This is a genomic window from Sphingomonas sp. Leaf343, assembly GCF_001423765.1.
Classification (GTDB): domain Bacteria; phylum Pseudomonadota; class Alphaproteobacteria; order Sphingomonadales; family Sphingomonadaceae; genus Sphingomonas.
Genome location: NZ_LMPG01000012.1, coordinates 56,596 through 282,113, shown reverse-complemented (window position 1 = coordinate 282,113; position 225,518 = coordinate 56,596). Strand labels below are relative to the sequence as shown.

The following is a 225,518-nucleotide window of genomic DNA, read 5'->3' as shown; positions in this document are numbered from 1 at the left end:
GCCACGCCGGCGAAGGCCAGCGCCACGACCAGCGCCGCGCCCGCCGTCACCAACAGGCGACCGCGAAGGGATTTTGGCAGCAACCTCATGCCGATCCCGCCGTCAGCCGGTAGCCGCGGCCGCGCACCGTTTCGATCCGGTCTGCGCCGATCTTGCGCCGCAGCCGACCGATGATGACCTCCAGCGAGTTGGAATCGACATCGGCATCGCCCTCGTACACCCGCTCCAGCAGGTCGAGCCGCTCCACCACGACCTCCCGGCGCAGGATCAGCGCCGACAGCACGCGCCATTCGAACGCGGTCAGTTTCAGCGGCAGACCGTCAAGCTCGAACTGGCCGGTCTGCGCATCGAAGGCCAGCGCGCCGCAGGCGATGACGCTGGCGGCGTGGCCGGCGGCGCGGCGGACCAGCGCGCGCAGGCGCATCACCAGCTCCTCGACCCGGAACGGCTTGGTCAGATAATCGTCCGCGCCGGCCTTGAAGCCCTGGACCTTTTCCGACCACGCGTCGCGGGCGGTCAGGATCAGCACCGGCGCGGTCCGCCCCTCCCGCCGCCATTCCGTCAGCACCGACAATCCGTCGCGCCGGGGCAGGCCCAGATCCAGCACGATCGCGTCATAGGATTCGGTCGACCCTAGATGGCCGCCATCCTCGCCGTCGCGGGCGACGTCGACGGCGAAATGCTCGGCCCGGAGCGCGCGGGCGATCCCCTCCGCCAGAGCCGTGTCGTCTTCCACCAGCAACACGCGCACCATCGTCTCCCCTATCTCCAGCCCAGGCGCGCTAGGCGTGGAGGCTAAACCGAAACTGAACCGCGCGGTTCAGCGTGGCGTGGCGGCGACCGGGTAGAAGCGGGACATCAACCACGGAGATGACATCATGCCCCTTCCCACCTTCACCACCAAGACCCGCGCGGCGATCGCCGCCGTCGCCCTGCTCGCCGCCGGTGGCACCGCCGGCGTCGTCGCCGGCCATGCGCTGCAGCCGTCGATTGAGATGGCCCCGATGCGGCCCGTCCCGATCCGCAGTCTCGTCGCGTCCGACACCGGCGTCGTCACGGTCCGCGCCCGGGTCGCCGAAGTGTTCGGCAACACGTTCATCGCCGATGACGGCACCGGCCGCGCGCTGGTCGATCTGGGCCGGGCGGGCGACGACACCGCACTGGTGACCGCGGGCCAGACGGTCAGCGTGCAGGGCCGGTACGACAAGGGCATGCTGCGCGCATCGTTCCTGGTCGACGGAGCGAACAAAGTGACCTCGCTTCGTCCGATGGGACCGCCGCCGGGCCGGGGACATGGTCCCGATGGCGGTCCGGACCATCGGGGGCCGGATCACCGCGGACCGAAGGGGCCGCGCGGCGATGCGCCGCCGCCGGCCGGTGCCGCCGCTCCGGTTCCGGCGGCTGCCGCCCCGACGCAGCCGGCCGCGTAGACCGTCGCCGACCTCCGTTCTGCCGGACCAGTCCGGCAGAACGGAGGCATTCGGCGGCATTCGGTGCACTTCCGAAATGCTGCACTGCGGAACAAGCGTGTCGCCGTGCCGGTTCGGGAGCGATGCGCAGACTGACATCATGGAATTTGCCGCCCGACTGGGCATGGCTGCAAGATGCGATCCTGATCGCGGCGGCCGTGGCGATCGGCCTGATCGTGCACGGCGTCGTCATGCGGGCGGTGCAGCGGGTGGGCCGGGCGAAGACGCGGGAGGGACGCGGGCTGATCGTCGCGTCGATCCGGCGGCCGTCGCAATGGCTGTTCGCGGTGATCGCGGCGCAGTTCGCGATCCGGTTCCTGCGCCTGAACCGAGTCGACGATTCGCCCTGGGACCAGTTTCTGGGCTTCGCGGTGCCGGCGCTGTTCGGCTGGCTGGCGATCGGCTTCATCCGCGCGATGGTCGCGATCATGGAGCTTCGCGCCGACGTCAGCGTCGAGGACAATCTGGCCGCGCGCCGGGTCAGGACGCGCACGGCGATCCTCGGGCGGATCGGGATCTTTTTCGTGGCGTTCATCGCGGCCTGCCTGATGCTGCTGTCGATCCCGGCGGTGCGATCGATCGGCGTCACGCTGATGGCATCGGCGGGCATCGCCGGCCTCGTCGTCGGTGCGGCGGCCCAGCCAGCGCTGAAGAACCTGATCGCCGGTATCCAGATGGCCTTTACGGAGCCGATCCGGCTGGACGACGTGGTGATCGTCGGCGGCGAGTGGGGGCGGATCGAGGAGATCCGGCTGACGTTCGTCACGATCAAATTGTGGGACGAGCGGCGACTGGTCGTGCCGGTGTCGAAGTTCCTGGAGGACAGTTTCCAGAACTGGACGCGCGAGACGAGCCGGCTGCTCGGCTCCGTGTTCTGGCATGTCGATCCGGCCACCGACATCGCCCGGTTGCGCGCCAAGGTGGGGGAGGCGGTACAGGCGAGCGCGCTGTGGGACGGGCGGTTCTGGAACTGTCAGGTGACGGATACGAAGCCCGAAGCGATCGAAGTGCGGGGCCTTATGACGGCGAAGGACGCATCGACCGCGTTCGACCTACGGTGCGAAGTGCGCGAGGCGGTGTTGACGTTCCTGCGGACGGAGATGCCGGAGGCGCTGCCGAGGACGCGGGTGACGTGGCCGGATCGGCCCGCCGCGGTGGCGGTGCCGGGCTGATCCGGCCCGCCAATGGTCCCAAAGGTCACGGGATATCGCGTGGAGGCGGGACCATTCGCTACTTGGGTGGCGGAGGACGGGAGGAGGGCCGGACTTTGGAAAGAGCGGGTCCCGCCGCACGGGTGCGGCGACGATGGTCGGGAATACCGCAATGGTGTCGTGTAGGACAGGTCGGGCATGACTGTGGTCGTCTCGTCGCGTCGCTCCCCTGCGATGACGGTGTAGGGGAACCCCGCGCCGCCCTGTCACGCCATCTCGTGTTCCTCCACGCCCTCCAGCGCGTCCAGGAACCGTTCGCACCACCAGAAGACGTCCTGTTCGCGGACGCCGGCGATCAGGGCCTGCCAGCGCCGGATGCGTTCCTCGCGCGGCATGGTCAGGGCGGTGACGAGGGCATCGGCCATCTCCTCCGCGCTGTACGGGTTGACCAGCACCGCGTCCTTCATCTGCTCGGCGGCGCCGGCGAAGACGGACAGGACGAGGACGCCGGGGTCCTCCGGGTCCTGTGCCGCGACATACTCCTTCGCTACGAGGTTCATGCCGTCCCGCAGGGGTGTGACCAGCGCGACGCGGGCGGCGCGGAAGATGCCGGCAAGGTCCTGTCGCGGATAGCCGCGATTGACGTAGCGTATCGGCGTCCAATCGATATCGGCATATTCGCCGTTGATCCGGCCCGACAGCGCATCGAGGTCGCCACGAATCTCCTGATAGGTATCGACCTTCTCCCGACTGGGCGGGGCGATCTGGAGGAAGCTGGTCAGGCCGCGCCGCTCCGGCTGGCTGGCGAGGAAGCGTTCGTAGCCGAGGAAGCGCTGATGCAGGCCCTTCGAATAGTCGAGCCGGTCGACGCCGACGATCAGGCTGCGGCCGGTGGCGGACATATACATCCGCTCGCGCGCGAAACGGGCTTCTTCGGAGGTGGCGGCGGCCTCGAACTCGGCGGTGTCGATGCCGATCGGGGCGATGATCGCGCAGATGGTGCGGTCGCCGACGGTGACGCGGGTGCCGTCGACGGTGCCGCCCATCAGGCTGGTGACGTAGTGGTGGAAACTGTCGAGCCAGTCCTCGGTATGGAAGCCGACCACGTCGTAGGCGAAGAGCGATTCGACGAGCTTGCGGTGGCTGGGCAGCGCGGTCAGGAGCCGCGTCGGCGGCCACGGCGTGTGCAGGAAGAAGCCGAGCCGGTTGCGCAGGCCGCCTTCGCGCAGCTTCCTGCCGAGCGGGATCAGGTGATAGTCGTGGACCCAGACGAGGTCGTCGTCGCCGATCAGCGGCGCGACGGTGTCGGCGAAGCGCTGGTTGACGCGCTGATAGCCGCCCTCGAAATCGCGTTCGAACTCGGTCAGGTCGATGCGGTAGTGGAACAGCGGCCACAGGGTGCGGTTGGCGAAGCCGTTGTAATATTCCTCGATATCCTGTTCCTCGAGGTCGATCGTCGCGGTGGTGACGCCGTCGCCCTCCGCATCGTGGATGGTACCGGTGAACTGTTCGGTCGTCTCCCCCGACCAGCCGAACCAGAGGCCACCATGCTGGCGCAATGCCGATTGCAGCGCGACGGCGAGGCCGCCCTGATTGCCGCTTTCGCCCTGTTTCGGGACGGCGACGCGGTTGGAGATGACGACGAGGCGGCTCATGCCGCCGGCTCCGTGGCCGCATCGGCGGCGTTATCCGCCACGGCGGCAAGCCAGCGGTGAACGGCGGCGACGTCGTCCAGCCGGTATCGCGCCTTGGTGGTGCGGGGCGGATCGACGAGGATGCCCGCGCCGCCAAGCGCCTGCGCGGCGGCGAACCCGTCCTCGTCGGTCACATCGTCGCCCAGGAACCACGGTTCGGTGCCGGTCATCGCGGCGGAGTCGAGCAGGGTGCGGAGCGCGTTGCCCTTGTCGCCGGAGAGCCGGACCTCGACCATCATCTTGCCGTGGCCGGCGTGGAGGCCGTGGCGGGCGGCGACCTCCTCCGCCATCGCGATCGCGGCGGCCTCGCGCGACGGATCGTTGCGGTAGTGGAGGGTGACGCCGAGACTTTTGTCCTCGAACAACAGGTCGTTGGCCCCGGCATAGGCGCGCAGTTCCTCGACCGCGCATTCGAGGGGGGCGGTGCGGTCGGGCAGGACATGCCCCTCGTCCGGGGTACGGCGCTCGGTGCCGTGGCTGCCTGCGACGGCGATGCCGGTCAGGTGTTCGCCTAGCATCGCGTCGAGTTGCGCGATCGAGCGGCCGCTGACGATGGCGACACGACCGGGCATCGTCTGGCCGAGACGTTTCAGGAGCGAGCCGAGTTCGGGGCTGACGACGACGCCATCGGGGGTCGGGGCGAGGTTCACGAGGGTGCCGTCGAAATCGAGGAACAGGCTGGTTCGCGCGGGATCGGGGATCGGGGGTGGGGGAAGGTCCATGGCGGCGTAACGGGCGGCGGGGGGTGGCTGTTCCTGAACGGGACGTTCAGCCGGGCGTGGCGCTCCTGCGCTACACGATCCTGTAGGGAACGATCCGCCGTGTTTCGGGCTCCACCGCAATGCGCCGGTCGGCGGGCGGGAAGGCGCGCTGGTCGCAGTCGGGGCGGGGGCAGAGCCGGCAGGAGGTGCCGATCGGCGTCGGTGGCCCGGTGCGGTCGACGGCATCGGCATAGACGAAATCGGCGGCGTGCACCGCCTCGCACCCCAGCGCGACGGCATAGCGGCGGGGTGCGCGGGTGAAGCGGCCGGATGGTTTTACCAGCCCCTTCGCCATCGTCACATAGCGGACGCCGTCGGGCGTCTCCGCATGCTGGACGAGGATGCGATCGGGGATCGCGGCGGCTTCGTGGACGATCCATAAGGGACAGGTGCCGCCGAAGCGCGCGAACTGGAGGCGGGTGGCGGAGTGGCGCTTGGTCACGTTGCCGGCCATGTCGACGCGGCAGAAATAGAAGGGCACGCCCTCCGCGTGCGGGCGCTGGAGCGTCGACAGGCGGTGACACGCCTGTTCGAAGCTGACGCCGAAGCGGCGGGCGAGCCGGTCGATATCGTGGCGGACTTCGCGCGCCGACGTTCGGAAGCGGACATAGGGCATCAGCAGCGCGCCCGCGGCGTAGTTGGCGAGGCCGATCTGGAGCAGGCGGCGGGCCTCCTCGCTCTCCAGTTCGGATGCTTCGATGACGGTGGCGACGATGTCGGGGAACGACAATGCGGCGAGGCGATGCGCGAGCTGGAAGCGGCGGCTTTCCGCGGGCAGGGCGGCGTTGAGGACGAGCGTTCCGTCGCCGCTGCGCGCGGTCGGCGCGTCGGCGTCGCGGTCCGAACCGATCGTCACGCCGTGGCGGGCGAGGGCCGCGAGCAGCGTGGCGTCGCCCTCGATCGCGCCGAGTTCGGCGGCGAGCGCTTCGGCGGCGCGGTCGAGCGGGTCGATATAGTTGCCGGCTTCGTGAAACCAGTCGCGCACTGCCTCCCACGGCAGGCGCGCGGCGGTGCCGGTGGTCATCGTCTCCTCCGCCAGCGCGAGGCGCTCCTCGGCAGCGCGGGCGGCTTCGTGGAGCGCGATCAGGCGGTCGGCGACCTCGGGGCGTTCCTCCGCCAGCCGCGCGCCGGCATCAGAACCCAGTGCGGCGTTGATCGCGGCGAGGCGGCGGGCGGGGGCCTCCCCCTCGATCGCGGCGAGTGCCTGCGGGTAGTGGCGGGCGAGGACGGCGACGACGCTGGCGGTCAATGGGCGCTCACCGCTTTCGAGCTGCGACAGATAGCTGACCGACAGTCCGAGCCGCGTCGCCATCGCGCGCTGGTTGAGGCCGGCGGCGCGGCGCAGGTCGCGGAGTTGCTGGCCGGCGTAGAGGCGGGGCTTGGGCATGGTTACGGCGTAGTTTACAAGAACATCGTTCGCAACTTCGCAACTTCACATTTGCGCGGGGGCGGACTCGCGGGCAGGAAGCCTGCTGCCGCGACCGCGAGAGGAACTGCCATGTCGTCTACCATCGCAATGCTGGAGGCGAAACGCGCGGCGGCGAAGCTGGGCGGCGGAGAGCACAGGATCGCCGCCCAGCACGCCAAGGGAAAGCTGACCGCGCGCGAGCGGCTGGACGTGCTGCTCGACGAGGACAGTTTCGAAGAACTGGACATGTTCGTCGAGCATAACTGCGTCGATTTCGGCATGCAGGACCAGATCGTGCCGGGCGACGGCGTGGTCACTGGATCGGGCACGATCAACGGCCGGCTGGTGTTCGTGTTCAGCCAGGATTTCACCGTGTTCGGCGGATCGCTGTCGGAGCGGCACGCCGCCAAGATCTGCAAGATCATGGACATGGCGCTGAAGGTCGGCGCGCCCGTCATCGGCCTGAACGACAGCGGCGGCGCGCGCATCCAGGAGGGCGTGGCGTCGCTGGGCGGTTATGCCGAGGTGTTCCAGCGGAACGTGCTGGCATCGGGCGTGGTACCGCAGCTTTCGCTCATCATGGGGCCATGTGCAGGTGGCGCTGTCTATTCGCCGGCGATGACCGACTTCATCTTCATGGTGAAGGATTCGAGCTACATGTTCGTGACCGGCCCCGACGTGGTCAAGACGGTGACGAACGAAGTCGTGACGCAGGAGGCGCTGGGCGGCGCGATCACGCACACCACCAAGACCAGCGTCGCCGACGTCGCGTTCGAGAACGATATCGAGGCGTTGCTGGCGGCGCGCGACTTCATCGATTTCCTGCCACTGTCGAACCGCGAGCCGGTGCCGGAGCGGCCGACCGCCGATGCGTGGGACCGGATCGAGGAAAGCCTCGATACGCTGATCCCCGCGTCCGCGAACCAGCCGTACGACATGCACGAACTGATCCGCAAGACGGTCGACGAGGGCGATTTCTTCGAGATTCAGCCCGCCCACGCTGGCAACATCCTGTGCGGCTTCGGCCGGATCGAGGGGCGGACGATCGGCATCGTCGCGAACCAGCCGATGGTGCTGGCGGGGGTGCTGGACATCAATTCGTCGAAGAAGGCGGCGCGGTTCGTGCGCTTCTGCGACGCGTTCGAGATCCCGATCGTGACGTTCGTCGATGTGCCGGGCTTCCTGCCGGGAACGGCGCAGGAGCATAACGGCATCATCAAGCACGGTGCGAAACTGCTGTTCGCCTATGCCGAGGCGACCGTGCCGAAGATCACCGTCATCACGCGCAAGGCGTATGGCGGCGCGTACGACGTGATGGCGTCCAAGCATCTGCGCGGCGACCTGAACTATGCGTGGCCGACCGCGGAGATCGCGGTGATGGGCGCGAAGGGTGCGGTCGAGATTATCTTCCGCGGCAAGACGCCGGACGAGATCGCGGAACGGACGGCGGAATATGAGGCGCGCTTCGCCAACCCGTTCGTGGCGGCGGCGAAGGGCTTCATCGACGAGGTGATCCAGCCGCACTCGACGCGCCGACGGATCGCGCTGGGGCTGCGCAAGCTGCGGGGCAAGCAGCTGGAGAATCCGTGGAAGAAGCATGACAACATCCCGTTGTGAGCTACACTCCTGAACATTATAAGGTCATGTGAAGGAGTGCCGACATGCAGACCGAGCGCGTGACGTTTCTGACGACCCCGGATCATAAGGCTGCGCTGGATGCGTTTGCTGCCAGCAACGGCAAGTCGGTCGGCCATGTCGTCCGCGAGGCATCGGCACGCTACATCGCCGGGGCGGTTACGGACGATGAGGAGCAACTCGTCGTTTTGGCGCACGAAGTCCGAGAGGCTGTACCGAAGATGCGCGCCGACATTCGTGAGGCGATCGACGCGATCGAGCAGGCCAACCGCCGGGTCGATGCCGTGCTCGCTCGCGAGGTTCCGCGACCATGAGCGGTTTCGGCGATGCGCTGCAAGCTCTACGCACGGTCCTGATGATGCAGGAGGATATCCGGCAGTTGAAGGAGAGCGTGAAGAGCCAGTCCGACTCCTTTGCTCGCTTGGCCGAAGCGCACGGGGAACTCCGCGACCGCGTCAGCCGGTTGGAAGGCGTGATCGAAGGCGCAGCGATGGCGTCACGTCAGCGGCGGATCGAAGAGTGATGGCGGAGGATCTTTCGACTGCCGCTACTCCGAACTACGCGAGAACGTGGAAGCTTTGGAAGCGGCTCTGGATAGGCTTTGCGGTGCTGCTGCTAGCTGCTTGTGCTATGCTGTTCGTTGCGGCGCGCAGATTCGACAGCGAGCCTCTGCCTCCTGGCTTGGCATCGAGCGGTACGCTGCCCGTAACCATGCCCGATGGGCGGCGTGCCCAGTTGCGCGACATTGTTCGTAGTGGACGACCGACGGTCATTAATCTTTGGGCAAGTTGGTGCGGCCCCTGTCGTCAGGAGGCGCCCGATCTGAAACGGCTCAGACAAGCAGTTGGACCCGCTGCGATCAACTTCGTCGCGCTGAATGTTCGGGACGATCGCGCAATCCCCGAGGATCGCGCCGACTTTCTTCAGGCCGCCGGACTGAGTCCCGCCGACTACTCCGTGATGGCAGAAGCGCTGGTCGGCAAGCTGACCGGGCGGTCCGATAATCTGATACCGCGCACACTCGTATACGATAGGGCAGGACAACCGCTTGCGACGATCACGGGATACAAACCGCTTGCGCTGGCGCGGGTCGCCGCGTTGATCCAGGAGTGACCGCGCGTGTTTGGTAACGATCGATGACCCTCGGCCGCCTGAACCATGTCGGGGTCGCGACGCCGTCTATTGAGGCCTCGGTGGAGACGTACCGCAACCTGCTGGGCGCGACCGTCATTGGCGAGCCGTTCGATCTGCCCGACCAGGGCGTGCGGGTGTGTTTAGTCGATGCGCCGAATACGCAGGTCGAACTGATCCAGCCGCTGGACGACGCGTCGCCGATCGCCGGGTTTCTAAAGAAGAACCCGGCCGGCGGGCAGCATCATCTGTGTTTCGAGGTGCCCGACATCCACGTCGCCGTCGCGGATCTGGTCGCGAAGGGCGCGCGGGTGCTGGGGGCGCCGCGGGTTGGGGCGCACGGGACGCCGATCGTGTTCGTGCATCCGCGCGACTTTGGCGGGCTGCTGATCGAACTGATGGAAACGCCGCGGGACGGGAGCCACTGATGGCCGGGTACGAGCATATCCTGAGCGAGCGGCGCGGTGACGTGCTGGTCGTGACGCTGAACCGGCCGGAGCGGCTGAACGCCGCGCAACCGGCGATGTTCGACGAACTGCGCGCGGCGCTGGCGGACCTGGGCGGCGCGCGGGCGGTATTGATCCCGGGGGCGGGGCGGGCCTTCTGTTCGGGCGCGGATGTCGCGGGCGGGGCGCTGGGCGCTGACGATCCGGGCAATGCGACGTTCGCGGCGCTGACGGAGCATTACAATCCGGGGATGCTCGCGGTGGCGGAGCTGGGCGTGCCGGTGGTCAGCGCGGTGCGCGGGCCGGCGGCGGGGATCGGCTGTTCGCTGGCGCTGGCGGCGGATTTCTGCGTCGCGGGCGAGAGTGCGTATTTCCTGCAGGCGTTCGTCAATATCGGGCTGGTCCCGGATGGCGGCGCGTCGTGGATGCTGCCGCGGCTGATCGGGCGGGCGCGGGCGGCGGAGATGATGATGCTGGGTGAGAAGATCCCGGCGGCGAAGGCGCTCGACTGGGGCATGATCCACCGGGTTGTCGCGGACGACGCGCTGGACGCGGAGGCGTTCGCGCTGGCGGCGCGGCTGGCGGCGGGGCCGACGGTGGCGCTGGGGCTGATGCGGCGTGGTCTGTCGGCGGCGCTGGAGAGCGATTACGCGGCGGCGATGCTGGCGGAGGCGGAGAACCAGCGCGCGGCGCGCGGGTCCGCGGACTCGATGGAGGGCGGCCGCGCCTTCCTCGAAAAGCGCAAGCCGGTGTTCAAGGGCGAGTAGATGGCCGAGATCGAGACCAATATCGGTGAGGATGCCGGCGCCGCACCGCCGCCGCCGGCGCAGCCCGAACCCGTCGTGCAGCCGACGCTGACCGACTGGAATGCCGCCGCCGCGAAGGAGGTGAAGGGTCGCGACCTGACGTGGCGCACGCCGGAGGGGATCGACGTCAAGCCGCTCTACACCGCGGCGGACGCGACCACCGATCCCGGCCTGCCCGGCTTCGCACCGTTCACGCGGGGGGTGCGCGCGTCGATGTATGCGGGGCGGCCGTGGACGATCCGGCAATATGCGGGCTTCTCGACCGCGGAGGCATCGAACGCCTTCTATCGCCGCAATCTGGCGGCGGGCCAGAAGGGACTGTCGGTCGCGTTCGATCTGGCGACGCATCGTGGTTACGACAGCGATCATCCGCGCGTTACCGGGGATGTCGGCAAGGCCGGTGTGGCCATCGACAGCGTCGAGGACATGAAGATCCTGTTCGACGGCATTCCGCTCGACCAGATGTCGGTCAGCATGACGATGAACGGCGCGGTGATCCCGATCCTCGCGTTCTTCATCGTCGCGGGCGAGGAACAGGGCGTCGACCGTAAGCTGCTCGACGGGACCATCCAGAACGACATCCTGAAGGAGTTCATGGTCCGCAACACGTATATCTATCCGCCCGAACCCAGCATGCGGATCATCGCGGACATCATCGCCTATACATCCGCCGAAATGCCGAAGTTCAACAGCATCTCGATCAGCGGCTATCACATGCAGGAAGCCGGCGCGACGCAGGTGCAGGAGCTGGCGTTCACGATCGCCGACGGCCGCGAATATGCGCGTGCGGCGATGGCGGCGGGGCTGGACATCGACAAGTTCGCCGGTCGCCTGTCGTTCTTCTTCGCGATCGGCATGAACTTCTTCATGGAGGTCGCCAAGCTGCGCGCGGCGCGGACGCTGTGGCACCGGGTGATGACCGATCTCGGCGCCAAGGACGAACGGTCGAAGATGCTGCGGACCCATTGCCAGACCAGCGGCGTGTCGTTGCAGGAGCAGGACCCGTACAACAACGTCATCCGCACCACGATCGAGGCGATGGCGGCGATGCTGGGCGGGACGCAGTCGCTGCACACCAACGCGCTGGACGAGGCGATCGCGCTACCGACCGATTTTTCCGCCCGGATCGCGCGCAACACGCAGATCGTGATCCAGGAAGAGACGGGGATGACCAAGGTCGTCGATCCGCTCGGCGGAAGTTATTATGTCGAGGCGCTGACGCAGGAGCTGGTCGACAAGGCGTGGGCGATCATCGAACGCGTCGAGGCGGAGGGCGGCATGGCCGCCGCTGTCGCCAGGGGCTGGCCCAAGGCGATGATCGAGGAAGCCGCCACGGCACGGCAGGCACGCGTCGATCGCGGCGAGGACGTGATCGTCGGCGTCAACAAGTATCGGCTGAAGGACGAGGACCCGATCGACATCCTCGACGTGGACAATGTCGCGGTGCGCGAGTCGCAGGTCGCGCGGCTGGCGAGCGTGCGTGCATCGCGGGACGAGGCGGCGTGCGCGGCGGCGTTGAGTGCGTTGCGCGACGGGGCGGCGGGTAGCGCCAATCTGCTGGCACTGGCGGTCGAGGCGGCACGGGCGCGGGCGACGCTGGGCGAGATTTCGGCGGCGATGGAGGTCGCGTTCGGGCGGTACGGGACGCAGCCGACGCCGGTCAGCGGCATCTATGGCGGCGCGTATGGCGACGACGTGCGCTGGACGCGGCTGACCGACGGGGTCGATGCGACGGAGCGGCGGCTGGGGCGCAAGCCGCGGATGCTGGTGGCGAAGATGGGGCAGGACGGGCACGACCGCGGGGCGAATCTCGTGTCGTCGATGTTCGCCGATCTGGGCTTCGAGATCGTGCCCGGGCCGCTGTTCCAGACCCCGCAGGAGGCGGCAGTGCTGGCGCTGGAGAAAGATGTCGACGTGGTCGGCGCGTCGTCGCTGGCGGCGGGGCACAAGACGCTGATCCCGGAATTGATCGGGCATCTGCGGGACGCCGGTCGGGCGGACATCAAGGTGATCGCGGGCGGAGTGATCCCGGCGCAGGATTACCAGATCCTGCGCGATGCCGGGGTGCAGGCGATCTTCGGGCCGGGCACGAACCTGATCGCGGCAGCGGAAGAAGTGCTGCGCCTGCTGGGCCACAACATGCCACCCGCCGAGGCGGACGCGGCGTGACGATTTTACCGGAGCGCGCGCGGCCATTAAGGCGCGCGGCGTACATGATCGACTGGAGTTCGCCCGAGTGACTGTCCTGACTGCCGAACGCCCCGACACTGTCGCGCCGATGCTGCGCACCGACTGGACCCGCGCGGAAATCGCCGGCCTGTTCGACCTGCCGTTCGACGAACTGATGTTCCGCGCGCAGACCGTCCACCGCGCGCATCACGCGGCGGGCGAGGTGCAGCTTTGCACGTTGCTGTCGATCAAGACCGGCGGTTGCCCGGAGGATTGCGGATATTGCTCGCAATCCGCCAGCGCGGACAGCGGCCTGAAGGCGGAGAAGCTGATGGATGTCGACGCCGTGCTGGCCAGCGCGACGGAGGCGAAGGCGGCGGGGTCGCAGCGTTTCTGCATGGGTGCGGCGTGGCGCAACCCGAAGGACCGCGACATGGACGCGATCGTCCGGATGGTCGAGGGCGTCCGCGACATGGGGCTGGAGACCTGCATGACGCTGGGCATGCTGGAGCCGGCGCAGGCGCAGCGGCTGGCCGAGGCGGGGCTCGATTACTACAACCACAATATCGATACTTCGCCGGAGAATTACGGCAACGTCATTACGACGCGGACCTTTCAGGATCGGTTGGATACGCTGGCGAACGTGCGCGAGGCGGGGATTTCGGTGTGCTGCGGCGGGATCGTCGGGATGGGCGAGACGCGGCAGGACCGCGTCGGTTTCGTTCACGCGCTGGCGACGTTGCCGCGGCATCCCGAAAGCGTTCCGGTCAATGCGCTGGTGCCGGTGAAGGGCACGCCCTTGGGCGATATGCTCGCAGGCACGCCGATGGCGAAGATCGACGATATCGAGTTCGTGCGGACGGTGGCGGTGGCGCGGATCGCGATGCCGCTGTCGATGGTGCGGCTGTCGGCGGGGCGGGAGTCGATGTCGGAGGCGACGCAGGCCTTGTGCTTCATGGCCGGCGCGAACTCGATTTTCACGGGCGACAAGCTGCTGACGACGGGCAATGCTGGCGACGGCGCGGACGCCGCGCTGTTCGCGAAGCTGGGCCTGACGCCGATGGCGGGCGCGGAGCCGATGCGGGTGGCGGCGGAATAGCTCCCCTCCCGCCGGGCGGGAGGGGAGAAGAGGATGTTCAAGAAAATCCTGGTCGCCAATCGCGGCGAAATCGCGTGTCGCGTCATGCGGACCGCCAAGCGCATGGGGATCGCCACCGTCGCGGTCTATTCCGATGCGGATGCGCGCAGCCCGCATGTCCTGCTCGCGGACGAATCCGTGCGGCTGGGGCCGGCACCGGCGGCGGAGAGCTATCTGAAGGCGGAGCTGATCCTGCTGGCGGCGAAGGAGACTGGCGCCGACTGCATCCACCCCGGCTACGGCTTCCTGAGCGAGCGGGAGAGTTTCGCGCGGGCGTGCGCGGAGGCGGGGATCGCGTTCGTCGGGCCGCCGCCGAATGCGATCGCCGCGATGGGCGACAAGATCGAGTCCAAGAAACTGGCCAAGGCGGCGGGCGTCAATGTCGTGCCGGGCTTCCTTGGCGAAATCGCGGACACGGACGAGGCGGTGCGGATCGCATCCGACATCGGCTATCCGGCGATGATGAAGGCGTCTGCCGGCGGCGGCGGCAAGGGCATGCGGCTGGCGTATGGCGAGCAGGACGTGCGCGAGGGGTTCGAGCCGACCAAGCGCGAGGGGCTGGCGAGTTTCGGCGACGACCGCGTGTTCATCGAGAAGTTCATCGAATCGCCGCGGCATATCGAAATACAGGTGCTGGGCGACCAGCATGGCAACATCGTCTATCTCGGCGAGCGCGAATGCTCGATCCAGCGGCGGCACCAGAAGGTGGTCGAGGAAGCGCCGTCGCCCTTCGTCACGCCCGACATGCGCCGCGCGATGGGCGAGCAGGCGGTCGCGCTGGCGCGGGCGGTCGGTTATTATTCGGCGGGCACGGTCGAGCTGATCGTGTCGGGTGCGGATACGACGGGGCAGGGTTTCTACTTCCTCGAAATGAACACACGGCTGCAGGTCGAGCATCCGGTGACGGAGGCGATCACCGGGCTGGATCTGGTCGAACAGATGATCCGTGTCGCGGCGGGCGAGCCGCTGGGGTTCGGGCAGGACGACGTGCGGCTGGACGGCTGGGCGATCGAGAACCGCGTGTACGCCGAGGACCCGTATCGCGGGTTCCTGCCGAGCATCGGGCGGCTGGTGCGCTATGCGCCGCCGGAGTCGTCCGCCGCGCCCTATTCGTCCGGACAGGGTGATGACCGCACGCCCTACGTCCGCGTCGACGACGGCGTGGTCGAGGGTGGCGAGGTCAGCATGTTCTACGACCCGATGATCGCCAAGCTCATCACCTGGGCCCCGACGCGCGAGGAGGCGATCGATACGCAGGTCGCGGCGCTGGACGCGTTCGAGATCGAGGGGCCGGGGACGAACCTCGATTTCCTGTCGGCGCTGATGCAGCATCCGCGCTTCCGCTCGGGCGCGATCACGACGGGGTTCATCGCGGAGGAATATCCGGACGGCTTCCACGGTGCCCCCGCTTCGGCGGAATTGCTGAGGACGCTGGCGGCGGTGGCGGCGTTCGGGGCGACAGCGCAGGCGGATCGCGCGCGGCGGATCGACGGCCAACTCGGCCGCACGCTGCGCCCGCCCGCCGACTGGACGGTGCGGATCGACGGGGTCGACCATCTGGTCGCGGTATCGACCGACGGAATCGTCGTGGACGGCAAGCCGATCGATCTGGCGATGGAATATACGCCGGGCGACCGGATCGTGGAGGTCGAGGTCGACGAGGTGCCGCTGACGGTGAAGCTGGAGCCGGTGCGCAGCGGTTTCCGCCTGTCGACGCGCGGCGCGAGCCATGTCGCGCGCGTGCTGCCGGCACGGATCGCGGCCTATGCCGAACATCTGATCGAAAAGGTGCCGCCGGACCTGTCGCGCTTTCTGCTCGCGCCGATGCCCGGGTTGCTGGTGCGGCTCGACGTCGCCGAGGGCGACCGCGTCGAGGCGGGTCAGCCGCTGGCGGTGGTCGAGGCGATGAAGATGGAGAACATTCTGCGCGCCGGAAAAGCGGGCGTGGTGAAGACGGTGGAGGCGAAGGCGGGCGAGAGTCTGTCGGTGGATCAGGTGATCCTGGAGCTGGAGTAGGGGGACGGATCGGAGCGGGAGCAGGGGAGTCCCGCGACAAACTGCGACACAAAAGCGCTGGACGCTCCGCCGCCGTCCCGCCATCCATCGTGCATGGTCCGTGCCCGCGTCATCCTGTTGTCCGCCGCCGCGACGCTTGGCGCGTGCAGCGTCGGTCCCGACTATCGTCCTCGGACCGCTGCTGAACTCGGCGTGCCGGAGGCGTATTCGGTGCCGGGTGCGCCGACGCGCGAGGATCTGACGCGGTGGTGGAACCGGTTCGACGATCCGGTGCTCGGCCGGCTGGTCGAGCAGGCAGCCGCCAACAACACCGATGTCGCACAGGCGATCGCCCGGCTGCGTCAGGCGCGGGAGTCGCTGGTGCAGAGCCGGGGCAGTCTGTTGCCGACGGTGTCCGGATCCACCGGATATCAGCGCAACGAGAATCTGCGCGGCGGCGGGCGGTCGTTCACGCTGCCGGACGGGACGGTGGTGGACACCGGCGGCGGCGGCACCAACAACTTCTCGGTGGGGCTGTCGGCGAGCTGGCAGGTCGGTATCTTCGGCGAACTGCGCCGCACCGTCGAGGCGACGCGGGCGCAGTACGAGTCCGCCGGGTACGATTATGCCGGCGTGATCCAGACGGTGCAGAGCGAGACGGCGCGCAATTACGTGCTGGCGCGCGCGTTTCAGGCGCAGATTGCGAATGCCCGCGCGTCGCTGACGTTGCAGGACGACAATCTGGAGATCGCCGGGTTCCGCGTGCAGGCCGGCCTCGTCTCGTCGCTCGACAGCGAACAGGCGCGGGTACAGCGGGCGCAGACCGCCGCGACGATCCCGTCGCTGGAACAGCAGTATAACGCCGCCGTCTCGCGGCTGGGCGTTCTGACCGGGCAGGCCCCCGGCGCGCTGAAGGGCGAACTCGTCGCGGCGAAGCCGATCCCGGCCGGTCCCGCGTCGGTCGGCATCGGCATCCCTGCCGACACGCTGCGCCAGCGGCCCGACGTGCGATCGGCGGAGCGGGCGCTGGCGGCGGCGACGGCGCAGATCGGGGTGGCCAAGGCGCGGCTCTATCCGGCGCTGGCGATCACCGGCAACATCAACACCAATGCGACCTCGATCGGCAATATCGGCGACGCGATCACCGGCGGACTGTTCGCGGGGCTGACGCAGGCGATCTTCAACGGCGGCAGGCTGCGCAGTCAGGTGCGCGGGCAGGAGGCGATCGCGGAGGCGGCGCTGGCGTCGTACAAGGGCACCGTCCTGCTCGCGCTGGAGGATGTCGAAACCGCGATCGTCGCGCTGACCACGGCGCAGGCGCGCGAGCGGGAGTTCGCCATCGCGCTGGACGCGGCCAACAATTCCGCGATCCTCAGCCGCAGCCAGTACCGATCCGGCCTGACCGATTTCACCACGCTCAACCAGCAGGAGGCGGCGTTGCTGTCCGCCCGCAATGGCCTGACGCAGGCGCGGTCCGATGCCGCGACGGCGCTGGTCGCGCTCTACGTCGCGCTCGGCGGCGGCTGGGACGCGAATACGATACCGGACGTCGACACCGTCCGGGCCACTAACGTGACGGAAACCCGCTGATGGCCGACCCGAACACCGACGAATTCCTGGGCGTGAAGCCCGTGCCGGCATGGCGGCGCTATGTGAAATGGGTGTTCGTCGCGATCGGCGTGGTGCTGCTCGGGCTGTTGCTGTCGAAATGCTTCGGCGGGTCGGAAGCGGTCAATTACTCGACCGCGCCGGTATCGCGCGGCGATCTGACGGTCAGCGTATCGGCGACGGGCAAGCTGGCGCCGACCAATCAGGTGACGGTCGGGTCGCAACTGTCGGGCCTCGTCACGCGCGTCGTGGTCGACGTCAACGACCGCGTGTCGGCGGGGCAGGCGCTGGCGTTGATCGATCCCGAGCAGATCGACGACCAGATCCGCGCCGGTCAGGCCCAGCTCGCCGCCAATCAGGCCGGCGTCGCGCAGGCGCAGGCGACCGTCGCGGAGGCGAATGCGCAGCTTCGCCGGCTCGAGGAGGTGTACAAGCTGTCGAACGGGCGTGTGCCGTCCGCCGCCGAGCTCCAGACCGGTCGCGCCAACGCGCAGCGCGCGGTCGCCGCGCTCAGGACGGCGCAGGCGAACGTCGCCGCCGCCCGCGCGCAGCTGGCGCAGTCGCAGACGCAGCGGTCGCGCGCGATCATCCGCAGCCCCGTATCGGGCGTGGTGCTGGCGCGACAGGTCGATCCCGGTCAGACCGTCGCGGCGTCGTTCAACACGCCCACGCTGTTCGTGATTGCCGAGGATCTGACCAAGATGAAGCTGGAGGTCGCGATCGACGAGGCGGACGTGGGCGAGGTGGAACTGGGCCAGAAGGCGAACTTCACCGTCGATGCGTTTCCCGGCCGCACCTTTCCGGCGATCATCACCCGCGTTGATCTGGGATCGAACCTGACCGTCAGTGCGGCGACGGCGTCGACATCGACGACGGGTGCGACGGCGACGACTGGACAGGTGGTCAGCTATGCCGCCGACCTGACGGTCGCGAACCCGGACGGCATATTGCGGCCGGGCATGACGGCGACGGCGGACATCACCACGTCGGCGAAGGACAATGCGCTGCTGGTGCCCAACGCCGCGCTGCGGTTCAAGCCCGCGGCGGCGGGTGCCGGTGGCGGGCAGGGCGGCATCGCCGGATCGCTGACCTTCCGGCCCCGCCGCGACCGGCCGGAGCGGACCGCGAAGCTCGGCCGCGGCGCGCAGCAGACGGTGTACGTGAAGGGCGCGGACGGTACGCCGCAGGCGGTGCAGATCACCACCGGCGATACCAACGGCACCGTCACCGAAGTCCTGTCGGGCAATCTGAAGCCGGGGCAGGAAGTCATCACCGGCCAACTCGCGGCAGGCGACGGTTCCGCACCGGCGGCGGGTGGACAGCGCAGCGGCGGCCAGCGGCGGCAGGGCGGCGGCGGTGGCCAGTAACCCCCAGCCTGTACACGGCGCTCCCGCAGCGGTGGCGCCCCTGATCTCCCTGAAGGGCGTCACCAAGGTCTATGGCAGCGGCGCGACGATGTTCCAGGCGCTGAAGGGCGTCGACCTCGACATCGCGGGCGGCGATTTCGTCGCGGTGATGGGACCGTCGGGGTCGGGCAAGTCGACGACGATGAACATCCTCGGCTGTCTCGACGTGCCATCGGGCGGGGAGTTCATGTTCCGCGGCCACCATATCGAGACGCTGGACCGCGACCAGCGTGCGTTGCTGCGGCGGAAATATCTCGGCTTCGTGTTCCAGGGCTTCAACCTGCTCAGCCGCACGTCGGCGCTGGAGAATGTCGAGCTGCCGCTGCTGTACCGGGGCGAGGACAAGAAGGCGCGGCGCGAGCTGGGCATGGCCGCGCTCGACAAGGTCGGGCTGGCGGACTGGTGGGACCATACGCCCGCCGAGCTGTCCGGCGGTCAGCAACAGCGCGTAGCGATCGCGCGGGCGATCGTGACCAGTCCCGACGTGCTGCTGGCGGACGAGCCGACCGGCAATCTCGATTCCGAACGGTCGGTGGAGATCATGGAGTTGCTGACCGGGCTGAACCGCGATGCCGGAATCACCGTGTTGATGGTCACGCACGAACCGGACATGGCGGCGTTCGCGCGCACCGTCGTCCATTTCAAGGACGGGCTGGTGGAGCGGATCGAGTCCCGTCATCGGCAGGGTGAGAAGGTGGAGGCGGACTGATGCTCGGCACCACGCTCATCCTCGCGTTGCGGTCGATCCGGCGGCATCTGTTGCGGTCGTTCCTGACCATCCTGGGCATCGTCATCGGCGTCGGTGCGGTCGTGACGATGGTCACGCTGGGCAAGGCGACCACGTCGGCGGTGCAGGCGTCGATCTCCGCGCTCGGCACCAACGTGTTGCAGGTGCGCCCCGGTCAGGGTTTCGGACGCGGCGGCGGCGGCCCGCGTCCGCCCGACTTCAAGGAAGCGGACGTCGAGGCGATCGCCAACCAGATCGCCGGCGTCACCGCCGTCGCCCCGCAGGCGAGTTCCAGCGCGACCGCGATCTACAACGGCGCGAACTGGTCGACGACGATCAACGGCACGACCTCCGCGTTCCTGACCGTGCAGCCATGGCCGCTGACCGCCGGGCGATACTGGACACCGGCGGAAGAGGCGGCGGGCAAGGCCGTGTGCCTGATCGGCAATACCGTCCGCCAGAACCTGTTCCGCGGGCAGGACGCGGTCGGCGCACGGTTCCGGCTGGGCAACATCACCTGCGAGGTGATCGGAACGCTCAATACGCGTGGGCAAGGCGGGTTCGGCGATCAGGACGATGTCGTCGTCATGCCGATCAAGGCGGTGCAGCGGCGCTTTACGGGGACGCAGGATATCCGGCTGATGCTGGTCGGCGTCGATCAGGCGTATCAGACCAGCACGGTGCAGGCGGGGATCACCGACCTGCTGCGCGAACGCCGCAACATCACCGGCGGCAAGGAAGACGATTTCAACATCTTCGACACCAAGCAGATCAGCGACACGCTGACCGGCACGACGACGCTGCTGACGCGGATCGTCGCGGCGGTGGCGGCGATCTCGCTGGTCGTCGGCGGGATCGGCATCATGAACATCATGCTGGTGTCGGTGACGGAGCGGACGCGGGAGATCGGCATCCGCCTCGCCATCGGCGCGGTCGCGCGGGAGGTGCTGTTGCAGTTCCTGGTCGAGGCGGTGGCGCTGTCGTGTCTCGGCGGCGTGATCGGGCTGGTGCTGGCGCAGGGCGTCATCCTGGCGCTGTCGCCGCTGATGCAGGTGCCGTGGACGTTCGATCCGCAGATCAACATGATCGCGTTCGCCATCTCCGCCGTGATCGGGGTCGTGTTCGGATACTTCCCCGCCCGCCGCGCCGCTGCGCTCAATCCGATCGACGCGCTCCGTCACGAGTAGCGGCGTCGTGGATGATGGTATGCGCACGGGCGTCGTGGACCAGCGCACGTAGCCGTTCGAGATCGTCTGCGGTGTCGACGTCGATCAGCTCGGCGGGATTGGTCACGACGTGGCGACCCGCCTTGACCATGTCCGCCGCGCCCTTTTCCCCGGTCAGCGACAGCAGGTAATCGAAGCGGCCCTTGCCGAACAGCGCGGGCGGCTTCGTCTCGCTGCCGTCGCTGGAGGCGACGACGGCGTCCTCGCCGGACGCGGAGTCCATCATGCGCAGGATGTGCGCGGCGGTGACGCGCGGCATGTCGGCGAGCGCGATCAGCACCGCGTCCGCGCCCAGTTCCCGCGCGCGCTGCACGCCGATCCGGACGGAGCGGGACATGCCCTCCCCCGGGTCGTCGTTGTGGATCGTCTCGAACCCGTAGGGGCCGTAGTCCAGCTTCGCGCCATCGATGATCGCGAGGCGGGCCATGAACGGCACGCTTTCCAGCGCCACCGCGACATGCAGGCCGAGCGGCTTGCCGAGAAAGTCCGCGTCCAGTTTCGATCCGATATCGCCGTACCGCTGCGACCGGCCGGCGGCGAGGAGGATCAGGACGGTATGTTCAACCGTCAACCTATTGGGACTTATCACGAAATGCTCCCACCATAGCCGCGGCGATCGACAGCGCGATCTCCGACGGGCCGATCGCCCCGATATCGATCCCCACCGGCGCGTCGATGCGGTCGATGGCGGAGGGCTCAACGCCCGCCTCGGCCAGACGCTCCCGCCGGGCGGCATGACTGCGCCGGCTGCCGAGCGCGCCGACATAGCTGGCATCGGTGGCGAGCGCGGCGATCAGCGCCGGATCGTCGATCTTGGTATCGTGCGACAGCGTGACGACGGCGGTGGCGGGACCGGGCCGCCACGCCGCGATCGCCTCGTCCGGCCAGCGATCGTCGAGCGTCACGCCAGGAAAGCGTTCTTCCGTCAGGAAGCGGCCACGCGGATCGATGACGATCGTCTCGATCCCCAGCGTGGTGGCGAGCGCCGCGAGCGCCTGCGCGATCTGCACCGCGCCGACGATCAGCAGGCGGCGGGGCGGGTCGTAGCGGTTGACGAACATCTCCCCCGTCTCGACCGGACGCAGATCGGAATGGCCCGTCGACAGGTCGGTGGTGACGGTCAGCGCATCGCCCTGATCGCGGGCCTCGGCGATGCGGTCGAACAGTTCGGGGTCGAAGCCGGTGGCGGATACCGGCTGCACCATCACCGCGATCTCGCCGCCGCAGGGCAGGCCGACCTCCCACGCCGCGGCATCGGCGACGCCGTAGCGTTTGACCTGAAACGGTGCGCCGGCAATCACTTCGGCGGCGGTCTGGAGGATGTCGCTTTCGACGCAGCCGCCAGACACGGAGCCCTCGAACCGGCCATCGGCGTGGACGATCATGTGGCTGCCCCGTGGGCGCGGTGCCGAGCCCCAGGTACTGACCACCGTGGCGAGTGCGAGCGGTTCCCCGGCCCAGGCCTTGGCAGCGGCGATGACGGTGTCGTTCTCGGCCATTCTTCTTTCTTCTTCCTAAGTCCTCCCTTCGCGCAGCGAGGGGAGGGGGACCAGCGAAGCTGGTGGAGGGGCATTGGAGCGGGATGAACGGACCGCCCGGACGCCGCCCCTCCACCGGCTGCGCCGGTCCCCCTCCCCTGCAAAGGCAGGGGAGGAATGGGTCTAGATCGGCGGTAATCCGGCGAGCAACTTGTCCACCGTGACCGGCATGTCGCGGACGCGCACCCCGGTGGCGTTGTAGATCGCGTTGACGATCGCCGCGCCCGCCCCGGCGATACCGAGTTCGCCGACGCCCTTCGCGCCGACCGGATTGGCGCTGTCGTCGATCTCCTCGATCAGATGCGCCTCGATCGCGGGAACGTCCGCATTCACCGCGACGTGGTATTCCCCGAAATCGGGGTTCACGAAGCGGCCGGTGCGTGGGTCGACCACGCCGTCCTCGGTCAGGGCGTAGGCGAGTGCCCACGCCATGCCGCCGATCAACTGGCTGCGCGCGGTCTTGGCGTTGAGGACGCGGCCGATGTCGAACACGCCGAGCAGGCGACGGACGCGGACCTCGCCGGTCACGGCGTTGACCGCGACCTCCGCAAATTGCGCGCCGTGACTCGCCTGACTGGTGCGCTGGCTTTCCTTGCCCGGTCCGGCCTTGCCGTGTGCGACGATCGGCTCGCCGTTACGCAGGAGATCGGCGAGCGATACGGTGCGCGCGCCGGCGTGGACGCAGCCGTCGCGCAGGCGCAATTCCTCCGGCGCGGCATTCATGCGGCGGCCGAGTTCGGCGAGGATGTCCTCGCACGCCGATGCCACTGCCGAGCCCGCGCTGCCCGCGCCGAACGATCCGCCTGAGCCGGCGCTCGCGGGCAGGTCGCTGTCGCCGAGCCGCACCTCGACGCGGTCGATCGGCAGGCCGAGCATCTCGCCCGCCACTTGCGCGAGGATCGTGTAGGTGCCGGTGCCGATGTCGGTCATGTCGGTTTCGACCACCGCACGACCGTCGGGCAGGACGCTGACCCGCGCCTCCGAATTGACGGTGAAGTTGCCACGCAATGCGGCCGCCATGCCGATGCCGATCAGCCATTCGCCGTCGCGCACCGATGCCGGATCGGGCACGCGGTCGGGCCAGCCGAACCGGCGCGCGCCCTCGTCATAGCAGTCTAGCAGGCGGCGGGTGGAGAAGGGCTTGCCGCTGGTCGGATCGACCTTCGGCTCGTTGCGGCGGCGCAGGTCGATGGGGTCTAGCCCTAGCGTCTCGGCGAGTTCGTCCATCCCGCATTCCACCGCAAAGGTGCCGATCGCCTCACCCGGCGCGCGCACCGCGCCGGTTTCGGGCAGGTCGACGCGGATCACGTCGGTCCGGAATCGCCGTGCGGCACCGGCATAAAGGGGCAGCGTGCCGAACGGGACGGGTTCGAGGAAGCTGCCGCCGTCGTTCTGCGAGGCGACGCTTTCGTGCGCGATGGTGGTGATATGCCCGTCGGCGTCGGTGCCGAAGCGGATGCGCTGCACGGTGGGGCTGCGGTGGTGGACCATATAGGCGGTCTGGCGGCGGGGCAGGGCGATCTTGACCGGGCGGCCGGTCTTTTCCGCGGCGATCGCCGCGAGGATGACTTCGGGGCCGACGGCGGTCTTGCCGCCGAAGCCGCCGCCGACGAACGGCGCGAGGACCCGCACGCGCTCCGGCGGGATCTTCATGACCTGCGCGATCGTGTTGCGCGCCGCGCCCGCGATCTGGTTGCTGGTGCGGACGATCAGCCGGTCGCCCTCCCACCAGGCGGTGGTCGCGTGAGGCTCCAGCGCGGCGGGGAAGTGGACGGGCGTGGTGTAGGTGGCGTCGAGCGTCACCGCCGCGTCGGCCAGCGCCGCATCGACATCGCCGATGTCGATCGGTGGCAGGAAGCCGATCTTCGCGTCGCGGTCGACCGGCTGTTCGCGCGGGTCCCAGCGGCCTTTGGCGGCCTCTGCTTCCACATGCACGAGGCGCGCCGCTTCGGTCGCAACCTGTTGCGATTCCGCGACGACGACCGCGACGGGCTGGCCGAAGTGGAGGAAGTGGAGGCTGTTGAGGGCAGGCATGCCGCGCGAGTTCGCTTCGCCCGCCGGCATGCGCGGATCGCCGTGGATCACGTCCAGCACGCCGGGCAACGCCCGGGCGGCCGTGTCATCGATCGCGATCAGGGTGCCCGCGCCGACCGGGGCACCGACGATCGCGGCATAGGCGATGTTCTCAGGCGCACCTTCGAACGCATAGCGGGCGGTCCCGGTGACCTTGGCGGGTCCGTCGATGCGATCGAGGGGACGGCCGAGGATATCCTGCCCGCCGCCGTTCAGCCCGGCCGGACGAGACGCGTGGTCCTGCATTCGTTCCATGCGCGTGCTGATCCTCGTTAGCCCGCAGGATAGATAGGGTGGCGGTGGGGTGGCGGGAAGGTGTCCTTCACTTCGTCGGTTCGAACGTAGCGAAGCGATCCAGTCCTTTACTTGAGGCTCTGAATCGCTTCGCCACGCTCGCAACGGCGGGAAGCTGGAAGGAGAATGGAGCCGTCAGACCGGGGGCAATCCCGCGAGCAGCTTGTCGCAGGTGATCGGCATCTCGCGCACGCGGACGCCGCAGGCGTTGTAGACGGCGTTCACGATCGCGGGGGCCGCCCCGCAGATGCCGAGTTCGCCGATGCCCTTGGCGTGGATCGGGTTGGCGTGGATGTCGCGCTCGTCGAGGAAATGCACGTCGAGCTGCGGCACGTCGGCGTTCACGGGCACGTGATACTCGGCCAGATCGCGGTTCACGAGCTTGCCGGTGCGCTGGTCGTGGATCAGATCCTCGGTCAGCGCGCAGCCGATCCCGAACGTCATGCCGCCGAGACATTGCGACCGCGCGGTCTTCGCGTTGAGGATGCGCCCCGCGGCGAACACGCCGAGCATGCGGCGGACGCGGACCTCGCCGGTGACGGCGTTGACGCCGACCTCCGCGAAGTGCGCGCCGTAGCTCGCCTGACGATGCAGCTTCTCGTTCTTGCCGGGCTTGATCTCGCCGAGCGCCTGCATGCCTTCGCCGACCAGCTCGCCGATCGCCTTCTGACGATTGTCGCCGATCGCCATGCCGTCCTTCAGCGTCAGCACGTCGACATCGACATCCATCGCTGCTGCCAGCTTTTCGCGCAGGCGTTCGCAGGCGAGGTAGACCGCGGAACCGGCCGATGCCGCACCCCAGGATCCGCCGGAGCCGGCGGCAGGGGGATCGTTGGTGTCGCCCAGCGACATCGTGATCCGTTCGACCGGGATCCCGAGAATCTCGGACGCGATCTGCGCCATGATCGTGTAGCTGCCGGTGCCGATGTCGGTCATCGCCGACGATACCGTCGCCGATCCGTCGGGGTGGATCTCGACCTTGGCGGAGGATTGCTGGAGCATGTTGGAGCGCGCGGCGGAGGACACGCCGATGCCGATCAGCCACTCACCCTCGCGCCGGCTGCCGGGCGTCCGGTTGCGCTGGTCCCAGCCGAACATCTTCGCCCCCTCGTCCAGCGAGCGCGACAACTGGCGCGACGAGAAGGGCACGTCCTGTTCGGGATCGCGGTCGGGATCGTTGACCTTGCGCAGCTCGATCGGGTCCATGCCTAGCGTTTCCGCCAGCTCGTCCATCGCGCATTCCAGCCCGACCATGCCGACCGCCTCGCCCGGTGCGCGCATCGATCCGGACAGCAGGATGTTGAGCGTCACCTGATCGTGCGTGATCGAGCGGTTCTCCCCCGAATACAGGAAGTGGGTGCAGATGCCGACCGGCTCGAAATAGGTCTCCTCGGGCAGGTTCGAGGTCAGCGAGTTGTGCGCGACCGCGGTGAGCTTGCCGTCCGTGCGCGCCGCGAAGCGGACGCGCTGTTCGGTGTTGGAACGACGTACGGTGGCGTCGAACACCTGCTGGCGCGCCATGACCGCCTTGACCGGACGCCCGAGCCGACGCGACGCGATCGCCGCGGCGACGCTTTCCGGCGCGATGCCCAGCTTCGACCCGAAGCCACCGCCGATATAGCGGGAGATGATCCGCACCTTGTCCTTCGCCACGCCGAGCGACTTCGCCAGCTGCTCCGCGTCCGAGGTCGGCATCTGGTACGAGCCGTAGAGCGTCAGCGCGTCGTCATTCCACACCGCGATCGACGCGTGCGGCTCCATCGCGGCGGAGTTCTGGCTGGGCGTGACATAGGTCACGTCGAGCGTGACGGGAGCCTCCGCCATCGCCGCGTCGACATCGCCCTGCTTGTAATGGCCCTGGACCTGATCGTCCTGACACGGCTCCGCTTCGTCCCGATGCTCCTCGAAGGCGTATTGGCCCTCTTTCTTCGTGTAGCGGATCGGCAGCGCCTGCGCGGCGGCGCGGGCGTTTTCGAAGCTGTCGGCGAGGACGATCGCGACGATCTGGCCGAAATAGTCGACTTGCCTGACGCCCTGCGTCGGGGCGTTCGTCTCGCCACCCTGTTGCGAGTTGCGGATGAAGGTGTCGAAATCGATCACGACATCGATGACGCCGGGCATCAGCCTCACCGCGTCGCAATCGATCGACTCGACGGTGCCGTGGCCGATCTTCGCGCCGACGAGGACGCCGTGGACCATGTCGTCGATCCGGTATTCCGCCGCATAGGTGGCGGTGCCCGAGACTTTCAGCGGTCCCTCGACGCGATCGATCGGGCGGGAGATGACGCCCTGCACGCCGCTGTCGAGCAGGCTGGCCGGATGCGGCGCATCCATCGTCAGGCTGTTGGTGTCGCCAGCCGCGAAGAGTTTCTCGAACATCGGATCAGCGTCCCGTCAGGTCGCGCAGCGACGCGATCAGCGTCCGCCGGGCGAGAGGTATCTTGAAGTCGTTCGACCCGTAGCCGCGCGCGTCCGCGAGCAGCGCATCCGCCGCCGCCTCGAACGTCGCGGTCGTCGCCGGCTGGCCGACCAAGGCCACCTCCACGCCCGCGTCACGCCACGGCATCGTGCCGAGGCCGCCGAACGCCAGCGCGGCGGAGGCGATCGTGTCGCCGTCCATCTTGACGACACCCGCCACCGAGACGAGCGCGAAGGCGTAGGAGGCGCGGTCGCGGACCTTGCGGTAAAGGTGCTTCGCGCCCTCGACCGGGGCGGGCAATTCGATCGCGGTGATGAGTTCGCCCGGCTCCAGCGCGGTTTCGATGTGCGGCGTATTCCCCGGCAGGCGGTAGAAGTCGCCGATCGCGATCCGGCGGCGGTCGCCATCGCTCTTCAGCGTGACGATCGTGGCGTCGAGCGCGCGCATCGCCACCGCCATGTCGCTGGGGTGGCTGGCGATGCAGCTTTCCGACGTGCCCAGCACCGCGAGGATGCGGTTGAAGCCGCCGATTGCGCCGCAGCCGCTGCCCGGCTCCCGCTTGTTGCAGGGGCTGGCGGTGTCGTAGAAATAATAGCAGCGGGTGCGCTGGAGCAGATTGCCCGCCGTCGTCGCCTTGTTGCGCAACTGGCCCGATGCACCCGCCAGCAGCGCGCGGCTGAGCACTTCATAGCCGTCGATGACGCGCCGGTCGGCGGCGAGGTCGCTGTTGGGAACCAGCGCACCGATCGTCAGGCCGCCATCCTCGCGCTGTTCGATCTCGCCCAGCGGCAAGCGGGTGATGTCGACGAGCTTTTCGGGCGTCTCGACCTGAAGCTTCATCAGGTCGAGCAGGTTGGTGCCGCCGGCGATAAACTTCGCCCCCTGCGCGATCGCCTCCTGAACGGCGGTCTCGGCGCTGTCGGCGCGGGCGTATTGAAAGGTCTTCATGCGCCGATCTCCGCTGCGGTCTTCAGGACCGGGTCGCGGTCGCCCATGCCGGCCACGTCGCGGATCGCGTCGACGATGTTCGGATAGGCGGCGCAGCGGCAGATGTTGCCGCTCATCCGTTCCGAAATCTCCGCATCGGACAGTTCGGCGTCATGCAGGTCGCCGCTGACGTGGCTGGCCCAGCCCTTCTTTACCTCGTCCAGCATCCCGACCGCGGAGCAGATCTGGCCGGGCGTGCAGTATCCGCACTGATAGCCGTCATGCCGCACGAACGCGTCCTGTAGCGGATGCAGGTTGCCGACCTGCCCCAGCCCCTCGATCGTGACGATCTCGTCGTCCTGATGCATCACCGCCAGCGTCAGGCAGCTGTTCACGCGGCGGCCGTTGACCAGCATCGTGCACGCCCCGCACTGGCCGTGGTCGCAGCCCTTTTTCGATCCGGTCAGTTCCAGATGCTCGCGGCACAGGTCGAGCAGCGAGGTGCGGATGTCGACATCCGCCTCGTAGGATCGTCCGTTGATGGTAAAGTGCATGGAAGCGCCCCCGAATGGTGCAGGTCTGATGAGTCGGGGCTTGGAACGCGGCGTAAGCTTAACGGCTCCCGTTGCGAGACGTTCGCAAAGCTGCTGGCCGGGATGAATATTCGATGGGATACAACGGGTTGAAGCTGCCACTGGTGATCGCCCACCGTGGTGCCAGCGGCGAGCGGCCGGAACATACGCTGGCGGCGTACGAACTGGCGATCGAACAGGGCGCGGATGTGATCGAGCCCGACCTTGTGCCGACATCGGATGGCGTGCTGGTCGCGCGGCACGAGAATGCGATTTCGGAGACGACGGACGTGGCGGCGCGGGCGGAGTTCGCTGGCCGGCGCACGACGAAGACGATCGACGGGCGCAGCGTGACCGACTGGTTCGTGGAGGATTTCACGCTGGCCGAACTCAAGACGCTGCGCGCGCGGGAACGGCTGCCGCTGCTGCGGCCGGGAAACGCGGCGCATGACGGGCGGTACGAGGTGCCGACGCTGGCGGAGATCGTCGCGCTGGCGAAGCGGCATGGTGTCGCGATCTATCCCGAGACGAAGCACCCGACTTATTTCGCGCAGATCGGCCTCGGCACCGACGAACCGCTGGTGGCGGAACTGCATGCGGCGGGCTGGACGACGGCGGATGCGCCGGTCTTCATCCAGTCGTTCGAGGTCGCGAACCTGAGGCGGATCGCGGGCATGACGAAGCTGCGGCTGATCCAGTTGCTGGCGGCGGGCGGTGCGCCGGCGGACGGTGCGGTCGACAGCTATGGCGCGATGACGACGCCGGCCGGGCTGGCGGACGTGGCGGCCTATGCGTTCGGGATCGGGCCGGACAAGGCGATGCTCGGCGACGGCACGCTGGTCCGGGACGCGCATGCGGCGGGGTTGCACGTGCATCCGTGGACGTTCCGGGCGGAAAATGCTTTCCTCGGGCCGGCGTTCAGGCGCAGTGAAGATGCGGGCGGGCACGGCGACCTGCGCGGGGAGATCGCGGCGGCGCTGCGGTCGGGCGTGGACGGTTTCTTCACCGACTTTCCGCAAACCGGGGTAGAGACGCGCGACGCGGTGGCGGGAGAATGACGATGAATCTGAAGCTATTGGTGCCGATCCTGCTGCTGCCGCTGGGCGGCTGCATCAGCACCGCAACCAGCATCGTGAAGGCGCCGTTCCAGGTCGCGGGCAAGGCGGTCGACTGGACGACGACCAGCCAGGAGGAATCCGACCGCAACTACGGCCGCAAGATGCGCAAGGCGGAAGCCCGCGAGGGCAAGGAACGCCGCGAGTTCGAGAAGCGCTGCCGCAAAAACCCCGACGACGGCGACTGTCGGCGAGGTTACGACGGGTTCGTGGCGCGCGACTGAAATCTTCCCCTCGAAGGCGAGGATTTAGGGCCATCCGCCAGCACCCTGGCGATCGCCGTCAGCACTTCGGGGCGGAGTTGCACGCCCAGATGGCCGCTGCGGACCTCGATCGCGAGGCAGTCTCCGCCGTGGCAGATGCGACCCGACACCAGCCCGTCGCTGCGGCTCCAGATCGCGGTGGCGGGGAGGGGTAGCGGACGGGCGATCGCGTCGCTACGCGCCACCACCGCCGGGTCGTCGAGGCGTTCGCCCGTCACCAGTTCGAACGCGCGCCAGACGTTCGTCGCCTTGCCGGAGCCGGCATAGGGCGACGCCACGGTGATGACTTCGCGCACCAGATCGGGCCGGGCGTGCGCGACCATCCGCGCCATGATCCCGCCGAGGCTGACGCCGATCAGCGTGACCGGACCTTCCGCCGCGGCCAGCGCCTCGACCTGCGCGATCAGGCGGTGCGCATCCGGTCCGACCGTGCGGATGCCGAGATTGCGGGCGAGGCCCCAGCCATGTGCGCTATAGCCGATCCGGGTCAGGAAGCGGCGCATCACGACGTTGGACCGGTCCGAATTGAACAGGCCCGGCAGCAGCATGACCGGCCTGCCATCGCCCCGTGGTGCGGCGGCGAGCATGGCCCGGTGCCGCCACCACCCCGCCACCATCCACGCGGCGCGCGGAAATTCCGCGGCCCACAGGGCTTTCGACGGCGGCGAGTGGTTCAGGCGGTTCGCTGCGAGGCAATGACGACCCGAATTCAGAACCACCACATCACCGTGACCGGAAACGGCGTCCACGCCCCGACCCGCACACCCGCCGCCGCCAGCGCCGCGCCGGTCCAGGCGTTGCAAGTGCGGATCGCGCTGTAGCGCCCGGTGCCTTCGTAGAAGGCGTCGTAGCCGAAATAGCCCGGCTCCGTGCCGCCGCCGGGCTTCACGCTGGCGACGATGTACGCGGCGAGGCGGCGATACTGGTCCGGGGTCAGGACGATGCGGCGGACGCTGTCCGACCCGGCCGGTGCGGGGACGTGGTCGACATGCACCAGCGTCCGCGCGCTGCCGGTCGCCGCGGCCAGCACGGTGGCGGGCCGCACATCCCACCATGTCGGCGTCTCTAGATAGAAGGCGCGTTCGCCCCAGCCGAACGACAGGTGATCGTAGCCGGCATAGCGTGGATCGCGCAGGTCGCCGGGCTTCGCCAGCGCGCGCCAGTCGGCCCCGGCGGCCAGCTTGGGCACGACGATGCCGGTGTGGATGCCGTTCGACTCGATCCAGATCGTCACGCCGCCTTCGGGTTCGCGCCACTCGCGATTTAGCGGAATCGCGCCGCCGATCAGTCCCGCGGCGAGATACGACAGGACGATCGCGCCCAGACCGGCGGCGACCCGCTTCGCCCAGGCAACCGCCCTCGTTACGCGTGCGTTTCCGATGCTCACATTCCCCATGTCGAGGGGGCATGCTAGGGCAAGCGCATGGAACAGGAAACGCATGTGATGGATCGTCCGCCCGAGGGGGCGGGGGCGGACTGGACGATCGACCAGCATTGGGATCGTTACACGCCGGAGGAGCATGCGACGTGGGACACGCTGTTCGCGCGTCAGGCGACGTTGCTGCCCGGCCGCGCGTCGAACGCGTGGCTGAAGGGTCTGGACGTGCTGAAGCTCGACAAGCCCGGCATCCCGGACTTCCGCGCGCTGAACGACCGGTTGATGGCGGCGACCGGGTGGCAGGTGGTGGCGGTGCCGGGACTGGTCCCGGACGATGTGTTCTTCGACCACATGGCCAATCGCCGCTTCGTCGCGGGCAATTTCATCCGGCGGCCGGACCAGCTCGATTACCTGCAGGAACCGGACATCTTCCACGACGTGTTCGGTCATGTGCCGATGCTCGCCGATCCGGTGTTCGCCGATTACCTCGCCGCCTATGGCCGGGGCGGGCAGCGCGCGCTGGGGATGGATGCGCTGAAGTATCTGGGGCGGCTCTACTGGTACACGGTCGAGTTCGGCCTGATCGCGGAGCCGGAGGGCTTGCGCATCTACGGCTCGGGCATCGTGTCCAGCTTCTCCGAAAGCCGGTTCGCGCTGGACGATCCGTCGCCGAACCGGATCGTGCTCGATCTGGCGCGGGTGATGCGGACGGAATACCGGATCGACGATTTCCAGCAGAATTACTTCGTGATCCCCAGCTTCGACGAGTTGCTGCGGCTTACGGTCGAAACCGACTTTGCGCCGCTGTACGAGGCACTGAAGCTATTGCCGGACATCCCGGTCGCGGAGATCGTCGAGGGCGACGAGGTCGTGACGCGCGGGACGCAGGCCTATGCGCGGGGGAAGGCGTAGGGGTTCGCGCGAAGATCAGATGTCCAGCGCCCACCCGTCCCGCCCCTTGGGCTCGAACGGCGCGGACGGCACGAACCGCTCCGCTCCGGCGGTCAGGCGCAGCACGCTCCAGTCGCCACGCCGGTCGACCACAACGAGCGTGCAGCCGCAATCGGCATAGGCCGCGACCACCGTCTCGCGCTGCGTTTCCAGCAACCCGGCCAGCAGGATCGTCGCGTTCGGTGCGGCGATCGCGGCCAGTTCCGGGGCCATCGACACGAGCGGGCCGGCGAGAATGTTGGCGATCACCAGATCATAGGGTGCGCGGGCGACGATGCCGTCGTCCAGCGTGCCGTCCGCCACGATCAGCGCGACCGTTCCCGCGCCGTCGCCGATGGCGATCCCGTTCGCCGCGGCGTTGTCGCGCGTGACCTCGATCGCGACGGGGTCGATGTCGGTCGCGGTGACGGCCGCGTCCGGCCATAATGCGATCGCGGCGAAGGCGAGCAGGCCGGTGCCGGTGCCGATATCCGCCACATTCGCGAACGACCGCCCCTCGTTCGCCAGCGTATCCAGCATCGCCAGACAGCCGCTGGTCGTTTCGTGATGGCCGGTCCCGAACGCGCGCCCCGCCGCGATGTGGAAGGCGCGGGTACCCGCCGGCGGCTCGGCATCGCCGGTGTGGACGAAGAACCGGCCGACGTGCAGCGGCTCGAGTCCCGCCTGGCTCATCGTCAGCCAGTCCTCGTCGCCCAGTCGCTCGACCGCTGGTTCCGTGCCCGCCGCACTCGGCACCAGATCGGCCAGCACCGCCAGCAACGCCGCATCGGGCCGATGCTCGACATAGGCGTCCAGCCGCCACGCCTCGGCATCGTCCAGCACGACCTCCGTCGTCATCAGCACCGCGTCGAACGGCAGCTCGCCGATCATGTCGATCGCCTCCGCCTCCGCGCGGGTGCAGGGCAGGGTGACCTTCCAGCTTTCCTGTCGGGTCGCGCCGCCGGACGAAAAACCGCTTCGCACGTTTTCTGGCGGACTCTCAGCGGACATAACTAGCCCCGTTCACGTCCAGCACCGCGCCGGTCATCGACGGCGGCGCATCGAGCGCGAGGAACCTGACCGCCGCCGCGACCTCGTCGGGCATCGCGACGCGGCCCAGCGGGATGTCGGCGAGCAATGTGTCGCCGCCCCGGCTGGTCAGATAATCGTCGGCCATGCCGGTCATCGTGAAGCCGGGGCACACCGCGAAGGCCAATATGCCCTGTGCCGCATAGCCGCGGGCGATCGTCTTCGTCATCGCGACCATCCCCGCCTTCGACGCGGCATAATGCCAGTGCGCGGGCGAGTCGCCGCGGTAGGCGGCGCGGCTGGCGACGTTGACGATCCTGCCCCCCTTGAACCCGGTCGTCACGCCACGCTCCTGCCAGTGCAGCACCGCCAGCCGGCACAATTCCGCTGCGGCGGTCAGGTTGATCCGCATCGTCCGTTCCCAGCCGGCCAGCCAGTCCGGATCGTCGAGTGGTGTCGCCTCGAACACGCCGGCATTGTTGACTAGGACGTCGATCGCGCCGTCCGCGCGGTTCAGCGCCTCGCGCCACAAGGCGGGCGCCGCGCCCGGTTCGTCGAAATCGGCGGGGATGCCGCTGGCGGTGCCGTGCCCGATCACGGAATGGCCCGCCGCGGTCAGTGCGTCGTGGATCGCCGCGCCGATACCGCGGCTCGATCCGGTGAGAAGGATGGTCATGGCCGCCGCTTACCGCGCGGGCGGCGCTTAGGCCACCTTGGCGGAAAACTCGTCGGCGGCCGCCTGCAACCGGGCGAGTTCGTCGTCGACCGTGCCGAAACCCCGCCCGAGCGCGTCGATCTCGCCACCGACCGCCTGCGTGTCGTGGCGGATGTTGGCGATGTTTCCCGACATCGAGTCCGCCGCCAGCGCGGTTTCATCGATCGATGCGGTGATCGCGCTGACCGTCTGCGCCTGCAAGCCCATGGTTTCGCGGATACGTTCGGCACTGGCCTGTACCTCGACCACGGTTTCGCGGATCGAGGCGTTGGTGGCGACGTTGGACCGCGTCGCCGACTGGATCGCGGCGATCTTGGCGGCGATGTCGTCGGTGGCGCGTGCGGTCTGCGACGCGAGCGATTTCACCTCCTGCGCGACGACGGCGAAGCCCCGACCGGCATCGCCCGCGCGGGCCGCCTCGATCGTGGCGTTCAGCGCCAGCAGGTTGGTCTGGCCGGCGATATCCCGGATCAGGCCCAGGATCGATTCGATCGACTGCGCATGACCCGACAGCGTCTCGGACATGCCCACCGCATCGGTCGCCTGCAGGCTGGCGCGATTGGCGATCTCGGCCGCGGCGTCGACCTCGCCGCGCGCCTGCTCGATCGCGCGGATCAGGCCGGCGGCCGTCTGGGCAGCTTCCCGCATCGCGACCGCGGACTGTTCGGCGGCGCTCGCCACCTCGTTGGTGCGGTCGAGCACGCGGCGCGTGGACGTCGCCGCATCCCCCGCCTGCACGCGCAACCGCGCGCCCATCGTCGCGGTGTCGTGGATCGTGCCCGCGATCTTCTCGCGGAACGCGGTGCCGCGGGCCTGCCGCTCGCTGTGCGCCCGCTGCGAGTCGAGGCTGCGGATATGGGTGGTCATCACGTCCGCCTCGACCAGCGCCATGCGCTGAACGACGTCGGCCAGCAGCATCGCCTCCGCCCGGTCGGCGAGATTCCGGTCGACGATCTTGACGATTTCCGAATGCGTGAACGCCAGTCCGCTCAACAGGACGCGCAGCGGGACGCCCGTCCTGACGCACCCCTCGGCGTTGGCGATGGCGATCTCTTCCCAGCGCGAGTCATAGGGCGCGCCGTAGATCGCGGCGGCATAGCCGACCGACGTCTCGCTGAGCCTCGCGATACGGTCCGGCGTGAACACCGCACGCATGTGCGCGGCATCGGGATGCCGCGCATAGAAGTTCCAGAACGCCACGTCGATGGCGCGGAGCGCCGGGGTCCCCACCAGCAGGCCGGCGATCCGGCGGCACGCCGGCTCGATCGCGCCGTCCCAGTCATAGTCCCGCACCCGCTCTTGGATGGAGCGTTGCGTACCGTGACGTCGGGAGGAGGCGGACTCCACCGGGTGATCTCAGGCCGCGACCTTGGCGACGAAATCGCCGGCGCTGGTCTTCAGGCTGCCAAGACGGCTGTCGAGCACGTCGAAGCCGCGACCGACCCAGTCGATCTCGGTCGCGACGGCTTCGGTATCCTCGCGGATCGCGGTGATCGTGCCCGACATCGAATCGGCGGCCAGCGCGGTCTCGTCGACGGCGGCGGTGATCGCGGTGACGGTCTGCGCCTGCGCCTCCATCGCGTAGCGGATGCGGTCGGCGCTTTCCTGCACCTCCGCGACGGTCGACTTGATCGACGCGTTGGTTTCCACGGTCGAGCGCGTCGCCGACTGGATCGCGGCGATCTTGGCGGCGATGTCGTCGGTGGCGCGCGCGGTCTGCGACGCGAGCGATTTCACCTCCTGCGCGACCACGGCGAAGCCGCGACCGGCATCGCCCGCACGGGCGGCCTCGATCGTGGCGTTCAGCGCCAGCAAGTTGGTCTGGCCGGCGATGTCGCGGATCAGGCCCAGGATCGATTCGATCGACTTGGCGTGGTCCGACAGGGTTTCGGACATGCCGACCGCCTGGCTGGCCTGCGCGCTGGCGCGGGTCGCGATCTCGGCGGCGGCCTCCACCTCGTTGCGGGCATCCTCGATCGCGCGGATCAGGCCGGCGGCGGTCTGCGCCGCCTCCCGCATCGCGACGGCGGACTGTTCGGCGGCGGCGGCGACTTCGGACGCCTTGCCCAGCATGCCGCGGGTGGCGTTGGAACTGCGGACGGTCCGCTCGCGCAGGGCGCGGCCCTCCTCGGTGGCGCTTTCCACGGTCAGCGCGATGCCTTCGCGAAAATCGGTCGCCAGCCGGTCGCGTGCGCCGCGCCGGACATGCTCGTTATATTCTTCGTAGATCGCCAGCGTGACATCGCATTCCAGCATCGACAGCCGCGTCAGCACGCCGATCATCAGCAGCAATTGCGGGTCGATCGGCTCGACACGGGCCAGCATCACGTCCAGCGCGGCCCGGTCGCTGGCGGCGATCATCGACAACAGCGCCATCGGCGATACCTTGGCGGCGAATGCGGCGGCGACGGAACGCTCGACCGATTCGACCCATCCGCGCTGATTGGTGTACAGGAAGCGGTCGCGCAGGAAGACGCAGCCCAGATCGACCATCTTCTCGACCTCGTGCGGGGCCCAGTCGATCGTGTCGCCGAACGATCGCTGCCATTGCCGCCAATACGCCACCGCGATCGGCCGCGCGTCCGGCTCCAGCAAGGTCCAGCAGGCGCGGGCGGTCGCGATCATCGTGTCATCGAAATCGAACGCGCGCAGGCGCGATCCAATATCCATGCCGGCAGCGACGGACCCGGGTGCTGGAAGGTCTTTGATCACGTGGTGGTGTCCCCGAAATGCGATGGACGGGGCGTATCGCAAAGAGGTTAACCTGGAGTAAGGATCGCGACCGCCCTGTCCCGCCTGCGGTCGGCATGTCCTTGCATCCGCGCGCGCCGCATCATAGGCGGGACGAAACAGCCGTTCACCCGCGACGAGGACCATCCGCCTTGGCATCCCGCAATCCCGCCCGTCCGTTATCCCCGCATCTGGGCATCTGGAAATGGGGCCCGCACATGCTGGTCTCGATCCTGCACCGCGTCACCGGCAGCGGCATGGCCACCGTCGGTGCGCTGCTGCTGGTCTGGTGGCTGGCGGCGATCGCCGGCGGTGCCGAAAGCTATGCGACGTTCCGCGACGTCTTCACGGTCGACGCGGGCGGCCTCAACATCCCGGGCTTCGTGGTCGCGATCGGGCTGACGCTGTCGCTGTTCCAGCACATGATGACGGGCATCCGCCACCTCGTGCTCGACACGGGCGCGGGGTACGAGCTGAAGACGAACAAGACCTATGCCATGCTGACGATGGTCGCGTCGGTGACGCTGACCGCGCTGTTCTGGCTCTATCTGGGGATGAAGTGATGCGCTCCTCGCTCGGCCGCGTGCGCGGTCTCGGTTCGGCCAAGGAAGGCGCGCACCATTGGTGGCAGCAGCGGCTGACCGCGGGATCGAACTTCCTGCTGATGTCATGGCTGCTGATCTCGATCGCGCGCCAGCCCGCCTATGACTATATGACGATGCGGCTGTGGCTGGAAAGCGCGTGGGTCGCGATCCCGATGGCGCTGCTGGTCCTGTCAGTGTTCTGGCATTTCCGCATGGGGTTGCAGGTGGTGATCGAGGATTACCAGCACGACGCCAGCCGCGTGGTGTTCATGGTCGCGCTCAACTTCTTCGTGGTGGCGCTGGGTGGCACCGCCATCTTCGCCATCCTCAAGATCGCCTTCGGAGCCGCAGCATAATGGTCGCCTCGTACAAGATCATCGACCACACCTACGACGCGGTCGTGGTGGGCGCGGGCGGCTCCGGCCTGCGCGCGACGATGGGCATCGCCGAGGCGGGCCTGAAGACCGCCTGCATCACCAAGGTGTTCCCGACCCGCTCGCACACCGTCGCGGCGCAGGGCGGCATCGCCGCCTCGCTCGGCAACAACTCGCCCGATCACTGGTCGTGGCACATGTACGACACCGTCAAGGGTTCCGACTGGCTCGGCGATCAGGACGCGATCGAGTATCTCTGTCGCGAGGCTCCGCAGGCGGTCTACGAGCTGGAACATGCCGGCGTGCCGTTCAGCCGCAACGAGGACGGGACGATCTATCAGCGTCCGTTCGGCGGCCACATGCAGAATATGGGCGAAGGCCCGCCGGTGCAGCGCACCTGCGCCGCCGCCGACCGCACCGGCCACGCGATGCTGCACGCCCTGTACCAGCAGTCGCTGAAGTACGACGCGGACTTCTACGTCGAATATTTTGCGCTCGACCTCATCATGGAAAACGGCGTCTGCCGCGGCGTGATCGCGCTGTGCATGGAAGACGGCTCGATCCACCGCTTCCGCGCGCATCAGGTGGTGCTGGCGACGGGCGGGTACGGCCGCTGCTATTTCTCGGCAACGTCGGCGCACACCTGCACCGGCGACGGCAACGCGATGGTGCTGCGTGCCGGCCTGCCGTTGCAGGACATGGAATTCGTCCAGTTCCACCCGACCGGCATCTACGGCGCGGGCGTTCTCATCACCGAGGGCGCACGCGGCGAGGGTGGCTATCTGACCAACTCGGAGGGCGAGCGCTTCATGGAGCGCTATGCCCCGTCGGCGAAGGACCTGGCGTCGCGCGACGTCGTCTCGCGCTCGATGGCGATGGAGATGCGCGAAGGCCGCGGCGTCGGCGAGCACAAGGACCACATCTTCCTCCACCTCGATCACATCGATCCGAAGGTGCTGGCGGAGCGGCTGCCGGGCATCACCGAGACGGGCAAGATCTTCGCCGGCGTCGACCTGACGCGTCAGGCGCTGCCGGTCACGCCGACCGTCCACTACAATATGGGCGGCATCCCGACCAACTATCACGGCGAGGTCGTGCGTCTGAAGGATGGTGACCCCGACAGCATCGTTCCCGGCCTGTTCGCGGTCGGGGAGGCGGCGTGCGTCTCCGTCCACGGCGCCAACCGGCTCGGCTCCAACTCGCTGATCGATCTCGTGGTGTTCGGCCGCGCGACCGGCCTGCGCATCAAGGACCAGCTGAAGCCCGGCACGCCGCACAATCCGCTGCCCAAGGGTTCGGAGGAGATGGCGCTGGGCCGGCTCGACACGTTCCGCCACGCCGCCGGTAGCTCCCCGACCGCGAAGCTGCGCGTCGAGATGCAGCGCACCATGCAGAAGCACTGCGCAGTGTTCCGCGACAGCGCGCTCCTGACCGAGGGCGTCGCCCAGATGGAGAAGATCTATGCCGGCCTGCAGGACGTGTCGGTCAAGGATCGCTCGCTGATCTGGAATACCGATCTGGTCGAGACGCTGGAACTCGATAACCTGATGGCGCAGGCATCGGTGACGATCAAGGCGGCGGAAAACCGCAAGGAATCCCGCGGCGCCCACATGCACGAGGACTTCCCCGAGCGCGACGATGCCGGCTGGATGAAGCACACGCTGACGACGTTCGACGGCTGGGGCGGCAAGGGCGGCGGCGTCGCGATCGATTATCGCCCGGTCCACGACTATACGATGACCGACGACATCGACTACATCAAGCCGAAGAAGCGGGTGTATTGATCGGGACGGGCGGTGGCTGCGGCCGCCGCCCGTGCGGTCGCCGGCAGGATGACCCCTGCGGGCGATGCTCGTCCGTCGCGGCGAACATCGGCTCCGATCGAGTTACTCCGTAGGCATCGCCGGCGTCACCTGACCTCGACCAGTCGCTCACCGGTCGTCAGCATTCCGACGATCGTTGGCCAACGCGCTTGCAGCCAAACGGTCAAGGCACGATTTGTGGCGTTGCCGACACGCAGCCACAAGAGAACAAAGCGATCCGGCAACCGGAGCAGCAGGAAGTCCTCATCCTTGCTGACAAGGATCAGATTCCCCTGTTCGGCGTAGTTTGCGATTTCCCGGTCGGCGGCACCGATCATACCAACATCGATGACATGGATCGCCTCATGTCCCTTGTACATCAACCAGCCGCACAATGCCGGTGGAAGCTGTGCATCGACGAGGAACTTCACTCAGCAGCCATAACGATCGGATGATTGGCGGCGTGGGCCGCGAATGACAGGCATGCCCGGATATCCGCCTCAGAGATGTAAGAAAAATCCGCGACGATCTCTGTCTCTGTTGCACCTCCGGCCAGCATCTCCAGAATATCGCTTACCCGCATGCGCGTACCTGCGATAACGGGACGCCCGCCGCAGACGCCCGGATCAATGGCGATGCTGTCGAAGTCCGGAAGCTGCATAAGCGGATGATCGATTAATCCGGGCCCATCGTCAACCGCGCCGCCGTCCCGCCAGCACCGCCGCGGTCACCGCCACGATCCCGATCGCCGCCGTCGTCTTCGGATGTAGCGCCGCCGCTGTGTACACGCTGGTCTTTCGGGCCGCGGGGTGTTCGCCGGATCGCACCTCCCCCGCCCGGACGCCCCATTTCAGGTTGCTTGGGCCCGGCTGTTCCTTGTGGCGATCGACGAAGCTGCGCGCTGCGATCGGGGCCAGCTTCTCGTACAGGGCCGGAAAATGCGCCGCGAACAGTGCCTGCATCCGGCCCGCGCCGCCCACCGTCACCTCGCGCCGGGCGTGCACAGCGCAATCGAGGATCGCGTCCGCGACCAGTTGCGGATCATAGGCCGGGGGCGGGATCTGCGCCTCGCCGCCCTCGTGATTGGCGGCATGCTGTCCGATCGGCGTGTCGATGCCGGACGGCTTCACCAGCGTCACCACGATCGGTTCGCCCGCCGCCGCCAGTTCCATCCGCAGCCCCTCGACATAGGCCTTCACGGCATGCTTCGATGCGGCATAGGCCCCCATCACCGGGCTCGCCATATCGGACACGATCGACGCGACGGTGATGAGCGCACCGCCCTGTCGGCGCAGATGCGGCACCGCGGCCTGGCACCCGTGCACCGTCCCGAAATAGTTGGTCCGGAACAGCCGTTCATGCTCGTCGTCGGACGTTTCCAGCAGTTTGGCATAGATCGCGACGCCGGCGTCGTTGATCCAGGTGTCGATCCGGCCGAACCGCTCGACGGCATGCGCCGCCGCCGCTTCCAGCCCGGCACGGTCGCCGACATCGGCGGCCTTGCCGGCGACCGAACATCCCTCCGCCTCCATCTCCGCGACGATATCGCGCAGCACGTCCTCCGATCGCGCCACCAGCACGACCTTTGCGCCCGCCCGTGCGGCGGTCCGTGCGGTGGCAAGGCCGATGCCGGAGCTTGCGCCGGTGATGACGATGACCTGTTCGGCGAGCGGCTTGAGCGTCACGGACATGCGATTTCCTTTGGCGGATGATGCTCGTGGCAACCGGGCCGGAATGCGCTGGTTCCCGGCAACCACCTGAAAAGGATACATAAGTGATGAGGCGCCAAAGATATCTATGTCCGCGGCGGAACCAGTACCGGCGCAGGCGGTTCGCCGCGCCATGACCGACACCTCTCCCGCCAGCAACGCGCGCAACTATCCGTTGCTCGCCAGTCCCCACATCCAGCTCTACGGTCCGGTCAACGAGGCGATGTACGCCACGTTCAAGGACCAGTTGGCCGCCGCGCCCGGGGACGGCCCTCTCGTCCTGTCGCTCACGACGCTGGGCGGCGATCCGGAAATGGCGAGGGCGATGGGCGACTCGATCCGGCTACTGCGGGACTACACCGGACGCGAGACGCTGTTCCTGGGCAAGGTCGCGGTCTATTCCGCCGGCGCGACGCTGATGGCGGCGTTCCCCGCCGACAGCCGCTTTCTGACCAAGAACAGCCGCGTGATGATCCACGAGCGGCAGATGCAGTCGACCATTCAGCTCAACGGGCCGCTCAACAGCCTGTCATGGACGCTGAAGGCGAAGCTCCACGAGATCGAGGATTCGATCAACATCCAGAACGAGGGGTTCGAGGACCTGATACGCGGCACGCGCGTGACGATGGAGCAGTTGCTGGAGAAGGCTCCGGCCAACTGGTACATCGAGGCGGAGGAGGCGCGATCGCTCGGTCTGGTGCTCGACGTTATCTGAATGCGAAAACGGGGTTGGCCCGGCGGCCTTGCGTGATGTAACGCGGGTCGACATCCTCGATCGGAAAGTTTCATGGCCGAATTCCGCCTGCCCAAGAACAGCGTCGTCAAGAAGGGCGCGACGCACCCGGCGACCTCGCAGGGCCGGCTGAAGAAGTTCAAGGTCTATCGCTACGATCCCGACAGCGGCGAAAATCCGCGCTACGACAATTTCGAGGTCAATCTGGACGAGTGCGGGCCGATGGTGCTCGACGCGCTCATCAAGATGAAGAGCGAGCAGGACTCGTCGCTGACCTTCCGCCGCTCCTGCCGCGAGGGGATCTGCGGTTCGTGTTCGATGAACATCGACGGCAAGAACGGGCTCGCCTGCACGACCGCGATCGAGGACGTGAAGGGCGAGATCCGCATCACGCCGCTGCCGCATATGGACGTCGTCAAGGACCTCGTTCCGGACTTCACGCACTTCTACGCGCAGTACAGCTCGATCAAGCCGTGGTTGCAGACGGTCACCCCGCCGCCCTCCGGCAAGGAGCGGTTGCAGTCGCCGGATGACCGCAACAAGCTCGATGGCCTGTACGAGTGCATCCTGTGCGCGTGCTGCTCGACGTCCTGCCCCAGCTATTGGTGGAACAGCGACAAGTTCCTCGGGCCGGCGATCCTGTTGCAGGCGTATCGCTGGCTGGCCGACAGTCGCGACGAGATGACCGGCGAGCGGCTGGACGAGCTGGAGGATCCCTTCCGCCTCTACCGGTGCCACACGATCATGAACTGTGCGAATGTCTGCCCCAAGGGTCTGAACCCCGCCAAGGCGATCGCCGAGATCAAGAAGATGGAAGCCGAGCGCGTCGTCTGACGCCTGCCGTGCAGGATCATTTCGTCGACGCCGAACTGCCCGGCGAACCCGGTTGGCGAAGCTGGGATGCGGTCGACCAAACGCGCTTCAATGCGCTGCTCGGATCGATCGCGTACCGGCTTGAAGGGAATACCGCCCGCGTGCGGATGCACCCGCAGCGCCGGCACTCGAACATTCGCGACACCGTCCATGGCGGGGCGATCCTCGCCTTCGTCGACGTGGCGCTGTTCGCCGGTGCGCGCGCCTTCGGCTTGCTCGAGGCGGGCACCGCGGTGACGCTCGGCCTGGATACGCAGTTCATCGGCGGCGGGATCATCGGCCAGCCACTCGACGCCGAGGTCGAACTTCTCCGCGAAACCGGCCGCCTGCTGTTCCTGCGCGGGCTGGTGACCCAGGGCGATACCAGGGTCGCCGCATTCTCCGGCACGGTGCGGAAGCCGACGCTGCGGTAGCGTATTGGCGTCATGCGCGGGTCGCGGGAGGCGGGTAACGTCGTCAAGGCCGCCACGCGCGGAGGCTTAACGATCTCGACTTTTGCCGCCACCGCCGTCACTGCGCAGGTGCATCCGTCGACCGTCGCGTGCGGAGAAATCCACCTCAATCGCTCCTGTCAGGCGAGCGGAGCCGAAGAAGCGAACCAGCATGCCCAACGTCCTCGCCGCCTATGACGCGCTCGTCGCCGCGGGCGAACTCCGCCCCGACGGCGCTCAGGCGGACGCCGCGCGCCGGTTGGACGCGCTGGCCACTGCGCTGGAGAACCCGCCGGCCACCGGCCTGTTCGCCCGCCTGACCGGCCGCCGCCCCGAAAGCCCTCGCGGCAACTATCTGTGGGGCGACGTCGGTCGCGGCAAGTCGATGCTGATGGACCTGTTCTTCGAGCATGTGGACATCCCGGCGAAGCGCCGCGTCCACTTCTCCGAATTCATGATCGAGGTGCACGGCCGCATCGCCGTCGAGCGCCGCAAGGAGGTCGGCGACCCGATCCTGCCCGTCGCCGCCGCGCTCGGCGAGGAGGCGCGGCTGCTGGCGTTCGACGAGATGATGGTCACGAACAGCCCCGACGCGATGATCCTGTCGCGGCTGTTCACCGCGATGATCGGCGCGGGCGTGACGATCGTCGCCACGTCGAACCGCGCGCCGACGGACCTCTACCGGAACGGCCTCAACCGCGAGCATTTCCTGCCGTTCATCGCGTTGATCGAACAGCGGCTGGACGTGCTGTCGCTGCGCGGCCCGGTCGATTACCGCCGCGACCGGCTGGGATCGCAGGACACATGGCTGGTGCCGAACGGTCCGGAGGCGACCGCCGACCTGTCGGCCGCCTTCTTTCGCCTGACCGATCACGAGGTGACCGAGCCGATTCCCTCGGAGGACCTGCCGGTGCAGGGCCGCACGCTGCACGTCCCCAAGACGCTGAAGGGCGTCGCCGTCTTCTCGTTCAGGAAATTGTGCGGCGAAGCCAAGGGCGCGGCCGACTATCTCGCGATCGCCCGCCGCTATCACACGGTCATCCTCGTCGGCATTCCGAAGCTCGGCCCGGACAACCGCAACGAGGCCGCGCGTTTCGTCCAGCTCATCGACGCGCTGTACGAACACAAGGTCAAATTGCTCGCCGCCGCGGACGCCCAGCCCGACCAGCTCTACCCCACGGGCGACGGCCGGTTCGAATTCGAACGCACCGTCAGCCGGCTGGAGGAGATGCGGTCGGATGAGTATCTTTGTGCCGGACACGGGCTCGACTGAGCCTGTTGCTATTGCAAGACGCTTGCAATAGGTGCAATTTAGAGGTTGCCCTGAGGGCCGAACAGGCGTAACCGCCCCGTCCAATCACTCGGCACGGAGACGGATTGGATGGCCCGCAAGAAGATCGCGCTGATCGGCGCCGGTAATATCGGCGGCACGCTCGCCCATCTCGCGGCCCTGAAGGGGCTCGGCGATATCGTCCTGTTCGACGTGGTCGAGGGTGTGCCGCAAGGTAAGGCGCTCGACCTGTCGCAGTGCGCGCCCGTCGAAGGCTTCGACGCGGAGATCAAGGGCTCGAACGATTACGCCGACATCGCCGGCGCGGACGTCATCATCGTCACCGCCGGTGTCGCGCGCAAGCCCGGCATGAGCCGCGACGACCTGCTCGGCATCAACCTGAAGGTGATGAAGGCGGTCGGCGAGGGCATCAAGGCCAACGCCCCCGACGCGTTCGTGATCTGCATCACCAACCCGCTCGACGCGATGGTCTGGGCGCTGCGCGAGTTTTCCGGCCTGCCGACGCACAAGGTCGTGGGCATGGCGGGCGTGCTCGACTCGGCGCGCTTCAGCCACTTCATCGCCGACGAGTTCAAGGTGTCCGTGAAGGACGTCTCGACCTTCGTGCTGGGCGGCCACGGCGACACGATGGTCCCGGTCGTCCAGTATTCGACCGTCGCCGGCATCCCCGTCCCCGACCTCATCAAGATGGGCAAGTCGACGCAGGAGAAGATCGACGCGATCGTCAAGCGCACGCGCGGCGGCGGCGGCGAGATCGTCGGCCTGCTCAAGACCGGCTCGGCCTATTACGCGCCCGCTACCAGCGGCATCGCGATGGCGGAGGCGTATCTGTTCGATCAGAAGCGCCTGCTGCCCTGCGCCGCCTATGTCGACGGCCAGTACGGGCTGGACGGCCTGTATGTCGGTGTCCCCGTCGTGATCGGTGCCGGTGGCGTCGAAGAGATCGTCGAGATCGCGCTGGATGATGAAGCCAAGGGCAATTTCCAGGTGTCCGTCGACGCGGTCAAGGAACTGCTGGTGGCGTGCAAGGGGATCGATGGTTCGTTGAACTAACCCGAACCCGGAGGGGCCTACCACCCCGGCGAAGGCCGGGGTCCATTCTGGGTGAAGGACGTGATGGAAAGGCAAGCCTTCGTCTACATCATGGCCAGCGGCCGGTACGGTACGCTCTACCTGGGTTCGACGGTGAATCTTGTGAAGCGGATTTGGGAACATCGCAACGGCGTCGTTCCCGATTTCACCAAGCGCTATGATTGCAAGCTGCTCGTCTGGTACGAGGCGTGTGGCGAGTGGGAAACGGCAAGGCAGCGCGAGCTGCAGATGAAAGGGTGGAAGCGAGACTGGAAAGTGCGAGAGATCGAAGGGCTGAACCCCGATTGGGCCGACCTGTACGACCGTATCGCTCTACCATGATCGTCTTCCCGACTGGACCCCGGCCTTCGCCGGGGTGGACAGGATTGGAGATCAAATGAGCATCCTCGTCGACCGCAATACCAAGGTCATCACCCAAGGCATGACCGGCGAGACCGGCAGCTTCCATACCAAGGCGGCGCTGGAATACGGCACGCAGATGGTCGGCGGCGTCACGCCGGGGAAGGGCGGCACCGAGCATCTCGGCCTGCCCGTCTACAACACCGTCGCCGAGGCGAAGGCGAAGACCGGCGCGACCGCGTCCGTGATCTACGTGCCGCCGCCCTTCGCGGCGGATTCGATCCTCGAGGCGATCGACGCCGAGATCCCGCTGATCGTCACGATCACCGAAGGTATCCCGGTGCTCGACATGGTCCGCGTCAAGCGGGCGCTGTCGGGATCGAAGTCGCGCCTTATCGGCCCGAACTGCCCCGGCGTGCTGACCCCCGGCCAGTGCAAGATCGGCATCATGCCCGGCTCGATCTTCAAGCAGGGCTCGGTCGGCGTCGTCTCGCGCTCCGGCACGCTGACCTATGAGGCGGTGTTCCAGACCTCGAACGCCGGCCTTGGCCAGACCACCGCGGTCGGCATCGGCGGCGATCCGGTCAACGGCACCAACTTCATCGATGTGCTGGAACTCTTCCTCGCGGACGAAGCCACCCAGTCGATCATCATGATCGGCGAGATCGGTGGCGACGCCGAGGAGCAGGCGGCGCAGTTCCTGATCGACGAGGCGAAGCGTGGCCGCAAGAAGCCGATGGCCGGCTTCATCGCGGGCCGCACCGCGCCTCCGGGCCGCCGCATGGGCCACGCCGGCGCGATCGTGTCGGGCGGCAAGGGCGACGCTGAGAGCAAGATCGCGGCGATGGAAGCTGCCGGGATCAAGGTCGCGGCGTCTCCGTCGGAGCTGGGCTCGACCCTGCTGGAAGTGTTGAACGGCTGAACCGGACCGTGGTCCCCGCGCAGGTGGGGACCCGGTGCCGGGCTCCCGCCCTCGCGGGAGCACAAGAGGACAGTGACATGGGCTACGAAGGCCAGGATTTCAGCGACATCGCCTCGGGCGTCAGCCCGGCGTTCATCGAGGGCTTGTACGCGAAGTACCAGTCCTCGCCCGGCGACGTCGAACCCGGCTGGCGTGCCTTCTTCGAAGGGTTGGAGAACGGCGCGCAGGGGCCGAGCTGGCAGAGCGACCGCTGGCCGCTGACCAGCACCGACGACCTGACCGCCGCGCTCGATCCGACCCAGATGGAGCCCGCGCCGAAACCCGCGAAGGGCGGCAAGCCCGCCGCCGCCGCTCCGGCCGCCGCCGCCCCGTCGAAGGACGACATCGTCAAGGCGGCGGGCGATGCGATCCGCGCGCAGCTGCTGATCCGCACCTACCGCGTCCGCGGCCATCTCGCCGCCAATCTCGATCCGCTCGGCCTGTCCAAGCGCGAGATGCCGGACGATCTGAAGACCGAATATTACGGTTTCTCCGATGCCGACATCGACCGCCCGATCTATCTCGGCGGCACGATGGGGTATGACTGGGCGACGATCCGCCAGCTCGTCGACACGCTGCGCAAGAATTACTGCGGCAACGTCGGCCTCGAATACATGCACATCGTCGATGTCGAGGAACGCCGCTTCCTGCAGGAGCGGATGGAGGGGCAGGACAAGGCCATCGACTTCACGCCCGAAGGCAAGAAGGCGATCCTGACCAAGGTCGTCGAGGCGGAGCAGTGGGAGAAGTTCCTCGGCCGCAAGTATGTCGGCACGAAGCGCTTCGGGCTCGACGGCGGCGAGAGCATGATCCCAGCGCTCGAAAGCATCATCAAATATGGCGGCCAGATGGGCGTCAACGAGATCGTGTTCGGCATGGCGCATCGTGGCCGGCTGAACGTCCTCGCCAACGTCATGGCGAAGCCGTTGCGCGTGATCTTCCACGAATTCGCGGGCGGCAGCGCCAACCCCGACGACATCGGCGGCTCCGGCGACGTGAAGTACCATCTCGGCACCTCCACCGATCGTCAGTTCGACGGCCAAAAGGTGCATATGTCGCTGGTCGCCAACCCGTCGCATCTGGAGGCGGCGGACCCCGTCGTCCTCGGCAAGACGCGCGCGATCCAGACGATCGCCGGCGACCTGAAGGATCATACCGGCGCGCTGCCCGTGCTGATCCACGGCGACGCGGCGTTCGCGGGGCAGGGGATCGTCTGGGAATGCCTCGGCTTCTCGGGCATCCGCGGCTACAACACCGGCGGCTGCGTCCACTTCATCATCAACAACCAGATCGGCTTCACGACCAGCCCGCAATTCGCGCGCTCGTCGCCCTATCCGTCGGACGTCGCGAAGGGCGTTCAGGCGCCGATCTTCCACGTCAACGGTGACGATCCGGAGGCGGTGACCTTCGCGACGAAGATGGCTATGGAATTCCGCCAGACCTTCCACCGCGACATCGTCATAGACATGTGGTGCTATCGTCGCTTCGGTCACAACGAGGGCGACGAGCCGTCCTTCACGCAGCCGCTGATGTACAAGGCGATCAAGGATCACGCGCCCGTCAGCGAGATCTACGCCAAACGCCTCGTCGGCGAAGGTGTCGTCGATCAGGCGTGGGTGGACGAGCAGGTTAACCGCCACGTCACGCTGCTGGAAGGCGAGTTCGAGGCGGGCGCGTCGTACAAGCCCAACAAGGCGGACTGGTTCGCGGGCCGCTGGTCCGGCCTGTCGGCACCTGCCGAGGGCGAGTCCAGCCGTCGTAATATCGAAACCGGCCTGTCGACCAAGCTGTTCGACTCGCTCGGCCGCACGCTGACGACGATCCCCGACAGCATCCAGGTCCACAAGACGCTGAGCCGCGTGCTCGACGCCAAGCGGCAGATGTTCGCGACCGGCAGCAACTTCGACTGGGCGACCGGCGAGGCGCTGGCGTTCGGGTCGCTGCTGTCGGAGGGATACGGAGTTCGCCTGTCGGGCCAGGATTCGGGCCGCGGGACCTTCTCGCAGCGTCATGCGGTGTGGATCGACCAGACCGACGAACACAAGTTCGTGCCGCTTCAGGGTATCGAGCATGGCCGGTTCGAGGTGCTGGACAGCCCGCTGTCCGAATATGGCGTGCTCGGCTTCGAATATGGCTATGCGCTGGCCGATCCGAAAACGCTGGTCCTGTGGGAGGCGCAGTTCGGCGACTTCGTCAACGGCGCGCAGATCATGATCGATCAGTTCATCGCGTCGGGCGAAGCCAAGTGGCTGCGCGCCAACGGCCTCGTCATGCTGCTGCCGCACGGATACGAAGGTCAGGGTCCGGAGCATTCGTCGGCGCGGCCGGAACGCTTCCTGCAACTGTGCGCGGGCGACAATATGCAGGTCGCGAACTGCACGACGCCGGCCAATTACTTCCACCTGCTGCGCCGGCAGATGCACCGCAATTTCCGCAAGCCGCTGATCGTGATGACGCCCAAGTCGCTGCTCCGCCACAAGCTGGCGGTGTCGAGCGCGGCGGAGTTTCAGGGCGACACCCACTTCAAGCGCATCCTGTCCGACACCAACGGCGCGCCGGATGCGACGACGAAGCGGCTCGTGCTGTGCACCGGCAAGGTCGCCTACGACCTGATCGAGGCTCGCGATGCGGCCGGCGACACGGAGACGCAGATCGTCCGGATCGAACAGCTCTATCCGTTCCCCGGTGACGCTTTGGCGACGCGGGTGGCGCGGATGCCGAACCTCGAAGAGGTGATCTGGGCGCAGGAAGAACCGAAGAATCAGGGTTACTGGTTCTTCGTCGAACCCCTGATCGAGGAGTCGCTGGGCAAGGCGAACGCGACGGTCCGCCGCGCGCGCTACGCCGGCCGCACCGCCGCCGCATCGCCGGCGACCGGCCTGATGAAGCGGCACCAGACCGAGCAGGGTGCGCTCGTCGCTGACGCGCTCGGCCATTCGGTCCGCGACGAGATCCGCCGCAGCCGCGACGCCGAGACGACGAAGAAGGCCGGCAAGGCCGCAAGCTAACCCACCCAGTACTGGGCTCCCGTCCTGTCGGGGGCACAACGAAGGCAGAAGATCATGGCAACCGAAGTTCTGGTCCCCGTTCTGGGCGAATCGATCACCGAAGCGACGCTCGGCGAGTGGCTGAAGCAGCCGGGCGACAAGGTCGCTGCGGACGAGCCGATCGCGTCGCTGGAAACCGACAAGGTCTCCGTGGAGGTTCCGTCGCCGGTCGCCGGCGTGATGGGCCAGCATGCCGTGTCGGTCGGCGACACGGTGCAGGTCGGCGCGATGATCGCGACGATCGACTCGGGTAACGGTGCCGCCGCCGCCCCGACCCCTGCACCCGCAGCCGCCCCGGCCCCTGCTGCCGAGCCCGAGGCGACCGGCGACACCCCGGCCGCGCTGTCGCCGTCGGTGCGCCGTGCGGTGCTGGAACACGGTGTCGATCCCGCGACGATCAAGGGCACCGGCAAGGACGGCCGCCTGACCAAGGAGGACGTTGCCGCCGCGGCCTCGTCCAAGCCGGCGACGACGTCGGCTCCGGCCGCACCCGCCGCCGCGGCTCCCGCGACGGGCGGCCGCAAGGAAGAGCGCGTCAAGATGACGCGTCTCCGCCAGACGATCGCCAAGCGCCTGAAGGAGGCGCAGAACACCGCCGCGATGCTGACGACGTTCAACGACGTCGACATGACCGCGGTGATCGAGGCGCGCGCCAAGTACAAGGATCTGTTCGAGAAGAAGCACGGCGTCCGCCTCGGCTTCATGGGCTTCTTCGTGAAGGCCGCGACGATGGCGCTGAAGGACATCCCCTCGGTCAACGCCTCGATCGAGGGCGACGAGATCGTCTATCACGACTATGCCGACATCTCGGTCGCGGTGTCGTCACCCGGCGGCCTTGTCGTCCCCGTCATCCGCGATGCGCAGGACCTGTCGGTCGCCGGCATCGAAAAGACGATCGGCGACTTCGGCAAGCGCGCCAGGGACGGCGCGCTCAAGATGGACGAGATGAAGGGCGGTACCTTCACCATCTCGAACGGCGGCGTGTTCGGCTCGCTGATGTCGACCCCGATCATCAACCCGCCGCAGTCCGCCGTGCTCGGCCTCCACCGGATCGAGGACCGCCCGGTCGTCGTGAACGGGCAGGTCGTCGTGCGCCCGATGATGTACCTCGCGCTCAGCTACGACCACCGCCTGATCGACGGCCGCGAGGCGGTGACGTTCCTCGTCGCGCTGAAGAATGCTATCGAGGATCCGACCCGCATTCTGATCGACCTGTGAGGTAGCGAGGGAGTAAAGCCCGTGGGAATGGTGATGTACCTTCGCCGGGCGACTCCCGAGCAGCTCGGCCGGGCAGCGTTGGAACCTGATGTCGTGGAAAGCATCGTCTTCCCCGAAGAGTATTCGGATTCCGACTCCGGTCTGATTGATTTCGACAAGGCGTGGAATGCCTTGCACTTCATACTGACGGGCGAGGTGTACGGGACCGGTCACCCGCTGGGCATCATCGCCGATGAAACACCGTTCGTGCGGACCGGCGAAATCGGCTCGTTCGAATACTCGATCGTCACGCCTTCGCGGATGGCAGCCTTTGCGGCCGCGCTCTCTGCGGTCGCCGACGAAGTGCTGGCCGCTCGCTACGATCCGCAAGCGATGATGGCCGCCGACGTGTATTTGGCCGATGTCTTCCTAGATGGGGGTTCGGACGCGCTTGGTTATGTTATGCAGGGCGTTCCTGCGCTGCGCGAATTTGCCGCTGATTGTGCGGCGGCTGGCGACGGAGCCATCAGGGTCCTCGCTTGATGATACGGGAACAGAGAATGGCTGACGAACAGCAGTACGACTATGACGTCCTCGTGATCGGCTCTGGCCCCGGCGGCTATGTCGCCGCGATCCGTGCCGCGCAGCTCGGCCTGCGCACGGCGTGTGCGGAGAGCCGCGAGACGCTGGGCGGCACCTGCCTCAACGTCGGCTGCATCCCGTCCAAGGCGCTGCTGCACGCGTCGGAACTGTACGCGGAGGCAACCGGCGGTCACCTCGCCAAGTTCGGCGTCGACATCCAGGGCGCGACCCTCAACCTCGACCAGATGCACGCCGAAAAGGCGAAGGCCGTCAAGGAACTGACCGGCGGTATTGAATTCCTGTTCAAGAAGAACAAGGTGACGTGGCTGAAGGGCCGCGCGGCGTTCCAGGACGGCCATACCGTCAAGGTCGGCGACCAGACCGTCACGGCGAAGGATATCGTCATCGCCACCGGCTCGTCGGTCACGCCGCTGCCCGGCGTCGAGGTCGACCAGAAAATCGTCGTCGACTCCACCGGCGCGCTCGCACTGCCCAAGGTGCCGGAGCATCTGGTCGTGATCGGCGGCGGCGTCATCGGCCTCGAACTCGGTTCGGTCTGGAAGCGTCTCGGCGCGAAGGTCACCGTCGTCGAGTACGTCGATCAGATCCTGCCCGGCTTCGACGGAGAGGTCCGCAAGGAGTCGGCCAAGCTGTTCAAAAAGCAGGGCTTCGAACTGATGACCTCGACCAAGGTCACCGGCGTCGCCGTCAACGGCGACCGCGCCACCGTGTCGATCGAGCCGGCCGCGGGGGGGGAGGGCACCACGCTCGACGCCGATGCGGTGCTGGTCGCGATCGGCCGCAAGCCCAATATCGACGGCCTGAATCTGGAAGCGGCGGGCGTGCAACTTACCCAGCGCGGGCAGGTCGGCATCGACCATGATTTCCGTACCAACGTCGACGGCATCTGGGCGATCGGCGACGTCGCCCCCGGCCTGATGCTCGCGCACAAGGCGGAGGACGAGGGCGTCGCGGTGGCGGAGAACATCGCCGGCCAGACCGGGATCGTGAACCACGACGTGATTCCCAGCGTCGTCTATACGATGCCGGAAATCGCCGGCGTCGGCCTGTCCGAGGAAGCCGCGAAGGAAAAGGCCGGCGAGATCAAGGTCGGCAAATTCCCCTTCGCCGCCAACAGCCGCGCCAAGACCAACCGCGACACGGACGGCTTCGTAAAGGTCATCGCCGATGCCAAGTCGGACCGCGTGCTGGGCGTCTGGATCATCTCCTCGCTCGCCGGCACGATGATCGCGCAGGCGGCGCAGGCGATGGAGTTCGGCGCGACGTCGGAGGATATCGCCTACACCTGCCACGCTCACCCGACCCACGCGGAGGCGCTGAAGGAAGCCGCCATGGCTGTGCAGGGCAAGCCGATCCACATCTAGCCGCAACGGGAGTGCGCCTGAGTGCACTCCCGCGAAGGCCGGCCGGCGGCGCCGAGAGCGCCGACCGACGGCACGGCTTCGCCGTGACGCCCCTTCTACCTCCCCCTCTTTTTTGTACGAAGCAAGTTCGAAGCGCCGGGCTTCCACCAGGTTCCACCGCGGACCGCGCTGCGATCGCCACCACGTCGGCGATCGCCCTGTTCCGGCAAAGCCGGGCCCCTATATCGTTGACACACCGCCGGATCGATCATCGCATGCCGCCCCGCGCCACCCTCGAAGCCGACTGGCTCCATCTGACCCGCACCATGCTCCCGGCGCTGGCGAAGGACCGTCACTGGCCGGTCAGCGCGGACCATTGTTTCCAGCGCATCCTGCTCGACACGGTCTGCGGCGGCCCGTGGTACGATCACGTCGCCGGCCGTCCCGCCTATCGCTATATCGCCGCCGACCGCCTCGACGCCGCGATCCGGCTCGGCCGGGCGGTCGCGGAAGGCTCCGCCGACCTGCACGCCCTCAACCGCGCGTCGCTCGGCTGGCGCGGCAAGCGTCGGCGGCCCGACGCATGAACGCCCTCCATCCGTCGCACGGTCGGTCGGCGTTTACCTTTTGTTAACCAGCCCCGTTTACGTTTCATCAACACCTCACCCGCCATCGACGAACCCCCAAGGAGCCTCGCGCCATGAACCGCGTAGCCGTGACCATCGCGCTTGCCCTTCCGTTGTCCGCCGTTTCGCTGTCCGGCTGCGCGCATCGCCCCCGTCCGACGGTCGCGGTGGAGGCCGCCGCGCCCCGGCCCACCGGCTGGCGCGCGCTCGCATCGGCGGAGGATCAGGCGCGGATCGATGCTCTTCCGCGCCGCTGGGCGGAGGCGAAGACCCGCATCACCCGTCGCTACGCCGGCAAGGTCACGGCGGAAGGCGCGCTGCTCGACCCCGCCGGTGCGCTGCCCCTGCCTTCGCTTCCGCCGGGGCCCTATCGCTGCCGCCTGGTCCGGCTCGGCGGCACCGCGCCGATCGCCAGCTTCAAACCCGATTTCTGTTACATCGAGGGTGACGCGAAGGGTGTCGCCTTCACCAAGGTCGACGGTGCCAACCTGCCCGGTGGCTGGCTGTTCGAGGACGGTGCGACCCGTCAGGTCCTGCTCGGCGGCACCCGCCGTCACGCGAATCAGCAATCGCCGGGCTACGGCACCGATCCCGCCGGCGACGTCGCCGGCATCGTCGAGCGTGTCGGCCCGTTCCGCTGGCGGCTGGTGCTGCCGAAGGCGGGCCGGGGGGCGCTCCTCGACATCTACGAACTCGTCCCCGTCCCCCCCGCCGTTCCCGGCGCGACCCCGGCGGTCGCGGGGAAATAGGCACCGTCACCTCGCCACGGTCGCGGGGGAGCGGCAAGCAGCACGATGGTTCCGTTACCGTCCTGCACCATCAAGGATGAGCGCCTTTCGGCGCTACGGCGTCTCTCGCTCTCCAAATCGACCGTTCATCCCGGGACACCGCCGGGACCACGCCTCGGAGACATTGCCGCCGTGATGTCCGTCGGCCTTGAGTACCCCTCGACTGTCCGATCGACGCTCCCGCATGGAACGAAGCGAATGTCCGATCACGCCCTCTTGTGGACATTCATCGAGCGTAGCATGTTGCCCAAATGAGCAAGCGATCTGGCGTACCGCACACCGATACCGACCTGGACAAGCTGACCGGCGAAGAGCTACAATCCGAGCTTGATCGCACTCGTATACGCCTTAGCATCGCGTCTTCCGCTAAGGTTGCAAAACAATGGCACCAACGCACTCATTGGCTTGAAGCGGCTATCGCGAGGCGGGCCCAATCGAAAACGCCCAAAGCCGGTCATCCATGATCTTTGTCGAATTTCCCAATTGCTGCCATTCGTTAAAGCGGTAGGTTCCCTTAATGGACTTCGTAACCTTCATCGCTGAAGATGTTGTCCGTTGGATCGATGATAAATTCGGTCGAGCGGCTTCATGGATCGTAAGCATCCTTGCCGTTCTGGCGCTGACTGTCGGCGCAATCACCATTGCCGTTTACTTGATGGGCTGATGTCAAGATCGTCCCAATTGCAGACATTCGTCCTGCTGTGCAGAGTGACGGCATGACGCGTTTGGCGCTGATCGGGCTGGCCATCTTCTTCTGCGCATTGTTTGCACGCGGATTGATGCTCGGCGTGATGCCAAGCCGCTTTGGCACAGCTTCCCGGCGTGATTCTCCAATCCGCTTTGCTGTGAACAGAATGTTGATCGCCGCGCTCGGCTGCGCCTGCCTCTTTGGCGCAATGGCCCTCTAAGAAAAGGATGCGGGTGAACGGCCGGTTTCCCCCAAACTATCGCCGTCGGGGTGGGCGGAGCAGAACATCTGCCCCACCGATTTGCCAGGCGTTCCCGCTCATCGTGACCTGACAATGGTAGCACGCTGATCCGTCACCACTGTTGTACCACTCATGACGGCCGCCTGCGGCTACGCAGTCGCTCCCCTTGGCGGCGAAGCCAGGATCAATCAGCCAGAAGGGCGAGCGCTGCCGCAACCATGTGCGTCGCCGATATGGATCGCGGGACAGGATCGAGATGTCTTCCACGGGATCATTGTGCCCATCGTTGGCAACGTCCGCAATCCGTGGTTCGTGCCGTAAACAGACCGGTCGCTATCCACCAAACGCAGACATCCCCACAACATCACCTTTTCGGGCGCAGCGCGTCGGCGTCTAGACGGCGCAGGGCCACCTACCGTTGCAACGGTAGGTAAGATGGACTGGAACCGACATCAGGCCGAACCTCTGATCTGTGTTCGGCCTGAGCGATCTCGAACGCCAACGAGCGGACGCCATTGCCCGACGATGCGCAGCACGAAAACGGACAAGAGGGTCTTTTCGGAGATCCGCCCGGCGACGCGCCGTTACGCCTTCTTCCCGCCGAACAATCGACCGAGCACCTGCTCCGCCGCCTGCGTCAGCGCATCGGCGATCACCTGCGGGTCGGGGGTGCGCTGAGTGCCCTGGGGCGTGCCCTGCGGGGGCGGTGAGGGCGGGGTAGGGGGCGCCGCCGGCTCCGGCGCGGCAGCGGCCTCCGCCGCCTTGGTCCGCTCGCGCCCGGCATTGACGATCGCCGCGCTCGCCGCCGCCGCCGCCATCGTCAGCCCCGCCGCCAGCACCTCGCGCCCGGCCGGCGTGTTCGCCTGCGCCAGCAGCGCCTCGCCCCGGTCGAGCATCGCCTCGCCTTTCTGCCGCAATTCCTTTGGCAGCTTTACGCCGCCGATCCGCTTGGGGATGCGTTTGGCCCTGTTGCTGCCGCCCTTGCCCGTCGTCCTGTCCGCGTCCTTGGCCATAAAGTGCTCCGCTCTGGTGTATTGGAAAGATAGGCCACCTCTTTGCCGGCGCAAGGCTGACCCGGCGTGGCCGCGTGAGCTCTGTTTCGAATCCGTCATGAAAATGAGGACGGGCCAGATCGGCCATGATACGCTGTCAGCATGGCTGGGGGGTGGTAGCATGTCGTTGAGCGACGGTACGGCCGATCTCGTTCGGTCCATCTACGATACGATCGACGATCCGGATCGCTGGCCTGCTGTGCTCGACAGGATGATCTCCCACACCAACAGTCACTTGATGTTGGTTTCCGTGGTTGATCTGCGCCGCGGTCACTATCACGACACTCGGTGGAGCGGCCCCAATGCCGACCGATTCCGTGACGGCCTGCACGAATACGACGCCGAAATGTTCGCGCGCGACCCCTTGCTGGCGTTCGGCGCCGCTCATCCGCATGCCGGCGGAGTGCGGCTGCGCACGGCCCTTGTCCACCAGGGGCGCGATCCCGACGAGGATCCCTATGCCCGCTGGATCGGGGATCGACTGGGGATCGCGGACTCGCTCGTCCGCTACACGCCGCCAATCGCTGGACTAACGCTCGGCATATCGATTCACGCGGCCGCCGCGGCTGGCAGCCATGCGCGGGAGGCCATCGATCTTTTCACGATGCTGTTCGATCACGTCGAGCGAGCGATGCGCACCGCCAACCGTCCGCCCGATTTCGCCAGCGATGCCGCTCTCGCGATCATGGTCGGTCGGGACGGTCGTATCTTGCGGACGAGTCCGGTGGCACTCGCGTTGCTTGATCGCAAGGATGGGCTGCACAGGTGCGGCGATCGACTGGTCGCAGCCTCGCTGACCCATACCCGCCGTCTCGACACGGCGATCGCGTCGGCACTGGGCGCGGTGAGGGATGGTACCGCCGGAGCAGCCCTGGCGTTGCCCCGGCCCTCGGGGCGGCCCGACTTGCTGGTGCGGGTCGATCCGGTACCCAACCCGCCATCGCCCTTTCGCATGTTCGGTCCCGCCGCGTTGATTCTCGTGACCGAGCCCGATGCGGGCGGGGTCACGCTGACGGCCGCACGCAGATGGGCGCAGTGCTTCGAGCTCACCCCGGCCGAAACTCGGTTGACCGTGGCGTTGATCGAGGATGAGGGCGGGCTGCGTCAGGTCGCAGACCGGCTCGGGATCGCCTACGGCACCGTGCGCGTGCAATTGGCCAGTGTGTTCCGCAAGGTCGGCGTCAGCAGCCAGGCGCAACTTGCCCGGCTGCTGACCCGCATCGGCATCTGGCTATTGACGTTGTCCCTCGCGGTTCAGGCAGTCGGCGACATCGCTTGATCGCGCCGCCGCGTGCGCAGGCCCGCGCCCATCATGCCGATTCCGAGCGTCAGCATCGCCCAGGTCGCCGGCTCTGGCACCGCTCCCGGCGTCTTGATGATCGGGTTCGACAGCAGGACGCCGGATGAGGACCGGATCGATGCGCCGGCCGGAAGCTCGATATTGAAGAACGCGGTGTTGCCGTAATCCAGCTGCGCCGCACCGCTTGATCCCAGGCCGATATGCTGGTCGAAGCTGTAGAGGTGGCCTTCGTAGATATCCAGCAGACCGGAATAGCTGAATTCATGATACCCGTTGGACGTAAATCGCTGATAGTCGGTGCTGCGCGAGTTGAAATCCAGCTGGTCGAATGTAACGGCATAATTGCCGTCGCCGGATGATCCGACATCCTGAATGCTGAACCGCGCTCCCATCCCATTGGGCGTGCCCTGAGGGCCGAAGGTCGTCGTGCCGTCGACCGTCCACGATACGCGTGCGGTGACCATGTCGACGCCGCTAGGCAGATCGAAGGCGAACCGTTCCCACATCGATGCGTAGACGGTGCCCCCGACGTTCGTCGTGAACGAAGCGCGGGCCGCGCCCGTCGAGAGATCGGCGCTGGCGGTCCACGTCGTCAGCCATCCTAATTCCGGCAGGTCGACCGTGTAGCTGGTGCTGGCGCGGGTTGGCCCGTCGGTGCCCCCGTCGAAGCTCCGGCCGGGATTGCTGTTGCCGTCCACGATCACCTGATAACAATCCGCGGCGAGCGTGTCGCACGGCGCGGTCTGTGCATGAGCGGCCGAGGCAGCAAGGGTGATCGCTCCGAGAGCGGCAATGAAAGTCGTGCGCGTCATGCTATGATGTTCCCCGTTAGCGTCTTCGCCCATCATTGTCGGCGGGGCGCGGGGGGCCATGCCGCAATTGATCTACATCCGGGCGGCATCCGGGCGGCCCTTGCTCCGCGGGGTCGCTCGCCCCATTCTGGTACAGCGGCGCGCGCCCTTGCCTCGCGAACAAATATGGAACAATAACCGCCTCATGCTGACCAAAATTTCCGTCCGCGGCGCGCGCGAGCACAATCTGAAGGATGTCAGCGTCGACATCCCCCGCGACACGCTGACCGTCATCACCGGCCTGTCGGGGTCGGGCAAGTCCTCGCTCGCGTTCGATACGATCTACGCGGAGGGGCAGCGCCGCTACGTCGAATCGCTGTCCGCCTATGCGCGCCAGTTCCTGGAGCTGATGCAGAAGCCCGACGTCGACCATATCGAGGGGCTGAGCCCGGCGATCTCGATCGAGCAGAAGACGACCTCGCGCAATCCGCGCTCGACGGTCGCGACGGTTACCGAGATCTACGACTATATGCGCCTGCTGTGGGCGCGCGTCGGTGTGCCCTACAGCCCCGCCACGGGGGAGCCGATCGCCGCGCAGACGGTGTCGCAGATGGTCGACCGCGTCATGACCCTGCCGGAGGGGACGCGCCTGCTGCTGCTCGCCCCCGTCGTGCGCGGTCGCAAGGGCGAGTATCGGAAGGAGCTGGCGGAGTGGCAGAAGGCCGGCTTCACCCGCGTCCGCATCGACGGTCAGGTCCATGAGATTGAGGACGCCCCCGCGCTCGACAAGAAGTACAAGCACGACATCGAGGTCGTGGTCGACCGCCTCGTCGTGCGCGAGGACATCGCGACGCGTCTGGCGGACAGTTTCGAGACCGCGCTGAAGCTCGCCGACGGGCTCGCCTATGTCGATCCCGCCGACCCCGTCGAACCGCGCACCCCCGAAAGCGTCGTGCTGGGCGACCACGCGCCCCCCGGCCGCATCGTGTTCTCGGAAAAGTTCGCCTGCCCGGTCAGCGGCTTCACGATTGCGGAGATCGAGCCGCGCCTGTTCTCGTTCAACGCCCCTCAGGGAGCGTGCCCGGCCTGCGACGGCCTCGGCGAAAAGATGATCTTCGACGAGGATCTCGTCGTCCCCAACCACGCGCTGTCGATCAAGAAGGGCGCGGTCGTGCCCTGGGCCAAATCCAACCCGCCCTCGCCCTATTACATGCAGGTGCTGGGCAGCCTGGCGAAGGCGTTCGACTTCGCAATGGACACGCCGTGGGCCGACCTTTCGGAGGATGTCCGCGCCCAAATCCTGCACGGCACCCGCGGCAAGCCCGTCACGCTGACCTTCGTGGACGGCAAGAAGAAGTACGACGTCAACAAGCCGTTCGAGGGCGTGATCGGCAACCTCAACCGCCGCCTGCTCCAGACCGAGAGCGCGTGGATGCGCGAGGAACTGACCAAATACCAGTCGTCGCGCCCGTGCGAGACCTGCCACGGCGCCCGCCTCAAGCCCGAAGCGCTGGCGGTCAAGGTCGCGATGCGGGACATCAGCTACGCCACGCACCTGTCCGTGGTCGACGCGCTGGCTTTCTTCACCGACCTGCCGACCCATCTCGGCGACCAGCAGCGCGCGATCGCCGAGCGCATCCTGAAGGAGATCGTCGAGCGGCTCGGCTTCCTCAACAATGTCGGCCTCGACTATCTCAACCTCGACCGGACCAGCGGCACGCTGTCCGGCGGCGAGAGCCAGCGCATCCGCCTCGCGTCGCAGATCGGCAGCGGCCTGTCCGGCGTCCTCTACGTCCTCGACGAGCCGTCGATCGGCCTGCACCAGCGCGACAACGATATGCTGCTCGCCACGCTGCGCCGCCTGCGCGATCTCGGCAACACCGTGCTGGTCGTGGAGCATGACGAGGACGCGATCCGCACCGCCGACTACGTCATCGACATGGGGCCGGGCGCGGGCGTCCACGGCGGCGAGATCGTCGCGCAGGGCACGCTGAAGCAACTGCTGAAGTCGAAGACCAGCATCACCGCCGACTATCTCAACGGCACGCGCATGGTCCCGCTCCCGGCCAAGCGCCGCAAGGGCACCGGCAAGAAGCTGACCGTCCACAACGCCACCGGCAACAACCTGACCGGCGTCACCGCGTCGATCCCGCTCGGCACCTTCACCTGCATCACCGGCGTCAGCGGGTCGGGCAAGTCCAGCTTCACGATCGACACGCTGTTCGCCGCCGCCGCGCGCCAGCTTAACGGCGCGCGCATCCTCGCAGGAAAGCACGACAGGATCACCGGGCTGGAGCATCTCGACAAGGTCATCGACATCGACCAGTCGCCGATCGGCCGCACCCCGCGCTCCAACCCCGCCACCTATACGGGCAGCTTCACGCAGATCCGCGACTGGTTCGCCGGCCTGCCCGAAAGCCTGGCGCGCGGGTACAAGCCCGGCCGCTTCAGCTTCAACGTCAAGGGCGGCCGGTGCGAGGCGTGCCAGGGCGACGGCGTGCTCAAGATCGAGATGCACTTCCTCCCCGACGTCTACGTCACCTGCGACGTCTGCCACGGCGCGCGCTACAACCGCGAGACGCTGGAGGTGAAGTTCAAGGGGCACAGCATCGCCGACGTGCTCGACATGACGGTCGAGGACGCCGCCGAGTTCTTCAAGGCGGTGCCGCCGATCCGCGAGAAGATGGCGATGCTGGTCGAGGTCGGCCTCGGCTACGTCAAGGTCGGGCAACAGGCGACCACCCTGTCCGGCGGCGAGGCGCAGCGCGTCAAGCTGGCCAAGGAACTCGCCCGCCGCGCGACCGGCAACACGCTGTATATCCTCGACGAACCCACCACCGGCCTGCATTTCGAGGATGTCCGCAAATTGCTGGAAGTCCTCCACGCGCTGGTCGAGCAGGGCAACACCGTCGTCGTGATCGAACACAATCTGGATGTCATCAAGACCGCCGACTGGATCGTCGACCTGGGGCCGGAGGGCGGCGTCAAGGGCGGCGAGATCGTCGCCGTCGGCACCCCCGCACAGGTGGTGAAGGAACCCCGCAGCTATACGGGTAAGTACCTGAGGCCGCTGTTGAAGGGTGGGGCGGGCAGCGAGGCGGTGGCCGCGGAATGAACTGGACGTCCGGGCCTATGTCGGCCCGGAGGTTCGCCGGTTGCCCGGCTTATCCCGAGGTCACGGAGTTGAGGATGGCGTCACCGGCACGGACCAATGTCGGGTAATCGTTCGCGTCCGATGTCAGCTCGATCGTCAGGGCACGGCCGGGCCGCACCCACCGATAGACGACCTCCTTCGCGCCGGTCTTGCCCAGACGGAAACTTCGGGCCAGCGCACCGCCGTTGACCACCGCCGCCATGTCGGCCGGATCAAATCCCGAAACCGTCAGGACGTCCAGCGGTCGACCGAAATCTTCGTCGACGACGATGGCTACGAACGTGCCGCAGTCGAAGGTGCTCGACCGCCCGTTCAGAACGCTGCTGCCCCGCAAGGTGTAGCCACGGGCGAATTCCACGACCTTCCGGCATCCATCAACGGCCAGGGGTTTCAACGGGGGGACGATCGTCGTCCTTTTCGCCCTGACAATCGACTCGTTCAGCGAACGCTGTCCACTCAGGATCGCCGAGGATGACGGCAAGGACGTGATGCGAATCGGGCGATCGGGCGTGCTGGGAACCCGTGTTTGTGTCGCTCGCTGCAGAAACTGCGCCCGAATGTCATCGGGGGTCTTCGCACCGGCGATGTCATAGCCCGGCGAGGCGACGACCGTCGTCTGAAGCAGTAACAGCGCAAACGTCGATGGCGATACCATGCTGAATTCCAGTATAAGAGATCCGAAAGCGACGATATTCGGCTGCTAATCTTGCTGGCGGCATGACGGATCGAGCAACGAAGCAGTCGCGCACGCGCCAATACACGGCGTCACCCCCTGAACTACGGGGTTGCCCCTCGAATCCCGGGGATTACGGACCGTAAATCTGACGGCGATGGAGTACGTCCGACTTCCGGAGCATTCGATTTTCGCATTCATCCCCCCGTAGATGCTGACGAACGCAAAAGAAGAGAGGCCGGAATAATCCTGATACTCCATCTCGATTGCGTGGTCATATCGACAGGGTTTCGAACAGGATGTCTGGGCCGTTGCACCACTTGAAGTAAATTCAAGCGCATACAGCGCCATAACCGGCCGCAAAAAGTAACCTCCGACATAATTGCAGGTACAAACTTTCACCTATGAATAAAACTGTCAAGCGCTGATGCTCGAGCGTAAACTTCACTGCTATATGAAGCTGTTACGAGCAGGAGAAAATCCGGATAGCGATTGTCGCAGTCCACGGATTCGGTAGCCTGTCTTGATCGTCTGGTTTTGAAGACCGACCCGGCCGGATGTTACCGCTGTATCGGTGTAACCGATGGTTCGGCGAACTGGATGGGGATTTGCGGGCATAGCTTCGCCGGTGCCCGGTATTGACGATGGCTGTCCTACAACCCCGCCCATAGGATACATGGTCCGTCCTCTCTCGGAAGGACAAACCATGAACGCGGACACGCCCTGCGACATTCGCCAAGACGGCTGGACCGGAGAGCGGCAGTGCGCGTTTCTCGAATCCGTCGCGGTGGGGGCGACGGTGGAGGAGGCGTGCCGGCATGTCGGCATGTCCGTCTCCTCCGCCTATGCGCTGCGGCGGCGCGCGGCGGGGTCGGCCTTCGCCTTGGGGTGGCAGGCGGCCAGCCTGCTCGCGCGGGACAGGATCGCTGACGCGCTGACCGCGCGCGCGATCGACGGTCAGGTCGATACCTACAGCCGCCCGGACGGATCGACCTGGACGCGGCACCGCTTCGACAACCGGCTCGCCTCGACCATGCTCGCGCGGCTCGACCGGCAGGCGGACGACGCCGCCGGCACCCCGTCGCAGGGCGCGGCGCGGCTGATCGCCAGCGGCTGGGACGCGTGGCTGGCGGGCATGGCCGCCGACGACAGCCCCGCCGCCGCCGGGCTGTTCCTGCAACGCCGCGGGCTGGCGGGGGAGGGGCCAGCCTCCGGCAACGCCGCACAGGACGAACGCGACCTCGCGCCGCTGCTCGCGCTCGCCGCCGCCGATCGCTGGCTGCGCGTCGGCGCGGATATCGCGCGGGAGGTCGACATGACCGATCTCGATCCCGCCGCCCGCGCCGGCTGGACAGCGGAGCAATGGACGCGGGCGGAGGCTGCCGGCCTGCTCCACTTCGCCGCCCCGGCCCGCGAAGTGGAGGACGACGCGCCGACGCCTCCACTTCCTCCACTTCGCACCGCGGCGCAGGCCATGAACGACGATGCGCTGCACGTCTGGCAGCACACCCGCACCGGCCTGTTCCTCACCGACTTCCCGCCGCCGCCCGGTGCGGAGGATGTGCTGGAGTTCGGCCGATGGGGCGATGCCACGTATGAGCGCCAACTCACTGACGAGGAAGGCGCCCTGATGGATCAGGTCTATCGCCTGTATCGCATGGCCGATGGCGAACTGGTCGACCCCGAACAGGCGGAGGCGGCGCGCCTCGCCTATTTCGAGGCGGTACGCGGGGAGATCGCCGCGCTGCGCGAAGGAACGACCCCGCCGCCCGGGGGGTTGAACGCCGCATCCTCCCACAGCGAAAGGCAAGACGATGGCCCCCCGCACTCCGGCCCCGCGTACCAAGGCGAACTCCGCCGAGACGAAGACGCCCACCCGCAAGGCTCCTGCTCGCAAGGCGAATGCGACGGGCTCGACGGGCAAGCCCCGCGCCGCTCGCCGTTCGCCCTCGCGTAACGCGAAGCCTGCCGACCGCCGCTTCGGCATGAAGACGCTGGCCGCCGGTGCCGCCGCGCTCGGCCTTGCCGGTTCGTTCGCCGCCGCCTTCTTCGTGCGCCGTCGCGCCAGCGAGGCCGCCGCGTCGAGCCCCGCCGAACATGCGGTGCCCGATCTCGCTGCCGATGCGCCGCGCCCCGGTACCAACCGCGCGCCAGAGGCTTTCCGGCCCGATCCGACGGCGGTTCCGACGGCGGAAGAGCGTGAGAGCCTGCGCCCAGCGACCGGACCGGCGCCCAGCCTCGCCGCCGATCGCGGCACGACGATTCAATAAGCGAAGGAACAGAAGCGCATGACGACACGCACCGCCACCGCCCGCTACGAAGGTCTCGGCAAGGATGGCAAGGGCCATGTCAGCACCCAATCGACGGTGCTGGACAACAACCCCTACGGCTTCGGCACCCGCTTCGGCGACGAGCCCGGCACGAACCCGGAGGAGCTGATCGCCGCCGCCCACGCCAGCTGTTTCACGATGGCGCTCAGCTTCGCACTGGCGGGGGCGGGCTTCACCGAAGGCACGCTCGACACAAAGGCCGCGGTGCAGCTCGACAAGGACGGCGACGGCTTCACCGTCACTCGTTCCGACCTGACGCTGACCGCGACCGTGCCCGGCATCGAAGCCGCGCAGTTCGAGGAGATCGCGGCGGGTGCCAAGGCCGGCTGCCCGATCTCCAAGGTCCTGAACTGCGAGATCACGTTGCAGCACACACTGAACTGAGCCGAACCTTCTCCTTCCCCTTCGGGGGAGGGGGGCCTTTCCGCGGGCAGTAAGCCGGTGGAAAGGCCCGCTCCCACGCAACGATCCGCCACCCGACGCATTTGATCGATATCAACCGGTTACAAAGGATGCGCGCCATGCGCCTGACCCCCAAGACGACCGCCATACTCGCTGCGACGCTCGCCTCCGCCACGCTGGCGGGCTGCGCGACGGGGGGCGGATATGGCGACGGCCGCTACCGCAGCTATTCGTCCTACGACTATAACCGCCCGGATCCGTCCTACGGTGGCTATGAAGCGGATCGCTACTATGTCGACGACCGCCGCTACCGCGAGCGTCGCCTGTCCTCGAACGACCGCGTCTATCGTGGCCGCAACGGGCAATATTATTGTCGCCGCAACGACGGTACGACCGGCCTGATCGTCGGAGCCGCAGCCGGTGGCCTGCTCGGCAACCTCATCGCCAGTGGCGGCTCCGATACGCTGGGAACGCTGCTCGGAGCTGCCGGCGGTGCGGTCGCGGGCCGGGCGATCGACCGTAACAACGTACGCTGCCGCTGATGCGGTCAGATCCCGCGGTGGTCGCGCTCAGGTGAGCGACGACTTCCGCGGGATCGTCTCCTCCGGCGGGGCCTGATCCTTGTCCAGCCGGTCGCCCGGCAGCCGGGCGTCGCCATGCTCCTGATGCTCGGTCGAAAGGTTCGGATCGTCGGTCTTCTCGGTGCGGATGTCGGTGGCGTGCGGATCGCGATCGGTCATGATGGGATATCCTTCCGCCGATCCAACGGCTTGTCACCACGCCCGTTCCGTCGTCAGGGTGTCAGCGGCTTCCCCGAATCCTTCCATCGCTCCAGCACCTGACCCGATTGCGGCAAGACCTCCGGCATCGGAACCACGGCCGGCCTCGCCGCCGGAACCGCAACCGGCGACGCCACCGCTGGCAATGTTGGAACGACCGGCGCATGACTGCCGACCTCGGGCTCACTACCCCGATAGCTCTGTGAAAACGCGCGCGCCGTTCCCCAATAGCCTTTCCAGCGATGGAAGAAATGCGCGCCGACCATGTCCGTCATCACCAGCGCCCGGTTCCACGTCGGCGTGACCGCATAGGTATGGTAATGCGTTGCCAGCCCGACCGGCGCATAGACATATCCCGCCAGTGCCGCTGCCGCGACCCGCGTGGCGCGTAGCATCGCTTTCGCCTCCGGCACCCTCGCGGCCGCTCCGTCGCACGCGAAGGAGAACTGGCACCCCGCCTTTTCCGACCCCTGATATACCACGCCGCAGACCGTCGCCGGAAACGCCGGATGCCGCACGCGATTGAGCACCACCTGCGCCACCGCGCGCTGCCCCGCATCCGGCTCCGACGCGGCCTCGTAATAGATGGCATTGGCCAGACACTGCACCGCCCGCCCGCGATCCACCGCCGACGCCCTGCCGAGCGAGAACGGTCTGGCAGCCACCACCCCGACCTCCCCCGGATCGCCGGGCCGGACACCAGCCGGCAGCATCGGCAATGCCGTCGTCCCCGTCACCCCGGACGCGGGCGCGGCGCTCTCCGCGTGACGATCCGCATCGACCACGATCCGCAACGCCGACGGCGCAATCGCTGTGGGAAGGGAGCCGGCCTGATCCGGGACTGCGGGCAAGGCGGTGGCGATCCGCCACGCCGCCGCCGCCCCGAACGCCGCGACCAGCAGCAGTCCGGCCAGCGCCAGCACCGACCAGACCTGCCGTCCCGGAATCGCCATGATGCGCGTCATCGCACCACGGTAGTGCCCAAACCTTGCCGTTTCGCTGTCAGCGCGTCAGCGTCGCCTCGCCCAGATCGAGCGCCGCCTCCGGGATCACCTGCACCGCCGGATACGCCTTGCGCAGCGCCGGCAGGAACTGCTTGGCATCCCCGACCACGACGATGCTCGCCGCCTTCGGATCGAGCAGCGCGGATGCCGCCTGCACCGCCCGCGCATCCACGCCCTCGATCTGGCCGGTATAGCGCTGCAATTCGTCGATCGGCACGTCCTGCAACACATAATCGCCGAGCAGCCCGGCGATCCCGCCCGTCGTTTCCACCGACCGGCCAAAGCCGCCGACCAGCACGGCCTTGCGCGTGGCGAGTTCGGCCTCCGGGACGGGCGCGCTGCCCATGCGCGCCATCTCGGCGGCGATCAGCGTGACGACCTCCGCCGCCGTCGTGTTCTTGGTCTGCGTCCGTGCCGTCATGCTGCCGGGCAGACGCCCCGCCGACACACCGCTGCTGGCGCCGTACGCCAGCCCGCGCTTGATCCGGATTTCCTGGTTCAACCGCGACGAGAAACCGCCGCCCAGTACGGTGTTGGCCACCGCCAGCGGGTAATAGCGTTCGTCCGCCCGCGCGATCCCCGGCCGTGCGACGACGACACCAGCCTGCCCCGCACTCGGCACGTCGACCACCACGATGCGCGGCGCGGGGGGAGCGACGGGGGTCACCGCCGCCGGTGCCGCCGCAGGAGCCCGCCACGCGCCGAACTGCCGTTCCGCCAGTGCCGCGGCGTCGGCCGGTGTGATGTCGCCGACCAGCACCAGTGCCGCCCGGTCGGGCCGCCATGTCCGGGCATAGGCCGCGCGGACATCCGCCTGTTGCAGTGCCTTGAGCGAGGTCGGCGTTCCCTCCAGCGGCGGCGCATAGGGGCCGCTGCCGAACACCGCGCGATTCGCGACCAGCCCGGCCAGTTGCGCCGGGTTCTTCATCGCGACCGTCACGCCATCGATCGCCTGCACCCGGGCGCGCTCGATCTCCTCCGGCGCGAACGCCGGATGCTGCGCGACATCGGCGAGGATCGTCATCGCGGGCGCCAGCTGGTCCGACTTCACCGTCATCTCGATCGACGCGCCGTCGCGGCTCGCATCCGCCCCGATCGATCCGCCCAGCGATTCTACCGCCCGCGCGATCTCGGTCGCGGAACGCGTCGTCGTCCCCTTGGTCAACAGGTCGGCCGTCAGGCTGCTGGCACCCGCCCGATCCGCCGGATCGCCCGCTGCTCCGCCAGACGCGACCAGCGAGGCGGTGACCAGCGGCAGCGCATGTCGCTCTACGGTAACGACGCGAAGACCGTTGGCCAGCTTCGTCTCAACCGGGTTCGGCAAATTCGCCGAAACGACCGCGGCTGGCGGCGGCAGTGCGAAGCGTTCGGCCGCAGGAGCGGGCGTGACGACAGCGATACCGGGCGGTGGCGTCAGTGCCGCCACCTGCACGGTAGGCGCGATCGTGATGGGGATCAGCCGCACGTTGTTCGGCATCTGCTCGGCCGGCAGATAGCGGATCGTCGCCGCCTGCTGCTCGCCCAGATAGCGGCGCGCCACGCGTTGCACATCTGCGGCGGTAACCGTCGCAATGGCGGCAAGCTGCTTGTCGGCGGCACGGGGATCGCCGTCGATGATGACCGAATTGGCCAGCGTCGACGCCTTGCCCTCCGCCGTCTCGCGCCCGCGGATCGCCGTCGTCAGGATCTCGTTCTTCGCCTCCGCCAGTTCCGCGGTGGTGACGGGCTGGTCGCGCAGACGGGCGATCTCCCGCTTCAGCGCCGTCTCGCCGGCGTCGACGTCCTTGCCGCCGGCGATCATCGCGAACACGACGAGGTTGCCCGTCCCCTGACGCAGGTCGAGGATCGTATCCGCCGATTGCGCCAGCTGGTCGCGATAGACGATGCTTTCATACAGCCGTGAGCTCTCGCCGGTGGACAGCACGGCGTTCAGCACCGTCAGCGCTGCCACGTCCGGATCGCGATCGGGCGGCAGGTGCCACGACATCAGCACCGCGGGCAGCGGCGTGTTCGGCTCGTACACCGTCCGCGTCACCGCCTCGGTCCGGGCCGGCTCCACGACCGTCACGCGCGGAATGGCGCGATCCGGCTTGGCGATCTTCGCGAAATACTGGTCGATCCAGCGATTGAGCTGTGCCGCGTCGAAATTGCCGGACACGACCAGTACGGCATTGTCGGGCCGGTAATAGGTCGCGTGGAACGCCCGCACATCGTCGATCGAGGCCGTATCGAGATTGTCGATGTCGCCGATCACGCCCCGCGCATAGGGATGCCGGCTATAGGCGAGTGCAGGCATGTACGTGCTGAACAGCTTGCCATAGGGCCGCGCCAGCACGCCCTGCCGATATTCCTCCTTCACCACATCCCGCTCGGACGCGAAGCTGGTCGGCTCCACTACAAGGCTGGCCATCCGGTCCGCTTCCGCGAACAACAGGCGTTGCAGGTGGTTGGCTGGCACCAGTTCATAGTAATTGGTGTAATCGTCGCCCGTCGACGCGTTGTTATATCCACCGACATCTTCGGTCAGGCGATCCATCTGTTCAGGCACCAGATTGCGCGTCGCCTTGAACATCAGATGTTCGAACAGGTGCGCAAAGCCCGACCGGCCGGCGGGATCGTCCTTGCCGCCGACATCGTACCAGACCTGAACCGCCACGTTCGGCGTCGACGTGTCGCGGATCGCAAAGACACGCAAGCCGTTCGACAGCGTCCGCTCGGTGAAGGCGGTCGGCTGTACCCCGGCCGCTGCACGCGTCTGCGCGGCGGCGGGGGTGGCGAGAGGGGTGGAGGCCAGCAGCAGCGCGGAGAAGGCGCGCTTCACTTGCCGCCCCGCTGCCGGTTCGCGAACAGCACCGCTGCGGCGACTGCCGCCGACCCGATGCCGACGCCCAGCCCGATCTTGCCGAGCTGCCAGTTCTTGCGCTCCAGCATCTTTTCCGCGGCGGCGGCGGCGTGGTCCTTGGCCTCCCTGGCGGCGGCAAGGATCTCGTTCGGCTCGTGCTCGGCGTTCGGCGTCTCGGTCATGCTCTCTCTCCGTTATGTTCGCCGGCGTAGCGCACGCGGAACGCATCGGCGAATTTCACCAGCGTGCCGGCAGCGATCGCCGTGCGCAGGTCGACCATCAGGTGCTCATAGAACCGTATATTATGTTCCGTCATCAACATCGCACCCAGAATCTCACCCGACCGGACGAGATGATGGAGATAGGCGCGGCTCCACGTCGCGCAGACCGGGCAGGGACATTCGGGATCGAGCGGCCCCCGATCCTCCGCGAAACGCGCATTGCGCAGGTTGATCGGCCCACTGCGCGTGAACGCCTGCCCTGTCCGGCCCGATCGGGTCGGCAGCACGCAGTCGAACATGTCGATCCCGCGCTCTACCGCGCCGACGATGTCGGTGGGCTTGCCCACGCCCATCAGGTAGCGTGGCCGATCCGCCGGCAGTTGCTGCGGGGCATAATCCAGGCAGGCGAACATCGCCTCCTGCCCCTCGCCGACCGCGAGGCCGCCGACCGCATATCCGTCGAACTCGATATCGATCAGCGCATCCGCCGAACTCTTGCGCAGCCCTTCGTCCAGCGCGCCCTGCTGGATTCCGAAGATCGCGTTGTGCGCCGCATGCCGTTCACCCGCGTCGAACGCGTCGCGGCTGCGCTTCGCCCAGCGCATCGACCGCTCCATCGCGGCGGCCTGCACGTCGCGCGGGGTCGTCGTCGGCACCAGTTCGTCGAACGCCATGACGATGTTCGAACCCAGCCGCCGCTGGATATCGATCGACCGTTCGGGGCTGAGCATGTGCCGCGTCCCGTCGAGATGCGACTTGAACGCGACGCCGTCTTCCGATCGTTTGGTCAGTTCGGACAGGCTCATCACCTGATAGCCGCCGCTGTCGGTCAGGATCGGCCGGTCCCACCCCATGAAGCTGTGCAGCCCTCCCAGCCGCTCGATTCGCTCCGCACCCGGCCGCAGCATCAGGTGATAGGTGTTGCCGAGAATGATGTCCGCGCCCGCCGCCTCGACGTCGGCAGGCTTCATCGCCTTCACGGTCGCGGCGGTGCCGACCGGCATGAAGGCAGGCGTGCGGATCGTGCCGCGTTCCATCGCGATCGCGCCGGTGCGCGCGCGCCCGTCGGTGGCGTGGATGGTGAAGGCGAAGCGCGTCATTTCCGGTCCCGCTTGCGATCCTTGCCGTTCGGCGCGAGCGGCTTCTGCGGTCCGTTCGCGTCGGCCGGTGTGGTGCGGATCGTCAGGATCTCGGCGCGGTTGATCGCCCCGTCACGGTCGCGGTCGAAACGGGAGAACAGGCGCGAGAAATGATCCTGCAACTCCGCCAGGGTGATCGCACCGTCCGCATCCCGGTCGACATCAAACGGGGAGGGCAGGGCATTGCGATCACCCAGCCATCGTTCGGCCCAATCGGCGAACGCAATGTAGCGGAGCTTGCCCGTCTTGGCCGTGTCGATCACCTCGAACGAGCGCCGCACGCCGGTTTCCATCTCGATGCGCGTCGTCTCGCCGTCGCCATCGGCATCGCAGGCGGCGATCATCATCGCGACCGGCTCCACCACCATCGTCGCGGGCGTCTGGTCGAACGGTTTCGGCCGGGCGGTGACGAGGATTTCCGGTGCCCCCTCCTGCTGGAGCAGCATCAGCGCGGCGAGCAGGATCATACGGCCTTCCCCGGCAGAAGCAGCGACGCGTCGCCATAGCTGTAGAAGCGGTAGCCGGCGGCGATCGCCTGCGCGTACGCCGCCTGCATCCGCTCGCGCCCCATCAGCGCCGATACCAGCATGAACAGCGTCGATCGCGGCAGGTGGAAATTGGTCATCAGTCCGTCGATCCCGCGAAAACGATAGCCCGGCGTGATGAAGATGGCGGTGTCGCCCTCGAACGGCCGGATCACGTCGTCCTCGCCCGTCGCGCTTTCGATCAGCCGCAGCGACGTGGTGCCGACCGCGATCACGCGCCCGCCTCCCGCCCGCACCGCGTTCAGCCGGTCGGCCACCGCCGCGTCGATCCGGCCCCATTCGGCGTGCATCCGGTGGTCGTCGGTATCATCCGCTTTCACCGGCAGGAACGTACCCGCGCCGACGTGCAGCGTCAGCGTCTCGTGCGCGATGCCCGCTGCGTTCAGCGCAGCCATCAGCGCCGAGGTGAAATGCAGCGCCGCAGTCGGCGCGGCGACCGCGCCCGGCTCGTCCGCAAACATCGTCTGGTAATCCTCGGTGTCGCGCGCCTCGATCCCGCGTTTGGCGGCGATATAGGGCGGCAGCGGCATTCGGCCGGCGCGTTCCAGCAGCAGCTCGACCGGCTCCTCCCCGGCGAAGTCGAGCACCCAGCTGCCGTCTTCACCGCGTTCCGTCGCGACGGCGGACACATTCGCGCCGAAGTCGATCGCGTCACCGTCGCGCAGACGTCGTCCGTTGCGCACGAAGGCCCGCCAACGGCGGACCCCCTCCCGCTTGTGCAGCGTCGCACCGATCTTGGCATCGCCACGCCGCCCTTCAAGCTGGGCGGGGATCACGCGCGTATCGTTGAAGACCAGACAATCGCCCGCGCGCAGCAAGGCCGGCAGATCGCCGACGATCCTGTCCGCCGGCGCATCGCCGTCCAGCACCAGCATCCGTGCCGAATCGCGCGGCGTGGCAGGGTGGAGCGCGATCCGCTCCGCCGGCAAGTCGAAGTCGAAAAGGTCGACGTTCAACGGGCTGGCGCAGCCTTCTTGGCCGCTGGCTTGGGAGCAGCCTTCGCAGGAGCAGTCTTGGTGACCGGTGCACGCTTCGGCGCGGCCACGCCCGCCGGTCCGGTTCCCGGCAACGTCACCGGCGCGCCCAGACCGACCGGTGCGGGAGCCGGCGCGGCGACGAACGCCGGCGGATTGTCGGCGGCGATATAGGCGTGGACGATCTTCGACGGGTTCTGCGGCGGCTCGCCCCGCTCGATCGAATCGACATATTGCATGCCGTCGATCACCCGGCCGAACACCGTGTATTTCTTGTCGAGGTTCAGGCGCGGCTGGAAGACGATGAAGAACTGGCTGTTCGCGCTGTCCTTGTCATCCGCACGTGCCGCCGACACCGCGCCGCGCACGTGCGGCAAATAGTTGAACTCGGCCGCCACGTTCGCCAGCGTCGATCCGCCGGTGCCGTCCCCCTTGGGATCGCCGCCCTGCGCCATGAAGCCGTCGATCACCCGGTGGAAGGGCAGCCCGTCATAGAAATGCTGCCGGGTTAGCGTCTTGACCCGCTCGACCATGTTCGGCGCGACATCGGGGCGCAGCCAGATCGTCACCCGCCCGCCGGTCGACAGGTCGAGCAGCAGCAGGTTCTCCTTGTCGGTGATCGGCGGAACCGGTTTGCGCGCTGCGACGCCCGGATCGATGATCTGGGCGGCGGCAGGGGCGGAGAGGACGGCGGCGAACGCAAACAGGCCGGCGATGAAGCGCATGGACGATAACTCTACAGGAAGACGGAGCCGCTTAGAACACTTCGGCGCTTGCGCCAATCTGAACGTCAGCCGCCGCGCGGGCCGAGCGCCTCGACGCGTGCGACGACCTCGTCGTGTACGCTGGGCGTGACGAACTTGGCGATGTTGCCGCGGAACAGCGCGATCTCCTTCACCAGCCGCGACGCGATCGGTTGCAACGCGACGTCGGCCATCAGGAACACCGTCTCCACCTCGCGGTTCAACTGCTGGTTCATGCCCGCCATCTGATATTCATACTCGAAATCGGCAACCGCCCGCAGCCCGCGCACGATGACGCTGGCCTTCTGGTCGACCGCGAAGTCCATCAGCAGCGCATCGAACGACACCACGTCGATCACCGCGTCGATCCCGGCGACCTCCCGCCGCACCGTCGCCATGCGCTCCTCGACGGTGAACATCGGCGACTTGCTGGGATTGGTCGTCACGCCTACGACCAGCCGGTCGACCAGCTTCGCGCCGCGCCGGATGATGTCCATATGGCCGAGCGTGATCGGGTCGAACGTGCCCGGATAGACGCCGATCCGGGTCATCGGTCGCGCTCCACGACATAACGGGCGACCGCGCGCAGCAGGTCCGCCTCGCGCCCGTACGCATGCAGGTGCCCGATTGCCTGATCGACGAGCATCCGGCACTGTTCCCGCGCGCGGTCGACGCCCAGCAGCGACAGGAACGTCTCCTTGCCCGCGCCCGCATCCTTGCGCAACGTCTTGCCGACCAGCGCTTCGTCACCCTCGGCGTCGAGCAGATCGTCGGCGATCTGGAACGCGAGCCCCAGATCATGGGCATAGCCGCGCAGCGACCGCCGCCCGTCCGGTGCGACGCGGCCCAGGATCACCCCCGCCTCGACCGCGGCGGAGATCAGCGCGCCCGTCTTCATCTGTTGCAGCCGCGTGACGGTGGCGAGATCGAACCGCGCCTTCTCCGCCTCCAGATCCATCATCTGTCCGCCCGCCATGCCCCCCGGTCCGGCGGCACGCGACAGGTCCAGTACCAGTTCCGCCCGCACGAACGGGTCGGGATGCGTATCGGCATCCGCCAGCACCTCGAACGCCAGCGCGTGCAGGCAATCGCCCGCCAGGATCGCCGTCGCTTCTCCGAACGCCTTGTGCACGGTCGGCTTGCCCCGGCGGAGGTCGTCGTCGTCCATCGCCGGCAAATCGTCATGGATCAGCGAATAGACGTGGATCGCCTCGATCGCGGTACCGACCAGCAGCGAACATCCGCGCGACACGCCGAACAGGTCCGCCGTCGCCATCGTCAGCAGCGGCCTCAGCCGTTTGCCTCCGCCGATCGCCGCGTGGCGCATTGCTCGGTACAGGTCGGCGCGGGGATCGTCGGGGATCGCCAGCAGCGCGTCGAAGTGGCGATCGACCTCACCCGCGACCAGCGCGATCGCATCGGCCAGCGGCGCAGTCGGAGCGTCGACGTCCGCCATGGTCAGCCCGCCGCAAACGGACGGGTGCCGGCGGGATTGCCCGACGCGTCCAGCCGGATCGCCTCGATCCGTGCCTGCGCGGCATCCAGCCGTTCCGCACACCGCGCGCGCAGCCGGTCGCCGCGTTCGTACAGCCGGATAGACTCGTCCAGCGTCGCGTCGCCGCTCTCCAGCCGCCCGACGATCCGCTCCAGTTCCTTCAACGCGGCCTCGAACGACAGGTCGTCGATCGGCGTTTCGGTGGCGGTGTCCGGCGCGGCGGAGGGCATGCTATCCATCGTGCCGCTATGCGACACGGGCGGAGGGGAGGCAAGGCGCAGCGCCTCCGCGGTATCGTTCATGCGGCTTTGGACGGGCTGGTGAATACGTCCTCGATCGCCAGCCCGAACAGTTCGGCGATCCTGAAGGCGAGGGGCAGGGAAGGATCGTACCGCCCCGTCTCGATCGCATTGACGCTCTGCCGGCTCACCTCCAGCAATTCGCCCAGATGCTGCTGGCTCCAGTTCCGCTCGGTCCGCAGGGCGCGCAGATGGTTGTTCATGCCTCCCTCCGCTCGATCAGCTTGTTGACGCACGAGCCGATGCCCAGCCCGCCGAACCACAGGATCGGCCAGGCATAGCCGACCAGATGCGGCAGCAGTTCGAACCCTTCCAGAAACCCCCATATCGTCGCGCCGGTCATCGCGACACCGGTGGCGACCAGCGATTGCCGGACGAGCAGCATCCGCTGATACTCGTCGGTCTCCTCGACCAGGTACATCCCGATCGCGACGAAGAACCCGGTTACCGGCAAGGCCGGCAACACGCCCGTCAGATAGGCGAGCGGTCCGCTCACCAGATCCCGGTTGAGCAGATAAACCGCAGGGAACAACAGCCCGACATAGGTCAGGGACAGCAGGATGACCCTGCGATTGTAACGCCGCTGGGCAGGAGAGAAACGCATGTCGAAGCTCCTTCTTGGTGTGTGAAGGGGGCTTTACATGGAAAGGTGGCTTTACGTCAAGTTTCCTTTCCACCGCCGCAATCGAGCGGTGCCTGCCCCACCCAGATCGCGCCTGCATCGCGGGCGCGGTCCCGGCCCGCGGCTTTCGCCTCGTACAGGGCGCGGTCGGCGCAGCGGTAGAGCGCTTTCCAGTCCGTCTCCTTCGCCAGCGATCCGGTGCAGGTGCCGATGCTGGCAGTGACGGCCATGTCGAACGGCATGCGGATGCCCCGCAACGAGTCGAGCACGCGCGATGCCGCCAGTCCGACCCCGGCATCGACGATCACCGCGAACTCCTCGCCCCCGATGCGGGCGACCAGCGCATCGCCGGGAACCACGTTGCGCAACGCCTTGGCGAAGGCGCGCAGGACTTCGTCGCCGCCGTCATGGCCGATCGTCTCGTTGACCGCCTTGAAGTGATCGAGATCGGCGATCAGTAGCGTTTGTGGCCCCTCCCGCCCGATCGCGCGCGACAGGAACGATCGGCGGTTGAGCAGGCCCGTCAGCGGATCGCTGTCCGCCAGCAGTCTCGCCGCCAGCTCCTGCACTCGCGCCTCGTCGCGCTCCCTTGCCAGCAGGTGGATACGATAGGCGATGCCGATGCTCGACATGATCGCTTCGACCGCCATCGCCAGCAGCGTGGAATTGTCGACCCAGACATTGTCGGCTGTCCAGCCATAGGCCCCGGTAATTCGCAGCCCCGCCGCGGCGATCGGCACACCCCAGGCGATCGCGAACATCCAGAGGAAGTTGGACCGCCGCCGCCACGCGCTGAACAGGATCAGCGGGACCAGAAGGATCAACGACGCGATCGATCCCATCATCAGCTCGTCCAGCAGGTGGATTCGCCAGGGTGACAAGGCTGCGGACGCCGTGGCGCTCGCCATCGTCGCGATCATGCCCGCGGTGATCGCGTGGCGCAGCCAGCGAGGGAAAACCCGCGGTTCGAAGAACAGGCGCGCGAACAGCATGACGCTGGCCGCCGATCCCGCCAGCGCCAGCCCGCTGATACGGATGCGGTCATTGTTGTCGAGCGCCGGATACCATTGCCCCAGTGCGCCGGACGAACTCACGGCATAGGCCAGCAGGCAGAGCAGCAGCAGGCAATAGGCGGGCTGGAACGCCTGTCGCAACGCCCGCCACAAGGCGAGATTGTACACGATCAGCGCCAGCACCATGCCCCCGAACGCGCCATACAGCGCCGCAAGCAGGATTTCGGAATTGGCATTCTCGCCGTGCGTGGCCAGCATCGGCTGGCGCACGATGCCGCGGATATTCGCGGCTCCCTCGACATGCCAGAGCAACCGCACGGGGACTGCGCCGTGACGCGGGAGCGTCTGCGCGATCATCGCGCCCAACATCAGCCGCTCGCCCGTCGTGCGGCTGGTATAGGTGGTTCGGCGGATCGCCCCGTCCGCATACAGGGTATGAAGCGAGACGCGGTCCTGCCACACGCTGGCGGTGCGGACAGTCAGCGGACCGTGGCTATCGATCGCCGGCAAGCGCTGCGACAGGACCCAGAAATCGCCGCTGCCAAAGGTGCGCTGCGGCGACGTGCAGTCGAATCGTCCCGGCGTCGCGAACAGCGTCCGCGCCGTCATTCCCGGCGCAGCGCGCACGATGCACAGGCTCAGCGGCATCCCCATCGACGCCGCGGTCGGTGCCGACGTCGCAGCTGCGAGCAGCATGACCAGCGCCATCCACCAATATCGCAGCAACCGTTCGATCATGGGGCGATCGTTACGCCACCCCGTTCAACGAAGGGTTAACGCCGTGGATACCAATTCGGGGTTCTGCACGGCGCCCGGCAGAGCCACCCTCTCGGCCAGTGGCACCCAAAACCACGAAGGGCGGCGGCACTCTCGCGCCACCGCCCTGTCGCGATCGATAAACCGTCGAAGCTATTCCGCCTCGACCGGAGCGGGCTTGCCGCCCTTCTTGCGCGGCTTCTTGGGCGCGGCGGGTTCGATGCCGAACGACAATGCACCGTCCTTCATCCGCACCGTCACCTCGCCGCCGTGGACCAGCTTGCCGAACAGCAGTTCCTCGGCCAGCGGCTGCTTGATCTTTTCCTGGATCAGGCGGCCCATCGGTCGTGCGCCGTACAGCTTATCATAGCCCTTCTCGGTCAGCCAGCTCTTGGCCGCATCGTCCAGGTTGATGTGGACGTTGCGATCCGCCAGCTGCAATTCCAGCTGGAGGATGAACTTGTCGACCACACGCGCGACCACCTCGGTCGGCAGGTATCCGAACGGTACGATCGCATCGAGACGATTGCGGAACTCCGGCGTGAACATCTTCTGCACCGCCTGTTCGTCCTCACCCTCGCGGGTCAGGTTGCCGAACCCGACCGTCTCGCGCGCCATGTCGGACGCACCCGCATTCGTCGTCATGATGAGGATGACGTTGCGGAAATCGACCGTCTTGCCGTGCTGATCGGTCAGGCGACCGTTGTCCATCACCTGCAACAGGATGTTGAACAGGTCCGGATGCGCCTTCTCGATCTCGTCCAGCAGCAGCACGCAATGCGGGTTCTGGTCGACCGCGTCGGTCAGCAGACCGCCCTGGTCGAACCCGACATAGCCCGGGGGCGCACCGATCAGCCGGCTGACCGAATGACGCTCCATATATTCGGACATGTCGAACCGCTGGAGCGGAATGCCCATGATCGCCGACAATTGCTTGGCGACCTCGGTTTTGCCGACGCCGGTCGGGCCGGTGAACAGATAGTTGCCGATCGGCTTCTCCGGATCGCGCAGTCCCGCCCGCGACAGCTTGATCGCCGACGCCAGCTTCTCGATCGCGCTGTTCTGCCCGAAAACGACCCGCTTCAGATCGGTTTCGAGCGTCGCCAGCGCCATCTTGTCGTCGGTGCTGACGCTTTTCGGAGGGATACGCGCCATCGTCGCGATGACGGCCTCGATCTCCTTGGGCGTGATCGTCTTCTTCCGCTTGGCGGCGGGCACCAGCATCTGCATCGCGCCGACCTCGTCGATCACGTCGATCGCCTTGTCCGGCAGCTTGCGGTCGTTGATGTAGCGGGCAGACAATTCGACCGCCGACTTGATCGCATCGGGCGTGTACTTGACCGAGTGATGCTCCTCGAACGCGGAGCGCAGGCCAGCCAGAATCTTGATCGTGTCCTCGATCGTCGGCTCGTTCACGTCGATCTTCTGGAACCGCCGCAGCAGCGCGCGGTCCTTTTCGAAGTGGTTGCGGAACTCCTTGTAGGTGGTCGACCCGATGCAGCGGATCGCGCCGCCCGACAGGGCCGGCTTCAGCAGATTCGACGCATCCATCGCGCCGCCGCTGGTCGCGCCCGCGCCGATCACCGTGTGGATCTCGTCGATGAACAGCACTGCGTGCGGCAGCTTTTCCAGTTCGTTGACGACCGCCTTCAGCCGCTCCTCGAAATCGCCGCGATAGCGGGTGCCGGCCAGCAACGCGCCCATGTCGAGCGAATAGATGACGGCTTCCTTCAGCACGTCGGGCACCTCGCCCTCGACGATCTTGCGCGCCAGACCCTCGGCGATCGCCGTCTTGCCGACGCCGGGATCGCCGACGTAGAGCGGGTTGTTCTTCGACCGGCGGCACAGGATCTGGATCGTGCGATCCACTTCCGGCCCGCGACCGATCAGCGGATCGACCTTGCCGATCTTCGCCTTCTCGTTGAGGTCGACGGTGAACTGCTTCAGCGCGCTTTCCGTCTTGCCCTTCTCCTGTCCCTTTTGCGGCTTTTCCTCTTCGGCCGCGCCCTTGGGCGGGGTCGCCTCCGCCGCGCCGCCCTTGCCGACGCCGTGGCTGATGAAGCTGACCGCATCCAGACGGCTCATGTCCTGCTGTTGCAGGAAATACACCGCATAGCTCTCGCGTTCGCTGAACAGCGCGACCAGCACGTTCGCGCCGGTCACCTCGTCACGGCCCGAAGACTGGACGTGCAGGATCGCGCGCTGGACGACGCGCTGGAACCCGCTGGTGGGGGAGGGATCGGTCTGCGCATCGACCTTCAGCGCATCCAGTTCGGTGTCGAGATAATGCGCGACCGTGGTCTTCAGCTCACCCAGATCGACATGGCACGCGGTCATCACCTTGGACGCGTGCTCATCGTCGATCAGCGCAAGCAGCAGGTGTTCCAGCGTTGCATATTCGTGGCGGCGCGAGGACGCGGCCTCCAGCGCCTTGTGCAGCGTGGTTTCCAGCGCGGGGGCGAATGACGGCATGTTGCTACTCCAGTCGGGCCCGATGACGGGCCCTTTCCGTGTATGTCGGAACGGTGACGCCCATCATCAAGCGGCGCGGCCTTTCCCGAAGGAAGCGCGCCGCGACGCTCACGACCTGAATAGCGCGTCGGCGCTTGCCCGGTGGTTAACGGCGTATTCGTGCTTGCGCCGGACGCGGGCGATCTCCCCCTCCAGCACCGTGATCCGCGCCTCCAGCTCCGTGACGGACAGCGGGTCCAGATCCTCCCGCACCAATTGGTCGAGGATGTCGTTGCGGCGGGAAGGGGCGTCGTCGATGTCCACGGTGGTCCGGCTCCTGAAGCGCAAGCGTTGACCCGCGCGAACACGTTGTCAATAAGCCCGGCGGAAGACTGACCCCGTTTAAGGCGAACCGATGGCCTCGATCCCTGAGACGATGACCGCGATCGATCCCGAGCAGCCGGGCGGGCCGGAGGTGCTCGTTCCGGTCGAGCGTCCCGTGCCGGTGCCCGGCCCGGGCGAGGTCCTGGTCCGCGTCGCTGCCGCCGGGGTGAACCGGCCGGAAGTGATGCAGCGTCAGGGCAAATACCCGCCGCCGCCGGGTGCGCCCAGCATCCTTGGCCTCGAACTGTCCGGTACGATCGTCGCGGTGGGGGAAGGTGTGGACGATGCGCAGATCGGGCAGCCCGTCTGCGCGCTGGTCGCGGGCGGTGCCTATGCCGAATATGCCGTCGCGCCGTTCGGCCAGTGCCTGCCGGTCCCCGCTGCCGTGTCGATGACGGAGGCGGCGGCGCTGCCCGAGACGCTGTTCACCGTGTGGACCAACCTGTTCGAGCGCGCCTACGCGATGGAGGGCGATACGGTGCTGGTCCATGGCGGCACCAGCGGCATCGGCACGATGGCGATCGCGCTGGGCCGCCTCTTCGGCCTGACCGTCATCGTGACCTGCGGCAGCGCCGTCAAATGCCGCGCCGCGCTCGATCTCGGCGCGGCGCACGCGATCGATTACAGCCGGGAGGATTTCGTCGAGCGGGTGAAGGCGATCACCGACGGCCGGGGGGTCCAGGCGGTGCTGGACATGGTGGGCGGCGATTACGTCCCCCGCAACCTGCAATGCCTGGCGGACGATGGTCGCCACGTCTCGATCGCGGTGCAGCGCGGCGCGGCGGCGACCGTGCCGTTGTTCGAGATCATGCGCCGCCGCCTCACCCTGACCGGCTCGACGCTGCGCGCGCGCGACACGGCGTTCAAGTCGCTGGTCGCCGACGAACTCGTCCGCACCGTCTGGCCGCATGTCGAGGCGGGCAAGCTGAAACCCGCGATCGACCGGGTCTTCCCGCTGTCGCAAGCCGCCGACGCGCACCGCCGGATGGAGGCAGGCGACCATGTCGGCAAGATCGTGCTGACGGTCGAATAGCCCCTATCCCGGCCCCGTCCCGGCCCGCGACGTCAGCCTGTGGCCCGCACCTGCGCGACGGCGTCCGCCAGAGCATCGTAGATGCGGTCGAGGTCGCCGGCCTCGATGCAATAGGGCGGCATGACGTACAGCGTGTTGCCGAGCGGGCGCAGCAGCAGGTCGGCGTCGCGGAACCGCGCCAGCAGCCGTGGCGCCAGCGCCGACAGATAGCCCGCGTCCGTCACCTCCAGATCGAGCGCGGCGATCGTGCCGAGCGTGCGGGCATTCGCGACGCCGGGCAGGTTGGCCAGCCGGGCCATCCGTTCGGCCTGCGCCTCTGCCAACGCCGTGACGCGTCCGGCGACCGGTTCCTCCCGCCAGATCGCGAGATTGGCGACGGCGGCGGCGCAGGCGATCGGATTGGCGGTGTAGCTGGACGAGTGGAAGAACATCCGCGCGCGGTCGGTCGAAAGATGGCTGGCGTAGATATCCTCCCGCGCCATCGTCACCGCCAGGGGCAGGCTGCCGCCCGTCAGTCCCTTGGACAGGCACAGGATGTCGGGGGCGATCCCTGCCTGTTCGCACGCCAGCAGCGCGCCGGTACGGCCCCATCCCGTCATCACCTCATCGGCGATGAACAGCACGTCATGCTTCGCGCAGATCGCGTGCATCGCGCGGAGCGTGTCCGCGCCGTACATCAGCATCCCGCCCGCGCCGAGCACCAGTGGCTCGACGATGAACGCCGCGGGTCGCGTCCGGCACACCGCCTCCAGCGCATCCAGCGTCTCCTGCCCGCATCCGGCGGCGGGGAAGGGCACGGTCGCCACGTCGAACAGCAGCGGCGCATAGGCTGCGCTGAACACCCCGCGTGCGCCGACCGACATGCCGCCGACCGTGTCGCCATGATAGCTGTGCTGCATCACGACGATCCGCGTCCGCGCCTCGCCGCGATTGGCCCAGTGACCCAGCGCCATCTTCAGCGCGACCTCGACGCTGGTCGATCCCGAGTCGGAAAAGAACACCCGCGTCAGCGAGGCCGGCATGATCGCGAGCAGTCCGCGCGCCACGTCCTCGGCCGGCTGGTGCGTCCAGCCGGCGAAGATGATCTGATCCAGCCGCTGCGCCTGTTCGGCGATCGCGGCCATGATCCGGGGATGCGCGTGGCCGTGCGTCGTCACCCACCAGGACGAGATCGCATCGACGATCCGGCGGCCGTCGTCCGTATACAGCGCCGCGCCCTTGCCGTGAGTCACCAGCGGGATCGGCTCGCGCAGACCATGCTGCGTGAACGGGTGCCAGATGGGCGAGGTCATGCGAAATCCCCGGTGTCGAAGTGCGCTGCGAACGCCGCCTGCAGCGTGTCGGCGTCGAGGGTGACGAGGCGCGGCAGGCGACCCAGCCGCTTCACCCGACCGATCCGGCAGATCGTCGCCTCGCTATCCTCCACCGCATCGCCGGAAAAGGCGATGCCGAGGATCGGGACGCCGCGCCGGCGCAGCGCCTCGATCGTCATCAGGCTGTGGCTGATCGTTCCCAGCCCGGTCCGCGCGACGATCACCACCGGCTGCGCCCAGCGTGCGAAGACATCGGCATAGAGCAGGTCGCCGGCCAGCGGCACGAGCGCGCCGCCTGCACCCTCCACCACCAGCGGGCGGTGCGGCGGCAGGGCCAGCCGGTCGGGATCGATCGTCACGCCGTCGATCGCGGCGGCGCGGTGGGGGGAGCAGGGCGTCGTCAGCCGGTACGCCTCGGGCAGGATCCGTTCGGCCGGCAATCCCGAGAGCGACGCCACGCGTGCGGCATCCCCGTGATCGAGATCGCCGGCCTGTACCGGCTTCCAGTAATGCGCGACGAGCGCTCCGGCGAGCGCGGCGGCGAAGACGGTCTTGCCGACATCGGTGTCGGTGCCGGTGACGACGATCGCGCGGTTCATCGCAGCACGTCCTCCAGCGTCGCGGCCAGCCGCTCGATCGCCGCGGTGTCGACGTTGAGCGTCAGCGAGATGCGCAGCCTGGCCGTGCCCGCCGGAACGGTCGGCGGCCGGATGCCGCGCACGTCCAGCCCGGCGGCCTGCAAGGCGGAGGCGACCTGCATCGTCCGGGCATCCTCGCCCAGGATCAGCGGCACGATCTGCGATCCCGTGGCGGGTGCGCCGTGCGGCGACAGCAGCCGGCCGGCGACCGCGATCCGATCGGCAAGGGCGGCGCGACGTTCCGGCTCATCGGTCAGCATCCGCAACGCCTCCCGCACGGCGGCGGCCATCAGCGGCGACGGCGCGGTCGAGAAGATGAAGCCCCGACCGCGGTTGACGAGGAAGTCGGTCATGACGCGCGGTCCACATACCAGCGCCCCCTCGCACCCCAGCGCCTTGCCGCAGGTGTGCAGCGTGATGAGGTTGGCGGGCCGCGCGCCGTCGCCCGACAGGCCGCGTCCGCCGGCCCCGAACACGCCGGTCGCATGCGCCTCGTCCACGACCAGCACCGCGTCGTGCCGGTCCGCGACCTGCGCCAGTGCCGTCAGCGGGGCGCGGTCTCCGTCCATGCTGTAGAGGCTTTCGACCACGATCCACGGCGTGCCCGTGCCGCTGCCCGCGCGCCATGCGGCGATCGCGTCGGCAAAGCCCTGAACGTCGTTGTGACCGGCCGCCATCGACGGCGCGCGGGCCAGTGCCATGCCGTCATGCGCGCTGGCGTGGATCAGCGCATCGTGGACGATCAGGTCGCCCCGCTGCGGCAGGGTCGCGAGCAGGGTCGCATTCGCGGAAAACCCGCTGGAGAAATACAGCGCCGACTCCGCCCCGAAGAACGCCGCCGCCTCCGCCTCCAGCGCCTCGTGCTCGGGATCGTTGCCACGCAGCAACCGCGACCCCCCGGCACCGATCGCGACACCCCGATCCAGCGCGTCCGCCACGGCAGTGCGCAAGCGTGCCGATCCGGCCAGCCCCAGATAGTCATTGGACGCGAAATCATCTCCCGCCCTGGGGGCAAGGCTGCGCCGCCGCGCGCGACCCTCCAGCGCGGCGAGATCGCGACGATGCGCGGCGAAGGGGAGGGCTGGCAGCTTCACGGTCATCGTCGTCATCCCTCCGCCGGCGGCTCCTACCAGCATCGGCGGGGAAGGCCAGCGATGCGCCACCTTCCGCTACGGCCGACGCCATACGTATGTGGTCGCGGCGCGATTGACGCGGGAACCCGGAGGTGATCGGACTATTTCATCCAACAGGGGGCGTTCCGCGCCCCGAAACTCGATGGAGCAGACCATGTCCGACGACCGCCACGACGCGATCCGCACCCGCGCCTATCAGCTTTGGGAAGACGAGGGCCGTCCGCACGGCCGCGACGAGCATCACTGGCATGAGGCATCGCGGACAGACGGCGACGCCGTGTCCGGACCCGCCGCCACGGCGGCGGGGGACGAGGCGGGCGGCGACCTGACCGAAGAGTTGCCGGCCGCGCCGCCACCCGCTCCCAAGCCACGGAGCGCCAAGCCGAAAGAGCCGCCGCAGACCACCGCCGCGGAGCCGGGCGCGAAGAAAGCCCGTTCGCCCAAGTCAAAATCGGCGAAGTAGCCGACCCTTCCGCCGACTTCAGACGTTCGTAGGGTCGCGCGGGCGCTTGCCGGCGGACCGGAGGGGAATTTGTTGATGCCTGATGCCACCCAGACGACGCGCCACAGCGCGCTGGATCCGATTGTGTCGACGCCCGTAGCCGAGGCGCTGAACCGCGCGACGACGCCTGCCGGGCGGCTGGTGATCGATGCGATCACGCCCAGCGTCGATGGCGGCTGGCCGGTTAAGCGGATCGTCGGCGAGGAGGTGACGGTCGAGGCGAACGTCTTCACCGACGGGCACGAACAGCTTGCGGTCGAACTGTTGTGGCGGCCCGCCGACGAAACCGAATGGCGCGCAATCAGGATGGTGGCGCTTCCGACGGATCGCTGGCGCGCCACGTTCACCCCCGAACGGCTGGGTCGGCACGAGTTCGCGATCGAGGGCTGGCTGGACGTGTTCGGCGGCTTCCGGCGCGATTTCGCCAAGAAGCTCGGCGCGGACGTGGCGCAGCCGGTCGATTACATGGAAGGCCGCGGCATCGTCCGCGCGGCGGCGAAGCGTAGCGGCGACGCCGAGCTGTTGCGCTGGGCCGATCGCGTCGATGCCGGCGACGATGCGCGCGAAGGGGCCGAACTGCTGCTGGCGGACGAACTCGCGCGGCTGATGATGAAGGTGGATGATCGGCCGCACCGACTGCGCGCGGCGACGATCCTGCTCGACGCGGAACGTCTCGCGGCGCGGTTTTCCAGCTGGTACGAGCTGTTCCCCCGCTCTCAGGTCACCGATCCGACGAAGCACGGCACGTTCGACGATGTCATCCCGCGCCTGCCGCAGATCCGCGACATGGGCTTCGACACGCTGTATTTTCCGCCCATCCACCCGATCGGCAAGACCAACCGCAAGGGGCCGAACAACACACTGACGCCGGGGCCGAACGACCCCGGCAGCCCCTACGCGATCGGCTCGGACGCCGGCGGCCACGATGCGGTGCATCCCGAACTCGGCGGGTTCGAGGCGTTCGCGCGATTGGTCGAGGCGGCGAAGGCGCATGGGCTGGAGGTCGCGCTCGACTTCGCGATCCAGTGTTCGCCCGATCACCCGTGGCTGAAGGATCATCCCGGCTGGTTCGCGTGGCGACCCGACGGGTCGATGAAATATGCGGAGAATCCGCCGAAGAAATATCAGGACATCGTCAACGTCGATTTCTACGGCCCCGACGCGATCCCGGGCCTGTGGGTGGCGCTGCGCGACGTCGTGCTGCTGTGGATCGAGCACGGCGTGAAGGTCTTCCGCGTCGACAATCCCCACACCAAGCCGTTGCCCTTCTGGGAATGGATGATCGGCGAGGTCCGCGCGCAGCATCCCGACGCGATCTTCCTCGCGGAGGCGTTCACGCGCCCGACGATGATGTACCAGCTGGCGAAGGTCGGCTTCTCGCAAAGCTACACCTATTTCACCTGGCGCGACCGCAAGGACGAGCTGACCGAGTATATCGAGGAACTGACGACGGAGGCTCCCAAGGAGTTCTACCGCCCGCACTTCTTCGTCAACACGCCCGACATCAACCCGGTCTATCTGCAAACGTCGGGTCGGCCGGGGTTCCGCATCCGCGCGGTGCTCGCGGCGACGCTGTCGGGGCTGTTCGGCGTCTATTCGGGGTTCGAGCTGTGCGAGGCCGCGCCGATCCCCGGCAAGGAAGAATATCTCGACAGCGAGAAGTACATCGTCAAGCCGCGCGACTGGAACGCGCCGGGCAACATCACGATGGACATCGCGATGCTCAACCGCATCCGCCGCCAATATCCGGCGCTCCAGACGCATCTGAACACCAAATTCTTCGTCGCCGATGACGACAACATCATCTGGTACGGCAAGCCCGATCCGGACGGACAGGGGATCATCTGCGTCATGGTCAATCTCGACCCGCACAACGGCCATGAATGCAATTTCCAGATTCCGCTCTGGGAGATTGGGCTGGACGACAATGCCAGCGTCGATGTCGAGGATCTGGGCGAGGGCTGGCGCTTCCGCTGGTACGGAAAGGATCAGTTCATCCGCATCGAACCCGACCAACCCTATCGTATCTGGCGCCTGACGCCCGGAGGTTTCGCATGAGCGAGTTGCAGTCGGACGCCGTCACCGATCCGATGAAGGACCCGCTCTGGTACAAGGACGCGGTGATCTATCAGGTCCACGTCAAATCCTTCTACGACAGCAACAATGACGGCATCGGCGACTTCAAGGGGCTGTTGCAGAAGCTGGATTACATCGCCGATCTCGGCGTGACCTGCATCTGGCTGCTGCCCTTCTATCCCAGCCCGCGCCGCGACGACGGCTACGACATCGCCGCCTACGAGGACGTGTCGCCCGATTACGGGACGATGGAGGATGCGACCGCGTTCATCGCGGCGGCGCACGATCGCGGCATCCGCGTTGTCACCGAACTCGTCATCAACCACACGTCGGACCAGCATCCGTGGTTTCAGGCAGCGCGCAAGGCCCCGCCGGGATCGCCGGAGCGCGCCTTCTACGTCTGGTCGGACGACGACAAGCTCTACAGCGGTACACGCATCATCTTCCTCGACACCGAGAAGTCAAACTGGACATGGGACGAGGAGGCGGGTGCGTATTTCTGGCACCGCTTCTATTCGCACCAGCCCGACCTGAACTTCGACAATCCGGCGGTGCTGGAAGAAGTGCTCCGCGTCATGCGCTTCTGGCTCGATCTCGGTGTCGACGGGCTGCGGCTCGACGCGATTCCGTATCTGATCGAGCGTGACGGCACCTCGAACGAGAATCTGCCGGAGACGCATGATGTCCTGAAGAAGATCAGGGCCGCGCTGGATCGCGAATATCCCGACCGCATGCTGCTCGCCGAGGCGAACATGTGGCCGGAGGACACGCAGCAATATTTCGGCGACAGCGCCGCCGCGGGCGAGGCGGGCGACGAGTGCCACATGGCGTTCCACTTCCCCCTGATGCCGCGCATGTACATGGCGGTGGCGCAGGAGGATCGCTTCCCGATCACCGACATCATGCGCCAGACGCCCGACATCCCGGCGAACTGCCAATGGGCGATCTTCCTGCGCAACCACGACGAACTGACGTTGGAGATGGTCACCGATTCGGAGCGGGACTATCTGTGGAACACCTATGCGGCGGACCGGCGCGCGCGGATCAATCTCGGCATCCGCCGCCGCCTCGCGCCGTTGATGGAGCGGGACCGGCGGCGCATCGAGTTGATGCATGCGCTGCTGCTGACGATGCCGGGCACGCCGGTGCTGTATTATGGCGACGAGATCGGGATGGGCGACAACATCCATCTCGGCGACCGCGATGGCGTCCGCACGCCGATGCAATGGTCGCCGGACCGCAACGGCGGCTTCAGCCGCGCCGATCCGCCGCAACTGACGCTGCCGGCGATCATGGACCCGCTGTACGGCTATCAGGCGGTGAACGTGGAGGCGCAGGAGCGCGACGGCCATTCGCAGTTGAATGCGGTCAAGCGCATGCTGGCGGTGCGACGCGAGCATCCCGCTTTCGGCCGGGGGACGCAGCGTTTCCTGCGCCCCGCCAACCGCAAGATCCTCGCCTACATCCGCGAATATCAGGACGACCGCATCCTGTGCGTGTTCAACCTCGGCCGCACGGCGCAGGCGGTGGAACTGGACCTTCAGGAGCATGAGGGGCTGACCCCGGTCGAACTGACCGGCGGCGTGGCGTTCCCGGCGGTCGGGCCTCAGCCCTATGTGCTGACGCTGCCGCCCTATGGTTTCCTGTGGTTCGTGCTTAGCGATCAGGCGAACGCGCCCGCCTGGGCGACCAGCGCGCCGTCGCTGGAGGTGGAGCGCTTCACCTTCGTGCTGCGGCCGGAGCTGGAGGACGTGACGGTCGGCTCCAACCGCTCCGTGCTGGAGCGCGACGTGCTGCCGACCTACATCGCGCAGCGCCGCTGGTTCGGGGCCAAGGACGAGGCACTGAACGAGGTGCGGCTGATCCGCTGCGATCCGTTGCCCGGTGTCGAGGACCTGCTGCTCGCGGAGATCGAGGTCGAGACGGACCGCGGCGCCTATCGCTACTCCCTGCCGCTGGGCATCGCGTGGGAAGGCGAGACGCAAGGGCGCTTCGCTGGCAGTCTGGCGATGGCGCGTGTCCGTCGCGGCCGCCGGGTCGGCCTGCTCACCGACGGTTTCGCGGTCAGCGAATTCGCGCGCAGCGTGCTGGGCGGGATGATCGCTGGCACCACCTTGGGAGAGGGCGACGCCGCACTGGCCTTCACCGGTTATGACGGGCTCGACGTGCAGCCGGACGAGACGGTCGAGTGGCTGACCGCGGAACAGTCCAACAGCACGATGGTGCTGGGCGAACGCGTCGTGCTGAAGCTGCTGCGTAAGCTGGAAAGCGGCATCCACCCTGATGCGGAGATGGTCCGCCACCTCGTCGCGCAAGGGTTCGAGGCCGTGCCGCCGATCCTGGGCGAGGTCCGCCGCGTCAGCGACGACACGCTGCTGATGATGGCGCAGCGCTTCGTCCACAATCAGGGCGATGGCTGGCAGTGGACGCTGGCGACGCTGGAACGGTTGGCGATCGCCGACGAATCGACCTTCGCCAATTATCGCACCTTCGCGGAGACGCTGGGCAAGCGGCTGGCGCAGATGCACGCCGTGCTTGCGCGACCGAGCGACGACCCGGCGTTCGCGCCGGATACGATGTCGCCGGAGGGCGCGGAGCGTCTCGCTGCCGACGTGCTCGCCGATGTCGAAAACGCGCTGGCGCGGATCGCGGACGCGCACCTGACCGGGGAAGCGGCGGAGTATCTGCTCGCCAACCGCGACGCGCTGATCGCGCGGGTGCGCGACGTGGCCCGTGCTACCGCTGGCGAGCGGCTGACGCGCATCCACGGCGACCTGCATCTGGGGCAGGTGCTGGTGACCGGCGGCGACGTGATGCTGATCGATTTCGAGGGTCAGCCGGCCAAGCCGCTCGCCGAACGTCGTGCCAGGGATCTGGCCCTGCGCGACGTGGCGGGCATTCTACGGTCGTTCGACTATGCCACCGCCGTCGCCGACCGCTCGCGTCCGCCGGGGCCGGACACCGAGGCGCTGCGGGCCGAACATCGCTACGCATCCTTCTGTCACAACGCGCGCGAGGCATTCCTCGACGCCTATGTCGCGGAGGCGTGCGAGGCACCGGATGCCGCGCGCCTCGACCTGCTGCTCGTCGCGAAGGCCGCGTACGAGGTCGGGTACGAGGCTGCGAACCGGCCGGACTGGCTGGAGGTGCCGGTGGACGGCCTGTTTCGGGCGGGACGCCGCCTGATCGGGTAACCTGCCAACTGTCACCCCGGCGTTCGCCGGGGTGACGGGTAATCCGATTGATCTCGCACATGCACAATAAGCGTGCGGTGTGCGGAACACGCGCCCCGGCGAGCGGGTTTCACGGCGGTATCCAGAACAGGGGAATACCGCCTTGACGTCATTGCCCGACCGGCTCGAAGCCGGCTCGCCCTATCCGCTCGGTGCGACGTGCATCGACGGGGGGATCAACTTCGCCGTCTTCTCCGCCAATGCCGAAAAGATCGAGCTGTGTATCTTCAGCCCCGACGGCAAGCGCGAGCTGCGGCGTTACGAATTGCCTGAATGGACCGACGAGGTCTGGCACGGCTATCTGCCCGATGTCGGCCCCGGCGTCCTCTACGGGTATCGCGCGCACGGCCCCTACGAGCCGGAGCAGGGCCATCGCTTCAACCCGAACAAGCTGCTGCTCGACCCCTATGCGCGCAAGCTGCACGGCCAGATCAAATGGACCGACGCGCTGCACGGCTACAAGGTCCGATCGCGCAAGGAAGACCTGTCCTTCGATACGCGCGACAGTGCGCCGGCCATGCCCAAGGGCGTCGTCGTCGACGATCATTTCGACTGGTTGCAGGATCGCCGCCCCAACACGCCGTGGTCGGAAACGGTCGTGTACGAGGCGCACGTCAAGGGCCTGACCAAGCTGTTCGAACTGGTGCCGCCACGCGAACGCGGCACCTATGCCGCGCTCGGCCACCCGAAGGTCATCGAGCATCTGAAGAAATTGGGCGTCACCGCGCTGGAACTGATGCCGATCCACGCCTTCACGCAGGACCGGTTCCTGCAGGAAAAGGGATTGCGCAATTACTGGGGCTACAACACGCTCTCGTTCTTCGCGCCGGAGCAGTCGTATTTTGCGACCGACAGCCAGGACGAACTCCGTCGCGCCGTCCGCCGCCTGCACTCCGCCGGGATCGAGGTCATTCTGGACGTCGTCTACAATCACACCTGCGAGGGATCGGAGAAGGGGCCGACGCTGTCGTGGCGCGGGCTGGACAACGCCAGCTACTACCGGCTGGTCAAGGATCAGCCGCGATACGCGATCAACGACACCGGCACCGGCAACACGCTGAACACCGACAAGGCGCGCGTGATCCAGATGATCGCCGACTCGCTGCGCTATTGGGCGACCAGCTTCGGTATCGACGGCTTCCGTTTCGATCTCGGCCTGACGCTCGGCCGGACGGAAACCGGCTTCGACAGCGGTCATGCGTTCTTCGACGTGCTGCGGCAGGACCCGGTGCTCGGCAAGCTCAAGCTGTCAACGGAGCCGTGGGACATCGGTCCGGGCGGCTATCAGCTCGGCAATTTCCCGCCCGGTTTCGCGGAGTGGAACGACAAGTATCGCGACACCGTCCGCAAGTTCTGGCGCGGCGACCCGTCGCAGCGCGGCGATCTCGCGGCGCGGCTGTCCGGTTCTGGCGACCTGTTCGACCGCCGCGCGCGGCGTCCCTGGGCCAGCGTCAACCTGCTCGCGGCGCATGACGGCTTCACGCTGTACGACACCGTCGCCTACGAACAGCGCCACAACGAGGCCAACAAGGAAGACAATCGCGACGGCCACTCGGAAAACTATTCGCGCAACTGGGGCGCGGAGGGGGAGACCGACGACGAGGGGATCAAGGCGACCCGCGCCACCGTCCAGCGGTCGATGCTGACCACGCTGTTCGCCTCGCTCGGTACGCCGATGCTGGTCGCGGGCGACGAGTTCGGGCGGACGCAGGGCGGCAACAACAACGCCTATTGCCAGGACGACGAGATCAGCTGGCTCGACTGGTCCCGCGCCGCCTCGCCGGAGGGCAAGTCGTTGTTCGACTTCACGTCTCGTCTCGCCGACCTGCGTCGCCGCTATCCCGTCCTGCGCTCCAAGTCGTTCCTGTACGGGCAAAACTCGCCCGGCCACGGCGTCAACGACATCGAATGGTGGGACGAGCGCGGCGAGCAACTGTCGTCCGACGACTGGAACAACCCGGATGGCCGCGCCCTGCTGATGCGCCGTGCGGTGAAGCTCGACAGCGGCGAGATCGAGGCGGTCTCGCTGCTGCTGAACGCATCGGACGATACGATCACCTTCACCCTGCCGCCCCCGCACAGCGACCGCGTCGTGCTGATCGACAGCACCAGACCCGATCTGCGCGAGGAGGCGATCGGCGACGAGTATGAACTCGGCGCGCACGGGGCTGCGCTGATCGCGTGGAAGGTCGCGCCGGAAGCTACCGGTCAGGACGACGGAGAGGCATGATGCGCTGGGGGCCGGAACTGCTGGCGGACGACCGGACGGCGTTCCGGCTCTGGGCGCCCGATGCCGACGCGGTGACGCTCGAACTGGAGGGCCTTCCGCCCGTCGATATGGCGGCGGGGGAAGGCGGCTGGTTCTCCGCGGAGGCGGCGGTCGGTGCGGATACCCGCTACCGGTTCCGCATCGGCGACATGGCGGTGCCAGATCCCGCGTCGCGCGCGCAGGACGGCGGCGTAAACGGATGGAGCATCGTCGTCGATCCTGACGCCTACCCATGGCGCAGCGACTGGGCGGGGCGCGCGTGGGAAGAAACCGTCGTGATGGAGGTGCATGCCGGCACCTGCGGCGGCTTCCGCGGGCTGGCCGACACGCTGCCAGAGATTGCCGCACTGGGCGTCACCGCCGTCGAACTGATGCCGGTCAACGCATTCGGCGGCACGCGCAACTGGGGCTATGACGGCGTCCTGCCCTATGCCCCCGCCGACAGTTACGGCTCGCCCGAGGACCTCAAGGCGCTGGTCGACCGCGCGCACGAACTGGGCGTGTCGATGTATCTCGACGTGGTCTACAATCACTTCGGACCCGACGGAAACTACCTCAACAGCTATGCCAGCGGCTTCTTCCACCCGGAGGTGAAGACGCCGTGGGGCGGCGCAGTGGCGGTGGACGAAGAGCCGGCGCGGCGTTTCTTCATCGACAATGCGCTGATGTGGCTTCAGGAATATCGCTTCGACGGGCTGCGCTTCGACGCGGTGCATGCGATTGCCAACGACGCGTTCCTCGACGCCATGGCCGCAGAGATCCGCGCGACGGTGAAGCGCCCGGTGCATCTGGTGCTGGAGAACGAGCATAACGACTCCGATCGGCTCGCAGCGGGCAAGTACGACGCGCAGTGGAACGACGACTTCCACAACGTCCTGCACGTGCTGCTGACCGGCGAGACCGACGCCTATTACGCCGACTTCACCGACCGTCCCGCCGAACGGCTGGCGCGCTGTCTGGCGGAGGGCTTCATCTATCAGGGCGAGGCGTCGGCCAATCAGGACGGCAAGACCCGTGGCAAGCGATCGGCGCATCTGTCGCCGACATCGTTCGTGGCGTTCCTCCAGAACCACGACCAGATCGGCAACCGCGCGCTGGGCGAACGGCTGACGCTGCTGACCAGCGCTGCAAAACTCCGCGCCACGACGGTGTTGCTGCTGCTCGGGCCGCAGATCCCCTTGATCTTCATGGGCGACGAGACCGGATCGGAAACGCCGTTCCTGTTCTTCACCGACTTCCACGACGAACTGGCGGACGCCGTGCGCGAAGGGCGGCGCGACGAGTTCAGGAAGTTCGCCGCCTTCGACGAACCCGCCGAGCGTGCGACGATCCCGGACCCGAACTGCGTCGACACGTTCGAACGGTCGCGGGTGCAGCCCGGCCCGGCCGCGGATACGTGGCGCGCCTTCTACACCGAATTGCTGACGCTGCGGCGGGAGCGGATCGTTTCGGGGCTGAAGCACGCATCGTCGCTCGGCGCGAAAGCGCTCGGCGACGCCGCGGTGTCCGCGCGCTGGCAACTGGGCGATGACGTGCTGACGATCGTCCTGAATCTCGGGTCGGAGCCGGTGCGAGTTCCGGAGGGACCGCCACTCTACGCCTCGGGCGAACCGGGCGCGGCGGATAGCTGCGCGGTGTGGCTGGCATGAGCGCGCTGCACGAACTGGCGGCGGAGGTCGGGCTTCAGGTCGACTGGCGCGACGCGTCGGGTCAGGCGCAACGGGTCCGCGACGAGGTACTGGTCGACGTCTTGGAGGCGCTTGGCTTCGACGCGCGCGACGAGCGTACGATCGCGGCGACCCGTCGCCAGCATGCGGAGGGGCAGAGCGATGACGGCGCCACCTTCCTGACCGGCGATGTCGGCACGCCGATCGGGGTCCCGTTCACCGGTCGCGGCGAGCTGTCGATGGCGGACGGATCGCGGCGCGACGTGGCGATCGAAAACGGCACGCTGCCCGCGATCGACCTGCCCGGCTATCACCGGCTGCTGCTCGACGATCGCGAGGTCGAGGTCGCGGTCGCGCCCAAGCGGTGCTTCACCGTCGCCGATGCCGCCGGCGACCGGCGCATCTGGGGCGCGGCGATCCAGATCGCCAGCCTGCGCGACGAGCGCGGCGGCGCGTATGGCGATTTCGGCAGCCTGCGCGATGCCGTCGCCGCACTGGCCGACGCGGGAGCGGATGCGGCGGCGATCAGCCCGGTCCATGCGCTGTTCCCCGCGGATGCCAGCCGCTACAGTCCCTATGCGCCGTCCAGCCGGCTGTTCCTCAACATCCTCTATGCCGATCCCGCCATCGTCGGCATGCCGCTGCATCAGGGGGGCGCGCCCGACCTGATCGACTGGCAGTCCGCGATCCCCGCGCGCATCGCGCTCCTGCGGCAGGCGTTCGACGCGCGGACCGACGCGATGCGCGATGCCGTGGCGGCGTTCGCGGACGCCGGCAGCGAAGAACTGCAACGCCACGCCCGTTTCGACGCATTGCACGCCCATTTCTTCGCGGGCGGCGCGAGCGGGTGGCAGGGCTGGCCAGCCGCCTTCCACGATCCGGCCAGCGATGCGGTGGCGCACTGGGCGCACGACAATGCGGAAGAGGTCGACTTCTACCTCTTCTGCCAATGGCTCGCCGACCGCAGCCTGTCGGAGGCGCAGGCGGCCGCCAGGTCCGCCGGGATGGCCATCGGCCTGATCGCCGACCTCGCGGTGGGGATGGATGCCGGCGGCAGTCACGCGTGGAGCCGCCCCGACGATCTCATCACCGGCCTGTCGATCGGCGCGCCGCCCGACCTGCTCGGCCCGGACGGGCAGAATTGGGGCATCACCGGTTTCGCGCCCACCGCGTTGCGGCGGCGCAATTTCGAACCGTTCCGCGCGACTCTCCGGTCCGCCTTGCAGCACGCCGGCGGCATTCGCATCGACCATGCGATGGGGCTGGAACGGCTGTGGGTCGTGCCCGATGGAAAGTCGGCGGCGGACGGTGCATACCTGTCCTACCCGCTCGACGACATGCTGCGCGTGCTGGCGATTGAGTCCGAAGTTGCGCAGGCGATCGTCATCGGTGAGGATCTCGGCACCGTGCCCGAGGGCTTCCGTCCGAAGCTCGACACGCGCGCCGTCATGGGCATGCGGGTGATGCCGTTCGAGGTGGACGGCGCAGGCAACATCACCCCGCCCGACCAGTGGACGCCCGAAGCCGCGGCGATGACCGGCACGCACGATCTGCCCACGATCGCCGGCTGGTGGCGCGGGCGCGACATCGAGCTCACCTACGAACTCGGCCGCAGTACGCGCGCCGACAGTCGCGAGGCGGCGGATACGACCCGTGATCGCGAGCGGGAAGGCTGGTGGAACAGCTTCACCGCCGCTGGCACCGCGTCGGGCGAGCGCCCTTCGCCGGACGACTCCGCACCCGTCATCGATGCCGCGCTGGGCTTCGTCGGCCGGACCCCCTGCGCGATCGCGGTCGTGCCGCTGGAGGACGCGGCGGGTCTGGTCGAACAGCCCAACTTGCCCGGCACGATCGACGAACATCCCAATTGGCGACGCCGCATGCCCGATACGACGCCCGCGCTGCTCAACCAGCCCGCCGTCGCCGCGCGCCTCGCCACGCTCAACAAGGCCAGAACTCGATGACCCCGCGCGCCACCTATCGCCTGCAACTGCACAAGGACTTCACCTTCGCCGACGCGGAGGCGATCGTGCCCTATCTGGCCGATCTCGGCATCAGCCACGCCTATCTGTCGCCGATCACCACCGCGACCAAGGGTTCGATGCACGGCTACGACGTGGTCGATCCGACCCGCATCAATCCTGAACTCGGCGGCGAGGACGCGTTCCGCTCGCTGGTCGCGGCGTTGCGTGCGCACGACATGGGCGTCGTTATCGACATCGTGCCCAACCACATGGGCGTCGCGGGCGGCGAGAACGCGTGGTGGAATGACGTGTTGGCCAGGGGTCGCGACAGCGAGTTCTCCGACGTGTTCGACATCGACTGGAAGCAGCCGATCGTCCTGCCGGTGCTCGGCGATCCGCTGCCCAAGGCGCTCGCCGACGGCGCGGTCGTGGTCGAGGACGACGCGATCGTCGCGTATGGCGAGCACCGCTTCCCCCTGCGCGCCGAGGATCGCGGCACGACCGATGCGGTCGAGGACGTGCTCGACCGCCAGCATTACCGGCTGGCATGGTGGCGCACCGCCGACGACGAACTCAACTGGCGGCGCTTCTTCACCGTCAACGAACTCGCCGGCGTCCGCGTCGGCGACCCCAAGGTGTTCGAGCGTACCCACGCGCTGATCTTCCGCCTCTGGGAAGAGGGATTGATCGACGGCGTCCGCGTCGATCACGTCGACGGCCTGACCGATCCCGCTGATTACTGCCGCACGCTGCGCCAGCGGTTCGAGGACAGCCCGCGCAAGGATCACGCGGTGATCTGGATCGAGAAGATCTTGGGTGCCGGCGAACCGTTGGCGAAGGACTGGGGCGTCGACGGCACCAGCGGCTACGACTTCATGGAGGAGGTCGCGGCGCTGCTCCACGATCCCGCCGGCGAAACTCCGCTGGCCGAAGCATGGGCGTCGCTCAGCGGCCGTCCCGCCGAATTCGCGCCGGAGGAGTTGCAGGCGCGGCAGGATGAGTTGGCGTGGCAGTTCGAGGGGCAGTTGAAATCCTGCGTCCGCGCCTTCGCCAAACTGGCGGAGTCGAGCGACGAGACGCTGGCGCTGACCCCCGAAATGCTGCGCCGCGCGATCCAGCGGCTGCTTTGGGTGTTCCCCGTCTACCGCACCTACGGCACCGGCAGCGATGCCCCCGCCACCGACGCGGCGATCCGCGCCGACGTGCGCGCACGTGTCGAGAAGTTCATCCCGCCGGGCGAAGGCTTCGTCGTGGACGCCGTGCTCGCATGGCTGGCGGGCGAAGGGCCGGGCGACCCCGACCTTGCGCATCAGGCGGTCCGCCGCTTCCAGCAACTGTCCGCGCCGGTCGCCGCGAAGGGCGTCGAGGACACCGCCTTTTACCGTTACGGCCGCCTGCTGTCTCGCAACGACGTCGGCTTCGACGCCGAGCAGTTCGCCGGTACGATCGACGGCTTCCACGATCGTATGACCGCCCGCGCGACCGACTGGCCGCGCGCGATGCTGACGACGGCCACCCACGACCACAAGCGCGGCGAGGATGTCCGCGCGCGTCTCGCGGTGCTGAGCGAGGTGCCCGACCTTTGGCTGAAGCACGTCGCGACGTGGAACGACGTGGCGGCGGAGGCGCTGGAGGGCGTCGACCCCGCGGATGCGTACATGCTCTACCAGACATTGTTCGGCGCATGGCCGCAGGGGCTGGCGACGGATGACGCCGCCGGCCTGTCCGCGTTCGCGGAGCGGGTGAACGCGTGGCAGCAAAAGGCGCTGCGCGAGGCGAAGCTGCGCTCCTCATGGGAGGCCCCGGACGAGGACTATGAGGCACGCTGCAAGGCGCTGGTCGAACGCCTGCTCGACCCGGTACAATCGGCGGAGTTCCTGACCGACCTGACCACGCTGATAGCGGAAACAGCGGACGCCGCTCAGGCGAACTCGCTCGCGCAGATGGCGTTGCGCTGCACCGTGCCGGGCGTCCCCGATTGCTATCAGGGAACCGAACTCGCCGACCTCAGCCTCGTCGATCCCGACAATCGCCGGCCCGTCGACTACGACCGCCGCCGCCAGGTTCTGGAAAGCCGCAGCGATCCCAAGCTGGCGCTGCTTGCCGATTTGCTCGCGCTGCGACAGGCGAACCCGGACCTGTTTGCCGCCGGCGATTATCGCCCCGTTACGGTAGAAGGCGCGCGGGCCGACCACATCCTCGCCTTCGAACGCCAGCACGGCGGCAAGACGCTGTGCGTCGCCGTCGCACTGCGCATGGCGGGCGTCACCGACTGGGGCGACACGCGGATCGGCTTCACGGACCAGCCCCGCTCCGCCGCCGAAGCCTTTGCCGATCGGACGGTATACGCTGCTCTCGACTGATCGCCCTTGTCTCCGCGCGCGGATCGCGACAAAGGTCCGCGCAAGGAAATTACAAGACGACATAGGAGAGCGACGATGCGGACGATCGATCATGTGATCGCCGGGGAGTCTGGTGGCGGCGCGGTCAGTGCGCGCAGCGGCGATGTCTACGACCCCAATACCGGGCAGGTGCAGGCGCGTGTCACGCTCGGTACGCAGGCCGATCTTGACCGCGCCGTCGCCGCCGCTCAGGCCGCGCAGCCCGACTGGGCCGCCACCAATCCGCAACGCCGCGCCCGCGTCATGTTCCGCTTCAAGGAACTGGTCGAGGCGAACATGGACGCGCTGGCGCACATGCTCTCGTCGGAACACGGCAAGGTCATCGCCGACTCGAAGGGCGACATCCAGCGCGGCCTTGAAGTCATCGAATTCTGCTGCGGCATCCCCCACGTTCTGAAGGGTGAGTACACGCACGGCGCCGGTCCCGGCATCGACGTCTATTCCATGCGGCAGCCGCTCGGCATCGGCGCCGGCATCACGCCGTTCAACTTTCCCGGCATGATCCCGATGTGGATGTTCGGCACCGCGATCGCGACCGGCAACGCCTTCATCCTCAAGCCGTCCGAGCGTGACCCTTCGGTCCCCGTCCGCCTCGCCGAACTGATGCTGGAGGCGGGCGCACCGGCCGGCATCCTCCAGGTCGTCCACGGCGACAAGGAGATGGTCGACGCCATCCTCGATCACCCCGCGATCAGCGCGATCAGCTTCGTCGGCTCGTCCGACATCGCCCACTATGTCTACCGCCGCGGCGTCGAGGCGGGCAAGCGCGTGCAGGCGATGGGCGGCGCCAAGAACCACGGCATCGTCATGCCCGACGCCGACCTCGATCAGGTCGTCGCCGACCTGTCCGGCGCGGCGTTCGGTTCGGCCGGCGAGCGCTGCATGGCGCTACCGGTCGTGGTGCCGGTCGGCGAAAAGACCGCCGACGCCCTGCGCGAAAAGCTGATCCCCGCCATCGCCGCGCTGCGCGTCGGCGTGTCCACCGATGCGGAGGCGCATTACGGCCCGGTCGTGAATGCCGCGCACCGCACCCGCGTCGAGAACTGGATCCAGACCGGCGTCGACGAAGGCGCGGAGCTGGTCGTCGACGGCCGCAACTTCACGCTGCAGGGCCACGAGCAGGGCTTCTTCATCGGCCCCAGCCTGTTCGATCGCGTCACGACCGACATGAGCGCGTACAAGGAGGAGATTTTCGGGCCCGTCCTCCAGATCGTCCGCGCGCCCGATTTCGAGACCGCGGTGCGCCTGCCGAGCGAGCATCAGTACGGCAACGGCGTCGCGATCTTCACGCGCAACGGCCATGCCGCGCGCGAATTCGCGGCGCGCGTCAACGTCGGCATGGTCGGCATCAACGTGCCGATCCCCGTGCCCGTCGCCTATCACAGCTTCGGCGGGTGGAAGCGCAGCGCGTTCGGCGACACCAACCAGCACGGCATGGAGGGCGTCCGCTTCTGGACCAGGGTCAAGACCGTGACGCAGCGCTGGCCAGACGGATCGGTCCTGCCGACCGGTTCGGAGGACGGCGGACCCAGCCGCGTGCAGGACGCGTTCGTCATCCCGACGATGGGCTGAGCGGAGTGAGCAACATGAAGCATCTGAGTCTGGCCGCCTTCCTGATCCTCGCCGCCTGCGGCTCGTCGGAGGATGCCGGCGGCAACAACAGCAGCGGGCCGGAAACCGCCGGCGCGGCGATCGAACAGACGCCCGCGAACCTCATGGACGATCCGAACAACAGCGTCGTGCCGATCCGTCCCGACGACGTGCAGCGGGTCGAGCAGACCGTATCGGCGATTCCGGCGGCGTTCACCGGCCGCTGGGGCATGGTCCCCAACGACTGCGATCCGCAGCGTGCCGACAACAAGGGCCTGCTGACCGTCGCCGCCGACCGGCTTGGCTTCTACGAATCGCGCGCAGTGCCGGGCAACATCCGCCTCGAATCGCCGACCAAACTGACGACCGATCTGGCCTTCTCCGGCGAAGGCCAGACCTGGCAGCAGACCGCGACGCTGACGCTGATGGACGACGGCAAGACGCTGATCCGCGAGGCGATCGGCGGCGAGAAGGGCGATGAACAGGGCGCGCAACGCTATTCGCGGTGCCCGGCGGGGGCAGCCAAGTGACGAACCAGTTCGACCTAACGGACGACCAGCGCGAGATCCAGGAGCTCGCGCGGCGCTTCACCGCCGACCGCATCACACCCTTCGCGGGCGAGTGGGACGAAAAGCACATCTTCCCGCGCGACACGATCAAGGCCGCGGCCGAACTCGGCTTCGCGTCGATCTACGTGTCCGAAGAGTCCGGCGGCATCGCGCTCGGCCGGCTGGAGGCGGCGCTCATCATGGAGGCGATGGCGTACGGTTGCCCCTCCACCTCCGCGTTCATCTCGATCCACAACATGGCGTCGTGGATGATCGACCGGTTCGGGTCGCAGACGGTGAAGGACAAATACCTGCCGTCGCTCGTCACGATGGACCGCATCGCCAGCTATTGCCTGACCGAGCCTTCGTCCGGCTCCGACGCATCGGCACTGAAGACGAAGGCGGTGAAGGACGGCGACGACTGGATCGTCACCGGATCGAAGCAGTTCATCTCCGGCGCGGGCGAGAACGAGGTCTACGTCACGATGGTCCGCACCGGCGAGGAGGGGCCGAAGGGCATCTCCGCGCTGGTGATCGAAAAGGACATGCCCGGCGTGTCGTTCGGCGCGGACGAGCGCAAGCTGGGCTGGCATTCGCAGCCCACGCGTCAGGTGACGTTCGACGGCGTTCGCGTGCCCGGCGAGAACCTCGTCGGCGGGCTGGGGGAGGGGTTCCGCATCGCGATGATGGGCCTCGACGGCGGCCGCCTCAACATTGGCGCCTGCTCGCTCGGCGGCGCGCAGCGATGCATCGACGAAGCGATCGGCTACACCCGCGATCGCCAGCAGTTCGGCAAGCCCATCGCCGAGTTCCAGAACACGCAGTTCACGCTGGCCGACATGGCGACCGAGCTGGAGGCCGCCCGCGCGCTGCTCTACATCGCCGCCGCCAAGGTCACCGCCAACGCCCCCGACAAGACCAAGTTCGCCGCAATGGCCAAGCGGCTGGCGACGGACACCGGCAGCAGCGTGGTCGACCGCGCACTCCAGTTGCACGGCGGCTACGGCTACCTGATGGATTACCCCATCGAACGCTTCTGGCGCGACCTGCGCGTGCATTCGATTCTGGAAGGCACCAATCAGGTCATGCGCATGATCGTCGGCCGCGAACTGACCCGCCAATGAGCCTCTCACTTAAATCCACCCCGGCACGGGGAGGGGGACCAGCGAAGCTGGTGGAGGGGCAGCCACGAGCAGGACGCCCCATCGCTGCCCCTCCGTCACGCCTGCGGCGCGCCACCTCCCCCGCAAGGGGAGGCGTGAAGTGACTGAAGACATCCTCGTCACCGTCGAAGGCCCCGTCGCCTACCTCCGCCTCAACCGCCCGAAAGCGATCCACGCCCTCAACCTGTCCATGTGCGAAGCCATCACCGCTGCGCTGGAGGACTGGCGTGCGGACACCGCGATCGAGGCGATCATCCTCGATCACGCCGAGGGGCGCGGCTTCTGCGCCGGCGGCGACATCCGCATGCTCGCGGACAGCGGCTCCGGCGACGGCAGCGACGCGCGCGCGTTCTTCGCCACCGAATACCGCATGAACCACCGGCTGTTCACCTATGTGAAGCCGATCGTCGCCTTCATGGACGGTATCACGATGGGCGGCGGCGTCGGCATCGCGCTGCCGTGCCGCTACCGCGTCGCGACGGAGAACACGAAGTTCGCGATGCCCGAAACGGGCATCGGGCTGTTCCCCGATGTCGGCGGCGGCTGGTACCTGTCGCGCCTGCCCGGCCGCGTCGGTCAGTATCTCGCGCTCACCGGTCATCGGCTGCACGGCGCGGAATGCCTCGCGCTTGGGCTGGCCACGCATTATCTGCCCGCCGATCGTCTCGAAGAGGCGAAAGCGCGGATCGCCGCCGATCCGCAGGCCATCGACGCGACGCTGGATGCGCTCTCGATCCCTGCGCCCGACGCTCCTCTGCTGGCGCATCGCGAGGCGATCGATCGCCTGTTCGCCGCCGACGATCTGGAAACGATCCTCGCCGCACTCGACGCGGATGGTGGCGACTGGGCGCAGGCCCAGCGCGCCACGCTCGCGACCAAGTCGCCGCAGGCGATGAAGGTATCGCTCAAGCTGGTGCTCGACGGTGCGCAGATGCCGACCTTCGAGGACGAGATGCGTCAGGAATATGCCGTCGCCGTCCACGTCGTGCAGCGCCCCGACTTCGCCGAGGGCGTGCGCGCGCTGATCGTCGACAAGGACAACGCGCCTCGCTGGAACCCCGCCACCCCGGCGGAGGTCAGCGACCATATGATCGACCGCATCTTCGCACCCTTGCCCGCCGGCGAGGAATGGACGCCGAACTGAAGGGAGCCAGCATGGCCGAATACGAGACGATCCTGGTCGAGCAGCGCGGCGCGGCGACGCTCGTCACGCTCAACCGCCCGCAGGCGCTCAATGCGCTGAACGGTCGGGTGCTGGACGAGCTGCTCCACGCGATGGCCGCCTTCGACAAGGACGCGTCGCAGGGCTGCGCCGTCCTCACCGGCAGCGCGAAGGCGTTCGCCGCGGGGGCCGACATCAAGGAGATGCAGGCGCAGGGCTTCGCCGATATGTACGGCCACGACTTCTTTGCCGGCTGGGACCGCTTCACCCGCACGCGCAAGCCGATCATCGCCGCGGTCGCCGGCTACGCGCTGGGCGGCGGTTGCGAGGTCGCGATGATGTGCGACTTCATCCTCGCCGCCGACACCGCCAGGTTCGGCCAGCCCGAGGTCAAGCTCGCAGTGTCCCCCGGCATGGGCGGGTCGCAGCGGCTGGCGCACGCGGTCGGCAAGGCCAAGGCGATGGAGATGTGCCTGACCGGCCGCATGATGGACGCTGACGAGGCCGAGCGCGCCGGCCTCGTCAGCCGCATCGTCCCCGCCGACGACCTGATCGACGATGCGGTGAAGACCGCGCAGACGATCGCCGGCATGGCCCCGCTCGCCGTGCTGGCGAACAAGGAAATGGTCAACGCCGCGTTCGAAATGAGCCTGTCGCACGGCGTCCAGTTCGAACGCCGCCTGTTCCACGGCCTGTTCGGCACCGAAGATCAGTCGGAAGGCATGGCCGCCTTCGTCGAGAAGCGGGCAGGAGTCTGGACGGGGCGCTGATCTGCGCCGCAGAGAACTCGCGCCGTCGTGGTAATGGGACGGCACAAACCCCGATCCGTTCGGGCTGCCTGTCGAAGCCCAGCCATCCGCAAGCGATCGGCACGTGGAGACAGGCCCGTCGACAGGCTCAGGGCAAACGAGTTGGGACGAGTAAGGGTCATCGCACTCCAGTCGCCCGCTTCGAACGAACACAGGACAGGAGAGGACAACATGGCACGCGTCGCGATCATCGGTCTGGGCAATATGGGCGGCGGCATGGCTGCGAACCTTGCAAAAGCCGGCCATTCCGTCCGCGCCTTCGATCTGAGCGAGGACGCGCTCGCCCGCGCCGAAGCCGCCGGTTGCACCCGCGCCACCTCCGCGCCCGATGCGGCGCAGGATGCGGAGGCGGTCGTGACGATGCTCCCCGCCGGCGCCCATGTCGCCTCCGTCTACGACGAACTCTTCGTGGTGATCGCGCCCGACACGCTGCTGATCGATTGCTCGACGATCGACGTCGCCACCGCTCGCCGCGTCGCCGAAGATGCCGCCGCGAAGGGCTTCGTCGCCGTCGACGCGCCCGTCTCCGGCGGCATCGCGGCGGCGGCGGCGGGGACGCTGACCTTCATGGTCGGCGGCACCGATGCTGGCTTCGACCGTGCGAAGCCGCTCCTCGACGATATGGGCAAGGCGGTGATCCGCGCGGGCGACAACGGTGCGGGGCAGGCGGCGAAGATGTGCAACAACATGCTGCTCGGCGCGACGATGATCGCCACGTGCGAGGCGTTCGTGATGGCGCAGAAGCTCGGCCTCGACCCGCAGGCGTTCTATGATATCGCCAGCGTGTCGTCCGGCCAGAGCTGGTCGATGACCAGCTACGCGCCGCTGCCCGGCGTCGGTCCGGTCACCCCCGCCGACCACGACTACAAGGGCGGCTTCGCGACCGCGCTGATGCTGAAGGACCTGCGCCTCGCCATGGCTGCCGCCGCCGATGCGAACGCGACCACGCCGATGGGCACCCGCGCCGCCGAATTGTACGAGGCATTCGCGGCGGCGGGCAACGGCGCAGTCGATTTCTCCGGCATCATCTGCACCTTGTGAGCGCCGCCGCCCGCCCGTCGATCGCCGCCGGCACCTTTTCCGGCGCGACCGGGCTGGCCTGACCGGGGCCGCAGCGGCTATCGGGGCGACGTGATCGCCATCCCGCCCCCGCTTCGCCTGCTCATCGACGGCCACGCACTCACCGCCAACTGGCGCGCACTCGACCGGATGAGCGGCACCGCGGCCACCGGCGCCGCGGTCAAGGCGGACGGCTATGGCCTCGGTGCGGTGCAGGTGGCCGGACGCCTCGCGCAGGCGGGATGCCGCGACTTCTTCACCGCGACCTGGGCGGAGGCGCAGGCGCTCGCGCCGCTCGGCCTGACCGTGTCGGTCCTGCACGGCCTCCGCGCGGAGGACGTTCCCGCCGCGCTCGCCGGCTTCGCCCGCCCGGTGCTGAATACGCCGACGCAGGTCGCGCGCTGGCGGGAGGCGGGCGGGGGACCGTGCGACGTGATGGTCGATACCGGCATGAACCGGCTCGGTCTGGCGGCGGCGGATGTCGCGTCCGGGCTGCTCGACGGACTCGCGATCGATACGCTGATGAGCCATCTCGCCTGCGCCGACGAGGACGCACCGATGAACCCGGCGCAACGCGCCGCACTGGAGGCATTGCGCGGCAGCACCGGCGCGCGCCGCCTCAGCCTCGCCAATTCCGCGGGCATCGCGCTCGGGACCGGTTACGCCTTCGACCTGACGCGACCCGGCCTCGCGCTCTACGGCGGCATCGCCCGCACCGAACTCGCCGGCGTGATCGGACAGGTCGTGACCCCGCAGGCGCAGGTCCTGCAACGCCGTCGCGTGCCCGCCGGCGCGACGGTCGGCTACAACGCCACGTGGACCGCGCCGGCGGACACCGAAGTCGCGATCCTCAACCTCGGCTATGCGGACGGCTATCTGCGCGGCTTCTCCGACCGCGGATCGGCCGTTGTCGGCGACGTGACGCTGCCGGTGATCGGGCGCGTGTCGATGGATCTCGTCGCGCTCGACGTCGATGCCGTGCCCGATCTCGCGGAGGGTGACTGGGTGTCGATCGCCTTCGATCTCCCCACCGCCGCCGCCGCCTCCGGCCTGTCGCAATACGAACTGCTGACCGGGCTGGGCGCACGCTATGGGCGGGTCTGGGCCTGAGAGCCGATCACTCCAGCATCAGCAACGCCCGCCCGACCCGGTCCCCGGCTTCGCCCGTATCGCGGAAGCCGAGCTTGTGCAGCAGGCGCCACGACGGAAGGTTCGCCGGCCTGCACTCTGCGACGATCCGGCGATCCGGATGCGCGCCCCGCAAGGCGTGCAGAACGGCGGCAACGCCCTTGCTCGCATAGCCGCGCCCGTGCCGCGCGGCGTCGATCCAGTAGCCGATCTCGATCCGCTCGCCCGCCCGCAGATGCACGCCGACGCAGCCGACCAGATCGTCACCCTCCCACAGCCCCAGAAAGCACTCCTCCGCACCGTTCCGCGCGATCAGCGCCACGGCGTCGTCGTCATCGAAGGGCGAGGACAGGAAATCGATCGGCCCGGTGATCGCGGGATGATCCGTCAACCGCCGCAGATCGCCGGCATCCGCCGGTATGAACGGCCGAATAGCAAGCCGTGATGTCGCAAGGGGCCACAGCAAGCCGATCACGACGGTCGGCACCTTGCGCGACACACCCGAAGGACGTTCCTCACCGGAACCGCGACCTCAATTGTCCGCCATGATCTCGAACGTCCCCGGTCCCATCCTGAAGACCACCCGCTCGACGCATCCGGTATACCCTGTCGACGAAGACGCCCTTCGCGCCCCCGACAGGATGGACGCCGCCGCCGTCCCGAACTCGTCAGCCGGCTCGGCGCGCAGCACCCGGACATGGCCCGTCGCCCCCCACGGCGCGACGTCATAGGCGAGCACCGCCCAACCCTCGATCGCCCGCCGGCCCCAGGGTTCGGGGTAGATCAGCTGCGGCTGTTGCGCCCAATCGGCATCCTTGGGGCAATTCCCATCGGCCGGTCGCAACGCGTCGAGCTCGACATCGGCTGGTGCGGCCAGCCGCGTCGCCCGCCGGAGATAGGGATTGAGGCAGCCGGTCCGCGCGCCGCCGGTTAGTCGCGACTCCCCGATCGCCCGCAGGGCCGCGGCATCCAGCGCGGCATTGCCCGTGCCGCCGGCCAGCCGCGTCCTGACCGGGCGACCCTCCGCGTCCTGATCGTATCCCACCAGGCTCCAGTCGCGCACCCCGGCGGCGGCGGGCAGCCGTTCGTAATCGGGCGATACCGCGACCAGCCACTGCACCCGCGGCTCCCGGTCGCAATCGCCGCCCACCGGCCGGATGCGCTCCCATCCCGCCGGCGGCAGCGTCCCATTCAGCGGCATGACGGAAAAGGACATCAGATCCTCGACGGGCGCGTTCGCCATCGTCCTTGGATCGGGTGTATAGATAATCGTGCAGTCCCGTGCCGCCCCCGGTGCGAAGCGCGACGCGGCGAGCGACGGCGCAACGTCCTCCGCTCCGTCGACCCATCCCTCCGCCTGCCGCACGATCGACAGGGGCCGACCGGTCTCGTCGATCCGGAAACGATAAGTCGTCGGCACCCTGGTAACCGACGACCACGACAGGCTCGTATAAGGTCGCAAGGCGCGCGCGCCGGCCGGCACGCCGCCCCCACATCTCACCTCGCCGGGCATCCAGCGCATCAGGACCGGCTGCGCCATGGGCGGCGGCGGTGCCGGCGGAAGGTCGCCACCGGCTACCGCGCCGGTCAGAAGCATGAGCAACGTCATACCGATATCCTCCTACCGATCCGCTGCATCGTCAACGTGGTCGCAAAAGGCTATGGGCGCGATGACGTCACGGCGGCTTCGCCCCATCCCTTCAGGGGAGGGGCGAAACGACTTCGCATCGGGACCGAAACCGGTCGACCGAGTCAGTCCCGCTCAAGGCACATGGCGATGCCCATGCCGCCGCCGATGCACAGCGTCGCCAGACCCTTCTTGGCGTCGCGCTTGCCCATTTCATAGATCAGCGTCGTCAGCACCCGCGCGCCCGACGCGCCGATCGGATGCCCGATCGCGATCGCGCCGCCGTTGACGTTGACCTTCTCCGCGTCCCAGCCCAGCTCCTTGCCGACCGACAGCGCCTGCGCCGCGAACGCCTCGTTCGCCTCGATCAGGTCCAGTTCGCCGATCGTCCAGCCGGCCTTCTCCAGCGCCTTCTTTGATGCCGGCACCGGGCCGATGCCCATCACCGACGGATCGACGCCCGCCGACGCCCAGCTGCGGATCGTCGCCAGCACCGGCGTACCGCGCTTCTCGGCCTCGGCGCGGCTCATCACGACGATCGCCGCCGCGCCGTCGTTCAGGCCGGACGCGTTCGCCGCCGTGACGGTGCCGTCCTTCTTGAACGCGGGCCGCACGCCCGACACGCTGTCGATCGTCGCACCGGCGCGGATATACTCGTCGTCGGACACGACGGTATCGCCCTTGCGGCCCTTGATCGTCACCGGCGCGATCTCGTCCGTGAAGCGACCGGAACTGCGCGCGGCCTCCGCCTTGTTCTGCGAGCGGACGGAGAACTCGTCCTGTGCCTGCCGCGTCACCTGATACTGTTCCGCCAGATTTTCGGCGGTGATGCCCATGTGATACCCGTTGAAGACGTCGGTCAGCCCGTCCTTGACCATCGTGTCGACCAGGCTCAGGTCGCCCATCTTCTGCCCGCCGCGCACCGACTGCGCATGTGCCGAGAGAGACATCGACTCCTGACCACCCGCGACGACGATCGTCGCATCGCCGGTCGCGACCGCCTGCGCCGCCAGCGCCACCGCGCGCAAACCGCTGCCGCACACCTGATTGACGCCCCAGGCCGGAACCTCCTTGGGTACGCCTGCCGCCATCGACGCCTGCCGCGCCGGATTCTGCCCCTGCGCCGCGGTCAGCACCTGACCCATGATGACCTCCGACACGTCCTCGCCCGCGACGCCGGCCTGCTCCAGCGCGGCGGTGATCGCGATCCGGCCCAGCTCGTGCGCCGGCGTCGTGGCGAATGCGCCCAGAAAGCTGCCGACCGGCGTCCGCTTGGCGGCGGTGATGACGATATCGTTGGGGGCGCTGGCCATGATGTGTCGAATCCTCTCGAAAATCTGTTTTGCTATGTAGGCGAGGGGAGGGCCGCGATCCAGTCGGCAAGCGGTTGCCACAAGGTCGCCCGCGCCCGTCCGCCGACGATCATGCCGACATGCCCCGACGCGATATCCCGGTGGTCGGGCAAGCCGGCGGCGGTCGCGGCAGGTACAATCCGGTCGGTCGTCGACACGAACTCCACCGCCGGCACGCCCAGTGCCGCCGGATCGACCGTATCGCCCCCGACCCGCCACATGCCGCGCCCCGGCGCATCGTCGGCGATCATCGCGAATAGCTCCGCCCCCGCGGCATAGGTCAGCGGCGCACCCGCATTGCTCCAGTCCTCCAGCCTTATGAACGCCTTGGCCTGGGCGCTGTCCGGGTCCATCCGGCCGAACGCCTCGAACTTGGCGATCGTCCGCGCCGGATCGAGCTGCCAGAATCCCGCCTGCAACACCTCCATCGGGACCAGCCCCAGCGCCTCGCATGTCGGTTGCGCGCCCCGCCACATCGCCGCGATCGCATCCCGTGCCGGTCCGTATCCCTCGAACTTCCATGGCGCGGCCATCGTCGCTACCCCCGCGACCTGAGCCCCGGCAACCCGGGCCCGCGCGGCGGCGGCCAGCGCCATCGTCCCGCCCAGACAATATCCGACCAGCACCGGCGGCCGGTCGAACGTCGCCAGCAACGGCAGCAGCAGCGACTCGACATGCCCCGTGACTGACAGGTCCCGTTCCGCCGGCACCGGCTCGCCCCAGTCGAGCAGCCACGCCGCAAACCCCTGCGCCCCCAGCCACCGCAGCAGCGACCGGTCTTCCGACAGGTCGAGCACGGCCGGCGGATTGATGAGCGACGGCACCAGCACCACCGGTGTTCCCTCCCCGGCGGTGCCGCGCAACGTCACCCGGCCATGGCGTCGCACCTCCTTCAGGGGCGGCAGGCCATGCTCGCGTCGCGCCGCCTGATATCGGGCCAGCCCCAGCAATGCCGCAGCGCGGCGCGCCGGATCTTTTGCGGTTTCGCTGCGCAGCATGTCGAGGAACAGCGGCAGGGGGCGCGGCGCGTGTTGCGGTGCGTCATCGTTGGGCCTAGGCTGTTCGAAAGAGGACGACACTCGGGGGGATTTCCATGAAGAAGCAGAACGCCGGCGGAACGGTCGTCATCAAGAAATACGCGAACCGTCGTCTCTACAACACCGAGACGTCGTCCTACATCACGCTCGACCACCTCGCCAAGATGACGCGTGAGGGTCGCGATTTCAAAGTCGTCGATGCCAAGACCGACGAGGACATCACCCACAATGTCCTGACCCAGATCATCATGGAAGAGGAAAGCCGCGGTGAGACGATGCTGCCGGTCAATTTCCTGCGCCAGCTGATCTCGATGTATGGCGACTCGATGCAGTCGATGGTGCCGAGCTATCTGGAGGCGTCGATGGACAGCTTCCGCCGCAACCAGGAACAGTTCCGCACCGCCGTCGAGGGCGCGTTCGCCACCGGCCCCTTCGCCGAAATCGCCAAGCGCAACATGGCCATGTTCGAAGCCGCCGCGACCGCGTTCAAGCCCCCCGTCGGCGGCGTGCCCACGCCGACGCCGACATCGGCAACGGCCGACGAGGCCAAGGACGACACGCTCGCCGCGCTGAAGGCGGAAATGGCGGCGCTTCAGGCGAAGGTGGAGAAGCTGGGCGGCTGATCGTCCGTCACGCCGGGCTGGTCCCGGCATCCACCACCCCTCTTTGCACCCGCCGGCCAGCCCCCCATATGACGCAGCATGAGCGGGAACGAATCCTCCATGCCGGTATGGCATGGCACCACCATCCTGTCCGTCCGTCGCAACGGTAAGGTCGTCGTCATCGGCGACGGACAGGTTTCCATGGGCCAGACGGTCATGAAACCCAACGCGCGCAAGGTGCGGCGGCTGGGTGCTGACGGCGCGGTCGTCGGCGGCTTCGCGGGGGCGACGGCGGACGCCTTCACCCTGTTCGAGCGGCTGGAGCGCAAGCTGGAACAGCATCAGGGCCAGCTTCTGCGCTCCGCCGTCGAACTGGCGAAGGACTGGCGCACCGACAAATACCTCCGCAATCTGGAGGCGATGATGATCGTCGCCGACAAGGACGTGACGCTGATCCTGACGGGTAACGGCGACGTGCTGGAGCCGGAGAACGGCGTCGCCGCGATCGGCTCGGGCGGCAATTACGCGCTCGCCGCCGCCCGCGCGCTGGTCGATTACGAAGCCGATGCGGAGACGATCTGCCGCAAGGCGATGGCGATCGCCGCGGAGGTCTGCGTCTACACCAACGACCGCCTCACGATCGAGACGCTGGACAGCAGCGGGTGAGAGATGGAGCGCGCCAGCGCCTCCACTTCCTCCACTTCGCGTCTCCACTTCCTGTGAAATGAACCCCTTGGCCATGAACGACCAGCTCACCCCGAAAGCCATCGTCGCCGCGCTCGACGCGCACATCATCGGCCAGTCCGATGCCAAGCGCGCGGTCGCCGTCGCGCTCCGCAACCGCTGGCGGCGTCAGCGTCTCGGCGCGGATCTCCGCGACGAGGTCACGCCGAAGAACATCCTGATGATCGGGCCCACCGGCTGCGGCAAGACAGAGATCAGCCGCCGTCTCGCCAAGCTGGCCGACGCGCCCTTCGTCAAGGTCGAGGCGACCAAGTTCACCGAGGTCGGCTATGTCGGTCGCGACGTCGAACAGATCGCCCGCGACCTTGTCGAGGAAGCGATCCGCCTTGAAAAGGAACGTCGCCGCTCCGCCGTCAAGGACAAGGCGGAGGAGGCCGCGCTCGACCGCCTGCTCGACGCGCTGACCGGCAAGGGGTCCAGCCAGGCGACACGCGAGAGCTTCAAGCAGCGCTTCCGCGACGGCCACCTCGACAATGCCGAGGTCGAAATCGAGGTCGAGCAGGCCCCGGCCATGCCCTTCGACATCCCCGGCGGCGCGCCGCAGATGATAAATCTGGGCGAGATGATGAAGTCGTTCGGCGGCGGTCAGCAGCTCAAACGCCGCAAGCTCACCGTCCGCGCCGCATGGGACAAATTGGTCGAGGAGGAGGCCGACAAGCGCCTCGATCAGGACGAGGTCAGCCGCACCGCGCTGGCCGACGCGGAGGCGAACGGCATCGTCTTCCTCGACGAGATCGACAAGATCGCGGTCAGCGACGTGCGCGGCGGCTCCGTCAGCCGCGAGGGCGTGCAGCGCGACCTGCTGCCGCTGATCGAGGGGACGACGGTCGCCACCAAATACGGCCCGATGAAGACCGACCACATCCTCTTCATCGCATCGGGCGCGTTCCACGTCGCCAAGCCCAGCGACCTGCTGCCCGAACTTCAGGGTCGCCTGCCGATCCGCGTCGAACTCAAGGGCCTGACCGAGGCCGATTTCGTCGCGATCCTGTCCGACACCAAGGCATCGCTGCCGCTCCAGTACAAGGCGCTGCTCGCCACCGAGGAGGTCACGGTCGAGTTCACCGAGGACGGCATCGCCGCCGTCGCCCGCATCGCCGCGGAGGTGAATGGCGAGGTCGAGAATATCGGTGCCCGTCGCCTCCAGACGGTCATGGAAAAGCTGCTGGAGGACGTCAGCTTCGACGCCGAGGACCGCGCCGGCCAGACGCTGGTCGTCGACGGCGCCTATGTCGACCAGCAACTCGCCAGCATTGCGCGCAATACCGACCTCAGCCGCTTCGTGCTGTAAGTACCGCTCCCCCTCTCCTCGGGAGAGGGGGAGCGGTCACACCGACCGCCCCAACTTAACCAACGCCGCATCCAGCGCCGACAGGAACCGCGACCGGTCCGCCTTCTGGAACGGTGCCGGCCCACCCAGTTGATCCCCGCCCGCGCGCAGGTCCGCCATGATCGCCCGCGTCGCGATCGCCCCGCCGATCGACGCCGCCGTGAACGGCTTCCCCGTCGGCGACAGCACGGTGGCGCCCGCTTTCAGGCACCGGTCCGCCAACAGGATATCCGCCGTAACCACCACGCAGCGCGCGTCGGACTGCTCCGCGATCCAGTCGTCCGCCGCATCGAACCCGTCGCTCACCACGACGCGGCTGACCAGCGGATGCGCCGGAATGCGCAGATGCTGGTTGCTGACGATCACCACCGCCACCCCCACGCGCCACGCCACGCGGTAGATCTCGTCCTTCACCGGACAGGCATCGGCATCGACCAATATGCGGCGAGGATCGGGAATGACACGGCTCCGGGTCGGTGTTGAACGCCGCCCTTACCCCCGATGACCGCCCTTGAGGAAGATCCCCACAGGACCTGGCGCGCCGGACCGGGCCAAGTCCAGCCCCCCGGTCCTGTCCGCGATGCGTGGCATGCCGGCCGCAGCCACCATGAGCGGCCGGTCATGTTGCTGGACACAGGAAAGCCGCCGGTCTTTCGACCGACGGCTTTCTTGTCAGGCCCGAAGGGGTGTTCAGACGAACGAAACGGTCCGCGATTTGCGGCGATAGCGGGCCGCACCGCCGATCGTGCCGAAACCGAGCAGCATCATCGCCCAGGTGGCGGGTTCGGGAACGGTGGTGACGAGCTTGGTATAGGAGGTGTAGCGAGCGAACGTCGTGCCGCTGAGCGTCCTGGTGTCGACGGTGGCGTCGCTCTTCGGGACGTCGACGCTGGAGTTGCCGCCCACGGCGTTGATGATATGCTTGATGGCATCCACCTTGTCGAAGTCGGCGTAGCGAGAGCCGACGATAACCGCACAGGACACCGTACTCTCGCATCCATTGATGAGCGTGGGACTGCTGGCGAAATCATAGATCTTTCCATTGATCTTCACCCCATCTTTCATGAGATCGATGAAATTGTTCAACACTCTGATGGGGCGCGGCGAGAAACCGTCCATGGATCTGCATTTGCCGAAGATGTCGAGGCAGGTTCCATCGACGAATTCGACATCGGAAAGCCTCTCGAAGGTGCCGTCGGGCGTGACGAATATGGCTCGGTTGCCCAGCCGATTGGCATCCGCGAAATCGGAGGCCACGGGATGCCCGTAAATTCCACGGATCGCCACCAGCTTGCCATCCTTTATTTCGTACGTCGCGGCGCTTGCACCACTTGCGGCCGTAACGCTGGCCAGGATCGCTGCCAGAATACGTGCGGATGCCCTGATGTTCATATTGCCCCCAAGAAAATGCCGCGTCGGACGATCCGGACGCGAACTGAAGGCCGGACCAGATAGCGATGGTCTACACCGTGTAAACGACCGGAGTATCCGGAATGGACCGCGTGCCGCTTTGGGGCATCCGATCGCCGCCACCTGTCGTCGGGGACGTCGGATGGGTATGAGGGACGCATGGACTCGTTTCCGATCAGGCGACTGTCGCGACTGGGCAACGAGGGGCTGCTGTCGTCCACGCTCGCCGTGGTCGAGCTGGGCCGGGGGCGGTACGAATGGGGCGTGGTGGCCCTGCTGCTGCTAAGCCGGTGCGCGGCGGACTGGGTCAATGGCGAGGTCATCGAACGACCTGCCGGGCTTCGCCAGTCGATGTCGGTCCGCGCCATCTCGCAATCGCTGGCGGCCCCTTACGCCTCGATCCACCGCTATGTCGCCGCGATGCAGGAGCAGGGCCTGGTGATCGCGACCGGCAAGGGGGTCGCGATCAACAACCATCCCGCCGCAGCGCCGGCGATCACGGCGTTCCTGACCGGCGCGCACGATCGGTTCATCAGGCTTGCCGAGGATCTGGCATCCGACCTGGATTTCGGGCATCCGGAGGGTGCTCCGCGGCCAGGGCTGCTCGCTGCCACCATGGCGGCGGCCCTCGACATCGCGCTGGTGCCCTATGAGATCGCGCACGAACCGATCACCGACTGGACCAGCAAGCTGGTGTGGATCGTCATCATCGTCGCCAACGTCCGCCATATCACCACAGACGACGCACTGAGCCGGGCCTATGCGATCGAGCCGACGCCGGACGCGCTTCGCATGCCGATCGATGTCCGCCGGATCGCTGCGATCACGGGTCTCAGCTATGGTTCGACCTTTCGGCACTGCCAGAAGCTGGCCGGGCTGGACGTCATCAAATATGACCGTGGCGGCTGGTTGCTGGCGTCGCGGCAGCTGCGCGACAGCGATGTGGACGGAGGCGTCCGGGCCTTGCTGGCCTATTACGGCAAACGGATCACCGGGCTGGTCGCGCTCGGGCTGCCGATCGATCGGATCGATGGTGCCTATATCGGGCATCGGCCGCCGTACGCCGCGATAGGGATTGCCGGATCCTGACGACCCACGAAGCTGGCCGATACGTCGGCGTCCGACCATCGTTTCCGCGAACCAAGGCTTAACATCGGCGAAGGGGCCGCCAGCGGATCGGCGCGACGATGGCAATCCAGATCGGCCGAACAGCACCGATCGCCCGCAAGGCGACTGAATCCTCGCGTCGGCGGCCAGCACCCCCGCTACACAGGAAAAGGGCCGCAGGATCACTCCTGCGGCCCTTGATCTCATCCCTTCCGAACCCGGAAGGAACCGGCGGCGATTACGCGCCGGCGACTTCGGTCGTGTCGATCTTGATCCCCGGACCCATCGACGACGACAGCGCGATCTTGCGGACATACTTGCCCTTCGCGCCCGACGGCTTGGCCCGCACGACCGCGTCGACCAGCGCGTCGAAGTTCGCGCGCAGGTCCTCGGCCGGGAACGACGCCTTGCCGATGCCCGAATGGATGATGCCGGCCTTCTCGACGCGGTACTCGACCTGGCCGGACTTGGCGTCCTTGACCGCCTGCGCGACGTTCATCGTCACGGTGCCCAGCTTCGGGTTCGGCATCAGGCCCTTCGGACCCAGCACCTTGCCGAGGCGACCGACGACGCCCATCAGGTCCGGGGTCGCGATGCAGCGATCGAAGTCGATCGTGCCACCCTGGATGATCTCCATCAGGTCCTCGGCACCGACCACGTCGGCACCCGCCTCACGCGCTTCGTCGGCCTTCGCGCCGCGGGCGAACACGCCGACGCGCACCGTCTTGCCGGTGCCCTTGGGCAGGTTCACGACGCCGCGGACCATCTGGTCGGCGTGACGCGGATCGACGCCCAGGTTCAGCGCGACCTCGATGGTCTCGTCGAACTTGGCGGTCGCGTTGGTGCGGGCGAGGGCGATCGCCTCGTCGATGCCGTGCAGCTGCTCGGGATTGATCGACAGCGTCTTCTGCTTCTTGGTCAGCTTGGCCATGGATCAGCCCTCCGTCACTTCGAGGCCCATGGCGCGGGCCGAACCTTCGATGATCTTCGTCGCGGCGTCGATGTCGTTCGCGTTCAGGTCCTTCATCTTGACCTGCGCGATCTCCGACAGCTGCGAACGCTTGATCTTGCCCGCGACCGTCTTGCCCGGCTCCTTGGAGCCCGACTTGATGTTGATCGCCTGCTTGATGAGGAAGGTCGCCGGCGGCGTCTTCGTCTCGAAGCTGAACGAACGGTCGGCATAGACCGTGATCTTGGTGGGGATCGGCGTCCCCTTGGCCATGTCGGTCGTCGCGGCGTTGAACGCCTTGCAGAACTCCATGATGTTTACGCCGCGCTGACCCAGCGCGGGTCCGATCGGCGGTGCGGGCTTCGCGTCGCCGGCAGGAACCTGCAGGTTGATGTAACCTGTGATCTTCTTTGCCATGTATCTCACTCTGTAGAGAGGCTGCGAGCGCAACAGCGCCCCGCCCGTTCAAGTTTAGCGGTACGTACGGATGCGCGCATCCTCCCGCAAAGGCTTCCGTCGCATGTGCTTGGAAGCGACGGGCCTTACCGGTCATCTCCGCAAAAAGCAATCCGCTTGCGGGGCGGGAATCCGCCGCTACTGTCCGCGCAACAATCGTATATCCGGGGGTACAATCCATGCGTTCGTCCGCGCTCGTCACGCTCGCCCTGCTGCTCGCGCCGCTCCCCGCCTTCGCGCCGCTCCCCGCCTTCGCGCAAGTCGCGGCCCCGCTCACGATCGAGACGATTTTCGGCAAGAGTGCGGTCCGCGGCGAGAGCAGCGCCACCGGCGAATGGACGAAGGACGGGCAGGGGTATCTTGCGATCGAGCCGTCGAAGGACGTGAAGGATGGCAGCGACCTCGTCCGCTACGACGTCACCGGCCAGAACCGCCGCGTCGTCGTGTCGGCGAATGATCTCGTCGACAAGGCGACGGGCAAGTCCGTGGCGATCGAGGATTACAGCTTCTCCTCCGACGAGCGCCGCCTGCTGATCGCGACCAACACGAAGCGCTTCCGCCGCACCAATGCGTACGGCGATTACTGGCTGCTCGACCTCGACGCGAAGGCGTTCCGCAAGATCGGTGGCGACGCCGCGCCGCAGACACTGATGTACGCCGAATTCTCCCCCGACGGCAGCCGCATCGCCTATGTCCGCGACAACGACCTGTATGTGGAACCAGCCGGTGGCGGTGCGCCTTCGCGGCTGACGCGCGACGGTTCGGACCTGATCGTCAACGGCGTCGGCGACTGGGTTTATGAGGAGGAATTCGGCCTGCGCAAGGCGTTTGCGTGGAGCCCCGATTCGCGCAAGCTGGCCTATTGGCGCTTCGACACGTCGGGGGTCGGCACGTTCGACATGATCCAGAACACCGGCGGCCAGTATTCCAAGGTCATCCCGATCCAGTACCCCAAGGCCGGCACCGCCAACTCCGCCGTCCGCGTGGGCGCGGTCGACGTGTCCGGCGGCGAGACGACGTGGTTCAGGCTGGAGGGTGATCCGCGCCAGAACTACGTCCCGCAGATGAGCTGGGCCGGCAAGTCCGGCCGCGTCTTCATCCAGTACGCCAACCGCCTCCAGAACACCTATCAGGTGATGCTCGGCGATCCCGCCACCGGCTCGACCACGCCGCTGTTCGTGGAGAAGGACGCCGCCTGGGTCGAGGCGAACGCAGCCCCCGAATGGCTCCGCAATGACGCCGGCTTCACCTGGATGAGCGAGCGCGACGGCTGGCGGCATCTCTACGTCGCCTCGCGCGACGGCAAGCGCCTGGAACTGCGCACGCCCGGCAAGTTCGACGTCGTCGACCTGCTCACGATCGACGAGGCGAGCGGCTGGGCCTATTTCACCGCCTCGCCCGACAATCCGACGCAGCTGTACCTCTACCGCGCCGCCCTGTCCGGCAAACCCCGCGTCGAGCGCGTCACCCCGTCCGCGCAGGCCGGCTGGAACAGCTACGACATCGCCCCCGGCGCACGCTGGGCCAAGCACACCGTCTCGCGCTTCGACACCGCGCCGATGACCGATATCGTCGACCTCCAGACCCAGCGCAGCGCGCGCGTCCTCGCCCGCAACGCCGCGATCCAGGACACGGTCACGACCGCCGGCCTGCCCGGGACCGAGTTCGCCCGCCTCGACGTCGGCAAGGGCCTGATGCTCGACGCCTGGATCATCCGCCCCGCGAATTTCGACCCCGCGAAGAAATACCCGCTGCTGGTGCAGGTCTACGGCGAGCCCGCCGGCCAGACCGTCGCCGACCGCTGGGGCGGGCGCGGCGCGATGTGGCACCGGATGCTCGCCCAGAAGGGCTATATCGTCGCCAGCATCGACCCCCGCGGCACGCCAGCCCCGCGCGGCCGCGAGTGGCGCAAGGTCATCTACCGCCAGATCGGCGTCCTCGGCCCGATCGACGTCGCCGCCGGCGTCCGCAAGCTGCTCGCCGACCGCCCCTATATCGACCCGTCCCGCGTCGGCATCTGGGGCTGGAGCGGCGGCGGATCGAGTACGCTGCACGCGATGTTCCGCTTCCCCGAGCTGTTCAAAACCGGCATCGCCGTTGCGCCCGTCGCCGACCAGACGCTGTACGACACCGTCTATCAGGAGCGGTACATGGGCCTGCCGAAGGACAACCCGACCGGCTTCCGCGATGGCTCCCCGATCACCTACGCCGCCAACCTGAAGGGCAACCTCCTCGTCATCCACGGCACCGGCGACGACAACGTCCACTATCAGAACACCGAACAGCTCGCCGACAAGCTGATCGGCGCGAACCGGCAGTTCTCGATGATGGCCTATCCCGACCGCACCCACGCGATCAGCGAGAAGGAGAACACCACGCTCCACCTCTACACGCTGATGACGAACTATCTGGAGACCAACCTGCCCCCCGGCGGTCGCTGATCCCGCTCCCACCACATACATCTTGCGATGTTGGAAAACCCGGCAGACCGTCGCGTCATGCCACGGCCCTTCACCCGAGAACAGGCGCTGGAGAACGCCGCCTTCCTCCGCCTCCTGCGCCGCACCGGCAACGTGCGTCAGGCGGCGAGGGACCTCGGCGCCCACCGCGCCCGCTTCACGAAGCGCCGCAACGCGCACCCCGCCTTCGCCGCCGAATGGGATGCCGCGCTCGCCTTCGCCGCCGCCCGCCTGAACGCGAATGCCGCGCCGTCCACTACCGACTCCAACGAACCCCGCCTCATCCGCACCCGCGCCGGCCAGCTCCAGCTTCGCGCTCCGGCTCGTCGCCAACTCACCACAGAACACGAACAGGCGTTCCTCGCCGCCCTCTCCGCCACCGCCAACATCCGCCTCGCCGCCAAGGCCGCCGGCTTCTCCCACTCCGCCTTCTACGCCCGTCGCGACGCCAGCCCCGCTTTCGCGCGAGAGATGCGGATGGCGCTGAAGACCGCGCGCGAACGCATCGAGATGGCGCTGATCGAAAGCTTCGACCCCGCCTCCGCCCGCGACGACGCGTGGCGCCGCAACGACCCGCCGCCGATCCCGTCGATGACGCCCGAACAGGCGATCATGCTCCTGCAACTCCACGACCGCTCCGCCCGCCACGCCGCCGAGCGCCCCGCCGCGCGCAAGCTCCCGACCGAAACCCGCGAGGCGTGGCAAGCCCGCGTCGCCGCCACCCGCGCCGCGCAACGCGTCATGCAGGAAGAGGAGGAGAACGCCATCGCGATCGCCCGCCTCGACGCCTTCGCCCGCCGCACGAAACACGAACCCCCCGCGCCGAACCTGCCCGCGCTGGATCAGGTCGTGCTGACGCCGAAACCGCCCCGGACGCGCCCGCGCCCGAAAAGCGCCGTCGTCCAGACGCCGCAGCCGACCGCTCCGACGGTCGAACCGCTCCCCGACGAAGCCGACGAGATCGCCATCGCCCTCCAACGCCTCGACGCGTTCATCCTGGGCCTGCCGAAGCGCTGATCCCCCTCTACCGTTCGCCCTGAGCCTGCCGAAGGGCTGCTTTCCACAAGCGTTGGACTGCCGGAGAGGTGCCCTTCGACAAGCTCAGGGCGAACGGAGGATGGAATGCTCGGTCCATTCAGGCCGAGCCTGTGCAAAACTTGTCCACATGCGCTCGCGCCGACTATCTCATCCGCAGTGAGCCGATGGCTCGACGCACGGCCGAGGTCGCTGCTCTGACGCGGTCGCTCCGCTGTCCACGATAGTTGAGAAAGTCCGCTAACGCCCAATTGCGGTCGTTTCGTTCCATGCTAGGTTCGTGAGATGAAGCGGGAAATGACCCTGACCTTGTGTGGCGCGCTCGCGGCTCTCGGATTTGCGCTGCCAGCGCAAGCCTGCCGAGTATTCAGGTCACCAGAGCAGCGGATCGAAGACGTTTACGCACAGCGAAGCGATATTAGGGTGGCATTGGTGAGCATCACCGATGCTCGCCACCTCTCCAATCAGGTTATCCAGAAGCTCCAGCGGCTTCACCCCAATTATCAAGCACCTTGGCGGGTCACGGCAAGCGTAGCAAAAATGATTGTCGGTGACGGGTCGCCAGAACTGGTCGTTTTCGATCGTGGATGGGGAGGTGGCTCTTGCGATGATGGAACTGCCATGCCTCGCCGGGGGGATCATTGGGTTGTCTACTACACTTCGGATACTCCGATCGGACCGGCGCAGGTTCTGGAAAGCTACCCATTATCAATCGCTTCGCGCATCGATCCGAGGTTGCACGGGAACGGCAGCTAACCACCATTAGCGGGCACTCGAACGCTCTCGTACGGGCAACAGTAAGATCGTCCGCAGCGCCGCTGGGTCGCTCCCATCAGCCCGGTCTAGCGGGCCACGTCGCCCGAACGGTGGAACCCACACCCACACCCCCGAAACGCAAAAAGCCGGCGCTCCCGCACCGGCTTCCCGCATCACCACCAAAAACCCGAAAACTACTTCGAGCGTTCGACCTGCTCGAAGTCCAGTTCCACCGGCGTGGCGCGGCCGAAGATCGACACCGACACCTTGACCTTGGACTTGTCGAAATCCAGTCCCTCGACGGTGCCGTTGAAGCTGGCGAAGGGGCCTTCCAGCACCTTGACCGCGTCGCCGATCTCGTAATCGACCTTGACCTTGGTCTTCGGGGCGGCGGCGGCCTCTTCCTTCGACTGGAGCATCCGCGCGGCCTCGGCCTCGCTGATCGCCTGCGGCTTGCCCATCGCGCCCAGGAAGCCGGTCACCTTCGGCGTGTTCTTGACCAGATGGTAGACCTGATCGTTCATGTCGAGCTTGGCCAGCACGTAACCGGGCATGAACTTGCGCTCGACCGCGATCTTCTTGCCGCGACGGGCTTCGGTCACGGTTTCGGTCGGGACCTCGATCTGCTCGACCAGCCGGTCGAGACCCATCCGGGTCGCCTCCGCCATGATCGAATCGCGGACCTTGCCCTCGAAACCAGAATAGGCGTGGATGATATACCAGCGAGCCATGCCAGTCCTTACTGCGCGAGCTTGAGAAGCGCGGAAACCACCGCGTTGAAGAACGAATCCACCCCCAGGAAGAACAGCGCGAGGATCGTGGTCATGATGACGACCATCAGGCCGGTCATCCACGTTTCCTTCCACGTCGGCCACGTGATCTTCTTACGTTCGGCCTGGACCTGGTTGATGAATTCGATGGGGGTCGTCTTCGCCACGTCTGGATTTCCTGTGTGTTCGTTCGTGATGAACGACCGATCGCGGGACATGAACCCGCCACCGCTTCCTCATTTCGGAGGAACCGGCGCGCGCACATCCTCGCTGTCGGATGGGGTGTGCAGATAACCGCGCGAACGCACGAAGGCAAGGGCAGGAAGGCGGGGGCAGGAAGGCGGGGCCGGGAGGCGGGGCGGGGCAGCGCCGCGATCACGTCATCACGCAGAAAGCCGCCGATCCGTCGATCGGCGGCTTTCGTCACCCATGCCCGCGGCACTTCGACCGCATGGCGGCCGGGCGATCAGGCGAACCGCACGGTCGTCCTGACCGCGCGACGACGGCGCAGCGTGCCGCCCGCTATGCCGACACCGGCGATCATCATCGCCCAGGATGCCGGCTCCGGCACCGCCATCGGCGTGAAGTTCAGCGTCCCGGCATAGGAGCCGCCCGCCGTGCCCCAGCTGCCGTTGACGGTGATGATGTGCTGCCCCGCGGTCAGATTGGTCCATGACAGCGTCTGGAGTTCGACGCCGTCCGACAGGATCACGTCGAACGGCTTGTCGTCCAGGAACACGCTGCCCAGATCGACATCCAGCGACGATCCCAGCTCGATCGATCCGATCAGGCCGTTCGCCATGCCGTTGGGCACGGTGAAGAAGAACCGGTCCGCGATCGTCCCCGGCGTGGTGCCGGTATTGCCGAAATCGGTCGAGCTGGTGCCCGGGCCGACGTTGAGGAAGAAATCGGCGGCGCAGGCCGGCGCGGCGGCCACGCTGCCGACGGCACACGCGATAAGCCAGGCAAATTTTGTCATGGCAGTCCCCTGTTACCTCGTGATTGAGGAACCGGGAAACTAGCGGACACGACAGATGCCAGCATTAACATGCCTTTACCGTGTTCGACCACGCTGTTCCCGCCATGACGCCGGCCCGTGACGGCGACGGGGCGCTATTCGCGGATCGCCTCGCCGACCGCCCCCGTCATCGTCGCTTCAGGGACAGCGGCGGCGAATAATCGGTCATCGTCATGAACACGCTGTCGACCTTCGCGACCAGCTTGCCGTTGGCCTCCGACGCCGCCGCGATGGCGCGCCATTCGGGATCGCTGCCGAACGCCTTCCACGCCGCGTCGCGCGCCGCCCGGTCGGGGTAGGCCAGGACGTAGATGACGCGTCCGTCCGGCGCCTCCGGTGACGGAGCCTCGTTCCAGTACGCCACGTTGGTCATGCCGTGGCGCGCGAACAGCGCCAGCGTGTGCTCGCGAAACCGGGCGTTCAGCGCGGCCAGCTTGCCCGGTGCGGGATAATAGGTCCGCAGTTCGTAGATCGCGGTCCGGGGATCGGGCGCGCGGGCAGGGTCGGAGCGGGCAGTGTCGGAGGTCGCTTGCGGGGGTGACAGCGCCCCGGCCGTCGCGGGCGCGATGCAGGCGATGATGACGGCGAGGCGGACAAAGCATTTCGCGAAGGGCATGGCGTAATCCCGCACATAGGGTGGTGCCGCAATGGTGGCACGGGCAGGGGGCGTCTCGCCAGCGCGATCGTCCGGGGCGGTCGGTCCAGTGAAATCGGATCGCGTATCCGCGGGGGCCGGTCGTCGGTCGCGGGTACTGGCTCGGGACGCGACCTTGATGGAGCAGGGGATGATTGTCCCGAATTGAAACAATGGCCGCGACTCGGCCATCGCTTCCCGTGAACACCGTCCCTATCGCTCAGGAAAGAACCGTAATGGACTGAAAAGTAACGGATGCCGAAGCTGGATTGGTGGGCGGGCGTATGCCTGTGTCGGGCATCCGCCAAACGCGGAGTGCGCAGTGAACTGCTGGGGCGCGGGCAGCTTTGCGAGATGCTGTCGCGGGCGATGGAGGTCGATCCGGCTGACCGGCCGCGGCTCTACATCGTCTACGAACGCACCGACCGACGGCTGAACTGGGCGCGGATGCAGGAACTGGCCGCCCGGCCGGACTTCCCGATTTTCATATAAAGACAGATCAGCTTTCGGGGGTCGTCGGGAACGTAGGATATCATCGCCGCAGATCGCGATTGCGCCCGACCGGTATCGTCCCGCATGATGCCGGAACGCAAGGAGTGGGGCGTAAGTCGTTGTACTGGAGCGCTAATCTTGAAAGTGCCCGCTGGGCGGGGGCCGATCTCGCCTTCGATGCGACGACCGAGCGGGGCACCGTGCGCTGCCTGATCCGGGCGCACTGCCTGCGCGACGCGGTGCAACGCACCGGCCCCGAAGCCCTGTCCTCGAACCTCCCTCGCCTCCGCCCCGAACTTGCCCGCCGCTTCACCGCGTCCCGGCCGGGGGACACGGTCACGCTGGACTGACGATCGCCGGAGGGGTGGGGGAAGAGAGGCGCCCTCGCGCGCGCAAACCCGATCCTGACACGGGGCGGCGCCATATGTCAGCGCAGGGAGCCGGCCGGGATACGCAGCCGCCTTGCCGCTCGCCGGTCCCGCGCCAGACTGTCATGGTCCGGGTCATGGTCGGGATGCCGCTGGCACGTGGCCGCTGTATCCCGCCGCGATCTCGCCGACATTCGCCGGATTCATCGGGGGAAAACCGGGCCGCGACAAACGACCACCCGCCGGTACGGCTCCGGCTACGACTCTGGGCGAATATGGCAGGGGAGCTCGGACTCGAACCGAGGGCCTTCGGTTTTGGAGACCGACGCTCTAACCAACTGAGCTACACCCCTACACCCCAACCCTACCCCCTCCCACCAAAGGGGGCAAGTGGGTAGGTGCGAGTGAACCCGCTGTTTGCCGCGTCGCTTCCAACATTGCAAGAGCACCCAGCATCGCAAGTTTCTCGGTGCCATTACCATAGGCCATGATACCGAGGAAAGACCCGGTTTGTACCAGCGCTGCGGTGCAGCGGTCGCGAACGGTGCCGGTGATCGCCCAAACGAAAATCAGCACGTCGGCGACGTAGAAGAAGCGCTCGTGCATATGCGGGAGGAGTCCTGCGGTCACCATCGGTGCAAGCGCAGCTGCCGCAACGAGACGCCGGCCGAGCAAAGGGCGGCGCAGGACCCACCAGAGATAAAGTGCGGACGCCGCAATCGCCACGGCGTCGGCGATCCGTGCTGTCGCAATCGGGTCTATGCCGGGCAGGACCTGCACGATCGCCCAAATGTTGGGAGCGTTTCGAGACAGTTCCGGATAGAAGGTCGTCCTCTTGAAATAGACCATCGCCAAATCGCCGATTGGCCAGCCGGCGAGGGCGGCGGGCAGATTGGCCAGGATCAGTGCAAGTGGTGCAAGCAGCCACCATTGCAGTGGTATGCGCCGCTGGATAGCGACCGCCAGAAAGAAGGGGGCGATCAGGATTGCCTGTAATTTCACAGCCACCGCCAGTCCGCACCACAGGAACATCGACCGGTGCCGACGCTGCCATGCTGCCGTCACCGCCATGATGGTCGGCGCAGCATACAGCGCGTCGCATTGTGCCATCAGCGCGGTGTTCATCAGCACGCCGGGCAGCAACAATGCATATAGCGCATGTCGCTCAGGATTTGGCGCGTCCATCGCTCGCAGCAGTCGCCAGACGGATACCGCGAGCATCAGCGTCCCGGCGAGTGACACCAGCTTGACGATCGTGTCGGAGGGCACCATCCCGAGGAGCGGCGCCGCGAGCGCAAGCACGTACAGATAGGGCGGCGCATAATCGCCAAAGGGCGCCGAAAATGCCCGCAATGCCCCGGTAGCGGCGATATGCTCCAGCCAGGGGGTGAAGCTTCCCTCGACATCGCTGGTCATGATCGGCCAGAGCATGAGGTATAGAGCGACGCCGCTCGCCATCATCGGCAGATGCCGGGCGAACCCCGAGGGCGGGATGGGTCGGATATTCGCTACGGCAGGGGTACTCATGCGCGTGATCGTGCTCCAACATGGTTAAGGCTTCGTATCTCGCCGTGTCAGGGCAGTCGGAGAGAGTCCGTTGACCAACGGAGGTGCGGCTCGTATAGGGCCAACCGCGTCCATCGGATTTCCGAGGGAGGCTTGAACATTGCTGGATGCGGATCGCGGGCCGGGTGGCGCAGTTCACCTATGCCCCTTTTTGTATTCTTAGGTGCTGTGACGGCTCCAGCAAAGTAACCCAGTCAAGAGGTGAAGGCTTCAATGCCCACGATCAACCAGCTGGTCCGCAAGGGCCGCGATCCGCAGAAGGCCAAGTCCAAGGTCCCTGCGATGGAACAGAACCCGCAGAAGCGCGGCGTCTGCACTCGTGTCTATACGACGACCCCGAAGAAGCCGAATTCGGCGCTGCGCAAGGTGGCCAAGGTCCGCCTGACCAACCAGCGCGAAGTCATCAGCTACATTCCGGGCGAGGGCCACAACCTTCAGGAGCACTCGGTGGTCCTGATCCGTGGTGGTCGTGTGCGCGATCTTCCCGGCGTTCGCTACCACGTCCTGCGCGGCGTGCTCGATACGCAGGGTGTCAAGGATCGTCGCCAGTCCCGCTCCAAGTACGGCGCCAAGCGTCCGAAGTAAGCCGGTCGGCTCCTCAGCGGGGCTCGACCATCAGGCTGAAGTTTGAAAGGTTTTTAAAATGGCACGTCGTCGTCGCCCAGAGAAGCGCATCATCCTGCCCGATCCGAAATACGGTGATGAGGTTCTCTCCAAATTCATGAATTCCGTCATGTACGACGGCAAGAAGTCTGTGGCCGAGCTGATCGTGTACGGTGCCATGGAAACCGTCGAGCAGCGCGCCAAGCGTGAGCCGATCGGTGTTTTTCATGATGCGTTGAACAACATCAAGCCGGGCATCGAAGTGCGCTCACGCCGCGTTGGTGGTGCGACCTACCAGGTTCCCGTCGAGGTTCGTCCGGAGCGCGCTCAGGCGCTGGCGATCCGCTGGCTGATCTCTGCGGCGCGTGCCCGTAGCGAAAACACGATGGCGGCGCGTCTGTCGGGTGAGCTTCTCGACGCTTCGAACAACCGCGGCAACGCGGTGAAGAAGCGCGAAGACACGCATCGCATGGCCGAAGCCAACCGCGCCTTCTCGCACTACCGCTGGTAAGGCGACTCTGGTAGGCTTGGAAGCTCCAGATCTCTAACCTATATCGTGGGGAGCCGGCGGAAGCTGCGCTCCCCACATCGCTAAGGAAACCACGATCATGGCCCGCAGCCATCCGCTCGATCGCTATCGCAACATCGGTATCATGGCGCACATCGACGCCGGTAAGACGACGACGACGGAGCGCATCCTCTATTACACCGGCAAGTCCTACAAGATCGGCGAAGTGCATGAAGGCACGGCGACGATGGACTGGATGGAGCAGGAGCAGGAGCGCGGGATCACGATCACGTCCGCTGCGACGACGTGCTTCTGGTCGGCCGAGGAGGGCAAAGGCCCCGAGCATCGCATCAATATCATCGACACGCCCGGCCACGTCGACTTCACGATCGAAGTCGAGCGTTCGCTGCGCGTCCTCGACGGTGCGGTCGCATGCTTCGACGGCGTTGCCGGCGTCGAGCCGCAGTCGGAGACCGTGTGGCGTCAGGCCGACAAGTACGGCGTGCCGCGCATGTGCTTCGTCAACAAGCTCGATCGCACCGGCGCCGATTTCTACTTTTGCGTCAACTCGATCATCGAGCGCCTCGGCGCGCGCCCGGCGGTTCTGTACCTGCCGATCGGCATGGAAGGCGGCTTCAAGGGTCTAGTCGACCTGGTCGAGAACCGCGCGATCATCTGGCTCGAAGAGAGCCTGGGTGCGAAGTTCGAATATCAGGACATCCCCGCCGACATGGCCGAGAAAGCTGCGAAGTATCGCAGCGACCTGATCGAGATGGCCGTCGAGCAGGACGACGACCTGATGGAGGCGTATCTCGAAGGCAACGAGCCGAGCGTGGCCGACCTCAAGAAGCTGATCCGCAAGGGTACGCTCAGCATGGCGTTCGTGCCCGTGGTGTGCGGCTCGGCGTTCAAGAACAAGGGCGTGCAGCCCCTGCTCGACGCCGTGGTCGATTATCTGCCTTCGCCGCTCGATGTTCCCGCCATTCAGGGTCTGAAGCTCGACGGCGTGACACCGGACGAGCGTCCGTCGTCGGACAGCGAGCCGTTCTCGGCACTGGCGTTCAAGATCATGAACGATCCGTTCGTCGGCACGCTGACCTTCGCCCGCATCTATTCGGGCAAGCTCGAGGCGGCGTCGCAGGTGACAAACTCCGTCAAGGACAAGAAGGAAAAGGTTGGTCGCATGCTGTTGATGCATGCGAACAGCCGCGAGGACATTCAGGAAGCGTTCGCAGGCGACATCGTCGCGCTGGCGGGGCTGAAGGATACGACCACGGGTGACACCCTGTGTGCGATCAGCGATCCGATCATCCTGGAGCGGATGGAGTTCCCCGAGCCCGTTATCGAGCTGTCGGTGGAGCCCAAGACCAAGGCCGATCAGGAGAAGATGGGCGTTGCTCTCAATCGTCTCGCGCGCGAGGATCCCTCGTTCCGCGTTTCGTCGGACCCCGAGTCGGGTCAGACCATCATCAAGGGTATGGGCGAGCTTCATCTCGAGATCTTGGTCGATCGCATGAAGCGCGAGTTCAAGGTCGAGGCGAACGTCGGTGCGCCGCAGGTTGCCTATCGCGAATATCTCGCGAAGAAGGTCGATATCGACTACACCCACAAGAAGCAGTCAGGTGGCTCGGGTCAGTTCGGTCGCGTCAAGCTGACCGTGGTTCCCGGCGAGCGTGGTACGGGCTTCCAGTTCTTCGACGAGGTCAAGGGCGGCAACATCCCGAAGGAGTACATCCCCTCCGTCGAGAAGGGCATGCGGGAAACCGCAGAGTCGGGATCGCTTATCGGTTTCCCGATCATCGATTTTGAGGTTCACCTGTACGATGGTGCGTACCACGACGTCGACTCGTCGGCCCTGGCGTTCGAGATCTGCGCCCGCGGTGCGATGCGCGAAGCCGCTCAGAAGGCCGGTATCAAGCTGCTCGAGCCGATCATGAAGGTCGAGGTCGTCACCCCGGAAGATTATCTTGGCGACGTCATCGGTGACATGAACAGCCGTCGTGGCCAGATCCAGGGCACCGACAGCCGTGGCAATGCGCAGACGGTCGAGGCGATGGTCCCGCTGGCCAACATGTTCGGCTACGTCAATCAGCTGCGCTCGTTCACGCAGGGTCGCGCGCAGTATTCGATGCAGTTCTCGCACTATGACGAGGTTCCGACCAACGTCGCTGACGAGATCAAGGCGAAGCTGGCCTAATCGCCGATCGGGCGCGGAGCGGAGTCCCGTTCCGCGCCGGGCTGGCGCAACCCGAAAACAGTCGCTATGGGGCCGCGTTCGCGGTGCACCGGATGCGGCAGCGGATTCGAATCAGAAGGTAGGAAGAAATGGCAAAGGCGAAATTCGAGCGGAACAAGCCGCACCTCAACATCGGCACCATCGGTCACGTCGACCATGGCAAGACCTCGCTGACGGCAGCGATCACGAAGGTGCTGGCAGAGACGACCGGCGGCACCGCGGTCGACTTCGCCAACATCGACAAGGCTCCGGAAGAGCGTGAGCGCGGCATCACGATCTCGACGGCGCACGTCGAGTACGAGACGACGAACCGCCACTACGCGCACGTCGATTGTCCGGGCCACGCCGATTATGTGAAGAACATGATCACGGGCGCCGCTCAGATGGATGGCGCGATCCTGGTCGTGTCGGCTACCGACGGCCCGATGCCGCAGACCCGCGAGCACATCCTGCTCGCCCGCCAGGTTGGCGTGCCGGCGATGGTCGTATTCATGAACAAGGTCGATCTGGTCGACGATGAGGAAATCCTCGAGCTGGTCGAGCTGGAAATCCGTGAGCTGCTGAGCTCGTACGAATTCCCAGGTGACGATATTCCAATCATCAAGGGCTCGGCGACCTGCGCGCTGTCCGGTTCGAACGACAAGTTCGGCAAGGACGCCGTGCTTGAGCTGATGGCCGCCGTCGACGATTACATTCCGCAGCCGGAGCGTCCGCTCGACAAGCCCTTCATGATGCCGATCGAGGACGTGTTCTCGATTTCGGGTCGCGGTACGGTCGTCACGGGCCGCGTCGAGACGGGCATCGTCAAGGTCGGTGAGGAAGTCGAGATCGTCGGCATCCACCCGGAAGTTCGCAAGACCACCGTCACCGGTGTCGAGATGTTCCGCAAATTGCTCGACCAGGGTCAAGCCGGCGACAATGTCGGCGCGCTGATCCGCGGCGTCGCTCGTGACGAGGTCGAGCGTGGCCAGGTTCTCTGCAAGCCCGGCTCGATCAAGCCGCACACCGACTTCTCGTCGGAAGTGTACGTGCTGTCGAAGGAAGAGGGTGGCCGTCATACGCCGTTCTTCGCCAACTATCGTCCGCAATTCTACTTCCGTACGACGGACGTGACTGGCACCGTTGAGCTGCCCGAGGGCACGGAGATGGTCATGCCTGGCGACAACGTCTCGCTCGGCATCAAGCTGATCGCGCCGATCGCTATGGACATCGGCCAGCGTTTCACCATCCGCGAGGGTGGACGCACGGTCGGTGCCGGGGTTGTCAGCGCCATCACCAAGTAATATAGGCTAGCGCCTTGCAAGCGGCCGGCTCCGGATAACCGGGGTCGGCCGTTCGCTTTTAGTAGAGGCTCCGTTCGCGGGGCAGGGCGGGTTCCACCGCCGGCTCGACATATTCGACGTATCAACCAGCAAGAGGCGGCCATGCGGCTGTCGTCCGGCGTCCGGCCGGTGACGATCGCATGAGGCGCCCCGCTCTTTCGCATCGGTAGGGATCATGGACAGCAACATCCGCATTCGTCTGAAGGCGTTCGACCATCGCGTGCTCGATCAGGCGACCGGCGACATCGCCGACACGGCCCGCCGCACCGGCGCGCTCATTCGCGGTCCGATTCCGCTTCCGACGCGCATCGAAAAGTTCACGGTCAACCGTGGCCCGCACATCGACAAGAAGTCGCGCGAGCAGTTCGAGGTCCGCACCTACAAGCGCATGCTCGACATCGTACAGCCGACTCCGCAGACCGTCGACGCTTTGATGAAGCTCGACCTTGCGGCGGGCGTTGACGTAGAGATCAAGCTCGCCTAAGCGCGTTCATCCTCGTTGCGGTCGACGACTCGTCCCGCAACGTTGATGTGTGAGATACCGCCGGCAGCTTCGGTTGCCGGGACAGCGTCTCCCGTCCGTTCCTATAGCCTTCCTTTCGGGAAAGCGCAGGAACACCAGCCCGGGACGGGGGGCTCGCTTTGCATTTCCGGGTTAGGAATTCCGTCGAGGGTTTCTTCGACGGGTCCGGCACGCACCGAAGGAATGGTCCTCCGGTGCCTCTGTGAGGAGTATGGATCATGCGTACCGGCGTGATCGCGAAGAAGTTGGGGATGACCCGCCTGTTTCAGGACGACGGCCGCCACGTGCCTGTCACCGTCCTGCAGCTCGAAGGGCTTCAGGTCGTTTCCCGTCGCGAAACTGATACCGATGGCTACACGGCCGTTCAGCTTGGTGCTGGCGTCGCGAAGGCCAAAAACGTCGCCAAGCCGCAGCGCGGCCACTTCGGCAAGGCCGAGGTCGAGCCAAAGGCGATCCTCGCAGAGTTCCGTGTGACCGAGGACAACCTTCTCGACGTCGGTTCTGAGCTTGCGGCGGATCACTTTGTGGCGGGCCAGCTCGTCGACATTCAGGGTCGTACGCAGGGCAAGGGCTTCGCTGGCGGCATGAAGCGCTGGAATTTCGGTGGTCTGCGCGCGACGCACGGTGTCTCGGTGTCGCATCGCTCGCTCGGTTCGACCGGTCAGCGTCAGGATCCGGGTCGCGTCTTCAAGAACAAGAAGATGGCCGGCCATATGGGTGATAAGTATCGCACCCAGCAGAACCTCGAGATCGTCTCGACCGATGTAGAGCGTGGCTTGATCTTCGTGAAGGGCTCCGTGCCCGGGTCGAAGGGTGGTTGGCTGTTCGTGAAGGACGCGGTGAAGACCGCGCGCCATGCCGATGCGCCGATGCCTGCCGGTCTGAAGACTGCCGCCAACAACAACGCTGACGCCGCACCCGCGCCGGAAGCATCCACCGGCCAGGAGGGCTAAGAAGTGAAGGTCACCGTCAAGTCCTTCGCCGGTACCGACGCTCAGGACATCGAGCTCAACGACGAGGTCTTCGGCCTCGATCCGCGCGCCGACATCCTGCACCGTGTCGTCACCTGGCAGTTGGAAAAGCGTCGCGGCACCGCCCGCGGCACCCGCGAGCGCGCCGATGTTGCGCGCACCGGGAAGAAGTTCGGCCGCCAGAAAGGTGGCGGTACGGCGCGTCACGGCGATCGCCGCGCTCCCGTCTTCATCGGCGGTGGTAAGGCTCACGGCGCTCGCGTCCGGGATTTTAATCCGGGCCTCAATAAGAAGGTGCGGATGCTGGGTCTGAAGATGGCGCTGTCGAGCCATGCCAGGGCCGGCTCGTTGTTCGTCATGGACAGCCTCTCGGTCGAGGGTAACAAGACCAAGACGCTGAAGGGCGATCTCGCGAAGCTCGGTTGGGGCAAGCGCGCGCTGGTCATCGATGGCGATGCCGTCGAGACGAGCTTCGCACTTGCCGCCGGCAACCTTCACGAAGTGGACGTGCTGCCGGCCGCCGGCGCCAACGTCTACGACATCATCAAGGCAGACACGCTGGTGCTCACGCGCGCCGCGGTCGAGAAGCTGGAGGCGCGCTTCAATGGCTAAGCCGCAGAAAGCCGCGATCGACAACCGTCACTATGACGTAATCGTCGCGCCGCACATCACCGAGAAGACGACTCTGCTCAGCGAGCAGAACGCGGTCGTGTTCAAGGTCGCTCGCGATGCGAGCAAGCCCGAGATCAAGGCGGCCGTCGAGGCGCTGTTCAACGTCAAGGTTCTTGGTGTGAACACGATCGTCCAGAAGGGCAAGACCAAGAAGTGGAAGGGCGTGCCCTACACGAAGTCCGACGTGAAGAAGGCGATCGTCACGCTCGCCGACGGTCAGTCGATCGACGTGACGACGGGGGTCTAAGGGATCATGGCACTCAAGCAGTACAACCCGACGAGTCCGGCCCGCCGCGGCCTGATTCTCGTCGACAAGTCGCAGCTCTGGAAGGGCAAGCCGGTCAAGGCGCTCGTCGAGGGCAAGAACAAGACCGGTGGCCGCAACAACAAGGGCCACGTCACCAGCCGCGGCATCGCTGGCGGTCACAAGCAGAAGTACCGCTACATCGACTTCAAGCGTCGCAAGTGGGACGCCGAGGGCACGGTCGAGCGGCTGGAGTACGATCCTAACCGCACGGCGTTCATCGCGCTCGTCAGTTACGCCGATGGCGAGCAGGCCTACATCATCGCACCCCAGCGTCTGGCGGTCGGTGACAAGGTGCTCGCGGCGAAGAAGACCGACGTGAAGCCGGGCAACGCCATGGAGCTGGGTCAGGTCCCGGTCGGCACCATCGTCCACAATGTGGAGATGAAGCCGATGAAGGGTGGCCAGATCGCCCGTTCGGCCGGCACCTATGTGCAGGTCGTGGGTCGCGATCGCGGCATGGTGATCGTCCGCCTGAACTCCGGCGAGCAGCGTTACATCCACGGCGAGTGCATGGCGACGGTCGGCGCGGTGTCGAACCCGGACAACCAGAACCAGAACCTCGGCAAGGCCGGGCGTTCGCGCTGGATGGGCAAGCGTCCGCTGACCCGCGGCGTCGCCAAGAACCCGGTCGACCATCCGCACGGCGGTGGCGAAGGCCGGACCTCGGGTGGCCGTCATCCGGTTACGCCCTGGGGCAAGCCGACGAAGGGTGCGCGCACCCGTCACAACAAGTCGACCGACAAGATGATTATCCGGTCGCGTCATTCGACGAAGAGGAAGGGCTAACTCATGGCTCGTTCAGTCTGGAAGGGCCCGTTCGTCGAACTGAGCCTTCTGAAGAAGGCGGAAACCGCGCAGGATGCCGGTGGCCGTGCGCCGATCAAGACCTGGTCGCGTCGTTCCACCATCCTGCCGTCGTTCGTCGGTCTGACGTTCAACGTCTACAATGGCCGCAAGTTCGTGCCGGTATCGGTCAACGAGGACATGGTCGGCATGAAGCTGGGTGAGTTCGCGCCGACGCGCTACTTCCCCGGTCATGCCGCCGACAAGAAGGGCAAGCGCTGATGAGCAAGCCAGTCTCCCCCCGCAAGGTCGGCGAGAAGGAAGCCCTCTCCGTCGGCACGCAGATTCGCGGCTCGGCGCAGAAGCTGAACCTGGTCGCCGGTCTCATCCGTGGCCGCAAGGCGTCGGACGCGATGAACATCCTGGCCTTCTCCACGAAGGGTATGGCGGTCGACGCGCGCAAGGTTCTGGCTTCGGCCATCGCCAATGCGGAGAACAACCACAACCTCGACGTCGACGCCCTCGTCGTCGCCGAGGCGTCGGTCGGCAAGTCGATCACCATGAAGCGCTTCGCGACCCGCGGCCGTGGCAAGTCCACCCGCATCCTGAAGCCGTTCAGCCGTCTGCGCATCGTCGTGCGCGAGCAGGAAGAAGCGTAATGGGTCACAAGAGCAATCCGATCGGGATGCGGTTGCAGATCAACCGCACCTGGGACAGCCGCTGGTTCGCCGAGGGTGCGGACTATGGGCGTCTGCTGCTGGAGGATCTGAAGATCCGCCAGTACATCATGAAGACGCTGCCGCAGGCCGCGATCTCCAAGGTGGTGATCGAGCGTCCGGCCAAGCTGTGCCGCATCTCGATCTTCGCCGCCCGCCCCGGTGTCATCATCGGCAAGAAGGGCACGGATATCGAGAAGTTGCGCAAGACGATCGGGGCGATGACCTCGTCCGACGTCTCGCTCAACATCGTCGAGATCCGCAAGCCCGAGGTGGACGCCCGGCTCGTCGCGCAGGGCATCGCCGATCAGCTGGAGCGCCGTATCGCGTTCCGCCGGGCGATGAAGCGTGCGGTGCAGTCGGCGATGCGCCTGGGTGCCGATGGTATCCGGGTGTATTGCGGCGGCCGCCTTGGCGGTGCGGAAATCGCACGGTCCGAGAGCTACCGTGAAGGCCGCGTTCCGCTGCACACGCTGCGCGCGAACATCGATTATGCCGAAGCCACGGCGCACACGTCGTACGGCGTCTGCGGCGTCAAGGTGTGGGTGTTCAAGGGCGAGATCCTCGGCCACGACCCGATGGCGACCGACCGGCTCATGATGGAGGCTCAGACCTCCGGCGTGCGCCCGGCGCGCGACGACCGTCGTTAAGGACTGACACGACATGTTGCAGCCAAAGCGCACCAAATTCCGCAAGGCCTTCAAGGGCCGCATCCATGGCGACGCCAAGGGTGGCACCAGCCTGAACTTCGGCGCCTATGGCCTGAAGGCGATGGAGCCGGAGCGGATCACCGCACGCCAGATCGAGGCGGCTCGCCGCGCGATCACGCGTCATATCAAGCGCCAGGGGCGTTTGTGGATCCGCATCTTCCCGGACGTTCCGGTCTCGTCGAAGCCGGCCGAAGTCCGCATGGGCTCGGGCAAGGGTTCGCCGGAGTTCTGGGCCGCCCGCGTGAAGCCGGGCCGGATCCTGTTCGAGCTCGACGGTGTCGAGGGCAAGATCGCCGCCGAGGCGTTCGAGCGCGCCGCCATGAAGCTCCCCATCAAGACCAAGGTCGTTGCCCGTCTGGGCGACACCTCGCACCTCGGAGGCGAGTAATCATGGCCAAGACCGATTTCACCGGCCAGTCCGACGACCAGCTCGGCGAGAGCCTCGGCCAGTTGAAGCGCGAGCAGTTCAACCTCCGCTTTCAGGCGGCGACGAACCAGCTCGAGAAGCCGAGCCGCGTCCGCGAGGTCCGTCGCGACATCGCGCGCATCAAGACCATGCAGGCCCAGCGCTCCGCCGCTGCGTCGGCCAAGTAAGGATTTAGGCACATGCCAAAGCGCGTGCTGACCGGCCTGATCGTCTCCGACAAGGGCGACAAGACCGTGGTTGTGAACGTCGAGCGCAAGGTCAAGCACCCGCTCTACGGAAAGATCATCCGTCGCTCCAAGAAGTACCATGCTCACGACGAGAGCAACGAGTACAAGCAGGGTGAGACGGTCCGGATCGAGGAGGTCGCTCCGATCTCCAAGCTGAAGACCTGGAAGGTGCTCGATCGCGTCAATACGCACGCGACGCCCGAGCGGGTCGACGTCGACGCCTGAACCCGGCGTCATCCGGTAGATGCCGGGATCGCAAAAGGTTCGGATGTGATTCGAAGCCCCTGGTTCAGACCGGGGCGACGGCGGGGAAGGGGCGTTGCTTTTTCCCCGCGGGGCGGTTATCGGACCGCTCCCCCTGGTTCGGGCCGCGCCCGTGCCGGGGGTCATTGTTTTAGGCGGGTGCCGGTCAGCAATCGGCCCCAGATGAAGAGAAGGGATACGGATCCATGATCCAGATGCAGTCCAATCTCGACGTCGCTGACAACAGCGGCGCGAAGCGGGTGCAGTGCATCAAGGTGTTGGGCGGCTCGAAGCGTCGCACGGCATCGGTCGGCGACATCATCGTCGTCAGCATCAAGGAAGCACAGCCCCGCGGCAAGGTGAAGAAGGGTGACGTGCATCGCGCCGTCATCGTCCGCACCGCCAAGGACATCCACCGTGCCGATGGCTCGACCATCCGCTTCGACGGCAATGCCGCCGTTCTGGTCAACAAGAACGAGGAGCCCATCGGCACCCGTATCTTCGGCCCGGTCGTGCGCGAGCTGCGTGGCAAGAAGCACATGAAGATCATCTCTCTCGCGCCCGAGGTGCTGTAATGGCCGCCGCGAAGATCAAGAAGGGCGACCGCGTCGTCGTCCTGTCCGGCAAGGACAAGGGCAAGACCGGCACGGTCACCCTGTCGATGCCGAAGGACGGCAAGGTCGTGGTCGAGGGTATCAACACCGTCGTTCGTCACACCAAGCCGACCCAGGCCGACCCGCAGGGCGGCAAGGTCACGAAGGAAGCGCCGCTTCACGTCTGCAAGGTCGCGCACGTGACCGCCGACGGCAAGCCGACCCGCGTCCGTTTCGAGACGCAGGACGGCAAGAAGGTCCGCGTGGCCGTGAAGACGGGGGACAAGATCGATGGCTGATGTGAGCTACAAGCCCCGGATGAAGGGCATCTACGACGATCGTATCGTCGCGGCGATGACCGAGAAGTTCGGGTACAAGAACGCGCTCGAGATTCCGCGGATCGAGAAGATCGTGCTGAACATGGGCGTGGGTGAAGCCACTCAGGACAAGAAGCGGGTCGATCAGGCCGCGTCCGAGATGGAGTTGATCGCCGGTCAGAAGCCCGTCATCACCAAGGCGAAGAAGTCGATCGCGCAGTTCAAGCTGCGCGAGGGGATGCCGATCGGCGTGAAGGTCACCCTTCGTCGTGAGCGCATGTACGAGTTCCTCGACCGCTTCATCACGATCGCGCTGCCGCGCGTTCGCGATTTCCGCGGGCTGAACCCAAAGAGCTTCGATGGTCGCGGCAACTATGCCTGCGGTATCAAAGAGCAGATCATCTTCCCCGAGATCAACTATGACCGCATCGACAAGGTGCGCGGCATGGACGTGATCGTCACTACCACGGCGAAGACGGACGACGAGGCGCGCGAGCTGCTCCGTCTGTTCGGGTTCCCGTTCCCGATCGAGGAAGCCGCCGAAGAGAAGCAGGCGGCCTGACATCTACCCCCTCCCTCCGCCTCGGCGGGGGAGGGCATCCAAGGAAGAGCTTAAGTCCAATGGCGAAACTGAGTTCGATCAACAAGAACGAGCGTCGCAAGAAGCTCGTGAAGCAGTATGCCCCGAAGCTCGCGAAGCTGAAGGCTACGGCCAACGACCAATCGCTCGACGAGACCGAGCGTCTCATCGCGCGCCTCAAGATGGCGGAACTGCCGCGCAACGCGAACCCGACCCGCATCCGCAATCGCTGCGAGACGACCGGTCGCCCGCGCGCCTATTACCGCAAGTTCCGGCTTTGCCGTATCCAGCTGCGCGATCTGGCCAACAAGGGCCTGATCCCCGGCGTCACGAAGTCGAGCTGGTAAGGATTTATCATGGCAGTGACCGATCCCCTGGGTGACCTGCTCACCCGCATCCGCAATGGCCAGCGCGCGAAGAAGGACTCCGTCCTGTCGCCCGCGTCCAAGCTGCGCGTGCGCGTCCTCGACGTGCTGCAGCGCGAAGGCTATATCCGCGGCTATTCCGAAGAGCAGATGGGCCCCGCCGCCGGCGTGCGCATCGAGCTCAAATATTTCGAGGGTCAGCCCGCGATCAAGCACGTCGCGCGCGTTTCGAAGCCCGGTCGTCGAGTCTACTCCGGCAGCCAGGAGCTGCCGCGGGTGATGAACGGCCTGGGCATCACCATCGTCTCCACGCCGAACGGCGTCCTGTCCGACGCGGAAGCGCGCGAGCAGAACGTCGGCGGCGAAGTGCTCGCGGAGGTGTTCTGATGAGCCGCATCGGCAAGAAGGCGATCCCGGTTCCGGCCGGCGTGACCGCCAGCATCGAAGGCAAGACGATGAGCGTAAAGGGTCCCAAGGGCACCCTGACCCTCGCGATGCGCGACGAGATCAGCTACTCGGTCGAGGACGGCAGCATCTCGGTGCAGCCGGCGAACGACACCAAGCAGGCGCGGGCCTTCTGGGGCATGCAGCGTACGCTGGTCGCGAACCTCGTCACCGGCGTGACCGAGGGCTTCACCAAGAAGCTGCTCATCACCGGCGTCGGCTATCGTGCCGCCGCGCAGGGTCGCAACCTGAAGCTGCAGCTCGGCTACAGCCATGACGTCGACATCGCCGTGCCGGAGGGTCTTGAGGTCAAGACGCCCGACAATACGACGGTCGAGATCTCGGGCGCCGACAAGCAGAAGGTCGGCCAGCTGGCCGCCGAAATCCGCCGCTGGCGCAAGCCCGAGCCGTACAAGGGCAAGGGTATCAAGTACGACGGCGAGTTCATCTTCCGCAAGGAAGGGAAGAAGAAGTAATGACCAAGGGTCTCTCTCTTTTCGAGAAGCGCCGTCGGCGCAACCGCACCGCGCTCCGTGCGCGTTCGGGCAGCCGCCCGCGTCTGTCGGTGCATCGTTCGGGCAAGCACATGTATGCCCAGGTGATCGACGATGCGGTGGGGCACACGGTCGCCGCGGCGTCGACGCTGACCGCGCGCGACGAGTCGGGCGCGAACATCTCGGCCGCCACGGCGGTGGGCAAGCGCGTTGCGGAGGCAGCACTGGCGGCCGGCGTGACGCAGGTCGTCTTCGATCGCGGCGGCTTCCTCTATCACGGCCGCGTCAAGGCGCTGGCTGACGCCGCGCGCGAAGCCGGATTGGAGTTCTAAGAATGGCCGACACCAACGATATCCAGTCGCAGCCCGGCAATCCTGCCGCGGTCGAGGCTCCCGCCGGTGATGCCGGCGCTAACACCAGCAACAACACTGGTGGCGGTTATCAGGGCGGACAGGGCGGTGGCCGTGGACGCGGTGGTCCGGGCGGCGGTGGCGGCGGTGGCCGCGGCCGTGGTGGTCCGGGCGGACAGCGCGGCGGCCGTGACGGCGGCCGTGGCGGTCGCGACAATCGCGGTCGTGGTGGCCCCGGCCAGGACGATGGCGGCGAAGAGCTGATCGAGAAGCTGGTGCACATCAACCGCGTTTCGAAGACGGTGAAGGGCGGCAAGCGCTTCGGCTTTGCGGCTCTGGTCGTCGTCGGTGACGGCAAGGGTCGTGCGGGCTTCGGCCACGGCAAGGCCCGCGAAGTGCCGGAGGCGATCTCCAAGGCGACCGCCGCGGCCAAGAAGAAGATGGTCCGCGTGCCCCTGAAGGATGGCCGCACGCTGCATCATGACGGCAACGGTCACTTTGGTGCCGGTCGCGTGACGCTGCGTTCGGCGCCGCAGGGCACCGGCATCATCGCCGGTGGTCCGATGCGCGCCATCTTCGAATCGCTCGGCGTCGCCGACGTGGTGACGAAGTCGATCGGCACGTCGAACCCCTACAACATGATCCGTGCGACGTTCGAGGCGCTGGGCGACCAGACTTCGCCCAAGGCCGTCGCGCAGCGTCGTGGCAAGAAGATCGCCGACCTGCTCGGCCGCGGCGCGGGCGCTTCGGCGCAGACCGCCGAGGCCGATGCCGCGGCCATCACGGAGTAAATTCAGATGGCGACGATCAAGATCAAGCAGACCGGTTCGCCGATCCGCCGCACCGGCGATCAGCGCGCGACGCTCATCGGCCTCGGCCTCAACAAGATGCACCGCGTGTCGGAACTCGAGGATAGCCCCGAGGTTCGCGGCATGATCCGCAAGGTGCAGCACATGGTCGAAGTGCAGGGCTGAGCCCCACTTCATCAGTGACAAATACGGGGAAGGGGGCTAACCGGCCCCCTTCCTTTTTCCGGTTTCCAGCAACCAGCGCGTAACAAGCGAAAGCGAGTGCATATCATGAAGCTCAACGAACTCCGCGACAACGACGGCGCCCGCAAGTCCAAGATCCGCGTCGGCCGCGGCATCGGTTCCGGCAAGGGCAAGACCGGCGGACGTGGCCAGAAGGGTCAGAAGAGCCGCGAGGGCGTGTCCATCGCCGGCTTCGAGGGCGGCCAGATGCCGCTGCACATGCGTCTGCCGAAGCGTGGCTTCAACAACATCTTCGCCAAGGATTATGCCGAGGTGAACCTCGGTGCGATCCAGAAGGCGGTCGATGCCGGCAAGATCGAAGCCGGGGCGGCGCTCGACCATGCGGCGCTGAAGCTGGCCGGTCTGGCCCGTGGCGGCAAGGACGGCGTGCGCCTGCTCGGCAAAGGCGAACTGACCGCCAAGCTGACCTTCACCGTCGCCGGCGCGTCGAAGGGCGCGATCGAGGCCGTCGAGAAGTCGGGCGGTTCGGTTTCGGTGATCGAGGTCGTGCCCGCCGCCGAGAAGGCCGCCGCCAAGAAGGGCGTGAAGTACAAGGAGCGTCAGGCTCACAAGGCATCGTTCAAGGCCTGAACCCGTCCGCCACCCCGGCACGCCGGGGTCCAGCATCGGGCCGCTCGTAACTGGGTCCCGGCGACATGCCGGGACGGATTATTCCGCCGGAGGTTAGACAAGCCTTGGCGGGCGACTATATGAGCGGCGGGGGAGCGACATAACGCTCGCCCGCCGTTTCTGTTTCCAGGACACAATCCCGCATGGCATCCGCAGCCGACCAGATGGCGCAAAGCATCAGCCTGTCGAAGTTCGCGAAAGCGACCGACCTCAAGAAGCGGCTGTGGTTCACGATCGGTGCGCTGATCGTCTTCCGCCTGCTCAGCTACGTACCGCTGCCGGGTGTCGACCCGACCGCGCTCGGCCTGCTCAGCGAGCGGACGACGGGCGGGGTGCTCGATTTCTTCAACACTTTCTCGGGCGGCTCGCTCAGCCGCATGTCGCTGATCGCGCTGGGCGTGATGCCATACATCACCGCGTCCATCGTGGTGCAGCTCGCGACGTCGCTCAGCCCCAAGCTGGCGGCGATCAAGAAGGACGGCGAGAGTGGTCGCAAGCGGCTGAACCAGTATACGCGGTACGGCACGGTGCTGCTGACCGCGGTGCAGGGCTATTTCATTGCCGTCGGCCTCGAGGCGCTGGGTGCGTCGAACGGCGTTCAGGCGGTGATCGAGCCGGGCATGGCGTTCCGCGTCGCCGCCGTCATCTCGCTGATCGGCGGGACGATGTTCCTGATGTGGCTGGGCGAGCAGATCACCAGTCGTGGTATCGGCAACGGCGTGTCGCTCATCATCATGGCCGGCATCGTCGCGCATCTGCCGACGACGCTCGTCAACCTGCTGGAAGGCGGTCGTTCGGGCTCGCTCGACCCGCTGCGCCTGATCGGCATCATCGTCGCGGTCGTCGCCCTCGTCCTGTTCATCTGCTTCATGGAGCGCGCTCAGCGTCGCATCCTGATCCAGTATCCCAAGCGTCAGACGCAGCGCGGGATGCAGGCGGATCGCAGCCATCTGCCGCTGAAGATCAACACGGCGGGCGTCATTCCGCCGATCTTCGCGTCGTCGCTGCTGCTGATGCCGCTGACGATTTCGCAGTTCGCGGGTCAGCGCGTGGCCGGCGAGTCGAAGTGGGGCGATTTCATCATCACCCTCAACCAGTATCTCCAGCACGGCAGCCCGGTGTACATGCTGCTGTACGGGGCCGGCATCATCTTCTTCTCGTTCTTCTACACCGCGGTGGTGTTCAATCCGGAAGAGACCGCGGACAATCTGAAGCGGTACGGCGGGTTCGTGCCGGGCATCCGTCCCGGCAAGAACACCGAGAATTATTTCGATTACGTCCTGACGCGCATCACCGTGCTCGGTGCGGCGTATCTGACGATCATCTGCCTGTTGCCGGAATATCTGGTGTCGGCGCTGTCGATCCCCTTCTACCTGGGTGGCACCAGCCTGCTGATCGTGGTCAACGTCACGATGGATACGGTGACGCAGATCCAGTCGCATTTGCTGGCGCACCAATATGGTGACCTCATCAAGAAGGCGAAGCTGAAGGGTGGCCGACTCCGCTGAGCGGGGCGGCAGGGACGTTAAGGGGAGAGTGGCCGTGAACATCATCCTGCTGGGACCGCCGGGCGCGGGCAAGGGCACGCAGGCCGCACGGCTCGTCAGCGAGCGCGGCATGGTGCAACTGTCGACGGGCGACATGCTGCGTGCAGCGGTCAAGGCCGGCACGCCCGTGGGTGTGCAGGCCAAGGCGGTGATGGATGCCGGCGAACTCGTATCCGACGCGATCGTCTCCGCGTTGATCGGCGAACGTCTGGATCAGGGTGTCGAGCATGGCGCGATCTTCGACGGCTATCCGCGCACCGCGGCGCAGGCGGACGCACTGGACCTGTTGCTGACCGAACGCGGGCAGCAGCTGGATGCGGTGATCGAGCTGGAGGTGGACGAGGCCGCGTTGATCGAGCGCATCGTCGGCCGCTACACCTGCGCCGCGTGCGGCACCGGCTATCACGACGTGTTCAAGCAGCCGGCGGTCGCGGGCGTCTGCGACGTGTGCGGCTCCACCGAGTTCAAGCGCCGTCCCGACGACAATGCCGACACGGTGTCGACGCGCATGGCCGAATATCGCGCGAAGACCGCGCCGATCCTGCCGCTTTACGAAGAGCGCGGGCTAGTGTCGCGCGTCGACGGAATGGCCGACATGGACGTGGTCGGCGGCCAGATCGCCGCCATCCTCGACGCCTGATCGTGCTTCGCCTATCCTAGGGCCGGATGGTTCGAGGAGGGTGACATGCAGGCGGTTCGGTTCGGTATCCTGATCCTCGCCGGGGGCCTGGTCGTGGCGGCCACGAAACCGCCGCAGACGAGTTGGGGGAAGCCCGGTGTGTCGATCGACCAGTACCGGATCGACTCGTTCGAATGCGCGAAGACCGGCTATTTCGCCGACGTGCGGGACACGCAGCAGGCGAAGGACGCGATCCGCGTGCTGGAAACGGCGGATCGCGAGATCAACAACGGCGATGAACTCGACCCCAACGCCCGGGTGCTCCGGATGCGGGCACTGCGCCCCGATGCGCGCGTGCGGGAAGTCGGCAAGGTCCTCACCAATGTCGTCGAGCGATGCCTGAGCGATCGGGGATATCGCCGGTTCGCCCTGACCAGGGCGCAGGCGAAGTCGCTGGGGAAGCTGCCGGCGGGGTCGCTGAACCGGCAATTGTATCTGCATTCCCTCGCCAGCGATCCGCGCGTGGTCGCCGAACAGGTGGTCGGCTGACGGCAGCGGCGGGTGAATGACGATTTTGTCACGCCGTCTTCACGCCGTCGCAAACCGCATCGGCCTATGACGCCGCTACGGCCGGGTGCCGCGGTCCTCCCGCCGCGCAACCGGCCCACGCCATCGGCGCCCGTCACTCCCGGGGGCGCCGGTAGGGCCGGCGGAGGGATGCCTTCCGCCGGCCTTTACTGTAGAGGCCGCTATTCTACAGGATCGAGCCCCACGATTGGGCGGAGCGCCATTTGACCCGCAAGATACTGATCGTCGAGGATGATCCCTCCACCGCCGCCTACCTGGCCAAGGGCCTGACCGAGGCCGGCTACGCCGTCGAGACGAGCCATGACGGCCGCGACGGGCTTTTTCTGGCGAGCGAGGGCATCTTCGATCTCGTGATCGCCGACCGGATGCTGCCGGGGCTGGACGGATTGTCGCTGGTCGGGGCGTTGCGCGCCGCGAAGGTCGAAACGCCGGTGCTGGTCCTCTCCGCGCTCGCTTCGGTCGACGACCGGGTCGACGGGCTGAAGGCAGGAGCCGACGATTACCTCTGCAAGCCCTTCTCGTTCGCCGAACTGTCCGCGCGGATCGAGGCGCTGGTCCGCCGCACCGATCGGGCGACGGCCGAGCCGCAGAAGACGCGGCTGTCGGTCGGCGATCTGGAGATCGATCTGCTGTCGCGCCACGTCAGCCGCGCCGGCCGCTCGATCCCGCTCGGCACGCGCGAGTTCAGCCTGCTGGAGTTCCTCGCCCGCCACGCCGGTCAGGTCGTCACCCGCACGATGATGCTGGAGAAGATCTGGAACTATCATTTCGACCCCGGCTCCAACGTGGTCGACGTGCATATCGGCCGCCTTCGCCGCAAGCTGGAGGACGGGTTCCCGACGCCGATCCTGCACACGGTGCGCGGGGCCGGCTACCGATTGGCGGTCGACGGTTGACGCCCTGGGGGGGGCGGCTGTCGGTCACGGCGCGGATCGCGCTGCTGGCGATCGCGCTGGCGCTGCTCAGCAATCTCGCGCTGATCGGCTTCCTCTGGAAACAGACCCACGACGTCGCGATCGCCGCGACCCGGCGGGAGATGGTCGAACAGTCCGACGCGCTGATCGCGCTCTGGCGCGAGGGTGGCCTGCCGCGGCTGAGCCAGGCGGTCCGCAATGCGCAGCCGCCCGGCGACACGTCGCTGGTCGTGGCGATCGTCGACGAGGAGGGTCGTCGCCTGATCGGCTATGCGCCACCCCGGCTGGAGGTGCCGATCGCGGCGCGCGCGTTTCGCGTCGGCTATCTCGCCGATCTGCCCGGCTGGCGCGAGCATGAAGCGGGCTATATCCTGCGGCCGGTCGGGCGGGTCTGGCTGCTGACCGGGCGCAAGCTCGACGTGATCGAGGCGGAGCAGACCGCGATCGAGCGGGCGCTGGCGCTGGCGGTGGTGATGTCGCTGGCGCTGGGGATCGTCGCCGGCCTCGTCCTCGCCCGCTACGTCGCGACCCGGCTCGATCGCATCGCGGCGGTGATCGACGAGGCGGGAGAGGGCAATCTGTCGCGTCGCGTGCCGATGGAGGCGAGGGGGGCGGACGCCTTCGACCGACTGGCGGCGAGGCTGAATGCGATGCTGGAGCGGATCGAGGGGCTGATGTCCGAACTTCGGGTGGTGACGGACAGCCTGGCGCACGACCTTCGCTCCCCGCTCGCGCGACTACGGACCAAGACGGAACAGGCGGTGCTGGTGTCCGATCCGGCCCAGCGCGACTCGGCGCTCGGCGGGCTGCTCGTGGAGACCGATCTGGTGATGCGGATGCTGACGATGGTCATAGAGATCAGCCGCTCCGAGTCGGTGTCGCGCGATCGCTTCACGCTGGTGGAGCCGGCCGACCTCGTGGAGGAGGTGGCGGAACTCTACCAGCCGGTGGCCGAGGATGCCGGCATCCGGTTCGACGTGGCGATCGACGATCGGCCCCCGCCCCTGTCGCTGCACCGCGAACTCGTGAGTCAGGCGCTGGCCAACCTCGTCGACAACGCCCTGAAACACGGTGTTCCGAAGCAGGGCGTTCCGAAGCAGGCGGGGGCGAAGCGGGAGATCGTGTTGCGGCTGCGCCGTCTGCCGGACGGTGTTGCGATCCAGGTGGAGGATCGCGGCCCCGGGATCGCTGCGCACGACCGGGCACAGGCGATGAAGCGGTTCGGCCGGCTCGACAGTGCCCGTTCGACACCGGGGGCGGGGCTGGGTCTGGCGCTGATCGACACGGTCGCGCGGCTGCACGGCGGGCGTTTCGAACTGGCGGACAACGCCCCGGGGCTGGTGGCGCGGCTGGTGCTGCCGGGCTGACGGCTGGTCATTCCGGCGCGCAGGCCCCACATGGCCGGGCATGGACGCACTCACCGCCTTCGGCCTGTTCGCCGTCACCTTCATGCTCGTCTGCTACGTGCTGGAGGATCGGGCGCCGTTCTGGACGTTCCTGTTCGCGTTGGGATGCCTGATGGGGTCGGCTTATGGCTTTCTTCAAGGGGCCTGGCCGTTCGGCGCGGTGGAGCTGATCTGGTTCGTCGTCGCGCTGCGCCGTTGGGTCGGACTGCGCAGCAAAGCGGCCGGGCCGGTGGAACCCGCCGCTTGACTCGGCGTTTCGCGCGGCCTAACTGACCAGACCCCGATACACCGGTTTGCCGGCGGCGCTCGTTTGCGCTCGCCGCCATCTTGCGTCGATGCTCCGGCATCATCGTAGAACCGGTCGAACGGGACCAACGCGTCGAGATGGCGCCCGTGCTGCCATGCCGGGTGCCGTGGAGCTAGGAGAACATACACATGGCACGTATCGCGGGTGTTAACATCCCGACCAACAAGCGCGTGGTGATCGCGCTGACATACATCCACGGGATCGGTCCGGCCAAGGCCAAGCAGATCACGGACAAGCTTGAGATCGCCGCCGAGCGCCGCGTGCAGGATCTGACGGACCAGGAGGTCCTCCAGATCCGCGAAGCGATTGATGCCGACCACATGGTTGAGGGCGATCTGCGTCGCGAAACCGCGATGAACATCAAGCGCCTGATGGATCTCGCCTGCTATCGTGGCCTGCGCCACCGCAAGGGCCTGCCGGTCCGCGGCCAGCGCACGCACACCAATGCGCGCACCCGCAAGGGCAAGGCGAAGCCGATCGCGGGCAAGAAGAAGTAAAACGGCCCTCGGGTCCGTTTTTGACATCTTCTCCGCGGAGAGCCGGTGCGAGGTCCTGCACCTCCCGGCTTTCGCATCAGACGATCCAGGTCAGGATTACATTCAATGGCACGTGAACCGCAGCGTATTCGCCGTCGCGAACGCAAGAACATCACCGCCGGCGTCGCCCATGTGAACGCCAGCTTCAACAACACGATGATCACGATCACCGACGCGCAGGGCAATGCCATCTCGTGGTCGTCCGCCGGTGCGATGGGCTTCAAGGGCTCGCGCAAGTCGACGCCGTACGCAGCGCAGGTCGCCGCGGAAGACGCCGGCAAGAAGGCCGCCGAACATGGCGTTCGCACGCTCGAAGTCGAGGTCAAGGGCCCCGGTTCGGGGCGCGAGTCGGCGCTCCGCGCGCTGCAGGCCGTCGGTTTTCAGATCACCTCGATCCGTGACGTCACCTCGATCCCGCACAATGGCGTGCGTCCGTCGAAGCGTCGTCGCGTTTGAATGATCGGGCGCCGGCTGACGAGCCGGCGTCTTCGTTACTTGAGGCGGTTCCCCAACCGCCTCCAACCCAGGGGAACCCCGTGGCTGTCAACGCAAAGAACTGGCAGGAACTCAAGAAGCCGAACGGCCTGGAGAAAAAGGGCGGTGACGGCAAGCGCAAGGCGACCTTCGTCGCCGAGCCGCTGGAGCGTGGCTTCGGCCTGACGCTCGGCAACGCGCTTCGTCGAGTTCTGCTCTCCTCGCTTCAGGGCGCGGCGGTGACGTCGATCAAGATCGAGAACGTCCTGCACGAGTTCTCGTCGCTGGCCGGCGTTCGTGAGGATGTCACCGACATCGTCCTGAACGTGAAGCAGATCGCGCTGCGCATGCAGGGCGAGGGGCCGAAGCGCCTCCAGCTGTCCGCCACCGGCCCGGCCGAGGTGAAGGCCGGCGACATCGCCGTGTCGGGCGACATCGAGGTCATGAACAAGGACCTCGTGATCTGCCACCTCGACGAGGGTGCGACGCTCAACATGGAGCTGACCGCCGATGTCGGTAAGGGCTATGTCCCCGCGACCGCCAACCGTCCGGCCGACGCCCCGATCGGGCTGATCCCGGTCGATGCGCTGTACTCGCCGGTACGTCAGGTGTCGTACAAGGTCGACCCGACCCGCGTCGGGCAGGATCTGGACTATGACAAGCTGACGCTGACGATCGAAACCGACGGCACCGTCACCCCGGAAGATGCGGTGGGCTATGCCGGCCGCATCCTTCAGGACCAGCTGGCGCTGTTCGTCCACTTCGACGATTCGTCGGTCACGCGTTCGGCCCCGATCGGTCAGGCCGCTGCGCCGGCCGCCGGTGGTGCGGAGCCGGCGGGCGACACCCAGCAGATCAACCGCTACCTCCTCAAGAAGGTGGATGAGCTGGAACTGTCGGTGCGTTCGGCGAACTGCCTGAAGAACGACAACATCATCTATATCGGTGATCTGGTCGGCAAGACCGAGGCGGAAATGCTCCGCACTCCGAACTTCGGCCGCAAGTCCCTGAACGAGATCAAGGAAGTGCTGTCGTCGATGGGGTTGCGCCTGGGCATGGAAATCCCCGGCTGGCCGCCCGAGAACATCGAGGAAATGGCCAAGAAGCTGGAACAGGAGATCATGGGGTGATCGCTGGCGGATAGCGGAAGCTATCCGCTGCCCGAGCGATCACCTCGGCAGCGGGGCGGCATCGCCCCGTCTGACGTCGGGACGCGGCTTTGCCGCGGCCGGTTTGATCCCCGGAAGCAAAGCGTGGGATCAACCTTCGCCTCACCTTCCGGCCAGATCGTCAGGGTTTTCGGTGGTGGCCCGTTCCACACCACCTGCTCTGGGGTACCGTGACACGGCCCCTTATCGAACGAAGGACATACCATGCGTCATCGCGTCGGCGGCCGTAAGCTACAGCGTACCTCCGCCCATCGTACCGCCCTGTTCCGCAACATGGCGGCCGCGCTCATCAAGCACGAGCAGATCACCACGACCGTCGCCAAGGCGAAGGAGCTTCGCCCGTACGTCGAGAAGCTGGTGACGCTGGCGAAGAAGGGTGGTCTGTCCAACCGTCGTCTGGCCCATGCCCGGCTGCTCGACGACGCGCAGCTCGTAAAGCTGTTCGACGTCATCGCAACGCGCTACGCCGATCGCAACGGCGGCTATATCCGCATCATCAAGGCCGGCCCGCGCCTGTCGGACGCGTCGCCGATGGCGATCATCGAGTTCGTCGATCGCGACGTCTCGGCCAAGGGTCAGGATTCGGGTCCGGTCCAGTCGGACGAGGATTTCGACGCCGCCGCCTGATCCGCGACACGTCGAACAGAAAAGAGGCCGCGTTCCCCACCGGAAGCGCGGCCTCTTTCGTTATCCGGCGCGGGCCGCTATCGGCTCGTCATGGAGCATCCCGACACTATCCTCATCGTCGATTTCGGCAGCCAGGTCACCCAGCTCATCGCCCGCCGCGTGCGGGAGGCGGGGGTCTATAGCGAGATCGCGCCCTTCCAGACCGCCGAGGCCGCATATGATCGCCTGAAGCCAAAGGGCGTGATCCTATCGGGCGGGCCAGCCTCCGTCGTCGACGCCGACAGTCCGCGCATTCCTCAACCGATCCTGGACGCCGGCGTGCCGCTCCTCGGCATCTGCTACGGCCAGCAGGCACTGAACGCGCAACTCGGCGGTCGTGTCGAGAAGGGCAACAGCGGCGAGTTCGGCGAGGCGTTCGTCTCGGTCGACGAGGGTTGCGGCCTGTTCGACGGGTTGTGGACCGCAGGCGAGCGGCACCAGGTGTGGATGAGCCACGGCGATCATGTCGCGGCACTGGCGCCCGGTTTCCGACCCGTGGCCTCGTCCAAGGGGGCGCCCTTCGCGATTACCGCCGACGACGAGCGCCGCATCTACGGCATGCAGTTCCACCCGGAAGTCGTGCACACGCCGGACGGGGGCAAGCTGATCGCCAACTTCGCACGACACATTTGCGGGCTGTCGGGCGACTGGACGATGGCGGAGTTCCGCGCCGCCAAGATCGCCGAGATCCGCGAGCAGGTCGGCGACGGCAAGGTCATCTGCGGCCTGTCGGGCGGGGTCGACTCGTCGGTCGCGGCGCTGCTGATCCACGAGGCGATCGGCGAGCGACTGACGTGCGTGTTCGTCGACGGTGGTATCCTGAGGGCCGGGGAGGCCGAGCAGGTCGTCGGGCTGTTCCGCAATCATTACAACATTCCGCTTGTGCATGTGGAGGCGCAGGACCTGTTCATGGACGGGCTGGCGGGCGTCACGGACCCGGAAGCCAAGCGCAAATTCATCGGCAAGACGTTCATCGACGTGTTCGAGGCGGAGGCGAATAAGATCGGCGGGGCCGGCTTCCTGGCGCAGGGGACGCTGTATCCGGATGTCATCGAAAGCGTCAGCTTCACCGGCGGCCCCTCGGTGACGATCAAGAGCCACCACAATGTCGGTGGCCTGCCCGAGCGCATGAACATGAAGCTGGTCGAGCCGCTGCGCGAGCTGTTCAAGGACGAGGTCCGCGTGCTCGGTCGCGAACTGGGCCTGCCGGACGTGTTCGTCGGGCGGCACCCGTTCCCCGGACCCGGCCTCGCGATCCGTATTCCGGGCGAGGTCACACGCGAGCGGTGCGACATCCTGCGCAAGGCTGACGCGATATATCTGGAGGAGATCCGTGCGGCGGGGCTGTACGACGCCATCTGGCAGGCGTTCGCGGTGCTGCTGCCGGTGAAGACGGTCGGCGTCATGGGCGACGCGCGGACCTATGACAGCGTGCTGGCGCTCCGGGCGGTGACGTCGACAGACGGCATGACTGCGCAGGCCTTCCAGTTCCCCGGCGACTTCCTGCCGCGTGTGTCAACGCGGATCATCAACGAGGTGAGGGGCGTCAACCGGGTGGTGTACGATTACACGTCGAAGCCGCCGGGCACGATCGAATGGGAGTGACGCGGGACAGGCGAACGGCCGGGCGGCCGTTCGCCTGTTGGTCCCTCATGCCACCTGCGGCAGGCGGTCCAGATATTTGTCGAGCGTGATCGGGTATTCGCGCACGCGGACGCCGGTGGCGTTGTAGACCGCGTTGGCGACCGCCGCGCCGACGCCGCAGATGCCGAGTTCGCCGACGCCCTTCGCCTTCATCGGCGAGGACATCGGGTCCGCCTCGTCGAGGAAGATCACCTCCTGATGCGGGATGTCCGCGTGGACCGGGACTTCGTAGCCGGCGAGGTCGTGGTTGACGAAGAAGCCGAAGCGTTTGTCGACCGCGAGGTCCTCCATCAGCGCCGCGCCCGCGCCCATCGTCATGCCGCCGATCACCTGATTGCGCGCCGCCTTCGGGTTGAGGATGCGGCCCGCCGCGCACACCGCGAGCATACGGCGGATGCGGGTTTCGCCGGTATAGGCGTTGACCGCGACCTCGACGAAATGGCCACCGAAGGTCGATTGCTGCTGCTGCTTCTGCAACTCGTCGCCATATTCCATGACGTCCTCGGCGCTCAGCGCGCCGTTTCTGGTCGCATCGGTCAGTGAGACGGCGCGGTTGCCGGAGCGGACCTGACCGCCGGCGAACTCGACATCGGTAGCGTTGAAGCCCAACCGCTGCGCCACCTGCTCGCGCATCTTCATGCAGGCGGCGTAGACGCCCGCGGTCGAGCTGTTGCCGCCCCACTGGCCACCGGACCCGGCGGAGACGGGGAAGGACGAATCGCCCAGCTTCACGACGACGGCCTCGACCGGCACGCCCAGCATCTCCGCCGCGGTCTGGGCGATGATCGTGTAGGTCCCGGTGCCGATGTCGGTCATGTCGGTTTCGACCGTGACGACACCCGCCTGATCGAGGCGGACGCGCGCGGCCGACTTCATCAGCATGTTGTTGCGGAACGCCGCCGCCACGCCCATGCCGATCAGCCACTGGCCATCGCGGACGGAGCCGGGCTTGGCATTCCGCGCGCTCCAGCCGAAGCGCTCGGCACCGTCGCGCAGGCACTTGACCAACTGACGTTGCGAGAACTTGCGCTCCGGCTTTTCCGGGTCGACCTGCGTGTCGTTGACGATGCGGAATTCGACCGGGTCCATGCCCAGCTTCTCCGCCATCTCGTCCATCGCGACCTCGAGCGCCATCAGGCCGGGAGCCTCGCCAGGGGCGCGCATCGCGTTGCCCTCCGGCAGGTCGAGCACGGCGAGGCGCATCGACGTCAGACGATTGGCACCGGCGTAGAGCAGCTTGGTCTGCGACACCGCCGTCTCGGGACCACCGCCGGGCAGATCGCCCGAACCGCTTTCGTGCGCGATGGCGGTGATCTTGCCGGCGCGATCCGCGCCGATGCGGATGCGCTGGACGGTCGCGGGGCGGTGGGTGGTGTTGTTGATGCTCATCGGCCGCGTCAGCGCGACCTTCACCGGCCGCTTCGCCGCGCGCGCGCCGAGCGCCGCCATGATCGCATCCGACCGGACGAACAGCTTGCCGCCGAAACCGCCACCGACATAGGGCGAGATCAGGCGCACCTTGTCCTTGGGGATGCCGAGCGTCTTCGCGACATCGCCCTTGCCCCAGTCGATCATCTGGTTGGCGGTCCACAGGGTCAGGCTGTCGCCCTCCCACGACGCGATCGTCGCGTACGGTTCCATCATGACGTGGCTGTGGTCGGGCGTGGTGTAGGTCGCGTCGAGCTTCACCGGTGCGCTGGCGAATGCGCCCGCGAAGTCGCCGACCTTGTCGATGGGCGGGGCGGCGCTGCCTTCGCCGCTGCTGTCGCCCTTCAGCGGAGCCGTCTTCAGCGCCTCCGCCAGGTCGTAGCGGCCCTTGGCGCGGGCGTAGTCGACGCGGATCAGGTTCGCGGCGGCGCGTGCCTGTTCGAAGGTGTCGGCGACGACCACGGCGATTGCCTGATGATAATGGTCGATCTCCGGCCCGCCGAGCAGCTTTGCCGTATTGAAGTTACCCTTGGCGAGCTTGCCGGCAGTGTCGGCGGTGACGATCGCCAGCACGCCCGGCGCGGCCTTGGCGGCGGCGAGATCGATCGACGCGATCCGGCCCTTGGCGATCGCCGCACCGACGACGTAGCCATAGGCGGCGTTCGGCGCAGCGTCGTTATGCTCATAGGCGTAGGGGGCGGTGCCGGTGGTCTTGTACTTGCCGTCGATCCGGTCGGTCGGCTTGCCGATCACCGTCATCCGGTCGATCGGATTGTTGCCCGTGGGCGCATCGAACTTCATGCTGTGGCCCTCACTTCGGCCAGCGCGGCGGCGAGCGTTCGCTCCACCAGCGGCACCTTGAACTGGTTGTCCCTGGTCGGCTTCGCACCGGCCATCAGGCGAGCTGCAACGGCCTTCGACCCCTGCGGCATGGCGGCTTCCGCCGCTTCGACGCGCCAAGGTTTGTGCGCGACGCCGCCGACCGCGACGCGGCCGCTGCCGTCCTTCTGGATCACCGCCGCGACGGAGACGAGCGCGAAGGCGTAGGAGGCGCGGTCGCGGACCTTGCGATAGATGTGCGTGCCGCCGATCGGTTTCGGCAGCGTCACCGCGGTGATGAGCTCGCCCGGAGCCAGCGCCGTTTCGATATGCGGGGTGTTGCCGGGCAGGCGGTGGAAGTCGGCGATCGGGATCGTCCGCGACTGGCCGGCGGAGTTCACCGTCTCCACCGATGCGTCGAGCACGCGCATCGCCACGGCCATATCGCCCGGATAGGTCGCGATGCACGCATCGCTGACGCCCATCACCGCGAGCTGGCGGCTGAACCCGCCGATCGCCGCACAGCCGGAGCCGGGCTTGCGCTTGTTGCACGCCTGATTGGTGTCATAGAAATACGGGCAGCGTGTGCGCTGGAGCAGGTTGCCCGCAGTCGTCGCCTTGTTGCGAAGCTGGCCCGATGCACCCGCGACGATCGCGCGGCTGAGGACGCCGTAATCGCGGCGGACACGCTGGTCGGCGGCGAGATCGGTGTTGGTGACGAGCGCGCCGATGCGCAGGCCGCCGTTAGACGTCTTCTCGATCCGGTCGAGCTTCAGCGTGCCGACATCGACCAGATGCTGCGGCGTCTCGATCTCCAGCTTCATCAGGTCGAGCAGGTTGGTGCCGCCGGCGATGAACTTGGCACCGGGGTTGCGGAGCGCGGCGGCGGCGGCCTCGGCGGGCGTCGTCGCGCGTTCGTAGGAGAAGGGCTTCATGCGCGTGTCCCCGCAACTTCGTTCATCGCCTCGACGATGTTGGAATAGGCACCGCAGCGGCAGATGTTGCCGCTCATCCGCTCGCGGATTTCGGCGTCGGTCACCTGGAACTTGCCGGTGATGTCCTGCGAGGCATGACTGGGGATGCCCGCCTTGATCTCGTCGAGCACCGCGACCGCGGAGCAGATCTGACCGGGCGTGCAGTATCCGCACTGGTATCCGTCATGCTTCACGAACGCGGCCTGCATCGGGTGCAACTTGTCGGGGGTGCCGAGCCCTTCGATTGTGGTGACCTTGTCGCCTTGGTGCATCACGGCGAGGCTGAGGCAGCTATTGATGCGCTTGCCGTCGACCATGACCGTGCAGGCACCGCACTGGCCGTGGTCGCAGCCCTTTTTGGTGCCGGTCAGGTGCAGATGCTCGCGTAGCGCGTCGAGCAGGGTGGTGCGGGTGTCGAGGTTCAGGTCCCGACGCTGGCCGTTCACCTCCAGCACGACGGGCATCATCGTCGGTTGCGGGGCGGGGGCCGCCTCTTGTGCGTCGGCGGCGGACACGGCCGTTACCGCGACGGTCGCCGCACCGCCTACGATAATGCCGCGGCGGGAGATGGTCCCGCTCGCAGCCGGTTCGATTGTCTGATCCATGAGGGTCCTGTTCCTCTGATGTCGCCTGTGGGAGACATCATGCTGTCGTCGTGCTCTTAACGCACGATAACACCGACCGGACCCGTGACAATCTTCGCTGACGATGAGCCTGGCTCATCGGCGCGATGAATGGACGGAGCCCACTCTTGCGTGGTGGCACGCACGGTCGTCACTGCGAGGACGGAAGCAAGGCAGCAATCCGGAACTGCGCGTCCGGGACGAGATTGCTTCGCTTCGCTCGCAATGACGAAGTGGCGTGGGGGCGTCAGATAAAACGATTGATGATGTTCTCGATCCGCTCCTGCCGGCCGGAGCGTGGCTTCGGATCCAGCGCCTTTTCGACCGCAAGATCAGCGATGCCGGCGAGGTCGAGGCCGCCGATCTGCTCGCCGAAGGCGCCCGTCCAGCCGGCGTAGCGTTCGACCTTGATCGCGTCGAGGCGACCGTCCTCGATCAGGGCCGCGGCGTTCAGCAGCCCCTTCGCGACGACGTCGATGCCGCCGATATGGCCATGGAACAGGTCGATCGCGTCCATCGACTGACGGCGGACCTTGGCGTCGAAGTTGAAGCCCCCGGTCGTGAAGCCGCCCGCGCGGAGGATTTCCAGCATTGCCAGCGTCAGTTCCTCGACCGAATTCGGGAATTGATCCGTGTCCCAGCCATTCTGAGGATCGCCGCGATTGGCGTCGATCGACCCGAAGATTCCGAGCGCGGAGGCGGTCGCGATCTCATGCTCGAACGTGTGGCCCGCCAGCGTCGCGTGGTTTGCCTCGATATTGACGCGAACCTCGTTCTCAAGGCCGTAGCGCTTGAGGAAGCCGTACACGGTGGCGGTGTCGAAGTCGTACTGGTGCTTGGTCGGCTCGTGCGGCTTCGGCTCGATCAGGATCGTGCCGGTGAAGCCGATCTTGTGCTTGTGCTCCACGACCAGCGTCAGGAAGCGACCGAGATTGTCGAGCTCGCGCTTGAGATCGGTGTTGTGCAGCGTCTCATACCCCTCGCGACCGCCCCACAGCACGTAGTTCTGGCCGCCGAGGCGATGCGTCGCCTCCAGCGCGTCGCGAACCTGCATCGCGCCGAATGCGAACACTTCCGGGTCGGGGTTGGTCGCACCACCGGCGGCGAAGCGCGGATGGCTGAACAGGTTGGCGGTGCCCCACAGCAACTTGCGGCCCGACGAAGCCTGCAGCTTTTCGAGATGGTCGACGGCCTCCGCGAAGAAGCGACGATGCTCGGCCACGCCGTTCGCGTCGGCCATCACGTCGACATCGTGGAAGCAATAATAGGGTACGCCGAGCTTCGAGAAGAAGTCGAACGCGACCTCGCGCTTCTGCGCCGCCGCCGCGCTGTCGTTCGGGCCGCGGTGCCAGGGGCGGTCGAAGGTGCCGCCGCCGAACACGTCGCTGCCGGGCCAGCAGAAGGTGTGCCAGAAGCAGGCGGCGAAGCGCAGATGCTCCTCCATCGTCTTGCCCAGCACGACGCGGTTCTTGTCGTAGAAGCGATAGGCGAGTTCGTTGGTCGTCTCCGGACCCTCGAACGCGATCTGGGGAATGTCGGCGAAGAAGTCAGCCATCAGAAGGTCCTCATGCGGGGATAGGCGTCGCGGAACGCGGCGTATTTGGGGGCAAGCCGGTCTACCAGTTCGCGGTCCGGCTCGATGACGTGGGATACGGGCGGGGCGACGCAGACCTGAGCGGGCACGCCGCCGTCGACGGCAAGCTGGGCGAGACGGGCTGCGCCGAGGGCGGGCCCGACCTCGCCGCCTTTCAGATAGACCAGCGGCACGTCCATCGCAGCGGCCAGCGTGCGGCCCCAGTAGGCGGAGCGTGCGCCGCCGCCGATCACCGACAGGCGATCGACGGTGGTGCCCGCTTCGCGCAGGACGCGCACTCCGTCAGCGAGCGCGAAGGCCACGCCCTCCAGCACCGCCTGCGCGAGCCGTTCCGGGCCGGTGTCGTTGTCGAGCCGCAGGAACGCGCCGCGGACCTGCGCGTCGTTGTGCGGCGTCCGCTCCCCCGACAGGTAAGGCAGGAACAACTCCGGACCGCTGGCGGGGCCGGCGGCTTCGGCGCGCGCGAACAGGTCGGCGGCTCCCGCTGCACCCGTGATCCGCGCGACCCAGTCGATGCAGGATGCAGCGCTCAGATGCACCGCCATCTGGTGCCATAATCCCGGCAGCGCGTGGCAGAAGGCGTGGACTGCGCCCGCGACGTTGGGGCGGAAAGCGTCGTTGGCGACGAAGATGACCCCCGACGTGCCGAGCGACAGCAGCGCATCGCCGTCCGCCACCACGCCGACGCCGACCGCCCCCGCCGCATTGTCCCCGCCGCCGCCCGCGACCGGCACCTGCGGCATGCCCCAGAGTTCGGCGACGTCCGGCAGCAGATGTCCGCTGATCTCCGTACCCTCGACCAGTCGTGGCATCTGATCGATCGTCAGGCCGGTGGCGGCGAGCAGCGTGTCGCTCCAGCGGCGCTGCGCAACATCGAGCCACAGGGTGCCTGCCGAGTCGGAAAGGTCGGACGCCTTTTCGCCCGTCATCAGCAGGCGGACATAGTCCTTGGGCAGCAGCACGGTGCGGACCTGCGCGAACGTGTCTGGTTCGTGCCTGCGGACCCATTCCAGCTTGGGTGCGGTGAAGCCCGGCATCACCAGATTGCCACCGACACTGTGGAATTCAGGCTCCGCCGCTTCCAGCTCCGCGCACTCGGCGAACGAGCGCCCGTCGTTCCAGAGGATTGCCGGGCGCAAGGGCCGGTCGTCAGCACCGAGCAGGGTCGCGCCGTGCATCTGCCCGGCCAGTCCGATGCCGCGCACCGAGCGACGTACCGCCGGGTCGATCGCCTGCACCGCGGCAGTGGTCGCATCCCACCATGCGGCGGGGTCCTGTTCGGACCACAGGGGCTGCGGGCGCTGTACGGTCAGCGCTGCAGTACCCTGCGCCACGACCGCGCCGGCGGTGTCGAGCACCACCGCCTTGACGCCCGACGTACCGATATCGATGCCGAGGAACATCAGCCGATCACTTCACGAACGGATCGATGGTCCGGATCGTGCCGTCGGGATTGTAGAACAACTCGGTGACCTTGACGTTGCGCAGCCGCGTCTGCCCGGACAGCTGCGTATCGGCGTAGAACAGCCACCACTGCTTGTCCCATTCGACGATCGAGTGATGCGTCGTCCAGCCCTGTACCGGCAGCATCACATGCCCCTTGTAGGTGAACGGGCCATAGGGATTGTCGCCGATCGCGTAGTTCAGGAAATGCGTGTCGCCGGTCGAGTAGGAGAAGTAATACTTGCCCTTGTACTTGTGCATCCACGACGCCTCGAAGAACCGCCGATCGTGATCGCCGCCGAGCAGCGGCTTGCCCGCCTCGTCGAGGATGACGACATCGCGCGGCTTCTCGGCGAACTCGGTCATGCCGGGCGTCATCGCCGCGACCTTGGCGGTCAGCGCGGGCTTGTCGTCGGCCTGAAGGTCGGTCTTCGACCCGTTCGGATCATAGGTGCCGGTGGTATTGCGTTGAAGCTGCCCGCCCCAGATGCCACCGAAGTACATGTACGCCTTGCCGTCGTCGTCGGTGAAGACGGCCGGATCGATCGAGAAGCTGCCTTTGATCGGTTGGGGATTCGCCTTGAACGGGCCCATCGGCGACTTCGAGGTCGCGACACCGATGCGGAATGCGCCCTGACGATCCTTGGCGGGGAAATAGAGATAATAGGTGCCGTTCTTTCGCGCCGCATCCGGTGCCCACATCTGCTTTTCGGCCCAGGGCACCTGCTTCACGTCGAGCGCTACGGGGCCGACCGTCGCCGGTTTGCCGATGCCGTCCATCTTCAGCACGCGGTAGTCGCGCATCTCGAAATGCGCGCCGAGATCGTCCTCCGGCGTCGGGCCGTCGATGTCGTGACTGTTGTAGACGTAGATCTTGCCGTCCCAGACATGGGCAGAGGGATCGGCGGTGTAGATCTCGCGCACCAGCGGCTGCGACAAATAACGGCGACCGTCGGGACTGCGCGGCTGATCCGTCCGGGCGATCGCGACTCCGCCGGCGATCAGCGTCGCGGCGGCGGCGAGCAAGAGGGTGCGGGTACGCATGGCCTTGGCGATCCTTCCAGTTTGAGCGACCTTCTGATGAGGTCTGTACGACCACCGAAGCGGGCGGGGTAGCGCTACCATATCCAGCGTTTTGGGCAAGGGCAAGGGTGGCCATTACGGGTTTTCGCGGGCATTTCGCATCGTGACGATTGCGCTAACCCCCGGTTTGGGGAAAGCAGCGCAATCATGAAGCCGAAACCATCCCGCCGCGCCGGCTCCGCTCCGACGATCAGCGACGTCGCCCGGCGTGCGGGGGTTTCCCCGATGACGGTGTCGCGCGTCATCAACGGCGAGAGCAATGTCCGCCCGGCCACGCGCGAAACGGTCAATGCCGCGATCTCCGCGCTGAACTATGCGCCCAATCCGGCGGCGCGCAGTCTGGCGGGCGCGGGGCAGACGCGGATCGGCCTGCTCTACAGCAATCCCAGCGCCGGCTTTCTCAGCGAATTCCTGCTCGGCAGTCTGGATCAGGCGAGCCGCAACGATGTGCAGATCATCGTCGAGAAATGTGAACTCGGCGAACATGAGCTTGAGGTGACCCGCCATCTGATCGACAGCGGCATCGACGGCGTCGTCCTGCCGCCGCCGCTGTGCGAGGCGGATGCGGTGCTGGAATTGCTGGCGGCGGCGAACATCCCGACCGTCACGGTCGCGACCGGGCGCGTGCCCGACGATCTGCTGGCGATCCGCATCGACGATCGCGAGGCCGCGTTGACGATGATGCGCCACATCATGGCGCTGGGTCACAGCCGGATCGGCTTCATCACGGGCAACCCGAACCTGTCCGCCAGCGCCCGCCGGCTGGAAGGGTATTCTGCGGCGCTGGAGGAGGCGGGGATCGCGATCGACGACGCGCTGATCGCGCACGGGCTCTACACCTATCGATCGGGGCTCGACGCGGCGGAGCAGTTGCTGGAACTGGACGATCCGCCGTCCGCGATCTTCGCCTCGAACGACGATATGGCGGCGGCGACGGTCGCGGTCGCGCATCGCCGCGGGCTCGACGTGCCCAGCGACCTGACCGTCTGCGGCTTCGACGACACGACGCTGTCGACCGCGATCTGGCCCGAACTGACGACCATCCACCAGCCGATCGCCGACATGTCCCGCGCTGCGGTCGAACTGCTGGTGTCGACGATCCGCCGCCAGAAGCCGAACGACGCGGCGGAGAAGCATCGGATGCTGGATTTCACGCTGATCCGCCGTCAGTCCGACGCAGCGCCGCGCAAACGGCCGCGCAGTCGATAGGTAGCGCTTGCTGCGGAGTCTATCCGCACAATCCCTTCGGCGGCCCCTGCAGCGGCGCGTAGGGCAGCGTCGGGGATGGCCCCGGCAGGCGAGGGTCGACGGCGGCGGCATAGAACGGATCGCGCTGCGCCTCTTCCAGCGGGACGAAGCGGAAGCCGAGCGTGCGATACTCGGCCAGCACCCTTGGCAGCATGTGAGCGCCGAACGCGCCGACGTGCATCAGGACGACCTGCGGCACATCGCGATCGGTTCGCGCCTGCGATGCTGCCCGCGCAGCCAGCGCCGATGTGCGGACGTCCGTCAGATAGGCGGCCTCCAGCCGTGCGATGGCGCCGGCGTCGCGCCTGGCCCGGCAGGCGACATAGGGCGCGTTCCAGTCGTAATCGGCGAAGCTGGTCGTCACCGCCGCGATCCGGTAGCCGCGTTCGGCCAGCGTCGCACGCACCGTTTCGCGGATCGCCGGATCGCGGCCCTCGTCGAGAAAGGGGTAGCGGAACCAGCGCCAGTCGCCGCCGGCCCGCGCCAGCGGCGGTTCGTTGCGGATCAGGTCGGCGGTGAACGCGGCTGCGCCGACGTTGCCCAGCGCCAGATGCGACCAGCCGTGATTGCCGAGCGGGTAGCCGGCGGCGCGCCACGCGGCGGTGGCGGCAGCGGCGCCCACTTCGTTCGTGCCGATGCCCGCGTTGAGGAAGCCGAACGCGGGGATCTTCCCGGCCGCCAGCGCCGCAGTGATCGTGCGAATGACCGACAGCCGCGTCTCGCCCGGCGGGAGCGGGCCGTGCGACGGGATATCGTCGAACGTCAATGCGATCGCCGGTCGCGGGTCGACGGACTTCGCGGCGAACAATGCCAACGGCACCGCCTCGCCCATCGCGCGATATCCGGCCTCCGACGGATGCAGATGGTCACCCGAATCGTAGCGGGACGCCAGCCGGTCGGGCATGGCGGGATCGCGTAGCAGAGCGTCGAAATCGATCACCGCGTCGAACACGCCTGAGCCGCGGATGAAGGCGTTGATCGCCTGTCGATCGGCCTCCGTCGCCGGGCCGGGATGATAATAGTCGTTGCCGCCGAACGGCGTGATCGTACCGCCGATCAGCGCGATCCCTTGTGCATGCGCCCGTGCGGCGAGCTGGCGATAGGCGGCGGTGATCCCGGCGATGATTCCGGCATGCTGCGCCGGTGTCGCAGGCGCATCGCGGGTCAGGACACCGAGATCGTTGACGCCCTCCAGCAGGATCGCCCAGCGCACGCCGCTGCGCGACACCACGTCGCGATCGAAACGCGCCATCAGGTTGGGGCCGAGACCATCGAGCAGGATGCGGTTGCCGCCGATGCCGGCGTTGACGACGCCGATTCTCGATGTCGCCGCCGTCGACCGCAGCCGCGTGGCGAGGATGTCCGGCCAGCGCGTGTTCCGCTCCGGCTTCACCCCGTAACCGTCGGTGATCGAATCGCCGATCGCCACGACCGTGCCCGCGTCCGTGGCCGATCCGCCCGCGACCTCGACATCGGTTATCGCGTACCAGTGAACGACGGCCTTCGCGTCGGCCAGTTCGGCATCCCCGACCCGGTTGCCAGACGCCAGGAAACTGGTTGCCCGTGATCCGGGATGGCCGGTCTGTGGCGCCGGTGTTTCCGGGAGGAAAAGGCTGATCGCCAGGTCGCTTCCCGCCGCGATGTCGATCGCGACCGCATCAGAATAGATGTCCGCGCCAGCCGGGATCACGGCATCGCCGTGGCCGGCGAAGGTCAGCGATCTACCCGCCGCGATGCGCGATGTCCCAGGTCGGGTGGCCGATGCGATATGGCCCGCCCCGATCATCAGCGGCTGCGTTCCGAAGCGGTTCGACAGGCGCACACGCAGCCTCGTTCCGCCGGCGGACAGCCGGACGACCTGTCGCAGCGTGATGTCACGGTCGGATCCGGCGGGAAGGGCGTTGTCGCCCTCGGCGGGCATCTGCGCCGAACCCCAGCTGGTGGTCCACCGGATATAGGGATGGGCCGGGAGCCAGGCATGCGGTGCGGAATGCGACGTCGTAACGCCCCGGGAGCCGTGGGTTCGGGATGTCTGCGCGGAGCCCGGCGCGATCGTCAGCACGCATGCCGTCAGCGCGATCAACCACCGCATAGTCTCTCCCCCTTACCGTTACCGCTATCATTAGCAGGCTGGCGGGGAGGGGTGCAACCATGGCCGGGGGTGATCGTCACCCCCGGCCGGTTCGCCTATGCCTTGACGTGTGCCGAGATGTACTTGTTCATCTCGAACATCGTCACCTTGTCCTTTCCGAACACCTTCTTCAGGTTCTCGTCGGCCAGGATCTCGCGCTTGTTCTCGGGATTCTGGAGGTCGTTGGACTTGATGTATGCCCAAACCTTGCTGATGACTTCGCTGCGGGGCAGCCTGTCGTTGCCGACCACCGCACCGAGCTCCGGCGACGGCTGCACGGGGGCGTGAATGCCGGTACCCGAGTTGGTCTGCTTCGTGGCGGCCTTCTTGGCGCCGGCTTCCTGCTTGGCAGTGGCCATGATCGTCCTTCCTGTTGATCCTCAAAGAGCCCGCTTGACCGGACTCACGCCTTTTTGAGCGTGCCCTCCTTGTGCGCCGCCTTGCCGCCGTTGTCACTCTCTACGATAAATTGGGGATCGTCCTTCGACGCGCGGACCTGATGACCCTTGATCTTGGTATCGGTGGTCTGCTTTTTCTCGACGGTGCCGTGAGCGGTTCCACCGTGCGAGTTCCACGTCACCTTGTCGCCCTTCTTCAGATCGGCCATCGCTGTTCTCCTGTTGTGATCGTCTGATTATCGAGCGCCAACCGCCGGATGGCCGGGTTGGTTGCGGGGAGAGTGGAATGTCCGAACCTGTCACCGAAGCCAGCCCGGAAGACGGCGACCTGATCGGAAGCGACGGAAAGATCGCCGTTCCTCCGCACGTCGCGGAGGCGGTGCGGACGTTGATCGCATGGGCGGGAGACGATCCCACGCGCGAGGGGCTGGTCGACACGCCGCGCCGTGTCGCGCGGGCGTGGCGGGAATATTGCGCGGGTTATGGCGAGGACCCGTCGATCCACCTGTCGCGCATCTTCGAGGAAGTCGGCGGCTATGACGAGATCGTGCTGCTGAAGGACATTCCGTTTCAGTCGCATTGCGAGCATCACATGGCCCCAATCATAGGCCGCGCGCACATCGCCTATCTGCCGCGCGACCATGTTGTCGGTATCTCCAAGCTGGCGCGCGTCCTGCACGGCTTCGCGCGCCGGTTGCAGGTGCAGGAGCGGCTGACGGCGGAGGTCGCGGACTGTATCTGGAACCACCTGAAGCCACTGGGCGTCGCGGTGGTGATCGAGGCGAGCCATGCCTGTATGACGGCGCGCGGCGTGCGGACGCCGGGCGTGGCGATGGTCACCAGCCGGATGATGGGCGTGTTCCGCGACGACGATCGCAGCCGCAAGGAGGTGCTGGCGTTGATGGGGCAGCAGGGGTGACGGCGGCGCGGACGATCCTCGTCACCGGCGGCGCGAAGCGACTCGGCGCGGCGATCGCGCGCGGACTGGCCATCGCCGGGCATCATATCGTGATCCATTACGGCGGGTCCCGCGACGCGGCCGAGCGACTGGCGGATGAGATCGGCGGGACGACCGTACAGGGCGATCTGGCCGAGACGCCGATGATCCCCGCGCTGTTCGACCGCGCGCGCGACGCCGCCGGCGGCGCGATCCACGGCGTCGTCAACAGTGCCTCCGCGTTCGAGTTCGACCGGCCGGAGGCGATCGACGTGGCGTTGGCGGCGCGCCTCTATGCGATCAACTGTACCGCGCCGGCGCTGCTCGCGTCCGCGCTGGCGGGGCAGGGGGATCTGGACGACGGCGTCGTCGTCAATCTGCTCGACCAGAAGCTGGCCAATCCGAATCCCGATTTCTTCTCCTACAGCTGCGCCAAGCTCGCGCTGGCGGGGGCGACGGAGATGATGGCGCAGGCGTTCGCGCCGCGCATCCGCGTCAACGCCGTGTCGCCCGGCCTGACGCTGAAGAGCGGCGACCAGAGCGATGCCGAATTCGACCGTGTCGCACGCGCCAACCTGCTTCGTCGGCCCGTCGGGGCCGAGGCGATCGTCGAGGCGGTGACGTACCTGATCGGGGCGCGAAGCGTCACCGGCCAGAACCTGTTCGTGGATTGCGGCCAGCGGTTCCTGAAACGCGACCGCGACGTGATGTTCGAGCGCGACGTGATGTTCGAGCGCCACGATGGCTGATTACACCACGATCCTCGACGGGCTGGCGGTGATGATCCGGCTGGGCATTCACCCGCACGAAGTCGAGCCGCAGCCGGTGCGCGTCACCGTGGAGATGACCGTCGCCTATGATCGGCCGCCCAGAGTCGATTCGATCGGGGAGGTGCTGGATTATGATTTCGTGCGGGCCGGTATCCTGACGCTCGCGGCGGAGCGCCGGTTCTCGCTTCAGGAGACGCTGTGCGACGAGATCGCTTCGCTGTGCCTGCGCGATGGACGGGTCCGTAGCGTGCGGGTGCGGACGTCGAAGACGGACGTCTACCCCGATGCCGCGATCGGGTGTGAGATCGTCCGTCATCGCCGGGATGCGCCGACGGACCCGCGCTAGACCCGGTTCGCCGCGCTGAGCACCGCCCGGACGCTGGCGGTGGCGATGTCGGTGTCGAGCCCGACGCCGAACACCGTCCGCCCGTCATCGGTGCGACATTCGACATAGGCGGCGGCCTGCGCATCCGCACCATGGCCGATCGCGTGTTCGGAATAATCGACCACGTCGAGCGTCGGTCCGGTCGTATCCCCCAATGCGGCGATCACACCGGAGATCAGCCCGTTGCCCCGGCCGGAGATCGATCGCTCCTCGCCATCGACCGCGACCCGGCCGACGAACAGACGTTGTCCGGCCGCGCCGCTCTCCTCGTAATCGCGCAGGACGAAGCGGTCGCCCTCGCGTGGCAGATACGTCGCCTCGAACCGGCCCCAGATATCCGCCGCGCCCAGTTCGCGGCTGGTTTCGTCGGCGAGCGCCTGCACATGGCGGCTGAAATCCGCCTGCAACCGCTTGGGCAGCTTCAGGCCCTTGTCCTGTTCGATCACCCAGGCGACGCCGCCCTTGCCGGATTGCGAGTTGACGCGAATCACCGCTTCGTAGCTGCGGCCGAGATCGGCCGGATCGATCGGCAGATAGGGGACTTCCCACAATCCGTCGTTGCGTGCCTGCTGCGCCACGAACCCCTTCTTGATCGCATCCTGATGCGAGCCGGAGAAGGCGGTGAACACCAGATCACCGGCATAGGGCGTGCGCGGATGCACGGGCAGATTGGTGCAATAGTTGATCGTGTTCACGACCGCGTCGATGTCCGACAGGTCCAGCTTCGGATCGACCCCTTGCGTGTACATGTTCAACGCGACGGTCACGAGGTCACAATTGCCGGTCCGCTCGCCATTGCCGAGCAGGCATCCCTCGACGCGGTCGGCCCCCGCCATCATCCCCAGTTCCGCCGCCGCGACGCCGGTGCCGCGATCGTTGTGGGTGTGGAGCGAGATCACGACCGCATCGCGATTGCGGATGTTGCGGCCGAACCATTCGATCTGGTCGGCATAGACGTTGGGCGTCGCGCATTCGACCGTCGCGGGCAGGTTGAAGATGATCGGCCGGTCCGGCGTCGGTTGCAGCACGTCCATCACCGCCTCGCAAACCTCGACCGAGAAATCGAGTTCGGCGGTGGAGAAGGTTTCCGGCGAATATTCGAACTGCCATGCGGTGTCGGGCCGCTTCGCCGCCTCGTCGCGCAGCACCTTGGCACCCGCGACCGCGATCGCCTTCACCTCGTCCCGCGTCATGCCGAACACGATCTTGCGCCACGCCGGGCTGACCGCGTTGTAGAGGTGGACGATCGCCTGCCTCGCGCCGTCGAGGCTCCTGAAGCTGGTTTCGATCAGGTCGCGGCGCGATTGGGTCAGCACCTGGATGTGAACGTCGTCGGGGATGCGACCGTCGCGCACCAGCCCGGAGATGAAGTCGAATTCGGTCGCACCCGCGCTGGGGAAGCCGACCTCGATCTCCTTCAGGCCGACCTTCACCAGCAGGTCGAACAGCCGCGTCTTCTTCTCCGCGTCCATCGGATCGATCAGCGCCTGATTGCCGTCGCGAAGGTCGGTCGACAGCCAGCGCGGTGCCTGCGTGATCGTGCGCGACGGCCATTGCCGGTCGGGCAGGGCGATCGGCGGGAACGGGCGGTATTTTTCGGACGGATTGCGCAACATGACATGGCCTTTCGGCGAGAAGGGGAAGGTGGCCTTGATCGTCCCCCAGGTGCGCTGGCCGTGGTCGCGCCCCTAGGGGCGGATAAGTCGCGGGTCGAGGCGGATGGCCGGCATGACGCATCCTGTGACGCGGCGGCGGCCGATTGTCCAGCGCGGGAAAGCGCCGGCGGCTGATGCAGGTGAGCGAAGATCGCGGGCCGGGGCGGTACGAACCTCCGCGAATCAGGGGAAATCCGTTTGCGCCAGCTTCTCTACGTCAGTTCCCGACCCCCGCAGGTGAAGGAGGTCAGCGTCGGCAACATCCTGATGACCTCCCGCCGCAACAACGACGCGGCCGGCGTCACCGGCCTGCTCTACACCGACGGCACGCGCTTCCTGCAGGTGCTGGAAGGCGACGAGGAACAGGTCGCCGAGACGTTCGAGCGCATCCGTCAGGACCCGCGACACCACGCCGTCGTCATCCTGTCCGACCGCACGGTCGCGGTGCGCGAATTCGGCAGCTGGTCGATGGCCTATCGCCTGCCGACCGACGAGGCGGATACGTTCGACGCGAAGGTCGCACGGCTGCTGGCGGGGGCCAATGACAGCCTGCGCGCGACGTTCACCGGCCTGATCGCGACCCGACGTTCTGCGTAAGGGCGGGCGGCGTAAGAACCCGCGGCATAAGGGCGGGCGGCGTCATGGGACGCCGCCCGCAGTCGGTCACGACGCCGAGAAGGCGGCGTTGATCGTCAGGTCGACCTTGTCCGACACGGCCGGTACGGCATAGCCGAGACCGAAATCGCTGCGGTTGATCGTACCGGTGGCGTGAAACCCGAAGTTCAGCTTCTTGCTCATCGGGTTGTTGCCCGCGCCGACGAAATGCACCTGCAACGTCACCGGCTTGGTCACGCCCTTCAGCGTCAGGTTGCCGGTCATCGTCGCACCGTTCGCGGTCGGCGTCACGGCCGTCGAGACGAAGCGGGCGGTCGGGTTGGTGGCGACGTCGAAGAAATCCTTCGACTTCAGATGCTCGGTGAAGCGCGCTGCGGTGGTCGACAACTGATCCACCGGGAACGTCACGTCGACCTTGGTCGCGGCGGGCTTGGCCGGATCGACGGTGATGCTGCCCGAACCGGCACCGAACTGGCCCGACAGCATCGAGAAGCCCATGTGGTTGACGGTCCACGTCACCTGCGTGTGGTTCGGATCGACCTGATAGGTGCCGGCGGTGACCAGCGCCTTGTTGGCGGTGCCGGGCAGACCCTGCGCGATGACGGGTGCGGCGATGGCGATCAGCGCCGCGACCGGCAGGGCGGCGGCTGGAAGAGCGAAACGCATGGAAATTCCTCCTGTTGATCCCACAGGAGGTGCGGGTCGTCGTCACGCTTGTCAAAGGGGCAATGTGGCAACGGAGGGTTTCACGCCCGCGTCGAGGGCACCCGGTATGACTTTCACGTTCATCCGCATTCGGGGCGGATCACGAAAATGCAGCGCGACCGCGACTGACCTGCCGGCCGCTCCCCCGGCATGACGGGGAGCGGCCGGTCAACGGTGGCGATGCCCTGGTTCTTTAGTTGCGGGCCTTGTCGACCAGCTTGTTCGCCCCGATCCACGGCATCATCGCGCGAAGCTCGCTGCCGACCTTTTCGATCGGGTGCGCCGCGGCCTGCTTGCGTGAAGCCTTCAGCTCGGGCTGCCCGGCGCGGTTGTCGAGCACGAACTTCTGGACGAAGCGGCCCGACTGGATGTCGGCGAGCACGCGCTTCATTTCCGCCTTCGTCTCGTCGGTGATGATGCGCGGGCCGGTGACGATGTCGCCATATTCGGCGGTGTTGGAGATCGAGTAGCGCATGTTGGCGATGCCGCCTTCGTACAGCAGATCGACGATCAGCTTCGTCTCGTGCAGACACTCGAAATACGCCATTTCGGGCGCATAGCCGGCGTCGACCAGCGTCTCGAACCCGGCCTGGATCAGGTGGGTGATGCCGCCGCACAGCACGGCCTGCTCGCCGAACAGGTCGGTCTCGCACTCTTCCTTGAAGTTGGTCTCGATGATGCCCGAACGGCCGCCGCCGACGCCCGAGGCATAGGCGAGCGCGACGTCATGCGCGTTGCCGCTGGCGTCCTGATGCACCGCGATCAGGCACGGCACGCCGCCGCCCTTGACGTATTCGCTGCGCACGGTGTGGCCGGGACCCTTCGGCGCGATCATGATGACGTCGATGTCCGCGGGCGGCTCGATCAGGCCGAAATGCACGTTCAGGCCGTGCGCGAAGGCGAGCGCCGCGCCGGGCTTCATGTGGCCCTTCAGATCGGTGTCCCAGATCGCCGCCTGATGCTCGTCCGGGGCGAGGATCATGACGATGTCGGCCCACCCGGCCGCCTCGCGGTTGGACAGCACCTTGAACCCTGCGTCCTGCGCCTTCTTCGCGGTGGCCGAGCCCTCGCGCAGGGCGATGGCGATCTCCTTCACGCCGGAATCGCGCAGGTTCTGCGCATGGGCATGGCCCTGCGATCCGTAGCCGACGATGGCGATCTTCTTGTCGGTGACGAGGTTCAGGTCGGCGTCGCGATCGTAATAGACACGCATGTCTTCATTCCCCTTGGCGTGTGTGTCCCCGACTTCGCGGGGGTGTCAATGATGTCAGGCGGCCTCGCGACCGCGCGAGATGGCGACGATGCCGGTGCGGGCGACTTCGACCAGCCCGACCTCGCCCATCAGCTCGACGAACTTGTCGATCTTGTCGCGCCCGCCCGTCACCTCGAACACGAAGCTGGAGGTGGTCGCATCGACCACCCGGCCGCGATAGACTTCGGCAAGACGCATCGCCTCGATCCGCTTGTCGCCGATGCCGGCGACCTTCACGAGCGCGAGTTCGCGTTCGACATGCTCGCCCGCCACCGTCAGGTCGGTGACGCGGTGGACGGGCACCAGCCGGTCGAGCTGCGACATGATCTGCTCCATCACCGGCGGCGATGCGCTGGTGACGATCGTGATGCGGCTGACGCCCTTGTCCTGAGTGATCTCGGACACCGTCAGGCTCTCGATATTATAGCCGCGCGCGGTGAACAGGCCGGCGATGCGGGCAAGGATGCCCGGTTCGTTGTCCACGATCACGGCCAGCGTATGGCGTTCGGCGGCTTCGGTCTTGATGTGCATCTTCGTCTCGCTCCCCTCCCTTTTCAGGGAGGGGCTGGGGGTGGGTGACGTCCGGGCAATCTACGAAGGGCTGGGCAGGCGCGGCGCGGTATCGCGCGCATTCTACCCGGCCCCCTCCTGTCAGGGAGGGCGAATGGGGTCAGACCAGCGCCTTGGCCTCGTCGTCCATCGTGCCCGACACTTCGTTCGCCTGCAGGATCATGTCGGTATGCGCCGCGCCAGACGGGATCATCGGAAAGCAGTTGGTCAGCTGCGACACCATGCAGTCGACGATCACCGGCCCGTCATAGGCCAGCATGTCGGCGATCCCGGCATCGAGCTGGTCGCGCGTTTCGATGCGGATGCCCTTCCACCCGTACGCCTCGCCCAGCTTCACGAAGTCGGGCAGCGATTCCGAATAGCTCTCGGCGTAGCGCGAGGAATAGGTCAGTTCCTGCCACTGGCGGACCATGCCCATATACTGGTTGTTCAGGATGAAGATCTTGACCGGCAGGCGGTACTGAGTCGCCGTCGCCAGTTCCTGGATGTTCATCTGGATCGACGCTTCGCCGGCGATGTCGATGACCAGCGCATTCGGATTGCCGAGCTGCGCACCGATCGCGGCGGGCAGGCCATAGCCCATCGTGCCCAGCCCGCCCGACGTCAGCCATTTGTTCGGCAGTTCGAACCCGAAATGCTGCGCGGCCCACATCTGATGCTGGCCGACCTCCGTCGTGATGATCGGCTGGCGGGCGTGGGTCGCCTCCCACAAGGCGCGGATCGCGCGTTGCGGCATGATGTCGTTGCCGACCTCCGGGAACGACAGGCAGGCGACCGCGCGCCACTCGGCGATACGGTGCCACCAGTCGCGCGTGTCGGGCCTGGGATGCTGACGGCTTTTCCAGATGCGGACCATGTCCTCCATCGCGTGGCCGGCATCGGCGACGATCGGCAGGTCGATCCGGACCGTCTTGTTGATCGACGAGCGGTCGATGTCGATATGGACCTTGCGGCTGTTCGGGCTGAACGCGTCCAGCCGCCCGGTCACGCGATCGTCGAACCGCGCGCCGATCGCGACGACCAGATCGGCCTGGTTCATCGCCATGTTCGCCTCGTACGTCCCGTGCATGCCGAGCATGCCGAGGAACTGCGGCGACGAGGCGGGGAAGCAGCCGAGGCCCATCAGCGTCGACGTCACCGGCGCACCGGTCAGCCGCGCGAGTTCGGCCAGCAGCTGCGACGCCGCCGGGCCCGAATTGATGATGCCGCCGCCGGTGTACAGGATCGGCCGTTCCGCCGCGGCGAGCATGTCGACGACCTGTTCGATCGCGGCACGGTCCGCCTTCACCTGCGGGCGATAGGTCTTGTGCTGGATCACGCCGGGCTTCGTATAGCTGGCGGTTGCGACCTGAACGTCCTTGGGGATGTCGACGACGACCGGGCCGGGCCGGCCCTTGGTGGCGATATGGAACGCCTCGTGGATGATCCCGCCCAGTCTGGCGGGGTCCTTCACCAGGTAGTTGTGCTTGGAACAGTGGCGCGTGATGCCGACCGTATCCGCCTCCTGAAAGGCGTCGGTGCCGATCAGCGCGGTGGGGACCTGACCCGTGATGACGACCATCGGGATCGAATCCATCAACGCGTCGGTGATGCCGGTGACGGCGTTGGTCGCGCCCGGACCGGAGGTGACGAGGACGACGCCGGGTTTGCCGGTGGAGCGGGCATAGCCCTCCGCCGCATGCGTTGCCGCCTGTTCGTGCCGGACGAGGATGTGCCTGATCCGTGCGCCGTTCGCATTGGCGCGGAACAGGGCGTCGTAGATCGGCAGGACGGCACCGCCCGGATAGCCGAACACGACCTCCACGCCGAGATCGCACAGCGCCTCGACGAGGATGTCTGCTCCGCTTTGCTCGGTCACGTCACGTCTCCAACTATTGAGTGGCCGTCCCGCTAAAGGACGCTTTCCTGCACGTCAACCCGAAAGACAGAATATTTCATTTATAGTGTCTGTCGAGAAACTTTCTGATCGTGGCCAATGCGTCGGGGGCTGGTGCCGGAACCACGTATATTGCCGCTTGGCATAGCGGCGCGTGGCGATCTGCGCGGCGGCGAGCGCCTCGTCCCGAGCGAGGTCACCGTGCAGCAACGCCGCGATCTCGGGCACGCCGATCGCGCGGCGGACGGGCGCGTCGGCGGGAATATCGTTGCGTGCCAATAGTCTGGCGACTTCCTCGATCGCACCATCGTCGAACATCGTCACCAGTCGCGCATCGCAATGGGCGATCAGTCCGGTACGGTCGGGCAGCAGGATCAACGGCTGTAGATCGACGCGATGGCCGATCCCGCCGCTTCGCTCCGCCTGCCACGACGACAGCGTCCGTCCGGTTGACTGCACGACCTCCAGCGCCCGTGCGACTCGGGTGGTATCGGCGGGTGCGAGCCGCGCGGCGGCGGCCGGGTCGAGCTTCGCCAGCCGCGCGTGCGCCGCCGCGACGGACAGGGCACGGACCCCGGCGCGGATCGCCGGGTCGATTTCCGGCACCGGTGCGATCCCGTCGAGCAGGGTACGGATATAGAGGCCGGTGCCGCCGGCCAGCACCGGCAGCTTCCCCCGTGCGTGGATCGCGTCGATCGCGGATGCGGCATCCGCGGCCCAGCGCGCGGCGGAGCAGCTCTCCGCCCCGTCGATGTAGCCGAACAGTTCGTGCGGCACGTGCGCCTCGTCCTCTGGCGATGGTCGTGCGCTGAGGATGCGGAGGTCGGCATAGACCTGGCTGGCGTCGGCGTTGACGACCACGCCGTTCGCGCGCTCCGCCAGTGCGATCGCGGCGGCGGACTTGCCGCTGGCGGTCGGCCCTGCGATGAGCGCCAGCCTTGGCCGCTCAGCCGCCGGTGGGAGATCGACGATGTTCATGGCGACGCTGATAGCAGCAGAGACGCTCCACGCGGGAGACGTATCGGTCGCGCTCGATGCCTTGCGCGATGCGGGCTGCGCGCCGGGTGCGTCGACATGGCTGGACGAGGGCGTGGCCGCCGATCTGGTCTTCTCCGCCGAGCCGGAGGCGGGCAGGGCGGTGCTGGAAGCATTGCTGCCCGGCGTCGATGCGATCGTGCAGCCGGCGACTGGGCGCGAAAAGCGGCTGCTGATCGCCGACATGGATTCGACGATGATTACCGTCGAGTGCATCGACGAACTGGCCGACTATGCCGGGATCAAGGCCGAGGTCTCCGCCGTGACGGAGGCGGCCATGCGCGGCGAACTGGACTTCGCGGGGGCGCTGGACGCCCGCGTGGCGTTGCTCGCAGGGCTGGACGAGGCGGTGATCGCCCGGTGTCTCGCCGAACGCGTGCGGATCATGCCGGGCGCGAAGCCGCTGGTGCAGACGATGCGGGCGCGGGGTGCGACCTGCGTGCTGGTGTCGGGCGGTTTCACGCGCTTCGCCGAGCCCGTCGCGGCAGAGATCGGCTTCCACCGGGCGATCGCGAACGTCCTGCTGGTCGCGAATGGCATGCTGACCGGCGCGGTCGCGAAGCCGATCGTCGACGCGGGCACGAAGGAGGCGACGCTGGCGGCGGAGGTCGTGCGGCTCGGCCTCTCGCCCACGGAGACGCTGGCAGTCGGCGACGGTGCCAACGACCTGCCGATGATCCGCGCGGCGGGGCTGGGCGTCGCCTATCGCGCGAAGCCGATCGTCGCAGCGGCGGCGGGGGCGCGGGTGGAGAGCGGCGACCTGACGGCGTTGCTGTATGCGCAGGGTATCGCGCGGGCGGAGTGGGTGGGGGTGTAGAGCAAATCTTACAATCCCTCCCCTTCAGGCCACCCCCAGCCCCTCCCCTGAAGGGGAGGGGAGCGAATAGTTCGCCCGCCGAGAACGCTACGGCGCGACCACCACGCACGACGCGGCGACGGTCTTGCACGCGCGCTGGGCCTCCGCCTTGTCGGCGAAGCCGGTCGCCTGCAACCGGGTCACGCCACCACCGGTGACATAGGCCGGTCCGGCGCCGCCGAGCTTGCCGCGCATTTGTGCCCATAGCCCCTCCGCGTTGCCGCGGTCGCGAAAGGCGCCGAGTTGCACCCGCCATGCGCCCGTCTTCGCCACCGGTTTGGCGGCGATCTTCGGCTCGGAGCGCGGAGCCGGCTCGCGCAGCACGGAGGGCGGGATCGCGACGGGCTTCACCGCCGACGCCACCTTCTCCGTCTTCACCGTCTTCACCGGCTTGACCGCGACGCCTGGCAGGTTCGGCGCTACCGAGCCCGCCGCATATTCCTGTGCCAGCGTCATGCCGCGCTGGCGGTCCTCGGCGGAGATATACTGGTCCATCTGCGCCAATGTGGTACCCGCCGACTGCAAGCCCGCCTGCGACGCGCGCGTCATCAGGGCATAGGCGCGCGGATAGTCGCGGGGCACGCCGTCGCCGTTGAACAGCATCGTGCCCAGTACGAGCTGCGCACGCGCCTCGCCGCGGTCGGCGGATTTGAACAGCCACGGCGCGGCCAGTTCCTTATGGCCAGACTGGAACAGTGCGAGGCCGTAATTGTCCTGCGCCTGTTGATGGCCCTGATCGGCGGCCTTGCGGAACCAGCTTTCCGCCTGCGCCGGATCGACGGATACGCCGCGGCCCAGCTTGTACGCCTGTGCGAGGTTGAACTGCGCGTCGGGATCGCCCTGGATCGCCGGTCCGCGCCATTCCTGCACCGCGCGCGTATAGTCGCCGCGCCCCCACGCATCGACGCCGGCCTTCACATCGGCACCCGCCGGGGTAACGGCCAGTGCAAACAGGGCCAGCGGCAGCAGTGTCTTCATCATCCGTTCCTCCAGCCCCGGCGAGGCGCAATCCCGGTCAAGAGCGCGTTTACCGGCGTTGTTCGTCGACAGCCTTTCTAAAGCGAGAGATTTAACGAGTTATTAGGGACGCGCGTGTCACTCCGACGATCGACTTACAGGAGTGTCGGGGAACTATGCGCGTTCTCGCGTTGGCATCGCAAAAGGGCGGATCGGGCAAGACCACCTTGTCCGGCCATCTCGCCGTGCAGGCGCAACGCGCCGGCGCAGGACCGGTCGTACTGATCGATATCGATCCACAAGGGTCGCTGTCCGAATGGTGGAACGAGCGGGAGGCGGAATATCCCGCCTTCGCGCAGACCACCGTCGCTCGGCTCGCCGCCGATCTGGAGGTGTTGCGCCAGCAGGGCTTCAAGCTGGCGATGATCGACACGCCACCGGCGATCACGGTCGCGATCCAGAGCGTCATCCAGGTCGCCGAGCTGGTGCTGGTGCCCACCCGTCCCAGCCCGCACGACCTGCGCGCCGTCGGGGCCACCGTCGACATCTGCGACCGGGCCGGCAAGCCGCTGGTCTTCGTCGTCAACGCCGCCACGCCGAAAGCACGGATCACGTCGGAGGCGGCGGTCGCGCTGTCGCAGCACGGCACTGTCGCGCCGATCACGATCCATCAGCGCACCGATTTCGCGGCATCTATGATCGACGGCCGGACCGTCATGGAAACCGATCCGAACGGCAAGTCGGCGGCGGAGGTCGAGGCGCTGTGGACCTACGTGTCCGATCGCCTCGAAAAGAATTTCCGCCGCACGGTGTTCGCGGTGCCCGGCACCGCCGGATTCGGCCAGCGTGCGCCGGCGGCCGGCTTCGGCCGTCGCGTGGTGGGGTGACGCGCATGAAGCCGCTCGCCTCCCTTTCTTCGCAACTGCTCGCCCGCAAGGGTCAGGCCCGGCCGGCGATGCGCAATCAGGCGTTCGCGCTGTCGCAGGCGCAACCGGCGACGGCGATCGGCGCCGACGATCTCGGCTGGAACGACATGGGTGGCGAGGCTTCGTCCGTCCCTGTCGTGGCCGAGGCGCTGCCGGTCCCGACGCTGCCGGTCCCGACGCCGCCGGTGCTGACCGAACGCGCCACCCTGCGCGAGCGGCTGGAGATCAAGCCCGTGTCGTCCGCCACCGCCGCGCGGATCGGCCGCGACAGCGCGGTCCAGACCCGGCGCGGCAAAGCGGCCTTCACGCTGCGCCTCGACGCCGAGCGTCACCTGCGCTTGCGGCTGGCGAGTGCGGTCGCGAACCGTTCCGCGCAGGCGCTGGTCGCCGATGCGCTCGACGCCTTTCTCAATACGATGCCCGAGGTGGAGGCGCTGATCGAACAGCTGCCCGCACCCAGGGCCCGCCGCACCGCCTGATCCGGAGTCGATGACATGAAGACCCATAGCTTGTTGTCGCTTGGCCTGTCGGCGCTGGCGCTCGGCACCGTGCTGGCCGGCAGCGCGACCGGTGGCGACGCCGCCAAGGGCAGCCCCGCGGATCACGCGCGCAAGGCGGGCAAGGCGCTCGACAAGCATCGCCCCGCCGCTGCGATCGACGAGGCGGAGGCCGCAGTGGCCGCCGCGCCGTCCGTCGCGGGATATCGCGTGCTGCTCGCCAGAAGCTATGTTCAGGGAGGGCGCTTCCAGTCGGCCCGTGCGGCCTATGCCGACGCCCTGTCGCTCTCATCGGACGATGGCGCGACAGCCCTGAACCTCGCACTTATGCAGATCGCCACGGGGGATTTCGCGACGGCGCGGACGACGCTGGCCGATCATGCCGATCATATCGCGTTGGCGGATCGCGGACTGGCGACTGCGCTGGCCGGCGATCCGACGGGGGGCGTCACCCTGTTGACGCAGGCCGCCCGTATTCCGGGCGCGACCGCGACGGTGCGGCAGAATCTCGCCCTCGCGCTGGCGCTGGCCGGCGACTGGACGATGGCGCGCGCCGCCGCCGCCGCCGATCTGTCCCCCGCGGATGTCGATCGCCGGATGCAGGAATGGGCCAGCTTCGCGCAGCCTGCCGCCGCGTCCGATCAGGTCGCGACGTTGCTGGGCGTGAATCCCGTCGCCGATAGCGGCCAGCCCGTCCCGCTGGCGCTGTCCGCCGCACCGCCGATGACGGCTGCCGTTCCCGAGGGATCGGTGTCGGAGGCAGAGGCGGTGGAGAAGGTCGTGGCGATCGTGCCGGCGGCCGAGCCGCTGCCCGCCCCGCTGCTCGCGCCGGTCGTCTTCGGGCCCCGCAAGGAGGTGGTGCAGCCGCTTCCCGCGGCGCCGACGATGCTGATCGCGGCGGACAGGACGCCGGCCAAGGTGTCGTTCGCGGCGATCCTGCGCCAGCGTGCGGCCGCCGCGCCGACCGCAGGGTCGGGCGACTGGCATGTGCAGCTCGGTGCTTTCGGTGCGCCCGGCGTGGCGCGCGACGCGTGGGGCCGGATGACCCGCCGCTTCGCCGCACTGGCGGGCCATACGCCGCAGGGGATGACGTTCAAGACCGGCGGCAGCGACTTCTATCGCTTGTCGATCGGCGGGTTCGACCGTACCCACGCGGTCGCTCTCTGCACAAAATACCGTGCGCGGGGCGGTGCCTGTTTCGTCCGCCGGTCCGCGGGCGATGCGGTAGCCCAGTGGCTGCGCAAGCCCGGCCTGCAGGTGGCGGCGCGCTGATCGTCTTCCTCCGACCGTGATATTTCCGGACACCGTGTTCCTGCGATAGCGGGGGCACGGTGTCCGACCCGGTGCGCGGCTCCCCACGACGATCGTCCCAACATCGGACGGTCGCCAGTTAACGCTTTTCGCCGCTGGTCCAATTCGTAAACGGCGCGTTAACATCCGCGCCATGAAACGACGCCTTGTCCTGACCAACGAAGCCGCAAGGCATCCCTTTCGCCAGACGCTGCCGCGCGTCGCCGCCGTGCCCGTCCCGCGCAGCGAGGATCAGGACTGGAAGCTGTTCGTGCTCAGCTTCAGTGCCTTCTTCACCTGCTTCTACACGTTCCTGTTCTAGGACCTCAGTCGCAGGCGCGGTGCAGCTTCTGCGCGATCCATGCGGAGACCAGGCACATGCCCGCCACCAGAAACAGCATGTCCTCCGGCGTCACGCCGAGGCCGGTGATGAACAGGACCGCAAACGCGCCGATCGTCATCGCGCCGGCATTGACGACGTTGTTCGCCGCCACCGTGCGCGCAGTCTGGTCCTTTTCGACGGTCGTGGTCAGGAAGGCATAGAGCGGCACCACGAACATGCCGCCCGTCACCGCGATCAGCAGCAGCGTCCCCAGCACCGCGATCGAACCCGGTTGCGCGATGAAGCCGGCCCAGCCGTAAAGCTGACCGGCCGGAGCGGGCGTCCAGTTCCGCGACAGGAACGAGAACACGCACACCAGCGCACCCATCGCGATCACCGAAGCCGGTGAGTATTTCGCGGAAATCTTGCCCTTCAGCATCGAATTGATGACGACCGAGCCGATCGCGACGCCGACGGAGAACACCGCGATCACGGCGCTGGCGACGCGTTCGTCGGCGGTCAGCACGTTCTTCACCAGAGGTGGAAAGACGATGATGAGGACCGATCCGATCGTCCAGAAAAAGCTGATCGCGCAGATCGCCAGGAACAGCCGCGGGATGTGCATCGTCGCGGAGATCAGCCGCCACGATGCGGTGAACGGATTGTAGTTGAGCTTTAGCGGCGGTCCCTCGCGCGGGGCGGGGGGGACCTGACGGCCCGCGAACCAGCCGACGACGGCGATCACCAATACCAGCGCCGCCGCGCCGTCGATCGAGATCCAGCCCGCGACCACGGTGCCGAGCAGGATCGCGAGATACGTCCCCGCCTCGACCAGCCCGGTGCCGCCCAGTACGTCGCACGGCGGCAGATGCTGCGGCAGGATCGCGTATTTGATCGGCCCGAAGAACGTCGAATGCGTTCCCAGCAACAGCACCGCGAACAGCATCAGCCCGACGCCGAGATTGGTATGCCCGGCCCGCGCCAGCACGAGACCCGCGGCTCCGAACGCCATGATCCCGATCTCCGCCGATTTCACCAGCCGGATGATCTTCGCCTTGTCGTGACTGTCGGCGAGCTGACCCGCCAATGCCGACAGCAGGAAGAAGGGCAGGATCGCGATCCCCGTCGCCAGCGCGTTGAAATTAGCCTCTTGCCTGGCGTCGTTGAAGATCGCGTAGGTCGCGAACAGCACCATCGACGTCTTGAACAGGTTGTCGTTGAACGCGCCGAGAAACTGGGTGGTGAACAGGGGCAGGAAGCGGCGTTGCTTCAACAGCCCCAGGGCATTTATCATGACGGACGCCGGCCTCGGTCGTTGACGAACGACCGGCACTTAGCCGAGCGGGAAGGCCCGCGCCATGCTCAATCCGGTTGCGGTTCCGTGGCAGGGGGTTAGGAGTCGCCGGCGATGCTGACCTTGCCCAACCTGCTGACCCTGTCGCGGATCGTCGCGGTCCCGCTGCTGGTCGGGCTGCTGTGGTGGCCGCACTGGCCGGCGGGCTATGCGCTGGCGTTCGCGCTGTATTGCCTGATGGGCATCACCGATTATTTCGACGGCTATCTGGCCCGCAGCAACGGGGCGGTGTCGCGGCTGGGCGTCTTCCTCGATCCGATCGCCGACAAGATCATGGTCGCCGCCGTCATCCTGATGCTGGTCGCGACCCGCGATATCGAGGGGTTCAGCATCGTCGCCGCGCTCATCATCCTGCTGCGCGAGATCGCGGTGTCGGGGCTTCGTGAATTCCTTGCGCCGCTGCACGTGTCGATGCCGGTGTCTCGCCTCGCCAAATGGAAGACGACGCTGCAGCTCGTGTCGCTCGGCGCGCTGATCCTGGCCGGCGCGCTGCCGCAGGCGGAGTGGATCAAGGTCGTCGGGCTCGCCAGCCTTTGGGGCGCGGCGGCGCTGACCGCGATCACCGGCTGGGACTATCTGCGCGTCGGCCTGAAGCATATGGATTGAGCGGGATGCGCGTGCTGTATTTCGCCTGGGTCCGCGAGGCCGTGGGCGTGGGCGAGGAAGAGGTGACGCCGCCGGTCGACGTCACGACCGTCGCCGGCCTGATCGACTGGCTCGCCGCACGGAGCGAGGGTCACGCCAGCGCGTTCGCCGACCGGGAACGGTTGCGCGCGGCGGTGGATCAGGCGTTCGTGTCGCTGGATGCGCCGGTCGCGGATGCCAAGGAAGTGGCGATCTTCCCGCCGGTGACGGGCGGATGACGATCCGCATCCTCGTCTCGCCCGATCCGATCGACGTCGCTGCGGAGATGACGCGCGTCGAGAATGGCGTCGGCGCGGTCGCGACCTTCACGGGACTGGTCCGTGCCGATGACGGCGTCGGCACGCTGGAGTTGGAACATTATCCCGGCGCGACCGAGACAGCGCTGCATCGGCTGGCGGAGGAGGCAATCGCGCGCTGGTCTTTGAGCGAGGCGACGGTCGTTCACCGCGTCGGGCCGATGAGGCCGGGCGAACGGATCGTGTTCGTGGCGACGGCGGCGGCGCATCGCGGTGCGGCATTGGAAGCGTGCGCGTACCTGATCGATCGCTTGAAGACCGACGCGCCATTCTGGAAACGGGAAGTTCGCGGCGGCGACGCCGTCTGGGTCGAGCCGCGCGCCACCGACGATGCGGCGGCGGCGCGGTGGCGATCCTGATATCCTGCTCTCCCTCCCGATCGGGAGGGAGAGCAAGCGATTATCCGATCTTCGGCAGGCTGATGCCGTTGGTCGAATGGATCACGCCATTGGTCTGGCGCAGGTCGGGCTTGTCGATATAGCTCTTGTTGCCGACCGCATCGGTCAGCAGGACGGAGCCCTGATCGATCGTCGCGATCAGCGGCTGCCCGGACAGCGTCGGGATCGTCGCACGGCCACCGCCAGCGGTGATCGCGGCGCGGATCTGCGCCTCGTCCATCGACCCTGCGACGACGTGATTCTTCAGGATCGTCGCCAGCGTCGGAGCATTGGCGGGCGCGAGAAACGCGTCGAGCGTTCCGGCCGGCAGGCGTGAGAAGGCAGCGTCGTCGGGCGCGAACACGGTGAACGGCCCGGGGCCGGCCAGTTGCGCCTCCAGCTTGGCGGCGGTCACCAGCTTCAAAAGCGTCGCGTGATTCGGCAGGGTCGGCAGGGCAGCCGCGATGGTCGTCGTGGCGGCGGGTGCGGGAGCCGCGGCGGGGGCTGCGGGTGCCGCCTGCGCGGGGGCTGCCTGTTCGGCCGGTTGCGCGGGTGCCACCTGTCCGGGCGTGACCTGCGCCGTCTGGACGGGGGCATTCTCGGCGGGTGCTGCATCGACCGGCGCGGTCATCGGCGTGCGACCGACGGCGACCTGCGGAGCATCCGCCGTCTTCGACTTCTTCTGACCCGCAAGAGCCGGCGTCGCGATCAGCGCGGTACCGGCGGCGAGTATGGCGAGGACGTTGGGGGTCCTGGCATGAAACATTCGGTTACTCCCGTGTTGCTCTGCAACATATCATGGGCGTCATGCAGAGGATGTGAAGTCGAAATGTCATATTTCCACGACGAACCGACGCCCGTATACGATCGGGCGAGATCACGACGCCATCGTCAGCCAAGCGACGGAGCCAGAAAGCCATTCACGGGATGCAGCATTCCGTTTGGCCGCCGCACCTCCGCACCGATATACCCGACGTCGCCATCGACATCGGTCAGGGTCAGCGTCTCCCCGGTCAGTGTCACGGCCAGTGAATCGCCCGCCAGCGTCGTCAGCATCGCACGACCGTTGCCCGCCGCCACACGCCGCCGCAACTCCGCCTGATCGATCGCGCCAGGCACGATGTGGTAGGCGACGACCTTCACCAGCATCGACCGGTTCTCCGCCGTCAACAGTGCGGGCACGACATCCGGTGACAGCCGCGCATAGGCGTCGTTTTGCGTCGCGAAGACGGTCATCGGCGCGGCCGATGCCAGCCGCGCCTCTCCGCTCGCCGCAAGCTGCGTCGCGAAGATCGACAGGTCCGGACGCGCGGCGATCTCCGCCGACAGCGTCCGCTGTTCCGGCGCGAGCATGATCGGCGGCGGGGCCACGGTGGGAACGACCGTAGCGCATGCCGCGAGCGAGAAAGCGGCGGCCAGCGCCAGGATATGCTTCAAGAATGATCCTTCAGAACGCCCGCGAGCAGGCGGAAATCGCTTTCGCGCGGGGAGGCGCGCCGCCAGACCAGCGCGATGCGGCGGACGGCATTGGCGGCGTCGAGCGGCCGCGCTGTGACGCTGGTATGATCGAGGATACCCGCATTCACCGCCATTTCCGGCAGCATCGTCACGCCCAGACCATTGTCGACCATCTGCACGATCGTGTGCAGCGACGTGCCCATCATCGTCGCCTCCGCCCGGAGTTCCGGTCGGTTGCACGCGGACAGCGCATGATCCTTCAGGCAATGTCCGTCCTCCAGCAGCAACAGCCGCGTCTCGTCGATCGCGGCGGCGGGGATGGAGGCGGGCGGCTCGCCGTCGCCCTGCTGGAATGCGACGTAGAGGCGATCGTCGAACAGCGGTTCCGACGCGACCTCTCCGCAGGCGAAGGGCAGGGCGAGCAACACACAGTCGGTGCGGCCGTTGTGCAGCCCCTCGCACGCAGGGCCGCTCGGCTCCTCGCGCAGGAACAGCTTCAGGTCGGGATAGTCGCGGCGCAGGCGCGGCAGGATGCGCGGCAGCATGAACGGCGCGATCGTCGGGATGACGCTCATCCGCATCTCGCCGGTCAACGGCCGGCCGGCGGCGCGGGCGAGATCGCCCAGCTCCTCCGCCTCCCGCAGCACACGCCGCGCCTTGTCGACGATCCGCTCCCCCACCGGCGTGAAGCGCACGACGCGCCGGGTGCGTTCGACCAGCGTTACGCCGATCAGCGTCTCCAGATCGCGCAGACCCGCCGACAGTGTCGATTGCGTCACGAAGCTGGCATCGGCGGCGCGGCCGAAATGCCCGTGATCGCGCAATGCGACCAGATATTGCAGTTGCTTGAGCGTGGGCAGGTAGGTTGCGGCCATGCCCGGCGATAGCCCAGCGCGCCGCGACATTCAAAGTCTGGTGACCGGGGCGGGAGCGCTCAGTGCAGCGCTCGCCATAGGCCGAACAGGCTGGTGACGATCAGGATCGTGCCGACCAGCGCCAGCAAGGTCTTGGCCGGTACGCGCTTGGCGAGGATGGCGCCGAACGGGGCCGCGACGACGCCGCCGATCAGCAGTCCGATCGTCGCCACCGTGAACGCCGCCCAGCCGAGTTGCGTCAGGAAGGTGATCGAGATCGTCAGCGTCAGGAAGAATTCGACGGTGTTGACGGTACCGATCGTCGTGCGCGGGGTCGCGCCCTGCACCAGCAGGTTCGACGTCACCACCGGTCCCCAGCCGCCGCCGCCCGCCGCATCGAGAAAGCCGCCGACCAGCCCCAGCGGCTCCACGACCCTGGGCTCCTTGTGCTGCGGCGGATAGCGGAAGGCGCGGAACAGCAGGTACACGCCGATGCCCGACAGATAGGCGAGGATGAACGGCTTGGCGACGCCGGCGGAGATGTTGGACAGGACATATGCGCCCAGCACGCCGCCGATGATGCCGGGAATGACGAGCCTGAAGAACAATTTCCAGTTCACATTCCGGTGCAGGACGTGGCTGATGCCCGACACCGCGGTCGTGAACGTCTCGACGGTATGCACGCCCGCCGAAGCCGCCGCGGGGGGGACGCCGATCCAGAGCAGGGCCGTGTTGGAGATCACGCCGAACGCCATGCCGAGCGCGCCGTCGACAACCTGCGCGGCGAAGCCGATCGCGATGAACGGCAGGATGGAGGAATAATCGAACGCGGCGAAATCGGGCATGGATGTCCTTTCGTGGACATGAACGTGGCCGGGTGCGGCAATATCCACAACAAAGATAGGCTTTCAGCCGAGTCGTTCGGGGCATTTGTTCGCGCCCGTTTTCGCCTGCGTCTGGATTTCGGTCCTGTGACGACCTAAATCGCTGCCGTGTCGCGGGGTGTCCGCGTCTCGTGTTCGACGCGCGGAGGGTCCGCGTATCATTTCGACGCGCGGAGGGTCCGCGCAGGGGGGACGGTCATGGGCCTTCGCGCGTACATCGATTCCATTCGCGCCCGCGACCCGGCCCCGCGGACCCGTGCGGAGGTGCTGCTGTACCCGGGCGTCTGGGCGCTGGCGGGGCATCGCATCGCGCACCGGCTGTTCCGGGCGCGGCTGTTCTTTCTGGCGCGTGCGGTCAACCACTGGACGCGGGCCTGGACCGCGATCGACATCCACCCGGGTGCGACGATCGGCCGCAACTTCTTCATCGATCATGGTTTCGTGGTGATCGGCGAAACCGCGGACATCGGCGACGACGTGACGATCTATCAATGCGTGACGCTGGGCGGGACCAGTCCGGACAATGGCGTGGGCGGCAAGCGGCATCCGACCGTGATGGATGGCGCGATCATCGGATCGGGCGCACAGGTGCTGGGGCCGATCACGCTCGGCCGAAGGTCACGCGTCGGGGCCAACGCCGTCGTGACGCGCGACGTTCCGGAGGGGGCGGTGATGGTCGGCATCCCCGCGCGGCCGACGACGGTGGAGGGCGGCATCGAGCCACGTGGGCGCTTCGTCCCCTATGGTACGCCCTGTTCGGAGAATTTCGATCCGCAGACGCAGAAGACGGAGCTTCTCCGTTGCGAGGTCGAACAGTTGCGCCGTCGTCTCGACGCCCTGCTGGAAGAGCAGGACATTCACCGGGAACGCGACCGGGCCTGATGGGCGTCGTACCGTTTCCGCAGCGGAAGGACGCGCAGGTCGGGTTCGACCGGGCCGAGCTCGCGCGCATCCTCGACCTCTACGGCCGGATGGTCGCGGCGGGACACTGGCGCGACTATGCGATCGAACTGGGGCGGGAGGCGGCGGTCTTCTCCGCGTTCCGCCGTACTGCCGAGCGGCCGGAAATCCGGGTCGAGAAACGGCCTGCGCTGCGTCAGCGTCAGGGGATGTGGGCGCTGGTGGGCGAGGCGGGCGCGGTGTTGAAGCGTGGCCATGACCTCGGGCCGGTGCTGGCGCCGGTCGAACGCCGGCTTATGAAGCTGGTGGAGGAATAGCGGGCGGCAGCCGCCGACCCCAGGCCCCCAAGGCTGCGACGATCGGCTGACGCATCGTCTGCCAGAAGGCGGACAGGCTCAGCAACGCGGAACCGATGACCAGCGCGGTGAGCGCCGCGCTCAACTCGACCGCACCGGACTGGCGGATGATCGCCGCCATGGCGTACAGCACATAGGCGAGGCCGGATACGAGCAGCGCGCGCCGGTCCGTCGCCAGCGCCACCACCGCGAATGCGACATACAGCACCAGCACGACGGCGGCGGTGCCGATGCCCATGTCGCCTTCGAACACGCCGAGCAGGTTGAACAGCGAATGGGCGATCATCGGCGCGGCGGCGAGGTGGAGCCAGAAGGCGACATCGGCACGCCGCGTCCGCCGCTCGCGATCGGACAGGTCCCAGCGCATGGCGAAGGCGAACAGGCCGAGCCCACCCACCAACAGCGCCGCCCAGGCCACGGTCACGACAGAAGGGACGATCGCGATCACGATCGACACCGCGACGCCGACCACCGCCGCCGCACCCGCCGCGATCGTGATCGGCACCTGGAACCGCCGCCAGTGCAGCCAGGTCGCGCCGACCGTCACCGCCGCGGTGACCGCGCCGAGTACCGCCTGCAGCCGGCTACTGGCCTGCGCGTGCGACGTGCCGTCGAAGCCGGGCCGCGGCCGGATGTCGGAGGAGGGCATAGCCGCCGACAGTTCGAACAGGGCGATGCCGGCGAACCACGCGACGCCGCCGGCGAACGCGAGCAGCAACAGGATGCTGGGCAACGCCATGCGGCGGATTCGCGTGAAATACTCGGCCAACCCCCAGGCGGTGGCGGCGATCGCCAGTCCCGACAGGGGTGGCCATAGCGCGTCGCCGACCTGCCACATGGCGACCAGCAGCAGGACGATCGCGATCGCGACGAAGATGTCGTTGAAGCCGGTGATGAGCCGGAACTGCTCTTCGTCCGCGGCGGTGGTGGCGCGACGCAACGCGACGAAGCCGCGGAATGATCCCGCTGCGGCGGACGACAACGCGCCCGCGGTGACGGCGTCGTCGATATCGGCTTCGCTATACATTATGTCCCCCGGAGCGAAGGTGTAGCGAGGATCGCCGAAACCGACAACAAAGTTGCACCCATGAAAAAGGGCGCCCCGCTTGTCGCGGGACGCCCCGATCGATCACGCTCCTAGAGCCTTACTTACCGCCGCGCTGACGGCACTTGTCATACTGGCCCTTCTTGCAGACCGGATAGGATTCCAGTGGCGCAGGAGCCGGGTACGCAGTCGCCGGGCTGGCCGACGGCTGGAACACGACCGGTGCACCGGGTGCGCCGGTGGAGGTCGGTGCCGACTGCGGCTGATACCCGCCGACCGGATCGCCGCCAGTGCTCATGCCGGACGGGGCCGAGGTGGTCTGCGCGGGGGCGGTTTCTGCGGGAGCCGCTGCCGGGGCCGGTGCCATCGCATCGGTCGTTGCCGGTGCGGCCGGATCGGCCTGCGCCGGTGCTGCGGCGTCGGGCGTGGTCGGAACCTGCTGCGGCAGCTTGGCGGCGCTACCCACCGGAGTGGCATCGCCAGCAGAGCCCGACGTCTGGGCAAGGACCGGCGAGGCGAGCAGGGCCGTTGCGGCCAAAAGGATGAACTTCATAGGAGTCTCCTGAAATCTGAAGCGTGAATTTTCGAAACACGCAGGCGACCCAACGCCCCAACTGCGAGTTCGGTCCTTCGTTTCGCAACCGATTCCAAAAGCGCTGGCTGTCACCCCTCGGAATCGAGTGAATAGCCCGCCGACCGCACGGTGCGGATGATATCTGGACGGTCGCCGATGTTGATCGCCTTGCGCAGCCGCCGGATGTGCACGTCGACCGTCCGGCTCTCGATATCGCTGTCATGGCCCCATACGGCATCGAGCAGCCGCTCGCGCGAGAACACCCAGCCGGGATGCTCCAGGAAATGCTTGAGCAGACGGAACTCGGTGGGGCCGAGCGGCACCATCTCGCCGCCGCGCTTCACCTTGTGGCCGACCGTATCCATCTCGATATCGGCATAGGTCAGCGCCTCTCCGGCCAGCGCCGGACGCACGCGGCGCAACACCGCGCCGACGCGCGCGACCAGCTCGCGCGGGGAAAACGGCTTCGTCACGTAATCGTCCGCACCCGTCTCCAGACCGCGCACCCGGTCCTCTTCCTCACCGCGCGCGGTGAGCATGATGATCGGCACGTTCTGCGTCTCGGGCGCGCGGCGCAGGCGGCGGCACACCTCGATGCCCGACAGACCCTCGACCATCCAGTCGAGCAGCACGATATCGGGCGCGGCCTCGCGCGCCAGCAGCAGCGCCTCCTCGCCATCCGGCGTATGCACGACCTCGAAATCCTCGCGCCGGAAGTGGAAGGTCAGGAGTTCCGCCAGTGCGGCATCATCCTCGACCAGCAGCATCTTGACCCGTGCCATGTCGTTCAGACCTCTCTGCCGCCGCGTTCGCGTTCGGCCATCTGGGTGCCGGTGGCGGCGAAATAGACCATCTCGGCGACATTCGTCGCATGATCGCCGATGCGTTCCAGATTCTTCGCGACGAACAGCAGGTGCGCGACCTGGCTGATCGTCTTCGGATTCTCGACCATGTGCGTGACCAGCGTCCTGAAGATGCTGTCGTAGAAATCGTCGAGCGCAGTGTCGCTTTCGCAGACCCGCACCGCACCGTCCGCATCCCGCGCGGCGAAGGCATCGAGCGAGTCGCGAACCATCTGCGACGCCATCCGCCCCATCGCCGGCAGGATCGAGATCGGTTCGATCCGGTGATCGCTCTCGATCAGCGGCACGCGCTTGGCGATGTTCTTCGCATAGTCGCCGATGCGTTCGACCACGCCGGCGATCTTCAGCGCCGCTACGACCTCGCGCAGGTCGTTGGCCATCGGCGCGCGCAGCGCGATGATGCGGACGGCCATGCGTTCGACCTCCGCCTCGATCGTATCGATCGCCTTGTCGCCGCCGCGAACCTCCTGCGCCAGATCGAGGTCGCTGCGCTGCAATGCGCGCATCGCTTTCTCGATCGCGTCCTCGGCCAGCCCGCCCATCTGGCTGATGAGACCGCGCAACTGCCCGATGTCGTTGTCGAAGGCCTTGACGGTATGCTCGCTCATGCCGGTTCTCCAGTCATCCGTAGCGACCGGTGATATAGTCTTTTGTGCGTTCCTGTCGGGGATTCGTGAAAATGTCCGACGTCCGCCCGAATTCCACCAGCGTTCCCAGATGGAAGAACGCCGTTCGCTGCGACACGCGCGCCGCCTGCTGCATGTTGTGCGTGACGATCGCGATGGCGTAACGGCCGCGCAATTCGTGGATCAGTTCCTCGATCTTGGCGGTCGCGATCGGATCGAGCGCGCTGCAGGGTTCGTCCATCAGGATCACCTCGGGATCGACGGCGATCGCGCGGGCGATGCACAGGCGCTGCTGCTGACCGCCGGACAGCGCGGTGCCGCTGTCCSCCAGCCGGTCCTTCACCTCCGCCCACAGTCCGGCGCGCGTCAGCGACCGTTCGACGATGCCATCCATGTCCGATTTCGACTGCGCCAGTCCGTGGATGCGCGGGCCGTAGGCGACGTTCTCGTAGATCGACTTCGGGAAAGGATTCGGCTTCTGGAAGACCATGCCGACACGGGCGCGAAGCTGCACCACGTCCATCTCGGGCGCATAGATATCCTGACCGTCCAGCCGGATATCGCCCTCGACCCGCGCCGATGCGACGGTGTCGTTCATGCGGTTGAGCGTCCGCAGGAACGTGGACTTGCCGCACCCCGACGGCCCGATGAAGGCCACGACCTCGTCCTGATCGATATCGATCGACACGTTGTCGATCGCCCGCTTCGCCCCGTAATGCACGGAGACGTGGCTGGCAGTCATCTTGGGAGGCTTGTTGCTCATCACCAGCGGGTCTCGAAGCGGTTGCGGAGATAGATGGCGAGGCCGTTCATCGCGAGCAGGAACACGAGCAACGCGATGATCGCCGCGGAGGTCTTTTCGACGAAGCCGCGATCGACCTGATCGGACCAGAGGAAGATCTGTACCGGCAGCACGGTGGCGGGATCGGTCAGGCCGCGCGGCGGTGCCGCGATGAACGCGCGCATCCCGATCAGCAGCAGCGGCGCGGTCTCGCCCAGCGCCCGCGCCATGCCGATGATCGTGCCGGTCAGGATGCCGGGCAGGGCGAGTGGCAGGACGTGGTGGAACACGACCTGGATCGGCGATGCGCCGATTCCGAGCGCGGCGTCGCGGATCGACGGCGGCACCGCCTTGATCGCGTTGCGCCCGGCGATGACAATGACCGGCATCGTCATCAGCGCCAGCGTCAGCCCGCCGACGATCGGAGCGGAGCGCGGCAGGCCGAACGTCCCAAGGAATACGGCGAGGCCCAGCAGGCCGAAGATGATCGACGGCACGGCGGCGAGATTGTTGATCGACACCTCGATGATGTCGGTCCAGCGATTCCGCGGCGCATATTCCTCTAGGTACAAGGCCGACAACACGCCGATCGGAAAGGCGAGCAGCAGCGTGACGAGCATCGTCAGCAGCGATCCCTTGAACGCCCCCCAGATGCCGACGCGCGTCGGGTCGGTCGAATCGGCGCTGTCGAGGAAACCGGTATTCAGCCCCCTCGACAGCACGCCGCGGTTCGCGAGGCGGGCGACGATCGCCTCCGCCTCCGGCGTGCCCTTGCCCTTGTAGGCGACGTCGATCGGGCTGGCGACGGGCAGGTCGAACGTCGTGCGGCGCATCAGCAGCGAGGGGTCGGCCTTGATCGCCTCCCGCACCGTCACCCACGCACCGCCCGACAACAGGTCGTCGCCGTCGTTGCCGAACGCGCGCGACGCGGCGGTATCGACGATCCCCTCCAGCCCGGCACCCGCCAGCGCCAGATCCGCGCCGCGCCCGTCGAGTTGCGCCGGCGTCACCGCCAGCTTCGCCGCGGCCAGATCGACCGGCACCGTGACCCGCGTCCCCGTAAAGCCGCCCAGACCCTGCCACAGCATCGTCGCCAGCAGGAATGCGAGGAACCCCGCCGACAGCGTCACCGCGGCTAGCCCCATCAGCCGGAACCGGCGCTCGGCGGCATAGCGACGGCGGATGCGGCCCTGCATCGCGCCGGTCGTCCAGTCGGTCGGCACGCGCGCAACCGGTTCTTCGGGGCCGGTCGGCAGCTGGGGCACGAGCGACTTACTCATAAGCTTCCCGATACTTCTTCACGACCGTCAGCGCGACGATGTTGAGCAGCAGCGTGACGATGAACAGAGTCAGGCCGAGCGCGAAGGCGGCGAGCGTCTTGGGGCTGTCGAACTCCGCCTCGCCGGTCAGCAGATCGACGATTTGGCGCGTCACGGTGGTCGTGCTGGCGAACGGATTGGCGGTCAGCGTCGCGACGCCGGATGCGGCCATGACGACGATCATCGTCTCGCCGACCGCGCGGCTGATCGCCAGCAGGACGCCGCCGACCACGCCGGGCAGTGCCGCGGGCAGCATGACCTTGCGGATCGTTTCCGAACTGGTCGCGCCCATCGCCAGACTGCCGTCGCGCATCGAATTGGGCACGGCGGCGAGGCTGTCGTCGGCCATCGACGACACGAACGGGATAATCATCACGCCCATCACCAGCCCGGCGGCCAGTGCGCTTTCGGAGGAGGCCCAGCTGATCCCCATCGCCACCGCCAGATCACGCACGGCAGGTGCGACGGTCAACGCCGCGAAATAGCCGTAGACGACGGTGGGAACGCCCGCGAGCACCTCCAGGATCGGCTTCATCCAGCGGCGGGTGCGCGGCGCGGCGTATTGTGTCAGGTAGATCGCGCTCATCAGCCCGAACGGGATCGCGACGATCATCGCGATCACCGCGCCGATAAAGAACGTACCCCAGAACAACGGCACCGCGCCGAGCGACGCGCCGGGATCGCGTGCGTCGATCACCTGCGGGCTCCAGTGCGTGCCGAACAGGAATTCGTGGATCGGGACGACCTGAAAGAACCGCCCGGCCTCCCAGACCAGCGACAGCACGATGCCGATCGTCGTCAGGATCGCGATCAGCGACGCCGCCAGCAGCGCGCCCATGACGATCCGCTCGACGCGGGTCCGCGCGGCGAAGCCCGGCTTCGATCGCGTCCATGCGAACGCGCCGCCCGCGAACGCCAGCAGCAACGCGGCGGCGGTCGCGATCCAGTCGTACCGGTCCTGCGCGGCGGCATAGGCGGGGGCGAGCAGCCGGGCGAGGCCGTGGAACGCGCCATAAGCCCGGCCCGCCCCCAGTTCCCGCGCCTCCGACAGGATTGCCGCGCGATCGAAGCCGGGCGGCGGCAGTTGCGCGGCGGCGGGCGTCGACAGCACCGCATCAGTCACCAACGCGGGCGACACGGTCGACCAGATCGCGAGGAATATCAGCGGCGGCACGATCGTCCACAATGCGACGTACCAGCCGAAATGACCGGGCAGCGAACTGAAGCGCCGGCCCGCCACCTTGAACCGGGCGGCGCGCGCGCGCGCGGTCAGCCAGCCGATCAGCGACAGCCCGACGAGGACGAACAGCAGCGCGGTGGCGGGCATCAGTGCAACTCCGCCGGATCGAGCGGCGTCCGTTCAGCGATGATGCGCGCCGAACGCGCGCGCACCGCGTCGGGCGCGGCGATCAGGCCGCGGCGCACCAGTGGTCCTTCCGGTCCCCATACGGTCGTATAGAGCTTCAGCAGATCGGCCAGCCCGGGGATCGCGCTCAGATGCGCCTTCTTGACGTAGAGATACAAGGGTCGCGAGCCGGGATAGCGGCCGTCGGCGATCGCCGCATAGCCGGGTGCGACACCGTCGATCGCGACTCCGTTCACGGCATCCCGGTTCTCCTCCAGATAGCTGTAGCCGAACACGCCGAGCGCGTTCGGATTGGACTGCAGCTTCTGGACGATCAGATTGTCGTTTTCGCCCGCATCCACATACGCACCATCCTCACGGACGCGGGTGCAGAGCGCCTTGTGCGCGTCGGGATCGGACTTGGCGAGGGGCTTGGCCGCCGGGTTCGACGCCTCGCACCCCTTGGTCATGATGAGCTCGGCCAGCGCGTCGCGCGTGCCGCTGGTCGCGGGCGGGCCGTACACCTGAATCGGGATCGCGGGCAGCGCCGGATTGACGTCGCGCCATGTCGACGCCGTATTGGGCTTGCCGCCCGGACTGGCGGCGATCGCGCGGTAGATGTCGGTCGGCGTCAATTGCATCCTGGGACCGTTCTTCGCCTCCGCGAAGGCGATACCGTCGATCCCGACCTGGATTTCGAGGATATCGCGCGCGCCGTTCTTCGCGCAATCCTTGTACTCGCTCGCCTTCATCCGGCGCGAGGCGTCCTCGATATCGGGATGCGCCGCGCCGATCCCTGCGCAGAACAGCTTCATGCCCGCGCCGGTGCCGGTCGATTCGATGACGGGCGCCTTCGCATCGGGGTTGGCGGCGACATAGCGTTCGGCGACCATCGTGGTGAAGGGATAGACGGTGGACGATCCAACCGCGCTGATCTGGTCGCGCGCACCGCCGCCGCCGCCATTGGCCTGATCGCGGCAGGCACCCGCCATCAGGGGCAAAATCGCCAGCGCGAGATGTAGCGCGCGCCGCGCTGCCCTGTTCGTCACGCACGGCTCTCTGTGACGCCGTTGTTACGCGGTGATGACACGGCCGCCGGTGCCGCGGGCAACGTCACGGCCATCGTCGTGCCGACGCCGACCCGGCTGCTGATGTCCAGCCGGCCCCGGTGCCGCTCAACCACATGCTTGACGATCGCGAGACCCAGCCCGGTGCCGCCGAGCGAGCGGCTGCGCCCGGCGTCGACGCGGTAGAACCGCTCGGTCAGGCGCGGCAGATGTTCGGGCGCGATGCCGTCGCCCTGATCCACCACCGACAGCCGTGCGCCGCCGCCGGAATCGGCATCCAGCCGCACCTCGACCGGAGTGCCCGGCCGCCCGTATTTCATCGCATTGCCGACCAGATTGTGGAGCATCTGAGACAATTGCGCGCGGTCGCCGACGACGTTCGGTAGCCCCGACACCGCGAAGCATGCGACGTCGGCCGCGCGCGGCGCCCCCGATCGCTTCAGTTCGCCGCAGACCTCGTCCACCAGTTCGCCCAGCGCCACCGGCTGATCGGGCAGGCGATACCGCTCCGCCTCGATCCGCGACAGCGACAACAGATCCTCGACCAGCCGCTGCATCCGCCGCGCCTCGTCCATCATGATCCGCAGGAAGCGGTGGCGGATCGCCGGATCGTCGCCCGCCTCGTCGTCCAGCGTCTCGACATAGCCCAGGATCGAGGCGAGCGGCGTGCGCAATTCGTGGCTGGCATTGGCGACGAAATCGACGCGCATCCGCTCGGTCGCGGCATTTTCGCTGCGATCGGAAAGGTGGACGACGCGCATCCCGTCGTCAGCGGCGGCAAGGCGCATCTGCCAGCGCGCGTCCTGCCCGCCGATCCCGACCAGCTCGACCGCCTGATCCCTGTCGGACGCGAGCGCCGTGGCGGCAGCAGGATGCCGCACCGCGACGCGCGCATCCTCGCCCACGATATGATCGCCCAGCAGGGCGCGGGCGGCACGGTTCGCCCGGACGACGCGCCCCGACTGCACCAGCAGCAGCGGCTCCGCCACCGCATCCAGCATCGCACCGACGGAGGCGCTGGCGATCAGGTCCGGCGGCGGCGCGGGCGGCGCCGGCGCGACCTCCCGATGGCCGCTCACCGCCACCAGCATCGCCGCGACCCCGCCGACGAGAGCCGCCGCTGCGCCGCCGAGCGGGTCCGCGATCAGGTAGACGGCGAGCGCGGTCGCGCCGGCGACGGCGATGGCCCAGAACAGGCGGGGGTTTGATTCGGCGGCCATATCCGCTGCGTCTTAGCCCCGGCCGCGCCACCACACCAACAGCGCGGCAAGAGCCCCCACGCCCAGCCCGACCAGAAATCCGGGTGTCGCCTCGCCGATGGAGAAGCCGATTGCGGCACCGCCAAGGGCTCCCGCCGCTACCAGGAAGCCGCCGGCCGTACCGCCGTCGCGTTCAGGAGGAACTGTCATGATCGCGTCGTCGCACGTCCCGCTGCGGGACGCCAGCGTGCCGGATCGGGACGCGCGGGACGGTCGCCGGGCAGGCGGTTTACCACTGCGACGGGCCGCGTACGGACCACTGGTCAATCCGGCACGGACTTTGTTAGGGGACCGGCGATGCTTACCTTTCCGTATCTGGCGAATTCCGCCCAAGTGGCCGCGGCGGCCGATCTGTTGTCGTCCTTCGGCGAGGAGGCGGGGGCGGAGGCTGCCCTGCGCGCCGCCCGCAGCCGCGACCTCGGCAACCACATCCATTTCTGCCGCTGGCGTCAGATCGAACGGTTGATCGCGGTGATGCGGTCCGAACAGGCGGTCGGCACGATCCATTGATCCTCCGAACGGGCCGACGATGGCCCGAGCGGGCGAGCGATGTCGATGGGGCCGGTGATCTCGATCGAACCGGGCGTTCATTCGAATTCGGGCTGTCATTAGTGTCATAACAATCATTTGACCGCTAGACTTCACACAACGTGGCGTGGGGAGCTAACGCGATGCGCCATCGGCGTGTGCTGATTATCGACGATTCGCTGACGATCTGCGCGATGATCGAAACGCTGTTGAACAAGCAGCGGGATATGGAGGTGGTCGGCTCCGTCGACCGACCAGCCGAAGCGATGGCGGCGATCTCGCGGCTGGAGCCGGACGTGCTGACGCTGGACCTCGCCATGCCCGATCTCGATGGGCTGACGCTGCTCGGCACCCTGATGCGGCGGCGGCCGATGCCGGTCATCATCGTCTCTTCGGCGCTGGTGCAGGACGAGGGGATCATCAAGCAGGCACTGGCACTCGGGGCGGCCAGTTGCTTCGACAAGAACCGCCTGATCGCGAATGCCGATCGCTTCGTGGCGCTCGTGCGGTCGGCGCGTTGCGGCAAGGTGAAGGCCGTCGCCGAGTGATCGCCGGCCCCGCCTGACGTGAAAGACGTCAAAACAAGCACCAGGGTCGCGCGGGCGTTCACTCCCCGCTAGAGGGCGGGCATGCTGCTCCGCATCCTGTGGTCCGGCCGCTGGGCGGTCGCCGCCTGTTCCCTCTATCTTGCCGGGCCCGCGCGTGCGCAGGATGCGGTTCGGTCCTCTGTGCCCGATCCTGATTCGCCGCTCGCACCCCTGCCGGAGATCGGCGTCGCATGGCCCGACCTCGCGATCGAGCCGGTCGCGACCGGCCCCGCCACCGTCGCGACCGATGTCGTGGCGGAGCGTCGCTATGGCTGGCGGGTCGACGGCATCGACGGAGTCGGATCGCCGCTGCTGAAACAGCGGTTCGACGAGTTCTCCACGCTGAATGCGGGGGATGGCGATACCGCCAATGCCGCCCAGCTCGATCGCCGGGCGCGGGAGGATGCCGAGTTGCTCGTCACCCTGCTGCGCGCGGAGGGGTTCTACGATGCCGCCGTCGTCACGCGGGTGCAGCCCGGCGCGAAGCCGATGGTCGTGCTGGAGGCAACGCCGGGCGGCCTCTATCGCTTCGCCGGGGTGACGCTGGACGGCGTCGCGGCGGCGGGCGACAAGGCCGCGCCGCTGACCGACGCGTTCGGCGTCAGGGCGGGCGATCCCGTCAATGCGGATACGATCGTCGCCGGGCAGGCACGGCTGGCCACCGCCGTGGGCGCGGAGGGTTTCCCTTTTGCCAAGGTCGGCGATCCGGCGATCGTGGTCGATCGCGCCGCCCGCACGGCGACGCTCGATCTCACCATCGCGCCCGGCGGCGAGCGGCGCTTCGGCGATATCGTCGCGCTGCCCGGCAACCGCGTATTCGGGCCGGACCATGTCGCGGAGATCGCGCGCTTCGACCGCGGTGACCCGTTCGACCAGCGCCGCCTCGACGATCTCCGCAGAGCCCTGATCCAGACCGGGCTCGTCTCCGCCGTCGCGCTGACCCCGGTCGAAGGCAAGGAGCCCGGCACCGTCGATATCGGCGTGAAGCTGGACCGCGCTCCGCCCCGTACCGTCGCGGGCGAGCTTGGCTATGGCACCGGCGAAGGCGCGCGGGCGGAGCTGAGCTGGACCCATCGCAACCTGTTCCCGCCCGAAGGCGGCCTGACGCTGCGAAGCGTGCTCGGGACGCAGGAACAGCTCGGATCGGTCGTCTATCGCCGCAACAATTTTCAGGCGCGCGACCGTGTCCTGACGTTCCAGGTCGCAGCGGCGCACCAGTCGCGCAACGCCTACGACGCCAAGACCTTTTCGCTGTCGGGGTCGCTGGAGAGGCAGACCAACATCTTCTTCCAGAAGACGTGGACGTGGTCGCTGGGTGCGGAACTGCTCGCCTCCGACGAGCGCGACGTGATTCTCGCGACCGGCGATCCCCGCCGCCGGACGTTCTTCATCGGCGCGCTGCCGACCAGCCTGATCTACGACGGGTCGGACGACCTGCTGAACCCCACCACCGGTTTCCGCATCGGCGGGCGGATCAGTCCCGAAGCGTCGTTGCAGGGTTCGGTGTTCGGCTATGCGCGCACCCAACTCGACGCCAGCGTATACCGCACGGTCATGCCCGGCGTCGTGCTGGCGGGGCGCACCCGGCTCGGCACGATCGCGGGTGCGCCGCGCGACGCGGTCGCGCCGTCGCGGCGGTTCTATGCCGGCGGCGGCGCGTCCGTGCGGGGCTACGGCTTCCAGTCGATCGGCCCCCGCGACCCTAACAACGACCCGATCGGCGGTCGCAGCCTGACCGAGTTCTCGATCGAGGCGCGGGTGAAGGCGTTCGGCAATTTCGGCGTCGTGCCGTTCCTCGATGCCGGCAACATCTACACCGACGCCCTGCCGCGCTTCACCGACTTCCGCTACGGGGCGGGGCTGGGCGTGCGATACTATTCAAACTTCGGGCCGATCCGCATCGACATCGGCACGCCGCTCAACCCACAATCGGGTGACTCGAAGATCGCCGTCTATGTCTCGCTGGGACAGGCGTTTTGACGAGGGCCGTGCGCTGGATCGTCGGCATTATCGCCGGCCTGATGGCGCTGGCGGCGGCGGTGCTGGTGCTGGTCGATACGCCCTGGGGCCATGGCCTCGTCGCGGAACGCATCGGCAAGATCCGCGCCGCGAACGGCCTGCGCTTCTCGGTCGGGCGGATCGACGGATCGCTGTACGGCGAGACGCGGCTGACCGATCTGCGCGTCTACGATCTGAAGGGCCTCGTCTTCCGCGCGCCGCAGGTGGAACTGGACTGGCAGCCGTTGCGCTGGTTGTCGAACGAACTCGCGATCGACCGGCTGGTCGTACCACAGGCGGTGCTGGAGCATGTCCCGCAGACGCGAAAGACGGGGCGGCAATCGCCGATCCTGCCCGATTTCGATATCCTGATCGGGCGGCTCGACGTCGGCCGCCTGATCCTTGCCCGCCCGGTCCTCGGCCGCGAGCGTGCGGCGCGCGTCGTCGGGCAGGCGGACATCCGCTCCGGCCGTGCGCTGGTCAAGATCGACGCGGCGGTCGCCGGCAGCGACCGGCTCGCGCTGTCGATCGACGCGCAGCCGGACCGCGACCGGTTCGATATCGACGTCCGCGCCACGGGGGCGGCTGGCGGCGCGCTCGCGAAGGCCGCCGGCGTCGCCGGACCGATCGAACTGACCGTGACGGGCGACGGTCGCTGGGCGCAGTGGCGCGGCACCGCGGTCGCGACCGCGCGCGGCACCCGCGTCGCCGACCTCGCGCTGGCGGCCACCTCCGGCCGCTACGCATTGTCGGGGTCGCTGACGCCGGCATCGCTGCTGACCGGCAAGGCGCAGCGGCTGACCAGCCCGCGCGTCGCGATCAACGGATCGGCGACTTTCGCCGACCGCCGGCTGGAGGGGGCGCTGAACCTGCGGTCCGCCGCGCTGGCGGTCGAGACGACCGGTACTGTCGACCTGGGAGCGAACGCCTGGCGCAACGTCCGTATCGCCGCGCGGCTGCTGCGTCCGGCCTCGCTGTTCGGGAACATGGGCGGGCAGGGGATCGCGTTGCGCGCGATCCTCGACGGGCCGTTCGCCACCGCGCGCTACGACTGGCGGATCGCCGCCGACCGGCTGTCGTTCGACAATACCGGGTTCGAGACGTTCCGTGCCGCGGGCGCGGGCCGCCTGTCGAAAACGCCCGCACGCGTGCCGGTTCGCGTCGCCGCCGCCCGCGTGACCGGCGTCGGCGACGTCGCGGGCGGCATCCTGCGCAACCTGTCGGTCGATGGCGTGCTGGTCCTCGCGCCGCCGACGCTGACCGGCACCGCACTGAAACTGCGGTCCGACAAGCTGTCCGGGCTGATCGACCTGTCGCTCGACCTGCGCACCGGCCGGTTCGAGGCCGGGCTCAACGGCCGGCTCGGCCGCTATCTGATCCCCGGCATCGGCATCGTCGACGTCACCTCGCGGCTTCAGGTCGTGCCCGGTCCGAACGGCCGCGGTACGCGAATCGTCGGGCGTGGACAGGCGCAGGTGCGCCGGCTCGACAACGCGTTCTTCCGCTCGCTGACCGGTGGCCTGCCGCGCATCGATACCGGGCTGGAGCGGACCGCGGACGGCATCCTCCACTTCCGGGGCGCGCGGCTCGTCTCGCCGCAACTGACGCTGTCCGGCAACGGTTATCGCCGCCGCGACGGCACCTTCCATTTCGAAGGCGCGGGCACGCAGGGGACCTATGGTCCGCTGACGCTGGTGCTGGACGGCCGCATCGAAAAGCCGACGATCGACCTGAAGCTGGCCCGGCCGAACAAGGCACTGGGTCTTCGCGACCTAATCGCCCACCTCGATCCCACGCCGCAGGGCTTCGCGTTCCGCGCCGCCGGCCGCTCCCGCCTCGGCCCGTTCACCACCACCGGCGCGATCCTGCTGCCGCGCGGTCCGGGCGCGACGGTGTCGATCGCCGCGCTGGACGTCGCCGGCACCCGTGCGCGTGGCGATCTCGCGATCGTCACCGGCGGTTTCGACGGACGGCTCGCGGTCGCGGGCGGCGGATTCGACGGCGAACTGCTGTTCCGCCCCGTCGGCACCGTCCAGCGGATCGAGGCGCATCTATCGGCGCGCAACGCCGCGTTCGAGGGTGTGACGCTGCGTCAGGGCAAGCTCGACCTCGTGATGTTGCTCGATCCCGCCGGCCAGACGATCGATGCGACCGCCAGCGGCCAGGGGTTGCGCTACGGCGGCCTCTCGCTCGCGCGGTTCGGCGGGACTGCGAAGCTCGTCGACGGTCTGGGCGAGGTGCGCGCCGCGATCGCCGGGTCCCGCGGCCGCGCCTTCGACCTGCGCACCGTGACGCAGGTCCGCGCCGACGGCTACACCGTCGCGGGGCAGGGCACGCTCGATCGCCGGCCCATCCAGCTTATCACGCCTGCCATCGTCACCCGCGACGGCGACGGCTGGCGGCTTGCCCCGACCCGCCTGTCCTTCGCGGGCGGCGAGGCGAAGCTGTCCGGGCGCTCCAGCCCCGGTGGACTGGCGGTGGAGGCAAGCGTGGAGCGGATGCCGCTCGCGATCCTCGACATCGGTTTTGCGGGGCTGGGACTCGGCGGCACCGCGTCGGGGACGCTCGACTATTCCGCCGCCGCGAACGGTCCGCCGACCGGGCGGATCGACATGACGCTGCGCGGTGTCACCCGATCCGGCCTCGTCCTCACCTCCGCGCCGATCGACATCGGCGTCGCGGGCGTGTTGCGCGCCGATCGCGCCGGCCTGCGCGCGGTTTTGGCGTCGGGCGGCAAGACGATCGGCCGGGCGCAGGCGCAACTGTCGCCGCTCGGCCAAGGCAGCCTGATCCGCCGCCTCGCCGACGCGAACCTCTTCGCGCAGCTACGCTATGCCGGTCCCGCCGATGCGCTGTGGCGGCTGACCGGCGTGGAGTTGTTCGACCTGTCCGGCCCCGTATCGATCGGCGCGGACGTGACCGGAAGCCTCGCGCAGCCGCTGATCCGGGGGGCACTGAACGCCAGCGGCGCGCGGATCGAGAGCGCCACCACGGGTACGCTGCTGACCGGCGTGCAGGCCAGCGGCCGCTTCGCCGGCTCCCGTCTTGCGATCGAGCGATTCTCCGCAGATGCGGGCAAGGGCGGTCGGGTGGAGGGCAGCGGCCAGTTCGACTTCGCCGCGCCGACCGGAATCGGGCTCGACATCCGCCTGAACGCGCAGAATGCCGTGATGATCGCGCGCGACGATATCGGCGCGACCGTCACCGGGCCGCTGCGCTTCCTGTCGACCGGCACCGGCGGCACGATCTCCGGCGACGTCGTCCTCAATCGCGCCCGCTACCGCCTCGGTCAGGCGACCGCCGCCACCGCCGCGCCGAAGCTGAACGTGCGGGAAATCAACGTACCCGGCGGCGACGGCGAGGAGGACCGGCCGGCCGCGCCGTGGACGCTCGATCTCGGGGCGAAGGCGTCGGGTGGCGTCATGGTCAGCGGCCTTGGCCTGACCAGCGAATGGGCCGCGAACATCCGCATCGGCGGCCAGCCGACCAACCCGGCGATCACCGGCCGCGCGAACCTGATCCGCGGCGACGTGGAGTTTGCGGGGCGCGATTTCGAACTGGAGCGCGGCGTCATCCGCTTCGGCGGCGAAACCCCTGCCAACCCGGCGCTGGACATTCAGGCGAATGCCGACACTACCGGCCTGAACGCCAGCATCCGCGTCGCCGGCACCGCGCTGAAGCCGGAGATCAGCTTCACCAGCGTGCCTGCCTTGCCCGAGGACGAATTGTTGTCGCGGCTGCTGTTCGGCACCTCGATCACCAACCTGTCCGCACCGGAGGCGCTGCAACTCGCGGCGGCGGTGTCGGCGTTGCAGAATGGCGGCACCGGCCTCAACCCGATCAACGCGCTGCGCCGGGCGGCGGGGCTGGACCGGCTGCGCATCCTGCCCGCCGATCCGCAGACCGGGCAGGGGACGTCGGTCGCCGCGGGCAAGTTCGTCACGCGGCGGCTCTATGCGGAGATCGTCACCGACGGTCAGGGCTATTCCGCTACGCAGGTCGAGTTTCAGGTCACGCGCTGGCTGTCGCTGCTGTCGAGTATCTCGACGCTGGGCCGCCAGAGCGCCAACGTGCGGGTGTCGAAGGATTATTGAACCCGTTCGTGCTGGGCGCCGTCGAAGCACCTATCACGGAGGACGGACTTCGGCGGCCTGACCCTCCACCAGGCTCAGGCCGAACGGGGGCTGAGCTTCAGCTCTTCAGCCGCCACCCGGTCCGGAAGATCCACCCGATCCATGTCAGGCACGCCGCGAAGAAGCCCGCCGTCACCGCCAGACTGATGCCCACGCCGACATCGCTCGTCCCGAAGAACGTCCAGCGGAAGCCGTTGATGAGATAGACGACCGGATTGAACAGCGTGATCGACCGCCACGGCTCCGGCAGGATCGTCACCGAATAAAATGCGCCACCGAGAAAGGTGAGAGGGGTGACGACCAGCAGCGGGATGACCTGCAACTGTTCGAATCCCTTCGCCCAGATGCCGATGGCGAACCCGAACATGCAGAATGTCGCCGCGACCAGCACCAGATAGGCGATCATCGCGAACGGATGCGCGATCGGCAGGTCGACGAACAGATGCGCGGTCGCGAAGATGACGAGGCCGATCACCACCGACTTGGTCGTCGCGGCCCCGACATAGCCCAGCACCGTCTCCAGAGGCGACAGCGGCGCGGACAGCAACTCGTAGATCGTGCCGGTAAATTTCGGCATGTAGATGCCGAGCGACGCGTTCAGGATGCTCTCCGAAAAGATCGCGAGCAGCATCAGCCCGGGGACGATGAACGCCCCGTACGGCACACCCGACACTTCCCGCATCTGCGACCCGATCGCCGATCCGAACACGATGAAGTAGAGCGACGTGGTGATGACGGGCACCATCAGGCTGGTCCAGATCGTCCGCCCGAACCGCGCCATCTCAAAGCGATAGATCGCCCATATGCCGTGCAGGTTCATGCGGTTGCGCCCCCAATCTTGTCGTCATGCCGGGCTGGTCCCGGCATCCACCGTCCGACAGGCCTCTCGTGCGCTTTGTACGCGGTACCGTGGATGCCCGGGCATGACGATCGTTGTACCGTCATGCCTTCTTCTCCTCCACCAGCCCGACGAAGATATCCTCCAGGCTCGACTTCGACGTCTCCAGATCCTTGAACGCGATGCCCAGTTCCTGCATCCGCCGCAGGAACGACGGAATGCCGGTGCGCTCGCCCGTTGCGTCGAACACGTAGCGCAGGGTGTGGCCGTCATTTTCCAGCGTCGGTGCCCACTCGGCAAGCTCCGCCGGCACGTCGGCCATCGGCTCCACCAGCGTCAGGTCCAGCTCGCGCTTGCCGAGTTTCTTCATCAGCGCCGCCTTGTCGTCGACCAGCAACAGCTTGCCCTTGGCGATCACCCCGACACGGTCGGCCATCTCCTCGGCCTCCTCGATATAGTGCGTCGTCAGGATGATCGTGACGCCGCGGTCGCGCAGGCGGTGGACCAGCTTCCACATGTCACGGCGTAGCGCCACGTCGACGCCCGCCGACGGTTCGTCGAGGAACAGCAGGTCGGGTTCGTGCGCCAGCGCCTTGGCGATCAGCACGCGCCGCTTCATCCCGCCCGACAGCGTCATGATCTTGGCGTGGCGCTTGTCCCATAGCGACAGATCGCGCAGCAGCTCCTCGATATAGGCGCTGTGTCCCGACCGCCCGAACAGCCGGCGCGAGAAGGTGACGGTCGCCAGCACGCTCTCGAATGCGTCGGTCGACAATTCCTGCGGCACCAGCCCGATGCGCCGGCGCGCCTGCTTGTAATCGGCCAGCGCATCGTGGCCGTCGACCGTGATGCTGCCGGTCGTCGGCACGACGATCCCGCACACGATCGAAATCAGCGTCGTCTTGCCCGCGCCGTTCGGCCCCAGCAGCGCGAAGATCTCGCCGCGTCGGATATCGAGGTCCACCGCCTCCAGCGCGGTCGGTCCGTTGGCGTAGGTCTTCGATACGCCACGGATCGACAGGATCGGATCGTTCGCCAAGTCTGTCCCCTTATTGGGTTGTTGGCGGTGTCTTAGCGGGGGAGGGGGGTGGCGCAAATGCCAAACTCCTCCCTCCGGACGAGGGGCGGGTGGAGCGTCGGCGAGCTGGCGGCTATCCCGCCCGCGCCTCCGCGATCGCGCGCTTCAGGTCCTCGATCGGGAACGCCCCCGACATCACCCGGTCGCCGACCACCCAGCTCGGCGTACCGGTGATCCCCAGCTTCGCTGCGGTATCGAGGTTGCTGGCGATCTCCGCATCGACCTTCGGCGCGATGGTCGACAGGTTGCCGGTATCCACGCCTGCGGTTCGCGCGGCGGCGGCGATGCTGTCGGTCGACACCGGGCCACCTGCATAGAGCGCGTCGTGAAACGGGGAAAACTTCCCCTGCGCCGCCGCAACCAGGCTGATCCGCGCGGCATCGCGGCTGCTGTCAGCCAGCACCGGCAACTCGCGGAACACGATCCGCAGGTTCGGGTCGTCAGCCAGCAACTGCCGGACCGCGGGCAGGCTCGCGCGGCAATAGCCGCAGTTATAATCGTAATATTCGACCAGCGTCACATCCGCCTTCGGATTGCCGGCCCACGCACCAGCGAATGGCGTGGTGATCGCATCGCGATTGGCGGCGACGGACTTGCCCGCCTCCTTTTCCTGCAAGCGGCGCATCGCCTCGGGGATCACCTCCGGGTGCACCATCAGATACCCGCGAACGTCGCTGTCACCGCGTGGGATCAGATATGTGGCGGCAGCCCCCACCAGCCCGCCGGCGACGGCGGTCACAAACAATATCGGAGCTTTCACCGGCGTTTCTTCTTCTTTTCACCCGCGAACGCGTCGCTGGATGTCATCGCGATGTCCTGCGCGCGAATCCAGTCGGGTGTGTTCGAGGGGATGTTGGCCATTGCATATCTGGCGGAGGCGATGGCGGTGCGCTGGTCGCCCATCATGCTCGCGCGCTCGGCAGTGGCGAGCGCGGCGCGCGGCTCGTCGCCGGTGCGCTCGTAAGCGGTGCCGAGTTGCATCCAGCCCCAGGGATTCTCGTCGTCGCGTTGCACCGCCACACGCAGCACCCTGATCGCCTCGGGCAGGTCCGCCTTGTCGTCGGTCGCGATCAGCGCATGGCCCAGCGTCGTGGAGATCAGAGGATTGCTGCCCGATCCCTGCGCCGCCAGCCTGAGCGGCGCGAGCGCGGCGCGCGGCTTGCCCGCCTCCAGCAGGATCTGGCCCTTGATCTCCTGAAAATACGGGTTGGCCGGTTCGCGCGCGACCAGCGCATTCGCCTCCGCATCCGCTTTCTCGGGATATCCGGATTTGTGATACGCATAGGCGCGGGCGTACTGCGCGTAGAGCGTCTGGTCCGTCTCCGGATATTCAGCCAGCGTGCGCGGCGCGTCCATGACGTACCCGGCCAGCTTCGCGCGCACGCGCCGGAATCGTTCCTGCAACGCCGCGTCCGGTGCCTTGTCATAGGCCCCCGACTTCTGCACGTCCCCGGTCAGCGTCTGGATGCGCGTGCCCGACAGCGGATGGCTCTGCATGAACGGATCGATGTTCGACAGGCCGTAGCGATATTCATCCTGCTGCATCGTCTTGAAGAAGCTCAGCATCCCCTTGCCGGTAATGCCCGCGGTGTCGAGATAGCGGACGGCGGAGGCGTCCGCGGTCGCTTCCTGCACGCGGCTGAAGGCGAGGTAATTGCCCATCGCCGCCTGCTGGCCCATGCCCATGATGCCCGCGCCCGCCTCGCCCGATCCGGCCGCGATCGCCGCCAGCCCAAGCACCATCGACAGGATCGATATCTTCATCGCCGGCTTCATCGCGGCCTCGCCCGACAGCACATGGCCGTCCGCGATATGGCCCAGTTCGTGAGCGATCACGCCCTGCACCTGATTGGCGCTGTTCGCCGCCTGGATCAGGCCCGAATGGATGTAGACGATCTGTCCGCCCGCGACGAAGGCGTTGATCGAGTTGTCGTTGACCAGCACGATCTTCACATCGCGCGGCCGCAGACCCGCCGCGGCGATCAGCGGCGCGGACATGTCCGCGAACAGGCTTTCCGTCTCCGCATCGCGCAGGATCGACTGCGCCGCCGCCGGTTGCGTCCAGAGCAACGCCGCCATCGCAAGGCTGGTCAAGGCGGCGAAACGCGTCATCGGGATGGGGTATCCGCTAAATGGCCGGCGGGATCAACGGACTGCCGCGATGGGCCGGGCCGGCTGAACGGCGGGTGAAGGGCCGGCCAAACCGAAACCGCCCCGCACTCTTGCGAGTACGGGGCGGTCCGGCATCACGCGCCGAAGGTCCGCTGCCACCAGCCGCGTCGCGGCGGACCGGCGGGGGCGTCGTCGGTTTCCCCGGCGAGCGGTTCGGCCGGCACCTGATCCGGCTCGGCATCCGCGTCCGATACCGGCGCAGCGGCAGGCGCGTCCGACACCGGCGCAGCGGCGGCGGCAGGCGCTTCCTCGGCGGGAGCGTCCGCGTCGACCTTTTTCCGGCGTGTCCGCTTCGGCTTGGCCGGAGCCTCCTCTGCCACCGGTTCGGGAGCCGGCTCGGGCGCGGGTTCGGCGGCAGCTTCCACGTCCGCCTTCTTCTTGCGCGTCCGCTTCGGCTTCGGCGCAGGCTCGTCGTCGGCCGCCGGAGCAGCCTCGACCGGAGCCGCTTCCGCCACCGGAGCCGCCACCTCGACCGGAGCCGCAGCGCGCGCCCGCGGGCGACGACGCGTCTTCGGCGCGGCCTCCTCGGGGGCGACCGGAGCCGCCTCGACCTCGACCGGCTCGGCCGGGGCCAATGCCAGCGCGCTGGTCACCGGACCGGAGTCGCCCGCGTCCGCCGCTTCCTCGACATCGCCGTTCGTCTCGGCCGCACCCTCGGCACCGCCCTCCTGACGACGGCCGCCACGACGACCGCGCCGTCCGCGACGACGGCGTCCGCCTTCGCCCGCCGGCTGCTCGCCCGCGAACTCGGCCTGCTCGTCACCCGCGTCCGCTGCTTCGACGGTCTCGACCGCATCGTCGCTCTCGACCTGTTCGACACCGTCGTCCGAAGCCTCGATCGAATCGCCGCCCTCGGCACCTTCGCCGTCCTTCGCCCGGCCACGACGGCCGCGACGGCGACGACGGCGCTTGCCGCGCTCGCCTTCGCTTTCGTCTTCGCCTCGTGGCTCGCGCGGCTGACGCGGCGCGCGGGCCTCGACGACCTCTTCCTCCTCGTCCTCCTCGATCTCGACCTCGTCGAAGATCTCTTCCTCTTCTTCCTCGATGATGAGTTCGTCGATCTTCGGCGCATGCGCGGGTGGCGGGCCGGAAGCCTCGACCGACATGCGCGCGCCTTCTTCCTCGCGGTCGGGGATGATCTCGACCTGCACGCCGTAGCGATCCTCGATCTCGGCGATGTCCCCGCGCTTGCGGTTCAGTACGTAGATCGTCGCCTCCTGCGACGCGCGCAGCGTCAGCAGCGAGCCGCGACCGCGTGCAGCCTCGTCCTCGATCAGGCGCAGCGCCGACAGGCCCGCCGACGACGCCGTGCGGACCAGACCCGTACCCTCGCAATGCGGGCATTGACGCGTGGACGCTTCCAGCACGCCGGTGCGCAGCCGCTGGCGGCTCATTTCCATCAGGCCGAAGCTGGAGATGCGACCGACCTGGATGCGGGCGCGATCGTTCTTCAGCGCCTCCTTCATCGCCTTCTCGACCTTCCGGACGTTGGACCCGTTGTCCATGTCGATGAAGTCGATGACGACGAGGCCGGCCATGTCGCGCAGGCGCAACTGGCGCGCGATCTCCTGCGCCGCTTCCAGATTGGTCGCGGTCGCGGTCTGCTCGATGTTGTGCTCGCGGGTAGAACGCCCGGAGTTGATGTCGATCGACACCAACGCCTCGGTCGGGTTGATGACGAGGTAGCCGCCCGATTTCAGCTGGACGACCGGGTTGTACATCGCCGCCAGCTGGTCTTCGACGTGTGCGCGCTGGAACAGCGGCACGGCGTCGGCGTATTGCTTCACCTTCTTTGCGTGGCTCGGCATCAGCAGCCGCATGAAGTCCTTGGCGTGGCGATAGCCTTCCTCGCCCTCGACCACGACCTCGTCGACGCCGGCGTTGTAGATGTCGCGGATCGCGCGCTTGATGAGATCGCTGTCGCCATAGACCAGCGCGGGGGCCGACGACGTCAGCGTCTTGTCCCGGATTTCGTCCCACAGACGCGCCAGATAATCGAAGTCGCGCTTGATCTCGGTGCGTGTGCGCTGGAGGCCCGCGGTGCGGACGATGCAGCCCATCGACGACGGCAGCGCCAGATCGGCCATGATCGTCTTCAGCCGCTTGCGATCGGCGGCGTTCGAGATCTTCCGCGAGATGCCGCCACCATGCGACGTGTTCGGCATCAGCACGCAATAGCGGCCGGCGAGCGAAAGGTACGTCGTCAGCGCCGCACCCTTGTTGCCGCGCTCTTCCTTCACGACCTGCACCAGCAGCACCTGACGGCGGCGGATCACGTCCTGGATCTTGTAGCGGCGGCGCAGGTTCATGCGACGCTGGCGCAGCGCCTCCACCTGATCGTCGTTCTGCCCGCGCGGCTTCTTCGATGTGCCGTCGGTCTCGCCGCCGGCCTCGCCGTCGCCCTCTTCGTGGTCGTCATGATCGTCGTCGTCATGATCGTGATCGTGATCGTCATCATGGCCGTGACCATCATCATGATGATCGTCGTCATCGTCCTGCTCGGCGCGCAACGCGGCTTCCTCGGCCGCATGCTCCGCCTCTTCGCGCAGCAGCGCGTCGCGATCCTCCTTGGGGATCTGGTAGTAATCCGGGTGGATTTCCGAAAAGGCGAGGAAACCGTGACGGTTGCCGCCGTAATCGATGAACGCCGCCTGCAGCGACGGCTCGACGCGGGTTACCTTGGCGAGATAGATATTGCCCTTGAGCTGCTTGCGCTCGGCGGACTCGAAATCGAATTCCTCGATCCGGTTACCCTGGACGACCGCCACGCGGGTTTCTTCCCGGTGGCGTGCGTCGATCAGCATACGCGTGGTCATTGATGGCTCTCCACGCGCGTCCGCCACCCGGAGGGGGGAACGCGCGACGATTGGTCGCGACGCGGCAGGGTGCCGGCGTCGCCGTTGTTGCAAGGAATGCGTCTGCTCGCGAACGCCGCCGGGGCGGTGGGCCGTTCGGCTCCCGCGCCACGCCAATCCCGCCGGCGAAGGCCGGGCGGTCTGGCGTGCGGGGGAAATGCGTCATGCGAGCGTCAACCTGGAATATGTCCGCCAACCGGGCGGACGCGCGGAACCGGCACCGGTCTGGACCGACACACGGATGCAATCCATAGCTAGCATTGCCAACCGTTCGTCGCAACCGGCGCTTTTCCGCGAGGCTCGGCATAGATCGGTAAAGGCTAAGATTGCGTTAACCATAGGGCGGTACAGCGGATTTATGGTAGGCGTGACGAAATACGGTCCCGGCGGGCGCACCAGTGCCGCCGGACCGCGACCAGGGGCGGGCAGGATGTTCGGGGGCGACGGCAGGAGCAATGGGCGGCGCATGCGATGCGCGGCCCTGGCGCTCGCGCTGACGTACGCGACGATCGCACCGCAGGCGTTCGCCGCGACAGTCACCTCCGTATCGATCGATCGCGCGCGCATCGTCATCAGGTTCGACGCGCCCGCAACGGATGCCGCCGCGACGTTGCTGGACGAGCCGCGCCAGATCGCGGTCGATGTCGGTAACGCCCCACGCGGCCTGTCGATCGCGCCTGCCGGCCCAGTCGGCGCGGTCCACCGCGAGGATGGCGGCCGGCGACTGGTCTTCGATCTGGTGCGGCCGGTGATCGTGTCGGACGGCGGCTTCGACGTTAGCGGCCGCGAACTGACGCTGAGGTTGCGGCCCGTCGATGACGGCCGCTTCATCGCCGCCAGTATCGCTGGACCGCTCGACTTCTTCTCATTCGGCTCCAAACCGCAATACAAGGTCACGGTGCCTGTCCCGCCCGCGCGGAAGGCGCCATCGCTGCCGAAGGTGGCGGGGGACGACACCCGCCCGCTCGTCGTGATCGATGCGGGGCATGGCGGCGTCGATCCCGGCGCGATCAACCCCGTCACGAAACTGCGGGAGAAGGACGTGACGCTGAAGATCGCGCGCGCCATCCGCAAGGAGCTGCTCGACGGTGGCCGGGTGCGCGTCGCGCTGACCCGCGACAACGACAGATATCTCGTCCTGCGCGAACGCTATGGTATCGCCCGCCGCCTGAGGGCCAGCCTGTTCATATCGATCCATTGCGACAGCGTCGGCAGCGGGACCGCGACCGGCGCATCGGCCTATACCCTGTCCGAAGTCGCCTCCGACAAGGAAGCCGCGCGCCTCGCCGCGCGGGAGAACAAGGCCGACGTGATCGCGGGCGTGAACCTCGGCGATGCCGGCGCGGACGTGTCGTCGATCCTGATCGACCTGACGCAGCGCGAGACGATGAACAACTCGGCGACCTTCGCCCGCCTGCTCGGCCGCGAGGCGAAGCCGTTGATCCCGACCAAGACGAACTTTCACCGCATGGCCTCGCTGATGGTTCTGAAGGCTCCCGACCTGCCGTCGATCCTGTTCGAAACAGGCTATATCTCCAACCCCAAGGATGCCGCCTTCCTTGATTCCGACGAGGGGCGGGAGGCGATCGCCGAAAGCGTCCGCCGCGCCGTCGAGGTGCATTTCGCACGCAGGATGGTCGGACGATAGCGGCCGCGCCGTCCTGAAAGGCAACGGCGCAGCCGACAGCGAGGCTGCTCCTTGAACCGTGTCTAGCGCGCACGCTGCCGAACGCTGCATTGGACCAACCTTCCGACACCTATCCGAAATATCTCAGTAGTGTCGGCAATTGCTGTTGCCCGTAGCCGACGCATCCCACCGTCTTCCGTCGTGCGGATCAGTTTCGGCATGACGTGAGGAGTATGCGGCGAATCACACCGCTGGCGAGGCGACGCCAAGCTGGTATAAGCCGCGCCACAGTATGGCGTCCGCGTTCCCCAGCACCTCCGACATCCCCGACGACCGGCCACCCGGTGGTCGCCTTGCGCGCCTGTGGGGCCGCTGGTGGGTAAAGCTCCTCGCCGGACTGGCGGTGATCGCCGCGGCTGGCGTGTTCCTGCTATGGCTGCTCGTCATCCGCGACCTGCCGTCGGTCGACCAGTTGCGGACCTACGAACCGCCCTTGCCGACCAACGTGCGCGGCGCAGACGGTGTGCCGATCCAGTCCTACGCCCGCGAACGCCGCGTCGAATTGTCCTATGCGGAATACCCGCCGATGCTGGTCCGCGCGTTTCTCGCGGCCGAGGACCGGACCTTCTTCGAGCATCATGGCGTCGACTATCCGGGTCTTGCCGGCGCGGTCCTCGACTATGCGCAGAAGCTGGGCACCGGCCGCCGCGCCAAGGGCGGCTCCACCATCACACAACAGGTCGCGAAGAACCTGCTGATCGGCAACGAATATTCTCCCACGCGCAAGCTGCGGGAGGCCATTCTGGCGTGGAAGATCGAGGATACGCTGACCAAGCCGCAAATCCTGGAACTCTACCTCAACCAGATCGCGCTCGGTCGCAACGCGTTCGGCGTCGAGGCGGCCAGCCACGCCTATTTCGATAAGGAACTGGCCGATCTCAGTCTGGGGCAGATGGCGTACCTCGCCATCCTGCCCAAGGGGCCGTCCAACTACGACCCCGTTCGCCATCCAGAACGAGCGCTGGAACGCCGTAACTATGTGTTGCGAGAGATGCGGCGCAACGGCTTCATCACGCAGGCACAATTCGCCGAGGCGAATGCCGAGCCGCTCGGCACGATCCTGCGCCGCACGCCCAAATTCGAGTCGCAGGGCGGCTATTTCGTCGAGGAGGTCCGTCGCCTGCTGATCGACCGCTTCGGCGAGTCGGCGAAGGATGGCCCATACAGCGTCTATTCGGGCGGGCTCTGGGTTCGCTCGTCGCTCGACACGCGCTTGCAGGATCTGGCGCAGGAGGCATTGCGCGACGGCCTGATGCGGTTCGAGAGTGGTCGCGGCTGGTCCGGCCCGCTGCGGCATGTCGACGTCGAGGGCGACAACTGGCTCCAGCCGCTGCTCAACACGAATATCGGACTGGATTACAAGGACTGGCGGGCCGGCATCGCCATCGCGCGCGAGGATGGCGGCTGGTCGATCGGCTTCTCCGACGGCACGACGGGCACGCTTCCACGCTGGGCCGCGCAGATGCCGGTGCGCGGTGGCGGCGGTAACGCGTTCGGCGCGATCAAGGCGGGGGACATCCTCGCGGTCGCGCCATCCGGCGACGACTGGGCGATCCGCTCCGTGCCGCGCGTCTCCGGCGGCTTCGTCGTGGAAGAGCCCGGCACCGGCCGGGTACTGGCGATGCAGGGGGGCTTCGACGCCCGTCTTCAGGCGTTCAATCGCGCGACGCAGGCGATGCGACAGCCCGGCTCGACGATCAAGCCGATCGTCTATTCCGCGGCTCTGGAGAACGGCATGACGCCCGCGTCGATCATCGTTGACGGCCCGTTCTGCGTCTATCAGGGTGCGCGGCTGGGCCAGAAGTGCTTCCGCAACTTCGGCAACATGCGCGGGGCGGGGCCGCATACGATGCGCTGGGGCATCGAACAGTCGCGCAACCTGATGACCGTGCGCGCCGCCGCGCAGACCGGCATGCCGCGCATCGTGTCCTTGATGAAGCGGATGGGGATCGGCGACTATTCGCCCTATCTGTCGTTCGCGCTGGGAGCCGGCGAGACGACGGTGCAACGGATGGTGAACGCCTTTTCGATCCTCGCCAATCAGGGCCGTGGCGGACCACCCAGCCTGATCGATTTCGTGCAGGACCGGCGTGGCAAGGTGATCTTCCCCGACAACTGGCGTCCCTGCGACGGCTGCAACGCGCCCGACTGGAACGGCCGCACGATGCCGCGTCCCGCGGTACGGCAGAAGCAGGTGATCGATCCGTTGACGGCCTACCAGATGGTCCACATCACCGAAGGCGTGATCCAGCGCGGCACGGCCACGGTTCTGCGCGACCTCGACCGCCCGATGTTCGGCAAGACCGGCACCACCACCGGCCCGACCGATGTGTGGTTCATCGGCGGCACCCCGCAATTCGTCGGCGGTCTTTACATCGGGTACGACACCCCCCGGAATCTGGGCGGCGCGGTACAGGGCGGTACGTTCGCTGCGCCGATCTTCAAACAATTCGCGACGAACGCCTATGACGGGCTGGAAAAGCTGCCGTTCCGCGCCCCCGCCGGCATTCGCATGGTCCGCATCGATCGTGGCAGCGGAAAGCCGGTGTTCGGCACCTTCCCGACCGACACCGACCCCAAGGCGGCGGTGATCTGGGAAGCGTTCAAGCCCGAAACCGAACCCCGTCGCCGTGCCCGCCGTACTGATGCCGCGCCCACGGTCGGCCCGACCGCAGCGGCCACACAGGCACCGCGCGACAGCGATTTCTTGCAAAGGGAAGGCGGAATCTACTAGCCGCAGTTCCTATATCGCGGATGCGCCGGTCCGGCGCGTTCCCGACCCACTGGAGAGTATCAATGCGCGCCGAAGCGCAGGCCCATGTCGACAGCATCAACGACGCGCTGGCTTTGCTGCGCCGGTTCCTCGATTGGGACCGCGCGCTTCGCCGGCTCGACGAGCTGAACGCGCGTGTCGAGGACCAGGCGCTCTGGAACGATCCGAAGGCGGCGCAGGAGGTGATGCGCGAGCGTCGCCGGCTGGACGAGGCGATCGGTGCGACGCGCGCGATCGAAAGCGAACTGGCCGGCACCGTCGAACTGATAGAACTGGCCGAGGTCGAGGGCGATCAGGAGCTGGCGGACGAGGGCGTCACCGCGCTTGCCGATCTTGCCGCGCGTGCCGACCGCGACAAGGTGAAGGCGCTGCTGGCGGGCGAGGCCGACGCCAACGACACCTATATCGAGGTCAATGCCGGCGCGGGCGGTACCGAGAGCCAGGACTGGGCCGGCATGCTCAGCCGCATGTACACGCGCTGGGCGGAGCGGCACGGGCTGAAGGTCGAACTGGTCGACCAGCATTCGGGGGAACAGGCCGGCATCAAGTCCGCGACGCTGCTGCTGAAGGGCGAGAACGCCTATGGCTACGCGAAGACCGAGAGCGGCGTGCATCGCCTCGTCCGCATCAGTCCCTACGATTCCGCGGCGCGGCGGCATACGTCCTTCGCCAGCGTCTGGGTCTATCCGGTCGTCGACGACAACATCGAGGTCGAGTACAACGAATCGGACTTGCGGATCGATACGTATCGCGCGTCTGGTGCCGGTGGTCAGCACATCAACACGACCGATTCTGCGGTGCGGATCACGCACATACCGACCGGCATCGTCGTACAGTGCCAGAACCAGCGTTCGCAGCACAAGAACAAGGCAGAGGCATACAACCAGCTTCGCGCCCGCCTCTACGAACGCGAGCTTGCGATCCGCGAGCAGGCCGCCAATGCGGAAAATGCGAGCAAGACCGATATCGGCTGGGGTCACCAGATCCGTAGCTATGTCCTGCAACCCTATCAGATGGTGAAGGATCTGCGTACCGGCGTGACCTCGACCGCACCGGGCGACGTGCTCGACGGCGATCTCGACGCGTTCATGGCCGCGGCGCTGTCGCAGCGGGTGACCGGCGAAGTCGCGGAAGTGGAGGATGTCGATTGATGCGCGCCGCCGCTCTCCTCGCGCTGACGCTGTTGGGGGCCTGTGACGGCTCCAAGCCGCTCATCAAACGCGAGCCGGAGCAGCCGGGGCCGTTTCCCGCCGCGGACCGCCCCGTGGCGCATATCGTATCCAGCCGATGGTCGAACGAGGAAGCACGCGACCGCCTGCGCGAGGCGTCGCAGGTAATGGACCGTGCGTCGATCCGGCCCGGCATGACGGTGGCCGATATCGGCGCGGGCGAGGGCTATTACACCATCCGCCTCGCGGCGCGGGTCGGCGAGGACGGACGGGTGCTGGCGGAGGACATCTTCGCCTCGGTCCGTGACGAATTGGCCGAACGCGTCGCGCGCGAACGGCTGGACAATGTGAGCGTCCGGCTCGGGACGCCGGCCGATCCGAAGCTGCCCGAGAACAGCTTCGACCGCGTGCTGATGGTGCACATGTATCATGAGATCGAGCAGCCCTATGAGTTCCTGTGGCGGCTGCGTCCCTCATTGAAGCCGGACGGGCTGGTGGTCGTGGTCGACGCCGATCGTGCCACGCAGAACCACGGCACGCCGCCCGCGTTGCTCGCCTGCGAGTTCGCCGCTGTGGGATATCGGCGGGTGTCGATGGAAAACCTGCCGTCGGCCGGTGGGTATCTGGCGACCTTCCGTCCTCAAGGACCGCGGCCCGACCCCGAGACGATCAGGCGTTGTCAGCTTGCTCCGCCGGCATTGAACGAAGCGCCGCGCTCCGCCGCTCAAAGATAGCCAAGCGCCGCGAAGCTGGTGACGCCCTCGCGCGCGATGACCAGATGGTCGATCAAGGTCACGCCCACGGCCGACAGACCGCTCGCCAGGAGCCGTGTCGCCAGAATGTCGTCGGGACTGGGTGTCGCGTCGCCCGCGGGATGATTATGCGCGAGGATAGCCAGCTTCGCGTCCAACCGAAGTGCCTCACGGGCGATCGTCCGCACCGGCAGTGTGACGCTGCTATCCAGCCCCGCCAGATGGCGCATCCCGAGAATCCTCCGTTCCGGAGATAAAAAGACTACCGCCGCCATCTCGTTCGGCTGGTCGCGCAGGGAGGTGAACAGGCGCGAGGCATCTTCAAGGGTGAAAACGAGCTTTCGCGGGGTGACGTCGGGAACGATCGGCATCGATGGAGCCTGACGCGCTTCGCCGTGCGACGCTGCGCCAGATAGGTCCGGAACCGATCCGATGAAAGTCGCTGGTCGGCCTGGGGCCGGTGGCGTGCCACCTTGACTGGAACAGCCGCTATGATGATCGACGCACACGCGGCGCGTCCTACGTGTGGCCCGCCTGTTTGCCTGGAGTCCGTTATGGCGAGTGTCGACGACCAATATGGTGCCATCCTGCGCGCCATCCTCGAACACGGAGATGTCCGGACCGAGCGCACCGGAGTCGGTACGCGATCGTTTTTCGGAGTCACTGCCCGGTTCGATCTGTCCAACGGAGAGGTGCCGGTGGTTTCCGGGAAGCGGGTGGCCTGGAAGCTGGCCGTGAAGGAAATGCTGTGGTTCCTGACCGGCAGCACGAACATCCGGCCGCTCGTCACCAGCAAGGTGGGCATCTGGACGGACTGGCCGCTGGCCCGGTACCGCGCCGAGACCGGGACGGATATCGACCAGACCGAGTTCGAGCGGAAGATCGTCGCGGACGAGGCGTTCGCGGCGCGGTGGGGCGAGCTGGGCCCGGTCTATGGCAAGCAATGGCGGCGCTGGGATGACGGCAAGGGCGGCGTCATCGATCAGGTCGCGACCGTCATCAGGCTGCTGCGGGAAGCGCCGACCAGCCGCCGTATCCTGTTCCACGGATGGAACGTCGCCGACCTGCCGGAGATGGCGCTGCCGCCCTGTCACATGGTCTATCAGTTCTTCGTCCGCGACGGCAAGCTGAGCTGCCTGCTGTTCCAGAGGAGCGCCGACCATTTCCTGGGCACGCCGTTCAACTGGGTGGGAGCCTCCGCATTGATGCTGATGCTGGCGCAGCAGGCGGGCCTGACGCCGGGCGAACTGATCTGGAACGGCGGCGACGTCCACCTGTACCTGAACCATGTCGAGCAGGCGCACGAGCTGCTGAGCCGGACGCCGAGACCCGCGCCGCGGCTTCGCCTGATCCGGCACGCCGCCTCGATCGACGATTACCGCATCGAGGATTTCGAACTGACGGGATATGATCCCCATCCCGCGATCAAGGCGGATGTCGCGGTCTGAAACCCGTACCGTGTATCCGGCGCGCAGGCGGTCAGGGCATCGGGTGAGCGCCGACGGCCATCCACACCGCCATCGCGACCATCATCAGGTTCTCGGTCAGCGACAGGAATCCGAGCGGCACGTTGCTCGACCCGCCGACACAGGCGCATTTCAGGTCGCGCCGGTCGATATAGACCGCCTTGACGACGGACACCGCGCCGATTGAGCCGATGACCAACGCGATCGGGACGGACAGCCATGTCAGCACACCGGCGATCATCAGGATGCCGGCCAGTCTCTCCGCGAAGGGATAGACCCGGGCATAGGGCACCCAATGCCGGGCGAGCAGGTCGTAGTTGAGGAACATCGTCGCGAAACTCTCGATGTTCTGCAGCTTCATCAGCGCCAGCACGGTCATGCTGAAGGCGACGAACCATTCCGCCGTGCGAAGGGTGAAGGGTGTGCCGAACGCCGCCTGACCGGCCGCGAGCGCCATCAGTGCGGTGACGGCGAACAGCGCCGCGACCGGCGTGTAGCTGGTCGCCTTCGGATCGGGCACGAACAGGCCGAGATGTCGGCGGAGGTCATTGTGGCCGCCGATACGGACGCCGTCGATGAAGATCTGCGGCGTGGTGCGGACGCCGTGTTCCGCCTTGAACGCGTCGGTGTCCTCGCGCGTGTGGAGCAGGCGGTCGTCGACGGCATAGCCATGGCGACGCAGAAGATGTCTCGCCTTAAGCCCGTAGGGGCAAACGTGCCGGTCCATCGCCATGCGGTAGAGGACGGCGCGGGGGCGTTCGGTGGACGAGGACATGGCAGCGGCTTCCGACTGGTATCGGGAGGACTGCTGCCGACATAGGGACCGTACCATGGTACGGAGTCAAGACATGGCGGGATGGACGATCGCGGGATTGGCGCGGGCGGCGGGCGTGGGGGTGGAAACCGTCCGCTATTATCAGCGGCGCGGATTGCTGGAGACGCCGGATCGGCCGGGCGGCGGCGGATCGGCCGGGGGCATCCGGCGCTACGGCGACGCGGATGCGGGCCGGTTGCGCTTTATCCGGTCGGCACAGGCGGCTGGCTTCACGCTCGACCAGATCGGCGAACTGCTGGCGCTCGACGCGATCGACGACCGCGACCGGGTGCGGGCGCTGGCGGTGGAGCGGGTGGCCGCGCTGGATGCCCGGATCGCGGAGCTGGAACGGGCGCGATCGTCGCTCCGCCGGCTGGCGCAGGAATGTGGCAGCGGCGCGGCCGGGCCGTGCCCGATCCTGACGTCGTTCGACCACCGGGTCGGCTGACGACGCCCGGACCGGGCCGGATCGCGATCAGAACCGTGCGCGCACGGCCCCGAAGACGCTGCGCGGATCGGCGGGCGCGTGCAGGCGCTGCGTCCCGTCGAACCAGACATATTCGTAACGGTCATCGGTCAGGTTGCGGACCTGCGCCGAAACCTCGATCGCTTTCGTCAGGCGCCAGGCCAGTTCCGCCGTCACCTGAAAGTATTCGCCGTAACGGCCCTGGCTGTTGGCGGTGTCCAGTTCGTAGGACGACTGGCCGTTGCCCCATAACGATGCGCGCCACGGCAGCGCCGCCGGTGCCCATTCGACACCGGCGGTATAGACGTTGCGCGGCACGTGATCGATCGCGTTGCCCGCCGTCAGCGGCGCGGCGGGATCGGCGACGCGGATCACCGCCGTCTGGTGCGACCAGCTGGCCCAAGCCGACAGCCCGGACAGCGGCTGCACGCTCGCCTCCAGATCGAAACCGCGGCGACGGGTCGCGCCGAGATTGTCGAACTCGCCCGAGGGATCGTTGAGGCGACGCCGCAACTCGCCGCTGGCGGTCTGTTGCCACACCGCGGCGCGCGCGGTCAGCCAGCGGCCCTGCGCCAGCTTGATCCCGGCCTCGTACCCCTCGTTGATCGAAGGTTCGAGGTCGCGGACCCGCGGGGGGACGACGAAGGCCCCCGATCCCGCCCCGATCTGGAAGGTGCGTCCGTAATTGCCATAGGCGGTGACGCCGGTGACGGGCGTCAGCGCGACCGACACCTTGGGCTGGCTGATAGTGCCATAGTCGTTGAGCGGATAGGCGCGACCGACGAGCCGGTTGGCGTAGCGGCCGCCGACCCGGTCGATCCGCCATGCCGGCGTGATCGTCAGCCAGCGCGCGGGCGTCACGATCGCCTGCACATAGCCGCCACCCACCGTCAGGTCGAAGTCCTGATCGCGCGTCGCCGCGACGATCGTGCGGCGATCGGTGGTCCAGCGCAGGCTGCGATTATGCTGCCATTGTACGTCGCCGCCCATCTCCGCCATCAGCCAGTCGGCCGCGTACCAGTGCAGCCCGGCGACGAGGCCGTATTGTTGCTCGTCGGTCAGCCGTCGCTGCTGCGCGACACTGGCCGAGAAGCGGACGTAGCGATCGTCGTCGAGAGCGTTGGCGTAGCCGACCGCGGTCAGCGACATCCGGGACGCGAGATCGGCATTGAGGTGCAGGCTGTATTGCGACAGTTCGCGTGTGCCGCCGTCCGTGGCGGATACCGCGTAGGACCGCCGCCGGTCGGTATAGGCGTCGGCATCGGTCAGATAGCCCGGCTCCTCCGCCGCGGAGCGGCCGTGGCGGACAATCAGGCCGAGCTTCGCCGGCCCGAAATCGTAGAACCACTTGCCCGCGAAGTTCAGCCGGTCGAGGTCGGCATGATCGCGGTATCCCCCGGTGCGGCGATAGGCGAGCAGGTAGTTCTGGCTGAGCTTTCCCGTCTCGACGCCCGCGGACAGTTGCGCGTCATAGGTGCCGAACGCCCCGGCGATGCCGCGCGCGTCGAGATAGGTGCCGCCGGTCCGGGTCGCGATGCTGGCGCTGCCGGCGATGGCGTGCAGGCCCCAGCGTGGGTCCGACGTTCCGCGCACCAGTTCGACCGAGGCGATGTCGAGCGGCGACACCAGATCGATGAAGTCCATGCGACCGGCATTGTCGTTGGACGGGACGCCGTCGATCAGCAGCTTGACCGCGTTGATCTCCCCCTCTCCGTTGAAACCGCGGATCGAGAAGCGGCCCGACGTGGTGCCCTGATTGAAATCGGTCAGCACGACGCCCGGCAGCCGCGCGAACAGCTCCCACGCATTGTCGACATTCTGCCGCCGGGCCACCTCGCCGCCGAGGATGTCGACGGAGGTCAGCACGTTGGCGGTCGATCGTGCCATGCCACTGGCGGTCACGACGATATCGCCGTCGCCGATCGCGACCTGCGTACCGGGCCGCGCGTGATCGCCCGTGCCGGCGTGATGATCCTGCGCGGCGGCGGGCGCGACGATCAGCAGGCAGGACGCCGCAGCACCCGCCAGCGACAGGGTTCGGGAGGAGGTTCGGGAGAGGGTTCTACCCTTCGAAGCCGGGGCGCAGAGCCTCGCCGGCCGGTTGATGGTGGTCATCGTGCTTCCTGTGTTTTGGCATGGCGTTCGTGATCGGCGGCGGGGCAGCCGGCGTCAAAATCGGGCACGCTGGGCCGCGTCAGGCCAGCCGCGCCGCGGATCGAGCCGCCGCTGCACGGCAACAGCATCCCGCCATATCGGCCACCTTCGGGCAGCGCGCGGCGGACGAAGTCGCCCTGCGTCCGGTCGGCGATCGCGTGATCGCCGCGGACGACGACGGGGCTGATGTCGATCGGAAACCGGGGCTGCCGGACCGCGCCCCGGTCGCCTCGCGGATGCGGCTGCCCGGTTCCGTCCGGCTGCGCGGATCAGCGGAAGAGGCGGATCGCTGCTGGCGGAGGGCCGCGGAGCGGCGGGCGCAGGTGGCGTGCCGGCAGCGATGCGACGGGAGAGATGGCCAGCAGCGCGGCGGCGGCGACGACGGCCAGCGCGGCCGCGACGATCGACGGATCGACCGCGCCCAGCACCTGCGCCGAAAGGCCGGCATAGGCGCACGGCATTTCCACGCCGCGATGATCCTTCCTGCCGTGATCGCCGTGATCGCCGGGTCCGTCGTGGCCGGCGGTCGGGCCGTGCGCCATCGTCATACCGTGGTCCATGCCCGGCATCGCGCCCGACATGCCCTGCGCCCCGGGCGCGGACGTGGTGTCCTGCGCCCCGGGCGCGAACGTGACGCCAGGACAGATCGCGACCGTGACGCTGCCGTGGTCGTTGACGACCATGTAGCCGGTCGGCACAAGCAGCTTCAGCAGCAGCGCCGCCGTGCAGATCAGCATGGCGAGGTGGCGTTGCGCGAGGAGATGCCGGACGGCGTGCACGACGGCCGGCTACCGCGATCCGGCAGGGGTGTCACTGGGACATTGTGTCCCAGCCACCGTCGAACCGGTGGCGAACGATGAGGACCGCCCGATGCCCAGTTTCCATCTCGCGCGTGCGGACAATGGCGTGATCGGCGTCGACGGGCGGCTGCCGTGGCACATCCCCGCCGACCTGAAACGGTTCAAGGCGCAGACGCTGGGTCGCGCGATGATTATGGGCCGCAAGACGTTCGACAGCTTTCCCGCGCCGTTGCCGGGGCGACGCCATATCGTGCTGACCCGCGATAGCGGCTGGTCGGCGGCGGGCGCGGAGGTCGCCCATTCGCCGGCGGACGCGCTGGCGCTGGCCGGCGACGACGCGGCGGTGATCGGCGGGGCGGAGGTGTTCGCGCTGTTCACGCCGGATCGCATCGAACTGACCGAAGTGCATTGCTCGCCCGACGGCGATGCCGTCGTGCCGGCGTTCGACGGCTGGCGGGAGGTCGCGCGGGAGGATCTTCCGGCGGCGGGCGAGCGGCCCGCGTACAGCTTCGTGACGTTGCTCCGGCCCTGACCACACCCGCCCCTCGGGGCGGGGGCGGGGCCTCGCCGAAACCCCTATCGCCCGCGCCGGCCGGCCCGTATAGCGCCGGCATGCAGCGGCTCGACGGCGGCTCGGCCATTCCGCCCCATCTCGCCGGCGGGATCGTCGCGCTCGGCAATTTCGATGGCTTTCATCTCGGCCACCAGGCGGTGGTGGGGGAGGCGGTACGGCGTGCGCGGGCGGCTGGCCGCCCCGCGCTGGTGGCGACGTTCGACCCGCATCCCGTGCGTCATTTCATGCCCGACGCCGCGCCGTTCCGGCTGACGACGCTCGACCAGCGCGAGCGGCTGTTCGCGGCGGCGGGCGCGGATGCGATGGTCGTCTTCCATTTCGACGGCGTGCTGGCCGGGCTGACCGCGCAGGATTTCGTCCGCCGGTGTCTGGTCGAGGATCTGAAGGTCGGCGGCGTCGTGACCGGCGAGGATTTCACCTTCGGCAAGTCGAAGGGCGGCAATGTCGGCCTGCTCGCCGAACTGGGCCGCGATTACGGGTTCGAGGCCGCGGCCGTCGCGGCGGTGTCGCTGGACGGCGAGCCGGTGTCGTCGAGCCGCATCCGCGCCCACCTGAGGCTGGGCGAGGCGCGGGCGGCGGCACGGCTGCTGACGCGGCCGTTCGCGATCGAGGGCGTGGTCGAGCATGGCGACAAGGTGGGGCGGACGATCGGCTATCCGACCGCGAACCTGTCGATGGGGAAGTATATCCGCCCGGCCTACGGCATCTATGCGGTGCGCGGACGGCTGGCGGACGGGCGGATGCTGGACGGCGCCGCGAATCTGGGCATCCGGCCGCAATTCGTTCCGTTGAAGGAATTGCTGGAACCGTTCTTCTTCGACTTCTCGGAAGACCTGTATGGACAGGCGCTTGAGGTCGAACTGATCGAATATCTGCGACCGGAAGCGATGTTCGACGGCATGGACGCGCTCATAGCGCAGATGGACGCCGATTGCGCGCGGGCACGGGAGGTTCTAGGCGCGCGGAACGCATGACCGACGCACCCAACACTCCGCGCGACTCCGCCAGGGACTATCGCGATACCGTCTTCCTGCCGAAGACCGACTTTCCGATGAAGGCGGGCCTTGCCGCCAAGGAGCCGGCGATCCTCGATCGCTGGGCGCGCATCGGCCTGTACGACCGGCTGCGCCGCGAGCGGGAGGGGTGCGAACGCTTCATCCTGCACGACGGTCCGCCCTATGCGAATGGCGACATCCACATGGGTCACGCCATGAACAAGGTGCTGAAGGACATCATCGTCCGCAGCCAGACCCTGCTCGGCAAGGATGCGCCGTACGTGCCCGGCTGGGACTGCCACGGCCTGCCGATCGAGTGGAAGGTCGAGGAAGCGTATCGCGCGAAGAAGCTGAACAAGGACGACGTTCCGGTCGACCAGTTCCGCGCCGAGTGCCGCGCCTATGCAGAGAAGTGGGTCGACGTGCAGCGCGCCGAGTTCGAGCGGCTGGGCGTGATGGGCGACTGGGCCGATCCCTATCTGACGATGAACTACGACGCGGAGGCGGCGATCGTCGGCGAACTGTTGAAGTTCGCCGAATCGGGTCAGCTGTATCGCGGGGCCAAGCCGGTGATGTGGTCGCCGGTCGAGAAGACCGCGCTGGCCGAAGCGGAGGTCGAATATGAGGACGTCGTGTCGACCCAGATCGACGTCGGGTTCGAGATCGTCGAGGCACCAGAATATCCGCCGCTGGTCGGCGCGATCGCGGTGATCTGGACGACGACGCCGTGGACGATCCCGGTCAATCAGGCTTTGGCCTATGGTTCGGCGATCGATTATCTGGTGTTCGGTTACAAGGGTAAGCGGTATCTGGTCGCGGAGCCGCTGTTGCCGGCCTTCACGAAGCGCACCGGCATCGGCATGGAATCGTTCGAGGCGTTGGCCAAGGGGCCGGTGCTGGAGGGCGCGACGGCGCGTCACCCGATGCACCATCTGGGCGGGTTCTTCGCGAAGCCGCGGCCGTTCCTCGAAGGCGATTTCGTCACGATCGACGCCGGTACGGGTCTGGTGCATATGTCGCCGGATCACGGCGAGGACGATTTCCTGCTGTGCAAGCGGCACGGCATCGATCCCGTCTTCGCGGTCGACGGCGCCGGCATGTACCGCGCGGACTGGGCGTGGCTGGGCGGGCAGGGCTCCGTCATCAACAAGAAGTTCGTGGCGGCGGACGGGCCGATCTGTTCGGACCTGCGCGAAGCCGGCGCGCTGATCGCGGCCTCCGACGATTTCAGGCACAGCTATCCGCATTCGTGGCGGTCCAAGGCGAAGGTGATCCAGCGCGCGACGCCGCAGTGGTTCATCCCGATGGATCGGAGCGCGGGCGTAGACGCGGGTGAGGCGGCTGGCACGACGGACGCCGCGCTGACCAACGGCGCGACGCTGCGCGAGGTCGCGCTGGACGCGATCGCGGCGACGCAGTGGGTGCCGGCGCGCGCCGAGAACCGCATCCGGGCGATGGTCGAGGGTCGGCCCGACTGGGTCATCAGCCGCCAGCGTGCGTGGGGCGTGCCGATCGCGCTGTACGTCCACCGCCAGACCGGCGAGTATCTGAGCGACCCGGCCGTCAACGCCCGCATCGTCGCGGCGTTTCGCGAGGGCGGGGCGGATGCGTGGTTCACGGCGGATCATCAGGCGCTGCTCGGCGACGCGCACACGCTGGCCGATTACGAGCCGCAGCGCGACATCCTGGACGTGTGGTTCGATTCGGGCTGCACGCACGTGTTCACGGTCGAGGCGCGGTACGGCGCGGACGTGCGCGCGAACCTGTATCTCGAAGGGTCCGACCAGCATCGCGGCTGGTTCCAGTCGTCGTTGCTGGAAAGCTGCGGCACGCGCGGGCGCGCGCCCTACGATGCGGTGCTGACGCACGGCTTCGCGCTGGACGACAAGGGCCGCAAGATGTCCAAATCGCTGGGCAACGTCGTCGATCCGCTGAAGATCATCGGCGAAAGCGGCGCGGACATCCTGCGCATGTGGGTCGCGTCGACCGATTATTTCGACGACGTCCGCATCGGCAAGGAAGTGCTGGCGACCGCATCCGACGCGTATCGCAAGCTGCGCAACACGTTCCGCTATCTGCTCGGCGCGCTGGACGGTTATTCGGACGCCGAGACGGTCGACGTCGCCGACATGCCGGAGCTGGAGCAGTATATCCTGCATCGGCTGGGGATGCTGGATACCGAGCTGCGCGAGGCGGCGACGGGATATGAGTTCAACCGCTACATCCGCCTGCTGACCGATTTCGCGAACGAGGACCTGTCCGCGTTCTTCTTCGACGTGCGCAAGGACAGCCTGTATTGCGACGCGCACGACAGCGTGAAACGGCGCAGTTACCGGACGGTGCTCGATACGCTGTTCCACGCGCTGGTCCGCTATGCCGCGCCGGTGCTGTGCTTCACCGCCGAGGAGGTGTGGCAGGCGCGCTATCCGAGCGAGGACGGCTCGGTGCATCTGCTCGAATGGCCGGAACTGCCGCCTATACCGGGCGATTCGCCGCTCGGCACGCGGTGGCAGGCGGTGCGCGCGCTGCGCGTCGCCGTGACCGAGGCGATCGAGCCGCTGCGCCGCGAGAAGACGGTCCGCTCCAGTCTGGAGGCGGAGGTGACGGTGTCGTCGACGCCGCTGCCGGTAGACGAACTGGCGGAGATCTTCATCGTCGCCGCCGTGCGCGAGGCCGACGACGTCACGGTGACACGGACCGGGTATCAGAAATGCGGCCGTTGCTGGCGGCATCTGCCCGAGGTGACCGAGGACGGGTCGCTGTGCGACCGCTGCGCCGGGGTCGTCGCGTGACGCGCACGTTGCCGCGCGCCGCGCTGGGACTGGCGCTGGCGGTGCTGATCGTCGATCAGGTCGTGAAATGGTGGGTGACGGGGCCGATGGGGCTGAGTTACCTGTCCGCCTATCGCACGATCACGCCGTTCTTCGACCTGCGCTACGTCGCCAATTGCGGCGTGTCGCTGGGGCTGCTGCACGGCGACGAGGCGTGGTGGCCGTGGGTGCTGGTCGCGCTGACCGGCGCGATCTCGATCGGCGTGTTCGTGTGGATGCTGCGCGAAAGGAACGCCGTCGATCGCATCGCGCTGGGCGCGGTGCTGGGCGGGGCGCTGGGCAATATCGCCGATCGCCTGTTCCGGTCGCCGCGCTGCGTCGTCGACTATGCCGATCTGCACATCGGCGACTGGCGTCCCTTTTTGGTCTTCAATGTCGCCGACGTGGCGATTACGGTGGGCGTCGCGACGCTGCTGATCCGCGCGTTCCTGGTCCGCGACAAGCGCCAGCCTTCTACGGAGAGTTCCCATGCGTAAGTCCGTCATCCTCGTCGCCGGGGCCGCCGCGATCCTGTCGGGTTGCGCGGGCAAGTCGCTCGACCGGGCGCGTCCGGACGAATTCGCGGTGGCGCGTCAGGCTCCGCTGGTGATCCCGCCCGATTACGCGCTGGTCCCGCCGCAGCCGGGTGCCGCCCGCCCGCAGGACGTGTCGACGCAGGCGCAGACGCTGGAGGCCCTGTTCGGCGGTACGGCTCCGCGCAGCGCCGCCGAGTCGGCGGTGGTCGAGGAGGCCGGCGGCGACACGGTGGAGAACGGTATCCGTTCGTCGGTCGGCGATCCGCAGACCAACGTCGTGAACAAGGGCACGACGACGCGCGACATCGTCGCCGCACCGGCCGCCGATGGCGCGGACGCGAAGGCGACGGCGCAGTGAGGAGCCGACGGGCGGTCGTTTCCGGCGGGCCGGGGCTGCTGCGCCGGAGCATGATGACCTGACGTCCGTTCGCCCAGAGCCGGTCGAAGGGCATTGGGCCCACCTGTGCTTCGACAAGCTCGGCACGAACGGTTCGCACCGATGTCTCACGGCTCGATAAGACGCCGGCTTTCGCCGGTGTAACGCGTCAAGGGGCGGCTTCCGTGAGGAGGCCGCCCCTTTCGTTCCGGGCATGATGACGTGGGTTCGGCCCAGGCTTACCTTTGTTTCAGGGAAGGGCCGGGTGGGTCCCTCTACGAGCGAGGTACACGCGGATGCTCCCCTCCCCTGAAGGGAAGGGGAATTTCAGCCCCCGTCTCCCGCTTCAGAACGCTGCGGTCAGCGAGAACAGGAACGTGCCGTCGGCGATGTTGCCGCTGCCGTCCTGGCCGTTGCTGAAGCTGGGGCGGAGATATTCCGCGTCGCGCGCCGAGATGTCGGTGCCGACATAGGACACGCCGAGCGTCAGGTTCTTGAACGTCGTGTCGACGCCGACCATCCAGTCGAAATACTTGCCGGTAGGCGCTACCGAGGTGGCGTTGGGGCCGAGGCCGCGGTTGCCGTCCGAAAAGCCGACATGCGCCTTTGCCGTGAACGGCGTGCTGGGCACGGCGGTCGATGCGTCGACCCAGACGTACAGATTGTCCTCCTTGTCGCCCGGATCGTTGTAGACGCCGGCGGCGGCATCCGCGCCGGTGAAGTACCAGCGGCCGAGCGCTTCCTGTGCGGGCGCATAGGCGACGCCGGCGGTCAGCGACGCCGGGCCGAGCGACCCGG

General features: G+C 67.3%; 228 protein-coding genes and 1 tRNA gene (2 of these 229 only partly in view). 132 read left to right on the top strand and 97 right to left on the bottom strand.

Annotated elements, in window-relative coordinates:
• Together ASG07_RS10855 and ASG07_RS10850 are read right to left on the bottom strand one after the other, a co-directional pair.
• On the bottom strand, positions 1–89 hold the start of the coding sequence (locus ASG07_RS10855; protein WP_082474726.1) for a sensor histidine kinase. It extends 1,252 nt beyond the left edge of the window; only the first 89 of its 1,341 coding nucleotides appear in the window; its start codon is at positions 87–89; the stop codon falls past the left edge of the window.
• Entirely contained in the window at positions 86–751 is a 666-nt protein-coding gene (locus ASG07_RS10850) for a response regulator (protein ID WP_055846173.1), read from the bottom strand. The genes ASG07_RS10855 and ASG07_RS10850 overlap by 4 nt, the downstream gene beginning before the upstream one ends.
• Before the next feature lie 127 nt (positions 752–878).
• Between ASG07_RS10850 and ASG07_RS10845 the strand changes: the two genes are divergently transcribed.
• A complete protein-coding gene (locus ASG07_RS10845; protein WP_055845857.1) occupies positions 879–1,430 on the top strand; it encodes a hypothetical protein in 552 nt (183 codons plus the stop codon).
• Between the two features lie 122 nt (positions 1,431–1,552).
• Entirely contained in the window at positions 1,553–2,641 is a 1,089-nt protein-coding gene (locus tag ASG07_RS10840) for a mechanosensitive ion channel family protein (protein ID WP_055845853.1), read from the top strand.
• Positions 2,642–2,886: 245 nt separating this feature from the next.
• On the opposite strand, the gene ASG07_RS10835 is transcribed toward ASG07_RS10840, so the two are convergent.
• The 3 genes from ASG07_RS10835 to ASG07_RS10825 form a co-directional block, all read right to left on the bottom strand.
• Positions 2,887–4,275, bottom strand: a complete 1,389-nt coding sequence (locus ASG07_RS10835; RefSeq protein WP_055845850.1) for an alpha,alpha-trehalose-phosphate synthase (UDP-forming) — start codon at positions 4,273–4,275, stop codon at positions 2,887–2,889.
• Complete coding sequence (gene otsB / locus ASG07_RS10830) at positions 4,272–5,036, bottom strand: trehalose-phosphatase (protein WP_055845847.1); 765 nt, start codon at positions 5,034–5,036, stop codon at positions 4,272–4,274. The genes ASG07_RS10835 and otsB overlap by 4 nt, the downstream gene beginning before the upstream one ends.
• 70 nt (positions 5,037–5,106) lie before the next feature.
• Positions 5,107–6,462 (bottom strand): helix-turn-helix domain-containing protein, encoded by a 1,356-nt coding sequence (locus ASG07_RS10825; protein WP_055845844.1) that lies wholly within the window; start codon positions 6,460–6,462, stop codon positions 5,107–5,109.
• A gap of 111 nt (positions 6,463–6,573) precedes the next feature.
• Here ASG07_RS10825 and ASG07_RS10820 point away from each other — a divergent pair, with 111 nt between their 5' ends.
• The 13 genes from ASG07_RS10820 (at position 6,574) to ASG07_RS10765 (ending at position 20,731) form a co-directional block, all read left to right on the top strand.
• Positions 6,574–8,100: an acyl-CoA carboxylase subunit beta gene (locus ASG07_RS10820; RefSeq protein ID WP_055845841.1), complete on the top strand. Its 1,527-nt coding sequence runs from the start codon at positions 6,574–6,576 to the stop codon at positions 8,098–8,100.
• Positions 8,101–8,144: 44 nt separating this feature from the next.
• The gene (locus ASG07_RS17515; protein WP_055845837.1) at positions 8,145–8,432 is read left to right on the top strand and encodes a hypothetical protein; all 288 of its coding nucleotides are present in this window, start codon (positions 8,145–8,147) and stop codon (positions 8,430–8,432) included.
• Positions 8,429–8,641 carry a hypothetical protein gene (locus ASG07_RS17510; RefSeq protein ID WP_055845833.1) on the top strand — a complete coding sequence of 71 codons (213 nt, stop codon included), beginning with the start codon at positions 8,429–8,431 and terminating at the stop codon, positions 8,639–8,641. Before ASG07_RS17515 ends, ASG07_RS17510 begins: the two co-directional genes overlap by 4 nt.
• Positions 8,641–9,231, top strand: a complete 591-nt coding sequence (locus tag ASG07_RS17505) for a TlpA family protein disulfide reductase (RefSeq protein ID WP_168377340.1) — start codon at positions 8,641–8,643, stop codon at positions 9,229–9,231. Before ASG07_RS17510 ends, ASG07_RS17505 begins: the two co-directional genes overlap by 1 nt.
• Positions 9,232–9,254: 23 nt before the next feature.
• Positions 9,255–9,677, top strand: coding sequence for a methylmalonyl-CoA epimerase (gene mce / locus ASG07_RS10805; RefSeq protein ID WP_055845829.1), 423 nt, complete (start codon positions 9,255–9,257; stop codon positions 9,675–9,677).
• On the top strand, positions 9,677–10,462 hold the full coding sequence (locus ASG07_RS10800; protein ID WP_055845826.1) for an enoyl-CoA hydratase-related protein: 786 nt from the start codon (positions 9,677–9,679) through the stop codon (positions 10,460–10,462). Before mce ends, ASG07_RS10800 begins: the two co-directional genes overlap by 1 nt.
• Positions 10,463–12,670: a methylmalonyl-CoA mutase gene (gene scpA / locus ASG07_RS10795; RefSeq protein WP_082474722.1), complete on the top strand. Its 2,208-nt coding sequence runs from the start codon at positions 10,463–10,465 to the stop codon at positions 12,668–12,670. It begins immediately after the preceding gene.
• Positions 12,671–12,779: 109 nt separating this feature from the next.
• Positions 12,780–13,769, top strand: a complete 990-nt coding sequence (gene bioB / locus ASG07_RS10790) for a biotin synthase BioB (RefSeq protein WP_082474747.1) — start codon at positions 12,780–12,782, stop codon at positions 13,767–13,769.
• A 33-nt stretch (positions 13,770–13,802) separates the two neighbouring features.
• Entirely contained in the window at positions 13,803–15,824 is a 2,022-nt protein-coding gene (locus ASG07_RS10785; protein ID WP_055845824.1) for an acetyl-CoA carboxylase biotin carboxylase subunit, read from the top strand.
• Between the two features lie 93 nt (positions 15,825–15,917).
• Positions 15,918–17,393: an efflux transporter outer membrane subunit gene (locus tag ASG07_RS10780; RefSeq protein WP_055845822.1), complete on the top strand. Its 1,476-nt coding sequence runs from the start codon at positions 15,918–15,920 to the stop codon at positions 17,391–17,393.
• Positions 17,393–18,778: an efflux RND transporter periplasmic adaptor subunit gene (locus tag ASG07_RS10775; RefSeq protein ID WP_055845819.1), complete on the top strand. Its 1,386-nt coding sequence runs from the start codon at positions 17,393–17,395 to the stop codon at positions 18,776–18,778. Before ASG07_RS10780 ends, ASG07_RS10775 begins: the two co-directional genes overlap by 1 nt.
• 88 nt (positions 18,779–18,866) lie before the next feature.
• A complete protein-coding gene (locus ASG07_RS10770; protein WP_236694644.1) occupies positions 18,867–19,526 on the top strand; it encodes an ABC transporter ATP-binding protein in 660 nt (219 codons plus the stop codon).
• A complete protein-coding gene (locus ASG07_RS10765) occupies positions 19,526–20,731 on the top strand; it encodes an ABC transporter permease (protein ID WP_055845816.1) in 1,206 nt (401 codons plus the stop codon). The genes ASG07_RS10770 and ASG07_RS10765 overlap by 1 nt, the downstream gene beginning before the upstream one ends.
• On the opposite strand, the gene ASG07_RS10760 is transcribed toward ASG07_RS10765, so the two are convergent.
• From ASG07_RS10760 to ASG07_RS10735, 6 genes are all read right to left on the bottom strand, one after another.
• Positions 20,700–21,341: a nucleotidyltransferase family protein gene (locus tag ASG07_RS10760; protein ID WP_055845813.1), complete on the bottom strand. Its 642-nt coding sequence runs from the start codon at positions 21,339–21,341 to the stop codon at positions 20,700–20,702. The two genes, ASG07_RS10765 and ASG07_RS10760, sit on opposite strands and share 32 nt — an antisense overlap.
• A 1-nt stretch (position 21,342) precedes the next feature.
• Entirely contained in the window at positions 21,343–22,269 is a 927-nt protein-coding gene (locus tag ASG07_RS10755) for an XdhC family protein (RefSeq protein WP_055845810.1), read from the bottom strand.
• Between the two features lie 162 nt (positions 22,270–22,431).
• The gene (locus tag ASG07_RS10750) at positions 22,432–24,636 is read right to left on the bottom strand and encodes a xanthine dehydrogenase family protein molybdopterin-binding subunit (protein ID WP_055845807.1); all 2,205 of its coding nucleotides are present in this window, start codon (positions 24,634–24,636) and stop codon (positions 22,432–22,434) included.
• Positions 24,637–24,810: 174 nt separating this feature from the next.
• On the bottom strand, positions 24,811–27,054 hold the full coding sequence (locus tag ASG07_RS10745) for a xanthine dehydrogenase family protein molybdopterin-binding subunit (RefSeq protein ID WP_055845803.1): 2,244 nt from the start codon (positions 27,052–27,054) through the stop codon (positions 24,811–24,813).
• A gap of 4 nt (positions 27,055–27,058) precedes the next feature.
• A complete protein-coding gene (locus ASG07_RS10740) occupies positions 27,059–28,042 on the bottom strand; it encodes an FAD binding domain-containing protein (RefSeq protein ID WP_055845800.1) in 984 nt (327 codons plus the stop codon).
• Complete coding sequence (locus tag ASG07_RS10735) at positions 28,039–28,575, bottom strand: 2Fe-2S iron-sulfur cluster-binding protein (protein ID WP_082474720.1); 537 nt, start codon at positions 28,573–28,575, stop codon at positions 28,039–28,041. The genes ASG07_RS10740 and ASG07_RS10735 overlap by 4 nt, the downstream gene beginning before the upstream one ends.
• A 113-nt stretch (positions 28,576–28,688) precedes the next feature.
• Here ASG07_RS10735 and ASG07_RS10730 point away from each other — a divergent pair, with 113 nt between their 5' ends.
• Positions 28,689–29,651 (top strand): glycerophosphodiester phosphodiesterase, encoded by a 963-nt coding sequence (locus ASG07_RS10730; protein ID WP_055845797.1) that lies wholly within the window; start codon positions 28,689–28,691, stop codon positions 29,649–29,651.
• Positions 29,648–29,932, top strand: a complete 285-nt coding sequence (locus tag ASG07_RS10725) for a hypothetical protein (RefSeq protein WP_201781000.1) — start codon at positions 29,648–29,650, stop codon at positions 29,930–29,932. Before ASG07_RS10730 ends, ASG07_RS10725 begins: the two co-directional genes overlap by 4 nt.
• Here the strand turns inward: ASG07_RS10725 and ASG07_RS10720 are convergent.
• Together ASG07_RS10720 and ASG07_RS10715 are read right to left on the bottom strand one after the other, a co-directional pair.
• Complete coding sequence (locus ASG07_RS10720) at positions 29,905–30,690, bottom strand: esterase/lipase family protein (RefSeq protein WP_236694639.1); 786 nt, start codon at positions 30,688–30,690, stop codon at positions 29,905–29,907. The genes ASG07_RS10725 and ASG07_RS10720 overlap by 28 nt on opposite strands.
• On the bottom strand, positions 30,681–31,358 hold the full coding sequence (locus ASG07_RS10715) for a TIGR02117 family protein (RefSeq protein WP_236694638.1): 678 nt from the start codon (positions 31,356–31,358) through the stop codon (positions 30,681–30,683). The genes ASG07_RS10720 and ASG07_RS10715 overlap by 10 nt, the downstream gene beginning before the upstream one ends.
• Before the next feature lie 36 nt (positions 31,359–31,394).
• Here ASG07_RS10715 and phhA point away from each other — a divergent pair, with 36 nt between their 5' ends.
• Positions 31,395–32,261, top strand: coding sequence for a phenylalanine 4-monooxygenase (gene phhA, locus ASG07_RS10710; protein ID WP_055845791.1), 867 nt, complete (start codon positions 31,395–31,397; stop codon positions 32,259–32,261).
• Between the two features lie 15 nt (positions 32,262–32,276).
• Here phhA and ASG07_RS10705 read toward each other — a convergent pair whose 3' ends face one another.
• From ASG07_RS10705 to ASG07_RS10690, 4 genes are all read right to left on the bottom strand, one after another.
• Complete coding sequence (locus tag ASG07_RS10705) at positions 32,277–33,170, bottom strand: 50S ribosomal protein L11 methyltransferase (RefSeq protein WP_236694643.1); 894 nt, start codon at positions 33,168–33,170, stop codon at positions 32,277–32,279.
• A 109-nt stretch (positions 33,171–33,279) separates the two neighbouring features.
• Positions 33,280–33,984: an SDR family NAD(P)-dependent oxidoreductase gene (locus ASG07_RS10700; RefSeq protein ID WP_055845789.1), complete on the bottom strand. Its 705-nt coding sequence runs from the start codon at positions 33,982–33,984 to the stop codon at positions 33,280–33,282.
• A 27-nt stretch (positions 33,985–34,011) separates the two neighbouring features.
• The gene (locus tag ASG07_RS10695) at positions 34,012–35,316 is read right to left on the bottom strand and encodes a methyl-accepting chemotaxis protein (RefSeq protein ID WP_330219020.1); all 1,305 of its coding nucleotides are present in this window, start codon (positions 35,314–35,316) and stop codon (positions 34,012–34,014) included.
• Between the two features lie 63 nt (positions 35,317–35,379).
• Positions 35,380–36,693, bottom strand: coding sequence for a methyl-accepting chemotaxis protein (locus ASG07_RS10690; protein ID WP_055845781.1), 1,314 nt, complete (start codon positions 36,691–36,693; stop codon positions 35,380–35,382).
• 278 nt (positions 36,694–36,971) lie between these two features.
• Here ASG07_RS10690 and sdhC point away from each other — a divergent pair, with 278 nt between their 5' ends.
• From sdhC to sdhA, 3 genes are read left to right on the top strand one after another with little or no spacing between them, the layout of a single operon-like run.
• Positions 36,972–37,316, top strand: a complete 345-nt coding sequence (sdhC, locus tag ASG07_RS10685; RefSeq protein ID WP_236694637.1) for a succinate dehydrogenase, cytochrome b556 subunit — start codon at positions 36,972–36,974, stop codon at positions 37,314–37,316.
• A complete protein-coding gene (gene sdhD, locus ASG07_RS10680; protein WP_055845775.1) occupies positions 37,316–37,693 on the top strand; it encodes a succinate dehydrogenase, hydrophobic membrane anchor protein in 378 nt (125 codons plus the stop codon). The genes sdhC and sdhD overlap by 1 nt, the downstream gene beginning before the upstream one ends.
• A complete protein-coding gene (sdhA, locus tag ASG07_RS10675; RefSeq protein WP_055845773.1) occupies positions 37,693–39,495 on the top strand; it encodes a succinate dehydrogenase flavoprotein subunit in 1,803 nt (600 codons plus the stop codon). The genes sdhD and sdhA overlap by 1 nt, the downstream gene beginning before the upstream one ends.
• Before the next feature lie 125 nt (positions 39,496–39,620).
• Here the strand turns inward: sdhA and ASG07_RS10670 are convergent, their stop codons facing one another.
• The 3 genes from ASG07_RS10670 to ASG07_RS10660 are packed head-to-tail and all read right to left on the bottom strand — an operon-like array spanning position 39,621 to position 41,204.
• Complete coding sequence (locus ASG07_RS10670; RefSeq protein ID WP_055845770.1) at positions 39,621–39,944, bottom strand: DUF5615 family PIN-like protein; 324 nt, start codon at positions 39,942–39,944, stop codon at positions 39,621–39,623.
• The gene (locus ASG07_RS10665; protein ID WP_055845767.1) at positions 39,941–40,174 is read right to left on the bottom strand and encodes a DUF433 domain-containing protein; all 234 of its coding nucleotides are present in this window, start codon (positions 40,172–40,174) and stop codon (positions 39,941–39,943) included. Before ASG07_RS10665 ends, ASG07_RS10670 begins: the two co-directional genes overlap by 4 nt.
• Positions 40,175–40,205: 31 nt before the next feature.
• The gene (locus ASG07_RS10660; protein ID WP_055845763.1) at positions 40,206–41,204 is read right to left on the bottom strand and encodes an SDR family oxidoreductase; all 999 of its coding nucleotides are present in this window, start codon (positions 41,202–41,204) and stop codon (positions 40,206–40,208) included.
• 151 nt (positions 41,205–41,355) lie between these two features.
• Here ASG07_RS10660 and ASG07_RS10655 point away from each other — a divergent pair, with 151 nt between their 5' ends.
• From ASG07_RS10655 to ASG07_RS10590, 15 genes are all read left to right on the top strand, one after another.
• Entirely contained in the window at positions 41,356–41,937 is a 582-nt protein-coding gene (locus tag ASG07_RS10655) for a ClpP family protease (RefSeq protein WP_055845759.1), read from the top strand.
• Positions 41,938–42,009: 72 nt separating this feature from the next.
• Positions 42,010–42,789: a succinate dehydrogenase iron-sulfur subunit gene (locus ASG07_RS10650; protein ID WP_055845756.1), complete on the top strand. Its 780-nt coding sequence runs from the start codon at positions 42,010–42,012 to the stop codon at positions 42,787–42,789.
• Between the two features lie 8 nt (positions 42,790–42,797).
• Positions 42,798–43,241 carry a PaaI family thioesterase gene (locus ASG07_RS10645; RefSeq protein ID WP_055845754.1) on the top strand — a complete coding sequence of 148 codons (444 nt, stop codon included), beginning with the start codon at positions 42,798–42,800 and terminating at the stop codon, positions 43,239–43,241.
• 190 nt (positions 43,242–43,431) lie between these two features.
• Positions 43,432–44,532: a cell division protein ZapE gene (zapE, locus tag ASG07_RS10640; protein WP_055845751.1), complete on the top strand. Its 1,101-nt coding sequence runs from the start codon at positions 43,432–43,434 to the stop codon at positions 44,530–44,532.
• A 108-nt stretch (positions 44,533–44,640) separates the two neighbouring features.
• Entirely contained in the window at positions 44,641–45,603 is a 963-nt protein-coding gene (gene mdh, locus ASG07_RS10635) for a malate dehydrogenase (protein ID WP_055845748.1), read from the top strand.
• Between the two features lie 51 nt (positions 45,604–45,654).
• Positions 45,655–45,963 carry a GIY-YIG nuclease family protein gene (locus ASG07_RS10630; RefSeq protein WP_443024605.1) on the top strand — a complete coding sequence of 103 codons (309 nt, stop codon included), beginning with the start codon at positions 45,655–45,657 and terminating at the stop codon, positions 45,961–45,963.
• A 55-nt stretch (positions 45,964–46,018) separates the two neighbouring features.
• Positions 46,019–46,903, top strand: coding sequence for a succinate--CoA ligase subunit alpha (sucD, locus tag ASG07_RS10625; protein WP_055845745.1), 885 nt, complete (start codon positions 46,019–46,021; stop codon positions 46,901–46,903).
• Between the two features lie 77 nt (positions 46,904–46,980).
• Complete coding sequence (locus ASG07_RS10620) at positions 46,981–49,950, top strand: 2-oxoglutarate dehydrogenase E1 component (RefSeq protein ID WP_055845742.1); 2,970 nt, start codon at positions 46,981–46,983, stop codon at positions 49,948–49,950.
• Between the two features lie 54 nt (positions 49,951–50,004).
• Complete coding sequence (gene odhB, locus ASG07_RS10615) at positions 50,005–51,207, top strand: 2-oxoglutarate dehydrogenase complex dihydrolipoyllysine-residue succinyltransferase (RefSeq protein WP_055845740.1); 1,203 nt, start codon at positions 50,005–50,007, stop codon at positions 51,205–51,207.
• A 27-nt stretch (positions 51,208–51,234) separates the two neighbouring features.
• A complete protein-coding gene (locus ASG07_RS10610) occupies positions 51,235–51,729 on the top strand; it encodes a DUF1877 family protein (protein ID WP_236694636.1) in 495 nt (164 codons plus the stop codon).
• 17 nt (positions 51,730–51,746) lie between these two features.
• Positions 51,747–53,153, top strand: coding sequence for a dihydrolipoyl dehydrogenase (gene lpdA, locus ASG07_RS10605; protein ID WP_055845733.1), 1,407 nt, complete (start codon positions 51,747–51,749; stop codon positions 53,151–53,153).
• A gap of 254 nt (positions 53,154–53,407) precedes the next feature.
• Positions 53,408–53,719, top strand: coding sequence for a hypothetical protein (locus ASG07_RS10600; protein ID WP_055846144.1), 312 nt, complete (start codon positions 53,408–53,410; stop codon positions 53,717–53,719).
• A gap of 113 nt (positions 53,720–53,832) precedes the next feature.
• Positions 53,833–54,507: a DUF4893 domain-containing protein gene (locus ASG07_RS10595; protein WP_055845731.1), complete on the top strand. Its 675-nt coding sequence runs from the start codon at positions 53,833–53,835 to the stop codon at positions 54,505–54,507.
• Positions 54,508–55,063: 556 nt separating this feature from the next.
• Entirely contained in the window at positions 55,064–55,210 is a 147-nt protein-coding gene (locus ASG07_RS17235) for a hypothetical protein (RefSeq protein WP_156361829.1), read from the top strand.
• A gap of 52 nt (positions 55,211–55,262) precedes the next feature.
• Positions 55,263–55,454 carry a hypothetical protein gene (locus tag ASG07_RS10590; RefSeq protein ID WP_156361828.1) on the top strand — a complete coding sequence of 64 codons (192 nt, stop codon included), beginning with the start codon at positions 55,263–55,265 and terminating at the stop codon, positions 55,452–55,454.
• 605 nt (positions 55,455–56,059) lie between these two features.
• Here the strand turns inward: ASG07_RS10590 and ASG07_RS10585 are convergent.
• Positions 56,060–56,488, bottom strand: coding sequence for a hypothetical protein (locus ASG07_RS10585; RefSeq protein WP_055845726.1), 429 nt, complete (start codon positions 56,486–56,488; stop codon positions 56,060–56,062).
• A gap of 160 nt (positions 56,489–56,648) precedes the next feature.
• Here ASG07_RS10585 and ASG07_RS10580 point away from each other — a divergent pair, with 160 nt between their 5' ends.
• Positions 56,649–57,806, top strand: coding sequence for a helix-turn-helix transcriptional regulator (locus ASG07_RS10580; protein WP_055845723.1), 1,158 nt, complete (start codon positions 56,649–56,651; stop codon positions 57,804–57,806).
• Here ASG07_RS10580 and ASG07_RS17855 read toward each other — a convergent pair.
• Complete coding sequence (locus tag ASG07_RS17855) at positions 57,782–58,639, bottom strand: PEP-CTERM sorting domain-containing protein (protein WP_055845721.1); 858 nt, start codon at positions 58,637–58,639, stop codon at positions 57,782–57,784. The two genes, ASG07_RS10580 and ASG07_RS17855, sit on opposite strands and share 25 nt — an antisense overlap.
• Before the next feature lie 184 nt (positions 58,640–58,823).
• Here ASG07_RS17855 and uvrA point away from each other — a divergent pair, with 184 nt between their 5' ends.
• Entirely contained in the window at positions 58,824–61,733 is a 2,910-nt protein-coding gene (uvrA, locus tag ASG07_RS10570; protein WP_055845718.1) for an excinuclease ABC subunit UvrA, read from the top strand.
• 49 nt (positions 61,734–61,782) lie between these two features.
• On the opposite strand, the gene ASG07_RS10565 is transcribed toward uvrA, so the two are convergent.
• On the bottom strand, positions 61,783–62,427 hold the full coding sequence (locus ASG07_RS10565; protein WP_055845715.1) for a hypothetical protein: 645 nt from the start codon (positions 62,425–62,427) through the stop codon (positions 61,783–61,785).
• A gap of 724 nt (positions 62,428–63,151) precedes the next feature.
• On the opposite strand from ASG07_RS10565, the gene ASG07_RS10560 reads away from it, so the two are divergent.
• The 4 genes from ASG07_RS10560 (at position 63,152) to ASG07_RS10545 (ending at position 65,719) form a co-directional block, all read left to right on the top strand.
• Entirely contained in the window at positions 63,152–64,402 is a 1,251-nt protein-coding gene (locus ASG07_RS10560) for a hypothetical protein (protein WP_055845711.1), read from the top strand.
• A 28-nt stretch (positions 64,403–64,430) separates the two neighbouring features.
• Positions 64,431–64,715, top strand: coding sequence for a hypothetical protein (locus tag ASG07_RS10555; protein WP_055845709.1), 285 nt, complete (start codon positions 64,431–64,433; stop codon positions 64,713–64,715).
• Positions 64,716–64,733: 18 nt separating this feature from the next.
• Complete coding sequence (locus tag ASG07_RS10550) at positions 64,734–65,159, top strand: OsmC family protein (RefSeq protein ID WP_055845706.1); 426 nt, start codon at positions 64,734–64,736, stop codon at positions 65,157–65,159.
• Positions 65,160–65,296: 137 nt separating this feature from the next.
• On the top strand, positions 65,297–65,719 hold the full coding sequence (locus tag ASG07_RS10545; RefSeq protein WP_443024604.1) for a glycine zipper 2TM domain-containing protein: 423 nt from the start codon (positions 65,297–65,299) through the stop codon (positions 65,717–65,719).
• Positions 65,720–65,746: 27 nt separating this feature from the next.
• On the opposite strand, the gene ASG07_RS17500 is transcribed toward ASG07_RS10545, so the two are convergent.
• From ASG07_RS17500 to ASG07_RS10470, 16 genes are all read right to left on the bottom strand, one after another.
• Positions 65,747–65,917: a hypothetical protein gene (locus ASG07_RS17500; protein ID WP_168377339.1), complete on the bottom strand. Its 171-nt coding sequence runs from the start codon at positions 65,915–65,917 to the stop codon at positions 65,747–65,749.
• Between the two features lie 53 nt (positions 65,918–65,970).
• Positions 65,971–66,909, bottom strand: coding sequence for a cell wall hydrolase (locus tag ASG07_RS10540; RefSeq protein WP_082474745.1), 939 nt, complete (start codon positions 66,907–66,909; stop codon positions 65,971–65,973).
• A 49-nt stretch (positions 66,910–66,958) separates the two neighbouring features.
• Positions 66,959–69,781, bottom strand: a complete 2,823-nt coding sequence (locus tag ASG07_RS10535) for a M16 family metallopeptidase (protein ID WP_055845695.1) — start codon at positions 69,779–69,781, stop codon at positions 66,959–66,961.
• The gene (locus tag ASG07_RS10530; protein WP_055845692.1) at positions 69,778–69,984 is read right to left on the bottom strand and encodes a hypothetical protein; all 207 of its coding nucleotides are present in this window, start codon (positions 69,982–69,984) and stop codon (positions 69,778–69,780) included. Before ASG07_RS10530 ends, ASG07_RS10535 begins: the two co-directional genes overlap by 4 nt.
• Entirely contained in the window at positions 69,981–71,123 is a 1,143-nt protein-coding gene (gene tgt / locus ASG07_RS10525) for a tRNA guanosine(34) transglycosylase Tgt (protein WP_055845688.1), read from the bottom strand. The genes ASG07_RS10530 and tgt overlap by 4 nt, the downstream gene beginning before the upstream one ends.
• On the bottom strand, positions 71,120–71,629 hold the full coding sequence (locus ASG07_RS10520; RefSeq protein WP_055845685.1) for an EF-hand domain-containing protein: 510 nt from the start codon (positions 71,627–71,629) through the stop codon (positions 71,120–71,122). Before ASG07_RS10520 ends, tgt begins: the two co-directional genes overlap by 4 nt.
• On the bottom strand, positions 71,626–72,663 hold the full coding sequence (gene queA, locus ASG07_RS10515) for a tRNA preQ1(34) S-adenosylmethionine ribosyltransferase-isomerase QueA (protein ID WP_055845682.1): 1,038 nt from the start codon (positions 72,661–72,663) through the stop codon (positions 71,626–71,628). The genes ASG07_RS10520 and queA overlap by 4 nt, the downstream gene beginning before the upstream one ends.
• The gene (locus ASG07_RS10510; RefSeq protein WP_055845679.1) at positions 72,660–73,406 is read right to left on the bottom strand and encodes a peptidylprolyl isomerase; all 747 of its coding nucleotides are present in this window, start codon (positions 73,404–73,406) and stop codon (positions 72,660–72,662) included. Before ASG07_RS10510 ends, queA begins: the two co-directional genes overlap by 4 nt.
• A 65-nt stretch (positions 73,407–73,471) precedes the next feature.
• Positions 73,472–73,975, bottom strand: a complete 504-nt coding sequence (coaD, locus tag ASG07_RS10505) for a pantetheine-phosphate adenylyltransferase (protein WP_055845676.1) — start codon at positions 73,973–73,975, stop codon at positions 73,472–73,474.
• Positions 73,972–74,880 (bottom strand): polyprenyl synthetase family protein, encoded by a 909-nt coding sequence (locus ASG07_RS10500; RefSeq protein ID WP_055845672.1) that lies wholly within the window; start codon positions 74,878–74,880, stop codon positions 73,972–73,974. The genes coaD and ASG07_RS10500 overlap by 4 nt, the downstream gene beginning before the upstream one ends.
• A 2-nt stretch (positions 74,881–74,882) precedes the next feature.
• The gene (locus ASG07_RS10495) at positions 74,883–75,149 is read right to left on the bottom strand and encodes an exodeoxyribonuclease VII small subunit (protein WP_055846141.1); all 267 of its coding nucleotides are present in this window, start codon (positions 75,147–75,149) and stop codon (positions 74,883–74,885) included.
• Positions 75,150–75,217: 68 nt separating this feature from the next.
• Positions 75,218–75,421 carry a helix-turn-helix transcriptional regulator gene (locus ASG07_RS10490; RefSeq protein ID WP_055845669.1) on the bottom strand — a complete coding sequence of 68 codons (204 nt, stop codon included), beginning with the start codon at positions 75,419–75,421 and terminating at the stop codon, positions 75,218–75,220.
• Positions 75,418–75,822, bottom strand: coding sequence for a hypothetical protein (locus ASG07_RS10485; protein ID WP_055845665.1), 405 nt, complete (start codon positions 75,820–75,822; stop codon positions 75,418–75,420). The genes ASG07_RS10490 and ASG07_RS10485 overlap by 4 nt, the downstream gene beginning before the upstream one ends.
• A gap of 56 nt (positions 75,823–75,878) precedes the next feature.
• Positions 75,879–77,591: a GGDEF domain-containing protein gene (locus ASG07_RS10480; RefSeq protein ID WP_236694635.1), complete on the bottom strand. Its 1,713-nt coding sequence runs from the start codon at positions 77,589–77,591 to the stop codon at positions 75,879–75,881.
• Between the two features lie 171 nt (positions 77,592–77,762).
• Complete coding sequence (clpA, locus tag ASG07_RS10475) at positions 77,763–80,081, bottom strand: ATP-dependent Clp protease ATP-binding subunit ClpA (protein ID WP_055845662.1); 2,319 nt, start codon at positions 80,079–80,081, stop codon at positions 77,763–77,765.
• A gap of 108 nt (positions 80,082–80,189) precedes the next feature.
• Entirely contained in the window at positions 80,190–80,384 is a 195-nt protein-coding gene (locus tag ASG07_RS10470; protein ID WP_055846137.1) for a DUF1192 domain-containing protein, read from the bottom strand.
• Positions 80,385–80,475: 91 nt separating this feature from the next.
• On the opposite strand from ASG07_RS10470, the gene ASG07_RS10465 reads away from it, so the two are divergent.
• A complete protein-coding gene (locus ASG07_RS10465; RefSeq protein WP_201780998.1) occupies positions 80,476–81,477 on the top strand; it encodes an NAD(P)H-quinone oxidoreductase in 1,002 nt (333 codons plus the stop codon).
• Between the two features lie 32 nt (positions 81,478–81,509).
• On the opposite strand, the gene ASG07_RS10460 is transcribed toward ASG07_RS10465, so the two are convergent.
• Genes ASG07_RS10460 through ASG07_RS10450 form a run of 3 tightly spaced genes read right to left on the bottom strand, consistent with a single transcriptional unit; the run spans position 81,510 to position 84,528 of the window.
• Entirely contained in the window at positions 81,510–82,769 is a 1,260-nt protein-coding gene (locus tag ASG07_RS10460) for an adenosylmethionine--8-amino-7-oxononanoate transaminase (RefSeq protein WP_055845659.1), read from the bottom strand.
• Positions 82,766–83,389, bottom strand: coding sequence for a dethiobiotin synthase (gene bioD, locus ASG07_RS10455; protein ID WP_055845656.1), 624 nt, complete (start codon positions 83,387–83,389; stop codon positions 82,766–82,768). Before bioD ends, ASG07_RS10460 begins: the two co-directional genes overlap by 4 nt.
• Positions 83,386–84,528, bottom strand: coding sequence for an 8-amino-7-oxononanoate synthase (locus tag ASG07_RS10450; protein ID WP_055846130.1), 1,143 nt, complete (start codon positions 84,526–84,528; stop codon positions 83,386–83,388). The genes bioD and ASG07_RS10450 overlap by 4 nt, the downstream gene beginning before the upstream one ends.
• A 187-nt stretch (positions 84,529–84,715) precedes the next feature.
• On the opposite strand from ASG07_RS10450, the gene ASG07_RS10445 reads away from it, so the two are divergent.
• The 14 genes from ASG07_RS10445 to ASG07_RS10380 all read left to right on the top strand — a co-directional run bounded on the left by ASG07_RS10445 (position 84,716) and on the right by ASG07_RS10380 (position 106,115).
• Positions 84,716–85,024 (top strand): DUF2934 domain-containing protein, encoded by a 309-nt coding sequence (locus ASG07_RS10445; RefSeq protein WP_156361826.1) that lies wholly within the window; start codon positions 84,716–84,718, stop codon positions 85,022–85,024.
• Positions 85,025–85,099: 75 nt separating this feature from the next.
• Positions 85,100–87,121 carry an alpha-1,4-glucan--maltose-1-phosphate maltosyltransferase gene (locus ASG07_RS10440; RefSeq protein ID WP_082474713.1) on the top strand — a complete coding sequence of 674 codons (2,022 nt, stop codon included), beginning with the start codon at positions 85,100–85,102 and terminating at the stop codon, positions 87,119–87,121.
• Positions 87,118–90,333: a maltose alpha-D-glucosyltransferase gene (treS, locus tag ASG07_RS10435; RefSeq protein WP_055845647.1), complete on the top strand. Its 3,216-nt coding sequence runs from the start codon at positions 87,118–87,120 to the stop codon at positions 90,331–90,333. Before ASG07_RS10440 ends, treS begins: the two co-directional genes overlap by 4 nt.
• Positions 90,334–90,475: 142 nt before the next feature.
• The gene (gene glgX / locus ASG07_RS10430) at positions 90,476–92,602 is read left to right on the top strand and encodes a glycogen debranching protein GlgX (RefSeq protein ID WP_055845644.1); all 2,127 of its coding nucleotides are present in this window, start codon (positions 90,476–90,478) and stop codon (positions 92,600–92,602) included.
• A complete protein-coding gene (gene treZ, locus ASG07_RS10425; protein ID WP_055845641.1) occupies positions 92,599–94,290 on the top strand; it encodes a malto-oligosyltrehalose trehalohydrolase in 1,692 nt (563 codons plus the stop codon). The genes glgX and treZ overlap by 4 nt, the downstream gene beginning before the upstream one ends.
• Positions 94,287–96,272 carry a 4-alpha-glucanotransferase gene (gene malQ, locus ASG07_RS10420; RefSeq protein ID WP_055845638.1) on the top strand — a complete coding sequence of 662 codons (1,986 nt, stop codon included), beginning with the start codon at positions 94,287–94,289 and terminating at the stop codon, positions 96,270–96,272. Before treZ ends, malQ begins: the two co-directional genes overlap by 4 nt.
• On the top strand, positions 96,269–98,635 hold the full coding sequence (gene treY, locus ASG07_RS10415) for a malto-oligosyltrehalose synthase (RefSeq protein ID WP_055845635.1): 2,367 nt from the start codon (positions 96,269–96,271) through the stop codon (positions 98,633–98,635). The genes malQ and treY overlap by 4 nt, the downstream gene beginning before the upstream one ends.
• Before the next feature lie 75 nt (positions 98,636–98,710).
• A complete protein-coding gene (locus ASG07_RS10410) occupies positions 98,711–100,246 on the top strand; it encodes a CoA-acylating methylmalonate-semialdehyde dehydrogenase (RefSeq protein WP_055845633.1) in 1,536 nt (511 codons plus the stop codon).
• A 14-nt stretch (positions 100,247–100,260) separates the two neighbouring features.
• Entirely contained in the window at positions 100,261–100,794 is a 534-nt protein-coding gene (locus ASG07_RS17230; protein WP_156361825.1) for a hypothetical protein, read from the top strand.
• On the top strand, positions 100,791–101,936 hold the full coding sequence (locus ASG07_RS10400) for an acyl-CoA dehydrogenase family protein (RefSeq protein WP_055845630.1): 1,146 nt from the start codon (positions 100,791–100,793) through the stop codon (positions 101,934–101,936). Before ASG07_RS17230 ends, ASG07_RS10400 begins: the two co-directional genes overlap by 4 nt.
• Positions 101,937–102,075: 139 nt before the next feature.
• A complete protein-coding gene (locus tag ASG07_RS10395; RefSeq protein ID WP_055845627.1) occupies positions 102,076–103,119 on the top strand; it encodes an enoyl-CoA hydratase/isomerase family protein in 1,044 nt (347 codons plus the stop codon).
• Between the two features lie 11 nt (positions 103,120–103,130).
• On the top strand, positions 103,131–103,907 hold the full coding sequence (locus ASG07_RS10390; protein WP_055846124.1) for an enoyl-CoA hydratase: 777 nt from the start codon (positions 103,131–103,133) through the stop codon (positions 103,905–103,907).
• Positions 103,908–104,117: 210 nt separating this feature from the next.
• A complete protein-coding gene (gene mmsB / locus ASG07_RS10385) occupies positions 104,118–104,987 on the top strand; it encodes a 3-hydroxyisobutyrate dehydrogenase (protein ID WP_055845624.1) in 870 nt (289 codons plus the stop codon).
• Between the two features lie 99 nt (positions 104,988–105,086).
• Complete coding sequence (locus ASG07_RS10380; RefSeq protein ID WP_156361836.1) at positions 105,087–106,115, top strand: alanine racemase; 1,029 nt, start codon at positions 105,087–105,089, stop codon at positions 106,113–106,115.
• Between the two features lie 7 nt (positions 106,116–106,122).
• On the opposite strand, the gene ASG07_RS10375 is transcribed toward ASG07_RS10380, so the two are convergent.
• The 4 genes from ASG07_RS10375 to ASG07_RS10360 all read right to left on the bottom strand — a co-directional run bounded on the left by ASG07_RS10375 (position 106,123) and on the right by ASG07_RS10360 (position 110,110).
• Complete coding sequence (locus ASG07_RS10375; protein ID WP_201780997.1) at positions 106,123–106,608, bottom strand: GNAT family N-acetyltransferase; 486 nt, start codon at positions 106,606–106,608, stop codon at positions 106,123–106,125.
• Positions 106,609–106,665: 57 nt separating this feature from the next.
• A complete protein-coding gene (locus ASG07_RS10370) occupies positions 106,666–107,742 on the bottom strand; it encodes a hypothetical protein (protein WP_055845617.1) in 1,077 nt (358 codons plus the stop codon).
• Positions 107,743–107,885: 143 nt separating this feature from the next.
• Entirely contained in the window at positions 107,886–109,073 is a 1,188-nt protein-coding gene (locus tag ASG07_RS10365) for an acetyl-CoA C-acetyltransferase (protein ID WP_055845614.1), read from the bottom strand.
• A gap of 32 nt (positions 109,074–109,105) precedes the next feature.
• Complete coding sequence (locus ASG07_RS10360; protein WP_055845611.1) at positions 109,106–110,110, bottom strand: alpha/beta hydrolase; 1,005 nt, start codon at positions 110,108–110,110, stop codon at positions 109,106–109,108.
• Positions 110,111–110,205: 95 nt separating this feature from the next.
• Between ASG07_RS10360 and phaR the strand changes: the two genes are divergently transcribed.
• The 3 genes from phaR (at position 110,206) to hslU (ending at position 112,786) form a co-directional block, all read left to right on the top strand.
• Positions 110,206–110,772 carry a polyhydroxyalkanoate synthesis repressor PhaR gene (phaR, locus tag ASG07_RS10355; RefSeq protein ID WP_055845607.1) on the top strand — a complete coding sequence of 189 codons (567 nt, stop codon included), beginning with the start codon at positions 110,206–110,208 and terminating at the stop codon, positions 110,770–110,772.
• 78 nt (positions 110,773–110,850) lie between these two features.
• Positions 110,851–111,417 (top strand): ATP-dependent protease subunit HslV, encoded by a 567-nt coding sequence (hslV, locus tag ASG07_RS10350; RefSeq protein WP_204195684.1) that lies wholly within the window; start codon positions 110,851–110,853, stop codon positions 111,415–111,417.
• A gap of 73 nt (positions 111,418–111,490) precedes the next feature.
• Positions 111,491–112,786 (top strand): ATP-dependent protease ATPase subunit HslU, encoded by a 1,296-nt coding sequence (gene hslU / locus ASG07_RS10345; protein ID WP_055845600.1) that lies wholly within the window; start codon positions 111,491–111,493, stop codon positions 112,784–112,786.
• 36 nt (positions 112,787–112,822) lie between these two features.
• Here hslU and ASG07_RS10340 read toward each other — a convergent pair whose 3' ends face one another.
• Positions 112,823–113,284, bottom strand: coding sequence for a YaiI/YqxD family protein (locus ASG07_RS10340; protein ID WP_055845597.1), 462 nt, complete (start codon positions 113,282–113,284; stop codon positions 112,823–112,825).
• A gap of 231 nt (positions 113,285–113,515) precedes the next feature.
• On the bottom strand, positions 113,516–114,217 hold the full coding sequence (locus ASG07_RS17850) for a PEPxxWA-CTERM sorting domain-containing protein (RefSeq protein ID WP_055845593.1): 702 nt from the start codon (positions 114,215–114,217) through the stop codon (positions 113,516–113,518).
• Positions 114,218–114,394: 177 nt separating this feature from the next.
• Here ASG07_RS17850 and ASG07_RS10330 point away from each other — a divergent pair, with 177 nt between their 5' ends.
• Positions 114,395–115,324, top strand: a complete 930-nt coding sequence (locus ASG07_RS10330; protein ID WP_055845588.1) for a hypothetical protein — start codon at positions 114,395–114,397, stop codon at positions 115,322–115,324.
• A gap of 256 nt (positions 115,325–115,580) precedes the next feature.
• On the opposite strand, the gene rplA is transcribed toward ASG07_RS10330, so the two are convergent.
• Together rplA and rplK are read right to left on the bottom strand one after the other, a co-directional pair.
• On the bottom strand, positions 115,581–116,273 hold the full coding sequence (rplA, locus tag ASG07_RS10325; protein WP_055845586.1) for a 50S ribosomal protein L1: 693 nt from the start codon (positions 116,271–116,273) through the stop codon (positions 115,581–115,583).
• Positions 116,274–116,276: 3 nt separating this feature from the next.
• On the bottom strand, positions 116,277–116,708 hold the full coding sequence (rplK, locus tag ASG07_RS10320) for a 50S ribosomal protein L11 (protein ID WP_055845581.1): 432 nt from the start codon (positions 116,706–116,708) through the stop codon (positions 116,277–116,279).
• Between the two features lie 218 nt (positions 116,709–116,926).
• On the opposite strand from rplK, the gene ASG07_RS10315 reads away from it, so the two are divergent.
• The 3 genes from ASG07_RS10315 (at position 116,927) to ASG07_RS17495 (ending at position 120,997) form a co-directional block, all read left to right on the top strand.
• Positions 116,927–119,188 (top strand): S9 family peptidase, encoded by a 2,262-nt coding sequence (locus ASG07_RS10315; RefSeq protein WP_055845578.1) that lies wholly within the window; start codon positions 116,927–116,929, stop codon positions 119,186–119,188.
• A gap of 57 nt (positions 119,189–119,245) precedes the next feature.
• A complete protein-coding gene (locus ASG07_RS10310) occupies positions 119,246–120,223 on the top strand; it encodes a hypothetical protein (RefSeq protein WP_156361824.1) in 978 nt (325 codons plus the stop codon).
• Between the two features lie 315 nt (positions 120,224–120,538).
• Positions 120,539–120,997, top strand: coding sequence for a hypothetical protein (locus ASG07_RS17495; RefSeq protein WP_168377338.1), 459 nt, complete (start codon positions 120,539–120,541; stop codon positions 120,995–120,997).
• A 194-nt stretch (positions 120,998–121,191) separates the two neighbouring features.
• On the opposite strand, the gene nusG is transcribed toward ASG07_RS17495, so the two are convergent.
• The 4 genes from nusG to ASG07_RS10290 form a co-directional block, all read right to left on the bottom strand.
• The gene (gene nusG, locus ASG07_RS10305) at positions 121,192–121,728 is read right to left on the bottom strand and encodes a transcription termination/antitermination protein NusG (protein WP_055845572.1); all 537 of its coding nucleotides are present in this window, start codon (positions 121,726–121,728) and stop codon (positions 121,192–121,194) included.
• An 8-nt stretch (positions 121,729–121,736) separates the two neighbouring features.
• Positions 121,737–121,934, bottom strand: a complete 198-nt coding sequence (secE, locus tag ASG07_RS10300) for a preprotein translocase subunit SecE (protein WP_055846117.1) — start codon at positions 121,932–121,934, stop codon at positions 121,737–121,739.
• A gap of 299 nt (positions 121,935–122,233) precedes the next feature.
• Positions 122,234–122,746: an FxDxF family PEP-CTERM protein gene (locus tag ASG07_RS10295; protein ID WP_055845569.1), complete on the bottom strand. Its 513-nt coding sequence runs from the start codon at positions 122,744–122,746 to the stop codon at positions 122,234–122,236.
• A gap of 166 nt (positions 122,747–122,912) precedes the next feature.
• Complete coding sequence (locus ASG07_RS10290; protein ID WP_082474711.1) at positions 122,913–123,401, bottom strand: NIPSNAP family protein; 489 nt, start codon at positions 123,399–123,401, stop codon at positions 122,913–122,915.
• 333 nt (positions 123,402–123,734) lie between these two features.
• On the opposite strand from ASG07_RS10290, the gene ASG07_RS17220 reads away from it, so the two are divergent.
• Positions 123,735–123,911: a hypothetical protein gene (locus ASG07_RS17220; protein ID WP_168377337.1), complete on the top strand. Its 177-nt coding sequence runs from the start codon at positions 123,735–123,737 to the stop codon at positions 123,909–123,911.
• Between the two features lie 119 nt (positions 123,912–124,030).
• Positions 124,031–124,261, top strand: a complete 231-nt coding sequence (locus ASG07_RS10285; protein ID WP_156361822.1) for a hypothetical protein — start codon at positions 124,031–124,033, stop codon at positions 124,259–124,261.
• A 294-nt stretch (positions 124,262–124,555) separates the two neighbouring features.
• Here the strand turns inward: ASG07_RS10285 and ASG07_RS10280 are convergent.
• Both ASG07_RS10280 and ASG07_RS10275 read right to left on the bottom strand, forming a co-directional pair.
• A tRNA-Trp gene (locus ASG07_RS10280) sits at positions 124,556–124,632 on the bottom strand.
• Entirely contained in the window at positions 124,631–125,740 is a 1,110-nt protein-coding gene (locus ASG07_RS10275) for a hypothetical protein (RefSeq protein WP_055845561.1), read from the bottom strand. The genes ASG07_RS10280 and ASG07_RS10275 overlap by 2 nt, the downstream gene beginning before the upstream one ends.
• Before the next feature lie 318 nt (positions 125,741–126,058).
• Here ASG07_RS10275 and rpsL point away from each other — a divergent pair, with 318 nt between their 5' ends.
• The 36 genes from rpsL (at position 126,059) to guaA (ending at position 150,728) form a co-directional block, all read left to right on the top strand.
• Entirely contained in the window at positions 126,059–126,430 is a 372-nt protein-coding gene (gene rpsL / locus ASG07_RS10270) for a 30S ribosomal protein S12 (RefSeq protein WP_019516007.1), read from the top strand.
• Positions 126,431–126,488: 58 nt separating this feature from the next.
• The gene (gene rpsG / locus ASG07_RS10265) at positions 126,489–126,959 is read left to right on the top strand and encodes a 30S ribosomal protein S7 (RefSeq protein ID WP_055845558.1); all 471 of its coding nucleotides are present in this window, start codon (positions 126,489–126,491) and stop codon (positions 126,957–126,959) included.
• Positions 126,960–127,056: 97 nt separating this feature from the next.
• Entirely contained in the window at positions 127,057–129,153 is a 2,097-nt protein-coding gene (fusA, locus tag ASG07_RS10260) for an elongation factor G (protein WP_055845554.1), read from the top strand.
• Between the two features lie 128 nt (positions 129,154–129,281).
• Positions 129,282–130,475, top strand: a complete 1,194-nt coding sequence (gene tuf, locus ASG07_RS10255; protein WP_055845552.1) for an elongation factor Tu — start codon at positions 129,282–129,284, stop codon at positions 130,473–130,475.
• Positions 130,476–130,689: 214 nt separating this feature from the next.
• Entirely contained in the window at positions 130,690–130,998 is a 309-nt protein-coding gene (gene rpsJ, locus ASG07_RS10250; RefSeq protein ID WP_007406109.1) for a 30S ribosomal protein S10, read from the top strand.
• Positions 130,999–131,255: 257 nt separating this feature from the next.
• Positions 131,256–131,990 carry a 50S ribosomal protein L3 gene (gene rplC, locus ASG07_RS10245; RefSeq protein ID WP_055845547.1) on the top strand — a complete coding sequence of 245 codons (735 nt, stop codon included), beginning with the start codon at positions 131,256–131,258 and terminating at the stop codon, positions 131,988–131,990.
• 3 nt (positions 131,991–131,993) lie between these two features.
• Positions 131,994–132,620 carry a 50S ribosomal protein L4 gene (gene rplD, locus ASG07_RS10240; protein ID WP_055845544.1) on the top strand — a complete coding sequence of 209 codons (627 nt, stop codon included), beginning with the start codon at positions 131,994–131,996 and terminating at the stop codon, positions 132,618–132,620.
• Positions 132,613–132,927, top strand: a complete 315-nt coding sequence (locus tag ASG07_RS10235) for a 50S ribosomal protein L23 (RefSeq protein ID WP_055845541.1) — start codon at positions 132,613–132,615, stop codon at positions 132,925–132,927. Before rplD ends, ASG07_RS10235 begins: the two co-directional genes overlap by 8 nt.
• Before the next feature lie 6 nt (positions 132,928–132,933).
• Positions 132,934–133,773 carry a 50S ribosomal protein L2 gene (gene rplB / locus ASG07_RS10230; RefSeq protein ID WP_055845538.1) on the top strand — a complete coding sequence of 280 codons (840 nt, stop codon included), beginning with the start codon at positions 132,934–132,936 and terminating at the stop codon, positions 133,771–133,773.
• Between the two features lie 3 nt (positions 133,774–133,776).
• Entirely contained in the window at positions 133,777–134,052 is a 276-nt protein-coding gene (gene rpsS, locus ASG07_RS10225) for a 30S ribosomal protein S19 (RefSeq protein WP_017979490.1), read from the top strand.
• Positions 134,052–134,429, top strand: coding sequence for a 50S ribosomal protein L22 (gene rplV / locus ASG07_RS10220; protein WP_055845534.1), 378 nt, complete (start codon positions 134,052–134,054; stop codon positions 134,427–134,429). The genes rpsS and rplV overlap by 1 nt, the downstream gene beginning before the upstream one ends.
• Complete coding sequence (gene rpsC / locus ASG07_RS10215) at positions 134,429–135,136, top strand: 30S ribosomal protein S3 (protein ID WP_055845529.1); 708 nt, start codon at positions 134,429–134,431, stop codon at positions 135,134–135,136. The genes rplV and rpsC overlap by 1 nt, the downstream gene beginning before the upstream one ends.
• 13 nt (positions 135,137–135,149) lie before the next feature.
• Positions 135,150–135,584, top strand: coding sequence for a 50S ribosomal protein L16 (gene rplP, locus ASG07_RS10210; RefSeq protein WP_055845527.1), 435 nt, complete (start codon positions 135,150–135,152; stop codon positions 135,582–135,584).
• A gap of 2 nt (positions 135,585–135,586) precedes the next feature.
• Complete coding sequence (gene rpmC, locus ASG07_RS10205) at positions 135,587–135,790, top strand: 50S ribosomal protein L29 (protein ID WP_055845523.1); 204 nt, start codon at positions 135,587–135,589, stop codon at positions 135,788–135,790.
• 12 nt (positions 135,791–135,802) lie between these two features.
• Complete coding sequence (gene rpsQ / locus ASG07_RS10200) at positions 135,803–136,075, top strand: 30S ribosomal protein S17 (protein ID WP_055845520.1); 273 nt, start codon at positions 135,803–135,805, stop codon at positions 136,073–136,075.
• A 224-nt stretch (positions 136,076–136,299) separates the two neighbouring features.
• Positions 136,300–136,668 carry a 50S ribosomal protein L14 gene (rplN, locus tag ASG07_RS10195; RefSeq protein ID WP_017979484.1) on the top strand — a complete coding sequence of 123 codons (369 nt, stop codon included), beginning with the start codon at positions 136,300–136,302 and terminating at the stop codon, positions 136,666–136,668.
• Positions 136,668–136,985 (top strand): 50S ribosomal protein L24, encoded by a 318-nt coding sequence (gene rplX, locus ASG07_RS10190; protein ID WP_055845517.1) that lies wholly within the window; start codon positions 136,668–136,670, stop codon positions 136,983–136,985. Before rplN ends, rplX begins: the two co-directional genes overlap by 1 nt.
• A complete protein-coding gene (gene rplE / locus ASG07_RS10185; RefSeq protein WP_055845514.1) occupies positions 136,978–137,565 on the top strand; it encodes a 50S ribosomal protein L5 in 588 nt (195 codons plus the stop codon). Before rplX ends, rplE begins: the two co-directional genes overlap by 8 nt.
• Before the next feature lie 59 nt (positions 137,566–137,624).
• Complete coding sequence (rpsN, locus tag ASG07_RS10180) at positions 137,625–137,930, top strand: 30S ribosomal protein S14 (protein WP_055845511.1); 306 nt, start codon at positions 137,625–137,627, stop codon at positions 137,928–137,930.
• A gap of 9 nt (positions 137,931–137,939) precedes the next feature.
• Complete coding sequence (gene rpsH, locus ASG07_RS10175; protein ID WP_055845506.1) at positions 137,940–138,335, top strand: 30S ribosomal protein S8; 396 nt, start codon at positions 137,940–137,942, stop codon at positions 138,333–138,335.
• Positions 138,335–138,868, top strand: coding sequence for a 50S ribosomal protein L6 (gene rplF / locus ASG07_RS10170; RefSeq protein WP_055845501.1), 534 nt, complete (start codon positions 138,335–138,337; stop codon positions 138,866–138,868). Before rpsH ends, rplF begins: the two co-directional genes overlap by 1 nt.
• Complete coding sequence (gene rplR, locus ASG07_RS10165) at positions 138,868–139,218, top strand: 50S ribosomal protein L18 (RefSeq protein WP_055845497.1); 351 nt, start codon at positions 138,868–138,870, stop codon at positions 139,216–139,218. The genes rplF and rplR overlap by 1 nt, the downstream gene beginning before the upstream one ends.
• 2 nt (positions 139,219–139,220) lie before the next feature.
• Positions 139,221–140,027 carry a 30S ribosomal protein S5 gene (gene rpsE / locus ASG07_RS10160; protein ID WP_055845493.1) on the top strand — a complete coding sequence of 269 codons (807 nt, stop codon included), beginning with the start codon at positions 139,221–139,223 and terminating at the stop codon, positions 140,025–140,027.
• Between the two features lie 6 nt (positions 140,028–140,033).
• Positions 140,034–140,210: a 50S ribosomal protein L30 gene (rpmD, locus tag ASG07_RS10155; protein WP_055845490.1), complete on the top strand. Its 177-nt coding sequence runs from the start codon at positions 140,034–140,036 to the stop codon at positions 140,208–140,210.
• 105 nt (positions 140,211–140,315) lie between these two features.
• Entirely contained in the window at positions 140,316–140,858 is a 543-nt protein-coding gene (gene rplO / locus ASG07_RS10150) for a 50S ribosomal protein L15 (RefSeq protein ID WP_055846111.1), read from the top strand.
• A gap of 182 nt (positions 140,859–141,040) precedes the next feature.
• Positions 141,041–142,405: a preprotein translocase subunit SecY gene (secY, locus tag ASG07_RS10145; protein ID WP_055845486.1), complete on the top strand. Its 1,365-nt coding sequence runs from the start codon at positions 141,041–141,043 to the stop codon at positions 142,403–142,405.
• Positions 142,406–142,439: 34 nt separating this feature from the next.
• Positions 142,440–143,084 carry an adenylate kinase gene (locus ASG07_RS10140; protein ID WP_055846108.1) on the top strand — a complete coding sequence of 215 codons (645 nt, stop codon included), beginning with the start codon at positions 142,440–142,442 and terminating at the stop codon, positions 143,082–143,084.
• Positions 143,085–143,129: 45 nt separating this feature from the next.
• Entirely contained in the window at positions 143,130–143,612 is a 483-nt protein-coding gene (locus tag ASG07_RS10135; protein ID WP_055845483.1) for a hypothetical protein, read from the top strand.
• Between the two features lie 242 nt (positions 143,613–143,854).
• Complete coding sequence (locus ASG07_RS10130) at positions 143,855–144,547, top strand: winged helix-turn-helix domain-containing protein (RefSeq protein ID WP_055845480.1); 693 nt, start codon at positions 143,855–143,857, stop codon at positions 144,545–144,547.
• On the top strand, positions 144,544–145,932 hold the full coding sequence (locus ASG07_RS10125) for a sensor histidine kinase (RefSeq protein ID WP_055845476.1): 1,389 nt from the start codon (positions 144,544–144,546) through the stop codon (positions 145,930–145,932). The genes ASG07_RS10130 and ASG07_RS10125 overlap by 4 nt, the downstream gene beginning before the upstream one ends.
• 40 nt (positions 145,933–145,972) lie before the next feature.
• Positions 145,973–146,218: a hypothetical protein gene (locus tag ASG07_RS10120; protein ID WP_055845473.1), complete on the top strand. Its 246-nt coding sequence runs from the start codon at positions 145,973–145,975 to the stop codon at positions 146,216–146,218.
• 188 nt (positions 146,219–146,406) lie between these two features.
• Positions 146,407–146,775, top strand: a complete 369-nt coding sequence (rpsM, locus tag ASG07_RS10115; RefSeq protein ID WP_055845469.1) for a 30S ribosomal protein S13 — start codon at positions 146,407–146,409, stop codon at positions 146,773–146,775.
• 105 nt (positions 146,776–146,880) lie between these two features.
• Positions 146,881–147,270 (top strand): 30S ribosomal protein S11, encoded by a 390-nt coding sequence (gene rpsK, locus ASG07_RS10110; RefSeq protein WP_037534130.1) that lies wholly within the window; start codon positions 146,881–146,883, stop codon positions 147,268–147,270.
• Between the two features lie 80 nt (positions 147,271–147,350).
• On the top strand, positions 147,351–148,418 hold the full coding sequence (locus ASG07_RS10105; RefSeq protein WP_055845464.1) for a DNA-directed RNA polymerase subunit alpha: 1,068 nt from the start codon (positions 147,351–147,353) through the stop codon (positions 148,416–148,418).
• 243 nt (positions 148,419–148,661) lie between these two features.
• The gene (gene rplQ / locus ASG07_RS10100) at positions 148,662–149,084 is read left to right on the top strand and encodes a 50S ribosomal protein L17 (RefSeq protein ID WP_055845460.1); all 423 of its coding nucleotides are present in this window, start codon (positions 148,662–148,664) and stop codon (positions 149,082–149,084) included.
• A gap of 90 nt (positions 149,085–149,174) precedes the next feature.
• Entirely contained in the window at positions 149,175–150,728 is a 1,554-nt protein-coding gene (gene guaA / locus ASG07_RS10095; RefSeq protein ID WP_055845457.1) for a glutamine-hydrolyzing GMP synthase, read from the top strand.
• 45 nt (positions 150,729–150,773) lie between these two features.
• Here guaA and paoC read toward each other — a convergent pair whose 3' ends face one another.
• The 6 genes from paoC to ASG07_RS10065 all read right to left on the bottom strand — a co-directional run bounded on the left by paoC (position 150,774) and on the right by ASG07_RS10065 (position 158,692).
• Positions 150,774–152,996 (bottom strand): aldehyde oxidoreductase molybdenum-binding subunit PaoC, encoded by a 2,223-nt coding sequence (paoC, locus tag ASG07_RS10090; RefSeq protein WP_055845452.1) that lies wholly within the window; start codon positions 152,994–152,996, stop codon positions 150,774–150,776.
• A complete protein-coding gene (locus ASG07_RS10085; RefSeq protein WP_055845448.1) occupies positions 152,993–153,949 on the bottom strand; it encodes an FAD binding domain-containing protein in 957 nt (318 codons plus the stop codon). The genes paoC and ASG07_RS10085 overlap by 4 nt, the downstream gene beginning before the upstream one ends.
• A complete protein-coding gene (gene paoA / locus ASG07_RS10080; RefSeq protein ID WP_055845444.1) occupies positions 153,946–154,593 on the bottom strand; it encodes an aldehyde dehydrogenase iron-sulfur subunit PaoA in 648 nt (215 codons plus the stop codon). The genes ASG07_RS10085 and paoA overlap by 4 nt, the downstream gene beginning before the upstream one ends.
• A 265-nt stretch (positions 154,594–154,858) precedes the next feature.
• Positions 154,859–156,169, bottom strand: a complete 1,311-nt coding sequence (xylA, locus tag ASG07_RS10075) for a xylose isomerase (RefSeq protein ID WP_156361820.1) — start codon at positions 156,167–156,169, stop codon at positions 154,859–154,861.
• Positions 156,166–157,608, bottom strand: a complete 1,443-nt coding sequence (xylB, locus tag ASG07_RS10070; protein ID WP_055845437.1) for a xylulokinase — start codon at positions 157,606–157,608, stop codon at positions 156,166–156,168. The genes xylA and xylB overlap by 4 nt, the downstream gene beginning before the upstream one ends.
• A gap of 7 nt (positions 157,609–157,615) precedes the next feature.
• A complete protein-coding gene (locus tag ASG07_RS10065) occupies positions 157,616–158,692 on the bottom strand; it encodes a glycoside hydrolase family 43 protein (protein ID WP_156361819.1) in 1,077 nt (358 codons plus the stop codon).
• Between the two features lie 186 nt (positions 158,693–158,878).
• Here ASG07_RS10065 and ASG07_RS10060 point away from each other — a divergent pair, with 186 nt between their 5' ends.
• Positions 158,879–159,940, top strand: a complete 1,062-nt coding sequence (locus ASG07_RS10060) for a LacI family DNA-binding transcriptional regulator (protein ID WP_055845433.1) — start codon at positions 158,879–158,881, stop codon at positions 159,938–159,940.
• A 19-nt stretch (positions 159,941–159,959) separates the two neighbouring features.
• Here the strand turns inward: ASG07_RS10060 and ASG07_RS17215 are convergent, their stop codons facing one another.
• From ASG07_RS17215 to ASG07_RS10045, 3 genes are all read right to left on the bottom strand, one after another.
• Entirely contained in the window at positions 159,960–162,071 is a 2,112-nt protein-coding gene (locus tag ASG07_RS17215) for a GDSL-type esterase/lipase family protein (protein WP_156361818.1), read from the bottom strand.
• Between the two features lie 95 nt (positions 162,072–162,166).
• Positions 162,167–162,469: an SWIB/MDM2 domain-containing protein gene (locus tag ASG07_RS10050; RefSeq protein ID WP_082474710.1), complete on the bottom strand. Its 303-nt coding sequence runs from the start codon at positions 162,467–162,469 to the stop codon at positions 162,167–162,169.
• Between the two features lie 44 nt (positions 162,470–162,513).
• Complete coding sequence (locus ASG07_RS10045) at positions 162,514–162,717, bottom strand: DUF2945 domain-containing protein (protein ID WP_055845426.1); 204 nt, start codon at positions 162,715–162,717, stop codon at positions 162,514–162,516.
• 77 nt (positions 162,718–162,794) lie between these two features.
• Here ASG07_RS10045 and folE point away from each other — a divergent pair, with 77 nt between their 5' ends.
• Genes folE through ASG07_RS10030 form a run of 3 tightly spaced genes read left to right on the top strand, consistent with a single transcriptional unit; the run spans position 162,795 to position 164,561 of the window.
• The gene (gene folE / locus ASG07_RS10040) at positions 162,795–163,427 is read left to right on the top strand and encodes a GTP cyclohydrolase I FolE (protein ID WP_055845423.1); all 633 of its coding nucleotides are present in this window, start codon (positions 162,795–162,797) and stop codon (positions 163,425–163,427) included.
• Complete coding sequence (locus tag ASG07_RS10035; RefSeq protein WP_055845420.1) at positions 163,424–164,194, top strand: SDR family oxidoreductase; 771 nt, start codon at positions 163,424–163,426, stop codon at positions 164,192–164,194. The genes folE and ASG07_RS10035 overlap by 4 nt, the downstream gene beginning before the upstream one ends.
• The gene (locus ASG07_RS10030; RefSeq protein WP_055845416.1) at positions 164,187–164,561 is read left to right on the top strand and encodes a dihydroneopterin aldolase; all 375 of its coding nucleotides are present in this window, start codon (positions 164,187–164,189) and stop codon (positions 164,559–164,561) included. Before ASG07_RS10035 ends, ASG07_RS10030 begins: the two co-directional genes overlap by 8 nt.
• On the opposite strand, the gene leuA is transcribed toward ASG07_RS10030, so the two are convergent.
• A complete protein-coding gene (gene leuA, locus ASG07_RS10025; RefSeq protein WP_055845413.1) occupies positions 164,558–166,216 on the bottom strand; it encodes a 2-isopropylmalate synthase in 1,659 nt (552 codons plus the stop codon). The two genes, ASG07_RS10030 and leuA, sit on opposite strands and share 4 nt — an antisense overlap.
• A gap of 237 nt (positions 166,217–166,453) precedes the next feature.
• On the opposite strand from leuA, the gene ASG07_RS10020 reads away from it, so the two are divergent.
• Positions 166,454–166,852, top strand: coding sequence for a BLUF domain-containing protein (locus tag ASG07_RS10020; protein WP_055845408.1), 399 nt, complete (start codon positions 166,454–166,456; stop codon positions 166,850–166,852).
• Between the two features lie 66 nt (positions 166,853–166,918).
• Here ASG07_RS10020 and ASG07_RS10015 read toward each other — a convergent pair whose 3' ends face one another.
• The 5 genes from ASG07_RS10015 to miaA form a co-directional block, all read right to left on the bottom strand.
• Entirely contained in the window at positions 166,919–167,536 is a 618-nt protein-coding gene (locus tag ASG07_RS10015; protein ID WP_055845405.1) for a YceI family protein, read from the bottom strand.
• A gap of 232 nt (positions 167,537–167,768) precedes the next feature.
• Positions 167,769–168,788 (bottom strand): ketol-acid reductoisomerase, encoded by a 1,020-nt coding sequence (ilvC, locus tag ASG07_RS10010; RefSeq protein ID WP_055845401.1) that lies wholly within the window; start codon positions 168,786–168,788, stop codon positions 167,769–167,771.
• Positions 168,789–168,842: 54 nt separating this feature from the next.
• Positions 168,843–169,358 (bottom strand): acetolactate synthase small subunit, encoded by a 516-nt coding sequence (ilvN, locus tag ASG07_RS10005; RefSeq protein WP_055845397.1) that lies wholly within the window; start codon positions 169,356–169,358, stop codon positions 168,843–168,845.
• Positions 169,359–169,497: 139 nt separating this feature from the next.
• The gene (gene ilvB / locus ASG07_RS10000; RefSeq protein WP_055845393.1) at positions 169,498–171,255 is read right to left on the bottom strand and encodes a biosynthetic-type acetolactate synthase large subunit; all 1,758 of its coding nucleotides are present in this window, start codon (positions 171,253–171,255) and stop codon (positions 169,498–169,500) included.
• A 54-nt stretch (positions 171,256–171,309) separates the two neighbouring features.
• Entirely contained in the window at positions 171,310–172,251 is a 942-nt protein-coding gene (gene miaA, locus ASG07_RS09995; protein ID WP_055846099.1) for a tRNA (adenosine(37)-N6)-dimethylallyltransferase MiaA, read from the bottom strand.
• Here miaA and serB point away from each other — a divergent pair.
• Positions 172,244–173,125, top strand: a complete 882-nt coding sequence (gene serB, locus ASG07_RS09990; protein WP_055846097.1) for a phosphoserine phosphatase SerB — start codon at positions 172,244–172,246, stop codon at positions 173,123–173,125. The two genes, miaA and serB, sit on opposite strands and share 8 nt — an antisense overlap.
• An 87-nt stretch (positions 173,126–173,212) precedes the next feature.
• Here the strand turns inward: serB and ASG07_RS09985 are convergent, their stop codons facing one another.
• Positions 173,213–174,142, bottom strand: coding sequence for an SPOR domain-containing protein (locus ASG07_RS09985; RefSeq protein ID WP_055846094.1), 930 nt, complete (start codon positions 174,140–174,142; stop codon positions 173,213–173,215).
• A gap of 155 nt (positions 174,143–174,297) precedes the next feature.
• Between ASG07_RS09985 and ASG07_RS09980 the strand changes: the two genes are divergently transcribed.
• The 4 genes from ASG07_RS09980 to ASG07_RS17490 all read left to right on the top strand — a co-directional run bounded on the left by ASG07_RS09980 (position 174,298) and on the right by ASG07_RS17490 (position 177,156).
• Positions 174,298–175,008: a ParA family protein gene (locus ASG07_RS09980; protein ID WP_055845389.1), complete on the top strand. Its 711-nt coding sequence runs from the start codon at positions 174,298–174,300 to the stop codon at positions 175,006–175,008.
• On the top strand, positions 175,005–175,526 hold the full coding sequence (locus ASG07_RS09975; RefSeq protein ID WP_168377335.1) for a hypothetical protein: 522 nt from the start codon (positions 175,005–175,007) through the stop codon (positions 175,524–175,526). Before ASG07_RS09980 ends, ASG07_RS09975 begins: the two co-directional genes overlap by 4 nt.
• A 15-nt stretch (positions 175,527–175,541) precedes the next feature.
• Entirely contained in the window at positions 175,542–176,816 is a 1,275-nt protein-coding gene (locus tag ASG07_RS09970) for an SPOR domain-containing protein (RefSeq protein ID WP_055845383.1), read from the top strand.
• A 172-nt stretch (positions 176,817–176,988) separates the two neighbouring features.
• Positions 176,989–177,156, top strand: a complete 168-nt coding sequence (locus ASG07_RS17490) for a hypothetical protein (protein WP_168377334.1) — start codon at positions 176,989–176,991, stop codon at positions 177,154–177,156.
• 4 nt (positions 177,157–177,160) lie between these two features.
• On the opposite strand, the gene ASG07_RS09965 is transcribed toward ASG07_RS17490, so the two are convergent.
• Complete coding sequence (locus tag ASG07_RS09965; RefSeq protein ID WP_055845380.1) at positions 177,161–178,450, bottom strand: MFS transporter; 1,290 nt, start codon at positions 178,448–178,450, stop codon at positions 177,161–177,163.
• A gap of 114 nt (positions 178,451–178,564) precedes the next feature.
• Between ASG07_RS09965 and pgsA the strand changes: the two genes are divergently transcribed.
• From pgsA to ASG07_RS09950, 3 genes are read left to right on the top strand one after another with little or no spacing between them, the layout of a single operon-like run.
• Positions 178,565–179,116 carry a CDP-diacylglycerol--glycerol-3-phosphate 3-phosphatidyltransferase gene (gene pgsA / locus ASG07_RS09960; RefSeq protein ID WP_055845376.1) on the top strand — a complete coding sequence of 184 codons (552 nt, stop codon included), beginning with the start codon at positions 178,565–178,567 and terminating at the stop codon, positions 179,114–179,116.
• Positions 179,117–179,121: 5 nt separating this feature from the next.
• Positions 179,122–179,373, top strand: coding sequence for a molybdopterin converting factor subunit 1 (gene moaD / locus ASG07_RS09955; RefSeq protein WP_055845371.1), 252 nt, complete (start codon positions 179,122–179,124; stop codon positions 179,371–179,373).
• Positions 179,370–179,810, top strand: coding sequence for a molybdenum cofactor biosynthesis protein MoaE (locus tag ASG07_RS09950; RefSeq protein WP_055845368.1), 441 nt, complete (start codon positions 179,370–179,372; stop codon positions 179,808–179,810). The genes moaD and ASG07_RS09950 overlap by 4 nt, the downstream gene beginning before the upstream one ends.
• 40 nt (positions 179,811–179,850) lie before the next feature.
• On the opposite strand, the gene ASG07_RS16940 is transcribed toward ASG07_RS09950, so the two are convergent.
• From ASG07_RS16940 to ASG07_RS09930, 4 genes are all read right to left on the bottom strand, one after another.
• Positions 179,851–180,594 (bottom strand): fasciclin domain-containing protein, encoded by a 744-nt coding sequence (locus ASG07_RS16940; RefSeq protein WP_082474709.1) that lies wholly within the window; start codon positions 180,592–180,594, stop codon positions 179,851–179,853.
• A 125-nt stretch (positions 180,595–180,719) separates the two neighbouring features.
• A complete protein-coding gene (locus ASG07_RS09940) occupies positions 180,720–181,265 on the bottom strand; it encodes a fasciclin domain-containing protein (RefSeq protein ID WP_055845366.1) in 546 nt (181 codons plus the stop codon).
• Positions 181,262–182,161 (bottom strand): hydrogen peroxide-inducible genes activator, encoded by a 900-nt coding sequence (locus tag ASG07_RS09935; protein WP_055845362.1) that lies wholly within the window; start codon positions 182,159–182,161, stop codon positions 181,262–181,264. Before ASG07_RS09935 ends, ASG07_RS09940 begins: the two co-directional genes overlap by 4 nt.
• Before the next feature lie 59 nt (positions 182,162–182,220).
• Positions 182,221–182,985: a sulfite exporter TauE/SafE family protein gene (locus ASG07_RS09930; RefSeq protein WP_055845358.1), complete on the bottom strand. Its 765-nt coding sequence runs from the start codon at positions 182,983–182,985 to the stop codon at positions 182,221–182,223.
• 237 nt (positions 182,986–183,222) lie between these two features.
• Here ASG07_RS09930 and epsC point away from each other — a divergent pair, with 237 nt between their 5' ends.
• The gene (gene epsC / locus ASG07_RS09925) at positions 183,223–183,906 is read left to right on the top strand and encodes a serine O-acetyltransferase EpsC (protein WP_055845354.1); all 684 of its coding nucleotides are present in this window, start codon (positions 183,223–183,225) and stop codon (positions 183,904–183,906) included.
• Positions 183,906–184,241: a DUF2794 domain-containing protein gene (locus ASG07_RS09920; protein WP_055845350.1), complete on the top strand. Its 336-nt coding sequence runs from the start codon at positions 183,906–183,908 to the stop codon at positions 184,239–184,241. The genes epsC and ASG07_RS09920 overlap by 1 nt, the downstream gene beginning before the upstream one ends.
• Here the strand turns inward: ASG07_RS09920 and ASG07_RS09915 are convergent.
• The 10 genes from ASG07_RS09915 to ASG07_RS17485 all read right to left on the bottom strand — a co-directional run bounded on the left by ASG07_RS09915 (position 184,219) and on the right by ASG07_RS17485 (position 193,309).
• Complete coding sequence (locus ASG07_RS09915) at positions 184,219–185,307, bottom strand: hypothetical protein (RefSeq protein WP_055845345.1); 1,089 nt, start codon at positions 185,305–185,307, stop codon at positions 184,219–184,221. The genes ASG07_RS09920 and ASG07_RS09915 overlap by 23 nt on opposite strands.
• Before the next feature lie 118 nt (positions 185,308–185,425).
• The gene (locus ASG07_RS09910) at positions 185,426–185,878 is read right to left on the bottom strand and encodes a hypothetical protein (RefSeq protein WP_055845342.1); all 453 of its coding nucleotides are present in this window, start codon (positions 185,876–185,878) and stop codon (positions 185,426–185,428) included.
• A 110-nt stretch (positions 185,879–185,988) separates the two neighbouring features.
• On the bottom strand, positions 185,989–186,681 hold the full coding sequence (phoB, locus tag ASG07_RS09905) for a phosphate regulon transcriptional regulator PhoB (protein ID WP_055845339.1): 693 nt from the start codon (positions 186,679–186,681) through the stop codon (positions 185,989–185,991).
• Between the two features lie 5 nt (positions 186,682–186,686).
• A complete protein-coding gene (gene phoU / locus ASG07_RS09900) occupies positions 186,687–187,370 on the bottom strand; it encodes a phosphate signaling complex protein PhoU (RefSeq protein ID WP_055845334.1) in 684 nt (227 codons plus the stop codon).
• A gap of 13 nt (positions 187,371–187,383) precedes the next feature.
• The gene (pstB, locus tag ASG07_RS09895; protein ID WP_055845331.1) at positions 187,384–188,151 is read right to left on the bottom strand and encodes a phosphate ABC transporter ATP-binding protein PstB; all 768 of its coding nucleotides are present in this window, start codon (positions 188,149–188,151) and stop codon (positions 187,384–187,386) included.
• A complete protein-coding gene (gene pstA / locus ASG07_RS09890) occupies positions 188,151–189,449 on the bottom strand; it encodes a phosphate ABC transporter permease PstA (RefSeq protein ID WP_055845327.1) in 1,299 nt (432 codons plus the stop codon). Before pstA ends, pstB begins: the two co-directional genes overlap by 1 nt.
• A complete protein-coding gene (pstC, locus tag ASG07_RS09885) occupies positions 189,442–190,815 on the bottom strand; it encodes a phosphate ABC transporter permease subunit PstC (protein WP_055845324.1) in 1,374 nt (457 codons plus the stop codon). Before pstC ends, pstA begins: the two co-directional genes overlap by 8 nt.
• Entirely contained in the window at positions 190,815–191,825 is a 1,011-nt protein-coding gene (locus ASG07_RS09880) for a substrate-binding domain-containing protein (RefSeq protein ID WP_055846085.1), read from the bottom strand. Before ASG07_RS09880 ends, pstC begins: the two co-directional genes overlap by 1 nt.
• A 53-nt stretch (positions 191,826–191,878) precedes the next feature.
• Complete coding sequence (locus tag ASG07_RS09875) at positions 191,879–193,120, bottom strand: ATP-binding protein (RefSeq protein ID WP_055845321.1); 1,242 nt, start codon at positions 193,118–193,120, stop codon at positions 191,879–191,881.
• 12 nt (positions 193,121–193,132) lie between these two features.
• A complete protein-coding gene (locus ASG07_RS17485) occupies positions 193,133–193,309 on the bottom strand; it encodes a hypothetical protein (protein WP_168377333.1) in 177 nt (58 codons plus the stop codon).
• A 147-nt stretch (positions 193,310–193,456) separates the two neighbouring features.
• Here ASG07_RS17485 and ASG07_RS09870 point away from each other — a divergent pair, with 147 nt between their 5' ends.
• The 4 genes from ASG07_RS09870 to ASG07_RS09855 all read left to right on the top strand — a co-directional run bounded on the left by ASG07_RS09870 (position 193,457) and on the right by ASG07_RS09855 (position 200,366).
• On the top strand, positions 193,457–193,669 hold the full coding sequence (locus ASG07_RS09870) for a hypothetical protein (protein ID WP_055845318.1): 213 nt from the start codon (positions 193,457–193,459) through the stop codon (positions 193,667–193,669).
• A gap of 161 nt (positions 193,670–193,830) precedes the next feature.
• Positions 193,831–194,235 (top strand): response regulator, encoded by a 405-nt coding sequence (locus ASG07_RS09865; protein ID WP_055845313.1) that lies wholly within the window; start codon positions 193,831–193,833, stop codon positions 194,233–194,235.
• 81 nt (positions 194,236–194,316) lie between these two features.
• On the top strand, positions 194,317–196,254 hold the full coding sequence (locus ASG07_RS09860; RefSeq protein ID WP_055845310.1) for an autotransporter assembly complex protein TamA: 1,938 nt from the start codon (positions 194,317–194,319) through the stop codon (positions 196,252–196,254).
• A 41-nt stretch (positions 196,255–196,295) separates the two neighbouring features.
• Complete coding sequence (locus ASG07_RS09855) at positions 196,296–200,366, top strand: translocation/assembly module TamB domain-containing protein (protein WP_201781005.1); 4,071 nt, start codon at positions 196,296–196,298, stop codon at positions 200,364–200,366.
• Between the two features lie 97 nt (positions 200,367–200,463).
• Here ASG07_RS09855 and ASG07_RS09850 read toward each other — a convergent pair whose 3' ends face one another.
• The 5 genes from ASG07_RS09850 to ASG07_RS09830 all read right to left on the bottom strand — a co-directional run bounded on the left by ASG07_RS09850 (position 200,464) and on the right by ASG07_RS09830 (position 207,297).
• A complete protein-coding gene (locus ASG07_RS09850; RefSeq protein ID WP_055845307.1) occupies positions 200,464–201,225 on the bottom strand; it encodes an ABC transporter permease in 762 nt (253 codons plus the stop codon).
• Positions 201,226–201,346: 121 nt separating this feature from the next.
• Positions 201,347–202,282, bottom strand: a complete 936-nt coding sequence (locus ASG07_RS09845; protein ID WP_055845302.1) for an ABC transporter ATP-binding protein — start codon at positions 202,280–202,282, stop codon at positions 201,347–201,349.
• A gap of 112 nt (positions 202,283–202,394) precedes the next feature.
• The gene (locus ASG07_RS09840; RefSeq protein WP_236694633.1) at positions 202,395–203,060 is read right to left on the bottom strand and encodes a DsbA family protein; all 666 of its coding nucleotides are present in this window, start codon (positions 203,058–203,060) and stop codon (positions 202,395–202,397) included.
• A gap of 17 nt (positions 203,061–203,077) precedes the next feature.
• Positions 203,078–204,433, bottom strand: a complete 1,356-nt coding sequence (locus ASG07_RS09835; protein WP_055845295.1) for a M48 family metalloprotease — start codon at positions 204,431–204,433, stop codon at positions 203,078–203,080.
• Positions 204,434–204,567: 134 nt separating this feature from the next.
• Positions 204,568–207,297 (bottom strand): ribonuclease E/G, encoded by a 2,730-nt coding sequence (locus ASG07_RS09830; RefSeq protein ID WP_055845292.1) that lies wholly within the window; start codon positions 207,295–207,297, stop codon positions 204,568–204,570.
• A gap of 517 nt (positions 207,298–207,814) precedes the next feature.
• Here ASG07_RS09830 and ASG07_RS09825 point away from each other — a divergent pair.
• The 4 genes from ASG07_RS09825 to ASG07_RS09810 all read left to right on the top strand — a co-directional run bounded on the left by ASG07_RS09825 (position 207,815) and on the right by ASG07_RS09810 (position 213,711).
• Entirely contained in the window at positions 207,815–208,996 is a 1,182-nt protein-coding gene (locus ASG07_RS09825; protein WP_082474708.1) for an N-acetylmuramoyl-L-alanine amidase family protein, read from the top strand.
• A gap of 271 nt (positions 208,997–209,267) precedes the next feature.
• Positions 209,268–211,769, top strand: a complete 2,502-nt coding sequence (locus tag ASG07_RS09820) for a penicillin-binding protein 1A (protein WP_055845288.1) — start codon at positions 209,268–209,270, stop codon at positions 211,767–211,769.
• Between the two features lie 62 nt (positions 211,770–211,831).
• A complete protein-coding gene (prfB, locus tag ASG07_RS09815; RefSeq protein ID WP_055845284.1) occupies positions 211,832–212,959 on the top strand; it encodes a peptide chain release factor 2 in 1,128 nt (375 codons plus the stop codon).
• On the top strand, positions 212,959–213,711 hold the full coding sequence (locus tag ASG07_RS09810) for a class I SAM-dependent methyltransferase (protein WP_055845281.1): 753 nt from the start codon (positions 212,959–212,961) through the stop codon (positions 213,709–213,711). The genes prfB and ASG07_RS09810 overlap by 1 nt, the downstream gene beginning before the upstream one ends.
• On the opposite strand, the gene ASG07_RS16935 is transcribed toward ASG07_RS09810, so the two are convergent.
• Entirely contained in the window at positions 213,702–214,100 is a 399-nt protein-coding gene (locus tag ASG07_RS16935) for a JAB domain-containing protein (protein WP_082474707.1), read from the bottom strand. The two genes, ASG07_RS09810 and ASG07_RS16935, sit on opposite strands and share 10 nt — an antisense overlap.
• A 183-nt stretch (positions 214,101–214,283) precedes the next feature.
• Between ASG07_RS16935 and thyA the strand changes: the two genes are divergently transcribed.
• Complete coding sequence (gene thyA / locus ASG07_RS09800; protein ID WP_055845274.1) at positions 214,284–215,177, top strand: thymidylate synthase; 894 nt, start codon at positions 214,284–214,286, stop codon at positions 215,175–215,177.
• A gap of 31 nt (positions 215,178–215,208) precedes the next feature.
• Here the strand turns inward: thyA and ASG07_RS09795 are convergent, their stop codons facing one another.
• Complete coding sequence (locus tag ASG07_RS09795) at positions 215,209–215,970, bottom strand: glutaredoxin family protein (RefSeq protein ID WP_055845270.1); 762 nt, start codon at positions 215,968–215,970, stop codon at positions 215,209–215,211.
• 73 nt (positions 215,971–216,043) lie between these two features.
• On the opposite strand from ASG07_RS09795, the gene ASG07_RS09790 reads away from it, so the two are divergent.
• A complete protein-coding gene (locus ASG07_RS09790) occupies positions 216,044–216,457 on the top strand; it encodes a MerR family transcriptional regulator (RefSeq protein WP_055845267.1) in 414 nt (137 codons plus the stop codon).
• A gap of 27 nt (positions 216,458–216,484) precedes the next feature.
• Here the strand turns inward: ASG07_RS09790 and ASG07_RS09785 are convergent, their stop codons facing one another.
• Together ASG07_RS09785 and ASG07_RS09780 are read right to left on the bottom strand one after the other, a co-directional pair.
• Positions 216,485–218,590, bottom strand: a complete 2,106-nt coding sequence (locus ASG07_RS09785) for a TonB-dependent receptor (RefSeq protein ID WP_082474706.1) — start codon at positions 218,588–218,590, stop codon at positions 216,485–216,487.
• A 308-nt stretch (positions 218,591–218,898) separates the two neighbouring features.
• Positions 218,899–219,408, bottom strand: coding sequence for a hypothetical protein (locus ASG07_RS09780; RefSeq protein WP_055845264.1), 510 nt, complete (start codon positions 219,406–219,408; stop codon positions 218,899–218,901).
• Positions 219,409–219,499: 91 nt separating this feature from the next.
• Here ASG07_RS09780 and ASG07_RS09775 point away from each other — a divergent pair, with 91 nt between their 5' ends.
• The 5 genes from ASG07_RS09775 (at position 219,500) to ASG07_RS09755 (ending at position 224,702) form a co-directional block, all read left to right on the top strand.
• Positions 219,500–219,961 carry a dihydrofolate reductase gene (locus ASG07_RS09775; RefSeq protein ID WP_055846070.1) on the top strand — a complete coding sequence of 154 codons (462 nt, stop codon included), beginning with the start codon at positions 219,500–219,502 and terminating at the stop codon, positions 219,959–219,961.
• An 80-nt stretch (positions 219,962–220,041) separates the two neighbouring features.
• Positions 220,042–220,977, top strand: a complete 936-nt coding sequence (locus ASG07_RS09770) for a bifunctional riboflavin kinase/FAD synthetase (RefSeq protein ID WP_055845261.1) — start codon at positions 220,042–220,044, stop codon at positions 220,975–220,977.
• Positions 220,974–223,790: an isoleucine--tRNA ligase gene (ileS, locus tag ASG07_RS09765; protein ID WP_055845258.1), complete on the top strand. Its 2,817-nt coding sequence runs from the start codon at positions 220,974–220,976 to the stop codon at positions 223,788–223,790. The genes ASG07_RS09770 and ileS overlap by 4 nt, the downstream gene beginning before the upstream one ends.
• Positions 223,787–224,305 (top strand): signal peptidase II, encoded by a 519-nt coding sequence (gene lspA / locus ASG07_RS09760; RefSeq protein WP_055846066.1) that lies wholly within the window; start codon positions 223,787–223,789, stop codon positions 224,303–224,305. The genes ileS and lspA overlap by 4 nt, the downstream gene beginning before the upstream one ends.
• Positions 224,298–224,702 (top strand): DUF3035 domain-containing protein, encoded by a 405-nt coding sequence (locus ASG07_RS09755; RefSeq protein WP_055845255.1) that lies wholly within the window; start codon positions 224,298–224,300, stop codon positions 224,700–224,702. Before lspA ends, ASG07_RS09755 begins: the two co-directional genes overlap by 8 nt.
• Before the next feature lie 364 nt (positions 224,703–225,066).
• Here ASG07_RS09755 and ASG07_RS09750 read toward each other — a convergent pair whose 3' ends face one another.
• A protein-coding gene (locus ASG07_RS09750) for a TorF family putative porin (protein WP_055845251.1) crosses the window boundary here: on the bottom strand, positions 225,067–225,518 show its 3' portion. The gene runs 397 nt beyond the window's last position; only the last 452 of its 849 coding nucleotides appear in the window; the start codon falls outside the window, past its right edge; it ends in the stop codon at positions 225,067–225,069.

Excerpts from the sequence above, each read along its gene's own strand:
- sdhD (WP_055845775.1), top strand. The coding sequence starts at position 37,316 with ATGCGCTCCTCGCTCGGCCGCGTGCGCGGTCTCGGTTCGGCCAAGGAA.
- rpsE (WP_055845493.1), top strand. The coding sequence starts at position 139,221 with ATGGCCGACACCAACGATATCCAGTCGCAGCCCGGCAATCCTGCCGCG.
- ASG07_RS10580 (WP_055845723.1), top strand. The coding sequence starts at position 56,649 with ATGTCGTTGAGCGACGGTACGGCCGATCTCGTTCGGTCCATCTACGAT.
- ASG07_RS09935 (WP_055845362.1), bottom strand. The coding sequence starts at position 182,161 with ATGGCCGCAACCTACCTGCCCACGCTCAAGCAACTGCAATATCTGGTC.
- guaA (WP_055845457.1), top strand. The coding sequence starts at position 149,175 with ATGGAGCATCCCGACACTATCCTCATCGTCGATTTCGGCAGCCAGGTC.
- ASG07_RS09970 (WP_055845383.1), top strand. The coding sequence starts at position 175,542 with ATGAAGACCCATAGCTTGTTGTCGCTTGGCCTGTCGGCGCTGGCGCTC.
- ASG07_RS09830 (WP_055845292.1), bottom strand. The coding sequence starts at position 207,297 with ATGCTGATCGACGCACGCCACCGGGAAGAAACCCGCGTGGCGGTCGTC.
- ASG07_RS16935 (WP_082474707.1), bottom strand. The coding sequence starts at position 214,100 with ATGCCGATCGTTCCCGACGTCACCCCGCGAAAGCTCGTTTTCACCCTT.
- pstC (WP_055845324.1), bottom strand. The coding sequence starts at position 190,815 with ATGCCCGCCACCGCGCTGCTGTTCGTCCTCGTCGGGCTGTCGCTGATC.
- ASG07_RS10545 (WP_443024604.1), top strand. The coding sequence starts at position 65,297 with ATGCGCCTGACCCCCAAGACGACCGCCATACTCGCTGCGACGCTCGCC.
- tgt (WP_055845688.1), bottom strand. The coding sequence starts at position 71,123 with ATGACGCGCTTCGCCTTCACCATCCACGCCACCGACGGGCGCGCGCGC.
- ASG07_RS09915 (WP_055845345.1), bottom strand. The coding sequence starts at position 185,307 with ATGTATAGCGAAGCCGATATCGACGACGCCGTCACCGCGGGCGCGTTG.
- ASG07_RS10770 (WP_236694644.1), top strand. The coding sequence starts at position 18,867 with ATGTTCCAGGCGCTGAAGGGCGTCGACCTCGACATCGCGGGCGGCGAT.
- rpsN (WP_055845511.1), top strand. The coding sequence starts at position 137,625 with ATGGCGAAACTGAGTTCGATCAACAAGAACGAGCGTCGCAAGAAGCTC.
- ASG07_RS10440 (WP_082474713.1), top strand. The coding sequence starts at position 85,100 with ATGCCTGATGCCACCCAGACGACGCGCCACAGCGCGCTGGATCCGATT.
- ASG07_RS10540 (WP_082474745.1), bottom strand. The coding sequence starts at position 66,909 with ATGGCGATTCCGGGACGGCAGGTCTGGTCGGTGCTGGCGCTGGCCGGA.
- ASG07_RS09755 (WP_055845255.1), top strand. The coding sequence starts at position 224,298 with ATGCGTAAGTCCGTCATCCTCGTCGCCGGGGCCGCCGCGATCCTGTCG.
- ASG07_RS10085 (WP_055845448.1), bottom strand. The coding sequence starts at position 153,949 with ATGAAGCCCTTCTCCTACGAACGCGCGACGACGCCCGCCGAGGCCGCC.
- rplR (WP_055845497.1), top strand. The coding sequence starts at position 138,868 with ATGACCAAGGGTCTCTCTCTTTTCGAGAAGCGCCGTCGGCGCAACCGC.
- ASG07_RS10135 (WP_055845483.1), top strand. The coding sequence starts at position 143,130 with ATGCAGGCGGTTCGGTTCGGTATCCTGATCCTCGCCGGGGGCCTGGTC.
- ASG07_RS09920 (WP_055845350.1), top strand. The coding sequence starts at position 183,906 with ATGGGCGTCGTACCGTTTCCGCAGCGGAAGGACGCGCAGGTCGGGTTC.
- treY (WP_055845635.1), top strand. The coding sequence starts at position 96,269 with ATGACCCCGCGCGCCACCTATCGCCTGCAACTGCACAAGGACTTCACC.
- ASG07_RS10590 (WP_156361828.1), top strand. The coding sequence starts at position 55,263 with ATGACGCGTTTGGCGCTGATCGGGCTGGCCATCTTCTTCTGCGCATTG.
- ASG07_RS17515 (WP_055845837.1), top strand. The coding sequence starts at position 8,145 with ATGCAGACCGAGCGCGTGACGTTTCTGACGACCCCGGATCATAAGGCT.
- ASG07_RS09785 (WP_082474706.1), bottom strand. The coding sequence starts at position 218,590 with ATGACCACCATCAACCGGCCGGCGAGGCTCTGCGCCCCGGCTTCGAAG.
- rplE (WP_055845514.1), top strand. The coding sequence starts at position 136,978 with ATGGCTGATGTGAGCTACAAGCCCCGGATGAAGGGCATCTACGACGAT.
- phaR (WP_055845607.1), top strand. The coding sequence starts at position 110,206 with ATGAAGAAGCAGAACGCCGGCGGAACGGTCGTCATCAAGAAATACGCG.
- ASG07_RS10530 (WP_055845692.1), bottom strand. The coding sequence starts at position 69,984 with ATGACCGAGACGCCGAACGCCGAGCACGAGCCGAACGAGATCCTTGCC.
- rpsQ (WP_055845520.1), top strand. The coding sequence starts at position 135,803 with ATGCCAAAGCGCGTGCTGACCGGCCTGATCGTCTCCGACAAGGGCGAC.
- ASG07_RS10510 (WP_055845679.1), bottom strand. The coding sequence starts at position 73,406 with ATGCGCTTCATCGCCGGCCTGTTTGCGTTCGCCGCCGTCCTCTCCGCC.
- ASG07_RS10780 (WP_055845822.1), top strand. The coding sequence starts at position 15,918 with ATGGTCCGTGCCCGCGTCATCCTGTTGTCCGCCGCCGCGACGCTTGGC.
- ASG07_RS17215 (WP_156361818.1), bottom strand. The coding sequence starts at position 162,071 with ATGCGGTGGTTGATCGCGCTGACGGCATGCGTGCTGACGATCGCGCCG.
- hslV (WP_204195684.1), top strand. The coding sequence starts at position 110,851 with ATGAGCGGGAACGAATCCTCCATGCCGGTATGGCATGGCACCACCATC.
- ASG07_RS10650 (WP_055845756.1), top strand. The coding sequence starts at position 42,010 with ATGGCCGAATTCCGCCTGCCCAAGAACAGCGTCGTCAAGAAGGGCGCG.
- rplP (WP_055845527.1), top strand. The coding sequence starts at position 135,150 with ATGTTGCAGCCAAAGCGCACCAAATTCCGCAAGGCCTTCAAGGGCCGC.
- ASG07_RS17230 (WP_156361825.1), top strand. The coding sequence starts at position 100,261 with ATGAAGCATCTGAGTCTGGCCGCCTTCCTGATCCTCGCCGCCTGCGGC.
- ASG07_RS10450 (WP_055846130.1), bottom strand. The coding sequence starts at position 84,528 with ATGACCGTGAAGCTGCCAGCCCTCCCCTTCGCCGCGCATCGTCGCGAT.
- ASG07_RS10745 (WP_055845803.1), bottom strand. The coding sequence starts at position 27,054 with ATGTTCGAGAAACTCTTCGCGGCTGGCGACACCAACAGCCTGACGATG.
- ASG07_RS10555 (WP_055845709.1), top strand. The coding sequence starts at position 64,431 with ATGAAGACGCTGGCCGCCGGTGCCGCCGCGCTCGGCCTTGCCGGTTCG.
- ASG07_RS17495 (WP_168377338.1), top strand. The coding sequence starts at position 120,539 with ATGACCCTGACCTTGTGTGGCGCGCTCGCGGCTCTCGGATTTGCGCTG.
- ASG07_RS10565 (WP_055845715.1), bottom strand. The coding sequence starts at position 62,427 with ATGGTATCGCCATCGACGTTTGCGCTGTTACTGCTTCAGACGACGGTC.
- ASG07_RS10050 (WP_082474710.1), bottom strand. The coding sequence starts at position 162,469 with ATGGCCACTGCCAAGCAGGAAGCCGGCGCCAAGAAGGCCGCCACGAAG.
- mce (WP_055845829.1), top strand. The coding sequence starts at position 9,255 with ATGACCCTCGGCCGCCTGAACCATGTCGGGGTCGCGACGCCGTCTATT.
- ASG07_RS10390 (WP_055846124.1), top strand. The coding sequence starts at position 103,131 with ATGGCCGAATACGAGACGATCCTGGTCGAGCAGCGCGGCGCGGCGACG.
- rplF (WP_055845501.1), top strand. The coding sequence starts at position 138,335 with ATGAGCCGCATCGGCAAGAAGGCGATCCCGGTTCCGGCCGGCGTGACC.
- ASG07_RS17855 (WP_055845721.1), bottom strand. The coding sequence starts at position 58,639 with ATGACGCGCACGACTTTCATTGCCGCTCTCGGAGCGATCACCCTTGCT.
- ASG07_RS10045 (WP_055845426.1), bottom strand. The coding sequence starts at position 162,717 with ATGGCCGATCTGAAGAAGGGCGACAAGGTGACGTGGAACTCGCACGGT.
- folE (WP_055845423.1), top strand. The coding sequence starts at position 162,795 with ATGTCCGAACCTGTCACCGAAGCCAGCCCGGAAGACGGCGACCTGATC.
- ASG07_RS10485 (WP_055845665.1), bottom strand. The coding sequence starts at position 75,822 with ATGCGTTTCTCTCCTGCCCAGCGGCGTTACAATCGCAGGGTCATCCTG.
- ASG07_RS10520 (WP_055845685.1), bottom strand. The coding sequence starts at position 71,629 with ATGATCCTGCTCGCCGCGCTGATGCTGCTCCAGCAGGAGGGGGCACCG.
- ASG07_RS09775 (WP_055846070.1), top strand. The coding sequence starts at position 219,500 with ATGCCCAGTTTCCATCTCGCGCGTGCGGACAATGGCGTGATCGGCGTC.
- otsB (WP_055845847.1), bottom strand. The coding sequence starts at position 5,036 with ATGGACCTTCCCCCACCCCCGATCCCCGATCCCGCGCGAACCAGCCTG.
- sucD (WP_055845745.1), top strand. The coding sequence starts at position 46,019 with ATGAGCATCCTCGTCGACCGCAATACCAAGGTCATCACCCAAGGCATG.
- phoU (WP_055845334.1), bottom strand. The coding sequence starts at position 187,370 with ATGAGCGAGCATACCGTCAAGGCCTTCGACAACGACATCGGGCAGTTG.
- ASG07_RS10495 (WP_055846141.1), bottom strand. The coding sequence starts at position 75,149 with ATGCCCTCCGCCGCGCCGGACACCGCCACCGAAACGCCGATCGACGAC.
- ASG07_RS09930 (WP_055845358.1), bottom strand. The coding sequence starts at position 182,985 with ATGCCCGATTTCGCCGCGTTCGATTATTCCTCCATCCTGCCGTTCATC.
- ASG07_RS09860 (WP_055845310.1), top strand. The coding sequence starts at position 194,317 with ATGCTGCTCCGCATCCTGTGGTCCGGCCGCTGGGCGGTCGCCGCCTGT.
- ASG07_RS10445 (WP_156361826.1), top strand. The coding sequence starts at position 84,716 with ATGTCCGACGACCGCCACGACGCGATCCGCACCCGCGCCTATCAGCTT.
- ASG07_RS09865 (WP_055845313.1), top strand. The coding sequence starts at position 193,831 with ATGCGCCATCGGCGTGTGCTGATTATCGACGATTCGCTGACGATCTGC.
- ASG07_RS10740 (WP_055845800.1), bottom strand. The coding sequence starts at position 28,042 with ATGAAGACCTTTCAATACGCCCGCGCCGACAGCGCCGAGACCGCCGTT.
- tuf (WP_055845552.1), top strand. The coding sequence starts at position 129,282 with ATGGCAAAGGCGAAATTCGAGCGGAACAAGCCGCACCTCAACATCGGC.
- ASG07_RS10365 (WP_055845614.1), bottom strand. The coding sequence starts at position 109,073 with ATGGCCAGCGCCCCCAACGATATCGTCATCACCGCCGCCAAGCGGACG.
- epsC (WP_055845354.1), top strand. The coding sequence starts at position 183,223 with ATGGGCCTTCGCGCGTACATCGATTCCATTCGCGCCCGCGACCCGGCC.
- rpsJ (WP_007406109.1), top strand. The coding sequence starts at position 130,690 with ATGGACAGCAACATCCGCATTCGTCTGAAGGCGTTCGACCATCGCGTG.
- ASG07_RS10065 (WP_156361819.1), bottom strand. The coding sequence starts at position 158,692 with ATGCGTACCCGCACCCTCTTGCTCGCCGCCGCCGCGACGCTGATCGCC.
- ASG07_RS10785 (WP_055845824.1), top strand. The coding sequence starts at position 13,803 with ATGTTCAAGAAAATCCTGGTCGCCAATCGCGGCGAAATCGCGTGTCGC.
- phoB (WP_055845339.1), bottom strand. The coding sequence starts at position 186,681 with ATGGCACGGGTCAAGATGCTGCTGGTCGAGGATGATGCCGCACTGGCG.
- ASG07_RS09790 (WP_055845267.1), top strand. The coding sequence starts at position 216,044 with ATGGCGGGATGGACGATCGCGGGATTGGCGCGGGCGGCGGGCGTGGGG.
- rplV (WP_055845534.1), top strand. The coding sequence starts at position 134,052 with ATGAGCAAGCCAGTCTCCCCCCGCAAGGTCGGCGAGAAGGAAGCCCTC.
- ASG07_RS10800 (WP_055845826.1), top strand. The coding sequence starts at position 9,677 with ATGGCCGGGTACGAGCATATCCTGAGCGAGCGGCGCGGTGACGTGCTG.
- rplB (WP_055845538.1), top strand. The coding sequence starts at position 132,934 with ATGGCACTCAAGCAGTACAACCCGACGAGTCCGGCCCGCCGCGGCCTG.
- mmsB (WP_055845624.1), top strand. The coding sequence starts at position 104,118 with ATGGCACGCGTCGCGATCATCGGTCTGGGCAATATGGGCGGCGGCATG.
- ASG07_RS10730 (WP_055845797.1), top strand. The coding sequence starts at position 28,689 with ATGGGATACAACGGGTTGAAGCTGCCACTGGTGATCGCCCACCGTGGT.
- ASG07_RS17500 (WP_168377339.1), bottom strand. The coding sequence starts at position 65,917 with ATGACCGATCGCGATCCGCACGCCACCGACATCCGCACCGAGAAGACC.
- ileS (WP_055845258.1), top strand. The coding sequence starts at position 220,974 with ATGACCGACGCACCCAACACTCCGCGCGACTCCGCCAGGGACTATCGC.
- ASG07_RS10370 (WP_055845617.1), bottom strand. The coding sequence starts at position 107,742 with ATGACGTTGCTCATGCTTCTGACCGGCGCGGTAGCCGGTGGCGACCTT.
- rplA (WP_055845586.1), bottom strand. The coding sequence starts at position 116,273 with ATGGCCAAGCTGACCAAGAAGCAGAAGACGCTGTCGATCAATCCCGAG.
- serB (WP_055846097.1), top strand. The coding sequence starts at position 172,244 with ATGTTCATGGCGACGCTGATAGCAGCAGAGACGCTCCACGCGGGAGAC.
- rpsG (WP_055845558.1), top strand. The coding sequence starts at position 126,489 with ATGGCACGTCGTCGTCGCCCAGAGAAGCGCATCATCCTGCCCGATCCG.
- ASG07_RS17490 (WP_168377334.1), top strand. The coding sequence starts at position 176,989 with ATGAAACGACGCCTTGTCCTGACCAACGAAGCCGCAAGGCATCCCTTT.
- ASG07_RS17235 (WP_156361829.1), top strand. The coding sequence starts at position 55,064 with ATGGACTTCGTAACCTTCATCGCTGAAGATGTTGTCCGTTGGATCGAT.
- ASG07_RS10845 (WP_055845857.1), top strand. The coding sequence starts at position 879 with ATGCCCCTTCCCACCTTCACCACCAAGACCCGCGCGGCGATCGCCGCC.
- ASG07_RS09880 (WP_055846085.1), bottom strand. The coding sequence starts at position 191,825 with ATGGCGGGTGCCTGCCGCGATCAGGCCAATGGCGGCGGCGGCGGTGCG.
- leuA (WP_055845413.1), bottom strand. The coding sequence starts at position 166,216 with ATGTTGCGCAATCCGTCCGAAAAATACCGCCCGTTCCCGCCGATCGCC.
- rplC (WP_055845547.1), top strand. The coding sequence starts at position 131,256 with ATGCGTACCGGCGTGATCGCGAAGAAGTTGGGGATGACCCGCCTGTTT.
- ASG07_RS09950 (WP_055845368.1), top strand. The coding sequence starts at position 179,370 with ATGACGATCCGCATCCTCGTCTCGCCCGATCCGATCGACGTCGCTGCG.
- rpmC (WP_055845523.1), top strand. The coding sequence starts at position 135,587 with ATGGCCAAGACCGATTTCACCGGCCAGTCCGACGACCAGCTCGGCGAG.
- ASG07_RS10465 (WP_201780998.1), top strand. The coding sequence starts at position 80,476 with ATGGCCTCGATCCCTGAGACGATGACCGCGATCGATCCCGAGCAGCCG.
- rpsK (WP_037534130.1), top strand. The coding sequence starts at position 146,881 with ATGGCACGTGAACCGCAGCGTATTCGCCGTCGCGAACGCAAGAACATC.
- ASG07_RS10295 (WP_055845569.1), bottom strand. The coding sequence starts at position 122,746 with ATGACAAAATTTGCCTGGCTTATCGCGTGTGCCGTCGGCAGCGTGGCC.
- ASG07_RS17505 (WP_168377340.1), top strand. The coding sequence starts at position 8,641 with ATGGCGGAGGATCTTTCGACTGCCGCTACTCCGAACTACGCGAGAACG.
- odhB (WP_055845740.1), top strand. The coding sequence starts at position 50,005 with ATGGCAACCGAAGTTCTGGTCCCCGTTCTGGGCGAATCGATCACCGAA.
- moaD (WP_055845371.1), top strand. The coding sequence starts at position 179,122 with ATGCGCGTGCTGTATTTCGCCTGGGTCCGCGAGGCCGTGGGCGTGGGC.
- rpsC (WP_055845529.1), top strand. The coding sequence starts at position 134,429 with ATGGGTCACAAGAGCAATCCGATCGGGATGCGGTTGCAGATCAACCGC.
- rpsL (WP_019516007.1), top strand. The coding sequence starts at position 126,059 with ATGCCCACGATCAACCAGCTGGTCCGCAAGGGCCGCGATCCGCAGAAG.
- ASG07_RS10290 (WP_082474711.1), bottom strand. The coding sequence starts at position 123,401 with ATGCCCTTCGCGAAATGCTTTGTCCGCCTCGCCGTCATCATCGCCTGC.
- fusA (WP_055845554.1), top strand. The coding sequence starts at position 127,057 with ATGGCCCGCAGCCATCCGCTCGATCGCTATCGCAACATCGGTATCATG.
- ASG07_RS10765 (WP_055845816.1), top strand. The coding sequence starts at position 19,526 with ATGCTCGGCACCACGCTCATCCTCGCGTTGCGGTCGATCCGGCGGCAT.
- ASG07_RS09810 (WP_055845281.1), top strand. The coding sequence starts at position 212,959 with ATGCGCGCCGCCGCTCTCCTCGCGCTGACGCTGTTGGGGGCCTGTGAC.
- ASG07_RS17485 (WP_168377333.1), bottom strand. The coding sequence starts at position 193,309 with ATGACAGTTCCTCCTGAACGCGACGGCGGTACGGCCGGCGGCTTCCTG.
- ASG07_RS10330 (WP_055845588.1), top strand. The coding sequence starts at position 114,395 with ATGGACTCGTTTCCGATCAGGCGACTGTCGCGACTGGGCAACGAGGGG.
- ASG07_RS10840 (WP_055845853.1), top strand. The coding sequence starts at position 1,553 with ATGCGCAGACTGACATCATGGAATTTGCCGCCCGACTGGGCATGGCTG.
- ASG07_RS10820 (WP_055845841.1), top strand. The coding sequence starts at position 6,574 with ATGTCGTCTACCATCGCAATGCTGGAGGCGAAACGCGCGGCGGCGAAG.
- ASG07_RS09855 (WP_201781005.1), top strand. The coding sequence starts at position 196,296 with ATGGCGCTGGCGGCGGCGGTGCTGGTGCTGGTCGATACGCCCTGGGGC.
- ASG07_RS09910 (WP_055845342.1), bottom strand. The coding sequence starts at position 185,878 with ATGAAGTTCATCCTTTTGGCCGCAACGGCCCTGCTCGCCTCGCCGGTC.
- rplQ (WP_055845460.1), top strand. The coding sequence starts at position 148,662 with ATGCGTCATCGCGTCGGCGGCCGTAAGCTACAGCGTACCTCCGCCCAT.
- ASG07_RS10620 (WP_055845742.1), top strand. The coding sequence starts at position 46,981 with ATGGGCTACGAAGGCCAGGATTTCAGCGACATCGCCTCGGGCGTCAGC.
- ASG07_RS09980 (WP_055845389.1), top strand. The coding sequence starts at position 174,298 with ATGCGCGTTCTCGCGTTGGCATCGCAAAAGGGCGGATCGGGCAAGACC.
- ASG07_RS09820 (WP_055845288.1), top strand. The coding sequence starts at position 209,268 with ATGGCGTCCGCGTTCCCCAGCACCTCCGACATCCCCGACGACCGGCCA.
- ASG07_RS10030 (WP_055845416.1), top strand. The coding sequence starts at position 164,187 with ATGGCTGATTACACCACGATCCTCGACGGGCTGGCGGTGATGATCCGG.
- ASG07_RS10585 (WP_055845726.1), bottom strand. The coding sequence starts at position 56,488 with ATGGCCAAGGACGCGGACAGGACGACGGGCAAGGGCGGCAGCAACAGG.
- clpA (WP_055845662.1), bottom strand. The coding sequence starts at position 80,081 with ATGCCGTCATTCGCCCCCGCGCTGGAAACCACGCTGCACAAGGCGCTG.
- ASG07_RS16940 (WP_082474709.1), bottom strand. The coding sequence starts at position 180,594 with ATGTTTCATGCCAGGACCCCCAACGTCCTCGCCATACTCGCCGCCGGT.
- rpsH (WP_055845506.1), top strand. The coding sequence starts at position 137,940 with ATGGCAGTGACCGATCCCCTGGGTGACCTGCTCACCCGCATCCGCAAT.
- ASG07_RS10700 (WP_055845789.1), bottom strand. The coding sequence starts at position 33,984 with ATGACCATCCTTCTCACCGGATCGAGCCGCGGTATCGGCGCGGCGATC.
- zapE (WP_055845751.1), top strand. The coding sequence starts at position 43,432 with ATGCCCAACGTCCTCGCCGCCTATGACGCGCTCGTCGCCGCGGGCGAA.
- rpsS (WP_017979490.1), top strand. The coding sequence starts at position 133,777 with ATGGCTCGTTCAGTCTGGAAGGGCCCGTTCGTCGAACTGAGCCTTCTG.
- thyA (WP_055845274.1), top strand. The coding sequence starts at position 214,284 with ATGGCGAGTGTCGACGACCAATATGGTGCCATCCTGCGCGCCATCCTC.
- ASG07_RS10835 (WP_055845850.1), bottom strand. The coding sequence starts at position 4,275 with ATGAGCCGCCTCGTCGTCATCTCCAACCGCGTCGCCGTCCCGAAACAG.
- bioD (WP_055845656.1), bottom strand. The coding sequence starts at position 83,389 with ATGAACCGCGCGATCGTCGTCACCGGCACCGACACCGATGTCGGCAAG.
- ASG07_RS10410 (WP_055845633.1), top strand. The coding sequence starts at position 98,711 with ATGCGGACGATCGATCATGTGATCGCCGGGGAGTCTGGTGGCGGCGCG.
- prfB (WP_055845284.1), top strand. The coding sequence starts at position 211,832 with ATGCGCGCCGAAGCGCAGGCCCATGTCGACAGCATCAACGACGCGCTG.
- ASG07_RS10600 (WP_055846144.1), top strand. The coding sequence starts at position 53,408 with ATGCCGCCCCGCGCCACCCTCGAAGCCGACTGGCTCCATCTGACCCGC.
- ASG07_RS09985 (WP_055846094.1), bottom strand. The coding sequence starts at position 174,142 with ATGAAGACACTGCTGCCGCTGGCCCTGTTTGCACTGGCCGTTACCCCG.
- coaD (WP_055845676.1), bottom strand. The coding sequence starts at position 73,975 with ATGACCCGGATCGGCGTCTATCCGGGCACGTTCGACCCGATCACGCTC.
- rpsM (WP_055845469.1), top strand. The coding sequence starts at position 146,407 with ATGGCACGTATCGCGGGTGTTAACATCCCGACCAACAAGCGCGTGGTG.
- ASG07_RS09795 (WP_055845270.1), bottom strand. The coding sequence starts at position 215,970 with ATGTCCTCGTCCACCGAACGCCCCCGCGCCGTCCTCTACCGCATGGCG.
- ASG07_RS10750 (WP_055845807.1), bottom strand. The coding sequence starts at position 24,636 with ATGGAACGAATGCAGGACCACGCGTCTCGTCCGGCCGGGCTGAACGGC.
- phhA (WP_055845791.1), top strand. The coding sequence starts at position 31,395 with ATGGAACAGGAAACGCATGTGATGGATCGTCCGCCCGAGGGGGCGGGG.
- ASG07_RS17510 (WP_055845833.1), top strand. The coding sequence starts at position 8,429 with ATGAGCGGTTTCGGCGATGCGCTGCAAGCTCTACGCACGGTCCTGATG.
- rplO (WP_055846111.1), top strand. The coding sequence starts at position 140,316 with ATGAAGCTCAACGAACTCCGCGACAACGACGGCGCCCGCAAGTCCAAG.
- ASG07_RS09875 (WP_055845321.1), bottom strand. The coding sequence starts at position 193,120 with ATGGCCGCCGAATCAAACCCCCGCCTGTTCTGGGCCATCGCCGTCGCC.
- ASG07_RS09850 (WP_055845307.1), bottom strand. The coding sequence starts at position 201,225 with ATGAACCTGCACGGCATATGGGCGATCTATCGCTTTGAGATGGCGCGG.
- uvrA (WP_055845718.1), top strand. The coding sequence starts at position 58,824 with ATGCTGACCAAAATTTCCGTCCGCGGCGCGCGCGAGCACAATCTGAAG.
- paoC (WP_055845452.1), bottom strand. The coding sequence starts at position 152,996 with ATGAAGTTCGATGCGCCCACGGGCAACAATCCGATCGACCGGATGACG.
- sdhA (WP_055845773.1), top strand. The coding sequence starts at position 37,693 with ATGGTCGCCTCGTACAAGATCATCGACCACACCTACGACGCGGTCGTG.
- ASG07_RS10655 (WP_055845759.1), top strand. The coding sequence starts at position 41,356 with ATGACCGACACCTCTCCCGCCAGCAACGCGCGCAACTATCCGTTGCTC.
- lpdA (WP_055845733.1), top strand. The coding sequence starts at position 51,747 with ATGGCTGACGAACAGCAGTACGACTATGACGTCCTCGTGATCGGCTCT.
- rpmD (WP_055845490.1), top strand. The coding sequence starts at position 140,034 with ATGGCGACGATCAAGATCAAGCAGACCGGTTCGCCGATCCGCCGCACC.
- ASG07_RS10610 (WP_236694636.1), top strand. The coding sequence starts at position 51,235 with ATGGTGATGTACCTTCGCCGGGCGACTCCCGAGCAGCTCGGCCGGGCA.
- ASG07_RS09825 (WP_082474708.1), top strand. The coding sequence starts at position 207,815 with ATGCGATGCGCGGCCCTGGCGCTCGCGCTGACGTACGCGACGATCGCA.
- ASG07_RS10060 (WP_055845433.1), top strand. The coding sequence starts at position 158,879 with ATGAAGCCGAAACCATCCCGCCGCGCCGGCTCCGCTCCGACGATCAGC.
- paoA (WP_055845444.1), bottom strand. The coding sequence starts at position 154,593 with ATGGATCAGACAATCGAACCGGCTGCGAGCGGGACCATCTCCCGCCGC.
- ASG07_RS10500 (WP_055845672.1), bottom strand. The coding sequence starts at position 74,880 with ATGGCGGACGTCGACGCTCCGACTGCGCCGCTGGCCGATGCGATCGCG.
- miaA (WP_055846099.1), bottom strand. The coding sequence starts at position 172,251 with ATGAACATCGTCGATCTCCCACCGGCGGCTGAGCGGCCAAGGCTGGCG.
- sdhC (WP_236694637.1), top strand. The coding sequence starts at position 36,972 with ATGCTGGTCTCGATCCTGCACCGCGTCACCGGCAGCGGCATGGCCACC.
- rplX (WP_055845517.1), top strand. The coding sequence starts at position 136,668 with ATGGCCGCCGCGAAGATCAAGAAGGGCGACCGCGTCGTCGTCCTGTCC.
- ASG07_RS10550 (WP_055845706.1), top strand. The coding sequence starts at position 64,734 with ATGACGACACGCACCGCCACCGCCCGCTACGAAGGTCTCGGCAAGGAT.
- rplK (WP_055845581.1), bottom strand. The coding sequence starts at position 116,708 with ATGGCAAAGAAGATCACAGGTTACATCAACCTGCAGGTTCCTGCCGGC.
- ASG07_RS10460 (WP_055845659.1), bottom strand. The coding sequence starts at position 82,769 with ATGACCTCGCCCATCTGGCACCCGTTCACGCAGCATGGTCTGCGCGAG.
- pstA (WP_055845327.1), bottom strand. The coding sequence starts at position 189,449 with ATGAGTAAGTCGCTCGTGCCCCAGCTGCCGACCGGCCCCGAAGAACCG.
- rplN (WP_017979484.1), top strand. The coding sequence starts at position 136,300 with ATGATCCAGATGCAGTCCAATCTCGACGTCGCTGACAACAGCGGCGCG.
- ASG07_RS10275 (WP_055845561.1), bottom strand. The coding sequence starts at position 125,740 with ATGATGGCGAGCGGCGTCGCTCTATACCTCATGCTCTGGCCGATCATG.
- ASG07_RS10705 (WP_236694643.1), bottom strand. The coding sequence starts at position 33,170 with ATGATCGGCGAGCTGCCGTTCGACGCGGTGCTGATGACGACGGAGGTC.
- ASG07_RS09965 (WP_055845380.1), bottom strand. The coding sequence starts at position 178,450 with ATGATAAATGCCCTGGGGCTGTTGAAGCAACGCCGCTTCCTGCCCCTG.
- mdh (WP_055845748.1), top strand. The coding sequence starts at position 44,641 with ATGGCCCGCAAGAAGATCGCGCTGATCGGCGCCGGTAATATCGGCGGC.
- ASG07_RS10660 (WP_055845763.1), bottom strand. The coding sequence starts at position 41,204 with ATGTCCGTGACGCTCAAGCCGCTCGCCGAACAGGTCATCGTCATCACC.
- malQ (WP_055845638.1), top strand. The coding sequence starts at position 94,287 with ATGAGCGCGCTGCACGAACTGGCGGCGGAGGTCGGGCTTCAGGTCGAC.
- ASG07_RS10775 (WP_055845819.1), top strand. The coding sequence starts at position 17,393 with ATGGCCGACCCGAACACCGACGAATTCCTGGGCGTGAAGCCCGTGCCG.
- ASG07_RS10825 (WP_055845844.1), bottom strand. The coding sequence starts at position 6,462 with ATGCCCAAGCCCCGCCTCTACGCCGGCCAGCAACTCCGCGACCTGCGC.
- secY (WP_055845486.1), top strand. The coding sequence starts at position 141,041 with ATGGCATCCGCAGCCGACCAGATGGCGCAAAGCATCAGCCTGTCGAAG.
- ilvC (WP_055845401.1), bottom strand. The coding sequence starts at position 168,788 with ATGCGTGTCTATTACGATCGCGACGCCGACCTGAACCTCGTCACCGAC.
- ASG07_RS10690 (WP_055845781.1), bottom strand. The coding sequence starts at position 36,693 with ATGGATATTGGATCGCGCCTGCGCGCGTTCGATTTCGATGACACGATG.
- bioB (WP_082474747.1), top strand. The coding sequence starts at position 12,780 with ATGCTGCGCACCGACTGGACCCGCGCGGAAATCGCCGGCCTGTTCGAC.
- ASG07_RS09870 (WP_055845318.1), top strand. The coding sequence starts at position 193,457 with ATGCTTACCTTTCCGTATCTGGCGAATTCCGCCCAAGTGGCCGCGGCG.
- ASG07_RS10360 (WP_055845611.1), bottom strand. The coding sequence starts at position 110,110 with ATGCTGCGCAGCGAAACCGCAAAAGATCCGGCGCGCCGCGCTGCGGCA.
- ASG07_RS10315 (WP_055845578.1), top strand. The coding sequence starts at position 116,927 with ATGCGTTCGTCCGCGCTCGTCACGCTCGCCCTGCTGCTCGCGCCGCTC.
- ASG07_RS10665 (WP_055845767.1), bottom strand. The coding sequence starts at position 40,174 with ATGCAGCTTCCGGACTTCGACAGCATCGCCATTGATCCGGGCGTCTGC.
- ASG07_RS10735 (WP_082474720.1), bottom strand. The coding sequence starts at position 28,575 with ATGCACTTTACCATCAACGGACGATCCTACGAGGCGGATGTCGACATC.
- pgsA (WP_055845376.1), top strand. The coding sequence starts at position 178,565 with ATGCTGACCTTGCCCAACCTGCTGACCCTGTCGCGGATCGTCGCGGTC.
- treS (WP_055845647.1), top strand. The coding sequence starts at position 87,118 with ATGAGCGAGTTGCAGTCGGACGCCGTCACCGATCCGATGAAGGACCCG.
- xylB (WP_055845437.1), bottom strand. The coding sequence starts at position 157,608 with ATGTTCCTCGGCATCGATATCGGTACGTCGGGCGTCAAGGCGGTGGTG.
- ASG07_RS10595 (WP_055845731.1), top strand. The coding sequence starts at position 53,833 with ATGAACCGCGTAGCCGTGACCATCGCGCTTGCCCTTCCGTTGTCCGCC.
- ASG07_RS10015 (WP_055845405.1), bottom strand. The coding sequence starts at position 167,536 with ATGCGTTTCGCTCTTCCAGCCGCCGCCCTGCCGGTCGCGGCGCTGATC.
- ASG07_RS10725 (WP_201781000.1), top strand. The coding sequence starts at position 29,648 with ATGACGATGAATCTGAAGCTATTGGTGCCGATCCTGCTGCTGCCGCTG.
- ASG07_RS10310 (WP_156361824.1), top strand. The coding sequence starts at position 119,246 with ATGCCACGGCCCTTCACCCGAGAACAGGCGCTGGAGAACGCCGCCTTC.
- ilvN (WP_055845397.1), bottom strand. The coding sequence starts at position 169,358 with ATGCACATCAAGACCGAAGCCGCCGAACGCCATACGCTGGCCGTGATC.
- ASG07_RS09770 (WP_055845261.1), top strand. The coding sequence starts at position 220,042 with ATGCAGCGGCTCGACGGCGGCTCGGCCATTCCGCCCCATCTCGCCGGC.
- nusG (WP_055845572.1), bottom strand. The coding sequence starts at position 121,728 with ATGGCTCGCTGGTATATCATCCACGCCTATTCTGGTTTCGAGGGCAAG.
- ASG07_RS10755 (WP_055845810.1), bottom strand. The coding sequence starts at position 22,269 with ATGGCCGAGAACGACACCGTCATCGCCGCTGCCAAGGCCTGGGCCGGG.
- ASG07_RS10560 (WP_055845711.1), top strand. The coding sequence starts at position 63,152 with ATGAACGCGGACACGCCCTGCGACATTCGCCAAGACGGCTGGACCGGA.
- ASG07_RS10490 (WP_055845669.1), bottom strand. The coding sequence starts at position 75,421 with ATGAACAACCATCTGCGCGCCCTGCGGACCGAGCGGAACTGGAGCCAG.
- treZ (WP_055845641.1), top strand. The coding sequence starts at position 92,599 with ATGATGCGCTGGGGGCCGGAACTGCTGGCGGACGACCGGACGGCGTTC.
- ASG07_RS10235 (WP_055845541.1), top strand. The coding sequence starts at position 132,613 with ATGGCTAAGCCGCAGAAAGCCGCGATCGACAACCGTCACTATGACGTA.
- hslU (WP_055845600.1), top strand. The coding sequence starts at position 111,491 with ATGAACGACCAGCTCACCCCGAAAGCCATCGTCGCCGCGCTCGACGCG.
- ASG07_RS09835 (WP_055845295.1), bottom strand. The coding sequence starts at position 204,433 with ATGACGCGTTTCGCCGCCTTGACCAGCCTTGCGATGGCGGCGTTGCTC.
- scpA (WP_082474722.1), top strand. The coding sequence starts at position 10,463 with ATGGCCGAGATCGAGACCAATATCGGTGAGGATGCCGGCGCCGCACCG.
- ASG07_RS17850 (WP_055845593.1), bottom strand. The coding sequence starts at position 114,217 with ATGAACATCAGGGCATCCGCACGTATTCTGGCAGCGATCCTGGCCAGC.
- ASG07_RS10120 (WP_055845473.1), top strand. The coding sequence starts at position 145,973 with ATGGACGCACTCACCGCCTTCGGCCTGTTCGCCGTCACCTTCATGCTC.
- ASG07_RS10480 (WP_236694635.1), bottom strand. The coding sequence starts at position 77,591 with ATGATCGAACGGTTGCTGCGATATTGGTGGATGGCGCTGGTCATGCTG.